Source organism: Pseudomonas sp. CGJS7 (assembly GCF_036961695.1).
Genome location: NZ_JBAMDI010000007.1, coordinates 1 through 171370 on the forward strand (window position 1 = coordinate 1; position 171370 = coordinate 171370).

The following is a 171370-nucleotide window of genomic DNA, read 5'->3' on the forward strand; positions in this document are numbered from 1 at the left end:
GGGTTTACCCGCGAATACGGTAGCGGCGGCAACGGTGAACGGCGGATGGAAATTGGCCAGCAGGCCCAGCCCCTTCGGGGCTTGAACCGCCCGTGGAATGGCGGCCCCGCCCCACCGAGGTTGTTACCTCAATAAACCGTGCCTTGAATCAAACGCAGCAGATACTGGCCATAACCGGTCTTGGCCAGCGGTGCTGCCAGCGTTTCCAACTGTTGGGCATCGATCCACCCCTGCCGGAATGCCACCTCTTCGGGGCAGGCCACTTTCAGCCCTTGCCGCCGCTCGATCGTCGCGATATACCCGCTTGCCTCAAGCAGCGAGTCATGCGTCCCGGTATCCAGCCAGGCATACCCGCGCCCCATGATCTCTACCGACAAACGGTGCTGCTCCAGGTACGCGCGGTTCACGTCGGTAATCTCCAGCTCACCACGCCCGGATGGCCGAATGCTTTTGGCAATCTCGATAACGTCGTTGTCGTAGAAGTACAACCCGGTCACGGCATAGTTGGACTTGGGTTTGGCCGGCTTCTCTTCCAGGCTGATGGCATTACCCTGCCCGTCGAATTCGACCACGCCATAACGCTCGGGATCTTGCACGTGATAGGCGAACACACTGGCGCTGCCCTGGCGGTCCATCGCGTTGCGCAGCAACTGCTGGAAGTCGTGGCCGTAATAGATGTTGTCACCCAGCACCAGCGCGGTGGGGGCGTTGCCGAGGAAGTCTTCGCCAATCAGGAACGCCTGGGCCAGGCCGTCCGGAGATGGCTGCACGGCGTAGGTGATGTTGATGCCCCAGCGGTGGCCGTTGCCCAGCAACTGCTCGAAGCGCGGGGTGTCTTGCGGGGTGGAAATGATCAAGATGTCATGAATGCCCGCCAGCATCAGTGTGGTCAGCGGGTAATAGATCATCGGCTTGTCGTACACCGGCAGCAGTTGCTTGGAAATTGCCAGGGTCGCCGGGTGCAGGCGGGTACCCGACCCACCCGCCAGAATGATGCCTTTACGCTTCATAGTGGTCCTTTCTCGTGGATTTCCGTCAGCATGCGAGCCACACCCAGGCGCCAATCTGGCAGGGTCAGGGCAAAGGCCTTCTGCAGTTTATGGGTATCGAGACGCGAGTTGGCCGGCCGCATGGCCGCCGTCGGGTAAGCCTCTGTGGTCAAGGGGGTGACGTTCTCGGCATGAGCTTTCAGCGGCACGCCATGGACCGCCGCTTGCTCCAGTACGTAACGGGCATAGCCGCACCAGGTGGTTTCACCCTCAGCGGCCAAGTGGTACAGGCCAGCCAGGGATGGGTTGCGACGGGTGGCGACAATGGCGTGGGCGGTGACGTCGGCGATCAGTTCGGCACCCGTCGGGGCACCGTGCTGGTCATCGATCACGCCCAGGCTGTCACGCTCCGCAGCCAGGCGCAGCATGGTTTTGGCGAAATTGTTGCCGCGTGCGGCATACACCCAACAGGTGCGGAAAATCAGGTGCTGGCAACCGGCAGCCTGGATCGCTTGCTCGCCGGCCAGCTTGCTGGCGCCATAGGTATTCAGTGGGTCAACGGCATCGTCTTCGCGCCAGGGCTGGGTGCCCTGCCCCGGGAACACGTAGTCGGTGGAGTAATGTACCAGTAGCGCGCCACATTGGGCGGCAGCGCGGGCCAGCACGCCGACGGCGTCGGCGTTTACCTTGAAGGCTTGCTCACGGTCATTCTCGGCCTTGTCCACGGTAGTGTAGGCCGCCGCATTGACGATGACATCGGGGGCATAGACACGGACAGTTTCGGCCAGGCCCGGCAAGTTGGCCAGGTCGCCACAGTACGCCTGGCTGCGAGCGTTCAGCGCCAGCAACTGCCCCAGTGGGGCCAGGCTGCGTTGCAGTTCCCATCCTACCTGACCGTCCTTGCCCAGCAGCAGCACCTTCATGCAGAACGCCCTGCGTAGTTTTTTTCTACCCAGTCGCGGTAACTGCCAGACTGCACGTTCTGCACCCAGTCCTGGTTGTCGAGGTACCAGGCCACGGTTTTGCGGATGCCGGTTTCGAACGTTTCCGCAGGCTTCCAGCCAAGCTCCTGCTCCAGCTTGCGGGCATCGATGGCATAACGGCGGTCGTGACCTGGACGGTCGCTTACATAGGTGATCTGTTCGGCGTAGGGCTTGCCGTCGGCGCGTGGGCGCAGTTCGTCCAGCAGCGCGCATACGCGGTTGACGATGTCCAGGTTGGGCTTTTCATTCCAACCGCCGACGTTGTACACCTCACCGGCTTTGCCGGCCTCCAGTACGCGGCGGATGGCGCTGCAGTGGTCCTTTACGTACAACCAGTCACGAATCTGCTGACCGTCGCCATACACCGGCAGTGGCTTGCCGGCCAGGGCGTTGACGATCATCAGCGGGATGAGCTTTTCCGGGAAGTGATAAGGGCCGTAATTGTTCGAGCAATTGGTGGTCAGCACCGGCAGGCCGTAGGTGTGGTAGTACGAACGCACCAAGTGGTCGCTGGCAGCCTTGCTGGCCGAGTACGGGCTGTTAGGCTGGTACTGGTGGGTTTCAGTGAAAGCCGGTTCATCGGCAGTCAGAGAGCCATACACTTCGTCGGTAGACACATGCAGGAAGCGGAATGCCTGCCGCGCCGGCTCATCAAGGCTGCCCCAGTATGCACGCGCGGCTTCCAGCAACTGGAACGTGCCGACGACGTTGGTTTCGATGAAGGCTTGCGGGCCATGGATCGAGCGGTCGACGTGAGACTCGGCGGCAAAGTTGATGATGGCGCGGGGCTGATGGGCATTCAGTAATTCCGCGACCAGCCGGCTATCGGCAATGTCACCGTGCACGAAGATATGGCGCTTGTCGCCCTGCAGGCTGCTCAGGGTCTGCAGGTTGCCTGCATAGGTGAGTTTGTCCAGGTTGACCACGGGTTCGTCATCGCCGGCCAGCCAGTCCAAAACGAAGTTCGCCCCGATAAAGCCTGCACCGCCGGTTACCAGAATGGTCATGTTTGTCTGCTTCCGTTGTCAGGGTCTGCGCTTCCACTTTCAGGATTCTAGACTGTCGGCGGTTGATTCGAGAGCGAAGACGATGGCAACGTGATATTCAGGCTGTGACCGGGTGGATTGCTGCTATCGATTGGAGCCGTCCCAGCCTGTCTTTGACCAACGATTCCTTGCCACGCCGCGCTTGACTCCAGCAAGGGACTTCAGGTTACGCACATACAATACCGAAAAATCCTACAAGAACTCCGCTCAACTACCCAATAAAATACCTCCCCGCATTGCAACGCTAACCTCGCCTTCCTCTGTTCATGCCCCTTGTCACAGTCGCCTCATTCAGTATCATTAGCGGCCTCCCACACTATCGTGTCTTGCAGCTGGAGGGGCCGCGCCGGGACTGCTTGCGCCGCGCCATAACAAAAACAGGCTTTACGAGCCCGAACACACGCATAGGCGAACGGATATGCCGATGACAATTGAATTCGGCACAGGGAGATCATGTTGAATAGTTGGTTGAAGAAATCCCTGGCACTTTATTCAGCCAATGGCCTGAATTTTCTACTCAATATTCTGATCATCCCGATTGTTGTCTTTTTTATCGGCTTTGATGGTTACGGCTTCTATTCTGTCTATATCATTCTCTCCAGCACCCTGCTGTTTCTGGACTCGGCCCTGTCCAAGTCAGTCGTCAGCAGTGCATTCTCGGCAAGTAATCAACAACGCGCCCAGCTCATAAGCTCGTCGCGAGCTACCTACCTGGCTACGGGCCTGCTGTTGCTGCTGGCCACTCCCCTGGTCGCCCAGGGCGTCTCGCTCTTGTTCCCTCTACGTACCGAACAACTGGACCTGGCCTACTGGATTGGTGCCGCAGCGCTGATCGAGTATGTAATGGCGCTGCCTGGCCAGTATTTCCAAATGCTCAACGTGCTGCGCGGCAGGCACTACGCCTATGCCCAATACCAACTGTGCATACAGTTGAGTCGCTTCTTCACCGTCGCCGTCGTCGCCGCCAGCACCCAGCAAATCGAGTGGGTGCTAGCAGCTATTGTGCTGCGCAAGATACCCGACTACTTGATTCTCTGGCTGTTCTGGCGCAACCAGCCGACCGAGCCCAGCGACCATGTTGCCTGGCCATTTGTAGGCGCACTCTTGCGCCAGTCCGCCCCTATAGTGGGCGTTGCGCTCCTGCAGGTGCTGGCCACCGAGTTCATCTCGATCTACATCAGCCACGCCTACGGCGCAGAAACGCTTGGTAAGTACAGATCCGTCTACGATGTACTCAACAAGATATGGTTCGTCGCCACCCTTTATCCGGTGCTTGTGTACCCCAAGATCTGCCAATGGCTGGCCGATGAGCAAAAGCGCACATGGCTGCAGGGTATGCTGCCACGGATAAACCTGGGCAGCGCCTTGGTTTATGCCACCCTGACAATAGCGGGACTGGCCGTGTATCCATTGCTGGCTAGCTGGTTCCCGCCGCTGCAGGCAGCTGCACCGTTCGCAGCAGGGCTGCTGGCCGGTATTTGCATGTCCGGCCATGTTCGCCTGGGTTATGAGTTTCTTCAGGCCCAGAAAGATGCCAATACTGCCCTGCTGATTAACCTGCTATCGCTGGCAACCGGCGCAATCATCCTGTACGCGTTTCAGGGTAATGGCACTCGCGAGATCGGCTGGGCCTGGCTAGCGGCTCAGCTGCTTGCAGTGGCAGTCGTCGACTTGCGAAACGGGGCCCTGCTGGCCTCGCCGTGGCGTAAGTCCCTAATGGGCTTGTTACCGTGGCTAGGTGTCGGCATCGGCGTATTTGCGGCATCGTCAATTCACGGCACGCCAGGAGCAGTGTTCCTACTGCTTCTGCTAGCCGTATCAACAAGCTGCCTCGCCATCCATGCGAAGCGGTTGCGGGCTTCAGGTAAGGTGTAATGAGTAAGGTGAACTACGTCTCGGTCGGCGCCGCGCTGATCATTTTTGCATCGGTGGCTACGGCGCTGCGCTTTGGCAACCTGCCGATCGGCATCGGCGAAATAGCCATTATGCTGGTGTTTTTCTGGGCCCTGCGTTACAGGCGGGCTCTGAGCTACCTGAAGCACCCCGTTATGTTGTTCTGGATGGGATTCATCACCATTGCCGGGCTGGCAATGCTGTTCGGCACGGTCAAAGGCGCCAGCGCCACCCATACCGCCGCAGCTTACCTGTATTCGGCCAGTTTCTCCCTCATGGCACTGGCATGCATCGAACAGTCCACCAAGCAGCAGTTCGACGCTTTCATCAAGGCATTGACGATCATCCCGGGCATCATGCTCATTATCCCGTTCCTGTGTTTCCTGACAGACGCTAGCCCGCTGGCTGAAGCACTCGGGATGAATACCGATTTCCCGTCGCGGCTTTCTGCCTGGTCGACCAACCCCAACCAGCTGGCCCTGTTGTTGCTGCCAATACCGTTCTGGCTACTGGCGGTGTACCGAGATGCAAGCTGGCATGGTGGCCGCTGGCTGCGAAACTTCATACTGCTTTGGGCATTCTTCTTCCTCGGCATTTGCGTGCGCAGTGATGCGCTGCTGCTGGCTTGGTGCGCAGGTTTGCCACTACTGACGGGCGTGGCAGCAGCTTGGACGAGGCCGTTCAACTGGAAGCTGTTCGCCACTGCCCTCGCCGCATTTGTCCTGGCATTTGGTACATTCAAGGTTGTGATCGATGGCCCAGGCCGCGAGCAGTTGGTCAAAGCTGAGGCGTCCATTGTCGGTTTTGTGGCTTCAATGCTGGGTGAGGCACCGCCGGAACTCGGAAAAAGAACATTTGTGCCCGGTAAGTCCGACTCGGTGATTGGTGTCGGTTTTGACCAGAACAAGAGCGGTGTACGCAAGACCCTGTGGATCCATGCCTATGAAGCCTGGTTGCAGTCCCCCCTGATCGGGCATGGTCCTGGTGCATTCTCCTACCTTGATGACCCAACAGAAAAACAAGAGGCTCATAACCTTGGCTTTGACATGCTGACGCAGGTGGGCATCGCGGGCGTGCTAATGTTCGCTGCCTTGTACCTGTGGCTGCTGTTCACGGCGTATCAGGCCCGGGATCCCTATTCGCTGGCGGTCCTAGTGGTACTGATGCTCTTCTCCGGTGCCCACTTCATGCTCCGGCAGCCGGTATTCAGCCTTTATATGATCATCTGTGCCCTTGCGGTCAAACATGGCATCTTCACCACCATGCGTGACAAACCTCAATCCATCTGATTACCAAGAGATCGTGCTATGTGTGGTATTGCAGGGTTTTGGCACCCCAACAGCCAAGGCAGGTATGACGGACCAACCGCCCTGACCCGCATGACTGACGCTATTGTCCACCGCGGTCCGGACGATGCCGGCGCCTGGAACAATGGCGCCGGGTTGTTTCTCGGCCACCGCCGGCTGGCGATCGTCGACCTCAGTTCCGCAGGCCACCAGCCCATGGCATCGGCCACTGGCCGGTATGTCATTGTTTTCAATGGCGAAATCTACAACTTCCAGGCCCTGCGCAAGGCGCTTGAAGCAGCCGTGCCGGCCGCGCTGGCATGGCGTGGCCATTCGGACACCGAGGTCATGCTCGCAGCCTTCGAGCACTGGGGTGTTCAGGAAACCCTGCACAAACTGGTCGGCATGTTTGCCTTGGCAGTGTGGGACCGCAGCCGCGAGACACTGACCCTTGCACGCGATCGCATTGGCGAGAAGCCGCTGTACTACGGTTACCAGGGCAGCGCACTGCTGTTCGCATCGGAACTGCAGGCGCTCGAGGCTCACCCCGGCTTCAACGCCGAGGTTTCACGCGACAGCCTGGCACTGCTGCTCAAGTACGCCTATGTACCGGCGCCACACTCGATCTACCAAGGCATTCACAAGCTGCCACCGGGTACCTGGCTGGAGATTGATCGCGCGGCACTGGACAGCGGCGTGATCGGCACTCCGCAAGCCTACTGGCAGGTGCCTGAGGCACTCACCGGGCCGGGGGCGTCGTACACCGATGACGAGGCCATCGATCAGTTGCACACGCGGCTGCGCAACACCATCAGTGACCAGATGGTGGCGGACGTCCCCTTGGGCGCCTTCCTCTCCGGTGGCATCGACTCGACGCTGATCGTAAGCTTGATGCAATCGCTGTCGACGCAGAAGGTCAAGACCTTCACCATCGGCTTCGACAACCCCGGCTACAACGAAGCCGAACACGCCAAGGCAGTTGCCCGCCACCTGGGTACCGAACATACCGAACTGTATGTGTCAGGCACTGATGCACTGGATGTCGTACCACGACTGCCTGAAATCTACGGCGAGCCATTTGCCGATTCGTCGCAGATCCCCACCTACCTGGTGTCACGGATGGCTCGCAGCCATGTAACGGTAAGCCTGTCCGGCGATGCCGGGGACGAACTGTTTGGTGGCTACAATCGCTATCAGTACCTGCCCAAGGTCTGGCGCAAGCTGGGCGGTATGCCAGGCCCGGCGCGCAAGCTGGCCGCCCGGATGATCGAGGCGGCCCCACCGAGTCGCTGGGACGCCATCGCCAACGGTTTGAGCCCGATCACGCCTGCGGCCCTACGTGTGCGCCTGCCTGGCGAAAAACTGCACAAGCTGGCCGGAGTCATGCGCCACGGTTCGCCCAGCCAGATGTACGACCATGTAGTGTCGCAGTGGCAAAACGCAGAGGACGTGGTGATTGATGCCCGCCTACCTGGCATTGCGAGTGTCGACGGTAGCGATTTCGCCAGCTGGATGATGCGCCAGGACACCCTGACCTACCTGCCAGACGATATCCTGGCCAAGGTCGACCGCGCCGCCATGTCCGTAAGCCTGGAGACCCGCGTACCTTTCCTGGACCACCGCATTGTGGAGTTTGCTGCAACCTTGCCGATGTCGCTGAAAATCCGCAACGGCAGCACCAAGTGGATATTGCGCGAGCTACTCTATCGCTATGTGCCTCGGGAGCTCATCGAGCGCCCGAAAATGGGCTTCGGCATTCCGCTCCACGAGTGGTTGCGCGGTCCTCTACGCGACTGGGCCGAGTCATTGCTGGCCCCACAGAGACTGGCAAGCGAAGGGTACTTTGCACCAGGCCCGATTCGCGCCGTTTGGGAAAAGCACCTTCGCGGGCAGGGCAACTATCAGCAGCAACTATGGCCCGTCCTGATGTTCCAGGCATGGCTTGATCGCAAAAAAAACCGCTGAAAAACAGCTTTCATCATTTGAGGTATTTCGATGTATCCAAGAAAGGTATCAGTGGTCGGGCTTGGCTATGTAGGCTTGCCCGTGGCCGTAGCGTTTGGCAAGCATGGGGCTGTCATCGGCTTCGATATCAACGAAGGCCGCTTGCAGGAACTTCGTGCCGGCCATGACCGCACCAATGAAGTCAGCAACGAAGAGCTCGCCCAGGCGCAGATCGAATTCACCAGCAAGACCGATGTCTTGGCCAAGGCAGATTTTCATATCGTTGCAGTCCCCACGCCCATTGACGACGCGCACCAGCCTGACCTCACACCGGTGGTAAAGGCCTCGGAAACCGTTGCGAAGGCGCTGAAAAAGGGCGATATCGTCGTTTACGAATCCACCGTTTACCCCGGAGTGACCGAGGAAATCTGCGTCCCCATTCTGGAACGTATTTCCGGTCTTGCCTGCGGCACAGACTTTACCGTGGGCTATAGCCCCGAACGCATCAACCCCGGCGACAAGGAGCACACGTTCACCAAGATCAAGAAGGTGGTATCGGGGCAAGACGCCGCCACCCTCGAGATCGTAGCCGACGTGTATGCCTCAGTTGTCACGGCCGGGGTGCACAAGGCCGCATCCATCAAGGTTGCCGAAGCCGCCAAGGTCATCGAGAACACCCAGCGCGACCTGAACATTGCGCTGATGAACGAGCTAGCACTGATCTTCGATCGCATGGGCATCGATACCCTCGATGTTCTGGAAGCCGCTGGCACCAAGTGGAACTTCCTGAAGTTCAAACCCGGTCTGGTAGGTGGACACTGCATTGGTGTCGACCCGTACTACCTGACGCACAAGGCTGAAAAGCTCGGCTACATCCCGCAGGTCATTCTGGCAGGGCGGCGTATCAACGACAGCATGGGCGCCTTCATTGCACAGCAGACAATCAAGCAGATGATCCATGCCGGTCACCCGATTGCAGGCTCCGTGGTCACCCTGCTGGGCCTGACCTTCAAGGAGAACTGCCCGGACCTGCGCAACTCGCGCGTCATCGATATCATCCGCGAGCTCGAGGACTTCGGCGTCAAGGTCCAGGTGTTCGACCCCGAGGCCGCCGCCGAAGAAGCCGAACACGAGTATGGCGTCACCCTGCTGGATCTGAACCAGCTCAAGCCCGCCGCCGCAGTGGTCGTCGCGGTTGCCCACGAAGCGTACGCTCGCTGGACGCCCGAGCAATACCTGAAGCTGATGCACAACGCCCCCGTCGTCATCGACGTCAAAGGGGTTTGCGACGGCCCGGCCCTGGAACAGGCTGGCGCACGGTTCTGGCGCCTGTGATGGAGAATGGCATGAACACCTACCAAACACTGCTCGGCGAACTGGCTGCGGTACCGCGTACCTGGCTGGTGACTGGCGTTGCCGGTTTCATCGGATCGAACCTGCTCGAAACCCTGCTGCGCCTGGATCAGAACGTTGTTGGTCTGGACAACTTCGAAACCGGCCACCAGAAGAACCTGGACCTGGTCCAGCAAGCTGTGCCAGCTTCTGCCTGGGCACGGTTCAAATTTGTGCGGGGCGACATTCGTAAGCTCGAAGACTGCCAGCTCGCCCTGGCAGGCGGAGTCGACCATGTACTGCACCAAGCGGCACTGGGTAGCGTGCCACGATCGCTCGAAGATCCGATCCGCACCAACAGCACCAACATCGACGGGTTCCTGAACATGCTCGTGGCCAGCCGCGATGCAGGCGTCAAGCGTTTCGTCTATGCGGCGTCCAGCTCGACCTACGGCGACCACCCGGGTCTTCCCAAGATCGAAGACCGTATTGGCAAACCGCTGTCGCCCTATGCGGTTACCAAGTATGTAAACGAGCTGTACGCCGATGTGTTTGCGCGCTGCTACGGCCTGCAGACCATCGGCCTGCGCTACTTCAACGTGTTCGGCCCACGGCAGGACCCCGACGGCGCCTATGCGGCAGTCATTCCCAAGTGGTTCGGCGCATTGCTGCGCGACGAACCCATCCATATCAACGGCGACGGGGAAACCAGCCGGGACTTCTGCTTTGTGGCCAATGCCGTGCAGGCCAACTTGCTGGCAGCGACCACCGAGAACGCCGAAGCATGCAACCAAGTCTACAACGTGGCCGTGGGTGACCGTACGACACTGAACGAGCTGTTCGGGCATGTCCGCGGGCTGGCCGCTATCTGCAAGCCGGAACTCAAGGACGTGGCCCCAGTCTATCGAGATTTCAGGGCCGCCGACGTGCGCCACTCGCAAGCAGACATCAGCAAGGCGCAAACCTTGTTGGGTTACGCACCGACACATCGGATTGCCGAAGGCCTGCAGGATTGCGCCGCCTATTACATTACCCATGTAGGGAAATATGTCTAAAATCGCCGTCATTGCCGGGCATGCCGAATCGCTGATTCGGTTTCGCGGGGACCTGCTGGACGCACTGCGCGCCAATGGCCACGAAGTGGTGGCCATTGGCCCCGAAGATGATGACTCTGTTCGCCAACGCCTTGCCGAAAGAGGCGTCGGGTACCATGTGATCCCCATGTCCCGCGCAGGCTTGAACCCGTTCGCCGACCTAAAGTACATGCTGCAAGTCAGCCAGTGTCTACGCGCTGTCAAGGCTGAAGTGGTGCTTGCCTACACGATCAAGCCGGTCGTATATGGCTTGCCTGCTGCGGCTCTGGCCGGGGTCAAGCATCGCTATGCGCTGATCACCGGGTTGGGCTACGCCTTCACCGATGTAGACTCGAGCTTCAAGCGCAAGCTGATCAACCGTATCGCCTCCGGGTTGTATTGGTTTGGCTTGCGCTTCGCTCATGGCCTCTTCTTCCAGAACCCGGACGATCAGCAGTTGTTCAAGGAACAACGGCTGGTCAGGCCTGCGCTTCCCACCTGGGTCGTCAACGGCTCAGGCGTCGACACGCAACGCTACCCGCTGGCCCCACTGCCGTCCCAGCCGCGCTTTCTTTTCGTGGGCCGGTTGCTCAAGGACAAGGGCGTGCTCGAGTACGTCGAGGCGGCCCGCACGCTCAAGGCCCAACACCCTGACGCCGAAGTACACTTGGTCGGCCCGCTGGACTCGAACCCGTCAGGCATCAACGCAGACGTTGTAGAGGGCTGGGTGAGAGAAGGCATCGTCCAGTATCACGGTGCTGTCAGCGATGTGGAACGCTACCTGGCCGCCTGTAGCGTGTTTGTATTGCCATCGTACCGCGAAGGCACGCCACGTTCAGTACTTGAAGCCATGTCATGCGGGCGGGCAGTCATCACAACCGACGCGCCTGGGTGCCGCGAGACCGTGCAGGATGGCGTCAACGGTTTCCTGGTTGCTCCGCGTAACTCGACTGAACTGGCCGAAGCCATGCTACGCCTGGCCGAGTCAGCCGAGCTACGTGAAAACATGGGGCGCACGAGCAGGGCGCTGGCCGAGGAAAAATACGATGTTCACCGTGTGAATACGGCCATGATCAAGGCAATGAAGCTGAGTAACTAACAAAAAGGCGGCCGACTGGCCAACAAGGAAACGCCACTAACGCGGGATCGTGATTCGCATGTTTAGCAAACGCCATGTATTCGATGCGGTTTCCAACCCGCGCAATGTCGCACTTGTTGCTGTGGTAATGATGGCGATCCTCTTCTGCATCTGGCTGATACCCCCTGAGTCTGTAACGCTGCAACAGGCGCAGGCCTGGGCAACGATAGGCATGGTGGGGGTGCTGGCCTTCATGATCCTCTCCAGCGCCCTGGTCCATCACACGCTGGTGCACAGCTACGTCCTCTTCCTTGGCTGCGCGTCGCTGTTCATTGGTGGCCGCCACATCGCTTATGCCATGGGTTTTGACGTGGCAATGCTGAAGATGGAGAGCAATTTCTTCGCCGTACACCGGCCGGATTTCGTCTCCATCGAACTCACGGCATATGAGGGCCTTCGGCTGACGCTCTACCTTGTGTCATGCCTGCTCGCCATGCATGCAGGGTATATGGTCAGCCTATGGAAAAAGCCGGCAAGCAGCGCCGGTAACCGGGACATGCAGTGGACGTCATACCTGCGCATCCCGGCCCTCGCATTGGCTGCGGTTTCCACACTAGCGTTCATGGTCAGCTTTCCGGACGCTTACCGTGCCGTTCATGGCAGTGGCTATATCTCGTTGTATGAATCTGCTTCAACCGATTTCACCACCCGCGGTAGCACGGCCGCGCAGTATGGCCTGCTGTTGGCGTTAGGCCTGGCCTTCGCTTCGCAAAGCAAGCGACTGGGCTGGTGCATTCTGGGGTTGCTGGCCATCTACTACACTGCCAACCTGCAATTGGGTGTTCGTGGCGGGATCATGGGCTTCGCCCTGTTATGCTTCTGGCTGTTCCACATCAAAGTACGGCGTATCAATCGCCTTGCCTTGCTGGCGATCCCACTGTTGCTGGGCGGCATCGTTGTCTTGGCTGCGATGGGAAATCGTGGTATCGACTTTGGCGAAAGCACAGTGATGCTCCTCCCTTGGTTCATTGACAACCAAGGGCTGACCGCCCTGTACGTCCACTCGGCCCTGCAGATCGACCACTACCCCGCCCTCGCTTATTTGCATGGTGTGTTCCCGATAACTCCGGCGCTGGCCGCGCTTTGTGGCACCAGCATTCCGCTGGATCAACTGTACTTCGGGCAATACCTTTCGAAAATGGCGCTTGCCGGCGATGCCTACCAGAAAGGGTTTGGCATGGGCTGGTCGCTGTTCGCAGACTTTTATGCCTATACCCTGTGGGTGCCAGGTGCCTACCTGGTTGCCGCGGCTGGTTTCGGTGCCCTGTTGGCCAGGCTGGTCAACGCCACCCACCCACTGGTTTTTGGCGCCCACGTGATGGTTTTTGTAAAGCTCATGCTGCTGCCTCGCACAGGGCTTTACAGCATCATCCCCTTCCTGCTGGTGTATGCGGCAATCGTGCTTGCCTGCTATCTCTGCGCTCGCCTGTTAGCGCGCAGGCCAGGTCAGGCCTGATTCAGGCAACGGCAGGTGCATCGCGCCTGCCGCTCAATTGCGATTCTGCTTCTACTCTCGAGCGCTCAGTGCAAGGGGCGCAGTTCATCCACTTTGCCCAGACCACTCCGCTCGAGCCCGAACAGTCGATTACGGATGATTACCGCACACATGACCATGTAAAGCGTAAACACCGGCTGGCGGAGCATGAAATGGGCGCCGGAGAACACCATCAGGATCACCAGCAAAGTAATCGAGTAGGGATCGCGCGCCTTGATGGCGCCGGCCATCAACCAGAGATACAAGGCGGCAAACAACAGGACTCCCACAATCCCCACCTGGGTCAGCATGTCCAGCAACAGGTTGTGCGCCTCCTGCCTTTGCTCAGGCGAATCCAAGTAGGAAAATGCGCCGGGGCCATGGCCCACGATCGGCGATAGCTTCCACACTTCCAGAGCATGGATCCACAGGGTTTTACGCACGCCGGCCTTGTTAGGGTCCATGCCTATGCCCAGCGCAGAATCGGAACGCCCGAATGTGGGCTGGCCAGGATTGAGTGGATGCTCGACATCTCCAGCCGTTTGCGGCGCAAGCGCCTTGGCACGCTCCAAAATGGTGTATAGGGCAGAACGCTTGCCGTCCGTGCCGTCGTCAGTCTTCTCAGGCTCGTGCGATGCCAGACGCTCGACCATATCCGCCCTCATCGCCTGGAAAAACTGTTGGCCTGGGCCATCGAAGAAAAACTTGAAAGAGCCAAATGCAAGCACGAACGCCGCAAGCATAGTGGCAAAAAACTTCCAGTTCATACGCCCCAGCCACCACCAGGCCATGCCCGTGAGCAACGGTAAGCCGATGCACCACGCCAACAGCAATGCGTCGCTCCTTACGCAGAAACCCAAAAAGAAGAAGAACCACAAGAAGAAGAACTTCTTGAACAGCCGCAAACCCTGCCACTGGGTATTCTGATAGATAGCCGCCAGCCAGATCGGCACCGGTAGCAGGAACAACGCCAGTTGGTTAGGGTTGGTTGACCACGCCGCCACCCGCGATGGATAGAACGTCGTATTGATCTCCAACATGTCAGAAAGCCAGACACTGCCAATCAGGAAGATGAACAGCGGAATGGCCAGTAGCAGCACGGGAATCGTCCCCATGGCCCGAATGAACCGCTGGAACCCCAGCTTGTCCAGATCACCGACGTAAGCCAGTACTATCAAGGTAAAGCCCGCTGCATAGATATAGGCAATCGAAGTGTGGATCGTACCTTCACCCTGCACCTTCCTCACCAGATAGCCGACGATGGCCGTGGCAATGAACGCGAACCAGAACAGCATCAAGGGATGCTTGAGGTTCTGCAGGAAATTCCCGCGCCTGAGGAACACACAGGCCGCCAGCACCACGATGACTTCCCCTATGCCCACCGGCAACCCGGGGAAACGCAGCATGGTTGAAACCGACAGAAATGCGACCAGTGCCGCAATTACAGGTACAACACTACTTTTGTGCATTGGAGAACGGATCCTTTCATCAACGACAAGCGGGATGGCTAACTATCGGAGGGGGGGCGCTTTCACCACGAACATCGCGCCCGAGTATGCCATAGGCCTCAAGGCGCATATTCAGTTCCGTTTCGAATATCGATATCAGCGAAAAAGCTGGCCAGCCGGCTCATTCCAGACAAGGCCCTTGGAGTAGCGTAACGCTCCCAATGGCCTCAACGGGCAGGCGCACTCACGGATCCAGCCGATGCTGCTGGTAGAACCAGTCCACAATCTCGCCATCCGGCTTATATCCACTGACAGAATCACGCAGCAGCTGGCGCACACGTGCATAGTCATCCTGTTCAACCGCAGCGACCAGTTCGCTAAGCGTTGATTTGAGCACCTCCCAAGGCAGGAAGTCTTCATGGGCGCTCATGATCATGGGGTGGGAGGTGGCAATCACGCCATCACCAATCAACAACTCTTCGTACAGTTTTTCACCTGGGCGCAACCCTGTGTATTTGATGGCAACATCACCATGCGGGTTGCGCTCGGAACGCACGCTCAGCCCGGAAAGGTGGATCATTTTTTCCGCCAGCTCGGCAATTTTCACCGGTTCGCCCATATCAAGCACAAAAACGTCGCCGCCACGCCCCATCGAGCCGGCCTGGATCACCAGTTGCGCGGCTTCAGGAATGGTCATGAAGTAGCGCGTGATATTCGGATGTGTAACCGTCAGCGGCCCACCCGACTTGATCTGTTTATGGAACAGCGGAATCACCGATCCTGACGAGCCCAGCACATTACCGAAGCGCACCATGGTAAAGCGTGTCTTGTTTACCTGGGACACGTTATCAACATCCCCCCAAAGCACCGGCGCTGCCTCACGGCTTAGTGCCTGCAACGTCATTTCGGCCAAGCGCTTGGTGCTGCCCATGACGTTGGTCGGGCGTACCGCCTTGTCCGTCGAGATCAGGACGAAGTTGGACACCCCTGCCTGCAGGGCCGCCTGGGCCGTATTTAGTGTACCCATGACATTGTTGAGCACGCCCTCTGCAATGTTGTGCTCAACCATAGGCACATGCTTGTAGGCGGCCGCATGATAGACGGTGTCGACCTTCCAGGCTTTCATAACCTCCAGCAACTTCGCCTCATTGCGTATCGATCCCAGTATCGGTAACAGATTTACCGACAGCGATTCGCAGTTGACACGCTGTTCCAGTTCCGAGTGGATGCTGTAGAGGTTGAACTCACTGTGCTCGAACAGAATCAAGGTTTTGGGCTTTGCTCCCAATATCTGCCGGCACAACTCCGAGCCGATGGACCCCCCCGCCCCCGTTACCATGACGCATTGCCCCTCTATACATCGAGAGAACAGGTCTTTTTGCGCAGGGACCGGGTCACGTCCCAGCAAGTCGGCAATATCCACTTCCTGAATATCGTCAACCTTCACTCGCCCACTGGCCAAGTCCATGAAGCCCGGCACGGTACGCACGTGCAAAGGGAACGATTCGAGATAATTCAGGATTTCACGGCGCCTGCCCCGGGTGGCAGATGGAACGGCCAACAGAATTTCCTGCGCGCCGGTCGAATCGATGAGTTGCTGGATGTGCTTTGGGGTATAGACCTGCAAACCCGCGATGACCCTGCCAGCAAGGCTGCGATCATCATCAATGAAGGCCACCGGGCGCATCTGCCGCCCCATACGCAACGCAACCACCAGCTGATTACCAGCCGAACCGGCGCCGTAGATGGCTACCTTGGGCAGCCCACTACTGCGATTCCCAAATGGCACATGCTGAACAGCGGCGTACCAGTCACCCAGGAAATACTGGCGCATGGCCAAGCGCAACCCCCCGATCATGATCAGGCTCAGCCACCAGTAATTGAAAATGACCGAACGCGGGACGACGGCCTGATGATTGCCAATGGCATAGACAATAACCGCCAGCACCAACGCCGAAAGGCTGACGGCCTTGATGATGGCAATCAGTGCGTCGTTGCCAAAATAACGCATCACCGCACGGTACAAACCGCAACGGACAAACAGGGGAACTGACACGATGGGAGCACAGATGAACAGCCAGCGGTGTTCCTCCAGAGGATTGATAGCCTCTTCGATACCCAGGCGCACCACGAACGCCATCCATAACGCCAACCAAATAAGCAGAACGTCGGAAACAACCTGGATCAGTCGCTTTTTCCTACGCGAAAGCCCTAGCAATAATGCTCGTGCTCTATCCATAATTCCCTCTAAACCCTGGACCTTTACGAACCGTATGAATGCAGTTCGGCCTCTATTATAAGACGTACTTCATTAGTCTTTTTTGGCGGCCTGGCGTTTCCAGCCGTGCGTCCGCACCGCGCAGCCTGGTCGCGCCAGGTAGGCAGAACCGGACGCAAGCCCCGGAAGTTCACTCGCCTTGCGCTTCCTGCATGACCTCACGCAAGACCTGACAGGTCTTGTCGATCTCGATACTGGTCAGTGTCGGGTGCACCATGAACATCAAACTGGTTTCTCCCAGTTGCATGGCTGCCGGCAGACGCGATGCAGGGCGCCATGGGGTGGCGTCAAAAGCCTTTTCCAGATACACCTCAGAGCACGAGCCCGAGAAACATGGCACGCCGCGGGCAACGATCTCATTGAGCACCCGGTCACGTGTCCAACCGGGCTTCAATGCCCCAGGCTCGACAAATACATAGCATTTGTAGGCGGCATGCACGCAATCCTGGGCAATGGCGGGCACACGCAAAGCGGCTTGCTGGCTTGCCACATCCCAGATTCTACGGGCGTTGGCCAACCGTGTTTCTTGCCATTGCTCCATCCTGCGCAGTTGAATGCGCCCCAGCACGCCCTGCACCTCCATCATTCGCCAGTTGGTGCCGAAGCTCTCATGCACCCAGCGAAAACCTGGAGCGTGCTGGCGTTCGTAGACTGCCTCCCAGCTCTTACCATGATCCTTGTACGACCACATGGCCGACCACAAGCTGCGATCATTGGTGGTGACCATTCCGCCTTCGCCACCGGTGGTCATGATCTTGTCCTGACAGAACGACCATGCTCCAACATGCCCGATGGACCCAACCGGGCGCCCTTTGTACCGGGCACCATGGGCTTGGGCGCAGTCTTCGATGACCTTCAGGTCGTGCTGTTCAGCTAACGCCATGATCGGATCCATGTCGCAGGGCCAGCCTGCCAGGTGAACACAGACGATTGCGCGAGTACGGGGGGTGAGCACAGCCTGGATGGTCTGTGCCGTGATGTTCTGGGAATCAAGATCGACGTCGGCAAAAACAGGTGTGGCCCCGGTATTGACGATGCTTGAAACCGAAGCCAAGAAGGTTCGCGAAGTGACAATCACCTCATCGCCTGCACCGATGCCCAACGCCTTGAAGGCGAGATCGAGGGCAACCGTGCCGTTGGACAATGCAATTGCATGGGCACAACCACTCCAGGCGGCAAACTCTTTCTCGAATTCGCGGCATTCCTGCCCTGTCCAGTAGTTGACCTTATTGGACAGAATGACATCACGTACCGCGTTGGCTTCTTCTTCAGTAAAAGACGGCCAGGGAGAAAAAGGAGAGTTCAGCACAGTTCACACCCACCCATTGCAAAATGAAAATTCATAAAATCAAACGCTTACAGTCAATTGAGCCATGCGCTCAGGATAGTCGATTTCAGCTTACCTGGTAGCAAGGGCTTTTGCAGGCACGCCCATTACGCACAGCCCATCCGACACATCGCTTACCACTGCCGCGCCGGCACCAACAACCACGTCGCTGCCGAGGCTGATCATCTGCCGGACACAGGCCCCAATACCGACCCAACTGCGATCGCCCACCCTGACGGCACCGGCCAGCCTGGCACCGGGACTGACATGAACAGCGCTCCCAAGCACACAGTCATGGTCAACGCTACAACCAGTATTGAGGATTGCACCAGAACCGACCCTCGCATCAGCGTTAACCACAACGCCGGCGAAAACCACAGAACCGACACCGATGATCGCATATCGGCTGACACAGGCCATGGGGTGAATCAATGACACCAAAGGTGCTCCGAGCCCCCCCAACGCCTCGAGCTTGGCCTGTCGAACTGCATTGTTGCCAATGGCAACAATCACTCCCTCGTACTGCCCAACCCGGGCGTGCAGCGCCGCCGAGTCACCGACTACGCACCAGCCGCCATTGTAGGTTCGACCTGGCCAGGCGTCGTCATAGAAATCGACCTGATCCCAGCCACAGCACAGCGCGGTATCGGCTACGACCTTGCCATGCCCGCTGGCCCCCAGCACGGCCAACCTCTTCATCGTTTATTGCCTGTGAACTTGGACATTGTGACATTGCCTTCGGCGCTAATGCCTTCTTTAACAACCACCTTTTTTATCGTCATGAACAGGATCTTGAGATCGAGCAGAAAACTTTGGTTGTCGACATACCATACATCGAGTTTGAACTTCTCATCCCAGCTCAACGCATTACGGCCGTTAACCTGGGCCCACCCCGTCACCCCCGGGCGGACTTCATGCCGGCGGCTCTGCTCCTGGCTATACAGCGGCAGGTACTCCATCAGTAAGGGGCGCGGCCCCACCAGGCTCATGTCGCCCTTCAATACGTTCCACAACTCTGGCAGCTCATCTAGGCTGCTTGCGCGTAAAAAACTGCCAAAGGGCGTCATTCGTTCGGCATCGGCAAGCGGTTGGCCATCGCTGCCTACGGCGTCGCGCATGGTTCGAAACTTGATCATTTCAAAGGGCTTGCCATCACGACCAGGACGAACCTGGCGGAACAGCACTGGCGAACCGAGCTTCTTTCGAATGTTCCATGCGACTACAGCCATAACGGGAGAGAGCAGTATGAGAGCGCACAGTGAAGCGCATATATCGATAAACCGCTTTAACATTTAGTTGACTCGGATATTGATGGAGGTGCGTGCACGCATTTAATCCTGTACGGAGGCGCTGGCTACCATTTTTGGTTCGATGAAGCCAACCGCGTATGTCTACCCGAGATTGTTACGCCAATCAAGGTGCCTTGATCAGCCTTTTGGCGTGCGCCGGGAAATGAAGCCGAACAGGTGAAGCCCCACTGACCCTCACGGTACTTAACAGATACCTTGTAGAGCCAGCTATTTCTGATCGACCGTAATTTCAGCTCCCCCGATACGTACATCAACGGTGACCCCTGCTTGCCTATAGCGGGAGAGCAGTACCGCCTGAAGCGTTCTTTTTGCCCCTTGGTCACCATGCACCAGCACCACTTGCCGGGGTGGCGGATCGATTTCGCAGGCATAGCGCACTAGGCCCTGCTGGTCCTTATGACCGGAGTAGCCGGACGATGTCAGCACTTTGGCCCTGATATCATACATCCGCCCATCCAGATCAACCTGCACAAAGCCTTGCGCTCCTTCGCTAGCCTGTATCACCGCCCCCGGCGTCCCCTTAGCCTGGTACCCCACAAACATCACCTCATGCCGCGGATCCCCCAGCATGGCCTTGAGGTAATTGACGATGCGCCCACCCGAACACATGCCATTGCCGGCAATCACGATCGCCGGTCGCCCGGTGCTCTTGAGGTAATTGACCACCTGCTGGTGGCGGGCATGGGTGTCCACACAGATCAGTTGGCTGAAGCCGAGTGGATCGCGCCCTGCTGCAACACGCGCCCTGGCTTCAGCATTCCAGTATTCGTGCAGCTCCCGGTACACGCGGGTGATGCGCTGAGCCAACGGCGAATCGAGGATGATTGGCAACTGTGACCAGTCGATTGGCTCACCGTCCGGAGCCGGGCCGGTAGTGTTCAGCAGGGCTTTGCGGTGCAGAATGTCTTCCAGCTCGTACAACAGCTCCTGCGTGCGACCAAGACTGAATGCAGGAATCAGGAGGGTGCCCTTGTCGGCGAGGGCTCGGTCGATGGCGTCTTCCAGCCGCTGACGGCGGTCGTCTGCCTGCGGGTGCAGGCGGTCGCCGTAGGTGCTTTCCAGCACCAGCACGTCAGCACGCTCCGGGGGCTGCACCGGGCGCAGCAGCGGGTTGCCACAAGCGCCCAGATCGCCAGAAAACACGTACCGGGTGTTGGTTTGCTCATGCTGCATATCGCACTCGACATAAGCGGAACCCAGCAGATGCCCTGCACGCTGCAGGCGAATACGACAGGCAAGACCAGGGCACTCAACCACCGTGTGCCACTGCTCGAAGGGCAGCGGCACGATAAGGTCACGGATGAAATCGAGATAGCGCGCCACCTGCGCAGGCTCGCTGCTGATGCTCAGCTTGTAGGCGTCTTCCAGCACCAGCGGCAGCAGCCGGGCCGAAGGCTCGCTGCACAGGATAGGGCCACGGTAACCCGCTGCCAGCAGCGCAGGGATGCGCCCAACATGGTCGAGATGGACATGGGTGATGACCAGGGCCTGAATACCCTGGATGTCAAAACCGAGGGGGGCGGATTCTGCACCGGGCGGCGCATCACTTCCCTGTTCCAGCCCGCAGTCGACCAGCAAACTGGTGGATGGGCCGAGGTGCAGCTGGTGACAGGACCCGGTGACACCCCGGGTACCACCGTGATGGGAAAGGCTGGGATATTCCATGCTGCGCACACTCGCCTGGACCGAAAATGAAGTGGACTATTACTCCATGACGGCCGACGCATGCATAGGTGAACCTTTCTTTAGTAGGTGTAGGAAATTTCCTTAGTTGCCGTTCAATGCCGCCTGACGAGCAGAAGCCCTGATCTTGCGCTTGCTGCGCTGCACGCCGTAGGCCCCCAGCAACGGCCCGACTGCCAGGCCAATGACCAAGGCAGCCAACACCAGGACAGCAACCGGCATGGCGGGTGCAGCCCAACCGAACAGGACCAATGACACGGTTTGCTGGTTCTCCAGCACGAAGAACAACACCACAGCCGCCAATAGCAGCACGAACACCGCCGCCAGGGCGCGCTTGAGGTTACGCATCAGATTGCTCCTTGTGGAATCAGGTGTGGGCCTCTTCATGCTCGTCTTCATTGACCCGGTCACGCAACTCTTTGCCGGGCTTGAAGTGCGGCACGAACTTGCCTTCGAGGCTGACCGACTGGCCGGTCTTCGGGTTACGGCCTACGCGAGGGGCGCGATAGTGCAGCGAGAAGCTGCCAAAACCGCGGATCTCGATGCGATCGCCGGTAGCCAGGCATTGCGACATCTGCTCAAGCATGGTCTTGATGGCCAGCTCCACATCCTTGGACGAGAGCAGCCCCTGATGGGTGACAATACGTTCGATCAGCTCCGACTTCGTCATATTTTTCCCTTCGTTATCAAGCAGCTAGATCATTGCTTAACCAGTTTGTAGCACGCTGGGAAGGATTTGAACAGGGTGGATCTTGACTTAATAAAAAAATTCAAGATTGAAGTAATTCAAGAATGGTCTACCGCTTAGACAGGCCAGTGGCGCCTGCTTCGCGGGTGAACCCGCTCCTACAACGGCGACATCGGCGTAGGAGCGGGTTTACCCGCGAACACCGGCGAAGTCGGTGCCATCCACCGCGCCGCCTGATTCGCGGGCGAACCCGCTCCTACACTGGCGACATCGGCGTAGGAGCGGGTTTACCCGCGAACACCGGCGAAGCCGGTGCCATCCACCGCGCCGCCTGATTCGCGGGTGAACCCGCTCCTACAACGGGCTTCGCCAGCCTGAAGCTGGCGTGTTCCAGCAGTGCCATCCGCCGCGCCACCTGGTTGCGGAGCAAAAAAAAGGGCGACCCGAGGGTCGCCCTTTTTACCGATCAAACAGAACTCAGTTCTGCTTGGCCATTGCTTCGCGCAGCAGCGCAGCCATGGTGGTGTCGGCAGCAGCTTCCGGAGCGTTTTTCAGGCTCTGGATAGCTTCGCGCTCTTCAGCGTCGTCTTTCGATTTGATCGACAGGCTGATAACGCGGGACTTGCGGTCAACGCTGATGATCTTGGCTTCGATCTCTTCGCCTTCTTTCAGAACGTTACGCGCGTCTTCAACGCGGTCACGGCTGATTTCGGAAGCTTTCAGAGTGGCTTCGATGTCGTCGGCCAGGGTGACGATGGCGCCTTTGGCGTCAACTTCTTTCACGATGCCCTTGACGATAGCGCCCTTGTCATTGACAGCAACGAAGTTGGAGAACGGATCGTCTTCCAGCTGCTTGATGCCCAGGGAGATGCGCTCGCGCTCTGGGTCAACCGACAGGATGACAGTTTCCAGCTCGTCGCCCTTCTTGAAACGACGCACGGCTTCTTCGCCGGTTTCGTTCCAGGAGATGTCGGACAGGTGAACCAGACCGTCGATGCCGCCGTCCAGACCAATGAAGATACCGAAGTCGGTGATCGACTTGATGGTACCGGTGATCTTGTCACCCTTGTTGAACTGGCCGGAGAAGTCTTCCCATGGGTTGGACTTGCACTGCTTGATGCCCAGGGAGATACGACGACGCTCTTCGTCGATGTCCAGAACCATGACTTCCACTTCGTCGCCAACCTGAACGACTTTCGACGGGTGGATGTTCTTGTTGGTCCAGTCCATTTCGGAAACGTGTACCAGACCTTCAACGCCTTCTTCCAGCTCAGCGAAGCAGCCGTAGTCGGTCAGGTTGGTAACGCGAGCCTGTACGCGAGTACCTTCTGGGTAACGGGCAGTGATAGCTACCCACGGATCTTCGCCCATCTGCTTCAGACCCAGCGAAACGCGGTTGCGCTCACGGTCGAACTTCAGAACGCGTACGTCGACTTCGTCGCCAACGTTAACGATTTCCGATGGGTGCTTGATGCGCTTCCAGGCCATGTCGGTGATGTGCAGCAGGCCGTCGATACCGCCCAGGTCCACGAATGCGCCGTAGTCGGTGAGGTTCTTGACGATACCTTTGACTTGCTGGCCTTCCTGCAGGGTTTCCAGCAGGGCTTCGCGCTCGGCGCTGTTCTCGGCTTCCAGCACGCTGCGACGGGAAACGACAACGTTGTTGCGCTTCTGGTCCAGCTTGATGACCTTGAATTCCAGCTCTTTGCCTTCCAGGTGGGTGGTGTCGCGCACTGGGCGGACATCAACCAGGGAGCCCGGCAGGAACGCACGGATGCCGTTAACGTCGACAGTGAAGCCGCCCTTAACCTTACCGTTGATAACGCCCTTGACCACTTCTTCGGCGGCGAAAGCTGCTTCCAGAACAATCCAGCACTCGGCGCGCTTGGCTTTTTCACGGGACAGCTTGGTTTCGCCAAAGCCGTCTTCGACCGCGTCCAGCGCAACGTGAACTTCGTCACCGACCTTGATGGTCAGCTCGCCAGCTTCGTTGTAGAACTGCTCGAGCGGGATGACGCCCTCGGACTTCAGGCCAGCGTGTACGGTAACCCAGTCGCCGTCGATGTCGACAACGATACCGGTGATGATCGCACCCGGCTGAAGATTGAGGGTTTTCAGGCTTTCTTCAAAGAGTTCTGCAAAGCTTTCGCTCATTTTAATTCCTGTAGATTCGGGCGAAACAGACGCCCATAACCACATTCCAGACAATGTGGGTTCGTTTTAAGTAAAGGAAAGCCGGCAGGACGTTGACTGGTGCCCCTGCCTGCTTTCCTGGCTATCAGATAAGGTCGCGCTGGGCGATCTCGCTTCTGATACGTTGCAACACCTGCTCGATGGACAACTCGGTAGAGTCCAACTGAATGGCATCGGCCGCTGGTTTCAGCGGGGCCACTGCACGTTGGGTGTCGCGCTCATCACGCGCACGAATCTCATCCAGCAGACTCGACAGACTAACATCTTCACCCTTGCCCTTCAACTGCAGGTAGCGGCGACGTGCGCGCTCCTCCGCGCTGGCGGTGAGGAAGACCTTCAATGGCGCATCCGGGAACACCACGGTACCCATGTCGCGACCGTCAGCAATCAGCCCCGGCACTTCGCGGAACTCACGCTGACGGACCAGCAGCGCTTCACGCACTGCCGGCAGCGAGGCCACCATCGATGCACCGGCACCGACGGTTTCGGTACGGATGACGTTGCTGACGTCCTCACCCTCAAGGATGATCTGTTGTAGCTTACCGGGCTCGGCAGCGATGAACTGCACATCCAGATGGGCGGCAAGCTTGGTCAGCAGCTCTTCGTTGGTCAGGTCGACGCCGTGGTTGCTGGCATTGAATGCCAGCAAGCGATACAGCGCGCCGGAGTCCAGCAGCTTCCATCCCAGCTCGCGGGCAATCAGCCCGGCGACCGTGCCCTTGCCCGAGCCGCTTGGCCCGTCGATGGTGATAACCGGTGCCATTGAATTCACGACTTGCCCTCTTCTGCCACGCGAATCCCCACTTCGGCGCACAGCGCCAGGAAGTTGGGGAACGAGGTGGCGACGTTGGCGCAGTCGTGAATGCGAATCGGCGCACTGGCGCGCAGCGAAGCCACGCTGAAGGCCATGGCGATGCGGTGGTCACCATGCCCATGCACTTCGCCGCCGCCCATCTGGCCGCCGTCGATGATGATGCCGTCCGGGGTCGGCTCGCACTTGATGCCCAAGGTGGTGAGGCCATCGGCCATCACCTGGATACGATCGGACTCCTTCACCCGCAGCTCTTCGGCGCCACGCAGCACGGTACGCCCTTCAGCGCAGGCAGCGGCCACGAACAAGACCGGGAATTCGTCGATGGCCAGCGGCACCAACGCTTCAGGAATGTCGATACCCTTCAGCTTGGCACCGCGCACACGCAGGTCAGCCACGGGTTCGCCACCCACTTCACGCTGGTTTTCCAGGGTGATGTCGCCGCCCATCAGGCGCAGGATGTCGATCACGCCAGTACGGGTCGGGTTGATGCCGACATGCTCCAGCACCAGCTCGGAGCCTTCAGCGATAGAGGCTGCGACCAGGAAGAACGCTGCCGAGGAAATGTCAGCCGGCACTTCGATCCGGGTAGCGGTCAGCTTGCCACCGGACTGCAGCGAGGCCACCGGGCCATTGCTGTCGACCGAATAGCCAAAACCGCGCAACATGCGCTCGGTGTGGTCACGGGTAGGCGCAGGCTCGGTGACAGTGGTCTTGCCTTCGGCGTACAGGCCGGCCAGCAGCAGGCAGGATTTGACCTGGGCGCTAGCCATCGGCAGCGTGTAGGTCAACCCTTTGAGCTTGTGGCCACCGCGGATGGTCAGCGGCGGGCGGCCGTCCGGGCCGGTCTCGACCACAGCACCCATTTCGCGCAGCGGGTTGGCCACACGGTTCATCGGGCGCTTGGACAGCGAGGCGTCGCCGGTCATGGTGACATCGAACGGCTGACCGGCCAGCAGGCCCGACAGCAGGCGCATCGAAGTACCGGAGTTACCTACGTACAGCGGCCCTGGTGGCGGCTTCAGGCCATGCAGGCCCACGCCGTGAATGGTCACACGACCGTGGTTGGGGCCTTCGATGACCACACCCATGTCACGGAATGCCTGCAGGGTCGCCAGCGCATCTTCGCCTTCGAGGAAGCCTTCGACCTCGGTAGTACCTTCGGCCAGCGAGCCGAGCATGATCGAGCGATGGGAAATCGACTTGTCGCCCGGTACACGGATCCGCCCGTTCAGGCGGCCACCCGGTTGGGCCTGGAAAATCAGATCGTTGGCGTTCATAGCGTCCACATAGGCCCGGCGGGCCAGGATTTTACTGAAATGCTCGCGGGCAACCCGTGCGCGGGTGAATACACCCAGCAGCTGGTGCCCATCCCCTTCAGCGATCGCGTCGCGCAGGGCGTCGAGATCACTGCGAAATGTATCAAGCGTGCGCAGGACAGCGTCGCGGTTGGCGAGGAAGATGTCATGCCACATGGTCGGATCGCTGCCGGCGATTCTCGTGAAATCGCGGAACCCACCCGCAGCGTACCGGAAGATCTCGAGGTTTTCATTGCGTTTGGCCAGTGAGTCGACCAGGCCAAAGGCCAGCAGGTGTGGCAGATGGCTGGTGGCGGCCAGTACTTCGTCATGGCGCTCGACCGACATGTGCTCCACATCGGCATCCAGCGCACGCCACAGGCGGTCAACCAGGGCCAGCGCGGCGGGGTCGGTTTCGGCCAGCGGCGTGAGGATGACCTTGTGCCGACGGAACAAGGTGGCATTGGACGCCTCTACCCCGCTCTGCTCGGAACCGGCGATGGGGTGGCCCGGGACGAAGCGCGGCAGGCGGGCACCGAAGACGGCACGCGCCTCACGCACGACGTTGCCCTTGGCGCTACCGACGTCGGTGATGATCGCATCACCCAGGTCGAGCAGGGCCAGGCGCGCGAGGACTTTTTCCATGGCCAGGATCGGTACGGCCAGCTGGATGACATCGGCGCCCACACAAGCGGCGGCAAGGTCTTCTTCGCAGCGGTCGACCACGCCCAGGGCCACGGCCTGCTTGCGCGAGGGGGCATCCAGGTCGACACCGACCACTTCGCGGCACAGGCCGCTTTCACGCAGGCCCTTGGCGAACGAGCCGCCGATCAGGCCGAGACCGACCACGACCAGGCGGTCGATGATGGGCGCGGGTTTGGTTTTTGCTGCATTTACCACTGGTGCGAACCCTGTTCTGAAATCTAGGTAGCCTGTGAGGGCCATTGGGGCCGCGGCGCGGCCCTTCGCGGGCTAGCCCGCTCCCACAGAGATCGGCATCACATGCTCACTGTGGGAGCGGGCTAGCCCGCGAAGGGCTGCAAGGCAGCCCCAAGGCCCCTGAATCAAAGCACCGCCTTCGGATAAGAGCCCAGCACCTTCAGCGCCACAGCCTCCTGGCTGATCTGCTCGAGCACCGCCTTGATCAGCGGGTCGCGGTGGTGGCCGACGAAGTCGATGAAGAACACGTAGGTCCACTTGCCGCTGCGCGACGGGCGGGTCTCGATACGGGTCAGGTCGATGCCGTTCTGATAGAACGGCACCAGCAACTCATGCAACGCACCTGGCTTGTTGCTCATCGAAACGATGATCGAGGTCTTGTCGTCGCCGGTCGGCGGTACTTCCTGGTTACCGATCATCAGGAAGCGCGTGGAGTTGTCCGGGCGGTCTTCGATCTTCTCGGCCAGACGGGTCAAGCCGTACAGGTTGGCCGCCATATCGCCGGCGATCGCCGCCGAGTTCCACTCACCCTTGACCCGCTTGGCCGCTTCGGCATTGCTCGATACGGCCACGCGCTCCACGTTCGGGTAGTGCGCGTCCAGCCACTTTCGGCACTGGGCCAGCGACTGGGCGTGGGAGTAGATGCGGGTGATGCTGTCGGTCTTGGTGTTCTCGCCCACCAGCAGGTGGTGGTGGATACGCAGCTCGACCTCACCGCAAATCACCATGTCATGCTCGAGGAAGCTGTCCAGGGTGTGGCTGACCGCACCTTCAGTGGAGTTTTCCACCGGCACCACACCGAAGTTGACGGCACCGGCCGCCACTTCACGGAACACTTCGTCGATGGCCGCCATCGGCCGACTGATCACCGCGTGGCCAAAGTGCTTCATGGCCGCCGCCTGGGTGAAGGTGCCTTCAGGGCCGAGGTAGGCGATTTTCAGCGGCTCTTCCAGGGCCAGGCACGACGACATGATTTCGCGGAACAGCCGCGCCATCTCTTCGTTGCCCAGCGGGCCCTTGTTGCGTTCCATCACGCGCTTGAGCACCGCAGCTTCACGCTCGGGACGGTAGAACACCGGCTTCTCGCCTTCTTTCAGCGAGGCCGTCTTGACCCGGGCCACTTCTTCGGCGCAGCGGGCGCGGTCACTGATCAGCTCGAGGATTTTCTCGTCGAGGCTGTCGATGCGCACGCGCAGCGCCTTGAGCTCCTGTTCGGACATGTCAGCCATGCTCCTTCTCGAATTCAGCCATGTAGCCTACCAGCGCTTCTACCGCTTCCAGGCCCAGGGCGTTGTAGATGGAGGCGCGCATGCCGCCAACCGAACGGTGGCCCTTGAGGTTGAGCAGGCCACGCGCGTCGGCGCCAGCGAGGAAGGCCTTGTCCAGGCGCTCGTCAGCCAGGCGGAACGGCACGTTCATCCACGAACGGGCGTTGACGCTGATCGGGTTGGTGTAGAACTCGCTGCGGTCGATGAAGCCGTAAAGGCGGTCTTTCTTGGCACGGTTGCGCTGCTCCATGGCCTCGACACCGCCCTGCTCTTTCAGCCACTCGAAGACCAGGCCCGAGAGGTACCAGGAGTAGGTGGCCGGGGTGTTGTACATCGAGCCGTTGTCAGCCGAAACCTTGTAGTCGAGCATGGTCGGGCAGCTGCTGCGGGCATGGCCCAACAGGTCTTCGCGCACGATCACCACCACCAGGCCGCTTGGGCCGATATTCTTCTGCGCGCCGGCGTAGATCAGGCCGAACTGCGACACATCGATCGGGCGCGAGAGGATGTCGGACGACATATCGACCACCAGCGGCACGTCACCGGTTTGCGGCACCCAGTCAAACTGCAGGCCACCGATGGTCTCGTTGGACGCATAGTGCACGTAGGCTGCGTTTTTGGTCAGGTTCCACTCGTTCTGGCCGGGGATGGCCAGGTAGTCGTAAGGCTTGGCAGTGGCGGCGACGTTGACGTTGCCGAAACGGCGCGCTTCCTCGATGGCCTTTTTCGACCAGATACCGGTTTCGATGTAGTCGGCCGTGCCGTTTTCCGGCAGCAGGTTCAGCGGGATTTCAGCGAACTGCTGGCTGGCGCCCCCTTGCAGGAACAGCACCTTGTAGTTGGAGGGGACGGACAGCAGGTCACGCAGGTCCTGCTCGGCCTTTTCGGCGATGGCCACGTAATCGTCGCTGCGATGGCTCATTTCCATCACCGACAACCCCTTGCCACGCCAGTCCAGCATCTCGGCCTGTGCGCGCTGCAGGACAGCGTCAGGAAGCGCGGCAGGGCCTGCGCAGAAGTTAAAGGCTCGTTTGCTCACATCCACTCTCGCTCTGCCAAATAGAACAAAAACTATCACATGGGTTAGCAGCGACCCTGCGGGAGCGGGCGAGCCCGCGAACACCGGCAAAGCCGGTGCCATCTACCGCAGTGTCTGCTTCGCGGGCATGCCCGCTCCCACAAGGCCGGGCTTTGCCAGCTGTTATCAGTCAAACGGGGCGACCTTGGTCGCCCCGCTCGGGTTTACGCTTGCTTACTCTTGCGGGGCCTCGTCGGCACCTGCAGCTTCTTCATTTTCATTGTCTGGCGCTACAGCCTCGACCCCCTCCTCGTCCGTCTCGATCACTGCATCGAGTTCGTCCTCGGACGGCTCCTGGATACGCTCCAGGCCCACCAGTGTCTCATCGGCCGCCAGCTTGATCAGCGTAACGCCCTGGGTGTTGCGGCTGAGGCTGGACACCTCGCCAACCCGGGTGCGAACTAGCGTGCCCTGGTCGGAAATCAGCATGATCTCCTCGCCTTCCTGCACCTGGATCGCCCCGATCAGCAGGCCGTTGCGCCCTTTGGTACCCATGGCGATCACACCCTGGCCACCGCGGCCGCGACGCGGGAACTTGGACAACGGGGTGCGCTTGCCAAAGCCACGCTCGGAGGCGGTGAGGATCTGCGAGCCGGACTCCGGGATCAGCATCGAAATGATCCGCTGGCCTTTGCCCAGCTTCATGCCGCGCACACCACGGGCGTTGCGGCCCATTTCACGCACGACGCTCTCGGCAAAGCGAATGACCTTGCCAGCGTCGGAGAACATCATGACTTCCTTGGCGCCATCGGTGATGGCCGCGGCAATCAGGGTGTCCCCTTCCTTCAGCTTCAGGGCGATCAGGCCGTTGGAGCGCGGACGGGCGAACTGCACCAGCGGGGTCTTCTTGACGGTACCGGAAGCGGTCGCCATGAAGATGTACGCACCGGTCGGCTCTGCAACCCACTCCGGGGTGTCGCCGTCTTCTTCGTCGACTTCCTCGGCCTCTACCAGCTCACCCTCGAGCACGGTGTCTTCAGCCTCGTCCAGTTCTTCGTCGAGGTCGGCGTTCTGCTGCAGTGCTTCGAGGTCGATCTGCAGCATGGCGGTGATGCGCTCACCCTCCTCCAGCGGCAGCAGGTTGACCAGCGGACGACCGCGGGCAGCGCGGGACGCTTCGGGGATTTCGTAGGTCTTCTTCCAGTAAACCTTGCCCTTGCTGGAGAACAGCAACAGGGTGGCATGGCTGTTGGCGACCAGCAGGTGCTCGATGTAGTCCTCGTCCTTCACGCCGGTCGCCGACTTGCCTTTGCCGCCGCGGCGCTGGGCCTGGTAGGCGGACAATGGCTGGGTCTTGGCATAACCACCATGGGAGATGGTGACCACGCGCTCTTCTTCCGGGATCATGTCGCCGTAGTTGAGGTCGTGGCTGGCATTGAGGATTTCGGTGCGGCGCACATCGCCGTACTCGGCACGGATGGCCTCCAGCTCCTCGCGAATCACTTCCATCAGGCGCTCGGCGCTGCTGAGGATGCGGATCAACTCGCCAATCTGCTCGAGGATTTCCTGGTACTCGGCCAGCAGCTTCTCGTGCTCCAGGCCGGTCAGGCGGTGCAGGCGCAGGTCGAGAATGGCCTGGGCCTGTTCCGGCGACAGGAAGTACTTGCCGTCATGCAGGCCGTACTGCTCCGGCAGGTCCTCAGGGCGGCAGGAATCGGCGCCGGCGCGCTCGACCATGACCTGCACGGCACTGGATTCCCACGGCGTGGAGACCAGGGCTTCCTTGGCTTCGGACGGCGTCGGCGAGGCCTTGATCAGGGCAATGACCGGGTCGATGTTGGACAGCGCAACCGCCTGGCCTTCAAGGATATGGCCACGTTCACGGGCCTTGCGCAGCTCGAATACGGTACGGCGGGTCACCACTTCACGGCGGTGGCGGACGAACGCTTCGAGCAGGTCCTTGAGGTTGAGCAGGCGCGGACGGCCGTCGACCAGGGCCACCACGTTGATGCCGAATACGCTCTGCAGCTGGGTTTGCTGGTAGAGGTTGTTGAGCACCACCTCCGGCACCTCGCCGCGACGCAGCTCGATGACGATGCGCATGCCGTCCTTGTCGGACTCGTCGCGCAGCTCGGTGATGCCTTCGATCTTCTTCTCTTTGACCAGCTCGGCGATCTTTTCGATCAGGCGCGCCTTGTTCAGCTGGTACGGCAGCTCGGTGATCACGATCTGCTGGCGGCCGCCAACCTTGTCGATGTCCTCGATCTCGGAGCGGGCGCGCATGTAGATGCGGCCACGGCCGGTGCGATAGGCCTCGATGATGCCCTGGCGACCGTTGATGATGCCGGCAGTCGGGAAGTCCGGACCAGGGATGAACTGCATCAGCTCATCGATGGTGACTTCAGGGTTGTCGATGAGCGCCAGGCAGCCATCGATGACCTCGCCGAGGTTATGCGGCGGAATGTTGGTCGCCATGCCCACGGCAATACCGCTGGAACCGTTGACCAGCAGGTTGGGAATACGCGTCGGCATGACCGCCGGGATCTGCTCGGTGCCGTCGTAGTTGGGCACCCAGTCGACGGTTTCCTTGTGCAGGTCGGCCAGCAGTTCGTGGGCCAGTTTGGTCATGCGCACTTCGGTGTATCGCATGGCGGCAGCGTTGTCGCCGTCCACCGAACCGAAGTTGCCCTGGCCGTCGACCAGCAGGTAGCGCAACGAGAACGGCTGGGCCATACGCACGATGGTGTCGTAGACCGCAGTGTCGCCGTGCGGGTGGTACTTACCGATCACGTCACCGACCACACGGGCGGATTTCTTGTACGGCTTGTTCCAGTCGTTGCCCAGTTCGCTCATCGCATAGAGAACGCGGCGATGCACGGGCTTCAAGCCGTCACGCGCATCGGGCAGCGCTCGCCCGACAATCACGCTCATCGCGTAGTCGAGGTAAGACTGTCTCAGTTCGTCTTCGATATTGACCGGGAGGATTTCTTTGGCCAGTTCGCCCATGAGAAGCCTGATTCCTTTTTCTGGTGAAACTTCGCAGCTCCATCAAGGGCCGAACGAAGCTCGCCGCCGCAGCGCATAAGGGTGCGACGACTTACGACAAATCAATGAGTTGTGCCATGGATCTGCGCAATGAAGGCCGCCGTGATGGGCGGTCTTGGAAACTGCCGGATGTTATCACAAACGCGGGGGCGGTGGGGAGAGGTGGCAGTTGGTCTCAGCCGCGTTTGAAACCTGGTTTCTGTATTGCCTGCACCGGCCTCTTCGCGGGCTCGCCCGCTCCCACAGGTTCACCACAGCCCTAAGGCCATGCGATATCCCTGTGGGAGCGGGCAAGCCCGCGAAAAGGCCGGTGAGGCGATACAAAATCAGTGCAGGCGCTTGCGGCAAACCAGCTGAGCCAGCTTGGCAGCATCCGGGCGCTCGACGATGCCGCGCTCGGTCACGATCACATCGATCAGGTCGGCCGGCGTCACATCGAACACCGGGTTGAACACCTCGACACCCGGCGACACCCGGGTACCGCCGAAGTCCAGCCACTCGTCGGCGTCACGCTCCTCCAGCGGGATATCCTCACCCGTGGCCAGGTTCAGGTCGATGCTGGTGCTCGGCGCCACGACCATGAAGCGCACGCCATGGTGCATGGCACTGACGGCCAGCTGATAGGTGCCGATCTTGCCGGCCATGTCGCCATTGGCAGCGATGCAGTCCGCCCCCACCACCACCCAGGTGATGCCCTTGGTCTTCATGAGGTGGGCCAGCGCCGAGTCGGCACAAAGGGTCACCGGGATGCCCTCGTTGGCCAGCTCCCAGCCGGTCAGGCGCGAGCCCTGCAGCCAAGGGCGAGTTTCACCGGCATAAACCCGCTCGACCATGCCTTCCAGGTAGCCGGCACGGATCACCCCCAGTGCGGTGCCAAAGCCACCACTGGCAAGGGCGCCGGCGTTGCCAAAGGTGAGCAGGGCCTGGGCATTGCCCTGATGGCGACGGATCAGCTCGATACCCTGCTGGGCCATGGTCAGGTTGGCCTCACGGTCGCTGTCGTGAATGGCCACCGCTTCGGCCTCCAGCGCTGCCAGAACGTCTTCTTCCGGCCGCAGGCGCTGCAGGCGCTCGCGCATGCGGTTCAGCGCCCAGAACAAGTTGGCGGCAGTAGGGCGCGCCTCGGCGAGGGTGAGAAAGTCGTCTTCAAGGTCCATTTCCCAATCGCCGCCTTCGGCCAGCCGCTCTTCAAGGGCCAGTACCAGGCCGTAAGCTGCGGCAATACCGATCGCCGAGGCGCCGCGCACTGCCATGTCACGGATGGCTGCGGCCACCTGCGCAACATTGTCGCAGGCCAGCCAACGCTCCTCCGACGGCAGCAGGCGCTGGTCGAGCAGGTGCAAGGCGCCGCCCTGCCAGCGGATCGCGGTCACCTTCTCCGCCGCCAAAAGTCGCTCGCGCATCGCCTCTCCCCGTCATTCGGATATCAAAAACCGGCGATTATAGCGACCCTCGCGGCCAAGCGCTCGGGTATACTCCGGCGCAATTTTGCGAAGTTTCAGAGGACTGTTCAATGAGCAACGTCGACCGCGCCGAAATCGCCAAGTTCGAAGCGCTGGCCCACCGCTGGTGGGACCGCGAAAGCGAGTTCAAGCCGCTGCACGAAATCAACCCGCTGCGCGTCAACTGGATCGACGAGCGCGTCAGCCTGGCCGGCAAGAAAGTGCTGGACGTGGGTTGCGGTGGCGGCATCCTCAGCGAAGCCATGGCCCTGCGCGGCGCCACGGTCACCGGTATCGACATGGGCGAGGCGCCACTGGCGGTGGCTCAGTTGCACCAGCTGGAGTCCGGCGTGCAGGTGGAATACCGGCAGATCACCGCCGAAGCCCTGGCCGAGGAAATGCCTGAACAGTTCGACGTGGTCACCTGCCTGGAAATGCTCGAGCACGTGCCCGACCCGTCTTCGGTGATTCGCGCCTGCTACCGCATGGTCAAGCCTGGCGGCCAGGTGTTCTTCTCCACCATCAACCGCAACCCCAAGGCCTACCTGCTGGCCATCGTCGGCGCCGAGTACATCCTGAAGATGCTGCCGCGCGGCACCCATGACTTCAAGAAGTTCATCCGCCCGTCCGAGCTGGGCGCCTGGAGCCGCGATGCCGGCCTGCAGGTGAAGGACATCATCGGCCTCACCTACAACCCGCTGACCAAGCACTACAAGCTCAACAGCGACGTCGACGTCAACTACATGATCCAGACCCTGCGCGAGGAATAAGCATGCGTTTGCGAGCAGTACTCTTCGACATGGACGGCACCTTGCTGGACACGGCGCCGGACTTCATCGCCATTTGCCAGGCCATGCTCGCCGAACGCGGGCTGCCGGCCGTTGACGACAACCTGATCCGTGGCGTGATCTCGGGTGGCGCCCGCGCCATGGTTGCCACTGCGTTCGCCATGGACCCGGAGGCTGACGGCTTCGAGGCCCTGCGCCTGGAGTTCCTCGAGCGTTACCAGCGCGACTGCGCGGTGCACAGCAAGCTGTTCGAGGGCATGGCCGAGCTGCTGGCCGACATCGAGAAAGGCAACCTGCTGTGGGGCGTCGTCACCAACAAGCCGGTGCGCTTCGCCGAGCCGATCATGCAGCAACTGGGCCTGGCCGAGCGTTCGGCGTTGCTGATCTGCCCGGACCACGTGAAAAACAGCAAACCCGACCCCGAGCCGCTGATCCTGGCCTGCAAAACGCTGAACCTGGACCCGGCCAGTGTGCTGTTCGTTGGCGACGACCTGCGCGACATCGAGTCTGGCCGCGACGCAGGTACCCGCACGGCGGCGGTGCGCTACGGCTATATTCATCCAGAGGACAACCCCAACAACTGGGGTGCCGACGTGGTGGTGGACCACCCGCTGGAACTGCGCAAAGTGATCGACAGCGCGCTGTGCGGGTGCTGAACCCAGACCGATGACCGGGCACCGCCTTTTGTAGGAGCGGGTTCACCCGCGAATGCGTCCGATCAGGCGCCAGTGTTGTCCGGGCTGGCGCATTCGCGGGTGAACCCGCTCCTACAATTAGGCCCTGGCCGCCCACACGAACTCGAAGGACAGAACCATGTTCGACTACACCGCCCGCCCCGACCTGCTGCAAGGCCGGGTCATCCTGGTTACCGGTGCCGGCCGTGGCATTGGTGCCGCGGCTGCCAAGGCCTATGCCGCGCTGGGTGCCACCGTGCTGCTGCTGGGCAAGACCGAGGCCAACCTGAACGAGGTCTACGACCAGATCGAAGCCGCCGGCCACCCGCAGCCAGTGGTCATCCCGTTCAACCTGGAAACCGCCCTGCCACACCAGTACGACGAGCTGGCGGCCATGATCGAAGGCCAGTTCGGCCGCCTCGATGGCCTGCTCAACAATGCGTCGATCATCGGCCCGCGCACGCCGCTGGAACAGCTGTCGGGCGACAACTTCATGCGCGTGATGCACATCAACGTCAATGCCACCTTCATGCTCACCAGCACCCTGCTGCCGCTGCTGAAGCTGTCGGAAGACGCTTCGGTGGTGTTCACCAGCAGCAGCGTGGGGCGCAAGGGCCGGGCTTACTGGGGCGCCTATGGTGTGTCGAAGTTCGCCACCGAAGGCCTGATGCAGACCCTGGCCGATGAACTGGAAGGCGTGGCGCCGGTGCGCGCCAACAGTATCAACCCAGGCGCCACGCGCACGGCGATGCGGGCCCAGGCCTACCCCGGCGAGAACCCGCAGAACAACCCGCTGCCCGAAGAGATCATGCCGGTGTACCTGTACCTGATGGGGCCGGACAGCACAGGGGTGAACGGGCAGGCGTTCAACGCCCAATAAACCTGCATCGGCCTCTTCGCGGGCTTGCCCGCTCCCACAGGTAGGGCGCAGTCCTTGAGGGTTGCGGTGATCCCGTGGGAGCGGGCAAGCCCGCGAAGAGGCCGGTACAGGAAAGCGATCAGCCCGCAGCCAACGCCGGCCGCATACGGCCTTGCTGGCGCCCTTCCAGCTGCATGCAGCGCTCCAGGAACAGGAACATGCAGTCGTAGCTCTTGCAAATGGCCCTGCGCAGCTCGGTCCGCAACCCCAGGGTGGGGTTCTCACCGGCCAGGGTACAGATGATTTCCAGCGCCTCCCACGGGTGCGCATCGTCATACTGGGCATGCATCTTCAGCCACTTCATCGCCCGCTTGCGCCCTTCTTCAGGGAACCCCTGCGCATAGGTGTCGGTCGAGCACACCACCGCTGACCATTCACCGGTCGCGCCTTCGATGGCGTAGTTGGTCGCTGCCATGGAAATAGCCAGGTTCTCGGTAGCGCACACTCGCCAGCACCAGTCGTTCAGGCCGTTCAGCTCGGGCGGCACTTCTTGCGCCTGCAACTCGTGCAGGTGCACACCGTGCGCCTGGCACCAGTTCACCCAGTAGTCGGCATGGTTGAGCTCGACGCGGATGTTGCGCATCAGCCAGCGCCGCGCCATGTCCTCGCCCTGATGCCGGCCATAGCGGGTCTTGGTCAGGTTATGCGCCATGTACAACGAAAACTGCTCCACCACCGGCCAGCCCCCGATCAGGTACTGACGGATGGTCGATTGCTTCAGCTGGCCATCGCGTAGTCGTGCATAAAACTCATGCTCAACCACCCGGCGCTTGCTCTCGCGGCAGTCTTCAATCAGTTGCTGGGCCCATTGGGGGTAACTGGCGGGGTCCATCAAAGGCCCGATACGAACGAATGCGTCAATCACTTTCAGCTCCTTGATCCTTGTGATTTCCAACTAGCGAAATGTGCCAGGTGCTCGCTGCAACAGAGGCCGGGCGGCGATCCGTTGGCGCTGCAGACTGTCACAGGTGAACACCTGGGGGCGTTCGATCAGGTAGCCCTGGGCGTAATCCACGCCTATTTCCTGCAAGGCCTGCTCGATCAAGGGTGTTTCGACGAACTCGGCAATCGTGCGCTTACCCATCACATGGCCGATATGGTTGATGACCTCGACCATGGCCCGGTTGACCGGGTCGTCGAGCATGTCCTTGACGAAACTGCCGTCAATCTTCAGGTAGTCCACGGGCAAATGCTTGAGATAGGCGAACGAGGACATGCCGGCGCAAAAATCATCGAGCGAGAAACGGCAACCCAGTCCTTTCAGCTCGTTGATGAAGCGAATGGCGCTGCCCAGGTTGGCAATGGCGCTGGTTTCGGTAATTTCAAAGCAGATCATTCGCGGCGGAATGGCGTATTCGACGAACAACCGCTGGAGGTATTCAAGGAACTTGTCGTCGCCAATGCTGGACCCCGACAGGTTGATGGCACAGGTCGACAACGGCCCTTCACGCCCTTCTTCCAGGCACTGGCGTATGACCATGAACACATTGCGCACCACCCAGCGGTCCAGCGCGGTCATCAGGCCGTAGCGCTCGGCCGCCGGGATGAAGCTGCTGGGCAGGATGGTGCGGCCGCTTTCGTCGTGCAGGCGCAACAGAATTTCGATATGGCCCGGGCCCTCGAAGGTTTTGAGCGGGGCGATTTCCTGGGCGTAGAGGCAAAAGCGGTTTTCTTCCAGGGCCACATGCAAGCGCTGGATCCAGGCCATTTCGCCAAAACGCATGGACAGCTCGCTGTCGTCGGCGTGGTACACCTGCACACGGTTTCGGCCCTTTTCCTTGGCCATGTAGCAGGCCATGTCGGCGGCGCGCAGCGAGGCTTCCAGGGTACCGGGGGCCTGGGCCATATGCACCAGGCCAATACTGACCGTGGTCACGAACGGCCGCCCTTTCCATACGAAGTGCAGGCTCTGCACCATCTGGCGCAATTGTTCGCCAATGCGCTCGGCCTGGTCGGGCGGGCAGTTTTCCAGCAGCACGCCAAATTCATCGCCGCCCAGCCGCGCCAGCGTATCGCCCTCACGCAGGCCGGATTGCAGCACCGCGCAGATGTGCCGCAGCAACTCATCGCCGGCAGCGTGGCCACAGGTGTCGTTGACCAGCTTGAACTGGTCGAGGTCGAGGAACATCAGCGAATGCCGCCCGGCCTGGCGCGCCAGGTCGTTGAGCGCCTGCTCCAGGCGGTATTCGAACTCGCGGCGGTTGGCCAGCCCGGTCAGGGCGTCGTGGGTTGCCTGCCAGGACAGGTTGGCGATGTACTGGCGTTCCTGGGTCATGTCGTGCAGCACCAGCACGATGCCACTGACCTGGCCATCATTGAGGATCGGCGAGCCTACCAGGTTGATCGACACCGTACTGCCGTCCAGGCGCTGGATCAGCCGGGCATGCTCGGAGCCGCCCTTGAGGCTGCCGCTGAGCACCTGCTCGACCAAGCTGCGACCGTCCTCCTCGGCGTGTTCATCCACCAGGCTGAACAGTGCCGACAGCGGCAGGCCCTGGGCCTGGCCGGATTGCCAGTGGGTCAACTGCTCGGCGGCCGGGTTCATATAGCCGATACTGCCCTCGACATCGGTGGTGATCACCGCATCCCCGATGGCCTGCAGGGTAATCTGCGCACGCTCTTTTTCTTCCTGCAGGGCACTGGCAAAGGCCTGGCGCTGGGCCAACAGCTTGCTGGAGCGGCGCCAGGCAATGGCGATCAGGAACATCGCGGTCAGCAGGTTGGTGATCAGCAGCACCCGCAGCAACATGCGCGAGCCTTCGCCCAAGGCATCACTGAAAGCCTTGGCCGCCGGGGTCACGCCTTCGTTGATGGCGACAATGCGGGCCTTCCAATCGCTGACAGTGTCTGGATCCGCCGGGCCATTGGCAAAACGCTGGCGCATTTCACCGGCCAGTACATCCAGCTTGGCCAGATAGTCGTCACCGATGTCCCAGTAATCGATGGCTGTCTGCATATAGCTGACATGGCGAAAGTTGCGGTAGAACCAGATGATCCGATCGACATCGTCAGGGTGGTTGCCACCTTGCAGAACCGCCTGTCGCGCGGCGTTCAGATCAGGGCTGGGGTGGTCGAGCACCTCGCGCAGACGATGGTCACCCTGGGGCACGGTAATGGCCTGGCGATAGCGCTGGTAGGTGCTGTCGTCCTGCGTCTCGCCGTACAGACTGAGGTAGTAGATGGCATCTTTCTGCGCCTTGGACCACAGGCTTTCGCCCGCGACATAGGCACGCACGGCCGAGAGCGTATAAAGGCTGAGGCTGCCCAACGCCACCTGAAGGACCACGACGGCGATGAAAGGCCATGTGATGCCGAGCAACTTTGGCGCTTCGAGTGTGCGATGTCCCTTCATGGAGTCCCTGTCACAGAGCAGATAAGGCGTAAATCGACCCAGACAAGCACAGCGTAGGCCATTTGCCATCGCTGTGGCGGGGATTTTTATGACAAGGAATCGGGGATTTTTACAGCGTACGCGCTGGCCATTGTAGGAGCGGGTTTACCCGCGAAGAAGACACCGCGGTGGATGGCACGGGCTTCGCCCGTGTTCGCGGGCAAGCCCGCTCCCACAGGGTCGCACCAGCTTTTAGAAATTGAGCAAGACTGTTGCTCCCAAAAGCCCGGTGAAGGCAGCCAGATAATCAGCTCTGCTGCAGATGCCCATACAGCTTGGCGTATAACCCACCCTCGGCAATCAGCTGCTGATGGTCGCCGTCTTCGGCCACGTGCCCGCCATCGAACACCAGCACCCGGTCGGCCTGTTTCACCGCCGACAAGCGGTGGGCGATGATCAGCGTGGTGCGGCCGCTGAGAAAGCACGCCAAGGCCTGATGCAGGTTGTACTCGGTGGCGGCATCCAGGGCTGAGGTGGCCTCGTCGAGGATCACCACCTTGGGCTCAGCCAGTACCATGCGGGCAATGGCCAGGCGCTGGCGCTGGCCACCGGACAAGCGCACGCCTGAACGCCCTACCACACTGTCCAGGCCCTGCGGCAAGGCGGCGATGGTGGCATCCAGCTGGGCGATGCGCAGCGCCTGCCAGCACGCATCATCGCTGCAGTCGCGGCCCATGGTCAGGTTGGCACGCACGCTGTCGTTGAACAGCGACGGGTGCTGCAACACCACCGCGACGTTCTCGCGCAGGGTTTCCAGGCCGATTTCCTGGAGGCTGGCCCCGCCAAAGCGGATGGTCCCGGCCTGGGCGCTGTAAAGGCCCAGCAGTAGCTGCACCAGCGTGCTCTTGCCGCCGCCGCTGGCACCGACAATCGCCACCTTCTCACCCGCAGCGATGGACAGGTCGAGGTGCTCGAGCACCGGCTCGTCGGCATAGGCAAAGCGCAGGTCGCGCACTTCAATGCCCACCGTTTCGCGCCCGGCGAACGGGTCGCTGGCGGCCGGGTATTGCGGCTCGTCGGCACGCGCCAGCAGCTCGTTGAGGCGGCTCAGCGCACCGCCTGCGGCGTAGTACGCATATTGCAGATTTAGCAGTTGCTCCACCGGACTGATCATGAACCACAGGTAGCTGAACACCGCCAGCATCTGGCCGATCGACAGGTCGGAAAACAGCACGGTCAGCATCGCCGCCGCGCGGAAGATGTCGATGCCGAACTGGAACAGCAGGCCACTGGCACGGCCACTGGCATCGCTTTTCCATTGCGAGTCCACGGCGTAATCGCGCACCTCGCGGGCACGCAAGCCCAGGCGGCCAAGGAAGTAGCCCTGGCGGTTGCCGGCGCGGATTTCCTGAATGGCATCGAGGGTTTCAGCCAGCGCCTGGGTAAAGCGCGCGGTGCTGTCGTTTTCGAGCTTTTTCAGGTGCTTGACGCGCTTGCCCAACTGCACGGTGAAGTAGATCACCAGCGGGTTGAACAGCAAGATCAGCAAGGCCAGCTGCCAGTGCATCCAGATCAGGATGGCCGCCGTGCCGGTCAGTGTCAGCATGGCCACCAGGAAGCGGCTGAGGGTTTCGCCAACGAACTTGTCCAGGGTGTCCAGGTCGGTGACCAGGTGGGTGGTCACCGTGCCGCTGCCCAGGCTTTCGTACTCTTTCAGCGAAATACGCTTGAGGCGCTCGATCAGGCGGATGCGCAGGCGGTAGACGATGTCCTTGGCCAGCCCGGCGAACAGCTTGGACTGGATCACGTTGAAGGCCAACGCAGCCAGGCGCAGGCACAGGGTGAGCGCCAGCATCAGGCCGATGTAGCCGGCTGCCACCTGCCAGCTGGACGGCAGCAGATGGTTCATCCACTTCAGCGCCGCATCGCCATGGCCGAGCAGTACTTCGTCCACCAACAGCGGCAGCAGCAGCGGAATGGGCACACTGCAACTCGCCGCCAGTAACGCAATGAGGTTGGCGGACCAGAGGTTTTTCTTGTGATGCAGGGCCAGGCGGCGGATTTCCGCCCAGCTCAGCCGATCGCCCGCAGTGTATGGCTTGCCCGGTACCGGGTCGGGTGACCCTGGTACATCAAGCACAGGCGGCCTGCTGCAGCCAGCGGCCGAGCAAGGGTTGCAGGCGCTCCAGCGGCTGGTAGCCGTTGGTCAGCAAGGCCAGTTGACCATTGCGCTCGGCCAGCAGGGTCGGGAACCCGGCAATACCCAGGTCCTGGGCCCAGGCGAAGTCGGCCGCGGTGGCGGCGCGGGTATCGGCACGGGCGAAGGCTTCGGCGAACGCGGCACGGTCGAAGCCACACTGCGAGGCCAGCTCGACCAGCTGCGGCGCGGTGGTCACATCGATGCCCTGTTCGTAGAACGAACGCTGGATCAACGCCAGCAGCGGCCAGACGCGCTCGGCATCCAGCTCGCGGGCCGTGACCAGGGCGCGGCAGGCCGGCTCGGTGTCGTAGACGAAGCCGTCCGGCATGGCCCCCTCGAAGCGGAACGGCTGGCCGGTAGCATCAGCCACCGCCTGCCAGTGTTCCAGGATGTACTTGCGAGTGGAGCTGTCCAGGGCGCTGCCGCCGGTACGCAGCCCGCCCGTTACCAAGCGGGCAGGCACGCCTGCCTCACGCGCCTGGGCGATCAGGGCCGCGGCCACTGGCGCAAAACCCCAGCACCAGGAGCACATCGGGTCCATCACATAGATCAGGCGTGCAGACATGCTTCAAGCCTCGGCTTTGTAGTTGTAACCGATCGGGTGCGGCAGGTTGCGGGCCTTGGCCAGCTCGATCTGCTTCTGCCGGTCGATGGCACTGCGCCGGGTCTTCTCGCTCAGGCTGTCCCAGCAATGCGGGCAGCTGACACCTGGCGAATAGTGCTCGGACGCGCGCTCCTCTGCATTGATCGGATGGCGGCAGGCGTGGCACTGGTCGTACTCGCCTTCGCTCAGGTCATGGCGCACCGTGACCCGGTTGTCGAAGACGAAGCAGTCGCCGTCCCACAGGCTTTCTTCCTGAGGCACTTCCTCGAAGTATTTCAGGATGCCGCCCTTAAGATGATAGACCGACTCGAAGCCTTCACCGAGCATGTAGCTGGAGGCTTTTTCGCAACGGATGCCGCCGGTGCAGAACATGGCGACCTTCTTGTGCTTGCTCGGGTCGAAGTTGGCCTTGATGTACTCCGGGAACTCACGGAAGGTTTCGGTCTTCGGGTCGATGGCGCCCTTGAAGGTACCGATGGCCACTTCGTAGTCGTTGCGGGTGTCGATCAACAGCACTTCCGGGTCGCTGATCAGGGCGTTCCAGTCCTTGGGCTCGACATAGGTGCCAACGGCCTGGTTGGGGTCTACGCCCGGCACACCGAGGGTGACGATCTCTTTCTTGAGCTTGACCTTGGTGCGGTAGAACGGCTGTTCGTCGCAGTACGATTCTTTGTGATCGATATCGACCAGACGCGGGTCGCTGCGCAACCAGGCCAGCAGGCCATCAATGCCTTCCCGGGTGCCCGACACGGTGCCGTTGATGCCCTCCTGGGCCAGCAGCAGGGTGCCTTTGACGTTGTTGTCGAGCATGGTCTTGAGCAGCGGCTCGCGCAGCTCGACGTAGTCTTCCAGGGTAACGAACTTGTACAGCGCCGCGACGACGATGGCTTGAGACATGTAACGGAATCTCCAGGTGGCTGCCCTCGTAAGGGGCGGACCGGGTTTGACAGGTACAGAAAAAGCAGGGGGCGCTTTGTGCCCCTTTCGCGACACAAGGCCGCTCCCACAGGGACCGCGTAACCCGATGGCTAGTGCGGTTCCTGTGGGAGCGGCCTTGTGTCGCGAAAGGGCCGCAAAGCGGCCCCCGGATCTTGCAGGATTCTACCAGAACAACAGAAAGGTTTCAGTGCCCGCCGCCGGCGCACACCGGCGAGGCCGGAGCAACGCCGACCTTGGCCCACTCTTCGGCGGTGTAGGTGTGGATGGCCAGGGCATGGATCTCGCCCATCAGTTCACCCATGGTGGCGTACACCTTCTGGTGGCGCTTGACGCTGTTCAACCCGGCGAACTGCTCGCTGACGATCACCGCCTTGTAGTGGGTCTCCTGACCACGACTATGCATGTGACTTTCGTTGAGCACTTCCAGGTGTTGCGGCGCCAGCGCGGCCAGTTGCTGTTCGATACGTTGTTGCATGGTCATTGCGGCGTACTCACTTCTTCGCTGGGGCGGCGGCCTTGCCTGCGTTCGGGTCCAGCTCTTTGGTCATGTCTTCCAGCAGCTTGTTCACCACCGGTACTGCTGGCTCCAGGCTCTGCTGGGTCAACTGTGCCGACTGCTGAGTGACCTTAGGCATTTCACGCAGCACTTTCTTGCCCAGCGGCGATTCGTAGAACTTGACCAGGTCCTTCAGCTCCTGCTCGGTGAAGGTCCGGGTGTACAGGTCGACCATCTTCGGCTTCAGCTTGTTCCAGCCGATGGCGTTGTCAAGCGCGGCATTGGCCTTGGCCTGGTAGCTTTCCAGCACGGGCTGCTTGGCGGCCGGGGCCTTGGTCTGAGCGAAACGCTGGGCGAACATCTGCTGCACTTGCATGTACACCGGGGTGCCCAGCTTGTCGGCGTTGGCCAGGGTCAGGAATTTCTCGGCAGCAGCGTTGTGGCTGGCGGTGGCAGCGAGTACCTGGCCGCTGGCGCAAACCAGGGCAACGGCGGCACAAAGGACACGGAGACGGGTCATTGCATTTCCTTCAAAGAGGGGGAGGCGGGCACCTCAGAGTAGAGCATTCTGCGCCGTGGTGGCGATGTGCTCAAGTGGCACGACGAGCGACGGAACCGCTCGGTCGAATCAGGGCCTAAACTGCGATTTCGAACTACACAGGAGTGAGTACAGAATGAGCCGTATCGAGACAGACAGCCTGGGCCCGGTCGAAGTTCCGGAGGACGCCTACTGGGGTGCGCAGACCCAGCGTTCGCTGATCAACTTCGCCATTGGCAAGGAACGCATGCCCCTCGCGGTATTGCACGCCCTGGCACTGATCAAGAAGGCCGCGGCGCGCGTCAACGACCGCAATGGCGACCTGCCGGCCGACATCGCCCGGTTGATCGAACAGGCCGCCGATGAAGTGCTGGATGGCCAGCACGACGATCAGTTCCCGCTCGTCGTCTGGCAGACGGGCAGTGGTACCCAGAGCAACATGAACGTCAACGAGGTGATCGCCGGACGCGCCAACGAACTGGCCGGCAAAGGCCGTGGCGGCAAGGCGCCAGTACACCCCAATGACCACGTCAACCGCTCGCAGAGCTCCAACGACTGCTTCCCCACCGCCATGCACATTGCGGCAGCCCAGGCGGTGCATGAAAAGCTGCTGCCGGCCGTCACTGAACTGTCTTCGGGGCTGGCCGAGCTGTCGATGCGTCACCACAAGCTGGTAAAAACCGGCCGCACGCACATGATGGACGCCACGCCGATTACCTTCGGCCAGGAAGTGTCGGCCTTCGTCGCCCAGCTCGATTACGCCCAGCGCGCCATCCGCGCCACCCTGCCGGCGGTGTGCGAACTGGCCCAGGGCGGCACTGCCGTGGGTACCGGGCTGAACGCTCCGCAGGGTTTTGCCGAGGCCATCGCGGCCGAGCTGGCGGCGCTGTCCGGCCTGCCGTTCATCACTGCACCCAACAAGTTCGCCGCCCTCGCCGGCCACGAACCGCTGACCAGCCTGGCGGGGGCCCTGAAGACCCTGGCCGTGGCCCTGATGAAAATCGCCAACGACCTGCGCCTGCTGGGGTCCGGCCCTCGCGCCGGGCTTGCCGAGGTGCGCCTGCCAGCCAACGAGCCGGGCAGCTCGATCATGCCGGGCAAGGTCAACCCCACCCAGTGCGAGGCGCTGTCGATGCTGGCCTGCCAGGTACTGGGCAACGACGCAGCCATCGGCTTTGCCGCCAGCCAGGGGCATTTGCAGTTGAATGTGTTCAAGCCGGTGATCATCCATAACCTGCTGCAATCCATCGAGTTGCTGGCCGATGGTTGCCGCAACTTCCAGCAGCATTGCGTGGCGGGTATCGAGCCGGATGCCGAACAGATGGCCGCGCACCTGGAGCGCGGGTTGATGCTGGTGACGGCGCTGAACCCGCATATTGGCTATGACAAGGCGGCAGAAATTGCCAAGAAGGCTTACAGCGAGGGCAAGACCTTGCGCGAGGCGGCCTTGGCGTTGAAGTACCTGACCAATGAGCAGTTCGACCAGTGGGTGCGGCCGGAGAACATGCTGGCGCCTGGGGGCAAAGGCTAGATTCCCCCATGAGCCGCCCAGGTTGCCTCATCACCCCGGCACCGCACCACGGGCGGCTCACGGTTTATCGGGTAGAGGTGTCTATCTCTCTGGCACTCAAGAAATCGGGTCATCCCCGGTACGGGGATAAGCATGGGTCAGACTTTCCCACATGTAATGGAAATCGCCTTGCGTTGGCCGATGTCTTTGCACAAATGCGCGAGTTTCCGGCAAAGGGTGACCCAAACGGACCGCATAGTGGGTATAACCAATTTCAAATGTCCATTGAGCACTCAACTGGATGCCGTGGTATCGCTTACAAATGTCTGGCATCAATGCAATGTTTTCATACCGAGAATGAAACTCCATCGTCTGCATCATTCGCGCCATGGCTTGCGTTTCCTCGTCGCTGTACAGATCAATCCCCTGCAATAACGCAGTTTCAGCTACATTGATGGTAGCCGCCAGACCATAAGCGGTGTGGGCGAAGTCCCGACAGCTCTCAACGTTCATCCCCTCAATGTATCGGTATGGACTACCCCACTGTTGATTGACCTCTTCGTCGGTCGGCACCCGGGTCCAATTGGGCAGTAGTCTGGGACGCGCCCCATCACTTTCCAGATAAATGGACGCCACGATATGGTCTTTCCATAACTGGATACTCCTGGCGAAGATTTCGTGATTGTCGGTAAAAATCGCTATATATAAAAGTGCCTCGATACCTGTGGAGCGCCAATTGCCAGGCACGGTATCCCACTTCCACCCGTCTCCATAGAAGAGCTCCTCTATGATCGGTTGAAACTGCGTTTCCAACATCCCTCTGAATCGCGCCTTACCTTCAGTCGTCCAGCCAGACGCAGTATGAGCAAGGATTTCCGCAGCACTGATGAATAAGCACGCTGCCCACGATGCCTGAAGGCGTGCATTTTCGCCGATATGTCCTCCGGTAAATTCTCTAGACCATGCGTCTAGGATTTTGATGGCAGTAGCTGCATATTCCTCGTCACCCTTGATCACCCAGAGCAATGCCTGCGCATAGGCAGCCTGACCATCTCGGGTTTGATCAGTACACCCACAATCCGGCTGGCTATAAGCTCCGCAATCCACTACAGCGCGCGGTTTCGGAACCCAGTCTTTATCGGCTCTTTTCAAATAGTCATTCAGTACTTTTTCACTGGCACTCTTCCAAGGTTCACGATGCAAATTATGACGCACGAACCTCTCAAGGTAATTCACATTTACCTTTATACCCGGATGCACAAACGCATGAGCCTTCATCACCCTTACTCCGCGAACTTTTATGCACATTTGATTCAAATAGCAAAAAACTCGCAACTAGCAAAAATGCTAGGTCAGCCCTCTGATGAGTATGCGCGCTGACCTCGTTCTCGACGCGCCCGCCAGCTGGCCACCAGCGAGGGCCCCAGCGCTACCAGCGCCGAACCGAACACTACCGTGACCGCCCCCACATAACCCAGGACGTTGATGTCCTCGGCATGCACATACTCAGGCCACACCCATGCTGCCAGCGCTACCGCAACGAAGGTCACCAGCGGGGTCAGCGCCAGCGTGGCACTTACCCGTGAGGCCTCCCAGTGCGCCAGTGCTTCAGCAAACGCGCCGTATGCCACCAGGGTATTCAGGCAACAGGCCAGCAGCAGCCAGCCTTGCACCGGGGTCAGTTGCAAGGCCTCCAGCGGGTGCACCCAAGGTGTCAGCAACGCAGCGCAGCTGAGGTAGATCACCATCATCACCTGCTGCGAGTGCCACACGGTCAGCAACTGCTTTTGGCTCAGGGCGTAGAACACCCAGATGCTGGTCGCCAGCAAGATGGTCAACACGCCGGTGGTGTAGGTACCCAGTGAAGTCAGCAGCTCTTCCAGGCGCTGGTTGAAGAACAGGCCAAACCCTGCCAGCAGCACCAACAGGCCCATGCCCTGCCCCACACTGAAGCGCTCGCGGAACACGAACACGCTGGCCACCAGCAACAGCACCGGGCCGATCTGTACCACCAGTTGTGCAGTGCCCGGGCTAAGCAGTTTGAGACCGATCAGGTAGAGCACGTAGTTGCCCATCAGGCCGAGCACCGCAACCAGCACCAGGCCCCTGCCCCTGGGCGCCAGCTTGCGTATGGACGGCAAACGCCGGTTAGCCGCCAGCCAGGCGAACAACAGGCTGCCGGAGACCAGCAGGCGGTACCAGGTGACAGTGATCGGGTCGACCACTTGCAATACCTGCTTGAGCTTGATCGGCAAGATGCCCCAGAGCAGCGCCGTCAGAAGTGCCAGGAACAGCCCATAGCCCCAGCGGCCAGAAGTGGTGTGCATAAAATCCTCGATCAAGCCCGTGGTGGGGGTTGTTGAATTCTACGGGGTTGGAGGACGGGGACGGTGGAGAGTGCCGAGAAAAGAATTCATCAGGTCATTCTTTTGGGGCATGGCTGGAGGGAGGTGTTGCCTGTTCTGGCCCTTTCGCGGGTAAACCCGCTCCTACAAGGGATCGCGTACCCCTGTAGGAGCGGGTTCACCCGCGAAAGGGCCAGAACAGGCAACATCACCGTCGGCTATTTTTTGTGCTTGGCAAACGCCGCTTCCAGCGCCTGGTTGATGGTGCGCACCACCTTCACCCGCGCCCAGCGCTTGTCATTGGCCTCTACCAGCGTCCAAGGGGCAATCTCGCTGCTGGTGCGATCGACCATGTCACCCACCGCCTGGGAGTATTCGTCCCACTTGTCGCGGTTGCGCCAGTCATCCTCGGTGATCTTGTAGCGTTTGAACGGAATTTGCTCACGCTCTTCGAAGCGCTCCAGTTGGGTCTGCTGGTCGATCGCCAGCCAGAACTTGACCACCACCACGCCAGCATCCACCAACTGCTCTTCAAAGTCGTTGATCTCGCTGTAGGCACGCATCCAGTCAGCGGGGCTGCAGAAGCCTTCCACCCGCTCCACCAGCACCCGGCCATACCAGGAACGGTCGAAGATGGTGAACTTGCCCCGTGCCGGGATGTGCCGCCAGAACCGCCACAGGTACGGCTGGGCGCGCTCTTCTTCGGTAGGCGCGGCAATCGGCACGATACGGTATTGCCGCGGGTCCAGCGCTGCCGCCACGCGGCGGATGGCGCCCCCCTTGCCGGCGGCGTCATTACCTTCGAACACCGCCACCAGGGCGTGCCGGCGCATGCGCTTGTCACGCAGCAGGCCGGCCAGACGGGCCTGTTCGGTGATCAACTGTTCCTGATAGTCGGCCTTGTCCAGGCGCAACGTCATGTCCAGGGCGCCAAGCAGGCTGCGGTCGTCGATGCTGTGGCCCAGCGGGGCCACGTTGCCCTGGTGCTTGCCCTTGGGATTATTGGCCAGCGCGGCTTGCAGGCTTTCCAGCAGAATGCGCCCCACCGCCAGGCTGCGGTAATTCGGGTCTACCCCTTCGATGATGTGCCATGGCGCATAGTCGCGGCTGGTGCGGCGCAGCACGCGCTCACCAAAGCGCACGAAGCGGTCGTAGGTTTGCGACTGCTGCCAATCCAGCGGGCTGATCTTCCAGCTGTGCAGCGGGTCGTCCTTGAGCGATTTCAGCCGTGCCTTCATCTGCTTCTTGGACAGGTGGAACCAGAACTTGATGATCAGCGCACCTTCATCGCAAAGCATCTGCTCCAGGCGCTCGGCACCGGTAATGGCCTGATCGAGCACGGCATCCTTGAACACCCCGTGCACCCGCCCCTGCAGCATCTGGCTGTACCAGTTGCCAAAGAACACACCCATCCGCCCCTTGGGTGGCAAGGCCCGCCAATAGCGCCAGGCGGGTGGGCGGGCCAGCTCTTCGTCGGTCTGCTGGTCGAAGGTGAGCACATCGATCATGCGCGGGTCCATCCACTCGTTGAGCAGTTTTACCGTCTCACCCTTGCCGGCGCCTTCAATGCCGTTGATCAGCACGATCACCGGAAACCGCGCCTGCTGCTTGAGTTCGTACTGGGCTTCGAGCAGGGCCTCGCGTAAAGCGGGTACCTCGGCGTCGTAAGCCTCCTTGTCGATGCTGTGGCCGATTTCGGCAGATTCGAACATGCACTGGCTCCTTCAATGGATAAGCAAGACTAGCGGATTTCATTTCGGCCTGTATTGACCTCTTCACCAATGAACGCGCTCCCACAGCTCAGCCGGATGGCATAAAATCCCGCCATCCGCTGCAACCGAGCCCACCATGCCCACCCTCCTCCAGCACGCCCAGATCGACTGGGACGACCAGGGCCGCCCCCATTCGCGGCACTATGACGACGTCTATTTCGCAGTCAACGAAGGCATCGAAGAAACCAAGCACGTGTTCCTCGGCCAGACCCGCCTGGCCGAACGTTTTGCCAACCTGGCGCCGCACGCCTGCACGGTGATCGGCGAAACCGGTTTTGGCACCGGCATGAATTTTTTCTGCGCCTGGCAGCTGTTCGACCAGCACGCACACAGCGACGCGCGCCTGCACTTCGTCAGCGTCGAAAAGTACCCCCTCGACCACGCCGACATGGCCCGCGCAGTGCGCCTGTGGCCTGAACTGGCCGCCTATACCGAGCCGCTGCTGGAGCAATACGTGGCGGTGCACCCGGGCTTTCAGCAGTTCACCTTCGCCGGTGGCAGGGTCACCCTGACCCTGTTGATAGGCGATGTGCTGGAACAGCTGCCGCAACTCGATGCGCAGATCGATGTGTGGTTCCTCGACGGCTTCGCCCCCGCCAAGAACCCCGACATGTGGACCCCGGAGCTGTTTGCGCAACTGGCGCGGCTATCGCATCCGGGCACGGTGCTGGGCACCTTCACCACCACCGGCTGGGTACGCCGCAGCCTGGTGGAAGCCGGCTTCGCCATGAAGAAGGTGCCAGGCATCGGCAAGAAGTGGGAGGTGATGAGCGGCGCCTACGTCGGCCCCCTGTCCGGCCCATGCGCGCCTTGGTACGCGCGCCCCGCGGTGACACAGGGGCCGCGCGAGGCGCTGGTGATCGGTGCCGGACTTGCCGGCAGCAGCAGCGCCGCCAGCCTGGCCCGGCGCGGCTGGCAGGTAACCGTGCTGGAGCGCCACGAAGCCCCGGCCCAGGAAGCGTCAGGCAACCCGCAAGGGGTGCTGTACCTCAAGCTGTCTGCCCATGGCACCGCGCTGTCGCAGATGATCCTGTCCGGGTTCGGCTACACCCGGCGTCAGCTGCAGCGCTTGCAGCGTGGCCGTGACTGGGATGCCTGCGGGGTGCTGCAACTGGCCTTCGACAGCAAGGAGGCCGAACGCCAGGGCAAGCTGGCTGCCGCCTTCGACCATGGCTTGCTGCACTGCCTGGCGCGCGCCGAGGCCGAAGCCATCGCCGGCGTGGCGTTGCCTGGCGGCGGGTTGTTCTACCCCGAAGGTGGCTGGGTGCACCCGCCAGCGCTGTGCCAACAGCAGTTGCAGCACCCTGGTATTCGCGTGGTGACCCACCAGGACGTGCTCGAACTGCGCAAAGTGGATGAGCATTGGCAAGCCTGGGCTGGCGACCAGCTGTTAGCCCGCGCTCCAGTGGTGGTCCTGGCCGGTGCGGCGGATGTGCTGCGCTTCGAACCTTGCGCGCAGTTACCACTCAAGCGCATCCGTGGGCAGATCACCCGCTTGCCGGCCACCGCCAGCAGCCAGGCACTGCGCACCGTGGTGTGCGCGGAAGGCTATGTGGCACCGCCGCGCGAGGGTGAACATACACTGGGCGCCAGTTTTGACTTCCACAGCGAAGACCTTGCACCGACGGTAGCCGAGCATCAGGGCAACCTGGCGCTGCTGGACGAAATTTCCGTCGATCTGGCGCAACGGCTGGCTGTGGCTGAACTGGACCCCGAGCAGTTGCAGGGACGTGCTGCGTTCCGTTGCACCAGCCCGGATTACCTGCCGATCGTCGGGCCCATTGCCGACGCGCAGGCGTTTACCGAAGCCTATGCAGTACTGGGCCGGGATGCGCGGCAAGTACCGGATGTGCCCTGCCCTTGGCTGGGCGGGTTGTATGTGAACAGCGGGCATGGCTCACGCGGGCTGATCACGGCGCCGTTGAGTGGCGAGCTGGTGGCGGCCTGGGTATGTGGGGAACCGCTGCCATTGCCGCGGGCAGTGGCGCAGGCGTGTCATCCGAACCGGTTTGGATTGCGCCGGTTGATCCGGGGGAAATGATTGCATCGGGTTGCCTGCCCGGCGTCATATAACCAAACATTCTAAAACTCTCGAAAAGCACATAGGTCAGTTCCTTAAGGTGCCCTAATCCGGGGCATCACCTCCCCAACGGAAAAACCGGTAAGGACTTATGTGCGGATTAGCAGGAGAGTTACGTTTCACCCCCATCGACCAAGCCCCTCGCCCAGCCGACCTGGCTGCGGTAGAGCGCATTACCCATCACCTGGCCCCGCGAGGCCCGGATGCCTGGGGCTTCCATAGCCAGGGCCCGATCGCCCTGGGCCATCGGCGCCTGAAGATCATGGACCTGTCCGACGGCTCGGCGCAGCCGATGGTCGACAATACGCTGGGCCTGTCGCTGGCCTTCAACGGTGCCATCTACAACTTCCCCGAACTGCGCGAGGAACTGCAGGCGCTGGGCTACACCTTCTGGTCCGACGGCGACACCGAGGTGCTGCTCAAGGGCTACCACGCCTGGGGCGCGGCGCTGCTGCCCAAGCTCAACGGCATGTTTGCCCTGGCCATCTGGGAGCGCGACAACCAGCGCCTGTTCCTGGCCCGCGACCGCCTGGGCGTCAAACCCCTGTACCTGTCGCGCAACGGCGAGCGCCTGCGCTTTGCCTCGACCCTGCCGGCACTGCTCAAGGGCGGCGACATCGACCCGATGCTCGACCCGGTGGCCCTCAACCACTACCTGAACTTCCACGCCGTGGTACCGGCACCGCGCACCCTGCTGGCCAATGTGCAGAAGCTGGAGCCCGGCACCTGGATGCGCATCGACTGCCATGGCGAAGTGGAACGCCAGACCTGGTGGCAGCTGAAGTACGGCCCCAACCCGGACGAGCGTGAACTTGATCTGGAAGGCTGGACCACCCGCGTGCTCGACGCCACCCGCGACGCCGTAGCCATCCGCCAACGGGCAGCCGTCGATGTGGGTGTGTTGCTGTCCGGCGGCGTCGACTCCAGCCTGCTGGTCGGCTTGCTGCGCGAAGTGGGCGTTGACGACCTGTCGACCTTCTCCATCGGCTTTGAAGATGCCGGCGGCGAGCGCGGCGACGAGTTCCAGTATTCGGACCTGATCGCCAAACACTACGGCACCCGTCACCACCAGTTGCGCATTGCCGAACACGAAATCATCGACCAGTTGCCGGCCGCGTTCCGCGCCATGAGCGAACCGATGGTCAGCCACGACTGCATCGCCTTCTACCTGCTGTCGCGGGAAGTGGCCAAGCACTGCAAAGGCGTACAGAGCGGCCAGGGTGCCGATGAGCTGTTCGCCGGTTACCACTGGTACCCGCAGGTGGACGGCGCCGACGATGCCTATGCGGCCTACCGTGACGCCTTCTTCGACCGCAGCCATGCCGAATACCGCGAAACCGTGCAGGCGCCCTGGCTGCTGGAAACCGACGCTGCCGGCGACTTCGTGCGCGAACACTTCGCGCGCCCCGGCGCACCGGCTGCCGTGGACAAGGCGCTGCGCCTGGACAGCACCGTGATGCTGGTCGACGACCCGGTCAAGCGGGTGGACAACATGACCATGGCCTGGGGCCTGGAGGCGCGTACGCCGTTCCTCGATTACCGCGTGGTGGAACTGTCGGCACGCATTCCCGCCCGCTTCAAGCTGCCCGACGGCGGCAAGCAGGTGCTCAAGCAGGCGGCGCGACGGGTGATCCCGCATGAGGTGATCGACCGCAAGAAGGGTTACTTCCCGGTACCGGGCCTGAAGCATCTGGAAGGTGCCACCCTGGGCTGGGTACGCGAACTGTTGACCGACCCCAGCCAGGACCGAGGGTTGTTCAACCCGACCATGCTCGACCGCCTGCTGAGCAACCCGCACGGCCAGCTGACGCCATTGCGCGGTTCCAAGCTGTGGCAACTGGCGGCGCTGAACCTGTGGCTGAGCGAACAAGGAATCTGACCGATGAAAGCCCATGAAATCGCTTATGGTCAGCGCCTGCTGCGCGGCCAGACGCCGTCCTACGAGCGCCTGCAAGCGCGCCTGGCCGGCGACGGCAGCCAGCCTCACGACCAACCGCGTGCCGTGCACTGCGGCTGGGGCCGGCTGCTGATAGGCCACACCTACCCCGACCCGGTTTCCCTGGCCGAGGATTTGCTCGACGAGCACCCGGGCGAACGCGACATCGCCCTGTACGTTGCCGCCCCGCAGCAGGTGCTGGCACAGGCCCCTCAGCAGCTGTTCCTCGACCCGTCCGACACCCTGCGCCTGTGGTTCACCGATTACCGCCCGGCGCAGCGGGTATTTCGCGGCTTCCGCGTGCGCCGGGCACAGAACCCTGCCGACTGGCAGGCGATCAACACGCTGTACCAGGCGCGCGGGATGCTCCCCGTCGACGCCGAGCTGCTTACCCCTCGCCACTTGGGTGGCCCGGTGTACTGGTTGGCAGAGGACGAAGACAGCGGCGCGGTTATCGGCAGCGTCATGGGCCTGAACCACGCCAAGGCGTTCGATGACCCCGAGCATGGCAGCAGCCTGTGGTGCCTGGCGGTGGACCCACACTGCACCCGTCCCGGCGTGGGTGAAGTGCTGGTGCGCCACCTGATCGAACACTTCATGAGCCGTGGCCTGGCCTACCTGGACCTGTCGGTGCTGCACGACAACCGCCAGGCCAAGCGCCTGTACCAGAAACTGGGTTTTCGTAACCTGCCCACCTTCGCAGTCAAGCGCAAGAACGGTATCAACGAGCAGCTGTTCCTCGGGCCTGGCCCGCAAGCCGACCTCAACCCCTACGCACGCATCATCGTCGACGAGGCCCTGCGCCGGGGCATCGAGGTGCAGGTGGACGACGCCGCTGGCGGCCTGTTCACCCTGAGCCTTGGCGGGCGGCGAATTCGCTGCCGGGAATCGCTCAGCGACCTGACCAGTGCCGTGACCATGACCCTGTGCCAGGACAAACGCCTGACCCAGCACGCCCTGCACAACGCCGGGCTGCAGGTGCCCGCGCAACAGCTGGCGGGCAATGCCGATGACAACCTGGCGTTTCTCGAAGAGCATGGCGCGGTGGTGGTCAAGCCGGTCGATGGCGAGCAAGGCCAGGGCGTGGCGGTGAACCTGACCTGCATCGACGACATCACCCGTGCCGTGGCGCATGCCCGCCAGTTCGACAGCCGCGTGCTGCTGGAAAGCTTCCATGCCGGGTTCGACCTGCGCATCGTGGTGATTGGCTACGAGGTGGTGGCCGCCGCCATCCGCCACCCGGCGCAGGTGCTGGGCGACGGTAAGCACAGCGTGCGCCAGTTGATCGAAGCCCAGAGCCGTCGCCGCCAGGCCGCCACCGGTGGCGAAAGCCGCATTCCGCTGGACGACGAAACCGAGCGCACCTTGCGCGCAGCGGGCGTTGGCTATGACGACGTGTTGCCGGCCGGCCAGCGCCTAGCCGTGCGGCGTACGGCCAACCTGCACACCGGCGGCACCCTGGAAGACGTCACCGAACGCCTGCACCCGGTGCTGGCCGATGCTGCCGTGCGGGCGGCACGGGCACTGGAAATTCCGGTGGTTGGGCTGGACTTCATGGTGCGCGATGCCGGGCAGCCGGAGTACGTGATCATCGAGGCCAACGAACGTGCTGGCCTGGCCAACCATGAACCGCAGCCCACGGCCGAGCGTTTTATCGACCTGCTGTTTCCCCATAGCCGGCCTTTGGCGTAAACCGGTGCCGGCCTCTTCGCGGGCAAGCCCGCTCCCACAGGGATATCACCGCCCTTGAAGGTGGCGCTGTACCTGTAGGAGCGGGTTTACCCGCGAAGGCAGCGCTGTACCTGTAGGAGCGGGTTTACCCGCGAAGACGGCGCTGTACCCGTAGGAGCGGGTTTACCCGCGAAGACGGCGCTGTACCTGTAGGAGCGGGTTTACCCGCGAAGAGGCCGGCACAGGAGTAAAGGAGTCCCCAACCATGTCCGAGCAACACCCCGAACCCGATCTCGACTACCTCAAACGCGTGCTGCTGGAAATGCTCGCCATCCCCAGCCCCACCGGCTTCACCGACACCATCGTGCGCTACGTGGCCGAACGCCTTGACGAGCTGGGCATCCCCTTCGAGCTGACCCGCCGCGGCACCATTCGCGCCACCCTCAAAGGCCGGCAGGCCACCCCCGACCGCGCCGTCTCTGCCCACCTGGATACCATCGGCGCCAGCGTGCGTCAGTTGCAGGACAATGGCCGCCTGGCCCTGGCGCCCGTCGGCTGCTGGTCCAGCCGTTTTGCCGAGGGCAGCCGGGTTAGCGTGTTTACCGATACCGGGGTATTCCGTGGCAGCGTGCTGCCGCTGATGGCCAGCGGGCATGCCTTCAACACGGCGATCGACCAGATGCCGATCAGCTGGGACCACGTGGAAGTGCGCCTGGATGCCTACTGCGCCACGCGCGCCGACTGTGAGGCGCTGGGCGTGAGCATTGGTGATTTCGTGGCCTTCGACCCCTTGCCCGAATTCACCGAAAGCGGCCACATCAGTGCCCGTCACCTGGACGACAAGGCTGGCGTAGCGGCATTGCTGGCGGCACTGAAGGCCGTGGTGGAAAGCGGCCGCCAGCCGCTGATCGACTGCCACCCGCTGTTCACCATCACCGAGGAGACCGGCTCGGGTGCAGCCGGCGCCCTGCCCTGGGACGTCAGCGAGTTCGTCGGCATCGACATCGCCCCGGTGGCGCCCGGGCAGGCTTCCAGCGAGCATGCGGTCAGTGTGGCCATGCAGGACTCGTCGGGGCCTTACGACTACCACCTGTCCCGGCACCTGCTGAAACTGGCCGGCGACCATGACTTGCCGGTGCGGCGCGACCTGTTCCGCTATTACTTCAGCGATGCCCATTCGGCGGTGACTGCCGGGCACGATATTCGTACCGCGCTGGTGGCCTTTGGTTGCGATGCCACCCATGGTTACGAGCGCACCCATATCGATAGCCTGGCAGCGCTGAGCCGGTTGTTGTCAGCCTACCTGCTGAGCCCGCCCGTATTTGCCAGCGACTCGCAGCCGGCCAATACGTCACTCGAGCGCTTCAGCCACCAGCTGGAGCATGATGCGCAGATGGAGAGCGACACGCGGGTACCGGCCGTGGACAGCCTGGTCGGAAACAAAGGCTAAACGCACTTGGGGCTGCAAAGCGGCCCCAACACCTCGAATGTTTCGCGTAGCATGCCCATACCTATTTCAGACACCGCCCGACCATGCTGATCCCCTACGACCAATTGCAAGCCGAAACCCTGACCCGCCTGATCGAGGACTTCGTCACCCGCGACGGCACTGACAATGGCGACGACACACCGCTGGAAACCCGCGTGCTGCGGGTACGCCAGGCATTGGCCAAAGGCCAGGCTTTCATCCTGTTCGACCTGGAAAGCCAGCAATGCCAGTTGCTGGCCAAGCATGATGTGCCCCGCGAGCTGCTCGAATAGCAGGCCAGGCCTCTTCAGGCCTTGCTCTGCTTGGACGCCTTGATGCGCTTGTAAACTTCGGCTCGATGCACCGGCACCTCACGCGGAGCAGCCACACCAAAGCGCACCACGCCGTCCCGGGTCTCTACCACCATGATCCGGATGTCATCGCCAATCACGATGACCTCCCCTACTTCGCGCCCTATTACCAGCATGTTCCGATCCTCCTGCGAAAGGGAAAACCGGAGCCTGCCCCGTAGGTATTCAGCTACTCAATAGCTCCACTACGATTCAGAAGCCTCTTACACTTTTGAGTAACTTCTCCTACAGACCAATCATCGCGACGGGGCTTTTGCCCGCATTTTCACCGCCATTTCGGCCATCTCGTCATACAGCCGCTCAGGGGCCTGGCGTTTCAGTTGCCAGGCCTGGCGCCCTGCCTCATGGGGCAGGATGAGGAACTCGCCTGCAGCGACCTGCTGATGGATATAGTCGGCAATGTCCGCCGCACTGATCGGCGAACCTTCGAGCAGCTTGCGCACCTGCGCCTTCATCGCCGGGTTCGGCCCGCGGAACGAGTCCAGCAGGTTGGTCTGGAAGAACGACGGGCACACCACGTGCACCGCCACCTCCACCTGACGCAACTCCACCAGCAGGCTTTCCGACAAGGCCAGCACACCGGCCTTGGCCACGTTGTAGTTGCTCATGCCCGGGCCCTGCATCAGTGCGGCCATCGAGGCGACATTGATAATGCGCCCCTTGCTGCGCTCCAGCAGCGGCAGGAAGGCCTTGCAACCCTTGACCACGCCCATCAGATTGACCGCGATCTGCCAGTCCCAGTCCTCCAGCGTCAGTTCGGCGAAGAACCCGCCCGAAGCGACGCCGGCGTTGTTGACGATCACATCGACCCCACCGAACTTCGCTTCGCAGGCCTGGGCCAGGGCCGTCAGCTGGCTATAGTCGCGCACATCGCAGCGCTGGACGAAGCCGTCGCCACCGGCCTGGCGAACCTGCTCCAGCGTTTCGCGCAGGCCGGCTTCGTTGACATCGGCCAATGCCAGGCGCCAGCCCTCACGGGCCCAGCGCAGGGCGATCTCGCGGCCGAGGCCAGACCCGGCGCCGGTGATCATGATGCGTTTTTGCATGGTCGCAGGCCTTGTTCTGACAGGGAGTCCGGTGAGTCTAATCAAGGCGTCGCCATCCGGGAGGATTCATCAGGGCAGTGAATGGGCGGGCATGATTGGGTAGACGGCTGCACGGGGATGGAATCTTTACCAACCCGCACCGGTCCGAATTATCGAGAGGCCAGCAATCTCAGGCTCTTGCCCCCTAATCACGCAAGGACTTTGACATGACCACGATCCTTATCATCATCCTGATTCTGCTGCTGATCGGTGGCTTACCGGTCTTCCCCCACTCGCGCAGCTGGGGCTATGGCCCTTCCGGCATAATCGGCGTGGTGTTGGTGATTCTGTTGGTATTACTGTTGCTTGGGATGATATGACGCGCTGCGGATAGCCACTTCAAACAGTCACTTGAGGTGAATGGCAAGCGGGTCACACCACCCGGTTGCCATTCTACAGGTTCGCATCGAACACCATTGTCACGACGGCCTGATACTCGATACCAGGCAACATGTCCTGTTTCTGGGTGTGGCCGCGAGGGTATACATGAAAATGCAACTGCCCTTGGCTGCCGGTCACACCCTCTGGCGGGACTTCCAGGCTCATGGCGTTCTCAGCTCCGCCAAAGGTCATTGCCTGCCGATAGAGCGAACGGCCATTGTAGGAAACCCCTGGCAAGGTCATGGCCAGGTACAGCGGTATGCCATGGCCCTTGGCCGACCGTAGATTGCACGTGCTATCCAACCCGGTGCTGCACAGCGCCCAGACGTTGAATGGCCCACTGGCAGTCAGGCTGAAGCCCACGTCTTTTTCCAGTTTCTCTGCCACACCCCGTCCTCGGCTCCCAGGCCCGTGCGCCTGCTGCGGCACCAGTACCACCTGCTCGGAACCCGGCTCAAAACGCACCTCAAGGTCATGCACCACCTCCAGTTCGACGTTGATCGCCACTGAATCGGCCGTGAGCCCGGCGACCGTTCGGCTCGAACCCAGGCCAATATCCCTGTCGGGGCCTATCGAATAGACCACGCGCCCTCGGTACACGCCCGACTTCAAGCTCGCCGGCAAAGGCGTCTTCAGCCTGTAGCCCAGCGTAAGGTGACTCACATGGTAAGTGCTCGCATTCTCCACGTTGAGGTTGGCCCAGCACCCGTTGCTGGCTGGCGACCACAGAAACAGGCGATGCGCCGCGCTCGCCAACGCAACCTGGCAACCACTCGAGTCCAGGCCCGTGCGCGCCGCAAGCGTAGGTGCCCCATCGTCCGAAGTTACCGCACCGCCCAGGTGGGTAATGGCAAAGTCCATGCTGACCTGCTCGCCGGTCTTGTCACGCACCATCAGTAGCGCAGTTGGCTGGACAGGGGCCGAGAGGTAGAAGCCATCGGTGCCTTCGCCATCGACTGTTTTCGAGTATTCGACCCCCACATCCAGCAGATCCTGCAGCGGATCGCCACAAAGCTGCGGCAACTGAGTACAGACAGGGGATGACCGGGGTGTCAGGTTTTCAAATTGCCGGGTCTCGCCGCGGTAACGCAGCTTGAGCGTAATGTCGGCCGCCTGCGCCCACGATGAGCCGAACACGCCAGACAGCAGTACCAGCATTGCACACTTGCGAAACATGCCCCTACCTCTCACTCTGCCTTGAAGTTCATGGCTTTGCGCGCATCGCCTTCCACCTGTTCGAAGCGGTATTCGACACCGGGCTTCTCGACGAACTCGCGCGTACGTCCAGGACGAAGATGGTGCTTGGCCGGAGGCTCACACTCGTCCTCGTTCAGCACACAGACCTGGACGTTGTCGAGCAGCACCGTGGCATTGCCCTCGTTGCGCACGGTCCATTTCCCACCGGCTCGCTCGATCGAGGTCTGATACCGCGTGGCAGCAGGCTTGGTAATCAAAATGGTGCCGTAGCCGGCCAGAAACTGCACACCGGCACTGAGTTCCTTGCGGTAAGCGTCAAGCTCCGTTTCGTCCAGTGCGAAGCTGTCATCCTGTTCCGGCACCACCGGGACGAAGCGCAGCCGGTAGTAACGCTCCTGGTTCCGTTCACCGCGATACAGCAACCGCACGGCCTGCATGCCGCGTGCCGGGATGATCATCCGCGCAGGGCTGGCAACAACGCTGCGCTGGTCGAAGGGCAGCTCATCGACTTCCACCTCACGGGGTTCGGCCTGGCCGTCGTAGACCAGCTCCAGCACGCTGACCTTGACGAACGCGGTACTGTCCCCCCGGTTGTAGATGCGTTTGGCATAGGTGCCCTTGCCTGGCTCGAGGTAGTCATAGAGCGCGCCGACATCCAGCTGTGGCCCGGCCTGGGCAAACCACGGCAGCATCAGCGCAACGAACAACAAGGGTGACAAGTGAAATGTGAACCTGTGCATCTTCAACCTCTGTTTACTCAACATCCAATCCATCGACCCGGGAATCGGGCCCTCTACAGCGTCATGCCGAAAGCCGGCTCAGCCCACACTGGGCACACACCGCTGATCACCCACGATCAGCAGGTCATCCTCGCGATCAAAGTTGTCCGGCGGTAATGTCAGAAGGCAGCTACCTGCCGTGTCATGGCGAATTTCCAAGGTGGGCCGTGACTCACTCATTTCGACGTTGAAATAGCCATCCACCTCGACAACCGTGCGCCCGGCGTCATTGACCACATGCGCGCCGTGCAGTGGCTGGCCTTGCCCGTCGAGCAGCCGGCCAAACACGGTGACCGTTCGCATGACCTTCACTGTGTGGTACCCCACCCCACCGCGGTTGAGGTGATAGTCCACAGCGAGGGGTTGGATCTGAGCTGGCGGCACGTCCTTCGTGTCGAAGTCGAAGCGCACATGGCCAGACTTGAACGCCGTCACCGGCACGATATTGCGCCCGGGGTGCAGCACTGCACTCATGCCCTGGCCATCGTTGGCGCGCAGCTTCACACCGTGCAGATCGCTTTCGACATCGATGATCAAGCCGGCTTCGAGCGGCAGGTTGCTGCCGCCCATGGCCAGCTTCCCGGCGCCCAGCGCCAGGGTGCTTTCCAGGTTGAGGCCACCGCTGAGGTTATTGTTGAAAGAGGAACTCTGGGCATAGGCATCGCCCTGCAGCGCCTGGCTGTGGAATCGCCCATTGGCCGCCAGGCTGGTGCCATAGCCGTCGAGCGTCGCGCTGCCCCCCAGGCTGTGCACGGGGCCCAGGTCGACGTTCTGCCGATACCACAGCGAAGCGTAGGGGTCATTGCCCCCCTCACGCGAGGCGCGGCTACCCACATCGACCCCAAGCTGCCTGCCATCGCGCTCAAGCTTCATGCTTACAGCAACGTTGACGCCGCGGCTGCGGACACCGGCGCTGCTGCGCGTTCCAGGCCTGTCGAAAAGTGACAGGCGAACACTGCTCTGATGCCCCCGCAGTTTCCCGAAGAACGCCCAGCTGAGGTCGGCCCCCAGGCCGCTTGCCGAGCCCGCACTGTGTTCCAGACGCAGCGTCGCTGAACTGCGCGCGGTTACCCGCTGGTTGATCGAAAAGGCGGTGCGGCTGCGCACCTGGCGCTGGGAAGTATCGTCGTGACCGCTACTGCCAGGCTCCAGCCAGGTCTGGTTGTGGCTCAGCAACAACGAGCCCCAAGGGTGGGTGTAGGTCAACTGCAGATCGCCGCCGTTGCCCAGGCCCTGAGTCTGATTGAGGCTGGCGTAAAGCTTGAACCGTTCATGCACGTCCCAGTCCAGCGAGGTCCCCAACTGCAGGTCAGCATCGACCTGTTGCACTGACAACCCCAGCACCGCGGCAGGATGCATCAGGTAGTTGGAAAGGGCACCGAACACCGGGCTCTGTTCACGATTGCCATCCGAGTTGCTCAGCAGCTCGACCTGCTGGCCCAGGTACAGGTTGTAGCGCCAGCGGTTATCCATGTTCTGCCACCGGCTGGGCTTGTAGATGGACACTTCGCTGCGCGAGGTCTCCAGGCCGTCTTCGAGCAAACGCAGCTCCACATCATAGATGCCGCCGGGCAATACCCGCGTGTCGATCGCCTGCAAACCCGGCTGTACCGGCTGACTGTTGATCAGCGAACCATTGCGATAGATTTCGACGATACCCGGGCGGTTCGGCGTGACGTAGACGGGGATGGCGCTGGCTTGGCCATTGTCGACCAGCAGGCTGTCACTGCTGCCCAGCATCAAGCCAAGCGTGCTATCAGGGCGGCGCCCGAGTAGCGATGGCTGGCGCACCAGGCCTTGTGCGCCAGTGGAGAAGTAACCCAGCCGAAAGAAATGCTCTTCCTGCAGGCGCTCCGCGTAAAGCTGGTTCATGCGGTAACGCATATCGCCTTGCTCAGATGGGCTACGATCCACGCGTGCATCGGCAAGCGTCGTCCAGTTATGCAGGTTGCCCTGACCGAGCAGGCCGATTCTGCCCGTGGTCTGATTGCCATCATTGACCAGGTTGAGCTGGTTACGCAGCAGCAACCCAGCGTCACTCTGCTCCGGGAGGCGGTGGAAGAGCGCGTCCTGCTCCCGCTTCTCGGCATTGGAGGTCAGCAATGACAACTGGGAATTGGCCAGGCTGTAATGGATAGCCTGCAACCCGTCCGGGCAGTTTTGCAGGCAGTCGCCCAGCATGCGCCCGCCCTCCAGGCGCTGTTGCCATAACTGCCTGAGCGTGGCCGGCTCTGCGCTCTGCTCAGTGTCGGTAAACGCCAGCAACTGCACACGGTTATCACGGCTCAATACCACCATGGCATCACCGAGGTAGCGTTGATCAAGCTCCACTCGCACGGCAAGCGGCACATCGAAAAAGTGCGCCTCGAAGTCTTCTGGCAGACGCCCGAATGTATTCAGGTCAATGGCACTGGACGCGCGCTCGGCCAACACTTCGAGGGGCATGATGCAGGCAGCACCCAGCAGCCAGACAGCGAGTGCGCGGCCGGGTGCAGCAAACTGGAACATGATTCAATCCACTTCAACACCTGCCCCTACACTGGTAGACATCCAGTAAGTTGAGGCAGGCGGCACTGCTTCAATCAAAGGCTGGTGGAGGAAGTTTCAAACAACACGCTCACTGTCCCGGCATACTCACCCTTCAGATAACCATTGTCGGGCTTTATGGCCTTAAACGTAATGGGAAGATCATTGCCAGCTTTAGCATCTTCCGCGCTCATGACCTCCGCGGGCGTCAACTCCAACTTTTTATCCCCGACAGTGATGATAAGATCAATCTTCTGGTCGGTTTGTGGGTCTTGCAGCGATGCTGTGTGCAGCAGGTGGGCCTGAATAGCGCCGACATCACTCTGTGCCGAAAACTTTTCACTGACCGCCTTGAAGTCTTCGCGCTCCGGCTCATATTCAAGCGTCACGCCTTTCTCCAGCCAGTCCCCTACGGGGGCCACTGAAAAATCATTCCCGGGAATGATCGCCGTCACTGAAATACTCTGGGTGATCGGCTCAGGGGCGGACGCGACAGCGGCACCGGCAAACAATGCAAGGAACGGGACAGCCAATACATAGGATTTCACATCAAACTTCCTTTAACGGTTGCACATCAAATAGCGGGCGCCCTGGGGCACCCGAATGAAATTGCGAATCAGGGCGCCCCTGTTTCAAACATCAAGGTGGCTTGCGTAGTGTAAGTACCAGGCATGCGAGTCGACGACGATTCCGCCATCGGATAGAACCTGAATTGAATGTTTTTTCCCTGAGCAGCTTCAGCAGCACTGATGATTTCAACCGGCGCCGTGCCCATTTTTTTGCGATTCAACATGATGTGGTATCGACGGGGCGCTACCGCACCGCCCACCCGCGTGAACCGATACTCCGAACGATCTGTTTTCGCGTAAATCGGGCCGTAGGTGCTTTTTACAAACACCTCTTTTTCGATTTGCTTGAAGACGCCCCGGTCCGGGTCATATTCAGCCTGAAGTACGTCTTCCCACCAATTGCCAACCGAGTTCACCTGAAATTCAGGTGCCGACACGACAGCCTGGACACTGATGTCCTGCGGTATTTCCTTTGCCCCTGCAGCGCCCGCCACGCCAAGGAGAGCGAAGGTGATTAAACAGCGTAACTTCATTGAATATTCCCCAAATGTGCCGGCATCTATAGATGCACTTACGACATGAGGGAACTTTATGGGCAGAGCCTCACTATGTATGTAGGCTGTTTCTGACTGCATAAAATAAAAAACGCCCCGACAGGCGGGGCGTTTTTCAATGCAGGGGATTGACGTTAGTGCGAGACCGCCCCGCTGGCACCCAGGCCAGTCTGCGAACGCACGAACTGCGGGAAGAACAGCGCGCGCTCATCCTCAGCCGCCTTGGACTTGTCGGTGACCGAGAAGAACCAGATGCTGACGAAGGCAATGGCCATCGAGAACAGCGCCGGGTACTCGTACGGGTAGATGGCCTTCTCGTGGCCGAGAATCTGTACCCAGATGGTCGGGCCAAGGATCATCAGCGTCACCGCACTCACCAGGCCCAGCCAGCCGCCGATCATGGCACCGCGGGTGGTCAGCTTCTTCCAGTACATCGAAAGCAGCAGTACCGGGAAGTTGCAGCTGGCCGCAATGGAGAACGCCAGGCCGACCATGAAGGCAATGTTCTGCTTCTCGAACAGAATCCCCAGGCCGATCGCCAGCACACCCAAGGCGACAGTGGTGATCTTCGATACGCGGATCTCGTCCTTGTCGTTGGCTTTGCCCTTGCGCCAGACGCTGGCGTACAGGTCGTGGGACACTGCCGAGGCACCGGCCAGGGTCAGGCCAGCCACCACCGCCAGGATGGTGGCAAAGGCTACCGCCGAGATGAAGCCGAGGAACACACTGCCACCCACCGCATTGGCCAGGTGCACCGCGGCCATGTTGTTGCCGCCCAGCAGAGCGCCTGCGGCGTCCTTGAATTCCGGGTTGGTGCTGACCAGCAGGATCGCGCCAAAGCCAATGATGAAGGTGAGGATGTAGAAGTAGCCGATGAAGCCGGTGGCGTACAGCACGCTCTTGCGCGCTTCCTTGGCGTCACTGACGGTGAAGAAGCGCATCAGGATGTGCGGCAGGCCGGCAGTACCGAACATCAGTGCCAGGCCCAGGGAGAATGCCGAGATCGGGTCCTTGACCAGGCCACCGGGGCTCATGATCGCCTCGCCCTTGGCGTGTACCTTGATCGCTTCGGAGAACAGCGTGTTGAAGTCAAAGCCCACGTGCTTCATGACCATCAGCGCCATGAAACTGGCACCGGACAGCAGCAGCACAGCCTTGATGATCTGTACCCAGGTGGTGGCCAGCATGCCGCCGAACAGCACGTACAGGCACATCAGGATACCCACCAGGATCACCGCCACATGGTAGTCCAGGCCGAACAGCAGCTCGATCAGCTTGCCGGCGCCGACCATCTGCGCGATCAGGTAGAACGCCACCACGACCAGCGAACCGGAGGCCGACAGGGTGCGGATTTCCTTTTGCCCGAGGCGGTACGAGGCCACGTCGGCGAAGGTGTACTTGCCCAGGTTGCGCAAGCGTTCGGCAATCAGGAAAAGAATGATCGGCCAGCCAACCAGGAAGCCGATCGAGTAGATCAGGCCGTCGTAACCCGAGGTGAACACCAGCGCGGAAATACCCAGGAACGAGGCGGCCGACATGTAGTCGCCAGCAATCGCCAGGCCGTTCTGGAAGCCGGTGATCTTGCCCCCGGCAGCGTAGTAATCCGATGCCGACTTGTTGCGTTTGGAGGCCCAGTAGGTGATGCCGAGGGTGAAGGCGACGAAGGCCACGAACATGGCGATGGCGGAAACGTTCAGCGGTTGTTTCTGCACCTCGCCGGTCAGGGCATCGGCGGCCCACACGGCGGGTGCGAAGGCTCCGCAGGCCAGTACGGCCAGGGCTTTGGTTTGGCGAATCATTGTTGCGCCTCCTTCAGGATTTCCTTGTTCAGCTCATCGAATTCGCCGTTGGCGCGGCGTACGTAGATGGCGGTCAGGACGAATGCCGAAACGATCAGGCCGACGCCCAGGGGAATGCCCCAGGTAATCGATGACTCAGGACTGAGCTTGGCGCCCAGCACATGAGGACCGTAGGCGATCAAGAGGATGAAGGCGCAGTACAGGCCGAGCATGATCGCCGAGAGAATCCAGGCGAACCGTTCGCGTTTGGTGACCAGCTCCTTGAAACGGGGGCTGTTTTGTATCGAGAGGTAAATGCTGTCGTTCATTGTTTTTGTCCTAGCAGCACAGATACGGGATGGAACCCACACCCTTACTTTATGCTGCCGATGGACGCCAACCAGACGACCTTAGTCTTAGATGCAACGGTGTTTTACCGATTGCGTAACAAAGTAATGACCCGTTCGCGGGTAAACCCGCTCCTAGCAGGAGCGGGTTTACCCGCGAAGAAACCCTATTGGCCCTGGAAGGTTATTACTTGCCAGTCCACTCCTTCACACGATCAGGGTGCTTGGCGACCCAGTCCTTGGCGGCCGCTTCAGGCTTGGCCCCTTCCTGGATCGCCAGCATCACCTCGCCAATCTCGTCCTTGGACTGCCAGTTGAACTTCTTCAGGAACTCCGCCACTTCCGGTGCCTTGGTGGCCAGTTCCTTGCTGCCGATGCTGTTCACGGTTTCTGCCGCGCCATATACGCCTTTCGGGTCTTCGAGGAACTTCAGCTTCCACTTGGCGAACATCCAGTGCGGAACCCAGCCGGTCACCGCAATCGACTGCTGCTTGGCATAGGCACGGCCCAGTTCCGCCGTCATCGCCGCACCCGAGCTGGCCTGCAACTTGTAACTGGTCAGGCCATAGTCCTTGATCGCCTGGTCGGTCTTGAGCATCACACCGGAGCCTGCGTCGATGCCAACAATCCTGTCCTTGAAGCTGTTATCGGTCTTGAGGTCGGCAATGCTCACTGCCTTGACGTACTCTGGGACAATCAGGCCGATCTTGGCGTCCTTGAAGTTCGGGCCGTAGTCGACCACGTTGTCCTTGTTCTTGGACCAGTACTCACCATGGGTCACCGGCAACCAGGCCGACAACATGGCATCGAGCTTGCCAGTTGCCACACCCTGCCACATGATCCCCGTGGCCACGGCCTGCAACTTCACGTCATAGCCGAGTTTTTGCTTGATTACTTCGGCAGCCACGTTGGTGGTCGCCACGCTGTCGGCCCAACCATCCACGTAACCAATGCTTACTTCTTTGGCCATAGCCTGTGCAGTGCTCATGGCCATTACCAGGGCGGTGCCCACACCCAGGAAACGTCGCATTTTCTTCAAAGTTGCCATCAAAGCATCCCCTCGTCAGGTCTTGGAGATTGCATCATCTTCCTGCAACACAAGTCGACCTGATCCACCTGCGACCTGCACCCGCCCCATATGCGACAGCACTGTGCCATTAGCGCCATCGGCCTGCCTCGGCCTGCGCGATCCTTGCATGCCAAAGGTTTGGCGCCGGGCTACTATCTAACCTTTTGTGCCAGACGATGGACCGCCACATGCCCAGTTGTAGCCGCCTGTTATTGCCGTTGTACCTGCTTGCCTGCCTGCTGGCCCTGCTCGGGCTGGGGGGGCTCTGGTACGGGCTGGGCAAGCCTGTGCACCTGCCCGATGCGGCCAGCCCTGCGCACAAGCTGCAATGCGCTTCGTACACGCCGTTTGACAAAGACCAGTCGCCTTACGACCAGCCGTTTCGCCTGCGCCCAGCGCGGATGGACGCCGACCTGGCGTTACTGGCCGAGCGGTTTCAGTGCATCCGTACCTATTCCATGAGCGGTCTTGAGGCAATCCCGGCGCTGGCACGCAAGCATGGGCTGAAGGTGATGCTGGGCGCCTGGGTGAACGCCCACCCGGCCGACACCGAGAAGGAAATCAACCTGCTGATCGCTGCTGCCAACGCCAACCCGGACGTGGTCAGCGCGGTGATCGTCGGCAATGAGACACTGTTGCGCAAGGAGGTGACCGGTGCCCACCTTGCCAAATTGATCGCGCGGGTGAAGCGCGAGGTCAAGGTGCCCGTGACCTACGCCGATGTCTGGGAATTCTGGCTGCAGCACCCGCAGGTGGCCCCGGCAGTGGACTTCCTGACCATCCATCTGCTGCCCTACTGGGAGGACGACCCGCGTGGCATCGACGATGCCTTGGCCCACGTTGCCGATGTGCGCCGGGTGTTCGGCACACGCTTCGCGCCCAAGGACATTCTGATTGGCGAAACCGGCTGGCCCAGCGAAGGCCGCCAACGCGAAACGGCGGTGCCCAGCCGGGTCAATGAGGCGCGCTTCATCCGTGGCTTCGTGGCCATGGCGGAGCGCAATGGCTGGCACTACAACCTGATCGAAGCCTTCGATCAGCCCTGGAAACGCGCCAATGAAGGCGCAGTGGGTGGTTACTGGGGGCTATACGACGCGGACCGGCAGGACAAGGGCGTGCTCGAAGGGCCAGTGAGCAACCTGCATGACTGGCCGCAGTGGTTGCTGGCCAGCGCCGTGCTGACGGTGATCATGCTGGGGCTGGCCGGGCGCCCCGCTACACCGATGGCCGCCTTGCTGCTGCCACTGCTGGCAGCGTTTGGTGCCGCTTGCCTGGGCCTGTGGGGCGAGTTGATGCGCACCCATGCGCGCTTTGCCGGGGAATGGCTGTGGGCACTGATGCTGGCCGGGCTGAACCTGCTGGTACTGGCCCATGCGTTGTTGGCGCTGACGCGGCGGGCCGGCTGGCGTGAACGCTTGTTCGCCTGGCTGCAGGAGCGAGCCGGCTGGCTGTTGCTGGCGGCAGGCTTCGCTGCGGCGGTGAGCATGCTGGCAATGGTGTTCGACCCGCGCTACCGCAGCTTCCCCAGCGCGGCGCTGGCGTTGCCGGCGCTGGTGTATGTGCTGTGGCCAGTGCGGGCACGGCGGGCGGAGGTGGCGTTGCTGGCGTTCATCGTCGGCGCCGGGGTGGCGCCGCAGTTGTTCGTGGAAGGGCTGGAGAACCAGCAGGCCTGGGGCTGGGCAGTGGTGAGTGTGCTGATGACAGCGGCATTGTGGCGAAGCCTGCGGATGCGCCAGGCTTGATACTGCATATTCCTCAAGCCCGGCGCGGACCTTGTGGGAGCAACTGTCTTGCTCAATTTCTGAAAGCTGGCGCGATCCCTGTGGGAGCGGGCTTGCCCGCGAACACGGGCGAAGCCCGTGCCATCCACCACGGTGTTGGCTTCGCGGGCAAGCCCTCTCCCACAGGTACGCGCAGCTGCCTACAATGGGGGCTGCCTGACCAGGCGCAACCCCGCCAGCACCAGCGCAAACACCGCAATGCTGGCGGTGTACAGCACCAGCGCCGGCACCGCGAACACCAGTGCCAACACTGCCAGCCACCAGCCGGCACGCGCGGAAACGAACTGGGCCAGTAGCGCAAGGCCCAATCCGCCCCAGGCCATGACTTGATGGTGAATGCCCAACCCCAGCAGCGAACGCACCTCGCACTGCCAATAGGCGGTCGGCACTGCGCACAGCCCTACCCACTGGCCGTCCTCCATCAGGCCGTAACGCACGCCATAACTGGCCGCGAGCCAACCCCCCAGGAACAGCAGCAACAGCGCCGTCGGCAGCGAACGAGACATCCTGTTCTCCAATAGCGGTAATCGAAAGCATCCATGATCGCTTATGCCCGTTTCTAAGGCAAAATCACACCCCGGCAGCTATGTTGCAGATAGCAAGTACGCCAAATGCCACCGCAGCGGGCAACTTTGCCCACCTGGCTGTGGTCCTAGCCTGCACACTGCTCGACCTTGCGTTCTTTTGGGGGATTACATGCTTCGATCTTTGCGCCTCGCTGCCCTGCTCGGCAGCTTGCTCATGGCTGTGGCCGCTTCAGCGCGGGATATCGACGCTGCCAGCTATGGCTACCCTCTTACCAACCCGTTCGAGGCCACCATCGCCACCACGCCGCCGGACAAGCGCCCTGACCTGCCCAGCGACGATGAAATCACTCAGTCCGACTACAGCCTGAACTTGCGCCCGGAACGCGAGTTCACGTTGCCCGACAACTTCTGGGCAGTGAAGAAGCTCAAGTACCGCCTGGCCCGCCAGGATCGCGAAGCGCCGCTGATCTTCATCATCGCCGGCACCGGCGCGCCCTACAGCAGCAGCATCAATGAATACCTGAAAAAGCTGTTCTACCAGGCCGGCTTCCACGTGGTGCAACTGTCATCGCCCACCAGCTATGACTTCATGAGTGCGGCCTCGCGCTTTGCTACCCCCGGCATCAGCCAGGAAGACGCCGAAGACATGTACCGGGTGATGCAGGCCGTGCGCGCCCAGCATCCACGCCTGCCGGTCAGTGATTTCTACCTCACCGGTTACAGCCTGGGCGCGCTCGACGCAGCCTTCGTCAGCCACCTGGACGAAACCCGCCGCAGCTTCAACTTCAAGCGTGTACTGCTGCTCAACCCACCGGTCAACCTCTACACCTCGATCAACAACCTCGACAAGCTGGTGCAGACCCAGGTCAAGGGCATCGACCGCAGCACCACGTTCTACGAGCTGATGCTGGAAAAACTCACCCGTTACTTCCAGGACAAGGGCTACATCGACCTGAACGACGCCCTGCTGTACGACTTCCAGCAGTCGCGCCAGCACCTGTCCAACGAACAGATGGCCATGCTGATCGGCACCTCGTTCCGTTTCTCGGCAGCCGACATCGCCTTCACTTCCGACCTGATCAACCGCCGTGGCCTGATCATTCCGCCGAAGTTCCCGATCACTGAAGGCAGCAGCCTCACGCCGTTCTTCAAGCGCGCCCTGCAGTGCGACTTCGACTGCTACATGACCGAACAGGTAATTCCGATGTGGCGCGCCCGCACCAACGGCAACAGCATCCTGCAGTTGGTCAACCAGGTCAGCCTGTATGCCCTGGAAGACTACCTGCGCAGCAGTGACAAGATCGCCGTGATGCACAACGCCGACGACGTCATTCTCGGCCCGGGCGACATTGGCTTCCTGCGCAAGGTGTTCGGCGAACGGCTGACCCTCTACCCCCATGGCGGCCATTGCGGCAACCTCAACTACCGCGTCAACAGTGACGCCATGCTGGAGTTCTTCCGTGGTTAACAAACTCCTCTTCGCCACTGCCCTGCTTGCCGCTGGCCACACCCTGGCCGCCGAAACCGCACCCCGAGCCAGTGTGGTCGAGGCCGACCCGCAGGTGATCGGCACCGCGCCACTGGTGCCCGAAGCCGATGGCTTCCTCGACCCGCTGCGTGAGCTGAAATTCAACCCGGGGCTGGACCAGCGCGAGTTCGAGCGCTCAACCCTGCAGGCGCTGAACGTGTACGACCCGCTGGAGTCGATCAACCGGCGCATCTACCACTTCAACTACCGATTGGACCAATGGGTGCTGCTGCCGCTGGTGAATGGCTATCAGTATGTCACCCCAAGCTTCGTGCGCACGGGGGTGAGCAACTTCTTCAACAACCTTGGCGATGTGCCGAACCTGTTCAACAGCGTGTTGCAGCTCAAAGCCAAGCGCTCGGCAGAAATCACCGCGCGACTGATGTTCAACACGATCATCGGCGTGGGTGGGCTGTGGGACCCGGCGACCAGCATGGGCCTGCCGCGCCAGAGCGAGGACTTTGGCCAGACCCTGGGCTTCTATGGCGTACCGGATGGGCCGTACCTGATGCTGCCGGTGCTAGGCCCATCGAACCTTCGCGATACCACCGGGCTGGTGGTGGATTATGCGGGAGAGCAGGCGGTCAACTACCTGAACGTGGCCGAAGCCAGCACCGATCATCCGGAAATCTTCGCACTGCGCGTGGTGGACAGGCGCTATACGACCAAATTCCGCTATGGCCAGCTGAATTCGCCGTTCGAGTATGAAAAGGTGCGGTATGTGTATACCCAGGCGCGCAAGTTGCAGATAGCCGAGTAAGCCTGCTGCGGCCCTTTCGCGGGTGAACCCGCTCCTACACAGGTATTGGCGCAACCCCTTGTCGCGAAAGGGCCCGCAAAGGCAACATCAAATCCCCAGGAATTCGCAAAGCTCGCGCTTCTTGGCCAGGGCATCGCGCCGCCCCAACTCGATCAGTTCACTGCAATAGCTGGCCTCGAACAGCAAATAGCTCAACACCCCCGCCCCGCTGGTGCGCGTTGCCCCCGGCCCCCGTAAGAACAGGCGCAGCGCCGCCGGCAACTCGCGGCGGTGCCGAGCGGCAATCTCATCCAGCGGCTGGCTGGGCGCCACCACCAGCACGTCGATCGGTGCCAGCCCCAGGCGCCGGGCATCCAGGTGCGCCGGCAACAGCCCGCTCAAGTGATTGAGGCGCTGCAGCAGTTCGATATCGCCTTCCAGGCTGTCAATGAACGTACTGTTGAGCATGTGGCCGCCGATCTGCGCCAGGCTCGGCTGCTGCCCGCTGAACACACGCTGGGGCGGTACAGGTGGCGCTGGCCGCTGCGGGTTTCCGCTGACCCCGACCACCAGCACCCGGCTGGCGCCCAGGTGCAAGGCCGGGCTGATCGGTGCCGACTGGCGCACTGCACCGTCGCCGTAATACTCGCCGCCCAGTTGCACCGGGGCGAACAGCAGCGGGATCGCCGCACTGGCCAGCAAGTGGTCGATGGTCAACGGTGCGGGTACGCCGATACGCCGGTGGCGCAGCCAGGCCTCGATGGTGCCGCGGCCCTGGTAGAAGGTCACCGCCTGGCCAGACTCGTAGCCAAAGGCGGTCACCGCCACGGCGCGCAGTTGCTCGGCGGCCAAGGCGTGGCCGATGCCATCCAGGTTCAGGTGCGTTTGCAGCAGGCTGCGCAACGGGCTGCTGTCGAGCAACGCCACAGGGGCCTGACCACCCAGCCCCAGCAGGCTGTGGCCAACGAAACGGCTGGCCTGGCGCACGACCCCGGGCCAGTCGCTGCGGATGACCAGATGGCTGCGGAAATTCTGCCAGAAGGCAGTGAGCCGCTGCACGGCGTCGTTGAAGTGCACCGCACCACTGGCCAGGGTGACGGCGTTGATGGCCCCGGCGGAGGTGCCGACGATGACCGGAAAAGGGTTGTCCGCGCCGGCGGGCAGCAACTCGGCGATGCCCGCCAGCACACCGACCTGGTAGGCGGCGCGGGCGCCGCCGCCAGACAGGATGAGACCGGTTACCGGGGGTGGTGCCATGGCGTCCTTCCTGGGGTTGATGTGTTTTCAGCGCTTCTTCTTGTCATACAGCCGCGGCGCACCCTCGGGGCGCGACTTGAACCGGCGGTGCGCCCACAGGTACTGCTCGGGGCACTCGCGCAACACGCTCTCGACCCATTGGTTGATGCGCAGGCAATCGGCTTCCTCGCTCTCGCCGGGGAAATCCGTCAGCGGCGGGTGGATGACCAGCCGATAGCCGCTGCCATCCTCCAGGCGCTTCTGGGTGAACGGAATCACCTGCGCCTTCCCCAACCGGGCGAACTTGGTGGTAGCGGTCACCGTCGCCGCGGGGATACCAAACAACGGTACGAAGATGCTCTGCTTGGCACCGTAGTCCTGGTCCGGTGCGTACCAGATAGCCCGGCCCGAACGTAGCAGCTTGAGCATGCCACGTACGTCCTCGCGCTCCACCGCCAGCGAATCGAGGTTGTGACGCTCGCGGCCGCTGCGCTGGATGAAGTCGAACAGTGCATTGCCGTGTTCGCGGTACATGCCGTCGATGGTGTGCTGCTGGCCGAGCAGCGCGGCACCGATTTCCAGGGTAGTGAAGTGCACCGCCATGAGGATCGCGCCCTGCCCCGCCTGCTGGGCGGCCTGCAGGTGCTCAAGGCCCTCGATATGGGCCAGGCGCGCCAGCCTGGCCTTGGGCCACCACCAGCTCATGGCCATTTCGAAGAAGGCGATGCCGGTGGAGGCGAAGTTGGCCTTGAGCAAACGCTGCCGTTCGTCGACCGACAGCTCCGGGAAGCACAGCTCCAGGTTGCGCGCGGCGATGCGCCGACGTTCACCGGCAAAGCAATACATGACGGCGCCCAGCGCGGCACCGATCTTCAGCAGCACCCGGTACGGCAACTGAACCACCAGCCACAGCAGGCCCAGGCCCAGCCACAGGCCCCAGAACTTGGGGTGAAGGAAATAGGGACGAAAACGCGGGCGTTCCATTGAAGCATCCGGAAAGACAAAGGCCGCGCATTCTACAACGGATCAGCGCATGTTGCGGGCAACCGGTGTTCTCGTTATAAGTCAGGGCACTTTTTTCGCAACAAGCCGTCTATGCAGACCATGAGCCCAAACCACACATCCGACACCGCCTCCGTGTTCCAGCTCAAGGGCAGCATGCTCGCCATTACGGTACTGGAACTGGCACGCAATGACCTTGAAGCCCTCGACCGCCAGTTGGCGGCCAAAGTCGCCCAGGCCCCGAACTTCTTCAGCAATACACCGCTGGTGCTGGCGCTGGACAAGCTGCCGGCCGACGAAGGGGCGGTCGACCTGCCCGGCTTGATGCGAATCTGCCGCCACCACGGCCTGCGTACCCTGGCCATCCGCGCCAACCGCATCGAGGACATCGCCGCCGCCATCGCCATCGACCTGCCGGTGCTGCCGCCGTCAGGGGCCCGCGAACGGCCGCTGGAGCCCGAGCCCGAGGTGGTCAAAAAGCCCGAACCGGCCCCGGCGCCACCACCGCCCCCCGAACCCGAGGTGCGCCCGACCCGCATCATTACTTCGCCAGTACGCGGTGGCCAACAGATCTATGCTCAGGGAGGTGATCTGGTTGTGACGGCTTCGGTCAGCCCAGGTGCGGAACTTCTGGCCGATGGCAACATCCATGTGTACGGCGCCATGCGCGGCCGCGCCCTGGCTGGCATCAAAGGCAACACCAAGGCGCGTATCTTCTGCCAGCAGATGACCGCCGAAATGGTCTCGATCGCCGGCCAGTACAAAGTCTGCGAAGACCTGCGCCGGGATCCACTGTGGGGGACCAGCGTGCAAGTCAGCCTGTCTGGTGACGTGTTGAACATCACCCGTCTTTAACGGATACTTGCCAGCATTTTTAGAGCAACTTTTTTACCGTTGCCTTTATTTCGCTATTTCAGTTTTTTGCAGGGACAAGTGTCCCGACTATTTTTAGGGGTGAAACACCTTGGCCAAGATTCTCGTGGTTACTTCCGGCAAGGGGGGTGTGGGCAAGACCACTACCAGCGCCGCCATTGGTACCGGCCTCGCACTGCGCGGCCACAAGACCGTCATTGTCGACTTCGACGTGGGCCTGCGTAACCTCGACCTGATCATGGGCTGCGAACGCCGCGTGGTGTACGACTTCGTCAACGTGGTCAACGGCGAAGCCAACCTGCAACAGGCCCTGATCAAGGACAAGCGCCTCGAGAACCTGTACGTGCTGGCCGCCAGCCAGACCCGTGACAAGGACGCGCTGACCCAGGAAGGCGTGGAAAAGGTACTGATGGACCTGAAGAAGGACTTCGAGTACGTCATCTGCGACTCGCCGGCCGGTATCGAAAAAGGTGCTCACCTGGCCATGTACTTCGCTGACGAAGCCATCGTGGTGACCAACCCGGAAGTTTCGTCGGTACGTGACTCCGACCGCATGCTGGGCATTCTGTCGAGCAAGTCGCGCCGCTCCGAAAACGGTGAAGAGCCGATCAAGGAGCATCTGCTGATCACCCGCTACCACCCTGAGCGCGTCGTCAAAGGCGAAATGCTGAGCGTGGCCGACGTGGAAGAAATCCTGTCGATCAAGCTCAAGGGTGTGATCCCGGAATCGCAGGCCGTCCTCAAGGCGTCCAACCAAGGTATCCCGGTCATTCTCGATGACCAGAGCGATGCCGGCCAGGCCTACAGTGATGCGGTCGACCGCCTGCTGGGCAAAGAGAAGCCGATGCGCTTCATCGATGTACAGAAGAAGGGATTCTTCGAGCGCATTTTCGGGAGCAAATAAACCATGAACCTTTTTGACTTCTTTCGTGGCAGACAGAAACAGACCAGCGCGTCGGTAGCGAAAGAGCGTCTACAGATCATCGTGGCGCACGAGCGCGGCCAACGCAGCGAACCGGACTACCTGCCCGCGCTGCAGAAAGAACTGCTGGAAGTGATCCGCAAATATGTGAACATCGGCAACGATGATGTGCATATCGAGCTGGAAAACCAGGGCAGCTGCTCGATTCTGGAGCTGAACATCACCCTGCCGGATCGCTGATCCGCGTAGTCGACAATTTGGGGCTGCCTTGCAGCCCTTCGCGGGCAAGCCTGCTCCTACAGGGGAACGCATACCCTTTGTAGGAGCGGGCTTGCCCGCGAAGGGCCGCAAAGCGGCCCCAGCGTTTACTGCTATTTTCGTGAGACCTGCAATGCCGCTGTCGAATGTCCAGATCCTCTTCGAAGACGCCGCCATCCTGGTGATCAACAAACCGACCCTGCTGCTGTCGGTACCTGGCCGTGCCGAGGACAACAAGGACTGCCTGATCACCCGTCTGCAGGAAAACGGCTACCCCGATGCGCTGATCGTGCACCGTCTGGACTGGGAAACCTCCGGCATCATCCTGCTGGCCCGCGATGCCGACAGCCACCGCGAGCTGTCGCGCCAGTTCCACGACCGTGAAACCGAAAAAGCCTACACCGCACTGTGCTGGGGCCAGCCGGCGCTGGACAGCGGCAGCATCGACCTGCCGCTGCGCTACGACCCACCGACCAAACCACGGCATGTGGTGGACCACGAGCAGGGCAAGCACGCCCTGACCTTCTGGCGTATCGTCGAACGCTGCGGCGATCACTGTCGGGTGGAGCTGACGCCGATTACCGGGCGTTCGCACCAGCTGCGCGTGCACATGCTGTCGATCGGGCACCCGCTGCTGGGTGATCGCCTGTACGCCAACCCGCAAGCCCTGGCGGCCCATGAGCGGCTGTGCCTGCATGCCTCGATGCTGAGCTTTACCCACCCGGTGTCCGGGCAGCGGTTGAAGTTCGAGTGCCCGGCACCGTTCTGATTTTGCAGGGCCTGTACCGGCCTCTTCGCGGCTAAAGCCGCTCCTGCAAGGACCGCACTGCGCTCAGGGGCTGTGCAATACCTGTGGGAGCGGCGTTAGCCGCGAAGATGCAGACACAAATTGTCGACATTCTGCGTTAAACTCGCGCCACTGCTGTCTGGAGTGAGCTATGCGCGACGCACTGAATACCGGCCTCATCGAATTTCTCAAGGCCTCCCCCACGCCCTTCCATGCCACCGCCAGCCTGGTCCAGCGCCTTGAGGCGGCCGGCTACAAGCGCCTGGACGAGCGCGACAGTTGGGACACCGAGATTGGCGGCCGCTACTACGTCACCCGCAACGATTCTTCAATCATCGCCATCAAACTGGGCAAGCAGTCGCCGCTGCTCAATGGCATCCGCATGGTCGGCGCCCACACTGACAGCCCGTGCTTGCGGGTCAAGCCTCAGCCCGAGCTGCAGCGCCAGGGCTTCCTGCAACTGGGCGTGGAAGTGTATGGCGGCGCGTTGCTGGCCCCCTGGTTCGACCGCGACCTGTCGCTGGCCGGTCGCGTCACCTACCGCCGTGACGGCAAGGTCGAAAGCCAGCTGATCGACTTCAAGCTGCCAATCGCGATCATCCCCAACCTGGCGATCCACCTGAACCGCACCGCCAACGAAGGCTGGGCGATCAACCCGCAGAACGAACTGCCCCCCATCCTCGCCCAAGTGGCCGGTGACGAACGCATCGACTTCCGCGCCCTGCTCACCGAGCAACTGGCCCGCGAGCACGAGCTGATCGCCGACGTGGTGCTGGACTACGAGCTGAGCTTCTATGACACGCAGGACGCCGCGCTGATCGGTCTGAATGGCGACTTCATCGCCGGCGCCCGCCTGGACAACCTGCTGTCGTGCTACGCCGGTTTGCAGGCCCTGCTGGCCGCCGACAGCGACGAGACCTGTGTGCTGGTGTGCAACGACCACGAAGAAGTCGGCAGTTGCTCGGCCTGCGGTGCCGATGGCCCGATGCTGGAGCAGACCCTGCAGCGCCTGCTACCCGATGGCGACACCTATGTGCGCACCGTCCAGCGCTCGCTGATGGTATCGGCCGACAACGCCCACGGCGTGCACCCCAACTACGCCGACAAACATGACGGCAACCACGGGCCGAAGCTCAACGCCGGGCCCGTGATCAAAGTGAACAACAACCAGCGTTACGCCACCAACAGCGAGACTGCCGGGTTCTTCCGCCACTTGTGCATGGCCGAGGAAGTACCGGTGCAGAGCTTTGTGGTGCGCAGCGACATGGGATGTGGCTCGACCATCGGGCCGATCACCGCCAGCCACCTGGGTGTGCGCACGGTGGATATCGGTTTGCCGACCTTTGCCATGCACTCCATTCGCGAGCTGTGTGGCAGCCATGACCTGGCGCATCTGGTGAAGGTACTGACCGCGTTCTACCGTAGCCGCGAGCTGCCTTGATGTAAGCAGGCCCGGCCTATTCGCGGGTGAACCCGCTCCTACGGGGTTGTGCGGTCCCCGTAGGAGCGGGTTCATCGAGGCGTCGAACCGCCGCGAACAGGCCGCGCCTGCTTAAACGTGCTCAAGGTCAATCACGCCTCGTTGGCCAAGCGCTATGCTTGTTACATGGCCCCACTGCAAAAGGATTGCTGTCCATGTCCCCGTTCCTGTCACTGTTCGTACCGGTGTTCCTGTTCCTGATGCTGCTGACCATCGGCTTCAGCATGCGCGAACGCAACATCGGTGTACTGATGATGTGGGTCGGCACCCTGGGTATATTCGGCCTCACCTGCTGGAAGATCCTCGAGAAACTGCCGACATAAACCTCTACACTCGGTCAATCGTTTGACCTGAGGTAGATTTGCCAGTGCCTGCCCTCCTGCGTTACCTGTTCCTGTTGCTCTTGCTTTTCATTGCCCCGGTACAAGCGGCGGGCTTGCCTGGCCTGCTGGGCGGCAGTGCGCCCGCGCAACCAGAGGCCACCGAGCCGCTGGGCAAGTCGCTGGACGAGGTGATCAAGAACCTCGAAAACGACCAGCAACGGGCCAAGCTGCTGGCCGACCTGAAAAAACTGCGCGACGCCACCCGGCAATCGCAACCCAGCGTTGAACAGGGCGTACTCGGCCTGATCGGCGGTGCCCTGCATGACTTTGAAAAACAGTTCAGCGGCGATGCCAGCCCATTCCACCGCTGGGCCGCGGAAATCGAACAGGCCCAGGCCGAACTGGCGGAACTGGTGGTGCCCGTGCACCAGTGGCCGGCGATCCTGTTCGGTTTTGCTGCAGTGATTGCCGTGTGGAGCGTGCTGGCCTATGCCTTCAACTGGGTCGGCCATCGGGTCCGCCTGCGCTTTGGCCTGAGCGAGGAACTGCCACAGCACCCGCGGACCTGGGACCTGGTGCGCTTTGCCTTGCGCAAGCTCGGCCCCTGGCTGGTGGCGCTGGTGTTCACGGTGTACCTGAGTTTCGTGCTGCCGCCATCACTGGGCAAATCCCTGGCAATGGTGCTGGCCTACGCACTGGTGGTCGGTACCTGCTTTTCGGCCATTTGCGTCATCGCCTTTTCCTTGCTGGACGGCCCACACCGCCACCGCGCCCTGCACATCCTGCGGCGCCAGGCGTTTCGCCCGTTGTGGCTTATTGGCAGCTTCGCCGCGTTTGGCGAGGCGATGAGCGATCCACGCATGCTGGTTGCCCTCGGTACCCACCTGGCCCACACCCTGGCTACCTTGGCCAATGTGATTGCGGCACTGTGTACCGGGCTGTTCATCCTGCGCTTCCGCCGGCCGATCGCCCACCTGATCCGCAACCAGCCACTGTCGCGACGCCTGACCCGACGTACCCTCAGCGATACCATCGAGATCCTCGGCAGCTTCTGGTTCATTCCGGCGCTGATCCTGGTGGCCATTTCGCTGTTCGCCACCTTCGTCTCCGCCGGCGACACCAGCACCGCCCTGCGCCAGTCGCTGATGTGCACCGTGCTGGTGGTGGTGTGCATGGTGCTCAACGGCCTGGTGCGCCGCCATGCCGCCAACCCCAAGCGGGCCAGCAAGCGCCAGGCGGTGTACACCGAACGCCTGCGCAACTTCGGCTACCTGCTGGTGCACCTGTTCATCTGGCTGGTGTTCATCGAGTTGGGCCTGCGTGTGTGGGGCGTGTCGATGATCAGCTTCGCCGAGGGCGACGGCCATGACATCAGCCTGCGCCTGCTGGGCCTGGCCGGCACGCTGATCGTGGCCTGGCTGGTGTGGATCCTTGCCGACACCGCCGTACACCATGCCCTGGTGCGCTCGCGCCGGGGGCTGGCCAACGCCCGTGCGCAAACCATGATGCCGTTGATTCGCAACGTGATGTTTGTGGTCATCTTCATCATCGCGGTCATCGTCGCCCTGGCCAACATGGGCATGAACGTCACCCCGCTGCTGGCCGGTGCCGGTGTGATCGGCCTGGCCATCGGTTTTGGCGCGCAGTCGCTGGTGGCCGACCTGATCACCGGCCTGTTCATCATCATCGAAGATTCGCTGGCCATCGACGATTACGTGGATGTCGGCGGCCACCTGGGCACGGTAGAAGGGTTGACCATTCGTACCGTGCGCCTGCGCGACATCGACGGCATTGTGCATACCATCCCGTTCAGCGAAATCAAGAGCATCAAGAACTACTCGCGGGAGTTCGGCTACGCGATCTTCCGCGTGGCAATCCCGCACAGCATGAACATCGACCAGGCGATCTCGCTGGTTCGCGAAGTTGGGCAGAAGCTGCGCAACGACCCGCTGATGCGCCGCAATATCTGGTCACCGCTGGAGCTGCAGGGGGTGGAGAGCTTCGAGTCAGGGTCGGCGATCTTGCGGGCGCGGTTCAAGACCGCGCCGATCAAGCAGTGGGAGGTGTCGCGGGCGTTCAACCTGGCCTTGAAGCGGCAGCTGGATGAAGCCGGGCTGGACCTGGCGACGCCGCGGTTGTCGGTGCAGGTGGTGACAGCCGGTGGGGGTGGAATGACCGAGGCCGGCTCGTAGGAGCGGGTTTACCCGCGAAGAAGGCAACACATCATCCAGCCTGGGCACGAATGCGGATCGCATCATGCCGCCAATACTCGAGGTCACAGTCGATCAAGTGCCCATGCTGGTCGCTGTTGACCCGGGTAATGTGCAACCCCGGGCTGCCCGCCGACACTTTCAAGGCACTGGCCGCCTCCACCGGCAACGCTGTCGGCAGGATCTCGAAGCACACCTGCCCGTACTCGATGCCATACACCCGCCCATAAATCTCGGTCAGTGACTGCGCCAGGTCGTGTTCGAGAATGCCTGGAAAGTAACGGGGGTTGAGGTAATGCTCGGCATACAGCACCGCCCGCCCGTCAATCCGCCGTAACCGGCAGACGCGCACCACACTGGACAACGCCGGCAGCTGCAAGCGTGCACAGATGGCCGCCGAAGCCGGCTGCAGCCTCGCCGACAGCAGTTCGGTACTGGCCACCCGCCCCTGATCGCGTACCATGGCATGGAAGTGGCTGCGCTCGATCAGGTCGTAGGTCAAGCGCTGCGGCGCAACGAACCAGCCTCGGCGCTCTTCTCGGTAGATCAAGCCTTGGGCCTCCAGCTGCACCAACGCCTCACGCAGGGTAATGCGCGTGGTGTCGAACACCTCGCTGAGCCGCCGCTCGGCCGGCAGCTTGCCGCCCGGCGCCAGCAGGCCATGCTCGATCTGCTCCTGCAGGGCATGGCAGATGGCTGTTACCGCACGCGGGGGCGTCGACTGCATCGAAAGGTTACCTATCTGGACTAGTCCAGCCCCATCACAGGGCAGGTTGAGAATAGTGCAAGCCTAGGCAGGGCTGATGAACATCCTGTGACAAAGGGCCAGGCACTGCCAGAAACGCGCCAAGCCAGCAGAACCGGGGCGATTACCTGGTCTACGCTGTAGCTTCAGGGCCCTTGCCGGCCCCCTCCCTACATCAAACTGTCACGCAAGCGGCCTACTTTGGCTCAAGGTTTGCTGACCTAGACCAAAGGTGCCAGTCAAAGGCTTGCAACGGCTTTACCCAGAACAACGATCGCAAAGGCACCCACCCAAAGGAGCTTCGGATGAAAAAGTTCTTCATGGCGTCACTGCTTGGTTCGGCCATCGCGTTGTGCACCACGGCCATGGCCGCCGGCACTGACCTCAAGGCCCTGGAAGACGCCGCCCGCAAGGAAGGCACTGTCAACAGCGTGGGCATGCCCGACGCCTGGGCAAACTGGAAAGGCACCTGGGAAGACCTGGCCAGCAAGTACGGCCTCAAGCACAGCGACACCGACATGAGCTCGGCCCAGGAACTGGCCAAGTTCGAAGCCGAGAAGGACAACGCCAGCGCCGACATCGGTGACGTGGGTGCCGCCTTCGGCCCGATCGCGGTGACCAAGGGCGTCAGCCAGCCTTACAAGCCAAGCACCTGGGACCAGGTGCCGGAATGGGCCAAGGACAAGGACGGCCACTGGGCGCTGGCCTATACCGGCACCATCGCTTTCATCATCAACAAGGACCTGGTCAAGGAAGAGGAACGGCCGAAAACCTGGCATGACCTGGAAAAAGGCAAATACAAGGTCGCCATCGGTGACGTCGGCACCGCCGCCCAGGCCGCCAACGGTGTGCTGGCTGCGGCCATCGCCTACAAGGGTGACGAAAGCAACGTGGCGCCGGGCCTGCAGCTGTTCACCAAGCTGGCGCAGCAGAAGCGCCTGTCGCTGGCCAACCCGACCATCCAGACACTGGAGAAGGGCGAGGTGGAAGTTGGCGTGGTGTGGGACTTCAACGGCCTGAGCTACCGTGAACAGATCGACCCAAAACGTTTTGAAGTGCTTATCCCCTCGGACGGCTCGGTGATTTCCGGCTATACCACGGTCATCAACAAGTACGCCAAGCACCCCAACGCGGCCAAGCTGACCCGTGAATACATCTTCAGCGACGCCGGGCAGATCAACCTGGCCAAGGGCCATGCGCGGCCGATCCGGGCCGAGCACCTGAAGCTGCCGGCGGATGTGCAGGCCAAGCTGCTGCCCAACGACCAGTACGCTGCCGCCCAGCCGATCAAGAATGCCGAAGCCTGGGAAGCCACCTCGAAGAAACTGCCGCAGATGTGGCAGGAGCAGGTGATCATCGAGATGGAGTAAGGGGCTGGGCTTTGTAGTGCCTGATCCGGCCCTTTCGCGGGTAAACCCGCTCCTACACAGGGATACGCGATACATGTAGGAGCGGGTTTACCCGCGAAGATGCCAACGCGGTTCATGACTGGAGAAAACATGCAACACAACGTCATCCTGGTCCTGCTCGACGGCCTCAACTACCAGGTCGCCCATCATGCGATGGGCCACCTGCACGCCTACGTCGAGGCCGACCGCGCCGCGCTGTACCGCGTGGAATGCGAGCTGCCCTCGCTGTCGCGGCCGCTGTACGAATGCATCCTCACCGGCGTGCCACCGATCGACAGCGGCATCGTGCACAACAACATCAACCGCCTGTCCAACCAACGCAGCGTGTTTCACTACGCCCGCGAGGCCAACCTGGGCACTGCGGCGGCGGCCTATCACTGGATGAGCGAGCTGTACAACCGCTCGCCCTTCGATCCGCAGCGCGACCGCCATACCCACGCGCCGAAACTGCCGATCCAGCATGGACTGTTCTACTGGGACGACCGTTACCCCGATTCGCACCTTCTGGCCGATGGCGAGTACCTGCGCCGCCGCCACGCGCCCAACTTCCTGTTGGTGCACCCGATGAGCGTTGACGACGTGGGTCACCGCCACGGCCTGGACAGCAGCCAGTATCGCAACGCTGCGCGCAGCGTCGACATCCTGCTGGCCGACTATCTGCCCGGCTGGCTCGAAGAGGGCTACCAGGTATTGGTCACCGCCGACCACGGCATGAACAACGACCGCTCGCACAACGGCCTGCTGGCGGAAGAACGTGAAGTGCCGCTGTTCGTCTTCGGCGACGCCTTCAGCCTGGACCCGGCCGCCAAACCGCTGCAGACCGAACTGTGCGGCACCATCTGCGAGCTGCTGGGCGCCGCGCACGACAAGACGGTTTGCCGGGAGTTGCTGAAGTGAATGGCGGCATACGTGGCCGCTACCTGGCCCTGCTCTGCCTGCTGCCGTTCGCCGTGTTCTTCGTCATCTTCCAGGTCGCCCCGCTGGCCTGGGTGGCGATCAACAGCCTGCAATCGGAGGCCGGCTGGGGCATCGACAACTTCAGCAAGGTGTTCGCCTCCAAGTTCTACCGGCAGGCGTTGCAACGCAGCCTGGAAATCAGCTTCTGGTCGAGCGTGTTCGGCATCGTCATCGCTACCCTCGGCGCCTATTCACTGCGCCAGGTGGACTCGAAGCTGCGCGACTTCGTCAGCGCCTTCGCCAACATGACCAGCAACTTTGCCGGCGTACCGCTGGCCTTTGCCTTCATCATCCTGCTTGGCTTCAACGGCGCGCTGACGCTGCTGCTGAAGCAGGTCGGCCTGCTGGAAGACTTCAGTATCTATTCCAAAAGCGGCTTGATCCTGGTGTACACCTACTTCCAGATCCCGCTGGGCGTCTTGCTGCTGTACCCCGCCTTCGACGCCCTGCGCGAAGACTGGCGCGAGTCAGCCGCACTGCTGGGCGCCAACCACTGGCAGTTCTGGCGACACATCGGCCTGCCGGTGCTGGCCCCGGCACTGCTGGGCACCTTCGTCATCCTGCTGGCCAACGCCCTGGGCGCCTACGCCACGGTGTACGCACTGACCACCGGCAACTTCAACGTACTGCCGATCCGCATCGCCGGCCTGGTGGCGGGCGACATCAGCCTCGATCCGAACCTGGCCAGCGCCCTGGCGATGGTGCTGGTGGGGCTGATGACGCTGGTCACGGTGGTGCATCAATGGCTGCTGAAAAGGAGCTACCATGCGCGCTGACATCCGTTCCGGCGGCTGGTACCACCGCCTCGTGGTCTACCTGCTGTTCCTGATCCTGCTGCTGCCCCTGGCCGGCACCCTCCTCTACTCGCTGGCCACCAGCTGGTCGGCGAGCCTGCTGCCCAGTGGCCTGACCCTGAAGTGGTATGCGGCGCTGTGGAGCGAGCCGCGTTTCCTCGCGGCCTTCGGCCAGTCGCTGCTGGTGTGCGTAGGCGCGCTGCTGCTGTCGGTGGTGCTGATCTTGCCACTGCTGTTCGTGGTGCATTACCACTTCCCGCGGCTCGACGCGCTGATGAACATCCTCATCCTGCTGCCATTCGCGGTGCCGCCGGTGGTGTCGTCGGTGGGGCTGCTGCAGCTGTATGGCAGCGGGCCGATGGCCATGGTCGGCACACCGTGGATCCTGATCGGCTGCTACTTCACCATCGCCCTGCCGTTCATGTACCGGGCCATCACCAACAACCTGCAGGCCATCAACCTGCGCGACCTGATGGACGCCGCGCAGTTGCTCGGCGCCAGCACCTGGCAGGCCGCACTGCTGGTGGTGCTGCCGAACCTGCGCCAGGGCCTGATGGTGGCAGTGCTGCTGTCGTTCTCGTTCCTGTTCGGTGAATTCGTGTTTGCCAACCTGCTGGTCGGCACCCGCTACGAGACCCTGCAGGTGTACCTGAACAACATGCGCAACAGCAGCGGCCACTTCAACAGCGCGCTGGTCATCTCCTACTTCGCCTTCGTGCTGGTACTGACCTGGGTCGCCAACCGCCTGAATAAGGACAAGACCTGACATGAGCTTCGTCAGCGTACAGAAACTGCAGAAAAGCTACGCCGGCAGCCCGGTGTTCGAGCGCATCGACTGCCACATCGAACGCGGCGAATTCGTCACCCTGCTCGGCCCGTCCGGCTGCGGCAAGTCCACCTTGCTGCGCTGCATTGCCGGGCTGACCTCGGTGGACAGCGGGCAGATACTGCTCGACGGCCACGACATCGTGCCGCTAAGCCCGCAAAAGCGTGGCATCGGCATGGTGTTCCAGAGCTACGCGCTGTTCCCCAACATGACCGTGGAGCAGAATGTCGCCTTCGGCCTGCGCATGCAGAAGGTCAAGGCCGATGAAAGCCAGCTGCGGATACGCGAGGTGCTGGAGCTGGTGGAGCTGGGCAAGTTCGCCGGGCGCTACCCGCACCAGCTTTCCGGTGGCCAGTGCCAGCGCGTGGCCCTGGCACGCTCACTGGTCACCCGCCCGCGCCTGCTGCTGCTCGACGAACCGTTGTCGGCGCTGGATGCGCGTATCCGCAAGCACCTGCGCGAGCAGATCCGCGCCATCCAGCGCGAACTGGGGCTGACCACCATCTTCGTCACTCACGATCAGGAGGAAGCGCTGACCATGTCCGACCGCATCTTCCTGATGAACCAGGGGCGCATTGTTCAGAGTGGCGATGCCGAAACCCTCTACACCGCACCCGTGGACCTGTTTGCCGCCGGCTTTATCGGCAACTACAACCTGCTCGACGCCGACAGCGCCAGCCGCCTGCTGCAGCGCCCGGTGGCCAGCCGCCTGGCGATCCGCCCGGAGTCGATCACCCTTGGCGAGCACGGCGAGCTGGACGCCGAGGTGCGCAGCCACAGCCTGCTGGGCAACGTGATCCGCTACCGGGTGCGGGTGCGCGAAGTGGAGCTGGTGGTCGATGTGCTCAACCGCTCGCCGGCCGACTTGCATGCGGACGGAAAACGGGTAAGCGTGTCGATCGACCCCACTGCGCTGCGGGAAGTGGCTTAAGGAGACTCAATACAATGGCACTGGCAATTTTCGATCTGGATGAAACCCTGATCCACGGCGACTGCGCATCACTGTGGAGCGAGCAGATGGCCAGGCTGGGCTGGGTCGACGGCAAGGATTTCCTGCGCCGCGATCATGAACTGATGGAAGCCTATGGCAGGGGCCACCTGCAGATGGAGGACTACATGGCCTTCAGCCTGGAGCCGATTGCCGGGCGTACCCTGGAAGAAGTCGAGCACCTGGTGACACCGTGGGTCGAAGAAGTGATCGAACCGATCATCTACGGTGACGCCTGCCGCTGCATTGCCGAGCACCGCAAGCGTGGGGATCGCATCCTGATCATTTCCGCTTCGGGTACGCACCTGGTCGGGCCGATTGCCGCGAGACTGGGCGTGGATGAGTACCTGGCCATCGAGCTGGAGGCAGTGAACGGGGTGTACACCGGCAAGACCCACGGCGTGCTGACCTATCGTGAGGGCAAGATCACCCGGTTGCTGGAGTGGCTGGATCAGGAGCAGGAAAACCTGGAGGGCGCGAGTTTCTATTCCGATTCGAGGAATGACTTGCCGTTGTTGTTGAGAGTGGATCACCCGCATGTGGTGAACCCGGACGCGGTGTTGCGCGAGCATGCCGAGATCAATGGGTGGCCGATTCTGAGCTGGAGCTGAAGGTTTTTATGGGCTGTGCCGGTCCCTTCGCGGGTAAACCCGCTCCTACATCGCACAGTGTTCAAATTATGGCGATCCCGATGTAGGAGCGGGTTTACCCGCGAAGGGGCCAGGCCTGCTTACACCAGGCTAGGGTCGATCACCATCACCAGCTTGCCCGACACCTGGTTGGTCTCCAGCTCGGCATACGCCGCCTGGGCAAACTCCACCGGATAGGTGTCGACCAGCTGCGGCGACAACCGCCCCTCGGCGAACAGCGGCCATACTTGCTGCTGCAGTTCGCGCAGCAACTCGGCCTTGAAGCCGTCATCACGGTTGCGCAGGGTGGAACCGGTAATTTCCAGACGCTTGCCCAGCACTTGGGCCAGGTCCAGCTCGAACTTGCGTCCGCCCATCAGCCCGATGATCACCCAGCGCCCGTCACGGGCCAGCAGCTTGAGGTTCAGCTCACCGTAGCTGGCGCCCACCGGGTCGAGAATCACATCGAACGGGCCGAAAGCTTCCAGCTCGTCCAGGTTCTCGTTACGTACCACACCCCCCGCAGCGCCCAGCGCCTGGCAGTAGGCCAGGCGGTCCTGCGAACCGACGCTGACCCATACCGGGCTGCCGAACGCCTTGCACAGCTGGATGACGGCCGAGCCAACGCCACTGGCGCCGGCGTGCACCAGCACCTTCTCGCCAGCCTTAACTGCACCGAGCTGGAAGATGTTCAGCCAGGCGGTGGCATACACCTCCGGCAACGCTGCCGCCTCATGCAGGCCAAGGCCTTCGGGTACCGGCAATACGTGACGGGCATCGACCACCACTTCCTCGGCCATGGCGCCGCTGGCCAGCAGGGCGCAAACGCGGTCACCCACGCGCCAGGCGGCACCAGCCCCCACCTCTTCAACCACCCCGGAACACTCCAGCCCCATGTATGGGCTGGCACCTGGTGGTGGCGGGTACAAACCTTTCATCTGCAGCAGGTCGGCGCGGTTCAGCCCCGCAGCGGCCACGCGAATGCGCACTTGGCCCGCGTCACAGGTCGGGCGTTCGGCCTCGACCCACTCCACATGTCCGTCAACGCCTTGCAATGCCTTCACAGTGCCTCCATAGTTGAATCATGACTGGGCCTGAGGTCGCTTACCTCAGGCCTTTTGCAGTATTTGCCCGGCTCCATGGAACCGGCAACGGAAAAGACGGCCTACTATGCGTGATCAATTGCCTCCACGTCGAATCAGCATGAAGCATTTCCTTCCAAGCACCGCACTGGCTGTGATGATCGGCCTGGGCAGCCTCACGCTCGGCGGCAATGCGGCGGCCGCCAACAAGTGGGACAGCCTGCAGCCCGACCGCGACGAGATCGTCGCCAGCCTCAACGTGGTGGAATTGCTCAAGCGCCACCACTACAGCAAGCCGCCCCTGGACGATGCCCGTTCGGTCATTATCTACGACAGCTACATCAAGCTGCTGGACCCGGCGCGCAGCTACTTCACCGCTGCCGACATTGCCGAATTCGATAAATGGAAAACGCAATTCGACGATTTTCTCAAGAGCGGCAACCTGGACCCGGGCTTCACCATCTACAAGCGCTACCTCGACCGCGTCAAGCAACGCCTGGACTTCGCCCTGGCCGAGCTGAACAAGGGCGTGGACAAGATTGACTTCACCACCAGGGAAACCTTGCTGATCGACCGCAAGGACGCGCCGTGGATGAAGAACCAGGCCGAGCTCGACGACTTGTGGCGCAAACGCGTCAAAGACGAAGTGCTGCGCCAGAAGATCGCCGGCAAGGAACCCAAGCAGATCCAGGAAACCCTAATCAAGCGCTACAAGAACCAGCTCACGCGCCTGGACCAGACCCGTGCCGAGGACATCTTCCAGGCCTACATCAACACCTTCGCCCAGTCCTACGACCCACACACCAACTACCTGTCGCCGGACAACGCCGAAAACTTCGACATCAACATGAGCCTGTCGCTCGAAGGCATTGGTGCAGTGCTGCAAAGCGACAACGACCAGGTCAAGATCGTGCGCCTGGTGCCAGCAGGCCCGGCAGCCAAGACCAAGCAGGTGGCCCCGGCTGACAAGATCATCGGCGTGGCCCAGGGCAACAAGGAAATGGTCGACGTGGTGGGCTGGCGCCTGGACGAAGTGGTCAAGCTGATCCGCGGCCCGAAAGGTTCGGTGGTGCGCCTGGAAATCATCCCGGCCAGCAATGCGCCTAGCGACCAGACCAGCAAAATTGTGTCGATTACCCGTGAAGCGGTGAAGCTTGAAGAGCAGGCGGCGAAGAAGTCGGTGCTCAAGCTCAAGCAGGACGGGCGTGACTACAAGCTGGGCATCATCGAGATCCCGGCCTTCTACCTGGACTTCAAGGCCTACCGCGCTGGCGACCCCGAGTACAAGAGCACCACGCGTGACGTGAAGAAGCTGCTCACCGAACTGCAGAAAGAGAAAGTCGACGGCGTGGTCATCGACCTGCGCAACAACGGCGGCGGCTCGCTGCAGGAAGCCACCGAGCTGACCAGCCTGTTCATCGAGAAAGGCCCGACCGTGCTGGTGCGCAACAGCGACGGCCGCGTCGACGTGCTGGAAGACGAAAATCCGGGGGCCTTCTACAAGGGCCCGCTGGCACTGCTGGTCAACCGCCTATCGGCCTCGGCATCGGAGATCTTCGCCGGTGCCATGCAGGACTACCACCGCGCGCTGATCATCGGTGGCCAGACCTTCGGCAAAGGCACCGTGCAGACCATCCAGCCGCTCAACCATGGCGAGCTGAAGCTGACCCTGGCCAAGTTCTACCGGGTTTCCGGGCAGAGTACCCAGCATCAGGGGGTGCTGCCGGACATCGACTACCCATCGATCATCGACACCAAGGAAATCGGCGAGAGCGCCCTGCCAGAGGCCATGCCGTGGGACACCATCCGCCCGGTGGTCAAGCCTGCGGCCGATCCGTTCAGGCCGTTCCTGGCCCAGCTCAAGGCGCAACATGAGGCGCGCAGCGACAAGGATGCCGAGTTCACCTACATCCGCGACCGCCTGGCCCTGACCCAGAAGCTGATGAACGAGAAAACCGTCAGCCTCAACGAGCAGGAACGCCGCGCACGCCACGACAGCATCGAGAGCAAGCAACTGGCGCTGGAAAACACCCGCCGCAAGGCCAAGGGTGAAGAACCGCTGAAAGAGCTGAAGAAAGAGGACGAAGACGCTCTGCCGGTCGAGGATGAAAATACCAAGCCGGAAGACGACGCTTACCTCGCGGAAACCGGTCGCATCCTGATCGACTACCTCAGTGCCAGCACCAAGGTGGCCAAGAAGTAGGGCACCTCAGCAATGATGGCAGAATAATGTGACCTGTCATCAAACAGTCATCGTGCTGTCGTGAAATATGAGGGCCGGGCATGCAGATGCCCGGCCCTTACTTTTCAGGAATCCATCATGACCGTTGCCGAACAGCTCAGTGCCTTGAGTGCCATCCTGGCTCAGCGCAGTATTCACAGTCTGTTCCAGCCAATCATGTGCCTGAGTGAACACAGGGTATTCGGCCATGAGGCGCTGAGCCGTGGCCCGTCCAACAGCCCGCTGCATGCACCGCTCAACCTGTTTACCATCGCCCGCCAGGCCGGCCGCCTGACCGAGCTGGAAGCCGCTTGCCGAGAAAGCGCCTGCCGACGCTTCAGCGAGCAGCAACTGCAGGGCAAACTGTTTCTCAACATCTCACCCGAATCGCTGCTGGAGCCGCACTACCCCTCCGGCCTGACCCTGAAACTGCTCGAACAGGTTGGCCTGCCGCCCAGCCGGGTGGTGATCGAGTTGACCGAGCACACGCCCACCGACGACTTCCAGCTGCTGTCCAATGCCGTGCACCACTATCGCGACATGGGCTTTTCGATTGCCATCGACGATCTGGGCGCGGGCTATTCCAGCCTGCGCCTGTGGTCGGAGCTGCGCCCCGAGTACGTGAAGATCGACCGGCACTTCATTGACGGCATCCACCGTGACCCGCTCAAGCGCGAGTTTGTAGGCTCTATCTTGCAGATCGCCCGGGCATCGAAGGCACAGGTGATTGCCGAGGGCATCGAGCTGGCGGAAGAGCTGGCGGTGCTGGTGGAGATGGGCGTGGACCTGGTGCAGGGCTATTTGCTAGGGCGGCCACAGGAGATGGGAGTACGCGACAGCGGGCTTTTACCAGCACTGACGCAGGTGCCACTGGCTGACCAACCGACAGTGCGCTTGAATGCCACGATCGGGCAGCTGCTGGAGCTGTTTGGCCGATACCAGCACCTGGAGGCATTGGAAGTGGTGGATGCCGATGGCAGGGGGTGCGGGTTGATTCACAGGGATGCGCTGCCTGTGCCGGCCTATTCGCGGGTGAACCCGCTCCTACACGCGGCCTGCGCCAAACCACCGAGCTGTGTCCACCCCCGATCCGGCGTGTAAGAGCGGGTTTACCCGCGAATACGGTAGCGGCGACAACGGTGAACGGCGGGTGGTAAATGGCCAGCAGGCCCGGCCCTTTCGCGGGTAAACCCGCTCCTACACGGCGGCCTGTGCGCAACCACAGACATGTGTCCACCCTCGATCAGGCGTGTAGGAGCGGGTTTACCCGCGAATACGGTAGCGGCGACAACGGTGACCGACGGGTGGAAATTGGCCAGCAGGCCCTGCCCTTTCGCTCAGGGTCACCACCTGTAGCGAACAGGCTGGAACGGGCAACGCTTCAGGCCGTTTCGGGATAGCTGTACTCGAACACCCGAACCACCTCAGAGGCATGCCACGAGGCGGCCTCCATGCCATCGACCGGCCCGGTAAACCGCCCCAGGCGCTCGACGCACTCAAAGAAGCCAGTACGCGGCAAACGGCTGGCGCCTTGGCTGATCACCAGCGAACTGCGCAATGGCTGCTCGGCACGGGCATCCAGCACCGCCAGGTATTCCAGCGCGGCAGTCAGCGTCTGCATGGCCGGGCTGGGTAGCTGCAAGCGCTCGATCAGCGCTCGGTATGTCAGCAAGTGACGTTGACGACGGGCCAGGTCAAGCTCGCCCAGCAGGTTATCCCAGTGCTGACGGCTGATCCTGACCTGGCTCATGATGGCTCGCTCCAGCCAGCCACCCCCAGATGCCATGCCAGGGCGCGGCGGATGGCAGCATCTGGCTGGCGTTCACCCGATTCGATCATGGCCAGATACGCCGGGCTCACACCGACATTGCGCGCCAGTTGCTCCGGGGCAATGCCCTTGGCCTGGCGAATCTGGGCGACTTCGCTGAAGGCTGGCAGGGGCGCGCTGGCAGCAACGCCCTGCGCCTCACTGGAAACCGCCTCGGCTGGTGCCTGCCCTGCAGCGCTGAGCAACGCCTGGTATTGCTCCCAGGGAACGACGGCGTACTCGGGTTGACCGTCCCGGCTGATGACCTGAATACCCATTACAAACCCCTTTAAAAAGGATTACAGCATGTAATCCGTAGGCATAACCCTTATGCCAATTATATTACCAACTCCGAGGTCTGTGCAGTTGAGGTGAGATTCAGGCCGGTTTCATTACTTGTTGCGCTCCAGCTGCAACGCTTCCGGGGTAGCCGGCAGGCGCTCGACCACGCGCAGCCGTTCGGGTGCCTGGCTATCGCGCCAGGCCTTGAAGCGCGCCAACTCGTCGGCCACGGTTTTCAGCACCCAGCCCAGCACCGCGATGTCATCGAGGAAACCCACCCCCAGCAACCAGTCCGGGATGGCATCGATGGGGCTGACGAAATACAGCAGGCCCGCCACGACAGTGACCAGTGCCTTGGGGCTGATGGCACGGTACTCACCCCTCCACCAGGCCAGGCACAGCGACTGCAGCAGCTTCACATCTTCACGCAGTTGGCCGAGGCGCGGGCCTTTGCGCGCCACCGCGAACAACAAGGCCGGCAAACGACCGCGGCTGAGCAGGCGCTCGGCCAATGGCAGGAAACGGGCGAAATTCCAGGGTGCGCTCATGGAGCCTCCGAGAGGAAAAGGTTATCCACATTTATTGTGGATAACCTTGTGAACAGGGCGACGTTTCCGACCCCAGGTGCCTGCCAGGCAAGGGGCCCGGTCAGATCGGGCGTTTTTTACACAGTCGTTTCACGCCATGACTACCTGCGGCGCAAACGATTTGCGTCAGAAACATCCTACTTCTTCACGCTGCATTTCCTCGGACAGTATCAGCTGTTGCAGGTTCGTCCAATCGGCACAAACGAAAACGCCCCAACAATGTGGGGCGTTTCCGACAACCAGCCAATGTTACTTGGCAGGTGCTTCTTCAGGGGCTTCGGCCTGCGGCTCGGCACCTTGCAACTGGGCCGGGTCCTTGATGGCAATCAGTTCCAGGTCGAACACCAGTACCGAGTTGGCCGGGATCAGCGGGCTTGGGCTTTGTGCGCCGTAGGCCAGCTCAGCCGGGATGAACAACTTGTACTTCTCGCCGACGTGCATCAGCTGCAAACCTTCGACCCAACCTGGGATCACACCGCTGACCGGCAGGTCGATCGGGCTGCCACGCTCGACGGAGCTGTCGAATACCTTGCCATCGATCAGCTTGCCTTCGTAGTGGACAGTGACCACGTCAGTCGGTTTGGGCTGCGGGCCGTCGGCCTTCTTGACCACTTCGTACTGCAGGCCCGAGGCAGTGGTAACCACGCCTGGCTTCTTGGCGTTTTCTTCGAGGAATTTCTTGCCGGCGGAGGCGGCTTCTTCGCTGGCCTTGGCCAGGCGCTCCTCGGCGCGTTTCTGCAACGCGGTGAAAGCTTCTACCAGCTCTTCGTCCTTGATGCGTTGTTCTTTCTTGCTAACGGCGTCTTCGATACCGAGGGCGACTGCTTTCGAATCAAGGTCTTCCATGCCTTCCTGAGCCAGGCTCTTGCCCATGTTCAGGCCGATACCGTAGGAGGCTTTCTGCGCCGGAGTCTTCAGCTCGGGGCTGCTGGCTTGTTGATCGCAGCCAGCCAGTACCAGGCCTACCAGGGCAACCGCAGCCGCCAAACGATGCTGTTTCATGCTATTTCCTTGTTCATGCGCCATGAGGGCAATCAGGGTAAAGCCGCGAGCTTATCAGGCGGCCATGACCAATGGCTACCGGCATAGGAGCGGGTTTTCGTAAGGAAGTTCAGTCATTAAAAGCTTCTTCATCGAAGCTTTACAGCCATTGGCCAGTATTGACCCTTTGTGCCTGGTTTGCCGATTTTTTGTGGCCTTTTATTTCTGCGGGTTCTGAGGAGGGGAACATCAGGCCAGGCAGCCCCCCGAAACCTCAAGGATACCAACCCTCTCGATATTCCCCCGCCACCTCCCGCAGCACCTCACCCACCCACTGCCCCGGCAAACTCAACGGCAAGGCGGCATTGCGGCAAATCCCCACCGACCCTCCCGGCTCACGCACACCCAGGTCAAGCTCGACCAGTTCGCCACGGCGCAGGTCGAGCAGCACGGCATCACGCGGCGCCACCCACAGGCCATCGCTGCCCAGCAGGTAGCGCCGGCTCAGGGCAAGCGACAGGGTTTCCAGGCGCTGGGCCGGCATCTGGATGCCGCATTGCACGAACAGGCTGTCGGCATGCTGGCGGATGGTGGTGCCGGCCGGCGGCAGCACCAGCGGGTAACGCCCCACCTGCCCTCGCTCCACGGGCGTGCTGGCCAGCAGCGGGTGACCCGGGCGCACCACCAGGCTCATCGACTCGCTGTACAGGTGCTCGAACGACAGGCCCTGGATCTGTGGGCTGTCGGTCATGCGCCCGACCACCAGTTCCAGCTCCCCCAGGTGAAGTTGGCCAAGCAACTGCGCGCTGACCCCGGTGACCACGCTGATCACCAGCGCTTCATGGCGCTGGTGGAGGCGGCACAGTACCTCGGGCATGAGCAGGCCTTCGACCGTGGACAGCACGCCAATGCGCACCTGCGACGGCGCCCGCGCTTCACCGCGCAGGCTGCTGACGCCATCGCGCAGCGCCTGCACACTGGGCCCGGCGTAACGCATGAAGCGGGTGCCGGCCGGAGTCAGCTCGACACCCTGGCGGCTACGCTCGAACAGGCGCGCCTCGAGCAGGTCCTCAAGCTCCTTGAGGGTCTTGGAAATCGCCGGCTGGCTGATCGACAGGATATCGGCCGCCCTGGCCAGGCTGCCCTGCCGGGCAATCTCCAGGAAGCACAGCAAGTGGCGGTATTTGATGCGGGTGTCGAGGTTCATGGCAGCAAGCTTACCGCATCGCTACCTGCGGCGTATCCAGGTCTGCCGCCCCGTGCTCCCCGTTGCAGCCCAAACTCCAGGACCGGATCGTTATCCATCGACCACCAACGCCTATCATTTTTGCCAGTACCCGCAACCATCCGGATCGCATTAAATGAGATCGCAAAAACCACTTCCCCAAGTGACAGGTCATATCATGCATCCAAATATGGTTTTTTTTGCCCAGACTCAACACACCCCCCGTGATTACCAAGGCGAGAGTCAGGAACTCAAGGCGCCCATTGACGTAACCTATGCCGACAAAGGTCACCTTCACATCGGCGAGCCTATCGTGAGTCATAGAAACGAGGTTTCGCAAATCCTGGAAAGCAACTACTATCCCGAGCGAATTTACTTGAGAGGCGTCCACAACGGCACGAAACCTTTCATTGCGCGGACCTTGAAAGATGGCGAGCTGGATACGTCTTTCAACAAAACTGGTCTTGTCTATCTGACTGACCTGAGCACAGTTTTTGATTATCATAGTTACCTGCACATGGCCGAGGATGCGGAGGGTCACATCCTGCTCACTATGAATGATCTAACCCAAGGCTTCACCCACCTGTGGAAGCTTAAGCCAAACGGAAAGCCAGATACTGATTTCGGCAGCAACAACGGCTACGTCATCCTAAATAATTTTTTCAATTTTAAAGATATCAGGCTCTACGAATTCACCATTTACAAGAACGACTATATCTTCTCAGGTTCCCTCGAAGACGCTCCAATCCTTTTCGTGCTCACCCATGAAGGTGTCCCACGCGAGAGCTTTGGTAAGCTAGGCATCCTCAAGATGCAAGATCTTATTCCGAACCTCCGATATGTCATTGGGGCGCCTAAGATGCTGGAGGTTGGTGAGAAGGTGCGCATCATCATCTACACGCGCTATTACACCGATTCGGCGAGCGTAAACGGAATCGCAGCACTGACAGTGTCCGGAGAGCTCGACCAGCGCTTCGCTGACAACGGGGTCTATTGGCCAGAGCCTGGCCTTATCATTTATGGTTTCACGCTAAATAACGCCAGTCAGCGCATCACCGTCCACGGCGCGATGTGGTCCGAAGGGACCGTTAATCCCATGATCTATCGGCTAGACTACACAGGAAAACCTGCTAAAGAATTCAACGAGGGTCGTGTCCTATTATTCCCAATTGAGGGTGGCTGGGACTATATGACAGAGGCCGATGGAAAACTGGTAGGTTATGGTTCATTTTTCACTCGCGGCATGGCGGTGCGTTACCGTCTGGACGGCCAACTCGACACTACATTCGTGCCGCCGAATGGTTACGGTGTTTTTACGGCAACGGTGCCTGAACCAGGATTCTATGGTAACAGCCATTCCGCAACGGTAATGCCAGAAAGCCAACGTCTCCTCGTAGCGGGGCGGGAAGCACGGACGGGTTCCACCCCTTGTGTCATTGCTGTCTCATTGAAGCAACAAAAATGAGACGAACTGGCACTTTACCAGAGACTGCATAAAAGTCTTGAGGCGAAGTTCAGGCAAGGCGAAAACAGCCGAGGAAGCGGACGTTACGGACTGTAAATCAACATTCCGAGGCTGTTTTCAACGCAGTATCAACGAGTATCAAGACTTAAGTGCTCGACAGGATATCGGACGCCCTGGCCAGGCTGCCCTGCATGTCCAGATCGTTGACGCACCTGTCACTTCTGCCAGTAGCCGATCCTGGCGAAGCATCGCTCAATAGGTGTTCAGCGATTATTGTGAGTGGAGCTCAATACCATGGTCCGAATCAAGAATGCCGAGGGTGGCCTGATCGGTTACGGTGGTTTCTATGCCTTCAACATAGCGGTGCGCTACCACTCAAGCGGCCAACTGGACACTCGCTTTGCCCCCCCCATATGGCTACGGTCAGTTTGGAGCGTTTTCGGGGGAATTTGGCTTCATCACTCACACCGACTCGATGGTAATCGATACCGACAACCAGCGCATGCTGGTGAGCAGGCAAGACGTACAGCAGGGCTACCGACTCCCCTGCCTGCTCGCCCTCTCTCTGAAACCGGACCAGTAGTACGCCACGGCAGAAGCGGGCAGGCTTAAAGCATTGCCGCCTGCGGCGTATCCGGGTCACGTTGCTGGCGGCGGAACTGGCCAGGTGGCAGGCCGTGGATCTGGCGGAAACGTCGAGAGAAGTAAGCTTCGTCCGCAAAGCCACAAAGCCGCGCCACCTCGCCCACCGGGCGGCTGCCGTTGAGCAGGTAGTTGCGTGCGGCGTGCATGCGCCGCTCCAGCACCAGCTCGCTGAAGGTCTTGCCGATTTCCTTGCGCAGCCAGTGGGTCAGGTAGGTCGGCGACAGGTAGGTGGCGGCGGCGACTTTCTGCAGGTTCAGGTCGGGGTCGTCGATATGCCGGCGCAGGTAGTCGCTCATGCGGCCCAGCGCGGCACGGCGGCTGAGCTGGGCCGCGTTGCTGTCGGCCAGTTCGCGCAGCGGCTCGGCATACAGGCCACAGACTTGGCCGATCAGCTGCAGCAACAGGCCTTTGAGGATTTCGCGGGTGCCGAAACGGCGGTTGGCATCCAGCGCACGCATGCGCTCGAGGGTTTGCCGTACCTCGGCAAAGTCCGGGTCACTCAGGTGGAAGTCGAGATGCTCCTGAAAGCGGAACGGCGACAGCTCCGGCGCCTGCAGGATCGACACTTCCTCCAGGTCCATCGGGTCGCAGGCCAGGTGCGGCAGCAGGAACGTCTGGGAGAAATTGATCACCACGAAGTCGCTGTCCGCCGGATGCGGTATTACATGCACCCGGTGCGGCAGGATGAAGGCCAGGGTGTTGCGTCTGAATGGGCGTTGCACGCTGCCGATGTGTTGCACCGTGTCGCCGCCGAGATTGACCTGGATCTGGAAGTACTCATGACGATGCGGCGCGGTCTCGGCGGGACGCCCGCGCTGATCGCGGATATAGAAATCCATCAGCTCGCTGCGCTGCTGCATGACATAGGTCGGAACCTCGCGCTTGGGGGGCATGGGCAATCTCCGGGATACGGGCGCTTTAAGTTGTACGACGTCCAAACTCTGCAATTTAACCCCTTATGCAAAAACCTGCGCAACCGAAAATCCACGCAGCCCTCTGATAATGCGCTATTCAGCCAATTTTTCAGGCGAAACCCCGGCTGAGAAATTTCTTGGACAGCACAGCACTGCCCCGCCTCCAATGAAAAAAACGGTCTAAATACCCCGTTGCATTCACCTCGTTGTACGACCACCTTAGAAAAGGGACTGCAGCCCAACCTCTACCAACAACAACAAACGAGGTCGACTCATGTCGAGCACGCCTACCCCCCCCGCCGCGTCGTCGTACACGCTGGACGCGGCCCCCGCCCAGCGCCTGCCTACCCGCCGCCGCTGGTTCATGCTGTCGCTGCTGCTGGTGGCGACCATCATCAACTACGTCGACCGGGTGAACATTTCCATCGCAGCGCCGTTCATGGCCAAAGACCTTGGCCTGGACAAGGTCGAGATGGGCCTGATTTTCTCCGCCTTCGCCTGGACCTACGCGTTGGCCCTGGTACCGGCTGGCTTCATTGCCGACCGCTTCGGCTCACGCCTGACCTATGGCGTGTCGCTGATCAGCTGGTCGGCGGTCACCGTGGCCCAGGGCCTGGCCAGTGGCTTCGCCTCGCTGTTCGGCCTGCGCCTGGCGGTCGGCGCCATGGAGGCCCCGGCCTTCCCGGCCAACAGCCGTGCGGTTACGGTATGGTTCCCCGCTCGCGAGCGCGGCATGGCCAGCAGCATCTACGTATGTGGCCAGTACCTGGGCACCGCGCTGTTCACCGGCGCGCTCCTGTGGCTGGCGACCACCTATGACTGGCGCCACGTGTTCTACAGCACCGGTCTGGTGGGAATCCTGTTCGGCGTCGTGTGGCTGGTGATGTACCGCGACCCGCTGAACTGCAAGAAGGTCAGCAAGGAGGAACTGGCCTATATCGAGCACGGCGGTGGCCTGGTGAAGAGCAGCCAGCAACGTACCCGCTTCGACTGGCGCCAGGTTGCCGAACTGTTCCGCTATCGCCAGATCTGGGCGATCTGCCTGGGCAAGTTCGCCAGCACTTCGGCGCTGTACTTCTTCCTCACCTGGTTCCCCACCTACCTGATCGAAGAACGCCAGCTGACGCTGATCAAGGTCGGCATCTTCGCGGTCATGCCGTTCATTGGTGCCACGGTCGGCATCCTCCTGGCGGGCATCGTCTCCGACCTGCTGATCCGCAAGGGCTACTCGCTGTCGTTTGCCCGCAAGCTGCCGCTGGTGGTGGGCTCGATGCTGGGGATGTCGATCGTGCTGGTGAACTTCACCGACTCCAATGTGCTGTGCATCGCCGTGCTGACCCTGGCGTTCTTCGCCCAGGGCATCGCCTCGTCGTCGTGGGCTGCCGTGTCGGAAGTGGCGCCAAAAGAGCTGATCGGCCTGACCGGCGGCATTACAAGTTTGGCGGCGAACATCGGTGGCATCGTCACACCGATCGTGATCGGCGCGATCGTGCACGCCAGTGGCTCGTTCGCCATGGCGTTCTGGTTCATCGGTGGGGTGGCGTTGATGGGCACACTGTCTTACTCGCTGCTGCTTGGGAAGCTTTATCGCATCGAGCTGAAGACTGCGGGCTGAGCCAAGGCGTGTATTGACGGTACCGGCCTCTTCGCGGCTAAAGCCGCTCCTACGGGGGGACGGTATTGGCCTTGGGTTTGACGCTAGCCCTGTAGGAGCGGCTTTAGCCGCGAAAGGGCCGGTACAGGTGCCTTGGATAGTCCAACCCAACCCCGTTTTCGTCCAACTTTGCCGGCCAGCCGCTGGATACGCTGTCCACTCCAGTACGGAGGATCCACCCATGACCTACCTGTTCAACCCGCCGGCCATCGTCAGCCTGCCGATCCGCGGCAGCGATGCGCGCTTCCCGGTCGGCCGGGTGTTCTGCCTCGGCCGCAACTACCCGTGGCCGGAATCCTACGGCGCGGCGCCGCAGGAGCCTGTGTTTTTCATGAAACCGGCAAGCAACGTGGTCGAGGCACTGGGCGAACTGCCCTTCCCGCCGCAGACCGACGAGTTCTGCCATGAAATCGAGCTGGTCGCGGCCATCGCCAAAGGCGGCGCCAACATCGCCAGCGAGCATGCCCTGGAGCACGTGTTCGGCTTTGCCGCCGGTCTGGACATGACCCGTCGCGATCACCAGCGCAAGGCCAAGGCCGAGGGCCTGCCGTGGGAAGGCGCCAAGGTGTTCGAGGCTTCGGCACCGATGACCGCCATCGTCCCCGCCAGCGAATGCGACTGGCCGCTGGATGCGTCCCTATGGCTGCAGGTCAATGGCCAGGAGCGCCAACGGGCACACCTCAGCCAGCAGACCTGGGCATTGGCCGAAGTGATCAGCAGGCTGTCTCGCCAACTGCCACTGCGCCCGGGCGACCTGATCATGACCGGCAGCCCGCCCGGCGTGGCCCCGCTGAACCCGGGCGACACGATACACGCCGGGATCGACGGTATTGGCGAGCTGCACCTGCACGTCGGTCCTCGCCCTGCCGGGCATACCGCCAACGCCGCCTAAACCTGTTGGAGCCTATCGATGAGCCAAAACAAGAAAGTCGCGCTGGTCACCGGTGCTGGCAGTGGCATCGGCCGTGCCGTCGCCCTCGCCCTGCTCGAGGACAACTTCAGCCTGGTCCTCGCCGGGCGCCGCGCCGAACCGCTACAAGCCGTCGTCGAGCAAGCGCAAGCAGCGGGCGGTGAGGCCTTGGCCGTTCCCACTGACGTGCGCGATGAGCAAAGCGTTGCGCAGTTGTTCGCCACCATCGAGGAGGTGCATGGCCGCCTCGACGTGATGTTCAACAATGCCGGCATCAACGCCCCCGCTGTACCCGTCGACGAGCTGCCGCTGGAGAACTGGCGCAACGTCATCGCCACCAACGTCGATGGTGTATTCCTGTGCGCCCGCGCCGCCTTCGGCCTGATGCGCCGCCAGCAGCCGCAAGGCGGGCGGATCATCAACAACGGCTCGATCTCGGCGCACACCCCACGCCCGTTCACCGCACCTTACACCGCCAGCAAGCATGCGGTACTGGGCCTGACCAAGGCGCTGGCGCTGGATGGTCGGCCTTACAACATCGTGTGCAGCCAGGTGGACATCGGCAACGCCCTGACCGAGTTGTCCGAGCGCATGACCCGGGGGGTGCGCCAGGCCAATGGCGAGATCGCCGCCGAGCCGATGCTCGACGTGCGCCATGTGGCCGATGCGGTGCGCTACATCGCAGCGCTGCCGCTCGACGCCAACGTACTGAACATGACCGTGATGGCCAGCAACATGCCATTCGTTGGCCGTGGCTGATCCCTGTTTATGATGGAGTGACCGATGAAACCAGAAGTCCTGCAACTGAGCCCTATCCTGATCCCGCAGATCCGTGAGCGCCTGGAACAGCTGTTCACCGTACACCGCTACTACGAACAGGCCGACAAGGAGGCCTACGTCAGCCAGCATGCTGGCAATATTCGCGGCGTGATCACCGGCGGCCACACCGGCATCAGCCAGGCGCTGATGGCGCGCCTGCCCAACCTCGAAGTGATCGCCGTCAATGGCGTCGGCACCGACGCGGTAGACCTGGCCTATGCCCGCGATCGCGGCATCCAGGTGACGGCGACCATCGGTGCGCTCACCGAGGACGTCGCCGATCTTGCCATCGGCCTGCTGATCGGCTTGTGCCGGGGTATCTGCACCGGTGACCGCTTCGTTCGCGCCGGCCGTTGGGCCACCAGCACCACGCCCCTGGCACCGCTGCCACTGGCCCGGCAGGTGTCGGGCATGCGCGTGGGCATCGTCGGCATGGGCCGGGTCGGTCGGGCGGTAGCACAGCGGGCGGCAGCCTTCGGTTGCCCGATCCGCTACACCGATCTACAGGCGCTGGATGTGCCCTACGGGTTCGAGGCAGATCTGCTGCAGTTGGCCAAGGACAGCGATGCGCTGATCCTCGCGGCGGCGGCTGACAAGGGCGAGGCGCTGATCAATCGCGACGTGCTGCGGGCGTTGGGCAGCGAGGGGTACCTGATCAACATCGCACGCGGCAAGCTGGTAGATGAGCCTGCGTTGATCGCCGCGCTGCAGGCTGGCGAGATCGCTGGCGCGGCGCTGGACGTGTTTGCCGATGAACCGCGAGCGCCCGAGGCGTTGTTCGAGCGTGAAGATGTAGTCCTGCAACCCCATCGCGCCAGTGCCACGGTACAGACACGCACGCGCATGGGCGAGATGGTGGTGGCCAGCCTGGTGGATGTGTTTGCCGGGCGCACGCCGCAGGGGTTGGTTATCTAGTCGGCTTGTGCTGGCCTCTTCGCGGGCAAGCCCGCTCCCACAGGTGCAGCGCCGTATTTGAAGGCGGTGCAGATTCCGTAGGAGCGGGCTTGCCCGCGAAGAGGCCGGCACAGGCAGCAAAGGGGTATCAGGCCACCGCCAGCTCCACCGCCTCCCCCTTCAACCGCACCGGCCACACCCGCAACCTCTGCCCGGCATCCTCCAGGCACTCCCCACTCAGCAGGCTGAAATGCTGCTTGTACAACGGCGCCGCCACCACCAGCTCGCCCTGCACACTGCCCACCAGCCCACGGCCGATGATATTGGCGCCGGAGCGCGGGTCACGGTTGTCCACCGCGTATAACGGCTGCGCCTGCCCCGGCAGGTAGAACAACGCCACCTGGGCCCCATCGAGCCAAACCACGACCCCGGAATCGGCCACCAGGTCTTGCGCCTGGCACACCGTCTGCCAGTTTTCTTGCGTGTTCACAGCAACATTGGCCAGGTTCATCAGACAGCCTCCTCGACAGTTGGGATCAGGTGCAGCGGTGCAGCGGGCCGGCGTTGTTCGCGTTCGCGCACGAAGTGCACGTCCGGGTCGGCGCGTCGGTCGTTGACGAAGGTACGGAAGCGCTTGAGCTTCTCGGGGTCGTTGAGGGCATTGGCCCATTCGCATTCATACTGGTCGACCACATGCTGCATCTGCGCTTCCAGCTCGTTGGCCAGGCCCAGGCTGTCGTCGATGATCACCTGCTTCAGGTAGTCCAGCCCGCCTTCCAGGTTTTCACGCCACACTGAGGTGCGCTGCAGCTTGTCGGCCGTGCGGATGTAGAACATCAGCACGCGGTCGATCAGGCGTACCAGGGTTTCGTCGTCCAGGTCGGTGGCGAACAACTCGGCATGCCGCGGGCGCATGCCGCCGTTGCCGCACACGTACAGGTTCCAGCCCTTGTCGGTGGCGATAACGCCGATATCCTTGCTCTGCGCCTCGGCGCATTCACGGGTGCAACCCGATACCGCGAACTTGAGCTTGTGGGGGCTGCGCAGGCCCTTGTAGCGATCTTCCAGGCGCAGGGCCATGGCGACACTGTCCTGCACGCCGTAACGGCACCAGGTGCTGCCCACGCACGACTTCACCGTGCGGGTCGACTTGCCGTAGGCGTGGCCGGTTTCGAAACCGGCCTCGATCAGTTCGCCCCAGATCAGCGGCAGCTCGTGCAACTGGGCGCCGAACAGGTCGATGCGCTGGCCACCGGTGATCTTGGTGTACAGGTCGTATTTCTTGGCCACCTGGCCGATGACGATGAGTTTGTCGGGGGTTATTTCACCACCGGGAATGCGCGGCACCACCGAATAGGTGCCGTTTTTCTGCATGTTGGCCATGAAGGTGTCGTTGGTGTCCTGCAGCGGCACCAACGCCGGGTCCATGATCGGCTGGTTCCAGCACGAGGCGAGAATGTTGCCCACCGCCGGCTTGCAGATGTCACAACCCAGATGGCCCTTGCCATGGCGTTCGAGCAGTTCGCTGAAGGTGCGGATACCCTCCACCCGCACCAACCCGTACAGCTCCTGCCGGGTGTAGGCAAAGTGCTCGCACAGGCTCTTGTCCACCGCCACGCCGCGGGCCGTCAGCTCGTGCTCGAAGACTTGCTTGAGCAGGGCCGCGCAACCACCGCAGCCGGTCGCGGCCTTGGTGCAGCCCTTGACCGCAGCGAGGTCACTGCAGCCACTGTCGATCGCGGCGCACACCGCACCCTTGCTGACGTTGTGGCAGGAGCAGATGGTCGCACTGTCGGGCAGCGCATCGGCGCCCAGGGCCGGCGCACCACCGCCTTGCGGCAAGATCAGCGCTGCCGGGTCGGCCGGCAGGGCGATGCCGTTCTGGGCGTACTGCAACAGGGTGTCGTAATAGCTGTTGTCGCCGACCAGCACCGCGCCGAGCACGTGCTTGCCGCTGGCATCCACCACCAAACGGCGGTAAGCGCTGTTGGCTTCATCGATGAAGCGATAGCTGCGCGCGCCCGGCGTGGCACCGTGGGCATCGCCGATCGAACCGACATCCACACCCAGCAGCTTGAGCTTGGTCGACATGTCGGCGCCGGTGAACGCCACTGCCGCCTCGCCCATCAGCAGCCCGGCCAGGTTGCGCGCCATGCTGTAGCCAGGGGCGACCAGGCCGAACACGCTGCCGTTCCACGAGGCGCACTCGCCGATGGCGAAGATGCGTGGGTCGCTGCTGCGGCAGTGGTTGTCGATGACCACGCCACCGCGCGCGGCGATGTCCAGGCCGCAACCCCGGCCCAGTGCATCCTGTGGGCGGATACCGGCGGAGAACACGATCAGGTCGGTTTCCAGGTGCTCACCGCCGTCGAAGTTCATGCGGTAGCGGTAGGTTTCACCGGCACTGACCGACTGGGTGGCGCGTGACAGGTGCACCCCCACACCCAGTGCTTCGATCTGCGCCTTCAACGCGGCACCGCCCTCGCCGTCCAGCTGTACCGGCATCAGCCGTGGGGCGAATTCCACCACGTGGGCTTCCAGCCCCAGCGACTTGAGGGCGTTGGCCGCTTCCAGGCCAAGCAGGCCACCGCCGACCACCACCCCTCGGCGGGCACCGGCTGCGGCAGCACGAATGCCATCGAGGTCGTCCAGGGTGCGGTAGACCAGACGGGCATTGCCGCTGGAGCCTTCGATCGGCGGCACGAAGGGATAGGAGCCGGTGGCCAGCACCAGTTGGTCGTAGCCATAGCGACTTTCGGCAGTGACGACTTCGCGGCGCTCGCGGTCGATCTCCAGCACGGCCTCACCCAGGTGCAGGTGCACGCCATTGGCCTCGTAGAAATCGTGCTCACACAGGGCCAGGGTTTCGGCACAGCTGCCGCCGAAGTATTCGGACAGGTGCACGCGGTCATACGCGCGTTGGCGCTCTTCGCCGAATACCCGCACCTCGAAGCGCTGCAGGGCGCCGCGACTGACCAGTTGTTCGACGCAATGGTGGCCGACCATGCCGTTGCCGACGATGACCAGTCGCTCTCGTTGCCCGCTGCTCGCTGTTGCCTTCATAAGCCGATCCTCGATCAAAAAAAAAGCGCCTGGAGCCGAAGCTCCAGGCGCCTTTGCCTGTATTCATCACGGTAGGGGGCCCGGTTGATCGCCGTTGATCAGTGGGCTTTGTTGTATCCGAGGTTAAGCAGGGAGCGTGCCAATTGGGTTGCCTGGGTTGCGTGGGTTGCCTGTGTCGGCCTCTTCGCGGGTAAACCCGCTCCTACACTTGCGCTGGGCCCGCCCAGCCAATGCACATTCAAGGTGCACAACACCCCATCTTGGAGCACTTCAGTACACATCGCGCCGATAACGCCTGGCCTTGCTCAAGCCTTCGACATAAGCCGCAGCCGCCGCCGCATCCATCCGGCCATGCTCGGCGACGATCACCCGCAACGCCGCATCCACATCCCTGGCCATGCGCTGCGCATCGCCACACACATAGAAATACGCCCCCGCCTCCAGCCATTGCCACAACAGCGCACCCTGCTCGAGCATGCGCTGCTGCACATAGATCTTCTCGACCTGGTCCCGCGAGAACGCCGTGTCCAGCCGCAGATGCCCCGCCGCTTGCCAGGCCTGCAACTGCTCCTGGTAATAGAAATCGGTCGCTGCATACTGCTCGCCGAAGAACAGCCAGTTGTCGCCTTTTGCGCCCCGTGCCTCTCGCTCCTCGAGGAACGCACGGAACGGTGCAATGCCGGTACCAGGGCCCACCATGATCACCGGCACGCTGTCGTCCTCGGGCAAGCGAAAGTGCTTCGACACCTGCGGGAAGATCGCCACCTTTTGCACCTGCGCACGGTCGGCAAGAAAGCTTGAGCACACGCCTTTACGTTCGCCATAACGCACCGTCGATACCGTCAGATGCACCTGGCCTGGGTGCGCCAGCGGGCTGGAGCTGATCGAATAGAGCCGCGGCTGCAATGGCTTGAGCAATTCCAGCCAGCTGGCCAGCGACAACTGCTGGGGGAAGGCGCGCAGCACATCGACCAACTGCCGGCCCCACAGCCAATCTTGCAGCTCGGCCTTGCATTCAGGCTGCAGCAAGCGCTGCAGGTCAGGCGCGTTGCTGGCAAATGCCTGCAGTTGTTGCGCAGTGACCTTGGCAATTTCCAGGTGTGTTTGCAGGGCTTCGGCCAATGGCATGGCGCTATGACCTTTAAGCTCGACCATAGCCTGGCCATCGAGCTGCATCAGTGTCAGCAGCTCTTCTACCAGGGCCGGGCAGTTGCGCGGCCATACGCCCAGGGCATCGCCGGCAGCGTAACTGAAGCCGCTGCCGCCCAGATCGAAGACCAGCTGACGGGTTTCCTTGCTGGCGCCGGGGCCATTGAGCAGGCGGTTTTCCAGTACGGTGGCCATCCAGGGTTGCTGCTTGCTGAAGGCCGATACGGGTGCAGGTTCACTCGCCGGAGGCGGCGCTGTGGCAGTGCCCAGTGCAGGCAATAACGCTTCGAGCCAGCCGGTAAAGGCTTCGTCGAAGTCTGGCTCGCAGTCCACCCGCGGCAGCAGGCGATGCCCTCCCAGCTCGGCCAGGCGCTGGTCGAGCTTGCGGCCAAAACCGCAGAACTGGTCGTAACTGGAGTCGCCCAGGGCCAGTACGGCATAGGGCAGCCCGGCGCAGTGAGCGCCCTCCTCGCCCTGCAAAGCCTGCCAGAAGGCCGCGCCGCTGTCGGGCGCGTTGCCATCGCCAAAGGTGCTGGCGATCAACACCACACTGGCAGCACCCTGCAGCTGGCTTGGGCTGACCGCCTCCAGGCAGCTGAGTTGCACGTTCAGACCGGCACCGCGCAGGCGCGCGGCACAGCGTTCCGCCAGCTGCTCACCATTGCCGGTCTGCGAGGCCCACAGCACCTGATGCCATGGCGCGGCCTGTGCCGCGATGGGTGCAGTTGCAGGCTGGGCGAACAGCCCGGCCAGCAAGCCGTCGACAAACAAACGACGGCTGGCAGCCAGCGGCGCACTGGCCGGCAGGCGGGGTACGCCCTCGGCGCGGGCCTGGTCCAGGCCCAGCAGGAAACCTTGCAGGTAATGACGCTCTTCTTCGGCCAGCACCGGAACCGGCAAAGTGTGCAGGCCAAGCAGACGGGACAGGGTGGCGGTCGGCATGCGGACAGGCTCTACAGTGGCAGTGTTCAGATCAAGGGCGTCGATGCGCTCGCCTGCGACCCGCTCCAGGGCTACGGCACAGTGTTTGAAGGCAGGCTGCAGCGACAGCGGGTCGACCGCATCGCAGGTCGCGGCATTGATCGCCAATTGCTCGCCGATCAGGTCGTTCCAGTGAAACGGCGCAAAGCAGTTGCCCGGCATGACCCGGTCACTGATGCGCGCCGGCAACACGGCGTGCCCCCGGCGTGAGCGAACGGCTACCTGGTCCTTTTCAGCGACACCCAGCCGGGCGGCATCCTCAGGGTGAATCTCAAGGTAGGGGCCGGGCTCCAGCTTGTTCAGTGCCGGCACCTTGCCGGTCTTGGTCAATGTGTGCCATTGGTGCTGCACACGCCCAGTATTCAGCACCATGGGGTAGTCATCGTCCGGCAATTCCGCTGCCGGCAACCAGGGCCGCGCAAAGAAGCGCGCCTTGCCGCTGGCGGTGGGGAAGGCCAGTGCCGGCCGCCTACCCCGGGCATCGAGCAGTAGCGCCTGGCTGCTGCCGTCGTTGAGGTAGCGCAGCGGGCTGCGATGCTGTTCGCTTCCCGGTGCACAGGGCCACTGGCGCGGCTGCGTACGCAATTCGGCATAGCCGATACCGCGCAGGTCATAACCGGTAACAGGGTTGTGGAAGCGGCGTATTTCCTCATACACCGCTTCGGCATTGGGGTAGTCGAAGGCGTCGGCATAGCCCATGGCGCACGCTACGCGGGCAATGATCTGCCAGTCCGGCAGACTTTGCCCGGGGGGCTCGACAGCGCGTGGCATCAGGGTCAGGTTGCGCTCGCTGTTGATCATCACACCCTCGCCTTCGGCCCACAGCGCCGCCGGCAGCAGGATGTCGGCGTAGCGGTTGGTTTCGGTGTCGAGGAAGGCGTCCTGGGTAATGACCAGTTCGGCCTTGCGCAGGCCGTCGATCACTTGCTGGCGGTTGGCGACACTGGCTACCGGGTTGCTGCAGATGACCCAGCAGGCTTTCACTTCACCGGCTTTCATCTGCCCGAACAGCGCCACCGTACCCTCGCCGCCCTCGCTGCGCAGGCTGCCGGGTGGCAGTTGCCACTGCCGTTCGACGAACGCGCGGTCATCTTCCACCAACGCTGAGCGCTGGCCTGGCAAGCCGGGGCCCATGTAGCCCATGTCGCGGCCGCCCATGGCATTGGGCTGGCCGGTCAGCGAGAACGGGCCGCTACCGGAGCGGCAGATGGCACCCGTGGCCAAGTGCAGGTTACAGATGGCGTTGCTGTGCCAGGTGCCGTGTATGCTCTGGTTCAAGCCCATGGTCCAGCAGCTCATCCAGTTGTTGGCGCTGCCGATCCATTCGGCGGCCTTGATGATATCGGCCTCGGCCAGCCCGGTGATGGCGGCGACGCGCTCGGGGGTATAGTCGTCGAGGAAGGCCGGCAGTTCGTCCCAGCCTTCAGTGTGGCGGGCGATGAAATCGGGGTTGGTGTGGCCGTTGCGATGCAGCAGGTGCAAAAGGCCGTTGAGCAAGGCCATGTCACTGCCGGGGCGCACCTGCAGAAACAGGTCGGCCTTGTCGGCGGTGGCGCTGCGCCGTGGGTCGACGACGATCAGCTTCGCACCGGCCTTGACCCGATCAAGCAGGCGCAGGAACAAGATCGGGTGGCAGTCGGCCATGTTGGCGCCGATCACCAGAAATACGTCGGCGTGCTCGAAGTCCTGGTAACTGCCAGGTGGGCCATCGGCGCCAAGCGACAGCTTGTAGCCACTGCTGGCGCTGGCCATGCACAGGCGCGAGTTGGACTCGATGTGGCGCGTACGGATAAAGCCCTTGGCCAACTTGTTGGCCAGGTACTGAGCCTCCAGCGACATTTGCCCGGACACGTACAGCGCCACGGCATCCGGGCCGTGCTGGTCGATGATGCTGCGCAGACGCTCGGCAGTGGCAGCGATGGCTAGGTCCATGCTGGTGCGCACTGGCGGCTGGCTGCGTTGCTGGCGCAGGTAGGCGTCGGCCATGCGCCCGCTGGCACTCAGTGGCTGGTGTGCGGTGAGGCCTTTGGTGCATAGGCGGCCAAAGTTGCTCGGGTGCAGCTTGTCGCCGCTGATCTTGCCGACCTTGCCATCGGCAACGCTCATGACGATGCCGCAGCCCACGCCGCAGTAGGGGCAGACGCTGCGTACTTCGCTGTTGGCCATGGGCGGGCTCCTGTGGAAAACGCAAAAAGGCGCCGGCTGCCCGGCATGCTGATGCAAGCGGGGCAACACGGCGCCTTTGTCGTGAAGTGGTGAGGGCTGTCGACGTTGACAGCCCGGGGTGAGAGTAGATCAGCAATTTATGGGCCAGCTATACCGGCCCTTTCGCGGGCATGCCCGCTCCCACAGGGATATCGCAAGGCCTGAGGGCGGCGCAGTACCTGTAGGAGCGGGCATGCCCGCGAAGAGGCCTGCACAGGTTACGCACCATGCGGTGGCAACCTCACGCTCCCAGGCGCTTTGCTGGGGCAATTTCCAGCATGAGCAACTGCCCTCCCCCCATGTCCCAGGTGATCCTCAAGCCCCCCGCCCAACTCGACTGACGCGCCGCGCCGGTCAGTTGCTGACCCAGGTGTTTGCCAAACTCGACAGCTTCATCCGCCCCGATGTGACCACGATGCAGATCAACGACCGCGCCGAGGCGTTCATCGTCGATACGCTCAAGGCACGGCCGGGGACCGAGGACGGGTTTGAGGTGCTGACGCTGCGGGAAGAAGAGTGGCGCAGCTAGCCCCTTGTTGCAGAGGGGCGGAGACGATCGCATGATGCAGAAATAAAAAAAGCGACCCTAAGGTCGCTTTCTTTTTTACTTCCGGGTGTTCAGTGGGCCCTGGAAGTGGAATATGGCGCAGCGGACGGGACTCGAACCCGCGACCCCCGGCGTGACAGGCCGGTATTCTAACCGACTGAACTACCGCTGCGCTATACATCGAGTGGTGGGTGATGACGGGATCGAACCGCCGACCCTCTGCTTGTAAGGCAGATGCTCTCCCGGCTGAGCTAATCACCCATGTCTCTCGGTGTGGCGCGCATTCTACGGGCGACTTGGCGCTCTGGCAAGCACTTATCGAAGTTTTTTCACACTTCGGTCAAACACCAAAAATCAGGCACAAAAAAAGCGACCCTAAGGTCGCTTTCTTTGTTACTTCCGGGTGTTCAGTGGGCCCTGGAAGTGGAATATGGCGCAGCGGACGGGACTCGAACCCGCGACCCCCGGCGTGACAGGCCGGTATTCTAACCGACTGAACTACCGCTGCGCTATACATCGAGTGGTGGGTGATGACGGGATCGAACCGCCGACCCTCTGCTTGTAAGGCAGATGCTCTCCCGGCTGAGCTAATCACCCTTCGTCTCGGTGTGGCGCGCATTCTACGGAGCGCCCCACACCCTGGCAAGCACTTTTTAAACTTTTTGCAAAAAAAACCTCAGGCCTTTCAAAGACCTAGCGTTGTCGGGCGATTCTTTCATGCATAAGCCACTGCTGGCCCTCTGACAGGGCTGGCCTCAATTCACCGCTCGGAGAATAATGCCCGCCTTATGCATTAAGGAGAGATTGCCCCTCATGTGGTTCAAGAACCTGCTGACCTACCGCCTGACCCAGGAAGTTCCGTTCGAGCCTGAAGCGCTGGAAGCCGCCCTGGCCAGCAAGCCGGCCCGCCCCTGCGCCAGCCAGGAGCTGACCACTTATGGTTTCGTCGCGCCGTTCGGCAAAGGCGAAGACGCTCCCCTGGTGCATGTCAGCGGCGAGTACCTGCTGATTGCCGCGCGCAAGGAAGAACGCATCCTGCCGAGCAGCGTGGTCAACGACGCGGTCAAGGAAAAGGTCGAAGAGATCGAGACCGAGCAAATGCGCAAGGTCTATAAAAAGGAACGCGACCAGATCAAGGACGAAATCATCCAGGCGTTCCTGCCGCGTGCGTTCATCCGCCGCTCGATGATCTTCGCTGCCATTGCCCCGCGCCTGGGCGTGATCCTGGTCAACTCGGCCAGCGCCAAGCGCGCCGAAGACCTGCTGTCGACCCTGCGTGAAGTGATGGGCTCGCTGCCCGTGCGCCCGGCCACGGTGAAGATTGCGCCAGTGGCCACCATGACCGACTGGGTCAAGTCGCAGCAAGCCGCCGAAGGCTTCTATGTGCTGGACGAGTGCGAGCTGCGCGACACCGCCGAAGATGGCGGTATCGTACGCTGCAAGCGCCAGGACCTGACTGGCGAAGAGATCCAGCTGCACCTGAGCACCGGCAAAGTGGTGACCCAGCTGGCCCTGGCCTGGCAAGACAAGCTGTCGTTCATCCTCGACGACAAGATGGTCATCAAGCGCCTGAAGTTCGAAGAACTGCTGCAGGAGCAGGCCGAGCAGGACGGTGGCGATGAGGCTGCGCAGCAGTTCGATGCCAGCTTCCAGTTGATGATGATGACCTTTGCCGAATTCCTGCCGGTGCTGTTCGAGGCGCTGGGTGGGGAAGAGATCCCGCAAGGGGTCTGACGGGTATGAGTTGCGGTGCTGGCTTGAAGCGTTTCTGCCAGCACCGGCCTCTTCGCGGGTAAACCCGCGCCTACGACGCCCTGCGCCCAATCACCAATGTGTGCCCCCCCGATCAGGTGTAGGAGCGGGTTTACCCGCGAATACGGTAGCGGCGGCAACGGTGAACGACGGGTGGAAATTGGCCAGCAGGCGTTGACTTGCCCGGAAGGCCGCAGACAGGCACCATGGTGCCCACTGTGAGGACGACCTCACGACGCACCGCGTGACCACTCCGGGGACGGCCCCATCATTCAAACGATGGAGACACACTCATGTCCTGGATCATCCTGTTTTTCGCCGGCCTGTTCGAGGTTGGCTGGGCCGTCGGCCTCAAATACACCGACGGTTTCACTCGACCGCTACCCACTGTCCTTACCGTCGGCGCCATGGTCATCAGCCTGGGCCTGCTGGGCCTGGCCATGAAGGAGTTGCCGCTGGGCACCGCCTATGCCATCTGGACCGGCGTAGGCGCAGTCGGTACGGTCATCGCCGGGATCATTCTGTTCGGCGAGTCCATGGCCCTGGTGCGGCTGGTCAGTGTGGCGCTGATCGTCTGCGGCCTTGTCGGCCTGAAAGTCAGCGCCAGCTAACCCCTATCGCAGAGGGCCGCGCAGGCGGCTGACCTGTTCGCGCAACACCTCGGGCTGCGCCGCCTCCACCGGGATGGCGGCGCCTGCCACGATGGTCACCCGCGACCACAGGCGCTTGAAGAAGCCCTTGGCCGGGTCACGGCTGAAGAAGCTACCCCACAACCCCTGCAAGGCCAGCGGAATCACCGGTACCGGCGTTTCTTCGAGAATGCGGCTGACCCCACCCTTGAAGACATCGATTTCGCCATCGCCCGTCAGCTTGCCTTCCGGGAAGATGCACACCAGTTCACCATCCGCCAGGTATTCGGCAATGCGCGCGAAGGCCCGCTCGTACGTCGCCTGGTCTTCGTTACGCCCGGCAATCGGGATGGCACCGGCAGTGCGAAACACGAAGTTGAGCACCGGCAGGTTGTAGATCTTGTAGTACATGACAAAGCGGATCGGCCGGCGTATGGCCCCGCCCAGCAGCAACGCATCGACGAACGATACGTGGTTGCACACCAGCAACGCTGCACCTTCGTCGGGGATGCGCTCAAGGTCTCGGTGCTGCACGCGGTACATCGAATGGCTGAGCAGCCAGATCAGGAAACGCATGGTGAACTCAGGCACGATCCTGAAGATATAGGTGTTGACCGCGATATTGAGCAGCGACACCACCAGGAAAAGCTGCGGGATGCTCAGCTTGGCCACGCCTAGCAGGATGATGGTGAGCACCGCCGACACCACCATGAACAAGGCATTGAGGATGTTGTTGGCCGCGATCACCCTGGCGCGCTCGTCCTCGGCCGTGCGGGCCTGGATCAACGCATACAGCGGCACGATGTAGAAGCCGCCGAACACACCCAGGCCAATGATCGACAGCAAGATCCACCAGGCCTGGCTCATGCCCAGCAGTGCCAGCCAGTCGTGCGGCGCTGCTGCAGCCGGTACATCACCGGAGTGCCACCACCACAGCAGGCCGAACAGGGTCAGGCCGAACGAGCCGAACGGCACCAGGCCGATTTCCACCTTGCGTCCACTGAGCCGCTCACACAGCAGCGAGCCCAGGGCAATGCCCACCGAGAACAGGGTCAGCACCAGGGTCACTACCGTGCCATCACCGTGCAGCCAATCCTTGGCATAGGCCGGAATCTGCGTGAGGTAGATGGCGCCGACAAACCAGAACCACGAGTTGCCGACGATCGAACGCGACACCGCCGGCGGCTGGCCCAGGCCCATGCGCAAGATCACCCACGACTGCTTGAAGATGTTCCAGTCCAGCGGCATTTGCGGCGAGGCGGCAGCCGCCCGAGGGATCCAGCGGCTGGCGAGGTAGCCGAGTACCGCCGTGCCGACCACGCCACCGGCTATCACCGTTGCGTAGCTGTCGGCCGACATCATCATGCCCGCGCCGATGGTGCCGGCGAGGATGGCGAGGAAGGTGCCGGTTTCCACCAGCCCGTTACCGCCCACCAGCTCTTCCTCGCGCAGGGCCTGCGGCAGGATCGAATACTTCACCGGGCCGAACAGCGCCGAGTGGGTCCCCATACCGAACAGCGCCACCAGCATCAGCCACAGATGGTTGGTGACAAAGCCCAGCGCACCAATCGCCATGATCACGATTTCGGCCAGTTTGATTGCCCGGATCAGCGCATCCTTGGCGAACTTCTCGCCAAACTGCCCGCCCAGCGCCGAAAACAGGAAAAACGGCAGGATGAACAGCAAGGCACACAAGTTGACCCAGATCGATCGGTCACCATCGCCCAGGCTGAGCTTGAACAAAATCGCCAGGATCAGCGACTGCTTGAACAGGTTGTCGTTGAAGGCACCCAGCGACTGAGTGATGAAGAACGGCAGGAAACGCCGCTTGCCGAGCAAGGTGAATTGCGAAGAGTGACTCATCGTCCTTGGTCCTGAGGGCTTTTCAATTGGAGGCTCGCCAAGCGCGCCGGGCCACAAATCTGCATGGGAAATGCGCTGGCTGGCAAGCACCGGCCCAGCATGACCACGCAAGCTTGCGTTCAAGGACCTGCTGGCAGTTGCAGCACTGGCGCTAGGTCACTCGAAGCCAAACAACGCCCGCGCGGTATCCAGCAACAGTGCCTGGCGCAACTGCGCTGAACAACCCAAGGCCTCGAACTGTTCGACAGCGCTGCCGAAACTGACCTCCGACTCATGCTGGGTATGCGGCCAGTCACTGCCCCACATCAACCGCTCTGCGCCGTAATGGGCTTCCAGCGCGCACAGCGCCTGACGGGCGAATGCCAGGTTCTCCTCCGGCGAGCCCTGCAGCCTGTAGATGCCGGACACCTTCACCCACACCTTGCCCCGACCGCTCAGGGTCAGCAGTTCGGCAAACCCCGGCTGGCCCAGGCCAAGGCGGGCATCTGGCCGGCCGAAATGGTCAATCACGATGTCCAGCCCATAGGGCTGCAATGCCCGCACCAGCACTGGAATGTCCGCCACCTGACGGTGCAGTTCCACGTGCCAACCCTGCTCGCCGATGCGCTCCAGCAGGGGCCGCCACTGCGCGCCGGTCAGGTCAGGCAGGTCTTGCCCCATGAGGTTGAGGCGTACCCCCCTGACTCCCAACCGGGCCATTTCCGCCAAGGTCGCCCGCTCGACCTCCCGCTCCAGCATCACCACCCCGCGCAGTTGCCCTGGCACGGTCTGCAAGGCGCTGAGCAGGTAGCGGTTGTCGGTACCCAGGAAGCTGGGCTGGACCAGTACGCCATGGCTGAAACCATGGGCCCGCAGTTGGCCCAGGTAGTCGCCCAGCGGGGCATCGTAGCTGGGCGCATAACGCCGCTGGGTGGCCAGGTTCAGCCCACGGCTGAACACGTGGGCGTGGCTGTCGATGGCAGTCAGGTGCAAAGCGGGTGCGTCGGGCATGGTTCTCATACAAACAGGTTCAGGTTACTTGGCGACGGCACCGGCCGTTTCCGGCGCAGGTGCAGATTCAAGGTTGCGGCCACGGGTTTCGGGCAGGCACAGGGCTGCGATCACCGCAACGCCATACGCGATGCCGGCATCGATGCCGATGGCACTGCCCAGCGACATCGACTCGCTCATGTGCCCGACCAGGAACGGGAACACGGCCGACAGCACGCGACCGAAGTTGTAGCAAAAGCCCACCCCGGCGCCGCGCACGTCAGCCGGGTACAGTTCATTGAAAAACGCACCCAGGCTGGCCGGGATGCCGGCGGCGAAAAAGCCCAGCGGGAAGCCGAGGAACAGCATCTGGGTATTGGTCAGCGGGAAGAACACGTAGGCCTGCACGGTCAGTACACAGCACAGGGCGAACAGCAGGATGTTCTTGCGCCTGCCAATACGGTCGATCAGCAGGCCGCTGACCACGCAGCCGCACCAGAAGGCCAGGATGATCACCGCCAGGTAACCGCCCGAGTTCAGCACCGAAAGGTTGCGCTCTGTCTTGAGGAAGGTCGGCAACCAGGTCATCACCGCGTGGTAGCCACCGTGGGCACCCAGGCCGAGCAAGCCGCCCAGCAGGGTCACACGCAGCAGTTCCGGGCGGAAGATGCCAGCCATCGACTGCAAGAAGCTGGAAGGGATGGCCTTTTCTTTCTGCAGGCGCTGGAAGCTGTCCGGCTCAGGCACGTTGCGGCGTACCCAGATGATCAGCAGCGACGGCAGCAGACCGACGAAGAACATCACCCGCCAGGCAAACTCCTGCGGCACCAGCGAGTAGATCAGCGTAAACAATGCCACCGCCAGGCCCCACCCCACAGCCCAGGCACTCTGCACCGTGCCCATGACCTTGCCGCGATACCTGGGGTTGATAGTTTCGGCCATCAGCACAGCGCCGGCTGCCCATTCGCCACCGATGCCAAAGCCTTGCATGGCCTTGACGAACAGCAACGGGTAGAAGCCGGTGACGAACGCCGAAAGGAAGGTGAAGAACGAAAACCAGAGAATCATCCATTGCAGGGTACGGACGCGACCATAGCGGTCGGACAGTGTGCCACCCAGCCAGCCGCCGATTGCCGAGGTCACCAGGGTCAGGCCACTGATCAGGCCGGCATCGCCCTTGGTCAGGGAGAACGCGGCAATCAACGCGGGGATGGCCAGGCCGAACATCTGCACTTCCAGCGCATCGAGCGACCAGCCGCCGAAACAGGCCCAGAATGTCTTGCGTTCCCGTGAGGTGATCTCGCGATACCAGCTGAACATGATTGTTATCCTTCTAGTCGTGGGTGTGACGGGCAGGCGAAGCCACTGCGCCGTGGTAGCACGGCGCAGACAGGTAAAGGGGTGAAGCGACCGGTTTAACGAATGTCGATGCGGTAGCGGAAGTGCTGCGCATGGCCGCGCGAGCGGCGCCATTCCAGAGGTTTGCCGGCGTAGTCGCGGGCCAGGCGCTCGATCACGACCACCGGGCTGTCGGCCGGCAGTTGCAGCAAGCGGCCATGCACCGCGTCGACCGCTTCGGCGGTCAGGGTTTCTTCGGCGTAGGCGACCACCTGACCGCACAGCGCTTCGTAGATCGGGTACAGCAGCGGGCCCTCGCTGTTCAGATCCACGTCCAGCAGCGGCTGGAAGGTTTGGCGCGGCAGCCAGATTTCTTCGGCCAGCACCGGCTGGGCGCCGAGCAGACGTGTGCGAATGATGCGGATCACTTCTGCCTCCCCTGCCAGGCCCAATGCCTCGGCCACCGCGGAAGGCGCCGGCAGCGACTCGATGGAGAGAATGCGGCTTTCCGGCACTATGCGCTCGCCATTGGCGGCCTCGAAACGGAAGAAGCGGAACAGCGACGACTGGAACTGTGGGCGGCGAATGAAGGTGCCGCGGCCCTGCTGGCGCTCCAGCACGCCTTCGGCCACCAGGACATCGACGGCTTTACGCACGGTACCGATCGACAGGTCGAATTCGGTGGCCAAGGCTGCCTCGGTGGGGATCGCTTCCCCCGGGCGCCAGCGGTTGTTGGCAATTTGCGCGACCATGTGATCGCGCAGTTGTTGGTAGCGGGGCAGTCGAGCATCACCGGTCAATGGGTGCATGGGTCTCGCTCTCGTCTTGTTATATAAACATATATATGAATTTCTCGAGAGTATTCCCTGAGCCTGGCGGGCTGTCAATCCTCCGCCGGTCGCCCTTTGGTAGGCGAAACGGCCTTGTGTCGGGAGGACCGCATGTGGCTTATGCTTGTGCTCGGCAAACCCGCACAACAAGGACGTGGCAATGCTCGCCGCCATAAAACGCTATCCGCACACCGTTCGCCTGCTGCTCACCACCACCTTCACGCTTACCGTCGCCCGCGCCCTCACCCTGCCCTACCTGGTGGTTTACCTGGCCGACAATTTCCAGCTGCCGATCAGCCAGATCGGCCTGCTGATCGGTGGCGCGCTGATCGTTGCCTCCCTGTTGAGTCTCTACGGTGGTCATCTGGTCGACACCTTGAGCAACCACACGCTGGTCAGCGCCAGTACCCTGCTGTTCGCCCTGGCCTTCGTCGGCGCGGTCGCCAGCCGTTCGGCACTGCCGTTCTTCTTCTGTCTGGTGTTGATCAACCTGGCCCTGGCAGTGGTCGATATCGCCGCCAAGGCAGGCTTCTGCGCGTTACTGCCGGTGGATGAGCGGGCCGAGGTGTTCGCCATCAAGTACACCCTCAGCAACGTCGGCTACGCCGCCGGCCCGTTGCTGGGCGTGGCCATGCTTGAACTGAACGACCATGTGCCGTTCCTCGCCTCTGCCCTGCTTGGCCTGGCCATGTGCCTGGCTTATTGGCGCCTGGGTGATCGCAGCCTGCAGGCCAGCGCGCCGGACAAGCCTGCGGCCGGCTTCGGCCAAGTGGCGCTGGGGCTGGCGCGGGATCGTCGGCTGGTGTGCTTTACCGTGGGTGGGGTGCTGAGCGCGGTGGTGTTCGGCCAGTTCACCGCCTACCTGTCCCAGTACCTGGTGGTCACCAGCAACCCGGCCGAAGCGGCACGGCTGATCGGCTATCTGGTCACCACCAACGCCGTGACGGTCATTGCCTTGCAGTACCTGATTGGCCGGCGTATCAGCCGCCAGCGCCTGATGCCGTGGCTGTTGGCCGGCATGGGCCTGTTCATCGCCGGCTTGCTGGGTTTTGCGCTGGCGGGCTCGGTACTGGCCTGGTGCCTGGCGATGCTGGTGTTCACGCTGGGCGAAATCATCGTGATCCCGGCCGAGTACATGTTTATCGACCTGATCGCACCGGAGCACTTGCGCGGGGTGTATTACGGCGCGCAGAACCTGTCCAACCTGGGGGCGGCGCTGGGGCCGGTGATGGTGGGGTTTGCACTGGTACACCTGTGGCCAGGGGCAGTCTTCTACCTGCTGGTGTTGTCGGTGATACTGGCAGGGGTGTTCTATTGGTTGGGCACCCGCAGGGGTTGATGTTGCCTGTTCCGGCCCATTCGCGGGTGAACCCGCTCCTACAACCATCGTCTGCGCTGACGAAGCGGCACTTGCGTGCCAGACTGATTGATCGGGACCGCGTTACCTTTTTGCTTCGGAGTCTTCATGTCGTTGTCCAGCGGGCTGATCGCCGTGGTCGCCCTGGCCTATATGGCCATCATGTTCGCCATCGCCTTCTATGGCGACCGCCGCAGCACGCCATTGCCGCCAAAGCTGCGTGCCTGGGTGTACAGCCTGTCGCTGGCCGTGTACTGCACCAGCTGGACCTTCTTCGGCGCGGTCGGCCAGGCCGCCGAACAGCTTTGGGCGTTCCTGCCCATCTACCTGGGCCCGGTACTGCTGCTGATCTTCGCCCCTTGGGTGCTGCAGAAGATGGTGCTGATCAGCAAGCAGCAGAACATCACCTCGATCGCCGACTTCATTGCCGCGCGCTACGGCAAGTCGCAGACCCTGGCAGTGGTGGTGGCACTGATCTGCCTGGTCGGCGTGCTGCCGTACATCGCCTTGCAGCTCAAGGGCATCGTACTGGGCGTGAACCTGCTGATCGGCGCCAACGCCGACGCCACCGGCACCCGCGTGCAGGACACCGCGCTGGTGATATCGCTGGTACTGGCGCTGTTCGCCATCGTCTTCGGTACCCGCAGCCTGGATGTGACCGAGCACCACCGCGGCATGGTCCTGGCAATTGCCTTCGAATCGCTGATCAAGTTGCTGGCGTTCCTTGCCGTGGGCATCTTCATCGTTTTCAACCTGTATGACGGTTTCGACGACCTGTTCAGCCAGGCCCGCCAGTCGATCCACTTGCAGGACTATTGGAAAGAAACCATCAATTGGCCTTCCATGGTGGTGCAAACCGCCGTGGCGATGATGGCAATCATCTGCCTGCCCCGGCAGTTCCACGTTACCGTGGTGGAGAACATCGAACCGCAGGACTTGCGCCTGGCGCGCTGGGTATTCCCGATGTACCTGGCACTGGCCGCGCTGTTCGTGGTGCCGATTGCCCTGGCCGGGCAGATGCTGCTGCCCGGCACGGTGATCTCCGACTCGTTCGTCATCAGCCTGCCCCTGGCCGAGGCGCACCCGAGCCTTGCCCTGCTGGCGTTCATCGGCGGTGCCTCGGCGGCCACCGGCATGGTGATCGTCGAGGCCGTGGCGCTGTCGACCATGGTGTCCAACGACATGCTGCTGCCCTGGCTGCTGCGCCGCAATAACGCCGAGCGGCCTTTCGAAGCGTTCCGCCACTGGATGCTTTCGGTACGCCGGGTAACCATCGTGGTGATCCTGCTGCTGGCCTATGTCAGCTACCGCCTGCTGGGTTCCACCGCCAGCCTGGCGACCATCGGCCAGATCGCCTTTGCCGCTGTGACCCAGCTCACCCCGGCCATGCTTGGCGCGCTGTACTGGAAGCAGGCCAACCGTCGCGGTGTGTTCGCCGGCCTGGCCGCTGGCATTTTCCTGTGGTTCTACACCTTGGTGCTGCCGATTGCCGCGCACAGCCTGGGCTGGTCGTTGCAGTTGTTCCCTGGCCTGGCGTGGCTGCACGGCAACCCGCTGAACCTGCCGATCAGTCCACTGACCCAAGGTGTGGTGCTGTCACTGGCGGGCAACTTCACCCTGTTCGCCTGGGTCTCGGTGCTGTCGCGCACACGGGTTTCCGAGCACTGGCAGGCCGGCCGGTTCATTGGCCAGCAGACCAGCGCGCGGCCCAGCAGCAAGCCGCTGCTGGCGGTGCAGATCGACGACCTGTTGACCCTGGCCTCGCGCTTTGTCGGGGAAGAGCGCGCACGGCAGAGCTTCATCCGCTTTGCCTACCGCCAGGGCAAGGGCTTCAACCCTAACCAGAACGCCGATGGCGACTGGATCGAGCACACCGAGCGCCTGCTGGCCGGGGTGCTCGGTACCTCGTCGACCCGCGCGGTGGTCAAGGCGGCCATCGAAGGCCGCGACATGCAACTGGAAGACGTGGTGCGCATCGCTGACGAAGCCAGTGAGGTGCTGCAGTTCAACCGCGCCCTGCTGCAAGGCGCCATCGAGAACATCAACCAAGGCATCAGCGTGGTCGACCAGAACCTGCACCTGGTGGCCTGGAACCGCCGCTACCTTGAACTGTTCAACTACCCGGACGGGCTGATCAGCGTAGGGCGGCCGATTGCCGACATCATCCGCTACAACGCCGAGCGCGGCCTGTGCGGCCCCGGCGAGGCACAGGTGCATGTGGCGCGGCGGCTGCACTGGATGCGTCAAGGCCGCGCGCACTCCTCCGAGCGGCTGTTCCCCAATGGCCGGGTGATCGAGCTGATCGGCAACCCGATGCCGGGCGGTGGCTTTGTCATGAGCTTCACCGACATCACCCCGTTCCGCGAGGCCGAGCAGGCCCTGCGCGATGCCAACGAACGCCTTGAGCAACGCGTGGCGGAGCGCACCCACGAACTGTCGCAGTTGAACCAGGCGCTGTCCGAAGCCAAGAGCCAGGCCGAAGCGGTGAGCAACTCCAAGACCCGCTTCCTGGCCGCCGTCAGCCATGACCTGATGCAACCGTTGAACGCCGCACGGCTTTTCTCTGCCGCCTTGTCGCAACAGGCCGAGGGCATGAACGAAGAGGCCCAGCAATTGGTACAGCACATGGACAGCTCGCTGCGCTCGGCTGAAGAGCTGATCAGCGACCTGCTGGACATCTCGCGCCTGGAAAACGGCAAGATCACCCCGGATGCCAAACCCTTCGCCCTCAACGAACTGTTCGATACCCTGGGCGCCGAGTTCAAGTTGCTGGCGGCCGAGAAGGGCCTGGAGTTCCGCCTGCGCGGCAGCCGCCTGAGGGTGGACAGCGACATGAAACTGCTACGCCGGGTGCTGCAGAACTTCCTCACCAATGCCCTGCGCTACGGCAAGAGCCCGATCCTGCTGGGCGCGCGCCGACAGGGCGAGCGCCTGTGGCTGGAGGTCTGGGACCGTGGCCCGGGCATTGCTGACGACAAGCTGCAAGTGATCTTTCAGGAGTTCAAGCGCCTGGACAGCCACCAGACCCGCGCCGAGAAGGGGCTAGGCCTGGGCCTGGCCATCGCAGACGGTCTGTGCCGGGTGCTGGGGCATCCGCTGGAGGTGCGCTCATGGCCGGGCAAGGGCACGGTATTCCGCGTCAGCGTACCGATTGCGCACCAGGCCACCGCGGCACAAAGCGCGCCTGTAGAACAACAGGGCGGCCAGCCACTGGCGGGGCTGCAAGTGCTTTGCGTGGACAACGAAGACAGCATCCTGATCGGCATGAACAGCCTGCTGAGCCGCTGGGGTTGCCAGGTATGGACCGCGCGCAACCAGGCCGAATGCGAAGCCCTGCTGGCCAGAGGCATGCGCCCGCACCTGGCATTGGTGGACTACCACCTGGACGACGGCGAGACCGGTACCGGGCTGATGGGCTGGCTTCGAGCACGGCTGGGTGAGCCGGTACCCGGTGTAGTGATCAGCGCCGACGGCAGCAAGGAAACCATCGCCCTGGTACATGCATCAGGGCTGGACTACCTGGCCAAACCGGTCAAGCCTGCGGCCTTGCGCGCCCTGCTCAATCGCCATCTGAGCCTGGCTCAGTAACCGCTACCTCGGGCAGCGCCTCATCGGACAGCGCCCGCTCCAGCAGGTCTGCCGGCAAGCTCTTGCTGGCACGGGCGCCCAGCAGCTTAAGCTGCTCGCTGCGGCTGACCAGGTTGCCACGCCCTTCGCACAGCTTGTTGCGCGCTGCCGCATAAGCCTTGTCCACCTGCTGCAAGCGGCTGCCCAGTTCGTCCAGGTCCTGGATGAACAGCACGAACTTGTCGTAGAGCCAGCCGGCCCGCTCGGCAATTTCGCGGGCGTTCTGCCCTTGACGCTCCTGCTTCCACAGGCTGTCGATAACCCGCAAGGTGGCCAGCAACGTGGTAGGGCTGACAATCACGATCTGCCGGTCGAAAGCCTCCTGGAACAGGTTCGGCTCGGCCTGCAGGGCCGCCGAAAAGGCCGCCTCGATGGGCACGAACAACAACACGAAATCCAGGCTGTGCAGGCCTTCGAGGCGGCTGTAGTCCTTGCTCGACAGGCCTTTGACGTGGCTGCGCAGCGACTGCACATGCTGCTTGAGCGCAGCTTCGTCGTTGCCGGCAACGAACTGCTGGTACGCCGTGAGGCTGACCTTGGCGTCCACCACCACCTGCTTGTCGCCGGGCAGCATGATCAGCACATCCGGCTGGAAACGCTCGCCGTCGGCGCTTTTCAGGCTGACCTGGGTCTGGTATTCGCGGCCCTTTTCCAGGCCGGCATGTTCCAGCACACGTTCGAGGATAAGCTCACCCCAGTTGCCTTGGGTTTTCTGGCCCTTCAAGGCCTGGGTAAGGTTGGTGGCTTCGTCGGACAGGCGCAGGTTGAGCTGTTGCAGGCGCTCCAGCTCCTTGCCCAGCGAGAAGCGCTCGCGGGCCTCTTGCTGGTAGCTTTCCTCCACGCGTTTTTCGAAGGCCTGGATGCGCTCCTTGAGCGGGTCGAGCAACTGGCCAAGGTGCTGCTGGCTGGTCTGGGCGAAGCGCTGCTCGCGTTCGTCGAAGATCTTGGTGGCCATGTCGGCGAACTGGGCGCGCAAGGTGTCACGGGCCTCCTGCAGGTCTTCCAGGCGTTGCTGGTGGCTTTCCTGCTGTTCGCGCAGTTCTGCGTCCAGGCGCGCGGTTTGCGCCTCCAGGCGACGCAGTTCGGCTTCGCGATTGGCGCGCTCAAGGCTCCAGGCGTGGGCGGCGTCACGGGCGTTGTCGCGATCGATCTGCAGCAGCTCCAGCTCACGGCTTTGGGCGGCCAACTGGGCCTGCTTGACGGCGTTGGCCTCACTGAGGTCGCTGACCTCGTCGCGACTGGCGTCCAGTTGCGCCTGCAGGCCGGCCTGGGCCAGCTGGGCTGCATTGAGGCGTTCTTCGAGCAAGGCCTGCTCAGCTTGCCGGGCGCCTTGGCGGCGCTGCACCTGCATGACCCACACCAGGCAGGGTATTGCGCCTGCCACCAAGCCCAGCAGAATGCTGGCCAGATCCACTGTCATGCTTACCCCGAACGCTCTGATGCAAATTGAGTGCAGCTTATCAGCCTGATGGGTGTGTTGCCTGCATCCGCCTCTTCGCGGGCAAGCCCGCTGCGCAAGCCTGAAAGAAAAGCCCGCGCGGTCGCCCGTAGGAGCGGGTTCACCCGCGAAGAGGCCGGCCCTACTGGCCAATTTCCACCCGCCGTTCACCGTCGCAGCCGCCACCGTATTCGCGGGTAAACCCGCTCCTACACACGCATCGGGGGTTGAACACAGGCCGCCGTAGGAGCGGGTTTACCCGCGAAAGGGCCGGGCCTGCTGGCCAATTTCCACCCGCCGTTCACCGTTGCCGCCGCAACCGTATTCGCGGGTAAACCCGCTCCTACACACGCATCGGGGGTTGGACACAGGCCGCCGTAGGAGCGGGTTTACCCGCGAAAGGGCCGGCCCTGCTGGCCAATCCCCACCCGCCGTTCACCGTCGCAGCCGCCACCGTATTCGCGGGTAAACCCGCTCCTACCACGGTGGTGAACACACATAGGTGATTGCTCGCGAAAGGGCCCGCGCAGGCAAAAAAGCTCAGGCAGGAAACCACTGTCGCAACAACCGCCGCGCTTCCTGCGATCCCTGCCCTGCCGCAAGCTCAAGCCAATAGCGCGCCTGCTCCGGCTCGTTGTGCTGACACAGCCGGGCGTATTCCAGCTGCGCCCGCCGATCCCCTGCGCGGGCAGCCTGACGCAGCAGCTCATGGCCTATACGCCGGTCACGGGCGTTGCCACAATCTCGGCACAGCATCTGCCCCAGGCGGCTCTGCGCCACAACCACACCTTGGCGCGCCGGCTGCTTCAACAAGCGCCCGGCCAGATGCTTGACCTGAGGGTTGTCGCCCAGGCGCGGGCTGTCGAGCAACCACAGGGCCACTTTCAGGGAAAAGCGTTTGGCGGGAGGTGCAAGTGTCGATGCAGCGGGGCTGGAAAGGTGTTTACCGCGAAACTTCATGAGCAACAGGTTTGGTAACTCGAAAGGCGCGCCACTCTACTCTTTTTTTTTCGCCCTGACCTGTCGATTTCTGGAGGATTGAAAAAAAATTCCATGATCTTTTCTTGACGTTTTCAGGTGGATGACCAACCAGTCTGTTGGAGTATGGCAATTGTCGGACAGTCCATCCCATTGCTGGCACGCCCGTGCTAGAGCAAGTGCTCGGGACAATCCACAGTTCCTGTGGATAACTCGGTGGACAACCCCCTCTCACACCCCTCAAACCCCCGTGAATTGGGGGCTTTGGTCAAACTGACGATTTTTTCACCAGCTAAAAATAGTGTTTTTTTTCATTGACTTAACCACGCAGTCAAGGCATTGGCGAGGCTGCCGGGTGGTGTTACCAGGCCGTTACAAGCGCTGCCCCGAATGTGAACAAGTGCACCATAAACCTCCATTTGGGTGCACGAAAAGGGCACATCGGCCGGCATTCGGGCCATTTACCCCCTCTTCCCAGCAACGAAAATTCGCGCCATACTGCGCGGCTCACCTGAACAAACGTAGCGCTTGCCAAACATCTGCACTTCCGGTAAGGTGCCCCTCGTTAGTACCAAGCTGAAAGTCAATTCTGGCCGCAAGCGTCCTTGCAGACTCGCTCCCCCCAAGAGCGTCCCTGCTGAAACAAGGACCGGCCCATTCAATGATTCACTCGCCAGCCTTACGCTGCGCAAGCACGAATCACATGACAGATTGATCAGGATCCCACCTCGACGGCCTAGAACCTTGGCCCCGGCGTGCTGCCTGCCTTCCGAAGTACCTACCAGTCAGCCCAAGCGCCTACATTTGATTGCGCCCCCTCTGGCTGCCCTGTTCCAGTCAGGTTCGTTCGTCCCTTAATAAAGGCGTCACTGGAACGTTTCTATCATGCACGGATCATAACCCCCGTGTTTAAAGCAGGAACCTCCAACAATATGCAAACTCATCATCAGATTCAGGCTGCCATTGGCACCCTCTCCCAGGCCTTCTCGCCGTTGAAGTGCCTTATCGTTGCCCCACGCAAGGGCAGCTTCAGCTTTACCTTGGTAGACGAACACGGCGTTGCCTGCCATACCGAACGCCTGTACCACGAACAGTACAGCCGCCATGAACCGCTGCAGGCGGTGATCGCCCGGACGCGTCAGTCGCTCACCGCGTGACCGGCGAATACCGAGGTATTCAAGCGCTGAATCCTCCGATCGCAAGACTGCCTGAACGCTCTGGGCGTAATTGCCTTAGGGCATATAGCCCGGAGCATCAGGCAGCAATCGATTTAAAAACAGCTCTTTACACCACGATTATCACACTACACTTCAACTCGAGCGGTGCTTTCCGCTCCCGGCGGGCCTGATCATTCACCAGCTGCCAAGCTCCAGCGCCCGTCCGGCCCTTACCTGCTCGAGGGCATCATGGGTATTGCGGCGAATGAATTGTGTCAGTATGTGATCCGACCCACCCTGGTCTACCTGAACCGTCACTGCGCCAGCGCCGAAGCCTTGCTCCTGGGTATCGCCGCCAGCCAGTCAGCACTCGGCTCAGCCCTGCACGACCGACGCGGGCACGGCCTCTACCGCATCGGCGAACATCGTCACCAGGCGCTCTGGGACGAATACCTGGCCCGTGACCCCGACCTCGCCAGCCTGGTCCGCGGCCTGGCCAGCCAGCACGCCTTCCTTGGTGGCCCGCACCTGGAGCTCACCGTCAACCTGCGCTATTCCACTGCCATTGCCTGGATGCTCATCGAAGAGCAGGCCACCCCATTGCCTGCGGCGGACGATCTGCTGGCACTGGCGCGTATCTGGCGACAGATTTTCAACCCCCAGGGTCGTCTGCGCGACTTCACCCATGCCTGGCATGCCTGCATAGATCAGAAATTGCCACAGGCATCTTGAGACGCGTCCTACAAGTAACCCGGAAAAAATGGAATTTTGGTCGGATTGTCCTACAAAACCGCTCTAACTCCTGCGATTGAGCCTATAGCGCAGCGCGTGATTTGTTGGTAGCTTTTCGCCCCGGAGACCCAAGGAGTTTTCTAATAATGAAAAAAGTAATGCTCAAAACCTCCCTCGGCGTAGCCGTTGCGCTTGCTTCCAGCCAACTGCTCGCCGCCGGGTTCGCGCTGAACGAACAAAGTATCAGCGGCATGGGAACCGGTTTTGCTGGGCGCTCGTCTTCTGCCGACGATGCCAGCACTGTGTATGGCAACCCGGCCGGCATGTCCCGCCTCAAGCGCGAACAATTCACCGTGGGCGGCGCTGCCGTCATCGCCAAGACCGACATATCGGGCCCAGGCAGCAACTTCGGGGGGGAAACCGATGGCGACATGGTGCCTCTCGTTGGCGTACCCATGGGCTATTACGTCAAGCCGATTGATGATCACTGGAGCGTTGGCTTCGGCGTTTACGTGCCATATGGCCTGATCACCGACTACGGTAGCGATGACGCTGCACGCTACTGGGGCAAGAAGAGCAAGGTCGAGGTTGTCACCTTCCAGCCAACCGTCAGCTACGCCTTCAACGACAAAGTGTCGATCGGTTTTGGCCCGACTATCAACCGTATCAAGGGTGAACTGGGTTCGAACCTGAGCAGCAAGGCCCTCCTGGGGCCCAATGGCCCTGACGGCGAGACCAAGATCAAGGGCGATGACACTGCGATTGGTTACAACATCGGCGTTCTGGTGCAAGCTACGGACCGTACCCGTCTGGGCCTGACCTATCACTCGATGGTCGACTACAAGCTTGAAGGCAACACCCGCGTTTCCTACCCGATTCCACAGCTTGGCCTGAACGGCAGGTTCGACGCCAGCCTGAAGATCAAGACGCCAGAGTCAGTGGACTTCTCGGTCACTCATGAACTGGATGACCATTGGACACTGTATGCGGGTAGCACCTGGACGCGCTGGAGCCGCCTGGAAAGCATCGTCGTCGAGAACGAAGCGCCGGCAGGCTACCCGTTGAAGACCATCACCGAAGAGCAGAACTGGCACGACACCTGGGCCCACGCCATTGGCGCGTCCTACAAGGTGAACAAGGAGTGGACCCTGCGCGCAGGCTTCTCCGTCGACCAGTCGCCCACCAACAACCATGATCGCTCGCCACGCATTCCGACTGGCGATCGTAAAGCGGTCAGCTTTGGTGCCGGCTGGAGCCCGAACGATGACATGACCATCGACGTTGCCTATTCGTATCTGTGGGAAGAGGATACCAAGGTCAACAACCTGCCAAGCTCGCAACAACAAGGGCTGTTGAAAGGCAGCTACCAGGCCAAGTACGAGAACAGCGCTCACGGTATCGGTGCATCCCTCACCTACCGCTTCTGATTCCTGTGCGTTACATGAAAACCGCCCTCGTGGCGGTTTTTTTCATGCCTGCACTTGCCAGCTGTCGCCCAGGCATTCGCGCAGGTAGTCCATGAAAGCGCGCACCTTGGTGGTCATGGCAAAGCGATCGGCCAGGCACAGGTAGATGTCCATGGGCTCGGTCTGGGCGTATGCCTGGCTGCTGTCGCAGTATTCGAACAGCGGCACCAAGGCCCCCGACGCCAGGTGCGGCCGCACGATGAACTCGGCCAGACGGGTGATGCCACCATCGTGCAAGGCCATCTGGGTCAGGACATCGATATCGTCGCTGATCAATACACTGCCGAATTCCGCTTCGAAGCGCAGGCCGTCCCGCATGAAGCCCCAGCGCAAGAAGCGGCCATCCACCGGATAGCGAAACACAAGGCAACGGTGCCCGCGCAAGGCCTCGGGCGTGGCAGGTACGCCAGCACTTTGCAGGTAACCGGGTGAGGCACAACAAATGAACGGGATGCGGGCAATGCGCCGGGCCAGCAGCTGGTCTTCGAGCTGCGGGGCAATGCGCAGGCTCACGTCAACGTCTTCACGGGCATGGTTGACCCGACGATCAGTCGTTACCAACTCTATCGAAAGTAAAGGGTAGCGGGCACTGAAAGCAGGTATCAACGCCGCCAGCACATGGCGCCCAAAGGCAGAGGTCGAGGCGATGCACAGCCGCCCCTGAGGCTCGCTGTCGGGTGTTGTCACTGCCTGTTCGGCCAGGGCCAGATCACGCTCGATATGCTTTACACGCTCGTAATACTGGGCGCCAGAGGGCGTCAGGGCCATGCTGCGTGTGGTTCGGCTGAGCAGGCGTACTTGCAGGTGGCCTTCCAGCCGCGCCAGGTTCTGGCTGACGGCTGCCGGACTGAGGCCGAGGATACGGGCACCAGCAGCGATGCTACCGGCCTCGACCACCTTGATGAAGCAGCGAATGGCGTTGAGCAGGTCCATGGTGAGCGCTTGGATTCGTAAGTGTTTCTTTATAAAGAACTCAATGCTGCCGGTCTACAGCTGCAGGGTGCAGGTTGCTAATCTGCGCTTCCACTCAGCTTTCAGGAGTTCGCATGAGCAACCTGCCCCGATCGTGCAGTCGACGTAAATTGCACCCGGTCGCTACCCCCTACGTTTTCGCGTTCTACATGTCGTCGATCATGGCGCTGTTGATGTGCTTCGTGATCACGGCGGCCAATGCCGGGTTTACCCCTGAGTATCTGGGCAATGTGCTCAAGGCCTATCAGCTGGCGATGCCGGTGGCATTTGTGTGTGTGCTGCTGGTCCGGCCGGTGGTGGTGCGGTTGGTGGCGATTACCGTGCATGCACGGTGAAGTGACCGCAGCCAGCCACTTCCTGTTTTTGATCTTGATCCCGCGACTTCAGGAGGACGGCGTAAGGCCTACTGAAGTCGCAATCTGCGTCGCCTGAACTGCCTCGCGCTTAAAAGCAAACGCCGCAGCAAGCGCAGCCTGGTTACTGCTGTGAGGCGATGGCCTTTTCGATAGCGGCGCGGAACGCGGGATCATCCGGTTTGGTCAGGCTGGAGAAGTTACCGATCACCTTGCCCTTGCGATCGACAACATACTTGTAGAAATTCCACTTCGGCGCAGTGCTCTGGCTGGCCAGCTCCGCGAACAGCGGTATCGCATCCTTGCCCCGCACCGCCTGCGTCTTGGTCATGGTGAAGGTGACACCGTAGTTGGCATAGCAAACCTTGGCAGTCTTCTCACTGTCGGCGTCTTCCTGCTTGAAGTCATTGGACGGCACGCCGAGCATTTCCAGGCCTTGCTCGTGATACTCCTTGTAGGTCGCCTCAAGCCCCTCGAACTGCGGGGCAAAACCGCAATAACTGGCAGTATTCACCACCACGAGCGGCTTGCCGGCAAAGCGCTTGCACAGCTCGACCTGCCCCTTGCCGCGCAATTCCGGCAGGCTACCCTGCAACAATGCCGGGCAATCTGCAGCCCAGCTCGATGTACTGGCAAGCAGGGCCAGCACCGGCACCGTCAACCAATGTGCACGCATGACTCGTTTCTCCCGCATGACAATCCTTGAGCTTGCAGGGTAGCGCCTAACACACACTCATGCCCAGTTGCATCAGCGCCATCCCACCCTGATGCCAGCCCCACCACACCAGTGCCAGCAGCAACAGAGCGGCAATAGCCAACAGGCCGCGTATCAGGTAGCGGTTCATACAGCCTGGGCCTGCAGGCGTGAAACCGGGCGTTCGCGCACCGGCCAGTTAAGGGCAGCGGCCAGCAAGCTGAGCAGGATGGAAATCTGCCAGACCAGGTCGTAGCTACCGGTGCGGTCATACACTATCCCACCCAGCCAGCCCCCCAGGAACGCACCCAACTGATGGAACAGGAACACGATACCGCCCAGCATGGACAGGTTGCGCACCCCGAACACCGTGGCCACGGTCCCATTGGTCAGCGGTACCGTGGACAACCACAGAAGGCCCATGGCAATGCCGAACAGGTAAGCACTGAACTCGCTCACCGGCGCCCACAGGAACAGCACGATCACCACCGCACGCAGCAGGTACAACCCGGTCAGCAGGCGCGGCTTGGACATGCGCCCGCCCAACCAGCCTGCGGTGAAGGTACCGACGATGTTGAACAGGCCCACCAGCGCCAGCACTGTCGTACCGGTGGTCGCAGCCAGGTGCTGGTCAACCAGGTAGGCCGGCAGGTGCACGCCAATGAATACGACCTGGAAGCCACAGACAAAAAAGCCCAGTGCCAGCAACCAGAAGCCGGAGTGCGTGCACGCCTCGCGCAGCGCCTGGCCCAGGGTCTGCTCGGCACCGTGACTGGGTAACGGGCGATCGCGCAGCAGACAGACGAAAGGCACGATGAACGCCACCAAAAGGCCCAGTACCAGCAACGCTGCCGACCAGCCCAGCCACTGAATCAGGCCTTGGGTGCCCGGCAACATGGCGAACTGGCCGAACGACCCGGCGGCGCTGGCGATCCCCATGGCCATGCTGCGCTTTTCGGCCGGCACTGCACGCCCGACCACACCGAGGATGACCGAGAACGACGTGCCGGACAGGCCGATGCCGATCAGCAAGCCCGCACTCAGCGACAACGACCAGGGCGAATCAGCCAAGCCCATCAAGATCAAGCCGACGGCATAAAGAATACCGCCGATGATGACCACCCGCGCCGCGCCAAGCCGGTCGGCCAAGGCGCCAGCGAACGGCTGCGCCAGGCCCCAGATCAGGTTCTGCAAGGCAATGGCGAAGGCAAACACCCCACGCCCCCAGCCAAAATCAGTACTCATCGGCTCCAGAAACAGGCCAAAGCCGTGCCGTACGCCCAGAGACAGCGCCAGTATCAAGGCCGCCCCCACCAACACCCATCCGCTGGTTCGCCACACCGAAGTCATTGTCATTATCTCCAGCACATCGCAAGGTTTGCGGGTATATACCCGCTTATAGTCGTATCAAATCAGGCCAGTTGTTCCAGCAGTCGCACCAGTTCATCCCGCTGCCCCACCCCGAGCCGTTCAACCAGCTCTTTCTGGGCCTGCTCCCAGGCCGGGTGGGCAACGTGCAGCAGTTGCTTACCCGCCGCGGTCAACAGCACCACGCGGTTACGCTGGTCGTCGCCCTCGCCCAGTGCTACCAGCCCATCCGCCTCCAGCACACGCAGGTTGCGGCCCAGGGTACTGCGCTCGAGCCCCATGGCTTCTGCCAGGGCTGTGATGCTGGGTCGGTCGAGCCGCTGCAGGTGCCGCAGCAGAGAAAACTGGGCAACATTGACCCCGAAGCCGGCAAGGGCTTCGTCGTAATGCCGGCTCACGCCGCGGGCGGCGCGACGCAGGTGGGTACAGATGCATTCACTGGTCAGCATGGATACGTGTATATACCCGCGTACGGAGTGTTGCAAGAAGTTTCACAAGGAATAGAGAAGCGTCAGTCCGGGTTCAAGCGCCTGCGGATCGGCTCGAACTCAACCGTGGCCTTGCGCGCCAAGGGGTCTGGCGCGCCCTGCTCGACCGCTTGCCAGTAGCGCCACGGCACCTTCGCCGTGCCCAGTTCGTAGTCCATGCCATCCCAGTTGTCTTCACGAAAGCTATAGAACGCCCAGTGCAACCGGTTGCGATCCAGCACGACGAGTACATCTTCAAGGTACTGCCGACAACCCGGCAGCCTGCGCATGCAGCCAAACTCGCCCACCACCAGACGAGAAAGCGGTAGCCCCACGGCCTCAGCCCATGCCAGCGGCTGGCGTAAGTAGCCTTCAACTCGCCGGCCATCCCACAGCTGTGTCTGCCCGGCAAAAGATACGGGGCCTGGATAGGCGATGGGCTGTTTGCGCGCCATGTTCGGCGCACTGGTTGCGGCATAGGGCTCATACATGTGCACGCTGTACAGCACTCGCGGGTCCTCCAGCGGCGCCGGCCAGTAGCCGAACGCGTCTGCGCCTGCATACCAGCCGGCATCGACCATGATCGGCGTATCAGCGTCTTCTTCGCGGATGGCCGCTATCAGTTGCCGGTACAGCAAGGGCAGATCGCGCGCACCGCCCTGCGCTTGCGCATACCACTGCTGCATCTGCCCAAGTTCGGCATGTTCAGCCAGGCCACCCTGTTTCTCCGGTGCTGGCTCATTGATCAGGTTGTAGGCCGCGATGGCCGGATGACTTTTCAGTTCGCGCGCCATATCTCGCCAGAACGCCGCAGCCTGGGACCAGTAGCGTTTGTCTTGCCACAGGCGATCATCGAACTGGCCCTGGTTGTTTTGCGACCAGCGCATACCCGGTAGCGAGAGTGGCGCGATGACCACCTTGAGCCCCGCCTGGTGCGCCCGGTCGAGGGTGGCACGCAGCACAGCCAGGTCGGCGTCGGGCAGGCCTTCATAGGTATCGGCGCTGCCAAGGAGGAAATCTCGTTTCACCGGTTGCCATTTGTCGTACGACAGCCGCACCCATGTGGCGCCGTACCCCCTCAGGGCATCGAAGTAGGCTTGATCGGGTGGCAGCCGGTTGAAGCTGTTGCCGCCGTGGCGTGGGGTGTCCCAGAACGCCATGAGATCTGCAGCAGTGGCTGGGGGGGTGGACAGGACCAATAGACTGGCAAAGATCCAGTGACGCACGGAAAGCCTACCTGGTTGCTTGGGGGACGCTGAGGATACGCCGACAAGCAAGAGGCAAGCGCTACCGGACCGTTTCTGGAAGTTACTGGCTCCCTCCACACCTATGGCCTGCTGCGAAAGCACTGCAAAGCAGCCGCTAAAGGGTCGTCCAGATCAAGCGCTCAAAGCCCCAGCGCCAACCCGAGCACGACGGCCAGCTCCAGCAGCTCCAGCAACGCACCGGCGGTATCACCGGTGGTCCCGCCCAGGCGCCGGCACATCATATGCCGCAACCAGGCAAACACCGCCAGCGCCAGCAGCACGCTCCATCCGCCCAGAAAGAGGCAGAACAGCACACAAACCAGCAATACCCACCCCGCCGCGCGGCGGGGCATATGTTCGGCCAATGCCTGCCCCAACCCGCCAGGTCGCACATAAGGTGTACAAAGGAACAGGCCCAACATCGCCGCCCGCCCGATCAACGGCGCCAGCAGCAATTGCGCCCCGATGCCCTGCCCGACCAGCACCCACAATGCGCAAAACTTCAGCAACAACACCAAGACCAGGGTGACCACGGCAATCGGCCCACTGCGCGGGTCTTTCATGATCCGCAAGGTGCGCTCACGGTCGCCGAAACCACCGAGCCAGGCGTCGGCACTGTCCGCCAGGCCATCCAGATGCAAGGCACCACTGAGCAATACCCACAACGTCAGCAGCAAAGCCGCATGCAGCGGCGACGGCGCACCCTGTAGCAGGTGACTGGCCAACCACAGCAACAAGCCGAACAGCAGCCCGACCAGCGGGTAGTACAGCAGCGAACGCCCTACCTCACGCGGTGCCGGCATGCCCGGCAGGCTCACCGGCAGGCTGCTGAGAAACTGCAGGGCGATCCAGAACGGCAACATCTCAGGGCGCCTCGACCAGTTGCCCATCGCCACCCGGCACCAGCCGCATCAACGCGCCATGGCCAACCTCGACCTGCAGCAACTGCTCCCTGGGCAAGCCACGGGCACGGGCCAGTAACAGCCGCATCACGCCACCATGGGTCACCAGCAGCACGCGCTTGCCGGCATGCTGAAGGCGCAAACGCTCGACAGCCGCCAGCACCCGTTCGGCAAACGCCTCGACCGGCTCGCCATTGGGCGGTGTGAAGGCGTAAGGGTCGGCCCAGAAACGGCCCAGTGCATCGGCCTGGTGCTCCATGATCTGCGCGGCACTTTGGCCCTCCCAATCACCGAAGTGCAGTTCCTGCAGGGCGGGCTCACGCTGCACTGGCAGGTTCAACTGCGCACCCAGCTCATCGGCGAAACGCCCACAGCGTTGCAGCGGCGAGCTGACCAGCACCTGCCACGGGCCGGCGTCGGCCACGGCGCGGCGCATCTGCGCCCAGCCCTTGTCGGTCAAGGCATCATCAAGGCTGCCACGCAGGCCGCCCTGTTCCGTTTCACCATGGCGCAGCAAGTCGAGGATCATGCCGGGCGGTCCGCCACCGCGGCCTCGGCAAAGGTCGCCATCTGCCCATGCAGCGCACAGGCCAGGCGCAACAGCGGCACCGCCAGGGCAGCGCCACTGCCCTCACCCAGGCGCAAGCCCAAGGCCAGCAAGGGCTCGGCCTGCAGCGCAGCAAGCAAGGTCTTGTGCCCAGGCTCAGCCCCCTGGTGAGCGAACAACAGCCAGGCTCGACACTGCGGGTTGAGGCGCACTGCCACGAGCGCAGCGACACTGCAGATAAAGCCATCCACCAGCACTGCGACACCCGCCTGCGCGCAACCGAGGTAGGCACCCGCCAACGCCGCGATCTCGAAACCGCCAACACAAGCCAGTGCCTGCAACGGGTCTTCAGCATGCAGGCCATGCAGGCGCAGCGCCCTCTCGATGACTTCAGCCTTGTGCTGCACCCCGGCGTTGTCCAGGCCGGTGCCAGGGCCGCTCAGCTCCGACGCCGGACACCCCAGCAGAACACTGGCCAAGGCTGCGGCGGCTGTGGTGTTACCGATGCCCATCTCGCCACCGATGAACAGCTGTGCGCCCTGTTCGGCGGCGCGCTGGGCACTGTCGCGACCGGCCTGCAAGGCCGCTTGCAGCTGGTTTTCGGTCATCGCGGGTTGACGGGCAAAGTTGGCAGTACCGGTGCCCAGGCGCAGATGGCGCACGCCGGGCAGCTCCAACTGCGCGTCAATGGTGCCCAGGTCGACCACGTCCAGGCTGGCCTGCAGTTGCCGCGCCAGCACACTGATCGCCGCGCCCCCGCCGACGAAGTTGCGTAGCATCTGCCCGGTCACCGCCTGCGGGTAGGCCGAGATGCCCTCTTCGACCACGCCGTGGTCGCCGGCAAAAATGCTGATGGCTACCTGATCCAGCGCTGGTCGTTCAAGCCCCTGCAGGCCAGCCAGCTGAATGGCCAGCTTTTCAAGTTGGCCGAGCGAGCCAGCAGGTTTGGTCAGTTGCTGCTGCCGGGCGCGGGCCTGGTCCATGGCGGCGTTGTCGAGGGGTTGGCAGGCATCACGCCACCAGGCTTGGGTCATAGTGCAGGTCCTTTGAGGATTAGGGGCAGGCCGGCCACGGTCAGCACGACACGCTGACAGCGTTCGGCCACGGCCTGGTGCAGCCAGCCGGCCAGGTCGACATAGCGCCGGGTCAGCTCGCCCATGGGCACGACGCCCAGGCCGGTTTCGTTACTGACCAGGATAAGGGTGCCAGGTAACTGTTCCAGGCATGCCAGCAGGGCATCACGCTCCTCGGCCAGGCGCTGGTCATCTTCCAGCATCAACAAATTGGTCAGCCACAGGGTCAGGCAATCCACCAGCAGGCAGCGCCCTTCGGCCGCTTCGGCGCGCAGTACCGCGGCCAGGGCCAAGGGCTCTTCGATCAACCCCCAGTCATCCGGCCGGCGCTGACGATGCAGCAACACGCGTTCGTTCATTTCGCCATCCAGCGACTGACTGGTGGCGATGTAGGTCACCGGCAAGCCGCTGGCGCTGGCCAGTTGTTCGGCCAGGCGGCTTTTGCCAGACCGGGCGCCGCCGAGAATCAGGTTACGCATGTCAGGCTACCCCACACAGTTGGCGCAACTGCGCGGTGTCCAGGTGCTTTTCCACCAGATCGGCCAGGCGCTCGATGTCGTGTTCGCGCAACGCTTCGTAGTCGATAACCTGCACATCCTCCAGCCCGGCCCAGCGCAATAGCGCAGCACACGACTGGCTGCCTTCGAACAGGCCATGCAGGTACGTGGCGAGGATCTGGCCATCGGCACTGACAGCACCATCATGGCGGCCATCAGCCAGTTGGACCGCAGGTTGCGCCAGCGCAGGCCCCGTCGTAACGCCAGCATGAATTTCATAACCGGTTACCGTTGCCGCTTCAAGGCTCAGCGTGCCGGCCACATTGCGCAGTTGCTTCTCGGCTTCGAGCACCGTGGCATAGTCGAGCAGGCCGAGCCCCTGGCTTGAGCCTGCGGCCCCCTCCAGCCCCAGCGGGTCATGCACTTCCCGCCCCAGCATCTGCAGGCCACCGCAGATACCAATCAGCTTGCCGCCATAGCGCAGGTGCCGCTCGATGGCCGTGTCCCAACCGCGCTCGCGCAGTTGTGCCAGGTCGCCGCGCACGCTCTTGGAGCCTGGCAGGATGATGAGGTCGGCAGCCGGAATCGGCTGGCCCGGGCCAATGAACTGCAAGTCCACCTGCGGGTGCAGGCGCAGCGGGTCGAAGTCGGTGTGGTTACTGATGCGCGGCAGCACTGGCACGATCACCTTTAGCACTCGCTCGTGCTTGACGCCTTGACGCACATCGATACCGTCTTCGGCTTCCAAGTGCAGGTCGGTAACGTAAGGCAGGACGCCCAGTACCGGTTTGCCGGTGCGTTGTTCCAGCCAGTCCAGCCCTGGCTGCAGCAGGGCAATGTCGCCACGGAAGCGGTTGATGACAAAACCTTTGACCCGCGCCTGCTCACTGGTCGACAGCAATTCCAGCGTGCCCACCAAGTGGGCGAACACACCACCGCGGTTGATGTCGGCCACCAGGATCACCGGGCAGTCCACCGCTTCGGCAAAGCCCATGTTGGCGATATCGCCGGCACGCAGGTTGATCTCTGCCGGCGACCCCGCACCCTCGACCATGACCACCGGGTACGCGGCACTCAGGCGTTGGTGAGACGCCAGCACCGCTTGCATGGCAGTGGTTTTATAGTCGTGGTAGGCCACTGCATTCATGCTGGTGACCGCGCGACCGTGGATGATGACCTGGGCGCCGGTGTCGCTGTTGGGCTTGAGCAGCACCGGGTTCATGTCGGTGTGCGGTTGTAGCCGGCAGGCCTGGGCCTGCACCGCCTGGGCCCGGCCGATTTCACCGCCATCAGCCGTCACCGCGCTGTTCAGCGCCATGTTCTGTGGCTTGAAGGGCACCACAGCGACGCCCTGGCGCAACAGCCAGCGGCACAACGCGGTCACCAGTGTGCTCTTGCCTGCGTCGGAGGTGGTGCCTTGCACCATGAGGGTGGTCATGCCGTTTCCTTCTGATAAGCCGCCAGGGCCTGGGCCAGGCGCTGTTCGTCCGCCGTGCAGGCAGGCAACCCCAGGCGCACTGCCGCTGGCTGTTCGAACAGCCGTACCAGGATGCCGCGCCGGGCGAGAAATTCATGCAGCCGCGCAGCATGCTCGCTACGCACGTACTGGAACAGGTCGCAGCCACCACTAGGCGCCAGGCCGGCACTGCGCAACACGTGCGCAAGCCGCTCGCTGGCAGCAGCACAGCGTTCGGCCTGCGCGCGCTGGGCAGTCTCATCAGACAGGCTGGCCTGGGCCAGCACCCGGGTCGGGCCGTTGACGGTCCAGGGTCCGAGCAGCTCGGCCAGGCGCAGCAGCAAGCTGTGTTCGGCGGCAACGAAGCCCAGGCGCACGCCGGCCAAGCCGAAGAACTTGCCAAACGAGCGCAGCACGATCAGCCCCGGGCGTTCGGCGCAGTCCACCACGCTGTCCGCCGGGGTGTTGTCCATGAATGCTTCGTCGACCAGCAGCCAGCCACCGCGAGCAGCCAGGCGAGCATGCCAAGCCAGCAGGCGTTCGCGCGACACCCGCTGGCCGGTCGGGTTGTTGGGGTTCACCAGCACCAGCACATCGAGGCCGTCGAGCGCAGCCTCGACTTGCGCTTCATCCAGCGCCAGCAGTTGATGCCCCGCCCGTTGCCAGGCATAGGGGTGTTCGGCATAGCACGGCGTCAGCACGCCAACCCGGGCGGTTGTACGCAGCAGCGGCAAGGCCTGTATCGCGGCCTGGGAGCCGGCTACCGGCAGCAACTGGCGGGCGCCGTAATACAAGCGCGCGGCGTCCTCCAGGCCGTCCTCGGTTTCCGGCAGGCGGGCCCAGGCGTCGACGGGAATCGGCGGGACAGGAAATGGCCAGGGCGCAATGCCGCTGGACAGGTCGAGCCACTGCTCGCGGGGGATACCGTATTGCTGCACCGCGCGTAACAGGCGGCCACCATGTTCAAGCATTGATATAGGCCCCCAGGCAGATCATCAGCAGCCACAGCCACACGCCGCGCTGCACCAGCTGCCAGCCGCGCTCGATGGCATCGGCATCGGCCACTGGCCCCTCGCCCAGACGCGGCCGCTCATGCAGTTCGCCGTGGTACACCGCCGGGCCACCAAGCTCGACGCCCAGCGCGCCGGCGCCGGCAGCCATCACCGGCCCGGCGTTGGGGCTGTCCCACAGCGGGCCCTGCTTGCGCCAGCAGGCCAGGGCCAGACGGGTCTTGCCCAACAGGGCATAAGTCAGGGCCACCAGCCTTGCAGGTATATAGTTGAGCACATCGTCGATGCGCGCCGCGCACCAGCCAAAGCGCTCGAAACGTTCGTTACGGTAGCCCCACATGGCATCCAGCGTGTTGCTCAGGCGGTACAGCACCACACCGGGCGCACCGGCCACCACAAACCAGAACAACGCGGCGAACACTGCGTCGCTGCCGTTCTCCAGCACCGACTCGGTCGCCGCTCGGGCCACCGCGGGCTCGTCCAGTTCGCGCGTTTCGCGGCTGACCAGGTAGCCAACCCGGCGCCGAGCCTCCGCCAGGTCGCCCTGGCGCAAGGCATTGGCCACCGGCAGCACATGCTCGCCCAGGCTGCGCATCCCCACCGCGCAGTAAAGCGCCAGCACATCAACCAGCCAGCCAATATATGGCAGCCACGAAAGGACCAGCGCCACCAGGGTCAGCGGCACCACCGCCAGAAACCACGCGCTCACGCCGTGGCTGCGCCAGCCGCGCCCCCCCGCATTCAGGCGGCGCTCCAGGTTGCCGGCCATGTTGCCGAACGCCACCAAGGGGTGGCGGCGCTGTGGTTCGCCCAGCAAAGCGTCCAGGGCCACCCCGGCCACGGTCAGCAAGGCCACGCTCATTGACGCTCTCCCCATTGGTTTTCGTAAAGCATTTCACTCAAGGGCCGCTCTTCGGCCCAACTTTCCTGCACCAACATCGGCACCGGATAGAACTCGGCGACCGGCCCAAGGCACAGTACCGCCACCGGCTTGGCCCCGGCGGGCATGCCCAACAGCGCGGCCAGCGCCAGCGGGTCGAACAGCGACACCCAGCCCATGCCCAGCCCTTCGCCACGCGCGGCCAGCCACAGGTTCTGGATGGCACAGGCCAGCGAGGCCAGGTCCATCTCCGGCAGGGTGCGGCGGCCGAAGATGTGTGGCTCGCGGTTGTCCATCAAGGCCGCCACCAGCAGCTCGGCACAATCGTTTATGCCCTCCACCTTCAACTTCATGAATGCATCGGATCGCTCGCCCAACGCCTCGGCCGTGCGTACCCGCTCCGCCTCCACCAAGGCCTGGATGCGCCCGCGCAGGTCACGCTGGGTGATGCGGATAAAGCGCCACGGCTGCATTAGCCCGACACTGGGCGCCTGATGTGCGGCGGCCAGCAAGCGGCCAAGCAGTTCGGGCGCCACCTGGCCACCCGCAAAATGGCGCATGTCGCGGCGCTCGCCGATGACCCGGTAAATGGCGGCGCGCTCGGCGTCGCTGTAGGCGTGATCATTCATGGTCGCAACAGCGCCGCCGCCGCATCCGGGCAGGAAGGGAAATAGAAGTGCACGTAAGAGGCCGTCAGCCGGCCCAGACGATAAACCGCCTCGTTGCCACGCCCGCCGTTGGGGCTCAGACCCCGGGCGATCGGTTCCAGCGCAGTGCTGGTCAGCGAATGGTGATAGGTGTGACCGCGCAAGGTCCCCTCCGGCAGTTCCACCGCCTGCAGCGCCAGGGCAGCCAGGCGCTTCTGCATGGTCGCCTCACCCGGCAGCAGGCCGAGCAGTTCGGCACGTTCGCCGGCCACGTCAGTCAGGGCATCGAGCAGGTACAGCATGCCGCCGCACTCGGCCAGCAATGGCTTGCCCTGTGCGTGGTGGGCGCGGATCGCCTCGCACATCGGTGCGTTGGCGGCCAGCGCATGGTGATGCAGCTCAGGATAACCACCCGGCAGATACAGGCTGTCTACCGCCGGCAGTTCGTGGTCGTGCAGCGGCGAGAAGAACACCAGCTGGGCACCTTGGTTGCGCAACAGGTCGAGGTTAGCGCCATAGATGAAGGCGAACGCCTCGTCCCGCGCCACGCCAATGCGCACACCGGCCAGCGAGGCAACGCTGGCTTGCGGTTCCGGCTCGGCAAAGCTGACTGGCGGCGGCAACGCCGCATCGCAACTGGCGCCCAGCGCTTCGGCGGCAGCGTCGAGGCGGGTGTCCAGGTCATTCAGCTCGCTGGCCTGCACCAGGCCCAGGTGGCGGCTGGGCAGCTCGATGCCGCGCTCGCGGGACAAGCCGCCATACCAGCGCAAGCCCTCGGTCAGGCTGCCTTCGAGCAGTTGCGCATGACGCAGGCTGCCTACCCGATTGGCCAGCACGCCGGCGAACGGCAGATCGGCCTGGTACCGCGCCAGGCCCAGGGCCAGGGCGCCGAAGGTCTGGGCCATGGCTGTGCCGTCGATCACCGCCAGCACCGGCACGCCAAAGTGGCGCGCCAGGTCGGCGCTTGACGGGGTACCGTCGAACAGCCCCATCACCCCTTCGATGAGGATCAGGTCAGCCTCGCCAGCAGCTTCCCACAGCAGACGACGGCTTTCCTCGGCACCGATCATCCACAGATCCAGCTGATACACCGGCGCGCCACTGGCCCGTTCGAGAATCATCGGGTCAAGAAAGTCGGGCCCGCATTTGAACACCCGCACCTTGCGCCCGAGGTTGCGGTGCAGGCGGGCCAGCGCAGCAGTGACGGTAGTCTTGCCCTGGCCAGAGGCCGGCGCCGCGATCAACACGGCGGGGCAGTGCCGCGATCGACTCACAGTTCGACGCCTTTCTGTGCGCGGATACCGGCCTGGAAGGCGTGCTTGAGCATGCCCATTTCGGTCACGGTGTCGGCCAGTTCGATCATCTCGGGCTTCGCAGCGCGGCCAGTGACAATCACATGCTGCATGGGCGGGCGGGCCTGAATGTCGGACAGTACCTGGTCCAGGTCGAGGTAACCATGTTTGAGGGCGATGTTGAGCTCGTCCAGCACCACGAACTGTACACCCGGGTCCTGCAGCAACTGGCGCGACACCGCCCAGGCGGCTTGCGCAGCGGCGATGTCACGCTGGCGGTCCTGGGTTTCCCAGGTAAAGCCCTCGCCCATCACGTGGTAGCGCACCTGTTCGGGGAAGCGACGGAAGAACAGCTCCTCGCCGGTGCTGTTGCGGCCCTTGATGAACTGCACCACACCGCATTGCATGCCGTGGCCCAAGGCGCGCGCGAGCATGCCGAAGGCCGAACTGCTCTTGCCCTTGCCATTGCCGGTCAGCACCAGCAGCAGGCCACATTCGTTAGGGGAATTGGCGATGCGTTCGTCGATGACCGCCTTCTTGCGCTGCATGCGCGCCAGGTGGCGTTCGTCGCGTTCGGTGGAATCGCTCATCAGGGTTCTCCGCTGGCTGGCACCACAGCAATGCGCGGCGACAGGTAATAGGCAGGCAAACGGAGAACGCGCAGAGGCCATGGCTGGGCGCCACGGTGCACCGCGCATCACCCTCCGTGATGCCGTTGGCAGTATCAGGCCGGTCTCCGGGCTTGTGAGTGGGCCTTGGCCCTGGCCTGCGCGCCTTCCCGGATGCTGGCACCCAGTGGCCCTGCGCGGCCTTTTACTCATCCACCGTTGCGGGGGCAGCGCCGGAATCGCGCCATGCTGGCGCCCACCGGCTTCCCAGTTTCACCCTGCCCAGTCGGGGCTGGCAGGGCACCTGAAACACGCCGCGAAGGTTAGAGGGTTGCACCGGGAGCGTCAATCGAAGCGGGTGGTCTGGCGGGTGAGCAAAACACCTTGAATCCAGGCAGCCGGTATCGGCCCCAAGCTCGAGGGGGCCGCTAAACAGGCATGGATATCAAGGGTTCTGTGCCAGATGCCCTTGCGGAATCACCCGCTTGGCCTGCAGGTAGGCCTTGGCCCAGTAGCTGTTTGACAGGTAGTCCAGGCGCACGGTGCCACCGGTGGAAGGTGCATGTACGAAGCGGCCGTCCCCGACATAGATGCCGGCATGGCTGACCTGCGAGCCGCCACTGGTGGCGAAGAACACCAGGTCACCAGACTGCAGCGAACTGACATCCACCGTCGGTGCGCGCATGACAATCATCTCTCGCGTCGAGCGCGGCAGGCTGATGCCAGCAGCATCACGGTACACATACTTGATCAGGCCGCTGCAGTCGAAGCCGGAGTCCGGGGTATTGCCCCCCCAACGATAGGGCGTGCCTACCAGACCAATGGCGCGAATCAGCACGTCATCGGCAATCGGTGAAGGACTGGGCTGGCTATAGGTAACCTGCGGCTGTACCACAGGGGCCGGCGCAGGCGCACGGCTGGAGCATGCAGCCAGCAAGGCTGCCAAGGAGAGAAATGCGAAGCGCGCCATCTTTACCATGGCCAGAACATCCTGTCTGAGACCGCTGCGCTGCAGCCGAAAAGAGTTGAGAGTTTAGATTAGACGCTTTCTGTAAATGCGCACGGCGGCGAGCTTTTTTTCAAAGCATCACCGCCGCGGCAGGGTACATCATTTTGATATCAGTTGCGCGCGATGTTGGTCGGCGCCATGGCCAAGGCGCGCTTGGCTTCAATGAAGGTCTTGCTCCAGTAGCGATCACCGAGGCTGTCGATGCGCACACCGCCACTGCGACGGCTGCTGGAGTGGATGAACTGGTTGTCACCCAGGTAGATGCCGGCATGGCTTACCCGGCCGCGGCCATTGGTGCTGAAGAACAGCAAGTCACCTGGCTTGAGCTTGTTGCGGGCCACTTTCGGCGCATCAACGTTGATCATTTCACGCGTGGAGCGCGGCAGCGTCATGCCCGCCTCTTCGCGGAACAGGTAACCGATGAAGCCACTGCAGTCGAAGCCGGACTTTTCCGAGGTACCACCAAAGCGGTAGCGGGTGCCGATCAAGGACATGCCGCGCTCGAGAATGCTGTCAGCCAGAACCGGCAATTGGTAAGGCTTGCCGCCGGAGAAAGACGCCAGGTCATCTTCGGTGGCCAGCTCTTCCGGCTCGCCGAATACCGACGAGGAAGAGGCCTTGGCCTTGATAGCCGATTGTGCAGTGATCGGGGTGTGATCCTGGGGCTGAGATACCGGGCCTTGGGCCGCGCAGCCAAAAAGCAGGGTCACGAGTGCGAGTGGCACGAGGGGTGCGAAGCGCTTCAGCATGGGCACGACCGTGTCTGTAATCCTTTAGAAGGGTGAAACTATGCCCTCTATCATGGCCATTTGCAAATTTTATCGAAAAAGATGTGACTTTTTTGTTTTACCGCTCTGGCCCAGGGTTTTCAGGGGGTTACCAGCCGAGGGTTTCCTTGAGAAACGGAATGGTGAGCTTGCGTTGTGCCTGCAGCGACGCCTGATCGAGGCGCTCGAGCAAGTCGAACAACGCGCTCATGCTCCGCGCGCCACGGGTGAGGATGAAATGGCCGACTTCGTCGGTCAGGTGCAGGCCACGGCGCGAAGCTCGCAGCTGCAAGGCGCGCAGCTTGTCTTCGTCGGACAGGCCGCGCATCTGGAACACCAGGGCCAGGGTCAATCGCGACTTCAGGTCCGGCAGCTTGATCGGCAGCTCACGCGGTGATGCCGAGGCAGCCAGCAGCAAGCGTCGGCCGCTGTCGCGCAGGCGGTTGAACAAGTGGAACATGGCCTCTTCCCAATCCGCCTTGCCGGCGATCACATGCAGATCGTCGATGCACACCAGTTCGTACTGGGCCAGGTAGTCGAGCAGTTCCACGCCACGGTCGAGCAACTGCGCCAGCGGCAGGTAGACAGCGGGCTCGCCACGTTGCTGGAAGCGATGGGTGGCGGCCTGCAGCAGGTGGGAACGGCCAACACCCTGCTTGCCCCACAGGTAGATAAGGCTCTCGGTCCAGCCGGCGTCGGCTTCGCATAGCCGCTCGACGTAACCCAATGCCGCAGCATTGGCGCCCGGATAGTAGTTGATGAAGGTGGCGTCATCGCGCAGGCGCACACCCAGGGGCAACTGGATCGGTGGTTTCATGCTCGCGGGCGGTCGACGGGACCGCTGGGGGCCTTTGGTGAACAATCTGCAAAGTCTATACCCGCAACGCGGGGCGCACAATCTCGACTGCAGATAGGGCAAGCAAAATCAACAAGTTGCGCAGCACAAGCGAGCGGCGGATGCAGGACAAACCGTGCTCAGCGCCCGCGAGATCGGGCGCCGCGAGGCGACGCTCAATTTCGCGGGCGCGAAACAGCTCAAGACGAAACACAGGGTGTTCAAAGCTCCGGGTCGATGTTCCCAGCGTACATATCCGATTCCTTGTACAGGGCATGCACATGCCGCAGCAGCACCATGATCACCGCCGCCACCGGCAGCGCCAGCAGCACACCGGTGAAGCCGAACAGTTCACCCCCGGCGAGGATGGCAAAGATCACCGCAACCGGGTGCAGGCCGATGCGATCGCCCACCAGCAGAGGGGTCAGCACCATACCCTCCAGCGCCTGCCCGACCATGAACACCGCAACGATGCCCAGCATCGGGTACAGGTCGCCACCGAACTGGAACAGGCCGGCCACCAGCGCGGCACCAATGCCAATGATGAAGCCCATGTACGGCACGATGGCCGCAAGGCCTGCAAGCATGCCGATCAGCAGACCGAGTTCGAGCCCCACCAGCATCAGGCCGGCTGAATAGATGACGCCCAGGGCCAGCATCACCATCAGTTGCCCGCGCACGAATGCCCCCAGCACTTCATGGCATTCACCTGCCAGGCCCATCACCTGCGGCTCGCGCTGGCGCGGCAACAGGCCGCGCAGCTTGCCCATCATCAAGTCCCAATCGCGCAGCAGATAGAAGCCCACTACCGGGATCAGCACCATGTTGGCCAACCAGGCCACCAACGCCAGGCTTGAGGCAGTGGCCTGGGACAGCAGCATGCCGACGATATCGGTGGTCTGCCCCATGTGCGCGCCGATGGCGGCCTTGATCTTGTCGAATTTCCAGAAACCATCGGCCAGGCCAAGGCGGCTCTGTACCCACGGCAGTGCGACATGCTCCAGCCAGTCGAGCATCTGCGGCGCCAATTCGTACAGGCGCACCAACTGCTTGGCCAGCATCGGCACAAGCACCAGCAACAACGCCAACAGCAACAGGGTGAACAGGCCGAACACCACCACCACACCCCAGGTACGCGAAAGCCCCAGGCGCTCGAGACGATCGACCAGCGGGTCGGCCAGGTAGGCCAGCATGATGCCGACCAGGAACGGCGTAAGAATATTGTGCAGGCTATAAAGCAGCACAGCGATCAGCAGTGCAGCGCCCAGCCAGATCCAGCGACGCATGTCAGTCACGGCAAGCGCCCCTTACCAGCGAAAACGCAAGCCGTCGAACGGCTTGGGTGCTGGCTGCGCAGGCGCGGGCTGCGCGGCTGCGGCGTCCACTGCCGGTACTGGCATGGCCGGCACCGCCGGTGCCTGCTCGACCGGCACTTCCTGCAGCTTGGCCAGGCCAAGCTGGGCACGTAGCTGTTCACGATTGCCCGTAACCCCGTAGGTCAGGGTAGTGCCTTCAGCCGCCTGCAAGCGTGGGCCATAGGGCTCAAGCACGCGGGCCAGCTCGGCATAGCGCTGCAGGTTCATGCCCTGCACTTGCACCTGCAACTGGCTGCTGGCACCCGGCCGGGTAACGTAGCGTGGCGCCAGGCGGCTGCTTACAGCCATCATCACCGCGTCAGCCAAGGCGGCCTGGTCGGCGCCCTCGGCAGTGCCCTGCTCACGCTGGTCGCCCAGCCACAGCTGCCACTTGCCCTGCCACTTGCCGTCGGCTTCCTGGGCGTGTACCGCCAGCAAGGCATCGGCGCCGTAGCGCTCGGAAGCTTCGCGCAGTGGCGCCGGATCGTTGCCTTCGATCTGCTTGGCATTGGCGACCAGCTGCTCCTGCAAGTCGGCCAGCGGCAAGCGCAACGGCAGACCCCGGTGCTGGGCGGCGCGGCGCAGGGGTTGGGCACTGGCCTGGCCATCACCGACCAGGTTGCTGCCCTCGACCGTGTCGTTCAACCACCACCCCAGTATCGAGGGCCGGTTACTGCCCCACAGTGCCAGGCCAGCCTTGCGCAAGGCCCGCTCGGTGCTACCTGGGTCGAACTCGACCACTACCGACTCGGGCGGGCCGGCTTCGCTGCCCACCTGGTTGATGATTTGCTGTGGGTCCTTGCGCAGCTCGGCCAATGCAGGGCTCTGCACGGCCTTAGGGTCACCGGTCAGACGCTGCACCAACGTGTCCAGGGCTTTGACTGTGGCCGCGGTACGGGCTTCGGCGCCCGGCCCGGTGACCGGCTCGCGCACCTGATAAAGGCCGGAGACATTTTCAGCCAGGGCAGTGGCCGAGATCAGGGCCAGGCAACCGGCTGCCAGAATATTGAACAAACGCATGGAGGATTCCTGTCCAGTCGAGCTTCAAGCCGTAAGCTTCAAGCTGCAAGAAAAAGCAGGCCGAGCGCCGGGCTGCATTGTTGTGCAGCGTAAAGCTCGTTGCTTGCAGCTTATACACATGCAACCGCATCAACCACCCTCCAGCTTTTTTCAACAATTACCGCCCTGCCCGTCGGCCTGAGGATGGCCGCTGCCCGGCAACCCTGATAAAATCGCGCGCCTTCACAGACCACTGACGTTTCAGACCGCCGCCGCTTATCAGCCGGCCTTGGCCGTCATGGTCGTTTTTAAGAATCCCTCCCTCCTAAAGGCCTGGATCAATGAGCAAGCAACCCTCCCTGAGCTACAAGGACGCCGGTGTAGACATCGACGCCGGCGAAGCACTGGTCGAACGCATCAAGGGCGTGGCAAAACGCACCGCACGCCCTGAAGTCATGGGTGGCCTGGGCGGCTTCGGCGCCCTCTGCGAGATCCCGGCCGGCTACAAGCAGCCGGTGCTGGTCTCCGGCACCGACGGCGTCGGCACCAAGCTGCGCCTGGCGCTGAACCTGAACAAGCACGACAGCATCGGCCAGGACCTGGTCGCCATGTGCGTCAACGACCTGGTCGTGTGCGGCGCCGAGCCGCTGTTCTTCCTCGACTACTACGCCACTGGCAAGCTGAACGTTGACGTGGCCGCCACCGTGGTCACCGGCATCGGCGCCGGTTGCGAACTGGCCGGCTGCTCGCTGGTCGGTGGTGAAACCGCCGAAATGCCTGGCATGTACGAAGGCGAAGACTACGACCTGGCTGGTTTCTGCGTAGGCGTGGTGGAAAAGGCCGAAATCATCGACGGCTCCAAGGTTGCCACCGGTGACGCGCTGATCGCCCTGCCATCCTCGGGCCCGCACTCCAACGGCTACTCGCTGATCCGCAAGATCCTCGAAGTGTCGGCTACCGACATCGAGAACACCCAGCTGGACGGCAAGCCGCTGACCGACCTGCTGATGGCGCCGACCCGCATCTACGTCAAACCGCTGCTGCAGCTGATCAAGAACACCGGCGCAGTCAAGGCCATGGCCCACATCACCGGCGGCGGCCTGCTGGACAACATCCCGCGCGTACTGCCGAAAAACGCCCAGGCCGTGGTTGACGTGGCCAGCTGGCAGCGCCCGGCGGTGTTCGACTTCCTGCAGGAAAAGGGCAACGTCGACGAGCACGAAATGCACCGCGTACTGAACTGCGGCGTGGGCATGGTCATCTGCGTGGCCCAGGACCAGGTCGAAGCCGCCCTGAACGAACTGCGCGCCGCCGGTGAGCAACCGTGGGTAATCGGCCACATCGCCGAAGCCGCCGAAGGCGCTGCCCAGGTCGAGCTGCAGAACCTCAAGGCACACTGATGCCGAGCAAGACCTGCAATGTAGTGGTACTGCTGTCGGGCTCCGGCAGCAACCTGCAAGCCCTGATCGACAGCTGCCAAGGGCAGGACAGCCCGGTGCGTATCCGCGCGGTGGTTTCCAACCGCGCCGATGCCTACGGCCTGCAACGCGCCGCAGCGGCCGGCATCGACAGCGTCGTGCTCGACCACACCCAGTTCGACGGCCGTGAAGCCTTCGATGCCGCGCTAATGGCGCGCATCGACGGCTTTGCCCCGGACCTGGTCGTGCTGGCCGGTTTCATGCGCATCCTCAGTGGCGGCTTCGTGCGCCACTATCAGGGCCGCCTGCTCAACATCCACCCGTCGCTGCTGCCCAAGTACAAGGGCCTGCATACGCATCGCCGGGCATTGGAAGCTGGCGACGCCGAGCATGGCTGCAGCGTACACTTCGTGACTGAGGAACTCGATGGCGGCCCACTGGTCGTACAGGCTGTGGTACCGGTGGCGTCTGATGACACCGTCGAAAGCCTGGCACAGCGGGTACACCATCAGGAACACCTGATCTACCCACTGGCGGTGCGCTGGTTCGCTGAAGGGCGCTTGCGTCTTGGCGAACAGGGTGCATTACTGGACGGCCAGCCACTGGCGGCCAGCGGTCACTTGATTCGATCCTAGGAGAATTTATGCGTCGCGCCCTGCTCTTGGCTCTCGCCGTGCTCGCCCTGCCCCTCCAGGCAGCTGATCTGAAGCCGTTCTCGGCAAGCTACACTGCCGACTGGAAGCAGCTGCCCATGAGCGGCACCGCCGAGCGCAGCCTGGTCAAAAATGCCAACGGTACCTGGGACCTTAACTTCAAGGCTTCCATGATGATCGCCAGCCTGACCGAGCAAAGCACCCTGCGCCTGGAAAACGACACCCTGCTGCCGCAGAAGTATCACTTCGAGCGCGGCGGCCTGGGCAAGGCCAAGAAGGTCGACCTTGACTTCGACTGGAGCACCAAGAAGATCACCGGCAGCGACCGTGGCGATGCCGTCAGCCTGCCACTGAACCGCGGCGTACTGGACAAGTCCTCCTACCAGTTGGCCCTGCAGCACGACGTGGCCGCAGGCAAGAAGAGCATGACCTACCAGGTGGTCGACGGCGACGAGATCGACACCTACGACTTCCGCGTGCTGGGCACCGAAAAGGTCACCACCAAGACCGGCCAGGTCGATGCCGTGAAGGTCGAGCGCGTGCGCGATCCCAGCCAGAGCAAGCGCATCACCGAGCTGTGGTTTGCCAAGAACTGGGACTACCTGCTGGTGCAACTGCGCCAGGTAGAGACCGATGGCAAGGAGTACGTGATCGTGCTGCAGGATGGCACGGTCGATGGCAAACCGGTGAAGGGCAACTGATCGCGCACTGCCTGTAACACCTGAAGCCCCGCCCTGTGCGGGGCTTTTCTTTGCTGCGAAGAAGCCCTCCAGGCAGCATCCCTTCGAGCTTCATGAAACTTGTTTCATGCCTGTTTTACTTACTTAGTCTGCTAACAAACTCTATAAAGAAGACGTGCGACACACTGTCGCAGCCATCTTGAAGAAGTGGAGTTTACCGATGACTGTCCAAGTAACCGAACGCGACGAATCGAGAATGTCCCACGAAGGCCTGGCCGCTGGCGTGCGGATCTGGGATGTGTACCAACAAGGTCAACTGGTGGGCATGTTCCATAACGAACACGAAGCACACCAATACCGCGTTGAGCTTGAAGACCTGGAAAACCAGCGCGCCACACAATGACCCTGCCCATTGCGGCGAACCCCTGACTCGCCTGGGCTGAGTGAGCAACCCCACAATGCTGCGGCATTGCCGGAGCATCGTGGGGTTGCCATGACAGGGCCTACACCGCCCCGAAACGCACCTCTACCGACAGGCTGCCCAGGTTATCGCTCAGGCCAGCCCCGTAACGCCCGTCCAGGTCGTCATTGATGCACAGCTGCAACTCACCTTGCTGGCCACGCGGCAATTGCACCTGGTTGCCGACCAGGAACGGCACGCCGCTGTTGCCGATACGCCCGATCAACGCCCCTTCCGGTTGACCAGGCAAGGCATAGCCGGGCTTGGCGATCAACCTTGGGTTGCCCGCCGCGCCAACCATGCCGGTGGCCGGGTTCGCCGTCCACTGCCCGCCCGTGCATACCGCCAACTGCCAGCTCTGCCCATTGACCTGCATGCCCGTGCCCTGCCATGCCTGGTTGGCCTGCACCTGCACGGTGCGCTTGAGCAGGTCGCTGGCCACCACGTCGGCGGCCTGGAACGTCAACGCGGTGATGGTCAAGGTCGGGTTGGCGGTGCCGGTAGTGGGGAACACGCCGTCGCCGACCAGGAACAGGTTGGGGTGGTCCCAGCTGCGCTGGTCCTTGTCCACCACCGACTTGGTGCGGTCCGAGCCCATGCGGTAGGTGCCCATCAGGTGGCCAGCGCCGTAGAACGCGTAGTTCTGGCCGTCGTACTCGAACACCGTTTGCGAGCCGGGCTCGAGCTTAGGGTTCAGGTCGGTCAGCTCGGTAGCGCCCATCAGCTCGGTGATGATGTACGTAGCGGCCAGGCGCGCCTGCTTGAAACCCTCCTTGGTGTAGTCGGACAGTTCGTAGGTGATCTGCGGCCGAGGCAGGCCCAATCCGTCGGAGAACTCCGTACTCCTCTCCACCCGGCACAGCGCATTATCGGGGTCTTTCTCCACCTGCTCGACCAAGAAGCCCAGACGGAACTGGCGGGTCAGCACGCTGTTGAGCTGCTGCACCAGCGCCTGGCCGGACAACGCCAGATTGCTGGGGTTAGCGCCGCCGTGGTTGGTGCCGTCGATGAAATCACAGACCGAGGTGTAGGGGTCGTTCACCGACCAGTTCCAGCCCTCGTTGCCGATTTCGATACGCCAGGCGGCACGCTGGCTGCGGAACGGGCCATCGCGCATGTCCTCGATCCCCGAGGTGGACAACGGCCCCCGGAACGGGAACAGCGGCTTGCCTTCGGGCATCAGGCCCCAGGCCAGGTACACCGGGTGGTCAGCCAATGCCTGGCCGACCTGGCCGCTGCTGTTGGCAACCCCTTTAGGGCTGTTCGGGCCGATGGAGTTGAGCAGCAGCTTCGGCGTTTCGATCGCGTGGGCGGCGATCACGTAGCGTTTGCCCTGGGCCGTGCCGTTCTGGCGCGTACCGTTGTTCTGGTACTGGATGAAATCGATGCCCGTGACCCCATTGGCATCGACCTGTACCTGGCTCGCCACGGTCTGGTAAAGGATGCGCACGTTGCCGGTATCCAGTGCCTTGGCCATGGTCACGGTGGCGTCGTACTTGGCCTGGATCGGGCAGATCGGCGTGCAGCTGGTGTTGCCTGCGCACACCCGGCGGCCGTTATCATTCTGCGAGTTGCGCCCGGCCGGGGTCTGCCGGACGTTGAGCGTGACACCTGGGTACGGCTTGCCGTCGGGCCCCTTCTCCGGGCTCTGGTACACGGTGCCCGTGACGTGCTTGCCCAGGCCCTGGTCGACCAGCGACGGCGGGATGCCATGCATGCTGTATTTGTAGCCCTGCGGGAAGGTCACGCCCAGGTAGGTCTGCGAGGCGACATCGGCGGACACGCCCATCTCCTCCTCGGCGCGGCAGTAGGCGGTCTGCAGGTCGTCGTAACTGATCGGCCAGTCGACCCCGACGTTGTACGCAGTGCGCATGCGAAAGTCGTTGGGCAACAGGCGCAGGGCCGTGCCCATCCAGTGCCACATGGTGCCGCCGCCTACCCGCTCGTAGGTGCTGGCGAACAGGTGCGGCCCCTTCTGCACCAGGTAGCTTTTCTGCGCCTTGTTCGGGTCTTGGCTACCTGCGGTGATCAGGTCCTGGATGGTCGCCCGTGGCGCGAACTGCGTGGCCGGGGTCTGCTCGCTCTGCTCAGGCGGGTACGGCGACTCGGGCGCCTTGAGCACCGCGTTGTAGAAGCGCTCCAGGTACTCGCTGCGATTCGGTGGAATGGCCGGGCCCGATTCGAGCACCAGCACTTTCAACCCGGCCAGGCCCAACTGGTAGGCCATGACACTGCCGGCCATACCGGCGCCCACCACGATCACATCGGCGGTTTCGATGTTCTGGGTTTGTACATTGCTCATGGCTGCTGCCCTTCCTTGGCGTCGACACCGGTGAATTGCTTGAGGGTCGGTGGCTGCTCACCCCAGTATCCGAAGTGGAACTGGCTGTAGCCCATGGGGTGGGATTGGGCGATCTTCCACGCCCAGCTTTCCTTGTAGGCCTGGTCGGAGACCACACGCGTGTCACCCTTGCGGGCGCTGCCCAGGTCGTAGGGTTGGTACCAACTGCCGAGCAGCCACAGCTTCATGATCGAGCGGGCGCCCTGGGCGATTTGCGGGTTCGCGTTATCGAGCACGGCGCTGGCGATTTGCGCAGGCGGCTGGCTCTGGATGCTGGCGTACAGCTCCAGCAGGCTGCTGAACGCCTCGAGGCCCATGCCTTGCTGGGCGGTGGCGAAGAACACCGGCGGCAGGTTGATCGGGTCGACGGAAGGCGCCAGCAGCTTGGCCGACAGGCCAGTGAGCACGGCGGACAAGCCGATGAAGTTTTGCAGGTTCTGGTCGCTCATGGCATCACTCCTTGGCGCCGGTGGATTGGGCACGTTCAAGCAGGAAAGTGAAATCGGCGAAGCTGGTGCGCGGTGACTGGGTCACGCGGGTGGTCGCGTTGTTGTGGCACTCCATGCAGCTGGACGAGGCCTGCGGGGTGGTGCCCTGGTTGTAGGTCTCCAGGGTGGCGTTGGCCAGGAAGTTCGGCGCAGGCGTACCTAACGGGTTGGTCGGCGACGGCACCTGGCAGTCATCGGCCGGGGCGGTGGGCCACTGGGTGCTGATCAGGTGGTAGTTGGCCCACACCGTGCCCTTGAGCGCGCCTTGCCACTGCGTGTTGAGCTGTTGGGTAGCGGCGGTGATGGGAATTTCGCGCACGATCTGCGAGGGGATGGCCTTCTTCGACGGGTCCCACGGTGGCGCGGGCGGCTCGTTCACCGGGCGGTCGCTGGCCTGGGAGTCGTAGAACAGGTAGGGCCCCTTGCGCTCGTTCATTGGCGTGGTCTTTTCCGGCACGTTGCGCACGTGCTCGAACGTCGACCATACCCACTGTGGTGCGCCTTCGGTCTTGTGCACGATGTGCAGGCCTACTAGCCCGACCTTCTGCGCAATGCACGACTCGGGGATCACCGCCCCCTTGTTCGGGTCGGCGTTGCCGGGGGTGTAGACCAGCGCGTCGACGGCGTGGAACTCCTGCGGGTTGTCGCTGCCATCGAGCACTTTCCAGGCCGACTTGACCATGATCGCGCCGACCTGCTGGGCCTTTTGCGAACCGCAGGCGAAAGCGATGCGGTTGTCGGCCTTGCTCAGAAACGCTTGCTGGCCTTCCTTGCTGTAAAGGCCATTGTTGACGATGTCATCGAACATCGGCTGGTTGACCATGATCGCGTTGCGTGTGTAGGTGCCGCTTTGGTCAACCAGCGGGCCGGTCTTGAACGGCTGGATGAACTCATCGAGCACACCGGCGACCTTGCCCATCTGTTGCAGCACCGGCAAGTCACCCTTGCCTTGGCAGGCCTCAGGCACGGGCGCCTGCTGGTCCCAGGCGACGGGCTTCTGACCCTTGGGCAGGAAGATCTCGTAGCTTTCTTTCCACGACTCCCACACGGTCTTGCCGGGCGCGCCGATCTTCGCCGAGGTGTTGGCACTGCCGTCGGCATTGGCGGGCCAGTTCAGGGCGACGAAGGTTTGCCACGACAGCACGTCGAAATCGTGTTGCAGGTTGTCCAGGGTGAAGGGGGGATTGGCGGTGACATCGAAGGGAATCGCAGGTGACAGCACCGGCGGGCTGGCCGCATCGGCCATGGCGAACGCACTGGTGAAACTTGCACCCAGGCACGCCAGCCGTTTCAGGGTTATTTTCATTGTCGTCTCCTCAGCAGATAAAGCGTCGGGACGACGAGGCGTAGTGGCCCTTCCTGGACCGAATGTTCAGCGCTATCCCTGACGCTAAGCTGGAGGCTAGCCGTTGTGCCGGAACCCTAGGAAATGTCCGACGAACGGAGGGAACCAAGACGATAGTGCAACTGACTAACTGCGCCGGTTCGGCGAGCGACGCCCCCTTTCGCGACACAAGGCCAGCGTCCTCTTGAGAACGCGCGTGTCACGAAAGGGCCGCAGAGCGGCCCTGCGATCTTGAATAACCGCATTAACGCCAAGGCGGGATTTTCGTGCTTACCACATCAGATCATCAGGGATCTTGTAAGCCGCGTACGGGTCGTCTTCGTCCGTTTCCTCGACATGGCTGTTGAGCAGCAGAATACGGCCAGGGTCGCGCTCCTGGATCTTCAATGCGGCCTCACGAGGGATAACCTCGTAACCACCGGCATGGGCTACCACGGCCAGCGCACCGTTGCTCAGCTTGGTACGCATCAGGGCGTTGACGGCAATGCGCTTGACCTTCTTGTCGTCGACGAAGTTGTAGTAATCCTCGGTGCTCAGCTTGGGCAGGCGAGTGGCCTCGATCAGTTGCTTGACCTGCGCGGCACGGGCCTTCTGCTCGGCCTTTTCCTGCTGCTGGCGGTTCAGCTCCTGGTCACGCCGGGCTTTTTCAGCCATGGCTTCCTTGGCCATGCGCTGCTGGCTGTCGTCGACTTCGACCTGGCCTTTGTGCTCCATGCGCTTCTGTTTCTTTTCAGCTTTGTTGGTCTGCGAGACCTGTTTCTGGTTGACCAGACCGGCTTTGAGCAATTGGTCGCGAAGGGAAAGGCTCATGAATATTCACTCACTTATGCAACAGCTCAGCCGCAGCTGGGCAGGTTCTTTTCCTGACGTTTGGCTTCCCCCCAAAGGGCATCCAGCTCGTCAAGGTCACAATCTTCAATGGGGCGGCCACTGTCGCGCAATGCCTGTTCGATAAAACGGAAACGTCGTTCGAACTTGCGATTGGCGCGGCGCAGCGCATGCTCTGGGTCTTGCTTGAGGTGGCGGGCCAGGTTGACCGCAGCAAACAGCAAGTCGCCGACTTCATCTTCCAGCGCATCGGCGTCGCCGTCGGCCATGGCCTGCAGCACTTCATCCAGCTCTTCGCGGACCTTGTCCAGCACCGGCAACGCCGCCGGCCAGTCGAAACCGACCGTGGCCGCACGTTTTTGCAGTTTGGCTGCCCGCGACAGCGCCGGCAAGGTTGCCGGCACGTCATCAAGCAGCGACAGCTGTTCGGGCTGGCTCTTCTCCGCGCGCTCTTCGGCCTTGATTTCTTCCCAGCGCGACTTGACCTGGGCTTCGCTCAGACTGGGCGTGTCCACCGGCGCGTACAGCTCGCCAGTGGGGAATACGTGCGGGTGGCGGCGGATGAGCTTGCGGGTGATGCTGTCGACCACGCCATCGAACTCGAAACGCCCTTCTTCGCGGGCCAGCTGGCTGTAGTAGACCACCTGGAACAGCAAGTCGCCCAGCTCGCCTTGCAGGTGCTCGAAATCGCCGCGCTCAATGGTGTCAGCGACCTCGTAGGCCTCTTCGATGGTGTGCGGGACGATGCTGGCGTAGTTCTGCTTCAGGTCCCACGGGCAGCCGTACTGCGGGTCGCGCAGGCGGGCCATGAGGTGCAGCAGGTCGTCAAGGGTGTAGGTCATACAGGCAGGTCCTTCGGTGGTGGCTTCTTCGCGGGCTTGCCCGCTCCCACAGGTACGGTGCAGATTTCGAAACCTGCATCCATCCTGTAGGAGCGGGTTTACCCGCGAAGCGGACGCCCCGGTCTCAAGGGGTACGATTACGCCGCGTCTCGATGATGTTCGGCAACTGCGAGATCCGCCCCAGCAGGCGCCCCAGCGCGTCCAGGCCTGGAATCTCGATGGTCAGCGACATCAGCGCGGTGTTGTCTTCCTTGTTCGAACGGGTGTTCACCGCCAGCACGTTGATCTTCTCGTTCAGCAGCACCTGCGACACATCGCGCAGCAGGCCCGGGCGGTCGTAGGCACGGATGACGATGTCGACCGGGTAGGTCTGCACCGGGATCGGCCCCCAGCTCACCTGGATCATGCGCTCTGGCTCCTTGCCTGCCAGCTGCAATACCGAGGCGCAGTCCTGGCGGTGAATGCTCACGCCACGGCCCTGGGTGATGTAACCGACAATGGCATCGCCCGGTAGCGGCTGGCAGCAGCCGGCCATCTGTGTCAGCAGGTTGCCGACACCCTGGATCTGAATGTCGCCACGCTTGCCGGTACGCGGCCCGGTAGGCTTGCGCGGCACCAGCTCGATCTGCTCGATACGCTCAGGCTCCAGCAACTGCTGGGCAGCGTTGACCAGATGAGCCAGGCGCAGGTCGCCAGCACCGAGCGAGGCAAACATGTCCTCGGCGGTCTTGACGTTGGTCTTCTCGGCCAGGCGCTCGAAATCAACCTGCGGCAGGCCCAGACGACTGAGCTCGCGCTCAAGCAAGGTCTTGCCGGCAGCAACGTTCTGGTCGCGGGCCTGCAATTTGAACCAGTGGACGATCTTGGCCCGCGCCCGCGAGGTGGTGACGTAGCCCAGGTTGGAGTTCAACCAGTCACGGCTGGGGTTGCCGTGCTTGCTGGTGATGATCTCCACCTGCTCGCCAGTCTGCAGGCTGTAGTTCAGCGGCACGATACGGCCGTTGATCTTCGCGCCGCGGCAGTTGTGGCCGATCTCGGTGTGCACGCGGTAGGCAAAGTCCAGTGGCGTGGCGCCTTTGGGCAGGTCGATGGCGTGGCCGTCGGGGGTGAACACATAAACCCGGTCAGGCTCGATGTCGACCCGCAACTGCTCGGCCAGGCCACCGATGTCGCCCAGCTCTTCGTGCCACTCCAGCACCTGGCGCAACCAGGAAATCTTTTCTTCGTAGTGGTTGGAGCTGGGCTTGACGTCGGTGCCCTTGTAGCGCCAGTGGGCGCATACGCCAAGTTCGGCCTCTTCGTGCATGCCGTGGGTACGGATCTGCACTTCCAGCACCTTGCCCTCGGGGCCGATTACCGCAGTGTGCAACGAGCGGTAGCCATTCTCCTTGGGGTTGGCGATGTAGTCGTCGAACTCCTTGGGAATATGCCGCCACAAGGTGTGCACGATGCCCAGCGCGGTGTAGCAGTCGCGGATTTCCGGCACCAGCACGCGCACCGCACGCACGTCGTAGATCTGGCTGAACTCCAGGCCTTTGCGCTGCATCTTGCGCCAGATCGAATAGATATGTTTCGCCCGGCCGCTGATGTCGGCCTTCACGCCAGTAGCGAGCAACTCGTTCTGCAACTGGTTCATCACGTCGCTGATGAAGCGCTCGCGGTCCAGCCGCCGCTCATGCAACAACTTGGCGATCTGCTTGTACTGGTCGGGCTCCAGGTAGCGGAAGGACAGGTCTTCCAGCTCCCACTTGATGTGACCGATACCCAGGCGGTGCGCGAGCGGCGCGTAGATGTCGAACACTTCACGCGCGACACGCAGGCGTTTCTCGTCATCGGCGGACTTGACCGCCCGGATTGCGCACGTGCGTTCGGCCAGCTTGATCAGCGCCACGCGCACGTCGTCGACCATGGCCACCAGCATCTTGCGCAGGTTCTCGACCTGCGCCTGCGAGCCCAGCACCAGCGACTGTCTTGGGCTGAGGCTGGCACTGATGGCGGCCATGCGCAGCACGCCGTCGATCAGCTTGGACACCACCGGGCCAAAACGCTGGCTGACCTCGGCGAGGGTGACCTTGCCCTCGCGCACCGAGCGGTAGATGACCGCAGCCACCAGAGAGTCCTGGTCGAGCTTGAGGTCAGCCAGAATTTCGGCGATTTCCAGGCCTGCCTGGAAGCTGGACGTACCATCCGCCCAGGAATGCTTGGCCGGGTTGCCCTTTTTCTCTACCTCAAGGGCAAACTCGCAGGCTTCTTTCAGCGCTGCGCGATCCAGTGCCGAATCGACGCTTACCACATGGTCCAACCATGCTTCGAGATTGATACTGCCGTCGGTGTTGACCGGCTGGTGCACTCTCACCTGTACCATCTTTGTTTTACCTTTCCATGCAGCACACCATACGGGTGTGCTGGCGATCACCGTGCGGCCGCCCTTCCGTGGCAACCACACCAAGGGGCCAGTCAGCTAGCCCGCTTCGAATAACGCCATGGCCTCGACATGCGCCGTCTGAGGAAACATGTCGAGAATCCCGGCCCTTTTTAACCGGTACCCCTGGCCGACCAGCACTTGGGCGTCTCTCGCCAGCGTGGCCGGGTTGCACGATACGTAGACCAGCCTTCTGGCCTTGAGGCGGGCGATGCCTTGCACCACCTCGAAAGCACCGTCGCGCGGTGGATCCAAGAGTACCGCAGAAAAGCCCTCGGCGGCCCATCCGGTGCCTGCCAAAGGCTGCGATAAATCGGCCTGAAAAAACCGTGCGTTATGCACATTGTTGTTCCGGGCATTGGCCGCGGCCCGATCGACCATGGCCTGTACACCTTCCACTGCCACCACTTCACGCGCCTGGCGGGCCAGCGGCAGGGCAAAGTTGCCCAGACCGCAGAACAAGTCCAGCACACGCTCGTCGGCTTGTGGCGCGAGCCAGGCCAGGGCCTGCTCGATCATCGCTGTATTGACCTGGGCATTCACCTGCACGAAATCGCCCGGGCGCCAGGCCAGCTCCAGCTGCCAGGGTGCCAGGGCAAAGCCCAACTGCGCCGCTGGGTCCACGGGCGCCGGCTCACCTTCGCCTTGCAGCCACAGCTGGGCGTTGGCCTGCTCGCAGAACGCTTGCAACCTGGCCTGGTCCTCAGCCGGCAATGGCGCGACGTGGCGCACCAGAACCGCCTCGGCGGTGCCACTGAACAGCTCTACATGGCCCAGCGCCTGCGGCTTGCTCAACGAACGCAGCACGGTCGGCAAGTGGCGCAAAATGGACTGCAAGGGTTGTACCAGCACTGCGCAATCGTCGATGGCAATGATGTCCTGGCTGGCTTCGGCGCGGAAGCCCACCTCCAGCTGACGCGCCTTGACGTCCCAGCGCACGGCCACACGGGCCCGGCGCCGGTAGCCGAATTCCGGCCCGCTCAGGGGGGCAGCCCACGCCTCGGGTTGCACGCCGGCCACCCGCTGCAACTGCTCGGCGAGTGTGCGCTGCTTCAGCGCCAGTTGCGCTTCGTGCGGCAGGTGCTGCAGGTTGCAGCCACCGCAGCGGTCGTAGTAGCGACACGGCGCCTCACGGCGCTCGGGCGCGGCCTGCAGCAACCGCTCCAGGCGTGCCTCGACCACTTTGCCACGGGCGTTGAGCACCCGCGCCTCCACGGCCTCACCGGCCAAGGCACCGCTGACGAACCAGGTACGCCCGTCGAGGAAGGCAATGCCACGGCCGTCACCGGCAAGGCGCTCGATGTCCAGGCGCTGCTTCTTGCCCACTGGGACCTGGGGGGTGCGATTGCCGCCGGCCGGCTGGAAGCGCAGGCCGCTGTTGCTTTTTTTCTTGGACATTTAGCGTGGATCAAACAGGCCAGTGGACAGATAACGGTCGCCGCGGTCGCAAATGATCGCAACCATGACCGCATTTTCCACTTCGCGGGACAGACGCAACATGGCCGCGACCGCACCACCAGAAGACACGCCGCAGAAAATGCCCTCTTCACGCGCAAGGCGACGGGTGGTGTCTTCGGCTTCCTGCTGCGACATGTCGACCACGCGGTCGACGCGGGTGGCATCGAAGATTTTCGGCAGGTATTCCTCGGGCCAGCGGCGAATGCCCGGAATAGCCGAGCCCTCCATCGGTTGCAGGCCGATGATCTGCACCGCGGGGTTCTGTTCCTTGAGGTACTGCGAGCAGCCCATGATGGTACCGGTGGTACCCATGGAGCTGACGAAATGGGTAATGGTGCCTTGGGTCTGCTGCCAGATCTCCGGGCCGGTGCTGTTGTAGTGGGCGATCGGGTTGTCGCCGTTGGCGAACTGGTCGAGCACCAGGCCACGGCCTTCGGCCTGCAGCTTCTCGGCCAGGTCACGGGCGCCTTCCATCCCCTCCTCCTTGGTCACCAGGATCAGCTCGGCGCCATAGGCCGTCATGGCGGCCTTGCGCTCGGCGGTGGAGTTGTCGGGCATGATCAGGATCATCTTGTAGCCCTTGATCGCCGCCGCCATCGCCAGGGCGATGCCCGTGTTGCCGGAGGTGGCTTCGATCAGGGTATCGCCTGGCTTGATCTGGCCGCGCAGTTCGGCGCGAGCGATCATCGACAGTGCCGGGCGGTCTTTCACCGAGCCGGCAGGATTGTTACCTTCGAGCTTGAGCAGGAGGGTATTGCTGGTTTCGCCAGCGATGCGCTGCAGGCGAACCAGTGGCGTATTGCCGACGCAATCGGCGATGGTTGGGTACTGCACGGTCATGGCGTATTTCGCAATCCGGACGGCGGGGGTGCCTATCATACCGGCAAACCCTTCGCGGCCATATCACGCAATCTGTAGTGCATATAGCTACAAGCTATAACGGTGTGACATGTGCTGGCCTCTTCGCGGGTGAACCCGCTCCTACAGGGGATCCGCTAGCCTGTAGGAGCGGGTTTACACGCGAAGCGGCCGGCACATGCAACGGCAACCTCATCCACAAGCGCAACCCGCGTTTGCCATTCTGCGCCCACAAGGTGCCGCCCTGGCGCTGGATGGCACTGCGGGCGATGCTCAGCCCCAGGCCGAAGCCACCATCCCCGGGCCGCGAACCGTCCAACCGCGAGAACGGCGCGAAAATCCGTTCCAGGTCTTCTTCAGCGACACCGCCACCCTCATCCTCAAGCCACAACCACCAATAGCTACCCTCACGCTGCCCACCCAACCGCACCACACCCTCGGCCGGCGAGTGGCGAATGGCATTGCGCAACATGTTCTCCAGCGCCTGAGCCAGGTGGTTGAGGTTGCCCTGCACCCAGCAGTCGGCCGGTACTTCGCAGCGCAGTTGCGCAGGCGACCAGCCGCTCTCGTAGCTGGCATTTTCGGCCAGCAACTCCCACAAGGCGTGGACCTCGATCGGCTCAAGGTTCATCGGCGCACGCTCGGCGTCCTGCCAGGCCAGTTGCAGGGTGTCTTCGACCAGTTGCTGCATGCAGTCCACTTCACGGATCAGGCGATCACGCAGACGCTGCAGGTCGGTTTCACCATCGCAGGCCACCCGCAACCGGCTCAGCGGCGTGCGCATTTCGTGGGACAGGTCGCGCAGCAACTGCTGCTGCATAGCCACCGTGCCTTGCAGCCGCTCGGCCATCTGGTCAAAGGCACGCGCCAGTTCGCCCAGCTCGTCATGCCGGGCGATGGTGCGCGAGTCCAGCCGGGCCGACAGCTGATCGGCCCGCCAGGCATTGGCCTGCTCGCGAAGTTGGTTCAGCGGCACGATCAACATGCGGTACAGGCCTACACACAACAGCAAGGTGAACAGCCCCGGGATGATGCCGTTGGTGACAATGCGCCACAGCAAGCGGTGCTGCCCCGGATTGAAGCGCTGCGGCAGTTCGATCACCAGCATGCCCTGCTCCGGCGCCCCCGGGAATGGTATGCGCACCCACGGCTGGTCGACACTGCGCCGACTCATTGGCCAATCGACACCGCGCAAGCGCGTCAGACGCTGCATGATCTGTGGGTTGAGGGTGGCGCTGTCGAGCGGGCGCAGGTTGATGTCGAGCACGCCGACCCAGCCCCGTTCGCGCTGATGCATGGCCGCCACCCACTGGTCCAGCCCTGCCCGCCCGCCGCTGCGCCAGGCCTGCTCAGCTTCGGCGGCATAACCCCGCAAGGTCTGCCGTGCCGGCTCCGAGAGGAAGGCATTCTGGGTTTCCATGTGCCGGCCCCAGGTATAACTGAGGCCGATCATCAGCAGGCAAAAGCCCACCAGCAAGATGGCCAGCTTCCAGAACAGCGAATGGCGGTCGAGCATGGCTCACTCCGCCTCGCTGGCACTGAGCACGTAACCCTTGCCCCACACGGTGCGGATCTGCCGTTCGTGATAACCGATGCCCTTGAGCTTGCGACGGATCTGGCTGACGTGCATGTCCAGGCTGCGGTCATGCCGTGAATAGCCGCGCTGCAACACGTGCTGGTACAGGAATGGCTTGCTGAGGACTTCGTCGAGGTTGCGGTTGAGGATGTCCAGCAGGCGGTATTCGCTGGGGGTCAGGCCTGCCAGGCGGCTATTCAGGCGCACGTCACACAGCCCCTCATCGAACTGCAACTCGCCGCAGCCGGCTTGCTCCAGCGGGCCCTGATGCCGCCGCTCCAGGGCCACGCGGCGCAGAATCGCCTCGATGCGCACCTGCAACTCGGCCATGCTGAATGGCTTGGGCAGGTAATCGTCGGCGCCGCGCTGAAAGCCGCTGATACGATCCGCCTCGGCCCCCAGCGCCGACATCATGATCACCGGTGTGGTGCTGTGCCTGCGCAACTGCGCCAAGGCGTCCAGCCCATCAAGCCCGGGCAGCAGGATGTCCATGAGCACCACATCGAAAGCCTGGCGGCCAGCCGTTTCCAGGCCCTCCAGGCCATTGCGGCACCAGGTGACCTGGCAGCCTCCACGCTGCAGCTCTTCCTGCAGATAGGCACCAAGCACCGGGTCGTCCTCGATGGCAAGGATGTTGGTGTTGTAAATAGATACAGGATTCATTGGCAACTGCCATGCATTCTCAATTACGTGATTATTGAGCATTCGCCACCTGCCAGGCAACCGCACTGCGACCAATGCCCCGGCAACGGCGCATAACACGTACTAAAGAGATGCAATGGTGCGGCAGGCGGAGTAACTTCGCGGCTTGGCCGTTACCACTTGACGGCATCCAGGCACATCAGAGGAGGCGAGTGTGCTCGATCGCTTGGGAATCCGCAGCCGGGTACTGCTGCTGGCACTGCTACCGGCCGGCTTGATGGCCCTGGTGCTGGGTAGCTATTTCACCTGGCTGCAACAGAACGACCTGCGCACCCAGCTGCTGCAGCGCGGCAAGATGATCGCCGAACAACTGGCGCCCCTGGCTGCACCCGCCATGGCCCGGCTCGCGCCTGCGCAACTGGAGAGAATTGCCGCACAAACCCTGGAGCAGGCCGATGTGCGCGCAGTGGCGTTTCTGGCCCCGGACCGCACGCGCCTGGCCCACGCCGGCCCGAGCATGCTCAACCTGCCGCCCAGCGGCGGTACCGGCACCCAACTCCTGCAGCGCAGTGGCAACGACGCCACCCGCTACCTGATGCCAGTTTTCGGCCACCACCGCGACCTGGCCACCGACGCCGTGCCGGCCGAAGCCGAGCGCCTGCTGGGCTGGGTAGAGATCGAGTTGTCGCACGACGGCACGCTGCTGCGCGGCTACCGCAACCTGTTCACCAGCCTGTTGCTGATCCTCGCCTGCCTGGCACTCAGCGGCCTGCTGGCGCTGCGCATGAGCCGCACCATCAACGACCCCATCGAACGCATCAAGCACGCGGTCAATCAGCTCAAGGACGGCCACCTCGAAGAACGCCTGCCGACCATGGGCAGCCATGAGCTGGACGAACTGGCCCACGGCATCAACCGCATGGCCGAAACCCTGCAGAACGCCCACGAAGAACTGCAACACAGCATCGACCAGGCCACCGAAGACGTGCGCCAGAACCTGGAAACCATCGAAATCCAGAACATCGAGCTGGACATGGCGCGCAAAGAGGCACTTGAGGCCAGCCGCATCAAGTCGGAGTTCCTGGCCAACATGAGCCACGAAATCCGCACCCCGCTCAATGGCATCCTCGGCTTTACCCACCTGCTGCAAAAAAGCGAGATGACACCGCGCCAGCTCGACTACCTGAACACCATCGAGAAATCTGCTGACAACTTGCTGGGAATCATCAACGAAATCCTCGATTTCTCCAAGATCGAAGCCGGCAAGCTGGTGCTCGACAGCATACCGTTCAACCTGCGGGACCTGATCCAGGACACCCTGACCATCCTCGCTCCGGCCGCCCACGCCAAGCAGCTGGAATTGCTGAGCCTGATCTACCGCGACACGCCTGCTTCGCTGGTGGGCGACCCGTTGCGGCTCAAGCAGATCCTCACCAACCTGGTCAGCAACGCCATCAAGTTCACCCGCGAAGGCACCATCGTCGTGCGCGCCATGCTGGAAGACGAGCACGAAGACTGCGCGCAGTTGCGCATCAGCGTGCAGGACACCGGCATCGGCTTGTCACCACAGGATGTGCGCACACTGTTCCAGGCCTTCAGCCAGGCTGACAACTCACTGGCCCGCCAGCCCGGCGGCACCGGTCTGGGGCTGGTGATTTCCAAGCGCCTGATCGAACAGATGGGCGGCGAGATCGGTGTCGACAGTACCCCGGGCGAAGGTTCGCAGTTCTGGATCAGCCTCAACCTGCCCAAGGCTCATGACGATGCCGAAGCGCTGCCACCGCAGCCATTGCTGGGCCGCCGTGCTGCCATTGTCGATGGCCACGAACTGGCGCGCCAGGCACTGGAGCACCAGCTGGAAGACTGCGGCCTCAGCGTGAGCCTGTTCGCCTCCTACGACCAGTTGCTGCAGGGGGTGCAGGCCGCCAGCCAGGCCGGCCTGCCCTTCGAGTTCGCGGTGCTCGGGGCCAACCTGGGCAACCTGTCGCCCGAGCAACTGGGCCATTATCATCAGCAGCTCGAGCGTTACCACTGCCAATGCGTGGTGCTGTGCCCGACCACCGAGCAGGCGCTGTACCACCCGTACCTGCCCAACGGCCATGGCCAGTTGCTGTCCAAGCCGACCTGCACCCGCAAGCTGCGGCGCCTCTTGCTGGAGCTGGTACAACCTCGCCGTCCGCTGGCCGAGGGGAGCAACCCCAACGGCCAGCGACGACCGAAAATACTCTGCGTCGACGACAATGCCGCCAACCTGCTGCTGGTAAAAACCCTGCTCGAAGACCTGGGTGCCGAGGTACTGGCCGTCAACAATGGTTATTCGGCGGTACAGGCCGTGCAGGAAGAGTTGTTCGACCTGGTGCTGATGGATGTGCAGATGCCCGGCATGGACGGCCGCGCCTGTACCGAACAGATCCGCCTGTGGGAAAACACCCAGAGCGGCAACCCGCTGCCGATCGTCGCCCTCACTGCCCATGCCATGGCCAATGAAAAGCGGGCGTTATTGCACAGCGGCATGGACGACTACCTGACCAAACCCATCAGCGAACGGCAACTGGCCCAGGTGGTGATGAAGTGGACCGGCCTGAGCCTGGGCACACCGCAGCAGGCGCAGCCCGAACTACTGACCAACGGCGACGAACTGAAGGTACTCGACCCCGAAGAGGGCCTGCGCCTGGCCGCTGGCAAGGCAGATCTGGCGGCTGACATGCTGAGCATGCTGCTGGCCTCGCTGGACGCAGACCGCGAAGCCATACGCGCCGCCCGCGCCGCCGATGACCGCAATGGCCTGATCGAGCAGGTACACCGTCTGAACGGTGCCTCACGCTATTGCGGCGTGCCGCAGTTACGGGCAGCGTGCCAACGCAGCGAGACCTTGCTGAAGCAGGACAATCCCCAGGCGCAGCAGGCCCTGGATGAACTGGACAGCGCGATCAGCCGGCTGGCGGCTCAGGCCAGATTGAGCGCTTGAGGGGATCTGGGCCACGCTGGGTATGCCTTGACAGGCAGTGACCCACCCAAGACATGCATTGCAAAGGAGTTCCACCATGCGCGCCCTGTTGTTCAGCAGCCAGCACTACGACCAGGAAAGCTTCACCAAGGCTGCCGGCGGCACCGCCCTGGAGCTGCATTTCCAGCCCGCCCGCCTGACCCTCGACACCGCCGCCCTGGCAGAGGGCTTTGAGGTGGTCTGCGCCTTCATCAATGACGAACTCGACGCGCCGGTGCTGCAGCGCCTGGCCGATGCGGGCACGCGGTTGATCGCCCTGCGCTCGGCCGGCTACAACCACGTCGACCTGGCCGCAGCCCAGCGCTTGGGCCTGGCCGTGGTGCGGGTGCCGGCCTACTCGCCACACGCCGTTGCCGAGCACGCCGTGGCGCTCATCCTGGCACTCAACCGGCGCCTGCATCGGGCCTACAACCGCACCCGCGAAGGTGACTTCACCCTGCACGGGCTGACCGGCTTCGACCTGCACGGCAAAACCGTCGGGGTGGTCGGTACCGGCCAGATCGGGGCCGCCTTCGCTCGCATCATGGCCGGTTTCGGCTGCCAGCTGCTGGCGTACGACCCCTACCCCAACCCAGAGCTGCTGGCCCTTGGCGCCCGCTACATGCCCCTGCCCGAGCTGTTGCGCGAAGCCCGCATCATCAGCCTGCACTGCCCACTGACCGAACACACTCGCCACCTGATCAACGCGCAAAGCCTGGCCCAGTTGCAGCCCGGCGCCATGCTGATCAACACCGGTCGCGGTGCGCTGGTCGACACCCCGGCGCTGATCGACGCACTGAAAAGCGGCCAGCTTGGCTACCTGGGCCTGGACGTCTACGAAGAAGAAGCCCAACTGTTCTTCGAGGACCGCTCCGACCTGCCCTTGCAAGACGATGTGCTGGCTCGGCTGCTGACCTTCCCCAACGTGATCATCACCGCCCACCAGGCTTTCCTCACCCGCGAGGCGCTGGATGCCATTGCCGCGACCACACTGGACAACATCAACCGCTGGGCGGCAGGCAATCCACAGAACCTGGTGATGGGTTAATGCTAGGATACGCGGCATTTCTGGAGGACCCATGGTCGAACACGATTTTCGCTACACCCTTTTCAACCCGCAACACACCCTGATCGAGTGCCGCGCTTTGGTGCCGGGCCGCTATCAGGTCACGGGCAACGGCGGTTCGATGCAAAAAGGCGACAGCCTGCTGGTCACGCTCAAGGGCAGCAAGGATTTGTCCATGCGCCTGACCGTGGAAAGCGTGCGCCACCTGATCAACCCACGCGGCCAGTGGGTGGCCGTGGCGAGTGGCCCGGTATTCAACGAGCTGGAAATCCTCACCTGGCAGGTCGAGTGCGATCGCTGCGATGCGGTGCTGGGCTTCGAGTTCGCAGTAGACGCCAAGCTCGGCAAGGCAGCTCGTCAGCCGGCTGCCAGCGCCCGTATCGCAGAGCTGGGCTGGGCCAGCCGTGGCGAAAAACACCTGTGCCCGCGTTGCCAGGAGAGCGCCGAGTGAAGAATCTGCTGACCGGCGTGCTGATTGCAACCGGCCTGCTCGGCTGCGCCACGGAACCTTCCCGGCTGCAGCAGGAACGCAGCTACGTGCTGGAATGGATTGGCGAACGACCACTGATCGACTACAGCCACCTGACCTTGACCCTGGCCAGCGACGGCCGTGCCTATGGCAACGGCGGCTGCAACCACTGGTTTGCGCCTTACACGCTCGATGGCGAACACCTGAGCTTCGGCAAGGTCGGCAAGACCCGCAAGCTGTGCGCACCCGCGCTGATGGAACAGGAAAAGCGCTTCCTGCAGGCGCTGGAAACGGTGGAGCGTTGGGATGTATCACCGGTGGGGCAGATGCGCTTCTGGCCAGCCGAAGGCAAGCCGCTACGCTTCTGGCCCGAGGAAGGCTGAGGATTGCCGGGGCCGCTTTGCGGCCCTTCGCGGGCACGCCCGCTCCCACAGTTTGTCGCGTCCCCCCTGTGGGAGCGGGCCTGCCCGCGAAGGGCCGCGAAAGCGGCCCCGAATGCATCAGGCGCCTTTCAGGGCCTTGATCTTGGCCTGCAACCCTTCCAGGGTCTGCTCGCCCATCAACTGCTCACGCACCTTGCCCTTGTCGTCGATGATGTAGGTCACCGGCAACGCCTCGCTGCGCGGCAGGTCATAGCGCTCGGCCGGGTCCTGGGCAAGCACGGTGAAACCGATACCCAGGGTTTCGGCAGCCTGCTTGAGGTCCTGCCCCTGCAGGCCATCGAAGTTCACCCCCACCACCTTGACGCCATCAGCCGCCCATTGCTTGGCCGCCGCGTTCAGTTCCGGGATTTCGGTACGGCACGGTCCGCACCATTCAGCCCAGTAGTTGAGCACCAGCCAGTGCCCTTCGATCTGTTCGGCCTTAACCGTATTACCGTGTTGGTCCACGCCGTAATCGGCACCGCAACCACCGAGCAACAGGCTCGCGGTGATGGCCAGTACTGCTGCCAGACGCCTTGCCATGGGTCAATCCTTCTCGAGTTTTAAAGCAAATTGGTCAGTCGCTGCGGTTAGAATAGCCGCCACACCCAGCTGGATGCGACCCGACATGACTGATCTCACGCTCTATCATAACCCGCGCTGCTCGAAATCCCGCGGCGCCCTGGAACTGCTCGAGGCCCGCGGCTTGGCCCCGACCATCGTGCGCTACCTGGAAACCCCGCCCGACGCGGTCACCCTCAAGGCCCTGCTCGGCAAGCTGGGGATCGCCCCGCGTCAGTTGCTGCGCAGCGGCGAGGACGAATACAAAGCGCTGAACCTGGCTGACCCGGCACTGACCGACGCGCAACTGATCGAGGCCATGGCCCAGCACCCCAAACTGATCGAGCGGCCGATCCTGGTAGCCGGTGACAAGGCCGTGGTCGGTCGCCCGCCGGAAAAAGTGCTGGAGATCCTGCCGTGAGCGCGCCCTACATCCTGGTGCTGTATTACAGCCGCCATGGCGCGACCAGCGAAATGGCCCGGCACATCGCCCGCGGTATCGAGCTGGCCGGCATGGAGGCACGCCTGCGTACGGTGCCAGCGATTTCCACCGAATGCGAAGCGGTGGCCCCGGATATTCCGGCCAGTGGCGCGCTGTACGCCACCCTTGACGACCTGCGCCACTGCGCTGGCCTGGTACTGGGCAGCCCGACCCGGTTCGGCAACATGGCAGCGCCACTCAAGTACTTCCTCGATGGCACCAGCAGCCTTTGGCTAGGCGGTGAGCTGGTCGGCAAACCGGCTGGCGTGTTCACCTCCACCGCCAGCCTGCACGGCGGCCAGGAAACCACCCTGCTGTCGATGATGCTGCCGCTGATGCACCACGGCATGCTGGTGATGGGCCTGCCCTACAGCGAGTCGGCACTGCTCGAGACCCGTGGCGGCGGCACGCCTTATGGCGCCAGCCACCACGCAGGCGCCGATGGCAAGCGCGAACTCGACCCACACGAAATCGCCCTGTGCCGCGCCCTGGGCCAACGCCTGGCGACCACGGCCAAGGCCCTGGAGGCGGCGCGTGGCTAGAAAGCCCAAGGCATTGCCGCCGGTCCAATGGCTGGTACCACGCCTGCGCCTGACGCGGGCATTGAGCCTGGCATGCTTCTTCGGCCTGATCGCCCTGCTGGTGGTGAACAACCTGTGGTTCGCCAACCTGCATGGGGCCAGGGTCGAGGTGATCCTGGCGATCGAGCTGGTGCCGTTGCTGTTGCTGCTGCCAGGCATGCTGAAAGGCAGCGCCCGGGCGCATGCCTGGACCTGCTTCGTGGTGAATATCTATTTCATCAAGGGCGTGCTGGCAGCGTTCGACCCGTCGCGGGCGGTATTCGGCTGGCTTGAAGTGCTGGTGAGCCTGGGGCTGTTCATTGCCGGGCTACTGTACGTGCGCTGGAAGTTCCAGCATGAACGGCGCATGGCAGGCGAAGGCAGTTAGATTTTTCGCGGGCACGCCCGCTCCCACAGGCCCG

149 protein-coding genes, 4 tRNA genes, 1 pseudogene and 1 riboswitch are annotated in these 171370 nt (G+C 62.4%); of the genes and pseudogenes, 60 read left to right on the forward strand and 94 right to left on the reverse strand.

The window, feature by feature from the left end; translation table 11 throughout:
• Positions 1-128 precede the first annotated feature (128 nt).
• From rfbA to rfbB, 3 genes are read right to left on the reverse strand one after another with little or no spacing between them, the layout of a single operon-like run.
• Positions 129-1010 carry a glucose-1-phosphate thymidylyltransferase RfbA gene (gene rfbA, locus V7787_RS06430; RefSeq protein WP_336086660.1) on the reverse strand — a complete coding sequence of 294 codons (882 nt, stop codon included), beginning with the start codon at positions 1008-1010 and terminating at the stop codon, positions 129-131.
• Positions 1007-1912, reverse strand: a complete 906-nt coding sequence (rfbD, locus tag V7787_RS06435; RefSeq protein ID WP_336086663.1) for a dTDP-4-dehydrorhamnose reductase — start codon at positions 1910-1912, stop codon at positions 1007-1009. Before rfbD ends, rfbA begins: the two co-directional genes overlap by 4 nt.
• Complete coding sequence (gene rfbB, locus V7787_RS06440) at positions 1909-2979, reverse strand: dTDP-glucose 4,6-dehydratase (protein WP_064492624.1); 1071 nt, start codon at positions 2977-2979, stop codon at positions 1909-1911. Before rfbB ends, rfbD begins: the two co-directional genes overlap by 4 nt.
• 495 nt (positions 2980-3474) lie before the next feature.
• Between rfbB and V7787_RS06445 the strand changes: the two genes are divergently transcribed.
• From V7787_RS06445 to wzy, 7 genes are read left to right on the forward strand one after another with little or no spacing between them, the layout of a single operon-like run.
• Complete coding sequence (locus V7787_RS06445; protein WP_336086667.1) at positions 3475-4893, forward strand: lipopolysaccharide biosynthesis protein; 1419 nt, start codon at positions 3475-3477, stop codon at positions 4891-4893.
• Positions 4893-6200, forward strand: coding sequence for an O-antigen ligase family protein (locus V7787_RS06450; protein WP_336086669.1), 1308 nt, complete (start codon positions 4893-4895; stop codon positions 6198-6200). The genes V7787_RS06445 and V7787_RS06450 overlap by 1 nt, the downstream gene beginning before the upstream one ends.
• Positions 6201-6218: 18 nt before the next feature.
• Complete coding sequence (gene asnB / locus V7787_RS06455; protein WP_336086671.1) at positions 6219-8162, forward strand: asparagine synthase (glutamine-hydrolyzing); 1944 nt, start codon at positions 6219-6221, stop codon at positions 8160-8162.
• A 30-nt stretch (positions 8163-8192) separates the two neighbouring features.
• On the forward strand, positions 8193-9476 hold the full coding sequence (locus tag V7787_RS06460; protein WP_336086673.1) for a nucleotide sugar dehydrogenase: 1284 nt from the start codon (positions 8193-8195) through the stop codon (positions 9474-9476).
• A gap of 11 nt (positions 9477-9487) precedes the next feature.
• A complete protein-coding gene (locus V7787_RS06465; protein ID WP_336086674.1) occupies positions 9488-10528 on the forward strand; it encodes an NAD-dependent epimerase/dehydratase family protein in 1041 nt (346 codons plus the stop codon).
• Positions 10521-11645 (forward strand): glycosyltransferase family 4 protein, encoded by a 1125-nt coding sequence (locus tag V7787_RS06470; protein ID WP_336086676.1) that lies wholly within the window; start codon positions 10521-10523, stop codon positions 11643-11645. The genes V7787_RS06465 and V7787_RS06470 overlap by 8 nt, the downstream gene beginning before the upstream one ends.
• Before the next feature lie 58 nt (positions 11646-11703).
• Positions 11704-13140 carry an O-antigen polysaccharide polymerase Wzy gene (gene wzy, locus V7787_RS06475; RefSeq protein WP_336086679.1) on the forward strand — a complete coding sequence of 479 codons (1437 nt, stop codon included), beginning with the start codon at positions 11704-11706 and terminating at the stop codon, positions 13138-13140.
• A 65-nt stretch (positions 13141-13205) separates the two neighbouring features.
• Here wzy and V7787_RS06480 read toward each other — a convergent pair whose 3' ends face one another.
• From V7787_RS06480 to mtnA, 15 genes are all read right to left on the reverse strand, one after another.
• Positions 13206-14627 carry an O-antigen ligase family protein gene (locus tag V7787_RS06480; protein ID WP_336086681.1) on the reverse strand — a complete coding sequence of 474 codons (1422 nt, stop codon included), beginning with the start codon at positions 14625-14627 and terminating at the stop codon, positions 13206-13208.
• Between the two features lie 223 nt (positions 14628-14850).
• Positions 14851-16845 (reverse strand): polysaccharide biosynthesis protein, encoded by a 1995-nt coding sequence (locus tag V7787_RS06485; protein ID WP_409312275.1) that lies wholly within the window; start codon positions 16843-16845, stop codon positions 14851-14853.
• Between the two features lie 169 nt (positions 16846-17014).
• Entirely contained in the window at positions 17015-18193 is a 1179-nt protein-coding gene (locus V7787_RS06490; RefSeq protein WP_336086683.1) for a DegT/DnrJ/EryC1/StrS family aminotransferase, read from the reverse strand.
• A 90-nt stretch (positions 18194-18283) separates the two neighbouring features.
• Positions 18284-18910: an acetyltransferase gene (locus V7787_RS06495; protein WP_336086685.1), complete on the reverse strand. Its 627-nt coding sequence runs from the start codon at positions 18908-18910 to the stop codon at positions 18284-18286.
• Positions 18907-19503 carry a sugar transferase gene (locus tag V7787_RS06500; protein WP_336086687.1) on the reverse strand — a complete coding sequence of 199 codons (597 nt, stop codon included), beginning with the start codon at positions 19501-19503 and terminating at the stop codon, positions 18907-18909. The genes V7787_RS06495 and V7787_RS06500 overlap by 4 nt, the downstream gene beginning before the upstream one ends.
• Before the next feature lie 225 nt (positions 19504-19728).
• Positions 19729-21186 (reverse strand): MBL fold metallo-hydrolase, encoded by a 1458-nt coding sequence (locus V7787_RS06505; RefSeq protein WP_336086689.1) that lies wholly within the window; start codon positions 21184-21186, stop codon positions 19729-19731.
• 102 nt (positions 21187-21288) lie between these two features.
• A complete protein-coding gene (locus V7787_RS06510; RefSeq protein WP_003260859.1) occupies positions 21289-21552 on the reverse strand; it encodes a lipopolysaccharide assembly protein LapA domain-containing protein in 264 nt (87 codons plus the stop codon).
• Positions 21553-21571: 19 nt separating this feature from the next.
• A complete protein-coding gene (ihfB, locus tag V7787_RS06515; RefSeq protein ID WP_010952810.1) occupies positions 21572-21874 on the reverse strand; it encodes an integration host factor subunit beta in 303 nt (100 codons plus the stop codon).
• A 495-nt stretch (positions 21875-22369) separates the two neighbouring features.
• Positions 22370-24046, reverse strand: coding sequence for a 30S ribosomal protein S1 (rpsA, locus tag V7787_RS06520; protein ID WP_003252673.1), 1677 nt, complete (start codon positions 24044-24046; stop codon positions 22370-22372).
• A 124-nt stretch (positions 24047-24170) separates the two neighbouring features.
• Positions 24171-24848, reverse strand: coding sequence for a (d)CMP kinase (gene cmk / locus V7787_RS06525; protein ID WP_232968887.1), 678 nt, complete (start codon positions 24846-24848; stop codon positions 24171-24173).
• A 5-nt stretch (positions 24849-24853) separates the two neighbouring features.
• The gene (locus V7787_RS06530; protein ID WP_231114300.1) at positions 24854-27061 is read right to left on the reverse strand and encodes a bifunctional prephenate dehydrogenase/3-phosphoshikimate 1-carboxyvinyltransferase; all 2208 of its coding nucleotides are present in this window, start codon (positions 27059-27061) and stop codon (positions 24854-24856) included.
• 197 nt (positions 27062-27258) lie between these two features.
• Positions 27259-28353, reverse strand: a complete 1095-nt coding sequence (gene pheA / locus V7787_RS06535) for a prephenate dehydratase (protein WP_003252669.1) — start codon at positions 28351-28353, stop codon at positions 27259-27261.
• 1 nt (position 28354) lies between these two features.
• Positions 28355-29440 (reverse strand): 3-phosphoserine/phosphohydroxythreonine transaminase, encoded by a 1086-nt coding sequence (gene serC, locus V7787_RS06540; RefSeq protein ID WP_010952806.1) that lies wholly within the window; start codon positions 29438-29440, stop codon positions 28355-28357.
• A 213-nt stretch (positions 29441-29653) separates the two neighbouring features.
• Positions 29654-32425: a DNA gyrase subunit A gene (gene gyrA / locus V7787_RS06545; RefSeq protein ID WP_064492639.1), complete on the reverse strand. Its 2772-nt coding sequence runs from the start codon at positions 32423-32425 to the stop codon at positions 29654-29656.
• A gap of 365 nt (positions 32426-32790) precedes the next feature.
• Positions 32791-33867, reverse strand: a complete 1077-nt coding sequence (gene mtnA, locus V7787_RS06550; RefSeq protein ID WP_020192573.1) for an S-methyl-5-thioribose-1-phosphate isomerase — start codon at positions 33865-33867, stop codon at positions 32791-32793.
• Between the two features lie 110 nt (positions 33868-33977).
• Between mtnA and ubiG the strand changes: the two genes are divergently transcribed.
• From ubiG to V7787_RS06565, 3 genes are all read left to right on the forward strand, one after another.
• A complete protein-coding gene (gene ubiG / locus V7787_RS06555) occupies positions 33978-34676 on the forward strand; it encodes a bifunctional 2-polyprenyl-6-hydroxyphenol methylase/3-demethylubiquinol 3-O-methyltransferase UbiG (protein ID WP_003252662.1) in 699 nt (232 codons plus the stop codon).
• Between the two features lie 2 nt (positions 34677-34678).
• Positions 34679-35350, forward strand: coding sequence for an N-acetylmuramic acid 6-phosphate phosphatase MupP (gene mupP, locus V7787_RS06560; RefSeq protein WP_010952803.1), 672 nt, complete (start codon positions 34679-34681; stop codon positions 35348-35350).
• Between the two features lie 157 nt (positions 35351-35507).
• Positions 35508-36248: a YciK family oxidoreductase gene (locus V7787_RS06565; protein WP_003252656.1), complete on the forward strand. Its 741-nt coding sequence runs from the start codon at positions 35508-35510 to the stop codon at positions 36246-36248.
• A 118-nt stretch (positions 36249-36366) separates the two neighbouring features.
• On the opposite strand, the gene V7787_RS06570 is transcribed toward V7787_RS06565, so the two are convergent.
• The 7 genes from V7787_RS06570 to V7787_RS06600 form a co-directional block, all read right to left on the reverse strand.
• Positions 36367-37152 (reverse strand): TenA family transcriptional regulator, encoded by a 786-nt coding sequence (locus tag V7787_RS06570; protein WP_010952802.1) that lies wholly within the window; start codon positions 37150-37152, stop codon positions 36367-36369.
• A gap of 30 nt (positions 37153-37182) precedes the next feature.
• Complete coding sequence (locus tag V7787_RS06575; RefSeq protein ID WP_020192572.1) at positions 37183-39639, reverse strand: EAL domain-containing protein; 2457 nt, start codon at positions 39637-39639, stop codon at positions 37183-37185.
• A gap of 286 nt (positions 39640-39925) precedes the next feature.
• On the reverse strand, positions 39926-41758 hold the full coding sequence (locus tag V7787_RS06580) for an ABC transporter ATP-binding protein (RefSeq protein WP_104887174.1): 1833 nt from the start codon (positions 41756-41758) through the stop codon (positions 39926-39928).
• Positions 41751-42383 carry a DsbA family protein gene (locus tag V7787_RS06585; RefSeq protein ID WP_049587258.1) on the reverse strand — a complete coding sequence of 211 codons (633 nt, stop codon included), beginning with the start codon at positions 42381-42383 and terminating at the stop codon, positions 41751-41753. Before V7787_RS06585 ends, V7787_RS06580 begins: the two co-directional genes overlap by 8 nt.
• A gap of 3 nt (positions 42384-42386) precedes the next feature.
• Positions 42387-43319: an oxygen-dependent tRNA uridine(34) hydroxylase TrhO gene (trhO, locus tag V7787_RS06590; RefSeq protein ID WP_121162045.1), complete on the reverse strand. Its 933-nt coding sequence runs from the start codon at positions 43317-43319 to the stop codon at positions 42387-42389.
• A 226-nt stretch (positions 43320-43545) separates the two neighbouring features.
• Positions 43546-43842, reverse strand: a complete 297-nt coding sequence (locus tag V7787_RS06595) for a BolA family protein (RefSeq protein WP_010952797.1) — start codon at positions 43840-43842, stop codon at positions 43546-43548.
• Between the two features lie 10 nt (positions 43843-43852).
• Positions 43853-44377: a DUF2059 domain-containing protein gene (locus V7787_RS06600; protein ID WP_010952796.1), complete on the reverse strand. Its 525-nt coding sequence runs from the start codon at positions 44375-44377 to the stop codon at positions 43853-43855.
• Positions 44378-44531: 154 nt separating this feature from the next.
• On the opposite strand from V7787_RS06600, the gene V7787_RS06605 reads away from it, so the two are divergent.
• Positions 44532-45926 (forward strand): class II fumarate hydratase, encoded by a 1395-nt coding sequence (locus tag V7787_RS06605; RefSeq protein ID WP_064492642.1) that lies wholly within the window; start codon positions 44532-44534, stop codon positions 45924-45926.
• Positions 45927-46022: 96 nt separating this feature from the next.
• Here the strand turns inward: V7787_RS06605 and V7787_RS06610 are convergent, their stop codons facing one another.
• The 3 genes from V7787_RS06610 to pap form a co-directional block, all read right to left on the reverse strand.
• Entirely contained in the window at positions 46023-47183 is a 1161-nt protein-coding gene (locus tag V7787_RS06610; protein WP_029380705.1) for an alginate lyase family protein, read from the reverse strand.
• A 74-nt stretch (positions 47184-47257) separates the two neighbouring features.
• On the reverse strand, positions 47258-48232 hold the full coding sequence (locus V7787_RS06615) for a DMT family transporter (RefSeq protein ID WP_336086748.1): 975 nt from the start codon (positions 48230-48232) through the stop codon (positions 47258-47260).
• Between the two features lie 236 nt (positions 48233-48468).
• Positions 48469-49962 carry a polyphosphate:AMP phosphotransferase gene (gene pap / locus V7787_RS06620; protein ID WP_003252637.1) on the reverse strand — a complete coding sequence of 498 codons (1494 nt, stop codon included), beginning with the start codon at positions 49960-49962 and terminating at the stop codon, positions 48469-48471.
• Positions 49963-50098: 136 nt separating this feature from the next.
• Between pap and mnmC the strand changes: the two genes are divergently transcribed.
• The 5 genes from mnmC to V7787_RS06645 all read left to right on the forward strand — a co-directional run bounded on the left by mnmC (position 50099) and on the right by V7787_RS06645 (position 57470).
• Positions 50099-52063: a bifunctional tRNA (5-methylaminomethyl-2-thiouridine)(34)-methyltransferase MnmD/FAD-dependent 5-carboxymethylaminomethyl-2-thiouridine(34) oxidoreductase MnmC gene (gene mnmC, locus V7787_RS06625; RefSeq protein ID WP_336086751.1), complete on the forward strand. Its 1965-nt coding sequence runs from the start codon at positions 50099-50101 to the stop codon at positions 52061-52063.
• A gap of 130 nt (positions 52064-52193) precedes the next feature.
• A complete protein-coding gene (locus V7787_RS06630; protein WP_336086753.1) occupies positions 52194-53981 on the forward strand; it encodes an N-acetylglutaminylglutamine amidotransferase in 1788 nt (595 codons plus the stop codon).
• 3 nt (positions 53982-53984) lie between these two features.
• A complete protein-coding gene (ngg, locus tag V7787_RS06635; RefSeq protein ID WP_104887172.1) occupies positions 53985-55730 on the forward strand; it encodes an N-acetylglutaminylglutamine synthetase in 1746 nt (581 codons plus the stop codon).
• Positions 55731-55974: 244 nt separating this feature from the next.
• Positions 55975-57159, forward strand: a complete 1185-nt coding sequence (locus tag V7787_RS06640; protein WP_020193055.1) for an osmoprotectant NAGGN system M42 family peptidase — start codon at positions 55975-55977, stop codon at positions 57157-57159.
• A gap of 83 nt (positions 57160-57242) precedes the next feature.
• Positions 57243-57470 (forward strand): YheU family protein, encoded by a 228-nt coding sequence (locus V7787_RS06645; RefSeq protein WP_004575803.1) that lies wholly within the window; start codon positions 57243-57245, stop codon positions 57468-57470.
• A gap of 14 nt (positions 57471-57484) precedes the next feature.
• On the opposite strand, the gene csrA is transcribed toward V7787_RS06645, so the two are convergent.
• Positions 57485-57664 (reverse strand): carbon storage regulator CsrA, encoded by a 180-nt coding sequence (csrA, locus tag V7787_RS06650; RefSeq protein ID WP_004575804.1) that lies wholly within the window; start codon positions 57662-57664, stop codon positions 57485-57487.
• Positions 57665-57784: 120 nt separating this feature from the next.
• The gene (locus V7787_RS06655) at positions 57785-58594 is read right to left on the reverse strand and encodes an SDR family oxidoreductase (protein ID WP_336086761.1); all 810 of its coding nucleotides are present in this window, start codon (positions 58592-58594) and stop codon (positions 57785-57787) included.
• Positions 58595-58800: 206 nt separating this feature from the next.
• Here V7787_RS06655 and V7787_RS06660 point away from each other — a divergent pair, with 206 nt between their 5' ends.
• Complete coding sequence (locus V7787_RS06660) at positions 58801-58953, forward strand: DUF3309 family protein (protein WP_003252624.1); 153 nt, start codon at positions 58801-58803, stop codon at positions 58951-58953.
• A 73-nt stretch (positions 58954-59026) separates the two neighbouring features.
• On the opposite strand, the gene V7787_RS06665 is transcribed toward V7787_RS06660, so the two are convergent.
• The 8 genes from V7787_RS06665 to V7787_RS06700 all read right to left on the reverse strand — a co-directional run bounded on the left by V7787_RS06665 (position 59027) and on the right by V7787_RS06700 (position 67812).
• Entirely contained in the window at positions 59027-60172 is a 1146-nt protein-coding gene (locus tag V7787_RS06665; RefSeq protein WP_336086768.1) for a hypothetical protein, read from the reverse strand.
• 29 nt (positions 60173-60201) lie between these two features.
• Positions 60202-60975, reverse strand: a complete 774-nt coding sequence (locus tag V7787_RS06670) for a hypothetical protein (protein ID WP_064491538.1) — start codon at positions 60973-60975, stop codon at positions 60202-60204.
• Between the two features lie 54 nt (positions 60976-61029).
• The gene (locus tag V7787_RS06675; protein ID WP_104887169.1) at positions 61030-63498 is read right to left on the reverse strand and encodes a CS1-pili formation C-terminal domain-containing protein; all 2469 of its coding nucleotides are present in this window, start codon (positions 63496-63498) and stop codon (positions 61030-61032) included.
• Positions 63499-63572: 74 nt separating this feature from the next.
• Positions 63573-64064, reverse strand: coding sequence for a CS1 type fimbrial major subunit (locus V7787_RS06680; protein ID WP_064491540.1), 492 nt, complete (start codon positions 64062-64064; stop codon positions 63573-63575).
• A 68-nt stretch (positions 64065-64132) separates the two neighbouring features.
• On the reverse strand, positions 64133-64618 hold the full coding sequence (locus V7787_RS06685; protein ID WP_014861130.1) for a hypothetical protein: 486 nt from the start codon (positions 64616-64618) through the stop codon (positions 64133-64135).
• Positions 64619-64773: 155 nt separating this feature from the next.
• A complete protein-coding gene (locus V7787_RS06690) occupies positions 64774-66438 on the reverse strand; it encodes a cation acetate symporter (protein ID WP_012053405.1) in 1665 nt (554 codons plus the stop codon).
• Entirely contained in the window at positions 66435-66746 is a 312-nt protein-coding gene (locus tag V7787_RS06695; protein ID WP_010952786.1) for a DUF485 domain-containing protein, read from the reverse strand. The genes V7787_RS06690 and V7787_RS06695 overlap by 4 nt, the downstream gene beginning before the upstream one ends.
• 205 nt (positions 66747-66951) lie before the next feature.
• Complete coding sequence (locus V7787_RS06700) at positions 66952-67812, reverse strand: glycine betaine ABC transporter substrate-binding protein (protein ID WP_064491541.1); 861 nt, start codon at positions 67810-67812, stop codon at positions 66952-66954.
• A gap of 197 nt (positions 67813-68009) precedes the next feature.
• Between V7787_RS06700 and V7787_RS06705 the strand changes: the two genes are divergently transcribed.
• Entirely contained in the window at positions 68010-69575 is a 1566-nt protein-coding gene (locus V7787_RS06705) for a glycoside hydrolase family 17 protein (RefSeq protein ID WP_104887168.1), read from the forward strand.
• A 179-nt stretch (positions 69576-69754) separates the two neighbouring features.
• Here V7787_RS06705 and V7787_RS06710 read toward each other — a convergent pair whose 3' ends face one another.
• Entirely contained in the window at positions 69755-70120 is a 366-nt protein-coding gene (locus V7787_RS06710; RefSeq protein WP_014592050.1) for a hypothetical protein, read from the reverse strand.
• A gap of 190 nt (positions 70121-70310) precedes the next feature.
• On the opposite strand from V7787_RS06710, the gene V7787_RS06715 reads away from it, so the two are divergent.
• Both V7787_RS06715 and V7787_RS06720 read left to right on the forward strand, forming a co-directional pair.
• Complete coding sequence (locus V7787_RS06715) at positions 70311-71609, forward strand: serine/threonine protein kinase (protein ID WP_336086781.1); 1299 nt, start codon at positions 70311-70313, stop codon at positions 71607-71609.
• A 73-nt stretch (positions 71610-71682) separates the two neighbouring features.
• Positions 71683-72429, forward strand: coding sequence for an MlaA family lipoprotein (locus V7787_RS06720; RefSeq protein WP_050545954.1), 747 nt, complete (start codon positions 71683-71685; stop codon positions 72427-72429).
• Between the two features lie 87 nt (positions 72430-72516).
• On the opposite strand, the gene V7787_RS06725 is transcribed toward V7787_RS06720, so the two are convergent.
• The gene (locus V7787_RS06725) at positions 72517-73665 is read right to left on the reverse strand and encodes a patatin-like phospholipase family protein (protein ID WP_020193406.1); all 1149 of its coding nucleotides are present in this window, start codon (positions 73663-73665) and stop codon (positions 72517-72519) included.
• Positions 73666-73692: 27 nt separating this feature from the next.
• The gene (locus V7787_RS06730) at positions 73693-74628 is read right to left on the reverse strand and encodes a lipid A biosynthesis lauroyl acyltransferase (RefSeq protein WP_064491552.1); all 936 of its coding nucleotides are present in this window, start codon (positions 74626-74628) and stop codon (positions 73693-73695) included.
• 111 nt (positions 74629-74739) lie between these two features.
• Between V7787_RS06730 and minC the strand changes: the two genes are divergently transcribed.
• The 7 genes from minC to V7787_RS06765 all read left to right on the forward strand — a co-directional run bounded on the left by minC (position 74740) and on the right by V7787_RS06765 (position 81481).
• Positions 74740-75501 carry a septum site-determining protein MinC gene (gene minC, locus V7787_RS06735; RefSeq protein ID WP_020192896.1) on the forward strand — a complete coding sequence of 254 codons (762 nt, stop codon included), beginning with the start codon at positions 74740-74742 and terminating at the stop codon, positions 75499-75501.
• A 109-nt stretch (positions 75502-75610) separates the two neighbouring features.
• Positions 75611-76423 (forward strand): septum site-determining protein MinD, encoded by an 813-nt coding sequence (gene minD / locus V7787_RS06740; protein WP_003252574.1) that lies wholly within the window; start codon positions 75611-75613, stop codon positions 76421-76423.
• Between the two features lie 3 nt (positions 76424-76426).
• A complete protein-coding gene (gene minE, locus V7787_RS06745; RefSeq protein WP_003252572.1) occupies positions 76427-76681 on the forward strand; it encodes a cell division topological specificity factor MinE in 255 nt (84 codons plus the stop codon).
• 151 nt (positions 76682-76832) lie between these two features.
• Positions 76833-77468 carry an RluA family pseudouridine synthase gene (locus V7787_RS06750; protein ID WP_019436776.1) on the forward strand — a complete coding sequence of 212 codons (636 nt, stop codon included), beginning with the start codon at positions 76833-76835 and terminating at the stop codon, positions 77466-77468.
• A gap of 169 nt (positions 77469-77637) precedes the next feature.
• On the forward strand, positions 77638-78927 hold the full coding sequence (locus tag V7787_RS06755) for a M18 family aminopeptidase (RefSeq protein ID WP_064491330.1): 1290 nt from the start codon (positions 77638-77640) through the stop codon (positions 78925-78927).
• 194 nt (positions 78928-79121) lie between these two features.
• Positions 79122-79289 carry a hypothetical protein gene (locus V7787_RS06760; RefSeq protein ID WP_003252566.1) on the forward strand — a complete coding sequence of 56 codons (168 nt, stop codon included), beginning with the start codon at positions 79122-79124 and terminating at the stop codon, positions 79287-79289.
• Between the two features lie 44 nt (positions 79290-79333).
• The gene (locus tag V7787_RS06765; RefSeq protein ID WP_049587301.1) at positions 79334-81481 is read left to right on the forward strand and encodes a mechanosensitive ion channel family protein; all 2148 of its coding nucleotides are present in this window, start codon (positions 79334-79336) and stop codon (positions 81479-81481) included.
• A 31-nt stretch (positions 81482-81512) separates the two neighbouring features.
• Here the strand turns inward: V7787_RS06765 and V7787_RS06770 are convergent, their stop codons facing one another.
• Positions 81513-82226: a UTRA domain-containing protein gene (locus tag V7787_RS06770; protein ID WP_003252562.1), complete on the reverse strand. Its 714-nt coding sequence runs from the start codon at positions 82224-82226 to the stop codon at positions 81513-81515.
• A 323-nt stretch (positions 82227-82549) separates the two neighbouring features.
• Here V7787_RS06770 and V7787_RS06775 point away from each other — a divergent pair, with 323 nt between their 5' ends.
• The 6 genes from V7787_RS06775 to V7787_RS06800 all read left to right on the forward strand — a co-directional run bounded on the left by V7787_RS06775 (position 82550) and on the right by V7787_RS06800 (position 87829).
• Complete coding sequence (locus V7787_RS06775; protein ID WP_064491331.1) at positions 82550-83614, forward strand: ABC transporter substrate-binding protein; 1065 nt, start codon at positions 82550-82552, stop codon at positions 83612-83614.
• A gap of 129 nt (positions 83615-83743) precedes the next feature.
• The gene (locus tag V7787_RS06780) at positions 83744-84550 is read left to right on the forward strand and encodes an alkaline phosphatase family protein (protein WP_003252558.1); all 807 of its coding nucleotides are present in this window, start codon (positions 83744-83746) and stop codon (positions 84548-84550) included.
• Positions 84547-85386, forward strand: a complete 840-nt coding sequence (locus tag V7787_RS06785; RefSeq protein ID WP_010952772.1) for an ABC transporter permease — start codon at positions 84547-84549, stop codon at positions 85384-85386. Before V7787_RS06780 ends, V7787_RS06785 begins: the two co-directional genes overlap by 4 nt.
• Positions 85376-86170, forward strand: a complete 795-nt coding sequence (locus tag V7787_RS06790; RefSeq protein WP_003252553.1) for an ABC transporter permease — start codon at positions 85376-85378, stop codon at positions 86168-86170. The genes V7787_RS06785 and V7787_RS06790 overlap by 11 nt, the downstream gene beginning before the upstream one ends.
• 1 nt (position 86171) lies before the next feature.
• Complete coding sequence (locus V7787_RS06795) at positions 86172-87161, forward strand: ABC transporter ATP-binding protein (RefSeq protein WP_064491332.1); 990 nt, start codon at positions 86172-86174, stop codon at positions 87159-87161.
• 14 nt (positions 87162-87175) lie between these two features.
• On the forward strand, positions 87176-87829 hold the full coding sequence (locus V7787_RS06800; RefSeq protein WP_064491333.1) for an HAD family hydrolase: 654 nt from the start codon (positions 87176-87178) through the stop codon (positions 87827-87829).
• A 119-nt stretch (positions 87830-87948) separates the two neighbouring features.
• Here the strand turns inward: V7787_RS06800 and V7787_RS06805 are convergent, their stop codons facing one another.
• Positions 87949-88911, reverse strand: coding sequence for an NAD(P)H-quinone oxidoreductase (locus tag V7787_RS06805; RefSeq protein WP_064491334.1), 963 nt, complete (start codon positions 88909-88911; stop codon positions 87949-87951).
• Between the two features lie 139 nt (positions 88912-89050).
• On the opposite strand from V7787_RS06805, the gene V7787_RS06810 reads away from it, so the two are divergent.
• Positions 89051-91132 (forward strand): carboxy terminal-processing peptidase, encoded by a 2082-nt coding sequence (locus tag V7787_RS06810; protein WP_162497229.1) that lies wholly within the window; start codon positions 89051-89053, stop codon positions 91130-91132.
• Positions 91133-91249: 117 nt separating this feature from the next.
• Positions 91250-92251 carry an EAL domain-containing protein gene (locus V7787_RS06815; protein WP_064491336.1) on the forward strand — a complete coding sequence of 334 codons (1002 nt, stop codon included), beginning with the start codon at positions 91250-91252 and terminating at the stop codon, positions 92249-92251.
• Positions 92252-92531: 280 nt separating this feature from the next.
• On the opposite strand, the gene V7787_RS06820 is transcribed toward V7787_RS06815, so the two are convergent.
• The 5 genes from V7787_RS06820 to pcaQ form a co-directional block, all read right to left on the reverse strand.
• On the reverse strand, positions 92532-92900 hold the full coding sequence (locus V7787_RS06820) for a hypothetical protein (protein WP_003252539.1): 369 nt from the start codon (positions 92898-92900) through the stop codon (positions 92532-92534).
• Positions 92897-93235, reverse strand: a complete 339-nt coding sequence (locus V7787_RS06825; RefSeq protein WP_004577645.1) for a helix-turn-helix domain-containing protein — start codon at positions 93233-93235, stop codon at positions 92897-92899. The genes V7787_RS06820 and V7787_RS06825 overlap by 4 nt, the downstream gene beginning before the upstream one ends.
• Before the next feature lie 114 nt (positions 93236-93349).
• Positions 93350-93787, reverse strand: coding sequence for a YkvA family protein (locus V7787_RS06830; RefSeq protein WP_054888718.1), 438 nt, complete (start codon positions 93785-93787; stop codon positions 93350-93352).
• Between the two features lie 288 nt (positions 93788-94075).
• Positions 94076-94828 carry an FKBP-type peptidyl-prolyl cis-trans isomerase gene (locus V7787_RS06835; protein ID WP_010952765.1) on the reverse strand — a complete coding sequence of 251 codons (753 nt, stop codon included), beginning with the start codon at positions 94826-94828 and terminating at the stop codon, positions 94076-94078.
• A 253-nt stretch (positions 94829-95081) separates the two neighbouring features.
• Positions 95082-96014: a pca operon transcription factor PcaQ gene (gene pcaQ, locus V7787_RS06840; protein WP_064491337.1), complete on the reverse strand. Its 933-nt coding sequence runs from the start codon at positions 96012-96014 to the stop codon at positions 95082-95084.
• 154 nt (positions 96015-96168) lie between these two features.
• Here pcaQ and V7787_RS06845 point away from each other — a divergent pair, with 154 nt between their 5' ends.
• Positions 96169-97497, forward strand: a complete 1329-nt coding sequence (locus V7787_RS06845; RefSeq protein WP_231114236.1) for a hypothetical protein — start codon at positions 96169-96171, stop codon at positions 97495-97497.
• Between the two features lie 608 nt (positions 97498-98105).
• Here V7787_RS06845 and V7787_RS06850 read toward each other — a convergent pair.
• The gene (locus V7787_RS06850) at positions 98106-99035 is read right to left on the reverse strand and encodes a helix-turn-helix transcriptional regulator (protein ID WP_010952762.1); all 930 of its coding nucleotides are present in this window, start codon (positions 99033-99035) and stop codon (positions 98106-98108) included.
• A gap of 295 nt (positions 99036-99330) precedes the next feature.
• Here V7787_RS06850 and V7787_RS06855 point away from each other — a divergent pair, with 295 nt between their 5' ends.
• The 4 genes from V7787_RS06855 to V7787_RS06870 all read left to right on the forward strand — a co-directional run bounded on the left by V7787_RS06855 (position 99331) and on the right by V7787_RS06870 (position 103354).
• Positions 99331-100671, forward strand: a complete 1341-nt coding sequence (locus V7787_RS06855) for an MFS transporter (protein ID WP_104887163.1) — start codon at positions 99331-99333, stop codon at positions 100669-100671.
• A 220-nt stretch (positions 100672-100891) separates the two neighbouring features.
• Positions 100892-101602, forward strand: a complete 711-nt coding sequence (locus V7787_RS06860) for a fumarylacetoacetate hydrolase family protein (RefSeq protein WP_064493503.1) — start codon at positions 100892-100894, stop codon at positions 101600-101602.
• Positions 101603-101620: 18 nt separating this feature from the next.
• The gene (locus tag V7787_RS06865) at positions 101621-102379 is read left to right on the forward strand and encodes an SDR family oxidoreductase (protein WP_064493502.1); all 759 of its coding nucleotides are present in this window, start codon (positions 101621-101623) and stop codon (positions 102377-102379) included.
• 24 nt (positions 102380-102403) lie between these two features.
• Positions 102404-103354 carry a 2-hydroxyacid dehydrogenase gene (locus V7787_RS06870; protein WP_064493501.1) on the forward strand — a complete coding sequence of 317 codons (951 nt, stop codon included), beginning with the start codon at positions 102404-102406 and terminating at the stop codon, positions 103352-103354.
• Between the two features lie 127 nt (positions 103355-103481).
• Here the strand turns inward: V7787_RS06870 and nirD are convergent, their stop codons facing one another.
• The 3 genes from nirD to V7787_RS06885 all read right to left on the reverse strand — a co-directional run bounded on the left by nirD (position 103482) and on the right by V7787_RS06885 (position 110692).
• Complete coding sequence (gene nirD, locus V7787_RS06875) at positions 103482-103844, reverse strand: nitrite reductase small subunit NirD (RefSeq protein ID WP_064493500.1); 363 nt, start codon at positions 103842-103844, stop codon at positions 103482-103484.
• The gene (gene nirB, locus V7787_RS06880; protein ID WP_064493499.1) at positions 103844-106396 is read right to left on the reverse strand and encodes a nitrite reductase large subunit NirB; all 2553 of its coding nucleotides are present in this window, start codon (positions 106394-106396) and stop codon (positions 103844-103846) included. Before nirB ends, nirD begins: the two co-directional genes overlap by 1 nt.
• A 270-nt stretch (positions 106397-106666) precedes the next feature.
• Positions 106667-110692, reverse strand: a complete 4026-nt coding sequence (locus V7787_RS06885) for a bifunctional nitrate reductase/sulfite reductase flavoprotein subunit alpha (RefSeq protein WP_064493498.1) — start codon at positions 110690-110692, stop codon at positions 106667-106669.
• Between the two features lie 338 nt (positions 110693-111030).
• Here V7787_RS06885 and V7787_RS06890 point away from each other — a divergent pair.
• Positions 111031-111212, forward strand: a pseudogene (locus V7787_RS06890) (type I methionyl aminopeptidase); the annotation flags it as partial.
• A 161-nt stretch (positions 111213-111373) separates the two neighbouring features.
• On the opposite strand, the gene V7787_RS06895 reads toward V7787_RS06890, so the two are convergent.
• The 4 genes from V7787_RS06895 to V7787_RS06910 all read right to left on the reverse strand — a co-directional run bounded on the left by V7787_RS06895 (position 111374) and on the right by V7787_RS06910 (position 111875).
• A tRNA-Asp gene (locus V7787_RS06895) sits at positions 111374-111450 on the reverse strand.
• Positions 111451-111463: 13 nt separating this feature from the next.
• Positions 111464-111539 (reverse strand) — tRNA-Val (locus tag V7787_RS06900).
• A 170-nt stretch (positions 111540-111709) separates the two neighbouring features.
• Positions 111710-111786 (reverse strand) — tRNA-Asp (locus V7787_RS06905).
• Between the two features lie 13 nt (positions 111787-111799).
• A tRNA-Val gene (locus tag V7787_RS06910) sits at positions 111800-111875 on the reverse strand.
• A 216-nt stretch (positions 111876-112091) separates the two neighbouring features.
• Here V7787_RS06910 and rdgC point away from each other — a divergent pair.
• Both rdgC and sugE read left to right on the forward strand, forming a co-directional pair.
• The gene (gene rdgC, locus V7787_RS06915) at positions 112092-113012 is read left to right on the forward strand and encodes a recombination-associated protein RdgC (RefSeq protein ID WP_003252510.1); all 921 of its coding nucleotides are present in this window, start codon (positions 112092-112094) and stop codon (positions 113010-113012) included.
• A gap of 311 nt (positions 113013-113323) precedes the next feature.
• Entirely contained in the window at positions 113324-113641 is a 318-nt protein-coding gene (sugE, locus tag V7787_RS06920; protein WP_010952753.1) for a quaternary ammonium compound efflux SMR transporter SugE, read from the forward strand.
• A gap of 3 nt (positions 113642-113644) precedes the next feature.
• Here sugE and V7787_RS06925 read toward each other — a convergent pair whose 3' ends face one another.
• The 4 genes from V7787_RS06925 to V7787_RS06940 all read right to left on the reverse strand — a co-directional run bounded on the left by V7787_RS06925 (position 113645) and on the right by V7787_RS06940 (position 118638).
• Complete coding sequence (locus tag V7787_RS06925) at positions 113645-115522, reverse strand: MFS transporter (RefSeq protein ID WP_336086819.1); 1878 nt, start codon at positions 115520-115522, stop codon at positions 113645-113647.
• A gap of 156 nt (positions 115523-115678) precedes the next feature.
• Positions 115679-116512, reverse strand: a complete 834-nt coding sequence (locus V7787_RS06930) for an amidohydrolase family protein (protein ID WP_336086821.1) — start codon at positions 116510-116512, stop codon at positions 115679-115681.
• Positions 116513-116536: 24 nt separating this feature from the next.
• Positions 116537-117811 carry an MFS transporter gene (locus tag V7787_RS06935; protein WP_014754228.1) on the reverse strand — a complete coding sequence of 425 codons (1275 nt, stop codon included), beginning with the start codon at positions 117809-117811 and terminating at the stop codon, positions 116537-116539.
• A 95-nt stretch (positions 117812-117906) separates the two neighbouring features.
• Positions 117907-118638, reverse strand: coding sequence for a GntR family transcriptional regulator (locus V7787_RS06940; RefSeq protein ID WP_020189988.1), 732 nt, complete (start codon positions 118636-118638; stop codon positions 117907-117909).
• A gap of 181 nt (positions 118639-118819) precedes the next feature.
• Here V7787_RS06940 and V7787_RS06945 point away from each other — a divergent pair, with 181 nt between their 5' ends.
• Together V7787_RS06945 and V7787_RS06950 are read left to right on the forward strand one after the other, a co-directional pair.
• The gene (locus V7787_RS06945) at positions 118820-119998 is read left to right on the forward strand and encodes an MFS transporter (RefSeq protein WP_010952748.1); all 1179 of its coding nucleotides are present in this window, start codon (positions 118820-118822) and stop codon (positions 119996-119998) included.
• A 126-nt stretch (positions 119999-120124) separates the two neighbouring features.
• The gene (locus V7787_RS06950; RefSeq protein WP_198747594.1) at positions 120125-123604 is read left to right on the forward strand and encodes a hybrid sensor histidine kinase/response regulator; all 3480 of its coding nucleotides are present in this window, start codon (positions 120125-120127) and stop codon (positions 123602-123604) included.
• On the opposite strand, the gene rmuC is transcribed toward V7787_RS06950, so the two are convergent.
• Both rmuC and V7787_RS06960 read right to left on the reverse strand, forming a co-directional pair.
• The gene (gene rmuC, locus V7787_RS06955; protein WP_162497237.1) at positions 123576-124949 is read right to left on the reverse strand and encodes a DNA recombination protein RmuC; all 1374 of its coding nucleotides are present in this window, start codon (positions 124947-124949) and stop codon (positions 123576-123578) included. The two genes, V7787_RS06950 and rmuC, sit on opposite strands and share 29 nt — an antisense overlap.
• A 672-nt stretch (positions 124950-125621) precedes the next feature.
• On the reverse strand, positions 125622-126041 hold the full coding sequence (locus tag V7787_RS06960) for a tetratricopeptide repeat protein (RefSeq protein WP_336086828.1): 420 nt from the start codon (positions 126039-126041) through the stop codon (positions 125622-125624).
• A gap of 950 nt (positions 126042-126991) precedes the next feature.
• On the opposite strand from V7787_RS06960, the gene V7787_RS06965 reads away from it, so the two are divergent.
• The 3 genes from V7787_RS06965 (at position 126992) to V7787_RS06975 (ending at position 129375) form a co-directional block, all read left to right on the forward strand.
• Positions 126992-127216 (forward strand): hypothetical protein, encoded by a 225-nt coding sequence (locus V7787_RS06965; protein ID WP_010952743.1) that lies wholly within the window; start codon positions 126992-126994, stop codon positions 127214-127216.
• Between the two features lie 249 nt (positions 127217-127465).
• The gene (locus tag V7787_RS06970; RefSeq protein ID WP_003252489.1) at positions 127466-127948 is read left to right on the forward strand and encodes a hypothetical protein; all 483 of its coding nucleotides are present in this window, start codon (positions 127466-127468) and stop codon (positions 127946-127948) included.
• Between the two features lie 146 nt (positions 127949-128094).
• Positions 128095-129375: an OmpP1/FadL family transporter gene (locus V7787_RS06975; protein WP_014592083.1), complete on the forward strand. Its 1281-nt coding sequence runs from the start codon at positions 128095-128097 to the stop codon at positions 129373-129375.
• A gap of 42 nt (positions 129376-129417) precedes the next feature.
• Here V7787_RS06975 and V7787_RS06980 read toward each other — a convergent pair whose 3' ends face one another.
• Positions 129418-130347 carry a LysR family transcriptional regulator gene (locus V7787_RS06980; RefSeq protein ID WP_064491166.1) on the reverse strand — a complete coding sequence of 310 codons (930 nt, stop codon included), beginning with the start codon at positions 130345-130347 and terminating at the stop codon, positions 129418-129420.
• A 113-nt stretch (positions 130348-130460) separates the two neighbouring features.
• On the opposite strand from V7787_RS06980, the gene V7787_RS06985 reads away from it, so the two are divergent.
• Positions 130461-130721, forward strand: coding sequence for a DUF2798 domain-containing protein (locus V7787_RS06985; RefSeq protein WP_064491167.1), 261 nt, complete (start codon positions 130461-130463; stop codon positions 130719-130721).
• A 142-nt stretch (positions 130722-130863) separates the two neighbouring features.
• Here the strand turns inward: V7787_RS06985 and V7787_RS06990 are convergent, their stop codons facing one another.
• The 20 genes from V7787_RS06990 to V7787_RS07085 form a co-directional block, all read right to left on the reverse strand.
• Positions 130864-131415, reverse strand: coding sequence for a glutathione peroxidase (locus V7787_RS06990; protein WP_064491168.1), 552 nt, complete (start codon positions 131413-131415; stop codon positions 130864-130866).
• Positions 131416-131461: 46 nt separating this feature from the next.
• Positions 131462-131584 (reverse strand): hypothetical protein, encoded by a 123-nt coding sequence (locus V7787_RS06995; RefSeq protein ID WP_010952738.1) that lies wholly within the window; start codon positions 131582-131584, stop codon positions 131462-131464.
• Positions 131581-132783 (reverse strand): MFS transporter, encoded by a 1203-nt coding sequence (locus V7787_RS07000; protein ID WP_064491169.1) that lies wholly within the window; start codon positions 132781-132783, stop codon positions 131581-131583. Before V7787_RS07000 ends, V7787_RS06995 begins: the two co-directional genes overlap by 4 nt.
• Positions 132784-132845: 62 nt before the next feature.
• Positions 132846-133250, reverse strand: a complete 405-nt coding sequence (locus V7787_RS07005) for a MarR family winged helix-turn-helix transcriptional regulator (RefSeq protein ID WP_014592088.1) — start codon at positions 133248-133250, stop codon at positions 132846-132848.
• A gap of 62 nt (positions 133251-133312) precedes the next feature.
• Positions 133313-134428: a glycoside hydrolase family 5 protein gene (locus V7787_RS07010; protein WP_081273154.1), complete on the reverse strand. Its 1116-nt coding sequence runs from the start codon at positions 134426-134428 to the stop codon at positions 133313-133315.
• Positions 134429-134655: 227 nt separating this feature from the next.
• Complete coding sequence (locus V7787_RS07015) at positions 134656-135378, reverse strand: adenosylcobinamide-GDP ribazoletransferase (protein WP_064491171.1); 723 nt, start codon at positions 135376-135378, stop codon at positions 134656-134658.
• A gap of 1 nt (position 135379) precedes the next feature.
• A complete protein-coding gene (locus tag V7787_RS07020) occupies positions 135380-135946 on the reverse strand; it encodes a histidine phosphatase family protein (protein WP_060546111.1) in 567 nt (188 codons plus the stop codon).
• Positions 135943-136998: a nicotinate-nucleotide--dimethylbenzimidazole phosphoribosyltransferase gene (gene cobT, locus V7787_RS07025; RefSeq protein WP_064491172.1), complete on the reverse strand. Its 1056-nt coding sequence runs from the start codon at positions 136996-136998 to the stop codon at positions 135943-135945. Before cobT ends, V7787_RS07020 begins: the two co-directional genes overlap by 4 nt.
• On the reverse strand, positions 136995-137516 hold the full coding sequence (gene cobU / locus V7787_RS07030; RefSeq protein ID WP_064491173.1) for a bifunctional adenosylcobinamide kinase/adenosylcobinamide-phosphate guanylyltransferase: 522 nt from the start codon (positions 137514-137516) through the stop codon (positions 136995-136997). Before cobU ends, cobT begins: the two co-directional genes overlap by 4 nt.
• A gap of 1 nt (position 137517) precedes the next feature.
• The gene (locus V7787_RS07035; protein ID WP_064491174.1) at positions 137518-138972 is read right to left on the reverse strand and encodes a cobyric acid synthase; all 1455 of its coding nucleotides are present in this window, start codon (positions 138970-138972) and stop codon (positions 137518-137520) included.
• Complete coding sequence (gene cobD, locus V7787_RS07040) at positions 138969-139961, reverse strand: threonine-phosphate decarboxylase CobD (RefSeq protein ID WP_064491175.1); 993 nt, start codon at positions 139959-139961, stop codon at positions 138969-138971. Before cobD ends, V7787_RS07035 begins: the two co-directional genes overlap by 4 nt.
• Positions 139954-140862, reverse strand: a complete 909-nt coding sequence (gene cbiB / locus V7787_RS07045; protein ID WP_064491176.1) for an adenosylcobinamide-phosphate synthase CbiB — start codon at positions 140860-140862, stop codon at positions 139954-139956. Before cbiB ends, cobD begins: the two co-directional genes overlap by 8 nt.
• Positions 140859-141509, reverse strand: a complete 651-nt coding sequence (bluB, locus tag V7787_RS07050; protein WP_121162094.1) for a 5,6-dimethylbenzimidazole synthase — start codon at positions 141507-141509, stop codon at positions 140859-140861. Before bluB ends, cbiB begins: the two co-directional genes overlap by 4 nt.
• Entirely contained in the window at positions 141506-142801 is a 1296-nt protein-coding gene (locus V7787_RS07055) for a cobyrinate a,c-diamide synthase (RefSeq protein ID WP_336086849.1), read from the reverse strand. Before V7787_RS07055 ends, bluB begins: the two co-directional genes overlap by 4 nt.
• Complete coding sequence (gene cobO, locus V7787_RS07060; protein WP_003252448.1) at positions 142798-143409, reverse strand: cob(I)yrinic acid a,c-diamide adenosyltransferase; 612 nt, start codon at positions 143407-143409, stop codon at positions 142798-142800. Before cobO ends, V7787_RS07055 begins: the two co-directional genes overlap by 4 nt.
• 120 nt (positions 143410-143529) lie before the next feature.
• A riboswitch (cobalamin riboswitch) is annotated at positions 143530-143750 on the reverse strand.
• A 122-nt stretch (positions 143751-143872) separates the two neighbouring features.
• Positions 143873-144406, reverse strand: coding sequence for a C40 family peptidase (locus V7787_RS07065; RefSeq protein WP_014592098.1), 534 nt, complete (start codon positions 144404-144406; stop codon positions 143873-143875).
• Positions 144407-144546: 140 nt separating this feature from the next.
• A complete protein-coding gene (locus V7787_RS07070) occupies positions 144547-145185 on the reverse strand; it encodes a C40 family peptidase (protein ID WP_020193409.1) in 639 nt (212 codons plus the stop codon).
• A 127-nt stretch (positions 145186-145312) separates the two neighbouring features.
• Positions 145313-146020, reverse strand: coding sequence for a DnaA regulatory inactivator Hda (hda, locus tag V7787_RS07075; RefSeq protein ID WP_003252443.1), 708 nt, complete (start codon positions 146018-146020; stop codon positions 145313-145315).
• 239 nt (positions 146021-146259) lie between these two features.
• The gene (locus tag V7787_RS07080) at positions 146260-147333 is read right to left on the reverse strand and encodes an AI-2E family transporter (RefSeq protein WP_104887153.1); all 1074 of its coding nucleotides are present in this window, start codon (positions 147331-147333) and stop codon (positions 146260-146262) included.
• Between the two features lie 12 nt (positions 147334-147345).
• The gene (locus V7787_RS07085) at positions 147346-148413 is read right to left on the reverse strand and encodes a DUF2066 domain-containing protein (RefSeq protein WP_274146689.1); all 1068 of its coding nucleotides are present in this window, start codon (positions 148411-148413) and stop codon (positions 147346-147348) included.
• A 320-nt stretch (positions 148414-148733) separates the two neighbouring features.
• Between V7787_RS07085 and purM the strand changes: the two genes are divergently transcribed.
• From purM to V7787_RS07105, 4 genes are all read left to right on the forward strand, one after another.
• Entirely contained in the window at positions 148734-149792 is a 1059-nt protein-coding gene (gene purM / locus V7787_RS07090) for a phosphoribosylformylglycinamidine cyclo-ligase (RefSeq protein WP_003252437.1), read from the forward strand.
• Positions 149792-150445, forward strand: coding sequence for a phosphoribosylglycinamide formyltransferase (gene purN, locus V7787_RS07095; RefSeq protein ID WP_014754253.1), 654 nt, complete (start codon positions 149792-149794; stop codon positions 150443-150445). The genes purM and purN overlap by 1 nt, the downstream gene beginning before the upstream one ends.
• 8 nt (positions 150446-150453) lie before the next feature.
• Positions 150454-151164 carry a DUF3108 domain-containing protein gene (locus tag V7787_RS07100; RefSeq protein ID WP_010952720.1) on the forward strand — a complete coding sequence of 237 codons (711 nt, stop codon included), beginning with the start codon at positions 150454-150456 and terminating at the stop codon, positions 151162-151164.
• A 199-nt stretch (positions 151165-151363) separates the two neighbouring features.
• Positions 151364-151546, forward strand: coding sequence for a hypothetical protein (locus V7787_RS07105; protein WP_003252431.1), 183 nt, complete (start codon positions 151364-151366; stop codon positions 151544-151546).
• Positions 151547-151646: 100 nt separating this feature from the next.
• On the opposite strand, the gene V7787_RS07110 is transcribed toward V7787_RS07105, so the two are convergent.
• The 10 genes from V7787_RS07110 to V7787_RS07155 form a co-directional block, all read right to left on the reverse strand.
• A complete protein-coding gene (locus V7787_RS07110) occupies positions 151647-153905 on the reverse strand; it encodes a GMC oxidoreductase (RefSeq protein ID WP_104887149.1) in 2259 nt (752 codons plus the stop codon).
• Entirely contained in the window at positions 153902-154393 is a 492-nt protein-coding gene (locus V7787_RS07115; protein ID WP_020192005.1) for a sorbitol dehydrogenase, read from the reverse strand. Before V7787_RS07115 ends, V7787_RS07110 begins: the two co-directional genes overlap by 4 nt.
• Positions 154394-154397: 4 nt before the next feature.
• The gene (locus V7787_RS07120) at positions 154398-155738 is read right to left on the reverse strand and encodes a hypothetical protein (RefSeq protein ID WP_064491182.1); all 1341 of its coding nucleotides are present in this window, start codon (positions 155736-155738) and stop codon (positions 154398-154400) included.
• Positions 155739-156047: 309 nt separating this feature from the next.
• Positions 156048-156587 (reverse strand): DUF2058 domain-containing protein, encoded by a 540-nt coding sequence (locus tag V7787_RS07125; RefSeq protein WP_003252424.1) that lies wholly within the window; start codon positions 156585-156587, stop codon positions 156048-156050.
• 26 nt (positions 156588-156613) lie between these two features.
• Positions 156614-157447: a nucleoside triphosphate pyrophosphohydrolase gene (gene mazG / locus V7787_RS07130; protein ID WP_003252422.1), complete on the reverse strand. Its 834-nt coding sequence runs from the start codon at positions 157445-157447 to the stop codon at positions 156614-156616.
• Between the two features lie 124 nt (positions 157448-157571).
• Positions 157572-159812, reverse strand: a complete 2241-nt coding sequence (relA, locus tag V7787_RS07135) for a GTP diphosphokinase (protein ID WP_010952715.1) — start codon at positions 159810-159812, stop codon at positions 157572-157574.
• A 96-nt stretch (positions 159813-159908) separates the two neighbouring features.
• Complete coding sequence (gene rlmD, locus V7787_RS07140; protein ID WP_010952714.1) at positions 159909-161267, reverse strand: 23S rRNA (uracil(1939)-C(5))-methyltransferase RlmD; 1359 nt, start codon at positions 161265-161267, stop codon at positions 159909-159911.
• On the reverse strand, positions 161268-162167 hold the full coding sequence (cysM, locus tag V7787_RS07145) for a cysteine synthase CysM (protein WP_003252416.1): 900 nt from the start codon (positions 162165-162167) through the stop codon (positions 161268-161270). It abuts the gene before it with no gap.
• A gap of 94 nt (positions 162168-162261) precedes the next feature.
• Positions 162262-163701 carry a sensor histidine kinase gene (locus V7787_RS07150; RefSeq protein ID WP_336086870.1) on the reverse strand — a complete coding sequence of 480 codons (1440 nt, stop codon included), beginning with the start codon at positions 163699-163701 and terminating at the stop codon, positions 162262-162264.
• A gap of 3 nt (positions 163702-163704) precedes the next feature.
• Positions 163705-164424 (reverse strand): response regulator transcription factor, encoded by a 720-nt coding sequence (locus V7787_RS07155; RefSeq protein ID WP_104962423.1) that lies wholly within the window; start codon positions 164422-164424, stop codon positions 163705-163707.
• 193 nt (positions 164425-164617) lie between these two features.
• On the opposite strand from V7787_RS07155, the gene V7787_RS07160 reads away from it, so the two are divergent.
• The 4 genes from V7787_RS07160 to V7787_RS07175 all read left to right on the forward strand — a co-directional run bounded on the left by V7787_RS07160 (position 164618) and on the right by V7787_RS07175 (position 169307).
• Positions 164618-167371: a response regulator gene (locus V7787_RS07160; protein WP_336086873.1), complete on the forward strand. Its 2754-nt coding sequence runs from the start codon at positions 164618-164620 to the stop codon at positions 167369-167371.
• 76 nt (positions 167372-167447) lie between these two features.
• Entirely contained in the window at positions 167448-168437 is a 990-nt protein-coding gene (locus V7787_RS07165; RefSeq protein WP_336086875.1) for a 2-hydroxyacid dehydrogenase, read from the forward strand.
• Positions 168438-168468: 31 nt separating this feature from the next.
• Complete coding sequence (locus V7787_RS07170) at positions 168469-168906, forward strand: hypothetical protein (protein ID WP_014592115.1); 438 nt, start codon at positions 168469-168471, stop codon at positions 168904-168906.
• Positions 168903-169307, forward strand: a complete 405-nt coding sequence (locus V7787_RS07175; RefSeq protein WP_014592116.1) for an META domain-containing protein — start codon at positions 168903-168905, stop codon at positions 169305-169307. The genes V7787_RS07170 and V7787_RS07175 overlap by 4 nt, the downstream gene beginning before the upstream one ends.
• A gap of 117 nt (positions 169308-169424) precedes the next feature.
• Here the strand turns inward: V7787_RS07175 and V7787_RS07180 are convergent, their stop codons facing one another.
• Entirely contained in the window at positions 169425-169889 is a 465-nt protein-coding gene (locus V7787_RS07180) for a peroxiredoxin family protein (RefSeq protein ID WP_010952706.1), read from the reverse strand.
• 85 nt (positions 169890-169974) lie between these two features.
• Between V7787_RS07180 and arsC the strand changes: the two genes are divergently transcribed.
• Genes arsC through V7787_RS07195 form a run of 3 tightly spaced genes read left to right on the forward strand, consistent with a single transcriptional unit; the run spans position 169975 to position 171336 of the window.
• Entirely contained in the window at positions 169975-170328 is a 354-nt protein-coding gene (gene arsC, locus V7787_RS07185; protein WP_104962426.1) for an arsenate reductase (glutaredoxin), read from the forward strand.
• Complete coding sequence (gene wrbA, locus V7787_RS07190; protein WP_003252400.1) at positions 170325-170930, forward strand: NAD(P)H:quinone oxidoreductase; 606 nt, start codon at positions 170325-170327, stop codon at positions 170928-170930. The genes arsC and wrbA overlap by 4 nt, the downstream gene beginning before the upstream one ends.
• The gene (locus V7787_RS07195) at positions 170923-171336 is read left to right on the forward strand and encodes a DUF2069 domain-containing protein (RefSeq protein WP_003252389.1); all 414 of its coding nucleotides are present in this window, start codon (positions 170923-170925) and stop codon (positions 171334-171336) included. Before wrbA ends, V7787_RS07195 begins: the two co-directional genes overlap by 8 nt.
• The last annotated feature ends 34 nt before the right edge of the window (positions 171337-171370 follow it).

Excerpts from the sequence above, each read along its gene's own strand:
- V7787_RS06950 (WP_198747594.1), top strand. The coding sequence starts at position 120,125 with ATGTCGTTGTCCAGCGGGCTGATCGCCGTGGTCGCCCTGGCCTATATG.
- V7787_RS07120 (WP_064491182.1), bottom strand. The coding sequence starts at position 155,738 with ATGAAAATAACCCTGAAACGGCTGGCGTGCCTGGGTGCAAGTTTCACC.
- relA (WP_010952715.1), bottom strand. The coding sequence starts at position 159,812 with ATGGTACAGGTGAGAGTGCACCAGCCGGTCAACACCGACGGCAGTATC.
- V7787_RS06995 (WP_010952738.1), bottom strand. The coding sequence starts at position 131,584 with ATGAACCGCTACCTGATACGCGGCCTGTTGGCTATTGCCGCTCTGTTG.
- V7787_RS06480 (WP_336086681.1), bottom strand. The coding sequence starts at position 14,627 with ATGCACAAAAGTAGTGTTGTACCTGTAATTGCGGCACTGGTCGCATTT.
- V7787_RS06925 (WP_336086819.1), bottom strand. The coding sequence starts at position 115,522 with ATGAGTCACTCTTCGCAATTCACCTTGCTCGGCAAGCGGCGTTTCCTG.
- V7787_RS06815 (WP_064491336.1), top strand. The coding sequence starts at position 91,250 with ATGACCGTTGCCGAACAGCTCAGTGCCTTGAGTGCCATCCTGGCTCAG.
- V7787_RS06965 (WP_010952743.1), top strand. The coding sequence starts at position 126,992 with ATGCAAACTCATCATCAGATTCAGGCTGCCATTGGCACCCTCTCCCAG.
- cysM (WP_003252416.1), bottom strand. The coding sequence starts at position 162,167 with ATGACCGTGCAGTACCCAACCATCGCCGATTGCGTCGGCAATACGCCA.
- rfbD (WP_336086663.1), bottom strand. The coding sequence starts at position 1,912 with ATGAAGGTGCTGCTGCTGGGCAAGGACGGTCAGGTAGGATGGGAACTG.
- V7787_RS06500 (WP_336086687.1), bottom strand. The coding sequence starts at position 19,503 with ATGTTAAAGCGGTTTATCGATATATGCGCTTCACTGTGCGCTCTCATA.
- rfbA (WP_336086660.1), bottom strand. The coding sequence starts at position 1,010 with ATGAAGCGTAAAGGCATCATTCTGGCGGGTGGGTCGGGTACCCGCCTG.
- V7787_RS06790 (WP_003252553.1), top strand. The coding sequence starts at position 85,376 with ATGCGCGCTGACATCCGTTCCGGCGGCTGGTACCACCGCCTCGTGGTC.
- sugE (WP_010952753.1), top strand. The coding sequence starts at position 113,324 with ATGTCCTGGATCATCCTGTTTTTCGCCGGCCTGTTCGAGGTTGGCTGG.
- V7787_RS06750 (WP_019436776.1), top strand. The coding sequence starts at position 76,833 with ATGCCGCTGTCGAATGTCCAGATCCTCTTCGAAGACGCCGCCATCCTG.
- V7787_RS06865 (WP_064493502.1), top strand. The coding sequence starts at position 101,621 with ATGAGCCAAAACAAGAAAGTCGCGCTGGTCACCGGTGCTGGCAGTGGC.
- V7787_RS06935 (WP_014754228.1), bottom strand. The coding sequence starts at position 117,811 with ATGTTCAGCTGGTATCGCGAGATCACCTCACGGGAACGCAAGACATTC.
- V7787_RS06595 (WP_010952797.1), bottom strand. The coding sequence starts at position 43,842 with ATGACCATGCAACAACGTATCGAACAGCAACTGGCCGCGCTGGCGCCG.
- V7787_RS06810 (WP_162497229.1), top strand. The coding sequence starts at position 89,051 with ATGAAGCATTTCCTTCCAAGCACCGCACTGGCTGTGATGATCGGCCTG.
- V7787_RS06885 (WP_064493498.1), bottom strand. The coding sequence starts at position 110,692 with ATGGCCAACAGCGAAGTACGCAGCGTCTGCCCCTACTGCGGCGTGGGC.
- V7787_RS06860 (WP_064493503.1), top strand. The coding sequence starts at position 100,892 with ATGACCTACCTGTTCAACCCGCCGGCCATCGTCAGCCTGCCGATCCGC.
- V7787_RS07000 (WP_064491169.1), bottom strand. The coding sequence starts at position 132,783 with ATGACTTCGGTGTGGCGAACCAGCGGATGGGTGTTGGTGGGGGCGGCC.
- V7787_RS06820 (WP_003252539.1), bottom strand. The coding sequence starts at position 92,900 with ATGAGCCAGGTCAGGATCAGCCGTCAGCACTGGGATAACCTGCTGGGC.
- V7787_RS06600 (WP_010952796.1), bottom strand. The coding sequence starts at position 44,377 with ATGACCCGTCTCCGTGTCCTTTGTGCCGCCGTTGCCCTGGTTTGCGCC.
- arsC (WP_104962426.1), top strand. The coding sequence starts at position 169,975 with ATGACTGATCTCACGCTCTATCATAACCCGCGCTGCTCGAAATCCCGC.
- V7787_RS06630 (WP_336086753.1), top strand. The coding sequence starts at position 52,194 with ATGTGCGGATTAGCAGGAGAGTTACGTTTCACCCCCATCGACCAAGCC.
- rlmD (WP_010952714.1), bottom strand. The coding sequence starts at position 161,267 with ATGTCCAAGAAAAAAAGCAACAGCGGCCTGCGCTTCCAGCCGGCCGGC.
- mupP (WP_010952803.1), top strand. The coding sequence starts at position 34,679 with ATGCGTTTGCGAGCAGTACTCTTCGACATGGACGGCACCTTGCTGGAC.
- trhO (WP_121162045.1), bottom strand. The coding sequence starts at position 43,319 with ATGTCTCAAGCCATCGTCGTCGCGGCGCTGTACAAGTTCGTTACCCTG.
- V7787_RS07085 (WP_274146689.1), bottom strand. The coding sequence starts at position 148,413 with ATGCGTTTGTTCAATATTCTGGCAGCCGGTTGCCTGGCCCTGATCTCG.
- V7787_RS07155 (WP_104962423.1), bottom strand. The coding sequence starts at position 164,424 with ATGAATCCTGTATCTATTTACAACACCAACATCCTTGCCATCGAGGAC.
- V7787_RS06825 (WP_004577645.1), bottom strand. The coding sequence starts at position 93,235 with ATGGGTATTCAGGTCATCAGCCGGGACGGTCAACCCGAGTACGCCGTC.
- V7787_RS07150 (WP_336086870.1), bottom strand. The coding sequence starts at position 163,701 with ATGCTCGACCGCCATTCGCTGTTCTGGAAGCTGGCCATCTTGCTGGTG.
- V7787_RS06800 (WP_064491333.1), top strand. The coding sequence starts at position 87,176 with ATGGCACTGGCAATTTTCGATCTGGATGAAACCCTGATCCACGGCGAC.
- nirD (WP_064493500.1), bottom strand. The coding sequence starts at position 103,844 with ATGAACCTGGCCAATGTTGCTGTGAACACGCAAGAAAACTGGCAGACG.
- V7787_RS06855 (WP_104887163.1), top strand. The coding sequence starts at position 99,331 with ATGTCGAGCACGCCTACCCCCCCCGCCGCGTCGTCGTACACGCTGGAC.
- V7787_RS06450 (WP_336086669.1), top strand. The coding sequence starts at position 4,893 with ATGAGTAAGGTGAACTACGTCTCGGTCGGCGCCGCGCTGATCATTTTT.
- V7787_RS07110 (WP_104887149.1), bottom strand. The coding sequence starts at position 153,905 with ATGAGCAATGTACAAACCCAGAACATCGAAACCGCCGATGTGATCGTG.
- V7787_RS06465 (WP_336086674.1), top strand. The coding sequence starts at position 9,488 with ATGAACACCTACCAAACACTGCTCGGCGAACTGGCTGCGGTACCGCGT.
- V7787_RS06835 (WP_010952765.1), bottom strand. The coding sequence starts at position 94,828 with ATGAAACAGCATCGTTTGGCGGCTGCGGTTGCCCTGGTAGGCCTGGTA.
- V7787_RS07170 (WP_014592115.1), top strand. The coding sequence starts at position 168,469 with ATGGTCGAACACGATTTTCGCTACACCCTTTTCAACCCGCAACACACC.
- V7787_RS07100 (WP_010952720.1), top strand. The coding sequence starts at position 150,454 with ATGCGTCGCGCCCTGCTCTTGGCTCTCGCCGTGCTCGCCCTGCCCCTC.
- purN (WP_014754253.1), top strand. The coding sequence starts at position 149,792 with ATGCCGAGCAAGACCTGCAATGTAGTGGTACTGCTGTCGGGCTCCGGC.
- V7787_RS06645 (WP_004575803.1), top strand. The coding sequence starts at position 57,243 with ATGCTGATCCCCTACGACCAATTGCAAGCCGAAACCCTGACCCGCCTG.
- hda (WP_003252443.1), bottom strand. The coding sequence starts at position 146,020 with ATGAAACCACCGATCCAGTTGCCCCTGGGTGTGCGCCTGCGCGATGAC.
- rdgC (WP_003252510.1), top strand. The coding sequence starts at position 112,092 with ATGTGGTTCAAGAACCTGCTGACCTACCGCCTGACCCAGGAAGTTCCG.
- V7787_RS06565 (WP_003252656.1), top strand. The coding sequence starts at position 35,508 with ATGTTCGACTACACCGCCCGCCCCGACCTGCTGCAAGGCCGGGTCATC.
- V7787_RS06470 (WP_336086676.1), top strand. The coding sequence starts at position 10,521 with ATGTCTAAAATCGCCGTCATTGCCGGGCATGCCGAATCGCTGATTCGG.
- csrA (WP_004575804.1), bottom strand. The coding sequence starts at position 57,664 with ATGCTGGTAATAGGGCGCGAAGTAGGGGAGGTCATCGTGATTGGCGAT.
- V7787_RS06725 (WP_020193406.1), bottom strand. The coding sequence starts at position 73,665 with ATGGCACCACCCCCGGTAACCGGTCTCATCCTGTCTGGCGGCGGCGCC.
- V7787_RS06985 (WP_064491167.1), top strand. The coding sequence starts at position 130,461 with ATGAGCAACCTGCCCCGATCGTGCAGTCGACGTAAATTGCACCCGGTC.
- V7787_RS07070 (WP_020193409.1), bottom strand. The coding sequence starts at position 145,185 with ATGCTGAAGCGCTTCGCACCCCTCGTGCCACTCGCACTCGTGACCCTG.
- V7787_RS06505 (WP_336086689.1), bottom strand. The coding sequence starts at position 21,186 with ATGGAATATCCCAGCCTTTCCCATCACGGTGGTACCCGGGGTGTCACC.
- V7787_RS06575 (WP_020192572.1), bottom strand. The coding sequence starts at position 39,639 with ATGAAGGGACATCGCACACTCGAAGCGCCAAAGTTGCTCGGCATCACA.
- V7787_RS06990 (WP_064491168.1), bottom strand. The coding sequence starts at position 131,415 with ATGCGTGCACATTGGTTGACGGTGCCGGTGCTGGCCCTGCTTGCCAGT.
- V7787_RS06655 (WP_336086761.1), bottom strand. The coding sequence starts at position 58,594 with ATGCAAAAACGCATCATGATCACCGGCGCCGGGTCTGGCCTCGGCCGC.
- V7787_RS06760 (WP_003252566.1), top strand. The coding sequence starts at position 79,122 with ATGTCCCCGTTCCTGTCACTGTTCGTACCGGTGTTCCTGTTCCTGATG.
- minE (WP_003252572.1), top strand. The coding sequence starts at position 76,427 with ATGAACCTTTTTGACTTCTTTCGTGGCAGACAGAAACAGACCAGCGCG.
- V7787_RS06980 (WP_064491166.1), bottom strand. The coding sequence starts at position 130,347 with ATGGACCTGCTCAACGCCATTCGCTGCTTCATCAAGGTGGTCGAGGCC.
- V7787_RS06850 (WP_010952762.1), bottom strand. The coding sequence starts at position 99,035 with ATGCCCCCCAAGCGCGAGGTTCCGACCTATGTCATGCAGCAGCGCAGC.
- ngg (WP_104887172.1), top strand. The coding sequence starts at position 53,985 with ATGAAAGCCCATGAAATCGCTTATGGTCAGCGCCTGCTGCGCGGCCAG.
- V7787_RS06485 (WP_409312275.1), bottom strand. The coding sequence starts at position 16,845 with ATGGATAGAGCACGAGCATTATTGCTAGGGCTTTCGCGTAGGAAAAAG.
- V7787_RS06585 (WP_049587258.1), bottom strand. The coding sequence starts at position 42,383 with ATGTCTGCACGCCTGATCTATGTGATGGACCCGATGTGCTCCTGGTGC.
- mnmC (WP_336086751.1), top strand. The coding sequence starts at position 50,099 with ATGCCCACCCTCCTCCAGCACGCCCAGATCGACTGGGACGACCAGGGC.
- V7787_RS06780 (WP_003252558.1), top strand. The coding sequence starts at position 83,744 with ATGCAACACAACGTCATCCTGGTCCTGCTCGACGGCCTCAACTACCAG.
- V7787_RS06940 (WP_020189988.1), bottom strand. The coding sequence starts at position 118,638 with ATGCACCCATTGACCGGTGATGCTCGACTGCCCCGCTACCAACAACTG.
- V7787_RS07005 (WP_014592088.1), bottom strand. The coding sequence starts at position 133,250 with ATGCTGACCAGTGAATGCATCTGTACCCACCTGCGTCGCGCCGCCCGC.
- V7787_RS07035 (WP_064491174.1), bottom strand. The coding sequence starts at position 138,972 with ATGACCACCCTCATGGTGCAAGGCACCACCTCCGACGCAGGCAAGAGC.
- rpsA (WP_003252673.1), bottom strand. The coding sequence starts at position 24,046 with ATGAGCGAAAGCTTTGCAGAACTCTTTGAAGAAAGCCTGAAAACCCTC.
- ubiG (WP_003252662.1), top strand. The coding sequence starts at position 33,978 with ATGAGCAACGTCGACCGCGCCGAAATCGCCAAGTTCGAAGCGCTGGCC.
- V7787_RS06775 (WP_064491331.1), top strand. The coding sequence starts at position 82,550 with ATGAAAAAGTTCTTCATGGCGTCACTGCTTGGTTCGGCCATCGCGTTG.
- V7787_RS06510 (WP_003260859.1), bottom strand. The coding sequence starts at position 21,552 with ATGCGTAACCTCAAGCGCGCCCTGGCGGCGGTGTTCGTGCTGCTATTG.
- minC (WP_020192896.1), top strand. The coding sequence starts at position 74,740 with ATGCAGACCATGAGCCCAAACCACACATCCGACACCGCCTCCGTGTTC.
- V7787_RS07125 (WP_003252424.1), bottom strand. The coding sequence starts at position 156,587 with ATGAGCCTTTCCCTTCGCGACCAATTGCTCAAAGCCGGTCTGGTCAAC.
- cobO (WP_003252448.1), bottom strand. The coding sequence starts at position 143,409 with ATGAGCGATTCCACCGAACGCGACGAACGCCACCTGGCGCGCATGCAG.
- V7787_RS07105 (WP_003252431.1), top strand. The coding sequence starts at position 151,364 with ATGACTGTCCAAGTAACCGAACGCGACGAATCGAGAATGTCCCACGAA.
- pheA (WP_003252669.1), bottom strand. The coding sequence starts at position 28,353 with ATGTCCGAACAGGAGCTCAAGGCGCTGCGCGTGCGCATCGACAGCCTC.
- V7787_RS06960 (WP_336086828.1), bottom strand. The coding sequence starts at position 126,041 with ATGAAGTTTCGCGGTAAACACCTTTCCAGCCCCGCTGCATCGACACTT.
- wzy (WP_336086679.1), top strand. The coding sequence starts at position 11,704 with ATGTTTAGCAAACGCCATGTATTCGATGCGGTTTCCAACCCGCGCAAT.
- cobD (WP_064491175.1), bottom strand. The coding sequence starts at position 139,961 with ATGCTTGAACATGGTGGCCGCCTGTTACGCGCGGTGCAGCAATACGGT.
- V7787_RS06495 (WP_336086685.1), bottom strand. The coding sequence starts at position 18,910 with ATGAAGAGGTTGGCCGTGCTGGGGGCCAGCGGGCATGGCAAGGTCGTA.
- V7787_RS06670 (WP_064491538.1), bottom strand. The coding sequence starts at position 60,975 with ATGTTGAGTAAACAGAGGTTGAAGATGCACAGGTTCACATTTCACTTG.
- V7787_RS06690 (WP_012053405.1), bottom strand. The coding sequence starts at position 66,438 with ATGATTCGCCAAACCAAAGCCCTGGCCGTACTGGCCTGCGGAGCCTTC.
- V7787_RS06755 (WP_064491330.1), top strand. The coding sequence starts at position 77,638 with ATGCGCGACGCACTGAATACCGGCCTCATCGAATTTCTCAAGGCCTCC.
- V7787_RS06695 (WP_010952786.1), bottom strand. The coding sequence starts at position 66,746 with ATGAACGACAGCATTTACCTCTCGATACAAAACAGCCCCCGTTTCAAG.
- V7787_RS07115 (WP_020192005.1), bottom strand. The coding sequence starts at position 154,393 with ATGAGCGACCAGAACCTGCAAAACTTCATCGGCTTGTCCGCCGTGCTC.
- V7787_RS06705 (WP_104887168.1), top strand. The coding sequence starts at position 68,010 with ATGGACCGCCACATGCCCAGTTGTAGCCGCCTGTTATTGCCGTTGTAC.
- cobU (WP_064491173.1), bottom strand. The coding sequence starts at position 137,516 with ATGCGTAACCTGATTCTCGGCGGCGCCCGGTCTGGCAAAAGCCGCCTG.
- bluB (WP_121162094.1), bottom strand. The coding sequence starts at position 141,509 with ATGAATGATCACGCCTACAGCGACGCCGAGCGCGCCGCCATTTACCGG.
- V7787_RS06675 (WP_104887169.1), bottom strand. The coding sequence starts at position 63,498 with ATGTTCCAGTTTGCTGCACCCGGCCGCGCACTCGCTGTCTGGCTGCTG.
- rfbB (WP_064492624.1), bottom strand. The coding sequence starts at position 2,979 with ATGACCATTCTGGTAACCGGCGGTGCAGGCTTTATCGGGGCGAACTTC.
- cobT (WP_064491172.1), bottom strand. The coding sequence starts at position 136,998 with ATGACCCAAGCCTGGTGGCGTGATGCCTGCCAACCCCTCGACAACGCC.
- V7787_RS06870 (WP_064493501.1), top strand. The coding sequence starts at position 102,404 with ATGAAACCAGAAGTCCTGCAACTGAGCCCTATCCTGATCCCGCAGATC.
- V7787_RS07180 (WP_010952706.1), bottom strand. The coding sequence starts at position 169,889 with ATGGCAAGGCGTCTGGCAGCAGTACTGGCCATCACCGCGAGCCTGTTG.
- nirB (WP_064493499.1), bottom strand. The coding sequence starts at position 106,396 with ATGAAGGCAACAGCGAGCAGCGGGCAACGAGAGCGACTGGTCATCGTC.
- V7787_RS07020 (WP_060546111.1), bottom strand. The coding sequence starts at position 135,946 with ATGATCCTCGACTTGCTGCGCCATGGTGAAACGGAACAGGGCGGCCTG.
- V7787_RS07165 (WP_336086875.1), top strand. The coding sequence starts at position 167,448 with ATGCGCGCCCTGTTGTTCAGCAGCCAGCACTACGACCAGGAAAGCTTC.
- V7787_RS06605 (WP_064492642.1), top strand. The coding sequence starts at position 44,532 with ATGAGCCGTATCGAGACAGACAGCCTGGGCCCGGTCGAAGTTCCGGAG.
- V7787_RS06945 (WP_010952748.1), top strand. The coding sequence starts at position 118,820 with ATGCTCGCCGCCATAAAACGCTATCCGCACACCGTTCGCCTGCTGCTC.
- mazG (WP_003252422.1), bottom strand. The coding sequence starts at position 157,447 with ATGACCTACACCCTTGACGACCTGCTGCACCTCATGGCCCGCCTGCGC.
- gyrA (WP_064492639.1), bottom strand. The coding sequence starts at position 32,425 with ATGGGCGAACTGGCCAAAGAAATCCTCCCGGTCAATATCGAAGACGAA.
- V7787_RS06715 (WP_336086781.1), top strand. The coding sequence starts at position 70,311 with ATGCTTCGATCTTTGCGCCTCGCTGCCCTGCTCGGCAGCTTGCTCATG.
- V7787_RS06970 (WP_003252489.1), top strand. The coding sequence starts at position 127,466 with ATGGGTATTGCGGCGAATGAATTGTGTCAGTATGTGATCCGACCCACC.
- cbiB (WP_064491176.1), bottom strand. The coding sequence starts at position 140,862 with ATGAGCGTGGCCTTGCTGACCGTGGCCGGGGTGGCCCTGGACGCTTTG.
- purM (WP_003252437.1), top strand. The coding sequence starts at position 148,734 with ATGAGCAAGCAACCCTCCCTGAGCTACAAGGACGCCGGTGTAGACATC.
- V7787_RS06710 (WP_014592050.1), bottom strand. The coding sequence starts at position 70,120 with ATGTCTCGTTCGCTGCCGACGGCGCTGTTGCTGCTGTTCCTGGGGGGT.
- V7787_RS06610 (WP_029380705.1), bottom strand. The coding sequence starts at position 47,183 with ATGAAGGCTCATGCGTTTGTGCATCCGGGTATAAAGGTAAATGTGAAT.
- V7787_RS06930 (WP_336086821.1), bottom strand. The coding sequence starts at position 116,512 with ATGCCCGACGCACCCGCTTTGCACCTGACTGCCATCGACAGCCACGCC.
- V7787_RS06665 (WP_336086768.1), bottom strand. The coding sequence starts at position 60,172 with ATGCTGGTACTGCTGTCTGGCGTGTTCGGCTCATCGTGGGCGCAGGCG.
- V7787_RS06615 (WP_336086748.1), bottom strand. The coding sequence starts at position 48,232 with ATGCACACCACTTCTGGCCGCTGGGGCTATGGGCTGTTCCTGGCACTT.
- V7787_RS06640 (WP_020193055.1), top strand. The coding sequence starts at position 55,975 with ATGTCCGAGCAACACCCCGAACCCGATCTCGACTACCTCAAACGCGTG.
- V7787_RS06700 (WP_064491541.1), bottom strand. The coding sequence starts at position 67,812 with ATGGCAACTTTGAAGAAAATGCGACGTTTCCTGGGTGTGGGCACCGCC.
- cmk (WP_232968887.1), bottom strand. The coding sequence starts at position 24,848 with ATGGCACCGGTTATCACCATCGACGGGCCAAGCGGCTCGGGCAAGGGC.
- V7787_RS07015 (WP_064491171.1), bottom strand. The coding sequence starts at position 135,378 with ATGTTGCCGTTCTGGATCGCCCTGCAGTTTCTCAGCAGCCTGCCGGTG.
- V7787_RS07065 (WP_014592098.1), bottom strand. The coding sequence starts at position 144,406 with ATGGTAAAGATGGCGCGCTTCGCATTTCTCTCCTTGGCAGCCTTGCTG.
- V7787_RS06460 (WP_336086673.1), top strand. The coding sequence starts at position 8,193 with ATGTATCCAAGAAAGGTATCAGTGGTCGGGCTTGGCTATGTAGGCTTG.
- V7787_RS07010 (WP_081273154.1), bottom strand. The coding sequence starts at position 134,428 with ATGGCGTTCTGGGACACCCCACGCCACGGCGGCAACAGCTTCAACCGG.
- V7787_RS06975 (WP_014592083.1), top strand. The coding sequence starts at position 128,095 with ATGAAAAAAGTAATGCTCAAAACCTCCCTCGGCGTAGCCGTTGCGCTT.
- mtnA (WP_020192573.1), bottom strand. The coding sequence starts at position 33,867 with ATGCGCGAGCGACTTTTGGCGGCGGAGAAGGTGACCGCGATCCGCTGG.
- V7787_RS06660 (WP_003252624.1), top strand. The coding sequence starts at position 58,801 with ATGACCACGATCCTTATCATCATCCTGATTCTGCTGCTGATCGGTGGC.
- asnB (WP_336086671.1), top strand. The coding sequence starts at position 6,219 with ATGTGTGGTATTGCAGGGTTTTGGCACCCCAACAGCCAAGGCAGGTAT.
- pcaQ (WP_064491337.1), bottom strand. The coding sequence starts at position 96,014 with ATGAACCTCGACACCCGCATCAAATACCGCCACTTGCTGTGCTTCCTG.
- V7787_RS06770 (WP_003252562.1), bottom strand. The coding sequence starts at position 82,226 with ATGCAGTCGACGCCCCCGCGTGCGGTAACAGCCATCTGCCATGCCCTG.
- V7787_RS06795 (WP_064491332.1), top strand. The coding sequence starts at position 86,172 with ATGAGCTTCGTCAGCGTACAGAAACTGCAGAAAAGCTACGCCGGCAGC.
- V7787_RS06845 (WP_231114236.1), top strand. The coding sequence starts at position 96,169 with ATGAGATCGCAAAAACCACTTCCCCAAGTGACAGGTCATATCATGCAT.
- V7787_RS06830 (WP_054888718.1), bottom strand. The coding sequence starts at position 93,787 with ATGAGCGCACCCTGGAATTTCGCCCGTTTCCTGCCATTGGCCGAGCGC.
- V7787_RS06685 (WP_014861130.1), bottom strand. The coding sequence starts at position 64,618 with ATGAAGTTACGCTGTTTAATCACCTTCGCTCTCCTTGGCGTGGCGGGC.
- V7787_RS06730 (WP_064491552.1), bottom strand. The coding sequence starts at position 74,628 with ATGGAACGCCCGCGTTTTCGTCCCTATTTCCTTCACCCCAAGTTCTGG.
- pap (WP_003252637.1), bottom strand. The coding sequence starts at position 49,962 with ATGTTCGAATCTGCCGAAATCGGCCACAGCATCGACAAGGAGGCTTAC.
- ihfB (WP_010952810.1), bottom strand. The coding sequence starts at position 21,874 with ATGACGAAGTCGGAGCTGATCGAACGTATTGTCACCCATCAGGGGCTG.